The organism is Mangrovivirga cuniculi (assembly GCF_005166025.1).
GTDB lineage: Bacteria > Bacteroidota > Bacteroidia > Cytophagales > Cyclobacteriaceae > Mangrovivirga > Mangrovivirga cuniculi.
The window spans coordinates 4,178,920-4,409,605 of sequence record NZ_CP028923.1; the positions used below are offsets into that span (position 1 = coordinate 4,178,920).

At 35.6% G+C, this 230,686-nt stretch carries 207 protein-coding genes, 1 tRNA gene and 4 pseudogenes (2 of these 212 running past the window's edge); 121 read left to right on the forward strand and 91 right to left on the reverse strand.

Annotation, left to right across the window (positions count from 1 at the left end):
- The 14 genes from DCC35_RS18385 to DCC35_RS18450 all read left to right on the forward strand — a co-directional run.
- Positions 1-269: the 3' portion of an HAD family hydrolase gene (locus DCC35_RS18385; protein ID WP_137092178.1), read on the forward strand. The gene continues 751 nt to the left of window position 1, outside the view; 269 of the gene's 1,020 nt are visible here — the last part of the coding sequence; its start codon lies off the left edge, out of view; it ends in the stop codon at positions 267-269.
- Positions 270-420: 151 nt separating this feature from the next.
- Positions 421-993: a hypothetical protein gene (locus DCC35_RS18390; protein WP_137092179.1), complete on the forward strand. Its 573-nt coding sequence runs from the start codon at positions 421-423 to the stop codon at positions 991-993.
- 30 nt (positions 994-1,023) lie between these two features.
- Entirely contained in the window at positions 1,024-1,392 is a 369-nt protein-coding gene (locus DCC35_RS18395; protein ID WP_137092180.1) for a glyoxalase superfamily protein, read from the forward strand.
- 2 nt (positions 1,393-1,394) lie between these two features.
- The gene (locus tag DCC35_RS18400; protein ID WP_137092181.1) at positions 1,395-1,748 is read left to right on the forward strand and encodes an SdpI family protein; all 354 of its coding nucleotides are present in this window, start codon (positions 1,395-1,397) and stop codon (positions 1,746-1,748) included.
- Between the two features lie 313 nt (positions 1,749-2,061).
- Positions 2,062-2,520, forward strand: a complete 459-nt coding sequence (locus DCC35_RS18405; protein WP_137092182.1) for an META domain-containing protein — start codon at positions 2,062-2,064, stop codon at positions 2,518-2,520.
- A 408-nt stretch (positions 2,521-2,928) separates the two neighbouring features.
- On the forward strand, positions 2,929-3,708 hold the full coding sequence (locus tag DCC35_RS18410) for a PKD domain-containing protein (RefSeq protein ID WP_137092183.1): 780 nt from the start codon (positions 2,929-2,931) through the stop codon (positions 3,706-3,708).
- A gap of 421 nt (positions 3,709-4,129) precedes the next feature.
- A complete protein-coding gene (locus tag DCC35_RS18415; protein ID WP_137092184.1) occupies positions 4,130-5,230 on the forward strand; it encodes an LVIVD repeat-containing protein in 1,101 nt (366 codons plus the stop codon).
- A 186-nt stretch (positions 5,231-5,416) separates the two neighbouring features.
- Positions 5,417-5,878, forward strand: coding sequence for a 3-oxoacyl-ACP synthase (locus DCC35_RS18420; RefSeq protein ID WP_137092185.1), 462 nt, complete (start codon positions 5,417-5,419; stop codon positions 5,876-5,878).
- Positions 5,879-6,016: 138 nt separating this feature from the next.
- Complete coding sequence (locus tag DCC35_RS18425; protein WP_137092186.1) at positions 6,017-7,081, forward strand: LVIVD repeat-containing protein; 1,065 nt, start codon at positions 6,017-6,019, stop codon at positions 7,079-7,081.
- A 235-nt stretch (positions 7,082-7,316) separates the two neighbouring features.
- Positions 7,317-7,697, forward strand: a complete 381-nt coding sequence (locus tag DCC35_RS18430; protein WP_137092187.1) for a BlaI/MecI/CopY family transcriptional regulator — start codon at positions 7,317-7,319, stop codon at positions 7,695-7,697.
- A gap of 1 nt (position 7,698) precedes the next feature.
- Complete coding sequence (locus tag DCC35_RS18435) at positions 7,699-9,129, forward strand: N-acetylmuramoyl-L-alanine amidase (RefSeq protein WP_137092188.1); 1,431 nt, start codon at positions 7,699-7,701, stop codon at positions 9,127-9,129.
- A gap of 94 nt (positions 9,130-9,223) precedes the next feature.
- A complete protein-coding gene (locus DCC35_RS18440) occupies positions 9,224-9,694 on the forward strand; it encodes a GyrI-like domain-containing protein (RefSeq protein WP_137092189.1) in 471 nt (156 codons plus the stop codon).
- A 43-nt stretch (positions 9,695-9,737) separates the two neighbouring features.
- Positions 9,738-10,649: a hypothetical protein gene (locus DCC35_RS18445; RefSeq protein ID WP_137092190.1), complete on the forward strand. Its 912-nt coding sequence runs from the start codon at positions 9,738-9,740 to the stop codon at positions 10,647-10,649.
- Between the two features lie 60 nt (positions 10,650-10,709).
- Entirely contained in the window at positions 10,710-11,759 is a 1,050-nt protein-coding gene (locus DCC35_RS18450; protein WP_137092191.1) for an MBL fold metallo-hydrolase, read from the forward strand.
- Positions 11,760-11,822: 63 nt separating this feature from the next.
- On the opposite strand, the gene DCC35_RS18455 is transcribed toward DCC35_RS18450, so the two are convergent.
- A complete protein-coding gene (locus tag DCC35_RS18455) occupies positions 11,823-13,352 on the reverse strand; it encodes a SulP family inorganic anion transporter (RefSeq protein ID WP_137092192.1) in 1,530 nt (509 codons plus the stop codon).
- A 284-nt stretch (positions 13,353-13,636) separates the two neighbouring features.
- Here DCC35_RS18455 and DCC35_RS18460 point away from each other — a divergent pair, with 284 nt between their 5' ends.
- The 14 genes from DCC35_RS18460 (at position 13,637) to DCC35_RS18525 (ending at position 26,813) form a co-directional block, all read left to right on the forward strand.
- A complete protein-coding gene (locus tag DCC35_RS18460) occupies positions 13,637-14,557 on the forward strand; it encodes a glutaminase (RefSeq protein ID WP_137092193.1) in 921 nt (306 codons plus the stop codon).
- 180 nt (positions 14,558-14,737) lie between these two features.
- Complete coding sequence (locus tag DCC35_RS18465) at positions 14,738-15,106, forward strand: hypothetical protein (RefSeq protein WP_137092194.1); 369 nt, start codon at positions 14,738-14,740, stop codon at positions 15,104-15,106.
- A gap of 104 nt (positions 15,107-15,210) precedes the next feature.
- On the forward strand, positions 15,211-16,185 hold the full coding sequence (locus tag DCC35_RS18470; protein WP_137092195.1) for an RDD family protein: 975 nt from the start codon (positions 15,211-15,213) through the stop codon (positions 16,183-16,185).
- A gap of 140 nt (positions 16,186-16,325) precedes the next feature.
- Positions 16,326-16,787: an ankyrin repeat domain-containing protein gene (locus DCC35_RS18475; protein WP_137092196.1), complete on the forward strand. Its 462-nt coding sequence runs from the start codon at positions 16,326-16,328 to the stop codon at positions 16,785-16,787.
- 64 nt (positions 16,788-16,851) lie between these two features.
- Positions 16,852-17,415, forward strand: coding sequence for a helix-turn-helix domain-containing protein (locus tag DCC35_RS18480; RefSeq protein WP_137092197.1), 564 nt, complete (start codon positions 16,852-16,854; stop codon positions 17,413-17,415).
- Positions 17,416-17,438: 23 nt separating this feature from the next.
- Entirely contained in the window at positions 17,439-18,350 is a 912-nt protein-coding gene (locus DCC35_RS18485; RefSeq protein WP_137092198.1) for an alpha/beta hydrolase, read from the forward strand.
- A gap of 227 nt (positions 18,351-18,577) precedes the next feature.
- Entirely contained in the window at positions 18,578-19,873 is a 1,296-nt protein-coding gene (locus DCC35_RS18490; RefSeq protein WP_137092199.1) for a DEAD/DEAH box helicase, read from the forward strand.
- A 112-nt stretch (positions 19,874-19,985) separates the two neighbouring features.
- The gene (locus tag DCC35_RS18495; RefSeq protein ID WP_137092200.1) at positions 19,986-20,204 is read left to right on the forward strand and encodes a hypothetical protein; all 219 of its coding nucleotides are present in this window, start codon (positions 19,986-19,988) and stop codon (positions 20,202-20,204) included.
- A 220-nt stretch (positions 20,205-20,424) separates the two neighbouring features.
- A complete protein-coding gene (locus tag DCC35_RS21940) occupies positions 20,425-20,814 on the forward strand; it encodes a hypothetical protein (protein WP_137092201.1) in 390 nt (129 codons plus the stop codon).
- A 280-nt stretch (positions 20,815-21,094) separates the two neighbouring features.
- Positions 21,095-21,583 (forward strand): RNA polymerase sigma factor, encoded by a 489-nt coding sequence (locus DCC35_RS18505; RefSeq protein WP_137092202.1) that lies wholly within the window; start codon positions 21,095-21,097, stop codon positions 21,581-21,583.
- Positions 21,567-22,175 (forward strand): hypothetical protein, encoded by a 609-nt coding sequence (locus DCC35_RS18510; protein ID WP_137092203.1) that lies wholly within the window; start codon positions 21,567-21,569, stop codon positions 22,173-22,175. The genes DCC35_RS18505 and DCC35_RS18510 overlap by 17 nt, the downstream gene beginning before the upstream one ends.
- 203 nt (positions 22,176-22,378) lie before the next feature.
- Complete coding sequence (locus DCC35_RS18515) at positions 22,379-25,435, forward strand: AsmA family protein (protein WP_137092204.1); 3,057 nt, start codon at positions 22,379-22,381, stop codon at positions 25,433-25,435.
- Between the two features lie 267 nt (positions 25,436-25,702).
- Entirely contained in the window at positions 25,703-26,113 is a 411-nt protein-coding gene (locus DCC35_RS18520) for a hypothetical protein (RefSeq protein ID WP_137092205.1), read from the forward strand.
- Between the two features lie 181 nt (positions 26,114-26,294).
- Entirely contained in the window at positions 26,295-26,813 is a 519-nt protein-coding gene (locus tag DCC35_RS18525; RefSeq protein WP_137092206.1) for a transposase, read from the forward strand.
- Between the two features lie 82 nt (positions 26,814-26,895).
- Here the strand turns inward: DCC35_RS18525 and DCC35_RS18530 are convergent, their stop codons facing one another.
- Both DCC35_RS18530 and DCC35_RS18535 read right to left on the reverse strand, forming a co-directional pair.
- Positions 26,896-27,555, reverse strand: a complete 660-nt coding sequence (locus DCC35_RS18530; protein ID WP_137092207.1) for a leucine-rich repeat domain-containing protein — start codon at positions 27,553-27,555, stop codon at positions 26,896-26,898.
- A complete protein-coding gene (locus DCC35_RS18535; RefSeq protein ID WP_175402869.1) occupies positions 27,540-28,877 on the reverse strand; it encodes a TonB family protein in 1,338 nt (445 codons plus the stop codon). Before DCC35_RS18535 ends, DCC35_RS18530 begins: the two co-directional genes overlap by 16 nt.
- Positions 28,878-29,215: 338 nt before the next feature.
- On the opposite strand from DCC35_RS18535, the gene DCC35_RS18540 reads away from it, so the two are divergent.
- The 3 genes from DCC35_RS18540 (at position 29,216) to alr (ending at position 33,714) form a co-directional block, all read left to right on the forward strand.
- Positions 29,216-30,436: an ATP-grasp domain-containing protein gene (locus DCC35_RS18540; RefSeq protein WP_137092209.1), complete on the forward strand. Its 1,221-nt coding sequence runs from the start codon at positions 29,216-29,218 to the stop codon at positions 30,434-30,436.
- Positions 30,437-30,559: 123 nt separating this feature from the next.
- A complete protein-coding gene (locus DCC35_RS18545; protein WP_137092210.1) occupies positions 30,560-32,554 on the forward strand; it encodes a hypothetical protein in 1,995 nt (664 codons plus the stop codon).
- Positions 32,548-33,714, forward strand: coding sequence for an alanine racemase (gene alr / locus DCC35_RS18550; RefSeq protein WP_137092211.1), 1,167 nt, complete (start codon positions 32,548-32,550; stop codon positions 33,712-33,714). The genes DCC35_RS18545 and alr overlap by 7 nt, the downstream gene beginning before the upstream one ends.
- Positions 33,715-33,760: 46 nt before the next feature.
- Here alr and DCC35_RS18555 read toward each other — a convergent pair whose 3' ends face one another.
- On the reverse strand, positions 33,761-36,526 hold the full coding sequence (locus DCC35_RS18555) for a DEAD/DEAH box helicase family protein (protein ID WP_217495888.1): 2,766 nt from the start codon (positions 36,524-36,526) through the stop codon (positions 33,761-33,763).
- 58 nt (positions 36,527-36,584) lie between these two features.
- On the opposite strand from DCC35_RS18555, the gene DCC35_RS18560 reads away from it, so the two are divergent.
- Positions 36,585-37,271 carry a Yip1 family protein gene (locus DCC35_RS18560; protein WP_137092212.1) on the forward strand — a complete coding sequence of 229 codons (687 nt, stop codon included), beginning with the start codon at positions 36,585-36,587 and terminating at the stop codon, positions 37,269-37,271.
- 41 nt (positions 37,272-37,312) lie between these two features.
- On the opposite strand, the gene DCC35_RS18565 is transcribed toward DCC35_RS18560, so the two are convergent.
- Entirely contained in the window at positions 37,313-37,897 is a 585-nt protein-coding gene (locus tag DCC35_RS18565) for a DedA family protein (protein ID WP_137092213.1), read from the reverse strand.
- Positions 37,898-38,207: 310 nt separating this feature from the next.
- Here DCC35_RS18565 and DCC35_RS18570 point away from each other — a divergent pair, with 310 nt between their 5' ends.
- From DCC35_RS18570 to DCC35_RS18640, 15 genes are all read left to right on the forward strand, one after another.
- Entirely contained in the window at positions 38,208-38,789 is a 582-nt protein-coding gene (locus tag DCC35_RS18570) for a DNA polymerase ligase N-terminal domain-containing protein (protein WP_137092214.1), read from the forward strand.
- 3 nt (positions 38,790-38,792) lie between these two features.
- Positions 38,793-39,776, forward strand: a complete 984-nt coding sequence (ligD, locus tag DCC35_RS18575) for a non-homologous end-joining DNA ligase (RefSeq protein ID WP_137092215.1) — start codon at positions 38,793-38,795, stop codon at positions 39,774-39,776.
- A complete protein-coding gene (ligD, locus tag DCC35_RS18580) occupies positions 39,773-40,672 on the forward strand; it encodes a non-homologous end-joining DNA ligase (protein ID WP_137092216.1) in 900 nt (299 codons plus the stop codon). Before ligD (DCC35_RS18575) ends, ligD (DCC35_RS18580) begins: the two co-directional genes overlap by 4 nt.
- Position 40,673: 1 nt before the next feature.
- Positions 40,674-41,183, forward strand: coding sequence for a YceI family protein (locus DCC35_RS18585; RefSeq protein WP_137092217.1), 510 nt, complete (start codon positions 40,674-40,676; stop codon positions 41,181-41,183).
- Between the two features lie 222 nt (positions 41,184-41,405).
- Positions 41,406-41,924 carry a hypothetical protein gene (locus DCC35_RS18590; RefSeq protein WP_137092218.1) on the forward strand — a complete coding sequence of 173 codons (519 nt, stop codon included), beginning with the start codon at positions 41,406-41,408 and terminating at the stop codon, positions 41,922-41,924.
- 184 nt (positions 41,925-42,108) lie between these two features.
- Positions 42,109-42,411 carry a hypothetical protein gene (locus DCC35_RS18595; RefSeq protein WP_137092219.1) on the forward strand — a complete coding sequence of 101 codons (303 nt, stop codon included), beginning with the start codon at positions 42,109-42,111 and terminating at the stop codon, positions 42,409-42,411.
- 78 nt (positions 42,412-42,489) lie between these two features.
- Complete coding sequence (locus tag DCC35_RS18600; RefSeq protein WP_137092220.1) at positions 42,490-43,089, forward strand: outer membrane beta-barrel protein; 600 nt, start codon at positions 42,490-42,492, stop codon at positions 43,087-43,089.
- Positions 43,086-43,712, forward strand: coding sequence for a hypothetical protein (locus DCC35_RS18605; RefSeq protein ID WP_137092221.1), 627 nt, complete (start codon positions 43,086-43,088; stop codon positions 43,710-43,712). The genes DCC35_RS18600 and DCC35_RS18605 overlap by 4 nt, the downstream gene beginning before the upstream one ends.
- Positions 43,709-44,482 (forward strand): DUF5995 family protein, encoded by a 774-nt coding sequence (locus DCC35_RS18610; RefSeq protein WP_137092222.1) that lies wholly within the window; start codon positions 43,709-43,711, stop codon positions 44,480-44,482. The genes DCC35_RS18605 and DCC35_RS18610 overlap by 4 nt, the downstream gene beginning before the upstream one ends.
- 246 nt (positions 44,483-44,728) lie before the next feature.
- Positions 44,729-45,274 (forward strand): hypothetical protein, encoded by a 546-nt coding sequence (locus DCC35_RS18615; protein WP_137092223.1) that lies wholly within the window; start codon positions 44,729-44,731, stop codon positions 45,272-45,274.
- 64 nt (positions 45,275-45,338) lie between these two features.
- Positions 45,339-46,187, forward strand: a complete 849-nt coding sequence (locus DCC35_RS18620) for a zinc-dependent peptidase (protein ID WP_246070084.1) — start codon at positions 45,339-45,341, stop codon at positions 46,185-46,187.
- A gap of 189 nt (positions 46,188-46,376) precedes the next feature.
- A complete protein-coding gene (locus DCC35_RS18625; RefSeq protein ID WP_137092224.1) occupies positions 46,377-46,892 on the forward strand; it encodes a hypothetical protein in 516 nt (171 codons plus the stop codon).
- A gap of 93 nt (positions 46,893-46,985) precedes the next feature.
- Positions 46,986-47,510: a methylated-DNA--[protein]-cysteine S-methyltransferase gene (locus tag DCC35_RS18630; RefSeq protein ID WP_217495889.1), complete on the forward strand. Its 525-nt coding sequence runs from the start codon at positions 46,986-46,988 to the stop codon at positions 47,508-47,510.
- A 177-nt stretch (positions 47,511-47,687) separates the two neighbouring features.
- Positions 47,688-48,326 (forward strand): hypothetical protein, encoded by a 639-nt coding sequence (locus tag DCC35_RS18635; RefSeq protein WP_137092226.1) that lies wholly within the window; start codon positions 47,688-47,690, stop codon positions 48,324-48,326.
- A gap of 51 nt (positions 48,327-48,377) precedes the next feature.
- Positions 48,378-51,203, forward strand: coding sequence for a CHAT domain-containing protein (locus tag DCC35_RS18640; protein WP_137092227.1), 2,826 nt, complete (start codon positions 48,378-48,380; stop codon positions 51,201-51,203).
- Here DCC35_RS18640 and DCC35_RS18645 read toward each other — a convergent pair.
- On the reverse strand, positions 51,190-51,909 hold the full coding sequence (locus DCC35_RS18645) for a tetratricopeptide repeat protein (RefSeq protein ID WP_137092228.1): 720 nt from the start codon (positions 51,907-51,909) through the stop codon (positions 51,190-51,192). The two genes, DCC35_RS18640 and DCC35_RS18645, sit on opposite strands and share 14 nt — an antisense overlap.
- Positions 51,902-52,462 carry an RNA polymerase sigma factor gene (locus DCC35_RS18650; RefSeq protein ID WP_137092229.1) on the reverse strand — a complete coding sequence of 187 codons (561 nt, stop codon included), beginning with the start codon at positions 52,460-52,462 and terminating at the stop codon, positions 51,902-51,904. Before DCC35_RS18650 ends, DCC35_RS18645 begins: the two co-directional genes overlap by 8 nt.
- Positions 52,463-52,578: 116 nt before the next feature.
- On the opposite strand from DCC35_RS18650, the gene DCC35_RS18655 reads away from it, so the two are divergent.
- The 4 genes from DCC35_RS18655 to DCC35_RS18670 are packed head-to-tail and all read left to right on the forward strand — an operon-like array spanning position 52,579 to position 54,961.
- A complete protein-coding gene (locus DCC35_RS18655) occupies positions 52,579-53,424 on the forward strand; it encodes a DUF4412 domain-containing protein (RefSeq protein ID WP_137092230.1) in 846 nt (281 codons plus the stop codon).
- A gap of 11 nt (positions 53,425-53,435) precedes the next feature.
- Positions 53,436-53,948 (forward strand): hypothetical protein, encoded by a 513-nt coding sequence (locus DCC35_RS18660; RefSeq protein ID WP_137092231.1) that lies wholly within the window; start codon positions 53,436-53,438, stop codon positions 53,946-53,948.
- 15 nt (positions 53,949-53,963) lie between these two features.
- On the forward strand, positions 53,964-54,584 hold the full coding sequence (locus tag DCC35_RS18665) for a hypothetical protein (protein ID WP_137092232.1): 621 nt from the start codon (positions 53,964-53,966) through the stop codon (positions 54,582-54,584).
- An 11-nt stretch (positions 54,585-54,595) separates the two neighbouring features.
- Complete coding sequence (locus DCC35_RS18670) at positions 54,596-54,961, forward strand: DUF4870 domain-containing protein (protein WP_217495890.1); 366 nt, start codon at positions 54,596-54,598, stop codon at positions 54,959-54,961.
- A gap of 90 nt (positions 54,962-55,051) precedes the next feature.
- Here the strand turns inward: DCC35_RS18670 and DCC35_RS18675 are convergent, their stop codons facing one another.
- Together DCC35_RS18675 and DCC35_RS18680 are read right to left on the reverse strand one after the other, a co-directional pair.
- Positions 55,052-56,014 (reverse strand): sodium-dependent bicarbonate transport family permease, encoded by a 963-nt coding sequence (locus DCC35_RS18675; protein ID WP_137092233.1) that lies wholly within the window; start codon positions 56,012-56,014, stop codon positions 55,052-55,054.
- Positions 56,015-56,061: 47 nt separating this feature from the next.
- The gene (locus DCC35_RS18680; RefSeq protein ID WP_137092234.1) at positions 56,062-56,382 is read right to left on the reverse strand and encodes a hypothetical protein; all 321 of its coding nucleotides are present in this window, start codon (positions 56,380-56,382) and stop codon (positions 56,062-56,064) included.
- A 244-nt stretch (positions 56,383-56,626) separates the two neighbouring features.
- Here DCC35_RS18680 and DCC35_RS18685 point away from each other — a divergent pair, with 244 nt between their 5' ends.
- The 12 genes from DCC35_RS18685 (at position 56,627) to DCC35_RS18740 (ending at position 68,796) form a co-directional block, all read left to right on the forward strand.
- Positions 56,627-57,820 carry an acyltransferase family protein gene (locus tag DCC35_RS18685; RefSeq protein WP_137092235.1) on the forward strand — a complete coding sequence of 398 codons (1,194 nt, stop codon included), beginning with the start codon at positions 56,627-56,629 and terminating at the stop codon, positions 57,818-57,820.
- Positions 57,821-57,937: 117 nt separating this feature from the next.
- Positions 57,938-59,887, forward strand: coding sequence for a S9 family peptidase (locus tag DCC35_RS18690; protein WP_137092236.1), 1,950 nt, complete (start codon positions 57,938-57,940; stop codon positions 59,885-59,887).
- 69 nt (positions 59,888-59,956) lie between these two features.
- Positions 59,957-61,033 carry a proline iminopeptidase-family hydrolase gene (locus DCC35_RS18695; RefSeq protein ID WP_137092237.1) on the forward strand — a complete coding sequence of 359 codons (1,077 nt, stop codon included), beginning with the start codon at positions 59,957-59,959 and terminating at the stop codon, positions 61,031-61,033.
- 149 nt (positions 61,034-61,182) lie between these two features.
- On the forward strand, positions 61,183-61,788 hold the full coding sequence (locus DCC35_RS18700) for a hypothetical protein (RefSeq protein WP_137092238.1): 606 nt from the start codon (positions 61,183-61,185) through the stop codon (positions 61,786-61,788).
- Between the two features lie 87 nt (positions 61,789-61,875).
- Positions 61,876-62,871: an endonuclease/exonuclease/phosphatase family protein gene (locus DCC35_RS18705; protein WP_137092239.1), complete on the forward strand. Its 996-nt coding sequence runs from the start codon at positions 61,876-61,878 to the stop codon at positions 62,869-62,871.
- Positions 62,872-62,947: 76 nt separating this feature from the next.
- Positions 62,948-63,592, forward strand: a complete 645-nt coding sequence (gene trhA, locus DCC35_RS18710; RefSeq protein ID WP_175402870.1) for a PAQR family membrane homeostasis protein TrhA — start codon at positions 62,948-62,950, stop codon at positions 63,590-63,592.
- Positions 63,593-63,662: 70 nt separating this feature from the next.
- The gene (locus tag DCC35_RS18715; RefSeq protein ID WP_137092241.1) at positions 63,663-63,995 is read left to right on the forward strand and encodes a DUF3291 domain-containing protein; all 333 of its coding nucleotides are present in this window, start codon (positions 63,663-63,665) and stop codon (positions 63,993-63,995) included.
- Between the two features lie 217 nt (positions 63,996-64,212).
- Positions 64,213-66,120, forward strand: a complete 1,908-nt coding sequence (locus DCC35_RS18720; protein WP_137092242.1) for an ATP-binding protein — start codon at positions 64,213-64,215, stop codon at positions 66,118-66,120.
- 66 nt (positions 66,121-66,186) lie between these two features.
- Positions 66,187-66,708 carry a TetR/AcrR family transcriptional regulator gene (locus tag DCC35_RS18725; RefSeq protein WP_137092243.1) on the forward strand — a complete coding sequence of 174 codons (522 nt, stop codon included), beginning with the start codon at positions 66,187-66,189 and terminating at the stop codon, positions 66,706-66,708.
- A gap of 42 nt (positions 66,709-66,750) precedes the next feature.
- The gene (locus DCC35_RS18730) at positions 66,751-67,575 is read left to right on the forward strand and encodes an oxidoreductase (protein WP_137092244.1); all 825 of its coding nucleotides are present in this window, start codon (positions 66,751-66,753) and stop codon (positions 67,573-67,575) included.
- 98 nt (positions 67,576-67,673) lie between these two features.
- Positions 67,674-68,375 (forward strand): gasdermin, encoded by a 702-nt coding sequence (locus DCC35_RS18735; protein WP_137092245.1) that lies wholly within the window; start codon positions 67,674-67,676, stop codon positions 68,373-68,375.
- A gap of 172 nt (positions 68,376-68,547) precedes the next feature.
- Complete coding sequence (locus DCC35_RS18740) at positions 68,548-68,796, forward strand: hypothetical protein (protein WP_137092246.1); 249 nt, start codon at positions 68,548-68,550, stop codon at positions 68,794-68,796.
- Positions 68,797-68,798: 2 nt separating this feature from the next.
- Here DCC35_RS18740 and DCC35_RS18745 read toward each other — a convergent pair whose 3' ends face one another.
- Entirely contained in the window at positions 68,799-69,821 is a 1,023-nt protein-coding gene (locus DCC35_RS18745) for a sodium:calcium antiporter (protein WP_137092247.1), read from the reverse strand.
- 106 nt (positions 69,822-69,927) lie between these two features.
- Between DCC35_RS18745 and DCC35_RS18750 the strand changes: the two genes are divergently transcribed.
- The gene (locus DCC35_RS18750) at positions 69,928-70,650 is read left to right on the forward strand and encodes a hypothetical protein (protein WP_137092248.1); all 723 of its coding nucleotides are present in this window, start codon (positions 69,928-69,930) and stop codon (positions 70,648-70,650) included.
- 98 nt (positions 70,651-70,748) lie between these two features.
- On the opposite strand, the gene DCC35_RS18755 is transcribed toward DCC35_RS18750, so the two are convergent.
- From DCC35_RS18755 to DCC35_RS18820, 13 genes are all read right to left on the reverse strand, one after another.
- Positions 70,749-71,162 (reverse strand): BLUF domain-containing protein, encoded by a 414-nt coding sequence (locus DCC35_RS18755; protein WP_137092249.1) that lies wholly within the window; start codon positions 71,160-71,162, stop codon positions 70,749-70,751.
- 228 nt (positions 71,163-71,390) lie between these two features.
- Positions 71,391-72,239, reverse strand: a complete 849-nt coding sequence (locus tag DCC35_RS18760) for a CheR family methyltransferase (protein ID WP_137092250.1) — start codon at positions 72,237-72,239, stop codon at positions 71,391-71,393.
- 27 nt (positions 72,240-72,266) lie between these two features.
- Positions 72,267-72,806: a hypothetical protein gene (locus DCC35_RS18765; protein ID WP_137092251.1), complete on the reverse strand. Its 540-nt coding sequence runs from the start codon at positions 72,804-72,806 to the stop codon at positions 72,267-72,269.
- A gap of 27 nt (positions 72,807-72,833) precedes the next feature.
- Entirely contained in the window at positions 72,834-74,639 is a 1,806-nt protein-coding gene (locus tag DCC35_RS18770; protein WP_137092252.1) for a chemotaxis protein CheA, read from the reverse strand.
- Positions 74,640-74,653: 14 nt separating this feature from the next.
- Entirely contained in the window at positions 74,654-75,676 is a 1,023-nt protein-coding gene (gene cheB / locus DCC35_RS18775) for a chemotaxis-specific protein-glutamate methyltransferase CheB (protein WP_137092253.1), read from the reverse strand.
- Position 75,677: 1 nt separating this feature from the next.
- Positions 75,678-76,037 carry a response regulator gene (locus tag DCC35_RS18780; protein WP_137092254.1) on the reverse strand — a complete coding sequence of 120 codons (360 nt, stop codon included), beginning with the start codon at positions 76,035-76,037 and terminating at the stop codon, positions 75,678-75,680.
- Between the two features lie 14 nt (positions 76,038-76,051).
- Positions 76,052-76,600 (reverse strand): chemotaxis protein CheW, encoded by a 549-nt coding sequence (locus DCC35_RS18785; RefSeq protein ID WP_137092255.1) that lies wholly within the window; start codon positions 76,598-76,600, stop codon positions 76,052-76,054.
- A 7-nt stretch (positions 76,601-76,607) separates the two neighbouring features.
- Complete coding sequence (locus tag DCC35_RS18790) at positions 76,608-79,631, reverse strand: methyl-accepting chemotaxis protein (RefSeq protein WP_137092256.1); 3,024 nt, start codon at positions 79,629-79,631, stop codon at positions 76,608-76,610.
- A gap of 238 nt (positions 79,632-79,869) precedes the next feature.
- Positions 79,870-80,508: a response regulator gene (locus DCC35_RS18795; RefSeq protein ID WP_137092257.1), complete on the reverse strand. Its 639-nt coding sequence runs from the start codon at positions 80,506-80,508 to the stop codon at positions 79,870-79,872.
- Positions 80,509-80,519: 11 nt separating this feature from the next.
- On the reverse strand, positions 80,520-81,929 hold the full coding sequence (locus DCC35_RS18800; RefSeq protein WP_137092258.1) for a response regulator: 1,410 nt from the start codon (positions 81,927-81,929) through the stop codon (positions 80,520-80,522).
- Positions 81,922-83,769, reverse strand: a complete 1,848-nt coding sequence (locus tag DCC35_RS18805; protein WP_137092259.1) for a PAS domain-containing sensor histidine kinase — start codon at positions 83,767-83,769, stop codon at positions 81,922-81,924. The genes DCC35_RS18800 and DCC35_RS18805 overlap by 8 nt, the downstream gene beginning before the upstream one ends.
- 104 nt (positions 83,770-83,873) lie before the next feature.
- Positions 83,874-84,200, reverse strand: coding sequence for a PAS domain S-box protein (locus tag DCC35_RS18815; RefSeq protein ID WP_137092260.1), 327 nt, complete (start codon positions 84,198-84,200; stop codon positions 83,874-83,876).
- Between the two features lie 141 nt (positions 84,201-84,341).
- The gene (locus DCC35_RS18820) at positions 84,342-85,754 is read right to left on the reverse strand and encodes a S41 family peptidase (RefSeq protein ID WP_137092261.1); all 1,413 of its coding nucleotides are present in this window, start codon (positions 85,752-85,754) and stop codon (positions 84,342-84,344) included.
- A gap of 121 nt (positions 85,755-85,875) precedes the next feature.
- On the opposite strand from DCC35_RS18820, the gene DCC35_RS18825 reads away from it, so the two are divergent.
- From DCC35_RS18825 to DCC35_RS18845, 5 genes are read left to right on the forward strand one after another with little or no spacing between them, the layout of a single operon-like run.
- A complete protein-coding gene (locus DCC35_RS18825) occupies positions 85,876-86,736 on the forward strand; it encodes a mechanosensitive ion channel family protein (protein WP_137092262.1) in 861 nt (286 codons plus the stop codon).
- Between the two features lie 10 nt (positions 86,737-86,746).
- Positions 86,747-87,526 carry a 5'-nucleotidase, lipoprotein e(P4) family gene (locus DCC35_RS18830; RefSeq protein ID WP_137092263.1) on the forward strand — a complete coding sequence of 260 codons (780 nt, stop codon included), beginning with the start codon at positions 86,747-86,749 and terminating at the stop codon, positions 87,524-87,526.
- Positions 87,527-87,581: 55 nt separating this feature from the next.
- A complete protein-coding gene (locus DCC35_RS18835) occupies positions 87,582-88,763 on the forward strand; it encodes a tetratricopeptide repeat protein (protein WP_137092264.1) in 1,182 nt (393 codons plus the stop codon).
- A gap of 43 nt (positions 88,764-88,806) precedes the next feature.
- Positions 88,807-90,150, forward strand: coding sequence for a DUF2254 domain-containing protein (locus DCC35_RS18840; RefSeq protein WP_137092265.1), 1,344 nt, complete (start codon positions 88,807-88,809; stop codon positions 90,148-90,150).
- Between the two features lie 2 nt (positions 90,151-90,152).
- Positions 90,153-90,347: a CPXCG motif-containing cysteine-rich protein gene (locus DCC35_RS18845; protein ID WP_137092266.1), complete on the forward strand. Its 195-nt coding sequence runs from the start codon at positions 90,153-90,155 to the stop codon at positions 90,345-90,347.
- Between the two features lie 52 nt (positions 90,348-90,399).
- Here DCC35_RS18845 and DCC35_RS18850 read toward each other — a convergent pair whose 3' ends face one another.
- Positions 90,400-90,750 (reverse strand): hypothetical protein, encoded by a 351-nt coding sequence (locus DCC35_RS18850; RefSeq protein ID WP_137092267.1) that lies wholly within the window; start codon positions 90,748-90,750, stop codon positions 90,400-90,402.
- Between the two features lie 105 nt (positions 90,751-90,855).
- On the opposite strand from DCC35_RS18850, the gene DCC35_RS18855 reads away from it, so the two are divergent.
- The 3 genes from DCC35_RS18855 to DCC35_RS18865 all read left to right on the forward strand — a co-directional run bounded on the left by DCC35_RS18855 (position 90,856) and on the right by DCC35_RS18865 (position 93,887).
- Positions 90,856-91,608 carry an MBL fold metallo-hydrolase gene (locus DCC35_RS18855; RefSeq protein ID WP_137092268.1) on the forward strand — a complete coding sequence of 251 codons (753 nt, stop codon included), beginning with the start codon at positions 90,856-90,858 and terminating at the stop codon, positions 91,606-91,608.
- Positions 91,609-91,683: 75 nt separating this feature from the next.
- Positions 91,684-92,331 carry a peptide-methionine (S)-S-oxide reductase MsrA gene (msrA, locus tag DCC35_RS18860; RefSeq protein WP_137092269.1) on the forward strand — a complete coding sequence of 216 codons (648 nt, stop codon included), beginning with the start codon at positions 91,684-91,686 and terminating at the stop codon, positions 92,329-92,331.
- 26 nt (positions 92,332-92,357) lie between these two features.
- Positions 92,358-93,887, forward strand: a complete 1,530-nt coding sequence (locus DCC35_RS18865; RefSeq protein ID WP_137092270.1) for a bifunctional GNAT family N-acetyltransferase/carbon-nitrogen hydrolase family protein — start codon at positions 92,358-92,360, stop codon at positions 93,885-93,887.
- A 26-nt stretch (positions 93,888-93,913) separates the two neighbouring features.
- Here DCC35_RS18865 and DCC35_RS18870 read toward each other — a convergent pair whose 3' ends face one another.
- The 9 genes from DCC35_RS18870 to DCC35_RS18905 form a co-directional block, all read right to left on the reverse strand.
- Entirely contained in the window at positions 93,914-95,740 is a 1,827-nt protein-coding gene (locus tag DCC35_RS18870; RefSeq protein ID WP_137092271.1) for a cytochrome-c peroxidase, read from the reverse strand.
- 19 nt (positions 95,741-95,759) lie between these two features.
- Complete coding sequence (locus DCC35_RS18875) at positions 95,760-97,103, reverse strand: PhoX family protein (protein ID WP_246070086.1); 1,344 nt, start codon at positions 97,101-97,103, stop codon at positions 95,760-95,762.
- Between the two features lie 275 nt (positions 97,104-97,378).
- Entirely contained in the window at positions 97,379-98,872 is a 1,494-nt protein-coding gene (locus tag DCC35_RS18880; RefSeq protein ID WP_137092272.1) for an acyl-CoA synthetase, read from the reverse strand.
- Positions 98,873-98,919: 47 nt separating this feature from the next.
- The gene (locus DCC35_RS18885; protein ID WP_137092273.1) at positions 98,920-99,603 is read right to left on the reverse strand and encodes an N-formylglutamate amidohydrolase; all 684 of its coding nucleotides are present in this window, start codon (positions 99,601-99,603) and stop codon (positions 98,920-98,922) included.
- A 34-nt stretch (positions 99,604-99,637) separates the two neighbouring features.
- On the reverse strand, positions 99,638-100,765 hold the full coding sequence (locus DCC35_RS18890) for a glutamate-cysteine ligase family protein (protein WP_137092274.1): 1,128 nt from the start codon (positions 100,763-100,765) through the stop codon (positions 99,638-99,640).
- A complete protein-coding gene (locus DCC35_RS21635; RefSeq protein WP_262710362.1) occupies positions 100,765-100,893 on the reverse strand; it encodes a hypothetical protein in 129 nt (42 codons plus the stop codon). Before DCC35_RS21635 ends, DCC35_RS18890 begins: the two co-directional genes overlap by 1 nt.
- On the reverse strand, positions 100,890-102,344 hold the full coding sequence (locus DCC35_RS18895; protein ID WP_137092275.1) for a RimK family protein: 1,455 nt from the start codon (positions 102,342-102,344) through the stop codon (positions 100,890-100,892). The genes DCC35_RS21635 and DCC35_RS18895 overlap by 4 nt, the downstream gene beginning before the upstream one ends.
- Complete coding sequence (locus DCC35_RS18900) at positions 102,319-102,918, reverse strand: peptidase-C39 like family protein (RefSeq protein WP_137092276.1); 600 nt, start codon at positions 102,916-102,918, stop codon at positions 102,319-102,321. Before DCC35_RS18900 ends, DCC35_RS18895 begins: the two co-directional genes overlap by 26 nt.
- Before the next feature lie 238 nt (positions 102,919-103,156).
- Positions 103,157-103,948 (reverse strand): M57 family metalloprotease, encoded by a 792-nt coding sequence (locus tag DCC35_RS18905; protein WP_246070088.1) that lies wholly within the window; start codon positions 103,946-103,948, stop codon positions 103,157-103,159.
- A gap of 303 nt (positions 103,949-104,251) precedes the next feature.
- Here DCC35_RS18905 and DCC35_RS18910 point away from each other — a divergent pair, with 303 nt between their 5' ends.
- Positions 104,252-104,698 (forward strand): RNA polymerase sigma factor, encoded by a 447-nt coding sequence (locus DCC35_RS18910; protein ID WP_137092278.1) that lies wholly within the window; start codon positions 104,252-104,254, stop codon positions 104,696-104,698.
- A gap of 118 nt (positions 104,699-104,816) precedes the next feature.
- Here DCC35_RS18910 and DCC35_RS18915 read toward each other — a convergent pair whose 3' ends face one another.
- From DCC35_RS18915 to DCC35_RS18925, 3 genes are read right to left on the reverse strand one after another with little or no spacing between them, the layout of a single operon-like run.
- The gene (locus DCC35_RS18915) at positions 104,817-105,629 is read right to left on the reverse strand and encodes an RMD1 family protein (RefSeq protein ID WP_137092279.1); all 813 of its coding nucleotides are present in this window, start codon (positions 105,627-105,629) and stop codon (positions 104,817-104,819) included.
- 48 nt (positions 105,630-105,677) lie between these two features.
- Positions 105,678-107,270: an ATP-dependent DNA ligase gene (locus tag DCC35_RS18920; RefSeq protein WP_137092280.1), complete on the reverse strand. Its 1,593-nt coding sequence runs from the start codon at positions 107,268-107,270 to the stop codon at positions 105,678-105,680.
- Entirely contained in the window at positions 107,270-108,277 is a 1,008-nt protein-coding gene (locus DCC35_RS18925) for a ligase-associated DNA damage response exonuclease (protein WP_137092281.1), read from the reverse strand. Before DCC35_RS18925 ends, DCC35_RS18920 begins: the two co-directional genes overlap by 1 nt.
- 366 nt (positions 108,278-108,643) lie before the next feature.
- On the opposite strand from DCC35_RS18925, the gene DCC35_RS18930 reads away from it, so the two are divergent.
- On the forward strand, positions 108,644-111,214 hold the full coding sequence (locus tag DCC35_RS18930) for a WD40/YVTN/BNR-like repeat-containing protein (protein ID WP_137092282.1): 2,571 nt from the start codon (positions 108,644-108,646) through the stop codon (positions 111,212-111,214).
- Positions 111,215-111,664: 450 nt separating this feature from the next.
- Here the strand turns inward: DCC35_RS18930 and DCC35_RS18935 are convergent, their stop codons facing one another.
- Together DCC35_RS18935 and DCC35_RS20770 are read right to left on the reverse strand one after the other, a co-directional pair.
- The gene (locus DCC35_RS18935; protein ID WP_137092283.1) at positions 111,665-113,128 is read right to left on the reverse strand and encodes a M61 family metallopeptidase; all 1,464 of its coding nucleotides are present in this window, start codon (positions 113,126-113,128) and stop codon (positions 111,665-111,667) included.
- A gap of 99 nt (positions 113,129-113,227) precedes the next feature.
- Positions 113,228-113,779 carry a helix-turn-helix domain-containing protein gene (locus tag DCC35_RS20770; RefSeq protein ID WP_175402872.1) on the reverse strand — a complete coding sequence of 184 codons (552 nt, stop codon included), beginning with the start codon at positions 113,777-113,779 and terminating at the stop codon, positions 113,228-113,230.
- An 847-nt stretch (positions 113,780-114,626) separates the two neighbouring features.
- Here DCC35_RS20770 and DCC35_RS18945 point away from each other — a divergent pair.
- Positions 114,627-116,276, forward strand: a complete 1,650-nt coding sequence (locus DCC35_RS18945) for a serine hydrolase domain-containing protein (RefSeq protein ID WP_137092285.1) — start codon at positions 114,627-114,629, stop codon at positions 116,274-116,276.
- An 87-nt stretch (positions 116,277-116,363) separates the two neighbouring features.
- Here DCC35_RS18945 and DCC35_RS18950 read toward each other — a convergent pair whose 3' ends face one another.
- Genes DCC35_RS18950 through DCC35_RS18960 form a run of 3 tightly spaced genes read right to left on the reverse strand, consistent with a single transcriptional unit; the run spans position 116,364 to position 118,373 of the window.
- Positions 116,364-116,579: a YgaP family membrane protein gene (locus DCC35_RS18950; protein ID WP_137092286.1), complete on the reverse strand. Its 216-nt coding sequence runs from the start codon at positions 116,577-116,579 to the stop codon at positions 116,364-116,366.
- Between the two features lie 58 nt (positions 116,580-116,637).
- Complete coding sequence (locus tag DCC35_RS18955; RefSeq protein ID WP_137092287.1) at positions 116,638-117,477, reverse strand: CPBP family intramembrane glutamic endopeptidase; 840 nt, start codon at positions 117,475-117,477, stop codon at positions 116,638-116,640.
- The gene (locus DCC35_RS18960) at positions 117,474-118,373 is read right to left on the reverse strand and encodes a transglutaminase-like domain-containing protein (RefSeq protein ID WP_137092288.1); all 900 of its coding nucleotides are present in this window, start codon (positions 118,371-118,373) and stop codon (positions 117,474-117,476) included. Before DCC35_RS18960 ends, DCC35_RS18955 begins: the two co-directional genes overlap by 4 nt.
- Positions 118,374-118,533: 160 nt before the next feature.
- Between DCC35_RS18960 and DCC35_RS18965 the strand changes: the two genes are divergently transcribed.
- Positions 118,534-119,052 carry a hypothetical protein gene (locus tag DCC35_RS18965; protein ID WP_137092289.1) on the forward strand — a complete coding sequence of 173 codons (519 nt, stop codon included), beginning with the start codon at positions 118,534-118,536 and terminating at the stop codon, positions 119,050-119,052.
- Positions 119,053-119,133: 81 nt separating this feature from the next.
- On the opposite strand, the gene DCC35_RS18970 is transcribed toward DCC35_RS18965, so the two are convergent.
- From DCC35_RS18970 to DCC35_RS19010, 9 genes are all read right to left on the reverse strand, one after another.
- The gene (locus DCC35_RS18970; protein ID WP_137092290.1) at positions 119,134-119,337 is read right to left on the reverse strand and encodes a YgaP family membrane protein; all 204 of its coding nucleotides are present in this window, start codon (positions 119,335-119,337) and stop codon (positions 119,134-119,136) included.
- Between the two features lie 137 nt (positions 119,338-119,474).
- On the reverse strand, positions 119,475-120,647 hold the full coding sequence (locus DCC35_RS18975) for a PepSY-associated TM helix domain-containing protein (protein WP_137092291.1): 1,173 nt from the start codon (positions 120,645-120,647) through the stop codon (positions 119,475-119,477).
- Between the two features lie 57 nt (positions 120,648-120,704).
- Entirely contained in the window at positions 120,705-121,967 is a 1,263-nt protein-coding gene (locus tag DCC35_RS18980) for a DUF4374 domain-containing protein (RefSeq protein WP_137092292.1), read from the reverse strand.
- A complete protein-coding gene (locus tag DCC35_RS18985) occupies positions 121,964-124,291 on the reverse strand; it encodes a TonB-dependent receptor (RefSeq protein ID WP_137092293.1) in 2,328 nt (775 codons plus the stop codon). The genes DCC35_RS18980 and DCC35_RS18985 overlap by 4 nt, the downstream gene beginning before the upstream one ends.
- 590 nt (positions 124,292-124,881) lie before the next feature.
- Complete coding sequence (locus DCC35_RS18990) at positions 124,882-126,726, reverse strand: tetratricopeptide repeat protein (protein WP_137092294.1); 1,845 nt, start codon at positions 126,724-126,726, stop codon at positions 124,882-124,884.
- 278 nt (positions 126,727-127,004) lie between these two features.
- Positions 127,005-128,612: a sulfatase-like hydrolase/transferase gene (locus DCC35_RS18995; protein WP_137092295.1), complete on the reverse strand. Its 1,608-nt coding sequence runs from the start codon at positions 128,610-128,612 to the stop codon at positions 127,005-127,007.
- Between the two features lie 44 nt (positions 128,613-128,656).
- On the reverse strand, positions 128,657-129,316 hold the full coding sequence (locus tag DCC35_RS19000; RefSeq protein ID WP_137092296.1) for a hypothetical protein: 660 nt from the start codon (positions 129,314-129,316) through the stop codon (positions 128,657-128,659).
- Between the two features lie 133 nt (positions 129,317-129,449).
- Positions 129,450-129,986, reverse strand: a complete 537-nt coding sequence (locus DCC35_RS19005) for a hypothetical protein (protein ID WP_137092297.1) — start codon at positions 129,984-129,986, stop codon at positions 129,450-129,452.
- A gap of 42 nt (positions 129,987-130,028) precedes the next feature.
- A complete protein-coding gene (locus DCC35_RS19010) occupies positions 130,029-130,499 on the reverse strand; it encodes a DinB family protein (protein ID WP_137092298.1) in 471 nt (156 codons plus the stop codon).
- 184 nt (positions 130,500-130,683) lie between these two features.
- Here DCC35_RS19010 and DCC35_RS19015 point away from each other — a divergent pair, with 184 nt between their 5' ends.
- Positions 130,684-131,733: a hypothetical protein gene (locus DCC35_RS19015; RefSeq protein ID WP_137092299.1), complete on the forward strand. Its 1,050-nt coding sequence runs from the start codon at positions 130,684-130,686 to the stop codon at positions 131,731-131,733.
- A 139-nt stretch (positions 131,734-131,872) separates the two neighbouring features.
- Here the strand turns inward: DCC35_RS19015 and secDF are convergent, their stop codons facing one another.
- The 8 genes from secDF to DCC35_RS19055 form a co-directional block, all read right to left on the reverse strand.
- Positions 131,873-134,881: a protein translocase subunit SecDF gene (secDF, locus tag DCC35_RS19020; protein ID WP_137092300.1), complete on the reverse strand. Its 3,009-nt coding sequence runs from the start codon at positions 134,879-134,881 to the stop codon at positions 131,873-131,875.
- A gap of 97 nt (positions 134,882-134,978) precedes the next feature.
- Positions 134,979-135,356 carry a hypothetical protein gene (locus tag DCC35_RS19025; protein WP_175402873.1) on the reverse strand — a complete coding sequence of 126 codons (378 nt, stop codon included), beginning with the start codon at positions 135,354-135,356 and terminating at the stop codon, positions 134,979-134,981.
- A 51-nt stretch (positions 135,357-135,407) separates the two neighbouring features.
- Positions 135,408-136,100, reverse strand: a complete 693-nt coding sequence (locus DCC35_RS19030) for a potassium channel family protein (RefSeq protein ID WP_137092302.1) — start codon at positions 136,098-136,100, stop codon at positions 135,408-135,410.
- Positions 136,090-136,713 (reverse strand): uridine kinase, encoded by a 624-nt coding sequence (udk, locus tag DCC35_RS19035; RefSeq protein WP_137092303.1) that lies wholly within the window; start codon positions 136,711-136,713, stop codon positions 136,090-136,092. The genes DCC35_RS19030 and udk overlap by 11 nt, the downstream gene beginning before the upstream one ends.
- 94 nt (positions 136,714-136,807) lie before the next feature.
- A complete protein-coding gene (rdgB, locus tag DCC35_RS19040; RefSeq protein WP_137092304.1) occupies positions 136,808-137,383 on the reverse strand; it encodes an RdgB/HAM1 family non-canonical purine NTP pyrophosphatase in 576 nt (191 codons plus the stop codon).
- A gap of 35 nt (positions 137,384-137,418) precedes the next feature.
- Positions 137,419-137,979, reverse strand: a complete 561-nt coding sequence (locus DCC35_RS19045; RefSeq protein ID WP_137092305.1) for an FKBP-type peptidyl-prolyl cis-trans isomerase — start codon at positions 137,977-137,979, stop codon at positions 137,419-137,421.
- Positions 137,966-138,835, reverse strand: coding sequence for an FKBP-type peptidyl-prolyl cis-trans isomerase (locus DCC35_RS19050; RefSeq protein WP_217495891.1), 870 nt, complete (start codon positions 138,833-138,835; stop codon positions 137,966-137,968). The genes DCC35_RS19045 and DCC35_RS19050 overlap by 14 nt, the downstream gene beginning before the upstream one ends.
- A gap of 11 nt (positions 138,836-138,846) precedes the next feature.
- On the reverse strand, positions 138,847-139,875 hold the full coding sequence (locus tag DCC35_RS19055) for a DHH family phosphoesterase (RefSeq protein WP_137092306.1): 1,029 nt from the start codon (positions 139,873-139,875) through the stop codon (positions 138,847-138,849).
- A 270-nt stretch (positions 139,876-140,145) separates the two neighbouring features.
- On the opposite strand from DCC35_RS19055, the gene DCC35_RS19060 reads away from it, so the two are divergent.
- Positions 140,146-140,565: a nucleoside-diphosphate kinase gene (locus DCC35_RS19060; RefSeq protein WP_137092307.1), complete on the forward strand. Its 420-nt coding sequence runs from the start codon at positions 140,146-140,148 to the stop codon at positions 140,563-140,565.
- Positions 140,566-140,617: 52 nt separating this feature from the next.
- On the opposite strand, the gene DCC35_RS19065 is transcribed toward DCC35_RS19060, so the two are convergent.
- Together DCC35_RS19065 and DCC35_RS19070 are read right to left on the reverse strand one after the other, a co-directional pair.
- The gene (locus DCC35_RS19065) at positions 140,618-141,727 is read right to left on the reverse strand and encodes a lysylphosphatidylglycerol synthase transmembrane domain-containing protein (protein ID WP_137092308.1); all 1,110 of its coding nucleotides are present in this window, start codon (positions 141,725-141,727) and stop codon (positions 140,618-140,620) included.
- 6 nt (positions 141,728-141,733) lie between these two features.
- Positions 141,734-142,480 carry a segregation and condensation protein A gene (locus DCC35_RS19070; RefSeq protein ID WP_137092309.1) on the reverse strand — a complete coding sequence of 249 codons (747 nt, stop codon included), beginning with the start codon at positions 142,478-142,480 and terminating at the stop codon, positions 141,734-141,736.
- Positions 142,481-142,659: 179 nt separating this feature from the next.
- Here DCC35_RS19070 and dxs point away from each other — a divergent pair, with 179 nt between their 5' ends.
- From dxs to DCC35_RS19085, 3 genes are all read left to right on the forward strand, one after another.
- Complete coding sequence (dxs, locus tag DCC35_RS19075; protein ID WP_137092310.1) at positions 142,660-144,582, forward strand: 1-deoxy-D-xylulose-5-phosphate synthase; 1,923 nt, start codon at positions 142,660-142,662, stop codon at positions 144,580-144,582.
- A 19-nt stretch (positions 144,583-144,601) separates the two neighbouring features.
- Positions 144,602-145,384 (forward strand): alpha/beta fold hydrolase, encoded by a 783-nt coding sequence (locus DCC35_RS19080; RefSeq protein WP_137092311.1) that lies wholly within the window; start codon positions 144,602-144,604, stop codon positions 145,382-145,384.
- Positions 145,385-145,523: 139 nt separating this feature from the next.
- Entirely contained in the window at positions 145,524-146,870 is a 1,347-nt protein-coding gene (locus tag DCC35_RS19085; RefSeq protein ID WP_137092312.1) for a TlpA family protein disulfide reductase, read from the forward strand.
- A 13-nt stretch (positions 146,871-146,883) separates the two neighbouring features.
- Here DCC35_RS19085 and DCC35_RS19090 read toward each other — a convergent pair whose 3' ends face one another.
- Together DCC35_RS19090 and DCC35_RS19095 are read right to left on the reverse strand one after the other, a co-directional pair.
- The gene (locus DCC35_RS19090; protein WP_137092313.1) at positions 146,884-147,711 is read right to left on the reverse strand and encodes a DUF6671 family protein; all 828 of its coding nucleotides are present in this window, start codon (positions 147,709-147,711) and stop codon (positions 146,884-146,886) included.
- A gap of 8 nt (positions 147,712-147,719) precedes the next feature.
- Positions 147,720-149,150, reverse strand: a complete 1,431-nt coding sequence (locus tag DCC35_RS19095) for an NADP-dependent isocitrate dehydrogenase (RefSeq protein WP_137092314.1) — start codon at positions 149,148-149,150, stop codon at positions 147,720-147,722.
- Between the two features lie 212 nt (positions 149,151-149,362).
- Between DCC35_RS19095 and DCC35_RS19100 the strand changes: the two genes are divergently transcribed.
- The 3 genes from DCC35_RS19100 to DCC35_RS19110 all read left to right on the forward strand — a co-directional run bounded on the left by DCC35_RS19100 (position 149,363) and on the right by DCC35_RS19110 (position 151,732).
- The gene (locus DCC35_RS19100; RefSeq protein ID WP_137092315.1) at positions 149,363-149,950 is read left to right on the forward strand and encodes a phospholipid scramblase-related protein; all 588 of its coding nucleotides are present in this window, start codon (positions 149,363-149,365) and stop codon (positions 149,948-149,950) included.
- A 137-nt stretch (positions 149,951-150,087) separates the two neighbouring features.
- Positions 150,088-150,798, forward strand: coding sequence for an SDR family oxidoreductase (locus DCC35_RS19105; protein WP_137092316.1), 711 nt, complete (start codon positions 150,088-150,090; stop codon positions 150,796-150,798).
- A gap of 31 nt (positions 150,799-150,829) precedes the next feature.
- A complete protein-coding gene (locus DCC35_RS19110; RefSeq protein WP_137092317.1) occupies positions 150,830-151,732 on the forward strand; it encodes a YihY/virulence factor BrkB family protein in 903 nt (300 codons plus the stop codon).
- A gap of 56 nt (positions 151,733-151,788) precedes the next feature.
- Here the strand turns inward: DCC35_RS19110 and DCC35_RS21385 are convergent, their stop codons facing one another.
- The 3 genes from DCC35_RS21385 to DCC35_RS19125 all read right to left on the reverse strand — a co-directional run bounded on the left by DCC35_RS21385 (position 151,789) and on the right by DCC35_RS19125 (position 153,974).
- Complete coding sequence (locus tag DCC35_RS21385; protein WP_137092318.1) at positions 151,789-152,154, reverse strand: LysM peptidoglycan-binding domain-containing protein; 366 nt, start codon at positions 152,152-152,154, stop codon at positions 151,789-151,791.
- Between the two features lie 3 nt (positions 152,155-152,157).
- A complete protein-coding gene (locus DCC35_RS19120; protein WP_137092319.1) occupies positions 152,158-152,652 on the reverse strand; it encodes a BON domain-containing protein in 495 nt (164 codons plus the stop codon).
- Between the two features lie 122 nt (positions 152,653-152,774).
- Entirely contained in the window at positions 152,775-153,974 is a 1,200-nt protein-coding gene (locus DCC35_RS19125; RefSeq protein WP_137092320.1) for an MFS transporter, read from the reverse strand.
- Positions 153,975-154,196: 222 nt separating this feature from the next.
- Between DCC35_RS19125 and DCC35_RS19130 the strand changes: the two genes are divergently transcribed.
- The 13 genes and pseudogenes from DCC35_RS19130 (at position 154,197) to DCC35_RS19190 (ending at position 168,979) form a co-directional block, all read left to right on the forward strand.
- A complete protein-coding gene (locus tag DCC35_RS19130) occupies positions 154,197-154,595 on the forward strand; it encodes a DUF805 domain-containing protein (RefSeq protein WP_137092321.1) in 399 nt (132 codons plus the stop codon).
- Between the two features lie 102 nt (positions 154,596-154,697).
- The gene (locus DCC35_RS19135) at positions 154,698-155,426 is read left to right on the forward strand and encodes a Mut7-C RNAse domain-containing protein (protein ID WP_137092322.1); all 729 of its coding nucleotides are present in this window, start codon (positions 154,698-154,700) and stop codon (positions 155,424-155,426) included.
- Positions 155,416-155,796, forward strand: a complete 381-nt coding sequence (locus tag DCC35_RS19140) for a group III truncated hemoglobin (protein ID WP_137092323.1) — start codon at positions 155,416-155,418, stop codon at positions 155,794-155,796. The genes DCC35_RS19135 and DCC35_RS19140 overlap by 11 nt, the downstream gene beginning before the upstream one ends.
- Before the next feature lie 159 nt (positions 155,797-155,955).
- Positions 155,956-157,584, forward strand: coding sequence for a hypothetical protein (locus DCC35_RS19145; RefSeq protein WP_137092324.1), 1,629 nt, complete (start codon positions 155,956-155,958; stop codon positions 157,582-157,584).
- Positions 157,585-157,761: 177 nt separating this feature from the next.
- Positions 157,762-159,987 carry a S9 family peptidase gene (locus DCC35_RS19150; RefSeq protein ID WP_137092325.1) on the forward strand — a complete coding sequence of 742 codons (2,226 nt, stop codon included), beginning with the start codon at positions 157,762-157,764 and terminating at the stop codon, positions 159,985-159,987.
- 92 nt (positions 159,988-160,079) lie between these two features.
- Positions 160,080-160,787 (forward strand): sodium/proton-translocating pyrophosphatase, encoded by a 708-nt coding sequence (locus DCC35_RS19155; RefSeq protein WP_137092326.1) that lies wholly within the window; start codon positions 160,080-160,082, stop codon positions 160,785-160,787.
- 441 nt (positions 160,788-161,228) lie between these two features.
- Entirely contained in the window at positions 161,229-162,119 is an 891-nt protein-coding gene (locus DCC35_RS19160; protein ID WP_137092327.1) for a branched-chain amino acid transaminase, read from the forward strand.
- Between the two features lie 8 nt (positions 162,120-162,127).
- Positions 162,128-163,801: a dihydroxy-acid dehydratase gene (gene ilvD / locus DCC35_RS19165; protein ID WP_137092328.1), complete on the forward strand. Its 1,674-nt coding sequence runs from the start codon at positions 162,128-162,130 to the stop codon at positions 163,799-163,801.
- Between the two features lie 2 nt (positions 163,802-163,803).
- Positions 163,804-165,543: a biosynthetic-type acetolactate synthase large subunit gene (ilvB, locus tag DCC35_RS19170; protein ID WP_137092329.1), complete on the forward strand. Its 1,740-nt coding sequence runs from the start codon at positions 163,804-163,806 to the stop codon at positions 165,541-165,543.
- Positions 165,544-165,546: 3 nt separating this feature from the next.
- Positions 165,547-166,095: an acetolactate synthase small subunit gene (ilvN, locus tag DCC35_RS19175; protein ID WP_137092330.1), complete on the forward strand. Its 549-nt coding sequence runs from the start codon at positions 165,547-165,549 to the stop codon at positions 166,093-166,095.
- Between the two features lie 35 nt (positions 166,096-166,130).
- Positions 166,131-167,194 (forward strand): annotated as a pseudogene (ilvC, locus tag DCC35_RS19180) (ketol-acid reductoisomerase).
- Between the two features lie 92 nt (positions 167,195-167,286).
- Complete coding sequence (gene ilvA, locus DCC35_RS19185; RefSeq protein ID WP_137092331.1) at positions 167,287-168,552, forward strand: threonine ammonia-lyase; 1,266 nt, start codon at positions 167,287-167,289, stop codon at positions 168,550-168,552.
- A 40-nt stretch (positions 168,553-168,592) separates the two neighbouring features.
- Positions 168,593-168,979 carry a hypothetical protein gene (locus DCC35_RS19190; RefSeq protein ID WP_137092332.1) on the forward strand — a complete coding sequence of 129 codons (387 nt, stop codon included), beginning with the start codon at positions 168,593-168,595 and terminating at the stop codon, positions 168,977-168,979.
- Between the two features lie 5 nt (positions 168,980-168,984).
- On the opposite strand, the gene DCC35_RS19195 is transcribed toward DCC35_RS19190, so the two are convergent.
- The 11 genes and pseudogenes from DCC35_RS19195 to DCC35_RS19235 all read right to left on the reverse strand — a co-directional run bounded on the left by DCC35_RS19195 (position 168,985) and on the right by DCC35_RS19235 (position 179,066).
- Positions 168,985-169,725, reverse strand: a complete 741-nt coding sequence (locus DCC35_RS19195) for a shikimate dehydrogenase family protein (RefSeq protein WP_137092333.1) — start codon at positions 169,723-169,725, stop codon at positions 168,985-168,987.
- The gene (locus DCC35_RS19200) at positions 169,722-170,660 is read right to left on the reverse strand and encodes a DUF368 domain-containing protein (protein ID WP_137092334.1); all 939 of its coding nucleotides are present in this window, start codon (positions 170,658-170,660) and stop codon (positions 169,722-169,724) included. Before DCC35_RS19200 ends, DCC35_RS19195 begins: the two co-directional genes overlap by 4 nt.
- 97 nt (positions 170,661-170,757) lie before the next feature.
- Positions 170,758-171,540 carry a phosphosulfolactate synthase gene (locus DCC35_RS19205; protein ID WP_137092335.1) on the reverse strand — a complete coding sequence of 261 codons (783 nt, stop codon included), beginning with the start codon at positions 171,538-171,540 and terminating at the stop codon, positions 170,758-170,760.
- A complete protein-coding gene (locus DCC35_RS21390) occupies positions 171,540-171,941 on the reverse strand; it encodes a tetratricopeptide repeat protein (RefSeq protein ID WP_394347711.1) in 402 nt (133 codons plus the stop codon). The genes DCC35_RS19205 and DCC35_RS21390 overlap by 1 nt, the downstream gene beginning before the upstream one ends.
- A pseudogene (locus DCC35_RS22175) lies at positions 171,918-171,977 on the reverse strand (hypothetical protein); the annotation flags it as partial. The pseudogene DCC35_RS22175 and the gene DCC35_RS21390, both read right to left, overlap by 24 nt.
- Positions 171,965-172,945 carry a tetratricopeptide repeat protein gene (locus DCC35_RS21395; RefSeq protein WP_317128961.1) on the reverse strand — a complete coding sequence of 327 codons (981 nt, stop codon included), beginning with the start codon at positions 172,943-172,945 and terminating at the stop codon, positions 171,965-171,967. The gene DCC35_RS21395 and the pseudogene DCC35_RS22175, both read right to left, overlap by 13 nt.
- A 63-nt stretch (positions 172,946-173,008) precedes the next feature.
- Positions 173,009-173,977, reverse strand: a complete 969-nt coding sequence (locus DCC35_RS19215) for an NAD-dependent epimerase/dehydratase family protein (RefSeq protein WP_137092336.1) — start codon at positions 173,975-173,977, stop codon at positions 173,009-173,011.
- On the reverse strand, positions 173,974-174,642 hold the full coding sequence (locus DCC35_RS19220) for a tyrosine-protein phosphatase (protein WP_137092337.1): 669 nt from the start codon (positions 174,640-174,642) through the stop codon (positions 173,974-173,976). The genes DCC35_RS19215 and DCC35_RS19220 overlap by 4 nt, the downstream gene beginning before the upstream one ends.
- Before the next feature lie 61 nt (positions 174,643-174,703).
- Entirely contained in the window at positions 174,704-177,037 is a 2,334-nt protein-coding gene (locus DCC35_RS19225) for a GumC family protein (protein WP_137092338.1), read from the reverse strand.
- Between the two features lie 64 nt (positions 177,038-177,101).
- A complete protein-coding gene (locus DCC35_RS19230; protein ID WP_175402874.1) occupies positions 177,102-177,803 on the reverse strand; it encodes a polysaccharide biosynthesis/export family protein in 702 nt (233 codons plus the stop codon).
- Positions 177,804-177,932: 129 nt separating this feature from the next.
- Complete coding sequence (locus tag DCC35_RS19235; protein WP_137092340.1) at positions 177,933-179,066, reverse strand: glycosyltransferase family 4 protein; 1,134 nt, start codon at positions 179,064-179,066, stop codon at positions 177,933-177,935.
- 90 nt (positions 179,067-179,156) lie between these two features.
- On the opposite strand from DCC35_RS19235, the gene hflX reads away from it, so the two are divergent.
- The 7 genes from hflX to DCC35_RS19270 all read left to right on the forward strand — a co-directional run bounded on the left by hflX (position 179,157) and on the right by DCC35_RS19270 (position 187,052).
- Positions 179,157-180,374 carry a GTPase HflX gene (gene hflX, locus DCC35_RS19240; protein WP_137092705.1) on the forward strand — a complete coding sequence of 406 codons (1,218 nt, stop codon included), beginning with the start codon at positions 179,157-179,159 and terminating at the stop codon, positions 180,372-180,374.
- Positions 180,375-180,472: 98 nt separating this feature from the next.
- Positions 180,473-181,264 carry an SDR family NAD(P)-dependent oxidoreductase gene (locus DCC35_RS19245; RefSeq protein ID WP_137092341.1) on the forward strand — a complete coding sequence of 264 codons (792 nt, stop codon included), beginning with the start codon at positions 180,473-180,475 and terminating at the stop codon, positions 181,262-181,264.
- A gap of 79 nt (positions 181,265-181,343) precedes the next feature.
- Positions 181,344-181,415 (forward strand) — tRNA-Arg (locus tag DCC35_RS19250).
- 415 nt (positions 181,416-181,830) lie between these two features.
- Positions 181,831-182,130 (forward strand): TM2 domain-containing protein, encoded by a 300-nt coding sequence (locus tag DCC35_RS19255; RefSeq protein WP_137092342.1) that lies wholly within the window; start codon positions 181,831-181,833, stop codon positions 182,128-182,130.
- Positions 182,131-182,396: 266 nt separating this feature from the next.
- Complete coding sequence (locus DCC35_RS19260; RefSeq protein WP_137092343.1) at positions 182,397-184,676, forward strand: patatin-like phospholipase family protein; 2,280 nt, start codon at positions 182,397-182,399, stop codon at positions 184,674-184,676.
- A 157-nt stretch (positions 184,677-184,833) separates the two neighbouring features.
- Entirely contained in the window at positions 184,834-185,688 is an 855-nt protein-coding gene (locus tag DCC35_RS19265) for an ROK family protein (RefSeq protein ID WP_175402875.1), read from the forward strand.
- Entirely contained in the window at positions 185,685-187,052 is a 1,368-nt protein-coding gene (locus DCC35_RS19270) for a sugar MFS transporter (protein ID WP_137092345.1), read from the forward strand. Before DCC35_RS19265 ends, DCC35_RS19270 begins: the two co-directional genes overlap by 4 nt.
- Positions 187,053-187,064: 12 nt before the next feature.
- On the opposite strand, the gene DCC35_RS19275 is transcribed toward DCC35_RS19270, so the two are convergent.
- On the reverse strand, positions 187,065-188,225 hold the full coding sequence (locus DCC35_RS19275) for an ROK family protein (protein ID WP_137092346.1): 1,161 nt from the start codon (positions 188,223-188,225) through the stop codon (positions 187,065-187,067).
- Positions 188,226-188,538: 313 nt separating this feature from the next.
- On the opposite strand from DCC35_RS19275, the gene DCC35_RS19280 reads away from it, so the two are divergent.
- The 15 genes from DCC35_RS19280 (at position 188,539) to DCC35_RS19345 (ending at position 211,971) form a co-directional block, all read left to right on the forward strand.
- A complete protein-coding gene (locus tag DCC35_RS19280) occupies positions 188,539-191,664 on the forward strand; it encodes a SusC/RagA family TonB-linked outer membrane protein (RefSeq protein WP_175402876.1) in 3,126 nt (1,041 codons plus the stop codon).
- Between the two features lies 1 nt (position 191,665).
- Positions 191,666-193,204, forward strand: a complete 1,539-nt coding sequence (locus DCC35_RS19285) for a SusD/RagB family nutrient-binding outer membrane lipoprotein (RefSeq protein ID WP_137092348.1) — start codon at positions 191,666-191,668, stop codon at positions 193,202-193,204.
- A 51-nt stretch (positions 193,205-193,255) separates the two neighbouring features.
- Complete coding sequence (locus tag DCC35_RS19290; RefSeq protein ID WP_137092349.1) at positions 193,256-194,650, forward strand: DUF5018 domain-containing protein; 1,395 nt, start codon at positions 193,256-193,258, stop codon at positions 194,648-194,650.
- 68 nt (positions 194,651-194,718) lie between these two features.
- Positions 194,719-196,113, forward strand: coding sequence for a DUF5018 domain-containing protein (locus DCC35_RS19295; protein WP_137092350.1), 1,395 nt, complete (start codon positions 194,719-194,721; stop codon positions 196,111-196,113).
- Positions 196,114-196,124: 11 nt separating this feature from the next.
- A complete protein-coding gene (locus DCC35_RS19300) occupies positions 196,125-197,318 on the forward strand; it encodes a glycoside hydrolase family 10 protein (RefSeq protein WP_246070090.1) in 1,194 nt (397 codons plus the stop codon).
- A gap of 30 nt (positions 197,319-197,348) precedes the next feature.
- Positions 197,349-199,043 carry a family 10 glycosylhydrolase gene (locus tag DCC35_RS19305; RefSeq protein ID WP_137092351.1) on the forward strand — a complete coding sequence of 565 codons (1,695 nt, stop codon included), beginning with the start codon at positions 197,349-197,351 and terminating at the stop codon, positions 199,041-199,043.
- Between the two features lie 22 nt (positions 199,044-199,065).
- Positions 199,066-201,333, forward strand: a complete 2,268-nt coding sequence (locus DCC35_RS19310) for a GH92 family glycosyl hydrolase (RefSeq protein WP_137092352.1) — start codon at positions 199,066-199,068, stop codon at positions 201,331-201,333.
- Positions 201,330-202,421, forward strand: a complete 1,092-nt coding sequence (locus tag DCC35_RS19315; protein ID WP_137092353.1) for an SGNH/GDSL hydrolase family protein — start codon at positions 201,330-201,332, stop codon at positions 202,419-202,421. Before DCC35_RS19310 ends, DCC35_RS19315 begins: the two co-directional genes overlap by 4 nt.
- Before the next feature lie 124 nt (positions 202,422-202,545).
- Positions 202,546-204,387 (forward strand): FAD-dependent oxidoreductase, encoded by a 1,842-nt coding sequence (locus tag DCC35_RS19320; protein WP_137092354.1) that lies wholly within the window; start codon positions 202,546-202,548, stop codon positions 204,385-204,387.
- Between the two features lie 7 nt (positions 204,388-204,394).
- Positions 204,395-206,245 (forward strand): sodium:solute symporter family protein, encoded by a 1,851-nt coding sequence (locus DCC35_RS19325; protein WP_137092355.1) that lies wholly within the window; start codon positions 204,395-204,397, stop codon positions 206,243-206,245.
- A gap of 96 nt (positions 206,246-206,341) precedes the next feature.
- On the forward strand, positions 206,342-206,482 hold the full coding sequence (locus DCC35_RS22180) for a hypothetical protein (protein ID WP_394347712.1): 141 nt from the start codon (positions 206,342-206,344) through the stop codon (positions 206,480-206,482).
- Positions 206,437-207,183, forward strand: coding sequence for a DUF4434 domain-containing protein (locus DCC35_RS21640; protein WP_217495892.1), 747 nt, complete (start codon positions 206,437-206,439; stop codon positions 207,181-207,183). Before DCC35_RS22180 ends, DCC35_RS21640 begins: the two co-directional genes overlap by 46 nt.
- Positions 207,183-208,355 (forward strand): AGE family epimerase/isomerase, encoded by a 1,173-nt coding sequence (locus DCC35_RS19335; RefSeq protein WP_137092356.1) that lies wholly within the window; start codon positions 207,183-207,185, stop codon positions 208,353-208,355. Before DCC35_RS21640 ends, DCC35_RS19335 begins: the two co-directional genes overlap by 1 nt.
- An 18-nt stretch (positions 208,356-208,373) precedes the next feature.
- Positions 208,374-210,296, forward strand: a complete 1,923-nt coding sequence (gene nagB / locus DCC35_RS19340; RefSeq protein ID WP_137092357.1) for a glucosamine-6-phosphate deaminase — start codon at positions 208,374-208,376, stop codon at positions 210,294-210,296.
- A 55-nt stretch (positions 210,297-210,351) separates the two neighbouring features.
- Entirely contained in the window at positions 210,352-211,971 is a 1,620-nt protein-coding gene (locus DCC35_RS19345) for a carbon starvation CstA family protein (protein WP_137092358.1), read from the forward strand.
- Positions 211,972-212,088: 117 nt separating this feature from the next.
- Here the strand turns inward: DCC35_RS19345 and DCC35_RS19350 are convergent, their stop codons facing one another.
- The 5 genes and pseudogenes from DCC35_RS19350 to DCC35_RS19370 all read right to left on the reverse strand — a co-directional run bounded on the left by DCC35_RS19350 (position 212,089) and on the right by DCC35_RS19370 (position 215,751).
- On the reverse strand, positions 212,089-212,892 hold the full coding sequence (locus DCC35_RS19350) for a glycosyltransferase (protein WP_137092359.1): 804 nt from the start codon (positions 212,890-212,892) through the stop codon (positions 212,089-212,091).
- Positions 212,893-212,936: 44 nt separating this feature from the next.
- Entirely contained in the window at positions 212,937-213,152 is a 216-nt protein-coding gene (locus tag DCC35_RS19355; RefSeq protein ID WP_137092360.1) for a hypothetical protein, read from the reverse strand.
- 167 nt (positions 213,153-213,319) lie between these two features.
- Positions 213,320-214,204 (reverse strand): annotated as a pseudogene (locus tag DCC35_RS19360) (DUF5996 family protein); the annotation flags it as partial.
- 144 nt (positions 214,205-214,348) lie between these two features.
- Positions 214,349-215,236: an alpha/beta fold hydrolase gene (locus DCC35_RS19365; protein ID WP_137092361.1), complete on the reverse strand. Its 888-nt coding sequence runs from the start codon at positions 215,234-215,236 to the stop codon at positions 214,349-214,351.
- A 113-nt stretch (positions 215,237-215,349) separates the two neighbouring features.
- Positions 215,350-215,751, reverse strand: a complete 402-nt coding sequence (locus DCC35_RS19370) for a hypothetical protein (RefSeq protein ID WP_137092362.1) — start codon at positions 215,749-215,751, stop codon at positions 215,350-215,352.
- Positions 215,752-215,832: 81 nt separating this feature from the next.
- Here DCC35_RS19370 and DCC35_RS19375 point away from each other — a divergent pair, with 81 nt between their 5' ends.
- Entirely contained in the window at positions 215,833-216,753 is a 921-nt protein-coding gene (locus DCC35_RS19375) for an alpha/beta fold hydrolase (RefSeq protein WP_137092363.1), read from the forward strand.
- A gap of 33 nt (positions 216,754-216,786) precedes the next feature.
- Here DCC35_RS19375 and DCC35_RS19380 read toward each other — a convergent pair whose 3' ends face one another.
- A complete protein-coding gene (locus tag DCC35_RS19380) occupies positions 216,787-217,188 on the reverse strand; it encodes a hypothetical protein (protein ID WP_137092364.1) in 402 nt (133 codons plus the stop codon).
- Positions 217,189-217,259: 71 nt separating this feature from the next.
- On the opposite strand from DCC35_RS19380, the gene DCC35_RS19385 reads away from it, so the two are divergent.
- A complete protein-coding gene (locus tag DCC35_RS19385; RefSeq protein WP_137092365.1) occupies positions 217,260-217,769 on the forward strand; it encodes a GNAT family N-acetyltransferase in 510 nt (169 codons plus the stop codon).
- A gap of 1 nt (position 217,770) precedes the next feature.
- On the opposite strand, the gene DCC35_RS19390 is transcribed toward DCC35_RS19385, so the two are convergent.
- From DCC35_RS19390 to DCC35_RS19430, 8 genes and pseudogenes are all read right to left on the reverse strand, one after another.
- Positions 217,771-218,898: a TlpA family protein disulfide reductase gene (locus DCC35_RS19390; protein WP_137092366.1), complete on the reverse strand. Its 1,128-nt coding sequence runs from the start codon at positions 218,896-218,898 to the stop codon at positions 217,771-217,773.
- Complete coding sequence (locus DCC35_RS19395) at positions 218,898-220,961, reverse strand: hypothetical protein (RefSeq protein ID WP_137092367.1); 2,064 nt, start codon at positions 220,959-220,961, stop codon at positions 218,898-218,900. Before DCC35_RS19395 ends, DCC35_RS19390 begins: the two co-directional genes overlap by 1 nt.
- A gap of 100 nt (positions 220,962-221,061) precedes the next feature.
- Positions 221,062-221,880, reverse strand: a complete 819-nt coding sequence (locus DCC35_RS19400; RefSeq protein WP_137092368.1) for a hypothetical protein — start codon at positions 221,878-221,880, stop codon at positions 221,062-221,064.
- A gap of 12 nt (positions 221,881-221,892) precedes the next feature.
- Positions 221,893-223,307: pseudogene (locus tag DCC35_RS19405) on the reverse strand (SusD/RagB family nutrient-binding outer membrane lipoprotein).
- Positions 223,308-223,325: 18 nt separating this feature from the next.
- The gene (locus tag DCC35_RS19415; protein WP_137092371.1) at positions 223,326-226,460 is read right to left on the reverse strand and encodes a SusC/RagA family TonB-linked outer membrane protein; all 3,135 of its coding nucleotides are present in this window, start codon (positions 226,458-226,460) and stop codon (positions 223,326-223,328) included.
- Positions 226,461-226,646: 186 nt separating this feature from the next.
- Positions 226,647-227,270, reverse strand: coding sequence for a response regulator transcription factor (locus DCC35_RS19420; RefSeq protein ID WP_137092372.1), 624 nt, complete (start codon positions 227,268-227,270; stop codon positions 226,647-226,649).
- Entirely contained in the window at positions 227,263-230,241 is a 2,979-nt protein-coding gene (locus DCC35_RS19425; protein ID WP_137092373.1) for a sensor histidine kinase, read from the reverse strand. The genes DCC35_RS19420 and DCC35_RS19425 overlap by 8 nt, the downstream gene beginning before the upstream one ends.
- A gap of 178 nt (positions 230,242-230,419) precedes the next feature.
- A protein-coding gene (locus tag DCC35_RS19430) for a thiamine phosphate synthase (protein WP_137092374.1) crosses the window boundary here: on the reverse strand, positions 230,420-230,686 show its end. 351 nt of this gene lie beyond the right edge of the window; the window shows 267 of its 618 coding nt (coding positions 352-618); its start codon lies beyond the right edge, outside the window; it ends in the stop codon at positions 230,420-230,422.

Consider the following 230,686-nt stretch of genomic DNA (forward strand, 5'->3'; position numbering starts at 1 on the left):
CTATTGCTATAAACAGGGTAATCGGAAAAAAACCTGTATTCTCTGCAGGTAATTCTGATGGAGATCTTCAAATGATGCAATGGACTGACTCAAATAATGAAAGTTTCATTTTATACGTACATCATACTGACGGGAAAAGGGAATGGGAATATGACCGGAAGTCTTCAGTTGGAAGATTTGATAAGGCACTCGATATAGCAAAAACTAACGATTGGAACATTGTTGATATGAAAAATGACTGGAAAGTGATCTACCCTTTTAAGCATTAATAAGAATGGTTCATTGTGGCTAGGATTTAATTAAAAGGTTCTTTTAACATATCCGGAAACGTATTAACTAAATACCATTTATTAGTTTATAAAACTTAATTCGGTATTAGCTCCAGGTAAAAAACCATGTACTCACTTAATTATATTTAGGATGGTAAGCTATTTTAAATTTACAATTTTATTATTCATTTCATCTTCACTTTCAATATCCGGCCAACACGATGAAGAAAGAAAAGCTCAGCCAGAAAACTTACAACATCATGTTTACCACAATAAACTAGGCATTGGTCTGGGGCATACCCATGTATCAAGAGGGAGAAATATGGATGGCATCAAATGGCTTGCACTACCTTCATTTGCATTGATATACGATTATCATTTCAATCAAAGATGGAGCTTAGGAATTCATGTAGATATAATTGTTGAAAATTTTGAAGTTGAAACTAATCTTCGTAGCGATAATGAAAATGAAATAATTAAAAGAAACCGCCCTATCGCTCCGGCGTTAATGGCTACATATAAATTCACCAATCACAGTAGTTTAGTTTTTGGAGGGGGATTTGAATATGCACCAGAAGAAACACTTTCAATTTTCAGGGTAGGATATGAGTGGAGTACTCACCTGAATGAAAAATGGGAACTAGCTATTCCATTTACCTATGATTTTCGAATAGATGCTTACGATAGCTGGACACTATCTTTAATCATCGCCAGAATGTGGTAGGTTGAATTCTAAACTTAATAAATAAAATCCATGGATAAATATAGATTCTCTCACTGCTCAACCATTATTCCAGTTACCAATATGGAATCTTCCTTATTTTTTTATACGGATAAACTTAATTTCAATATTGAATTCACATGGGAAAATCCAGTAAGTTACGCCATCCTTTCAGCTGGAGACAATATAAACATACATCTCAGTTTAAGAGAGGGGCAAACGAAAGAGATCCCTTCTCCAGTACTTTATATATTTATTTCAAATATCGATAACTTCTACAATGAGTTAAAAGAAAAAAAACTTCATTTTCATAACCCCTTAGGAAACCGGGATTATAAAATGAGAGATTTTGATGTAGTTGACCCCGATCAAAACATCATAACTTTTGGAGAAGGGATTTAATTATGAATTATCAATCACCGTATTTCTTAATTCTATTTATTTCTGGCATAGTTATGATAGCTATGGGAATTACCCTTAAAAAATGGCCTCCTAAAAACCCCAATTGGGCATTTGGCTACCGATCTAAATCTGCTATAAAATCTCAGGAAAGATGGGATTTTGCACAATCATATTCAGCAAAAATTTTAACTAATACAGGTTTGATAACTATTTGTTTAGCTATTGCATCCTTGTTCCTGAATATCTCTGAAACAGGAGGACTCTTCCTGGCACTGGGATATTTATTCATTATTTTCTTAGTTGTTTACTTTAAAACTGAAGCAGCAATAAAAGATAAATTTCCACCCTATTACTAAATTATAAAATGACATTTTCTAATCTCAAATACTATTGCTTCTTATTTCTATTCCTTCTCGGATGTTCAGATAAAAAAATAATAACAATCAGGAAAATAATAATTCTGTTGAAGATAAAAATCTGATTGGTTTTGAAGCTACTGGAAATAACCCTACCTGGGATCTGAAAATAGATTTAGAAGACAGTATTAAGTTCGAAACTAATGACGAAAATAAACTCTCAATAAGTTTTCCTGTAGGAAATACTATTCGCCCTCAGGACATCAATGCCATAACTTTTCGATCTGAAAATAAAAATTATCAAATAGACATAATGGTCATTGACAGAAGTTGTGATGATAATATGCCTGGAAATAAATTTGAATATGCAGTAAAAATCACTCTTGATATAAAAGATAGTGACGAAGTTATGTCATATTCCGGTTGTGGCAAGTATATAGGTACAGCCACATTAAACGGTGTATGGCAATTAAATAAGATTAATGAGAAATCTGTCGACAACCCTCCTAAGCCTCCAAACATCCAGTTTAGGTTTGAAGAAAGAAATATTTCTGGATTCACTGGTTGCAACCGGTTTAAAGGTAATGTTGAATTCTCAGATAATTCGATTAAGACAACACAATTTTCTGTGACAAACCTTGCTTGTAAATTGAATGATATTGAAAAAGAATTTTTGAATTCAATAGCTGAAAAAAAACTCAATTATCTGATAACTGGAGATACCCTTACATTATGGACAGCTGAAGATAATTTGGTTTTCATCAGGCTTTAATTATCCTATAATTATTTTTTATATTATTTTTTGAATCTACTCATTTATGTAACAAGAATTGATTTATTCTTGCGTCTTGTGATTCGACTATTTAAGAAACTGAACTATCTTTAAAAGATAAAATCTATCGTTTCAATATTAGTTTTACCCATTAATAAGGTTCTATTCTTTGAAGGAAAACATTATTCAAGACCTTATTCAAAACCTGGGTTAGAATCTGTAATCTAATAATATCCTGTTAATCAATTTATGCCTCCCATTGAATTCGAACATAATACATTTGACCAATGAGGATAAGTGATTATACGAATCATAAAAAGAATTCAATTAAAAAAATCACATGTAAGTTGCCGTTGAGACAATCCTGTATTTACTTGCGACTTCATTTTTAAACCTTAATATTTTTTTATGAGAATTTCATTTTTTCTTTCAACTATTTTAGGCTTGTTAATTTTGATTTCATGCTCAGATGAAGAAGCTGAGCCATTAAATGCAAATTTCGAAGTAACAGCTGAGGGCGATGCTCCAAATGCCAGTGTAACAATCACTAACTCATCAACAGGTGCATCCTCATATGAGTGGACTTTTTCCGAAGGAGCAGGTATGGAGACTTCCACCATGGCAAATCCTGGTACTTTAACAATTGAAAAAGCAGGTACATTTACAATTACGCTTAAAGCTATGAATGGCGGAGAAGTTAAAGAGCATACTGAAACTTTAACTATAAACGGAAACACAGCTATTTCAACGTACACTGACCTTGAATTTGCTACTGCTCCGGAAGATCCTACTTACGGAAGATACTTTTCATTTAACACTGAACAAATGTATCTTGAATCTGAAATTACAGAGGAAAACGGCAGTGATATTCATATTGCTTTCACTTCATATGAAAACGTAATGTATTTTTTTGAATCACCGGATGCTGAAAAATATGCCATCCCGGGTGCACCGGTTACAGAATTTGAAAACACAAACGAAGATATCACTGTTGAGCAGTTCGATAACATGACTGATGATGAGTTAATAGATCCCTTAACCATCACAGAAACAAATGATTCATTTGGAAATAGCGGAATCCCTGGCACAGTACTTTTCAAGCTATCTGATGGCAGAAAAGGAGTTATTCGTACAAAAGCAGTTAATGCAGACAGACTTTTAGTCGATATCAAAGTACAGAAATATTAATTACCAATTCACAGGGCAATGCCCTGTGAATTTCTTCTTCGTTACAATTCCCCGAAGCTTATTCAATCCTACATTAAACCTGCCACCAAACAAGGTATAGCTTCAATTCAATATAAATAGACCCTGTTTAAATACCTTGAACAAAAACTAAATCAGCTTATCCCGAAACTACAATTTTAGTAATTCCTACTACTCTTCTTAGATATATTTATCGCAACTAATTTCCCTGAATTAATTATCTGAATACCCTAATTTCGATCTTTGGAAAATCATATGTACAAATTTTGCTAGAATGTTACTTGCAACTCAACTCAATTTATTTATTAAAATGAATTCAATTTCCTGTTACTTTATTTGAATCTTCTCATTTATAAGACAGAAATTAAATTATTCTCTTCAGTAAATACTCGATTATTAAGCTATGCTTAAAAGCACAAAAATAATATTGGCGATATCAATTATATTAATTACTCTATCCTGTGGAAAAAATCCAGAACCAATTCTGGAAGATGAAAAAGCAGATATTGGAAAATATCCAGCAAATCAACTTATCTCTTCTCTGGATTTGGACGTGCTAAAAATATATGATCTCTGGGGATATATAGATCCTGCTACTAATAATAAATATATTCTGGCAGGATACATAGATATTACAACAGGCGGGATTGTAATAATTGATGTGACTGATCCGTATAATCCAACCAAAAAAGCTTTTTCAACGGGTTCCCAGGTCCTGGATATTAAAACATATGATCATTACGCCTATATTACAACAGGTAATAATTTTACTCCTTCTTACATTATAGACCTTAAAGACATTAATAACCCCCAAATAGTCAACGAAATTCCTGAATCCCATAATATTTTTATCGTAGATGATCTTCTTATGCTTACTGATTCAGGAACTAGAATTTATGATATCTCAAGCGATCCGGCTAATCCCATTCCAATATGGGGCGACAGCCTATATTCGGGACATGACCTTATGGCTACAGATCAATACCTTTATGATTTTCATACTTCTAAAACTATTATTTATTCTCGCATATCAGATTCAGAATATAAATTGTTAAGCGAGATTAAAGGCGCTTCAGTAATGAATTTTCATCACAGCGGATGGGTGACCGATGATGAAAACTTCCTGTTCATTTGTGATGAATTTGCTGGAAGGGAAGGTAATGAGAAGCAAGACATTACGATATGGGATATTTCTGACAAGACTAGCCCTGAATACATAACCTCCATTAATGATAATACATCTACTGTACATAATATTCAGATCCAAGGAGAATACGCTTATGTTTCATATTACACAGCTGGATATAAAGTTTTTAATATTAGTAATCCGGCTTCACCAAAACTAATTTATGAATACGATACTAATCCAGAGGCTCAGGATAACATGCTTTTCGATGGAGCATTTGGGGTTTACACTCTATTTAATGATGGCAAAGTTTATGTGAGCGATATGCAAAATGGACTATTTATCTTTGGAAACAGATTCCAGACTAAACCTGAATGATTTACTTTCTATCTGAAATGTCATTTTAATAAATTCACTGAAACTTATTGATGAGTATCTCAAAAAAAATTAGTCAATAGAATGTTCATCTCTGCAATATTTCATCTCTGCAATATAAGGTGCATAGTTTCGCTAAAGTTTATAATTGACTAAGAGTATTATCTATCAATATTGTAATTTTACTCAATGAAGGATTATTCATTAATAAAAAACAGAATTCATCAATATTGCCTGGATCAGATAAATGACAAAATTGTTTTGAGTGAGGCCGGAATGAGAGAAGCCCAGGAGTCGGCTAATAATGAAACTAAAAGCAGCGCCGGAGATAAATACGAAACAGGAAGAGCAATGGCTCAGATTGAAAAGGACAAATATGCAGCTCAACTAGCTGAAGCAAAAAAATTGTTTAAAGTTATCGATAATCTCGATCCAAAAAAGAAACACGACAAAGTGGAACCAGGAGCATTAGTAATTACTGATTCCGGCAATTACTACATTTCTGTTAGTGTCGGGAAAATTATCATTAATGGAAATCAATATTTTGCTATATCTCCTTTAACACCCCTGGCAAAAGCAATTATAGATAAGGAAAGTGGAGAAACAGGTATATTCAGAGGGAAAGAGATTAAAATTAATAAGATTATCTAAAAGACTTTTTTAAAACCTTGATTGACATATAAGGAAGCTGAATTTTAACGTTATTTCTGAAATAAATACAATTTGCAAAGCAGTTTTTCTCACTTTTTAATTAGATTTATATTTTTCAATCAATAACATAATCCATTCATGAGTAAAAATTTATTATTATTGATCATCCCTATTTTAGTTTTTATTTCCTGCTCGGAGGATGAAGAGGAAGTTAAACCTATTTATGATCATCAACCAAACGAACTTGCAGGCAGACTTGAATTTTCAAATTCATTGAAAGACATTTGGGCATTTGATTCTCCCAGTAGAAATCGTGAATATATTTTAGTCGGATATTATGGCGAACAAAATAGTGATGGAATTCACATTGTCGACCCATTTGATATTGAGAACCCTAAACTAATTGGATCTGTTCCTGGTGTAGGAGGATTTGATATTAAAACTTATGGTAATTATGCTTACTCGGTTTTTGGAAGCAATAGCTATCCTGGTTTTGTTATCGACTTAACAGATCCGGCAAGTCCACGTGTTGTAAATGAATTTACAGGTGCTCACAATATATACACCACAGAAAGTGGGTTATTAATTACAAATGCTCCTGGATTAAAAATTTACGACATTGCATCTGACCCTACTAATCCGTCTTTACTTTGGTCTGATAATAAAGAAGGAGGGCACGAAACTCACGTGAGAGATAATATTCTATATGATTTCCACGGAACACTTGGAACTATTATTTATGATATAACCGATCCGGCAAATCCGGATTCTCTTTCTACAATAACTAATTCTGATGTAGTATATCATCATAGTGGATGGACAAATGCCGATCAAACAGTCCTGATTTTGTGTGATGAACTATCATTCAGATCAGACCCATCAGGAGCTGACTTTTATGTTTATGATATCTCTGATAAAACTAATCCGGTATTCCTGACTTCAGTAAGCAACGAATCATCTATACTACATAACGTTCATATTGTTGGAGACTATGCATATTTCGCACATTATACAGCAGGATATAAAGTTTATGACATTTCTAATCCTGAAAACCCTGCCATAGAATTCGAATATGATACCGCCCCAAATCAAACAGGAGAAAATTTCAACGGAGCCTGGGGAGTTTATGGAATTTCTGAAAGTGGTTATAAATATATTAGCGATATAAGTAACGGTCTTTTTATTTTTAAAGGAGCCGAATAATCATATTACAAAATCAAAAAAAGGCGACAGAATTGTCGCCTTTTTTTATGCCTGAATTTTTGGTGATACCTTTTTCCAGGATTTGATATAAACTTCTTTTCACGGAAATTATTCAAAATAATAGAGTCAGTTGCCAACAAAATCTTATTTAAAAATCAATTATATTTTTAAAATTTAATTTTAATTACTACAATTGTAGTATCAAAACTACAAAAGTAAAAACTAAACTATAATTGTGGATAATAAACAATTAAATAAATCAGAGCTTCAGATAATGAAATATCTGTGGAAAATTGAAAAAGGTTTTTTAAAAGATATTGTTGATCAGTTTCCCCAACCCGGACCTGCTTATACTACCATATCGACTCTCATAAGCAGAATGGTCAATAAAAACTATATAGGATATACAAAGATGGGCCGTGATAAGGAGTATTATCCGATAATTAAAAAGAACGATTATTTCAAAACGCAAATCAAATCCATCGTTTCAGACTTCTTTAATAATTCCTCATCTCAATTTGCCTCTTTCTTTACTAAAAATTCTGATTTATCAATGGAGGAATTAAAAGAGCTTGAAGAAATGATTCAAAAACAAATCAAAAAAAAGAAAAAATAAGATGGCCGATTATCTAGTATATTCTACTCTTTGTACGGTGGTCACATATTTGACTTATAAATACATATTAAAAGAAACCAGACTTTTTACTTTTAACAGGTTTTTCTTATTAGCTGGCACTTTAGTTTGTTTAATAGCACCACTCCTGGAGTTTAGTTGGGGGAACATTTATAATTCAGCTCCAAAAATTGAAATTTCTCAACTAATTAGTAGTGAAATTGAAATTGAGAACCTTGATCAAAATACAATCAGTTATATTAATCCAGAGACTCCACTCATTATTTATTTGATCAGCATTTCCTATATTATAATAAGTAACATATTCATATTCAGGTATTTCAGAAACATTAACTCTATAATTAAAAGTATAAATAGTTCCACACGAATTAAAAAGAAAGATTATTACTATTTACATACTAGTAACTATCAGAAATATTCCTATAGCTTTTTTCGAACTATCATTATTCCCTTTAAGTATCTAAAAAATAAAAAGCTTTCTGATATATTAATTAAGCATGAATCAACTCATGCACGTCAATTACATACGCTTGACATCCTATTGATTGAATTTATAAAATGCTTTTTTTGGTTTAACCCTATTATTTGGTTTCTGAAAAATGAAATATCTGAAAACCATGAATTTATTGCCGATAAAAATGTCATCAATCAAAATATTAATCCAACTGATTATATAAGCCAGATTTTACGAAGTATGTATAATTCAGGAACCGGATTAACAAGTGGGTTTAGCTTAGTAACAACTAAAAACAGATTAAATATGTTAACAGCCAACAATTATTCAAAAAGAAAAAAGTGGATCAGATTAGCACTTGGATTAATAGTGACACTCTTCGCATTTTCCTTTACATCTTTCAATCCGGATGATATAAATAACGATCCATTCATTGTGATAATAGATGCCGGCCATGGGGGTAAAGATCCTGGTTCACCTTCGGAGAAAGATATTAACCTTATGATTTCAAAAGAAATTCTAAATCAGAGCCAAAATACAAATATTAAGATCATCCTGACACGAGATAGTGATGAATATATTTCTCTCTCCGACCGAGTTACTTTCATCAACAATCAAAAAGCTGATATGTTTTTAAGTATTCATTGCAACAATTCGTTAGATCCGGAAAAAAATGGGCCAGAAGGATATTTTTCAGATAAAAACGAATATCATAACCTATCGAAAAAAGCGACTGAGATAGTAGTATCTGAACAAGTGAACGAGTTTAATAAGAAGGGTAAAATTAAAACTGCAGGATTTAAGATACTAAAAGAGATAAATAAACCGGGAGTTCTTTTGGAGCTGGGATATATGTCAAACAAAGAGGATTCTGAATTCTTATTAAACTCTGGTAATCACAAAAATATCGCTGATAACATTCTCAAATCATTAAATAAAATTGAAAAACAAATGAGATAAAGGCTAGCATTATCAATTTTAAGAAGGGGCATCCTTGGATGCCCTTTTTTAATTCCACTGAAAAATAACGATATTAGCTGCCTAATTATCATCTATGAAGCCAGAAATAAAGAGTTTATCAGCTAAAACACTCCTGGGTTTAAAAACCAAAATGTCAATAGCCAATAATAGCACAGGTGAATTATGGGCCAGGTTTATCCCATTGAGCAAAGAAATCAAAAATAAAGTTTCATCAGATAAAATTTCACTTCAAATATACCCTAAGGATTTTTTTAAAAATTTTTCTCCTGTAACTGATTTTGAAAAATGGGCAGGTGTATTTGTTGAGGGTAAGAATGTATGGAATAAAGAACTTGATGTACTCGAGATTCCGGAAGGAAAGTATGCAGTATTCAATTACAAAGGTCTTGCTGGTGACTCAAAAATATTTCAATACATTTATGGAGAATGGCTACCTCAGTCGGGTTTTAATTTAGACCAACGTCCTCATTTTGAAGTTTTAGGTGAAAATTATAGCAATACATCCCCTGATTCAGAAGAAGAAATCTGGATTCCAATTAAATAAAAATTGATTCTAATTATTATAAGAACATAAATTTTTCAATGTGATGATCAATAGACTTTTTTTTGCATTCTCGATTATCTTATTTTTTAGTTGCAATAATAACGACCCTGTTGGCCAATGGGAAATTCATGCTATATATGATCACAAAGGCTTAAATGAATTTGTCGATAACATGTCAAGACAGGAAAAGCTTGACAAAATTAAATCCCAGCAAAAAGATTCAAGTAGTTTATTTTATTTCACTTTTAATGATAAAGAATCTCTGGATGATGAATCATTGGATAAGATCATGAAGGAAGCTCATTTCAACATGTTCTCTAGCAGGACATCCAATTCCTTTCTGGCTCTTTATGAAAACAAATCTTTCAGTTACTATATCGATCCTTATTACTTTGAAGGCAAATGGAGTAAAGTGGATGAATCAGTTGTTCGACTTAACATCGAGAATAATAGTTTCTATTCAAGTCCGATAGATCTCAAATTACATAAAAGTAATGGGAGTTATTCGTTTCAGAATTTAACTCATGATGAAACAACTTTGTGGGTATATGATCGTGTAAATGCCTCCAGAAGTTCAAATGAACCAAAATACAGGTTACCTGAAAATAATTTATGGAGGAAGAAGGATCTTGATGCCAGAAAAAAAGTGAAAAATCTGTTAAAATTCTGGATCTACGTATTTGATGATGCAATTGTCAATAAAACATATATAAACAAAAGCTCTAAATACTATCAATGCCCTTTCAGGTTTTACAGTATCGGTCTTACAGTTTATTCAATAGATAATCAAAAAATCAACCAGTGGAAAGCTACTTTTAAAAATCAGGAAGAATTTGAAAAAGGGCATCAGATACTTGTTAAAGCTTTAAAAGAAGCTAAATTCCCCACAGAAAAAAAGTTATCTAAACACGAAAGAAATTTGAAGTTTTTTCGTGATGCTTATAAAAAGATATAATATCATCTCATTATAAAACATACTCTGAAAGTGTAAAGTTGTCTATATTAAATAAGGCACATGATCAAACTATCACAATTTGGTAATTCGGTAAGAGACAAAGATCTCGAAAAGTTCAAGCAGTCTGATAACTGGGATGGTGATAAATTTATAAATCTATCCAAAACGACGATGGATATTAATTTATCCACCATACCTAAATTATTAAAACAAAATTTTACGAACCGTAAAGAAAGAAGGCCGAAAGAACCAATAGAAGTAAATTCGTTTGATTCTGAAAAATTCCTTTCAGCAGAAAAGGGACCGAAATTTATCTGGTATGGTCATTCAGTACTAATGATTCATATCAATGGAGTAAAAATACTGATAGACCCAATGTTTGGCAGTGATGCAGCTCCCATCTCTCCGATTGGTTCCAAAAGATTCAGCGACAACACTTTATCAATTATAGATTCACTGCCTAATTTTGATGCCATTCTGATTACTCACGATCATTATGATCACCTGGATCTGGACAGCATTAAAAAATTAAAAAATAAGTGCTCAAAATGGTTCGTCGCATTAGGAGTTTCAAGGCACCTGGAACAATGGGGAGTAGCAAGTTCTGAAATAACAGAATTTGACTGGTGGGATAATATCAATTTCGAAGGTATCAAAATCACTTTTACACCTTCGCGTCATTTTTCAGGACGGGGTCTTTTTGACCGGGCTAAATCTTTGTGGGGAGGATGGGTATTAAAAACTGACGATCATTCAATCTACTGGAGTGGAGATGGTGGTTATGACAATCATTTTGAAGAAGTCGGACAAAAATTGGGCCCTTTTGATATAGGTTTCATGGAATGTGGACAATACAATACGCACTGGCATCAAATTCACATGTTTCCTGAAGAGGCAGTAAAAGCTGCTATAGTATCACAGACGAAATTGGCGATACCTGTGCATTGGGGTGCATTTGCTTTAGCACTTCATAGCTGGACGGATCCTGTAGAAAGATTTACCAGGGAAGCAACTCATAAAGGACTGTCATTTTATATTCCTTCTCCAGGAGAAATATTTAATAAGGAAAGAAACAAACAACCCAATAACTGGTGGAAAGAAATTGAATAAAAAAAGCCGGAATCAAATTCCGGCTTTCATCTATTTATTGTAGTCTAACTAAGATTCAGACCATTATACTTTATCCACAACAACCTTGTAAGTCGGATCTTCCATCACATTCACATCAATCAACTTATCAGCATTATTTAATAACCTCCTGCAATCTTCACTTAAGTGCTTAAGGTGTATAGTTTTACCTTCTTTCTGATATCTTTCAGTTAGTTTGTTAAGAGCCTCAATAGCCGATTGATCCACTACCCTGCTTTCAGCAAAATCGATAATTACTTCATCAGGGTCATTTTTAACATCAAACTTTTCATTGAAAACACTCACAGAACCAAAAAATAACGGACCGTAAATTTCATAATGCTTAACTCCGTTCTCGTCGATATGCTTTCTTGCACGGATCCTTTTGGCATTATCCCAGGCAAAAACTAATGCGGAAATAATCACTCCAACCAATACAGCTAAAGCAAGATTATGCAGGAATACAGTGATTAGAGTCACCAACACCATTACAAAAACATCTGATTTCGGCATTCTTCGGAAAGTTCTCAAACTTGCCCACTCGAAGGTTCCAATAGCCACCATGATCATAACTCCTGTAAGAGCCGCCATAGGCAATTGTTCTATAATCCCGGCACCAAACATGATGAAAACAAGTAACATGACAGCAGCTACAATACCAGAAAGTCGCGCTCTTGCGCCTGAACTAATGTTAATCAAACTCTGTCCAATCATAGCACAGCCTCCCATTCCTGAGAACATTCCCGATAAAATATTTGCTGTACCCTGGGCTACTGCTTCTTTATTTCCACGTCCCCTCGTCTGAGTAATCTCATCTACGATGTTCAGTGTTAACAGCGATTCTATCAATCCAACACCTGCCATTATCAGCGCATAAGGAAAGATCAATTTGAGCATTTCCATATCAAAAGGAACATCGGGGATATGAAACGGAGGGAATCCACCTTCAATTGAAGCGATGTCTCCCACAGTTTTCGTATCAATACCGAATACTGCCACCAAACCAAATACTGCTAAAATACCTGCCAGCGAAGACGGGAAAACTTTGGTTAACTTTGGTAAGCCCCAGATTATAAACATGGTGATCAAAACCAATCCTAAATTCATATATAAAGGCATACCGGAAAGCCAGTCACCCGAATCATTTTTAAACTGCCCCAATTGAGCCATAAAAATGATGACCGCCAGTCCGTTTACAAATCCGAAGATTACCGGTTGGGGCACCAGCCTCATAAATTTACCGAGTTTAAACACCCCGGCAAGAATCTGTATCAAACCTGCAAGAATAACCGTCGCAAAAACATATTCAGGACCATGAGAAACCGCAAGGGCAGCAATCACAATTGCCACAGCTCCCGTTGCACCAGAGATCATTCCGGGGCGACCACCTAAAATGGATGTCACCAATCCCATTACAAATGCTGCATAAAGACCAACTAATGGAGATAATTTAGCGATCATTGCAAAAGCTACCGCCTCGGGAACCAGTGCGAGTGCTACAGTTAATCCAGATAAAATCTCAGTTGGATAATTAACCTTTTGTTTCAGGTCGAATAAATTGAAAATCTTCTTCATTTAAATACTTTTTAAAAGGCTTAACACCCTCACCCGAAAAAACGATCACCCTATCGCTTGATTCCGAGCCTTTTAAATTTTAAGGATGCAAAGGTAGTACTATAAATATGAAATCACACTCTTGTCATTGCAAAAAGCTTCCTTTTGATAAATTTTCAATTCCAGATATTCTAAATTATAAATTACATAGCTGTCTATAACAAGATTTAAACTAATTTAGAATATCCTCTACAAAGGTTTTCAAATGAGTTCATGCATCTTAAATTGCGCAAAAAACGGGAATTATGGTGTTTGATTACAGAAAGATATTCAGAGAGATAGCCGACGAGATCACAGATATGAATGATCTCGGTCATGTTGCTGATTACATTCCGGAACTCAAGCATATTGATCCTGATAAATTCGGCGTCCACTTAACAGACATTACCGATCAGCATTATGATTTTGGTGATGCCAGTGAGAAATTTAGTATACAAAGTATTGCGAAAGTTTTATCTCTGATTCTGGCATTTAAAAATGAAGGAGTAAGCATCTGGAACCGCGTTGGAGTAGAACCCTCCGGATCACCATTTAATTCCTTGGTGCAATTAGAATACGAAAAGGGGATTCCACGAAACCCATTTATCAATGCCGGAGCATTAGTGGTATCAGATATATTGATTAGTTACCTGGACGACCCGAAAAAAGAGTTTATTAGTTTCGTAAGAGAATTGGCTCAGTCTGAAGATATTCACTACAATCCCCAGGTTGCTGAGTCAGAAAAAGCTACTGGAGATAGAAATTCTGCCCTGGTGCATTTTATGAAATCTTTTGATAACATCGAAAACGATCCGAATGAAGTTCTCGATTTCTATTTTTATTTATGCTCTGTTGAAATGAATTGCAGAGAGTTGTCAAGAGCCTTTTTATTTCTCGCTAATTACGGGACAGATCCATTAACTGATAATAGAATATTAACCCCCAGCAAAGCCAAACGTGTCAATGCTATAATGCAAATGTGTGGATTCTATGATGAAGCTGGTGATTTTGCTTTTAAGGTTGGTTTACCTGGGAAAAGTGGTGTAGGAGGAGGAATTGCAGCTGTTTTACCCGGTGAATACAGTATAGCTGTATGGAGCCCCAGATTAAATAATCGGGGTAATTCTTATAAGGCAATGAAATTTTTAGAGAAGTTTACTACCAAAACGAATACCTCTATTTTTTAATCAAAAATTTACTCCCTTGTTAGAATCCTGTGAATAAGTAATTTCTTTTTACAGAAGATCCTCAGCAAATTATTGTAATCTTAAAACAAAATTAAGATTGACATAAAATGTTAGACATTAAAATATTAGACAATATGGTACAATTATTGTGCTAAATATAAAGTGAAAAAACTTATAATAATGGCCAATAAAATCATTAATTATTTAGTCATATTACTTATATTACTCGCATGCAATGACAATAAAAGTCCGAATGATGTTAATATAAGATTGAAAAATACCAGCAGGTATGACTACAAAAATATAATAGTTTACGATAAGGAATTTGAAGATTTGAAGAGTGGTGCTTTGAGTGAATATCAACAGTTTGACATTGCATATAGATACGCATTTGTCGAACTGGAGATCAATGGCAGTGTATATACCATACAACCAATTGATTACGTTGGTGAAACACCATTAGAAAACGGATTTTATACTTATCAGATAGGGGCTAATGATTCCAATGATCAATACGGCAAGCTCTCAATTGATTTGGTTAAAGATTAGTCTGATTGATTGCTTTGCTAAGGGGCGACTGATTAATTTCAGTCGCTTTTTTTGTTTACCTTTTTGAAGTACCTGGTATTCATATTTATACCAACTTTTTAAAAATGAAAATAAGTAAACTACCTATTGTCCCTTTAGCATTAATACTTGGAGTTCTGGGACTATTTTCCGACTTCACCTACTATTTTTTTGCTACAGATCCGGGAGAAACTAACATATTTCAACAAATTCTATATTGGATTTCACCAAATGCAGGATTCTGGATGCAAGGATTAGATATATTAAACATTTCGAATGATTCCGGAATGGGAAGTATCAATATTATAAGCGTATTGGTTTTTACACTTTTTTTAATAGGTGCTCTACTCTACTATTACTCAGATGGTAAAAGATCTAATTTACTCAGAGTTTGTTTTTCAATAATTTTATTAACCGCCGGATTAGGAATGATATTCGGACCTTTAAATTTTATTTTTATCCAACTCTCTGACGACTTAAACATAAGTTACGCATTGGGAAATAACTGGTCATGGATTCCCTTTTTTGCTAAAAATGTAATCTTGACTTTCATATCGTTTAAGATTATTAAACAAATAACTAAAGAAAATGAAAGCAAAATCATTTCTGCTAATGCAAATCAACCTGTTAACAGAGGCTATCGATTTGCGCATTATCTAATAGATATGATGGTCTGCTTTTTTTACCTAGCTCTGGCGATAAAAAATTCTATATTCTTCGCAAGAGTACTTGATTTTGGATATGAGTTCGATGAGCTTTCTTTGCAAATAGCCTTTTATCTTTCTTTAATCCTTTATTATATTTTCTTTGAAGCTACTTTTCAGGCAACCCCTGGAAAAATGGCAACAGGTTCAAAACTTGTGGCTGAAAAAGGAAAATTGTCAATTGGAAAGGTAATTGGCAGAACTTTCTCCAGGTTCGTTCCTTTCGAACCATTTTCATTTTTTGGAGATAAGGGCTGGCACGACAAATGGACAAACACAACAGTTGTAAAAGAAGGTTCTCAGGCCAGTGAGAAACATAAAATTACTTACGAAGAACTTGGCCTGATCGACGCATAAAAAATAAAACCCTGAAGATGGATTCAACTTCAGGGTTTTTTATTGCTTTAATAGAAATTTCATTTTTCAAAAGTCCGTTTAAACCATTATCTTATTAAATAGTTCCTGTTATTAGTTTATTTATTTCTAAAAATATAACGATGGATTTAAACGACTTCAATAATGCAATTCGGTCCGGTAATACAGAAATAGCCAAACAATGTATAGAAAATGACCCTAAAATAGTAGACCACATTGATGAACGGGGATTTACTCCTCTCGTAATGGCAGCCTACTTTGACCAGGATAAAATGGTGCAGCTGCTTGTCGATAATGGAGCCAACCCTAATGCCGTAGATGCCGCTGGTAATACTCCACTTATGGGCGCTTCATTTAAGGGATTAATATCAATCGCCGAAACGTTGATAAATGCAGGTACAGATCTAAACATTCAAAATGCCAACGGAGATACTGCACTTACCTTTGCCTGCAAGTATGGTCAGGAAGAAATCGCAAAATTACTAATAGAAAAGGGTGCAAAAAAGGACATTAAAGACAACGATGGACTTACTCCTATTGACCATGCAAAGCAGGAGGGCTTTGATTGGGCTAAGAAACTTTAAATTATAAAAGACATTTGATCAAAATCGTCATAACCATATTATTTCAGCTTCCTATATTTACAATATGTTAGCTGATGAAAACATATATAATGCGGTAATGCATATCGAAAGTAATTTTGCGTCAGATTCAGACATCAAAATTCTTTCAGATATAGCCTGCTATTCCCCTGTACATTTCCGAAGATTATTTAAAAATCAGACCGGGTATACACCAGCAAAATACCTGGAAATGATCAGAATTAGCAAAAGCATCGAATTAATCAGAGCAAAGGCTCCGGTCAGAGAAATTGCCTTTGATATCGGTTTCAATAATTATGAAACATTTATCAGAGCTTTTAAAAAGTATTCAGGCATTGCTCCAGGGGATCTGATAAGCTTGTTAAAGATATTAGAACAAGAAACCGATGAAGATCAGCCGGTTGTTATTATCCACGAATCAGCAAGCCTTTCTCAAACCCGTTCACTTTTGGAAAATTCACTTGAAGAGAACCTTTTTACAAAAGATAAAATTCAGGATCTTAAGGTTTTTCGAATAACTGAGTCCTCTAAAAGTACCAGAAAAATAACTGATAAATTTTCTTTTTATGATGATCTCGTCACGGCACAGACGATCATCAACTCATTTTAATTAAAAAAATCAAAAATAAATTAATGGAGAAAACTAATTTTATTAATCGTAATAAAGCTATTAATAAAGAGCTTGTATTTAATTTACCTTCAGGTAGAAAAATTAGTTACACTATTTACGGAGCATTAGAGGGCAGGCCTGTTTTCGCATTTCATGGTACTCCGGGTTCACGGATTTGGTTTACAGAAGATGATGAAGAGTCAAAACTTCAGAATATAAAACTGATCACAGTTGACCGGCCCGGATATGGTTTATCTACACCTGTAAAAGGAAGAAGTATAATCGATTTTGCTGACGATATTAATGCATTGGCAGATCATCTGAATATCAATAAATATGCTGTGCTGGGAATATCCGGTGGATCAGTTTACTCCCTGGCTTGTGCTTACAGATCCCCTGATAGAGTCATTAAGGCAACTTCGATAAGTTCGATTGTTCCATTCATTAATGGCCGACCACCTAAAGAAATGTGTTCAGAAAACAGAAATGCTTTTTTCCTGGCTAAATATCTCCCCTTCCTGGCAAAGTGGATTTTAAACGGTAGTAGAAAAATGATAGCTAAAGACCCTGATAAATATATTCATCATGTCCAGAACCAGGTTGATCACCTATGCTCTTCAGACCGGGAGTTTATCCAAAAGGAAGAAGCTGGAAATATCATATTAAACACCATGAAAGAAGCTTTCCGCCAGTCTGTACATGAAGCAGCGACAGAACCATCGTTGCTATCAAAACCATGGGGATTCGAACCAAAAGACATCCAAATACCTGTTGAAATCTGGCATGGCATTGATGACACGTTAACCCCAATAGACCCGGTGAAAAATTACTATGAGGGTAAAAAGAACTTTATTTGTCATTTTATAGAAGATAAAGGCCACTTTATGGATGCTGATAAGGATATCTGGAAAGAAATCCTTCTTCGAGCTACCTGACAATCTAAAATTATATTTACTCATTTTATACTTAAGGAAATTATTAATCGTTTAGTAAACAGGTAATTGAATTTACTTTAATGCATCAGTTCTCATTATTGTTAAGGCATGGAGTACCATAAACTCCATGCTTTTCTTTTCTTCCAAAATTGGTAAAAACTTAGAAAACTTACTTTTGATAAAAATCTAGTGTAAAAGAGCTACCTTTGCAGTCTAATTAAGAATATATGACATTTAATGAATTAGGGCTTAATAAGTCTATCCTGCATGCTTTGAATAAGCAAGGATACACAAACCCTACCCCGATACAGGAAAGAGCCATTCCTGTTTTATTACAAGGTAAAGATCTTTTAGGATGTGCACAGACCGGTACCGGTAAAACAGCGGCATTTACTATCCCTATACTTCAACATCTGGAAAACGAACCTTCTCAAGGGAAGGGAAAAAGAAAAATAAAATCGTTGGTTGTTACTCCAACACGAGAACTTGCTGTACAAATCGGAGAAAGTATTGCTGCTTATGGTGAATTCACTCATTTAAAGCATACAGTAATCTTTGGCGGTGTAAAACAAGGTGCTCAGACCAAAGCCCTGCATCATGGAGTAGATATCCTTGTAGCAACACCCGGGCGATTACTCGATCTGATCAATCAGGGATTTATTTCTCTTGATCATATAAAATATTTTGTTCTTGACGAAGCAGATCAGATGCTCGACATGGGCTTTATCCATGATATTAAAAAGATCATCAAGAAGCTTCCAAAGAAAAGGCAATCTCTTTTCTTTTCTGCGACAATGGCTAAGCCTATTGTAGAACTGTCACAGCAAATACTTGGCGAACCGGAGCAGATCACCATCAAACCTGAAAAGCCTACAGCCGAAAAAGTTACTCAGAAGGTTTACCATGTTAGTAAGAGGAACAAAAACAATCTCCTTTTACACATTTTAAAAGAAGGTTCTGAAGAATCTACACTTGTATTTTCACGAACTAAGCATGGAGCAAATAAAATCGTTAAAAAACTTAATCAGGCAGGCATCGAGGCAGATGCAATCCACGGAAATAAATCGCAGACTGCTCGTCAAAAAGCGTTAAATAAATTCAAGAAAGGTGACTCTTCAGTATTGGTTGCAACTGATATTGCCGCAAGGGGTATTGATGTAGACGGACTTGAATTGGTGATCAATTATGACCTTCCAAACGTTGCTGAAACTTATGTTCACAGAATAGGTCGTACCGGAAGAGCAGACAAAGCCGGTGTAGCTGTATCATTTTGCGACAGGGATGAAAAAGCCTACCTCAGAGACATTCAAAAATTAATTAAACAGGAGGTCACTATCGTCGAAGGCCATCCTTATGAAAGACCGGATGGTGAAGAAGAACCTGAAAAGAAACCGTGTAGTAAGAAGCCGGAGCGCAAGTTAAGTAAGCGTCATCAGCATCATAACAAGGAAAAAAATCAACGGAATTTCAGGAGAAAAAAACACCATAAAGGAGGTAACCGCGGAGGCAGAAATAATAGTTAAATTTATTTATCTGACTTTCATTTAGTTAGCAGTTTTTCGACGAATTTCGACAAACAATTGGTTACCAAATCCGGTCTTAAACTATACATTTATAGAAACAAAAAGATCGTGTATGTATTCTTTAGCCGAAAGACCAAGGATAGAAACAGTTAACAAAATCGTACAGTATGTTCAGGCCATGGACCTGAACAAAGGCATGGTTTTACCTAACATTGGAACAGTTCTGACAGTAGAAGAATGTTTAAATAATGTCAGGGTAATTCTTACCAATAGTATGATTAACACAAATGAGATTTTCTTCTCTAAATATGAAAGAATAATGGTAGAGTAACGATTAAGAAATCAAACTCTCGATACAAGGTAAATTAGGATACGACATCTGGTCGTATCCTTTTTTATTAGATTAAATTCATCAGGGAGTTATTCGGAAGACCTTACCAATGCATCTCAAATCAATTGACCTATTTCAAGCTGAGGATCAATTTCATTTTACATTTTCAAATGTTAACATTGTAAAATAATTTAAGAGCTATTTTTAAAATATTTAATACATGAATTTTTTTAGTGAATTAGGTCCCTACTCCACCCCGTTTTATATTCTTTCCGCAATTATTTTATTGACAGCAGTATTCAAGGGAAGAATAATCTGGAATAACGAAAACAAAGATATCAGCATTCGACTGATCTGGGTAATGGGACTTATTGTATTCTTATCGAGCCTTGGGGGATACGTTTATGAAATTTGGTTGGCTTTTGAAATGATTGAGGCAGCCGGCGATATTCAGCCTTCACTGGTAGCAAGTGGAATAAAAGGAGCACTGATCGTTCCATTAGCCGGTATTTTTATTCTGGTTTTCTCAGTTGGATTATGGGCCACCTTGCACGAACTCAAAAGATTTAATCAAAAAACTTCCGATACAGAAAAGGATAATGTGTTATGATTGAGAATAATCAATAATATTCGTATAAAATAATTTTTTCGCTAAGTGTGCCCTTGTTTATTATAATTTTAACTGGCAATCTCATCGAATTATATTCATAGCTACAGCTATTCTCTAATTCCAGCCATCTAAAGCTGTTTGAGATGTAAGCGCAGCGTATCTCGAATCTATAATAAAAGAGGATTTTTAATCCGTAAAAAAATAAATTAAAAAAATCACCACCAAGGTGTAATGATTTTGATTTTTTGCCACTAACCAGATAAACCTATAAGTTAGAAACGTGAGCAGAGATTTTTACCAACAAGAGATTTTACCCTTTGCCGGCATCATTATTAAAATATGCAGGGCTTACACAGATACTGAATCTGATTTCGAAGATTATTACCAGGAAGTGTGTTTGCAAATCTGGCGAAGCAGAGAAAAATTCAAGGGTAACTCCGAATGGTCAACTTTTGTGTACCGCATTACTTTAAATGTATGCCTGACCCTGAATCGCCAGGACAAAAAGAAAAAAGTGGAGGGGTCATTGCCGGATGATTTAAATATCGAAACAAGCAATAGTGCATTTCAAAATGAAGAGGTTCAGATGTTGTACGGTGCGATTAAGCAGCTTAGAGAAGTCGATCGTGTCCTGATTCTTCTCTATCTCGAAGAAAAATCATATGCTGAAATCGGTGAAGTGCTCAATTTGAAAGCTAACAATGTAGGTGTACGTGTAAAACGAATTAAAAAACGATTAAAAAAAATTATCGATGGAAAAGTCAATTGAAAGAACCTGGAAAAGTGCATTTAAAAACAATGAATTGTTAGCTCCTAAACTAATCGGCCTGTACGAAAAGAAATCTGAAATGACTATCGACAAGATGATGCGCCGGTTAAAGATTGATAATTTGTCTTTACTGGCGATATCAGCCATGGTTATAATAGGCGGATACGTTTTTAACTACCTTATTGAAGGCATTTATGGAGCGGCTGTTATCCTAATGATTTTTGGAATTAACTGGTTAATGATCAGAAAAGCTGACAGGGTAGATCTGACCAATGAGCCACTGACTTATCTAAAGTCATTTATGGAATGGATTAAGTCTACTATTAAATTTTACAAAGTGTTTATGGGGGTTGTATTACCAGTAATTGTAGCTCCCTTAATTTATATGATTTCAATAAAGACAGATCCCATCCAGACGATTATTGAAAAAGATGGTCTGGTACCTGTGGTGATTCTCATTATAATTCTATGTGTATTTTTTTCTCTATTTTCCCTCCTGGCATACAGCGTATCGAATAAAATGATGTATGGCAGTTTAATTAACAAGATGAAAGGAATAATTAAGGACCTGGAAGAGTTGAAGAATGAATAAAATTTGTTTCCAATATCAATTAAATGGCTTTTTGGGAGTTTAAGATAGAATATCCCAAATAGCTCTTTAATTGCCGATAAGAAAACACATACCTTCTAATTCAATTAAGCTATAAAAAGCACATTTAATTTTACAACCGTTAAAAACACTTGATTCAAATCATGGATTTTAATAAGTTACTGATCTAAATTTTTTAAAGATTCATGGCCTCATTTTTTAGAAAAAGATCCTGGAAAAAATGGATCATTCCATTCGTTGTTGTAGTCATTATAATTCCTGCAATTGGAATCAGCGTTGTGTATGCTAACCAGCAGCAGATCGTTCACGAAATGGTCGATTATCTAAACGAAGATTTCAGAGGAAAACTAGAAATTGAAGGCAGTCATATTTCTCCTTTTGCTAACTTCCCTTATGTTTCAATCGATCTGGAACATGTAAAAGTATTTGAAAGCAAAGAAGCAGACAGCCCTTTACTTCTTCACCTGGAAGATACATACATTGGATTTGATATCTGGTCAATGATGGGAGGTGAATACGATATCAAAGCCATCAAATTAGAAGGTGGATTCATCAAATTAGTGCAGCATAAAGATGGGTCTTTTAATATCGCCAATGCACTGACTTCAGCTACTGACAGCATTACCCATGAGGAAGATCATTTGCACCTGGAATTGAATGCGGTGAATCTGAAAAATATCGACCTGATGAAGCTCAATGAGGAAAACAACCTCCTTGCTGAAGCTTTTATAAATGAGGCTGAATCGAGTTTCAAAACAACTAAAGACCATACTTATATAGAATTAGATAGCAAATTTCTGTTTAACCTGATCGCCGATGGGGATACTACGTTTCTTCACGACAAGCACATTGATCTGCATACTACATTAGATCTTGATGCCAAAACGGGTAAACTGGAAATTCTTCCCTCTGAACTCAATATAGAAAAGGCCTTATTTAAAATGGATGGAAGCGTTGATTTTGAAAATGACATGTTTCTCGACCTTAATTTCAAGGGTAATAAGCCTAACTTTAATCTTTTTCTAGCCTTTGCTCCACCTGAAATCATGCCTGCCTTAGAGCGTTATGATAATGGAGGTAGAATTTATTTCGATGCGAGTGTTAAAGGGAAATCGATCAACGGACATAATCCTGCGGTAAATGTCGATTTTGGTTGCGAAGAAGCATTTATAAATAATACAGAAGCTGATAAATCAGTCAATGAATTATATTTTGAAGGGCACTTTACCAATGGTGAAAAACGAGATGCCAGTACAATGGCCCTCAGCATTATTGACTTTTCAGCTAAGCCGGAAGCAGGGAATTTCAGTGGTAAGCTAAATGTCAAAAATTTCGATTCTCCGGATATCGATCTTCAATTGACATCTGATTTTAATCTCGATTTTCTTGCAGAATTTTTAGACATTCAAAACCTGCAGGATGTAAGTGGCAAGATTTCACTTACCATGAATTTTCACGACATCATTGATCTTGAACATCCGGAAAGGAGCATCGAAAAACTCAATGAATCCTATTACACTGTTCTTAAAATTGACAACCTGAACTTTAACAGCAGTAAATATCCATTACCTATCAAAGATGTCAATGTTGACCTTACTATGGATGGTCATGCTGCCAAAGTCAAAAAATTTGAAGGGGAAATAGGTACTTCGGATATTTCTATAACAGCAATGATCTCAGATCTACCGGCAATTTTACATCATACCGACTTACCTGTAGAAGCAATTCTCGATATTAAATCTTCCCGTATAGATCTTACAGAACTGACAAGGATAGAAGGGGACAGTTCTTCGATCCATGAAGTGATCACTGACCTACGTACAAAGTTTAAGTTTAAAAGTTCTGCCAGGGCATTCACAGAGTCTCCTAACCTTCCGGTCGGTGAGTTTTTTATTGAAAAGCTTCATGCTAATCTGCATAATTATCCACATGAGCTACATGATTTTAATGCAGACATTATAGTGGATAATGAAAACTTTCAAATTATCGACTTTACAGGTATGATCGATGAAAGTGATTTTCATTTTAACGGTAAACTTGAAAACTACGACCTCTGGTTTGATGAGGGGCCTGTTGGTTTGACCAAAGTAAACTTTCATCTAAACTCAGATATTTTACAACTTGACGATCTGTTTGCTTACGGTGGCGAAAATCATGTTCCTGAAGATTATCGCCACGAAGAGTTTTCTGATCTGCATATCCAGGGAGTGGCTAAACTGGAATTCAATCATAAACTGGTTTCATCACACATTGCTATTTCAGCATTGGAAACGAACATGAAAGTCCATCACATGCGGTTTGAGAAATTCAGCGGTGATTTTTTTATTGATAGTACCTCAATTAAAGCCAGCAATGTCGGAGGAAAAGTAGGCAACTCAAATTTTAAAATAGACTTTAAGTATGATCTTTCTGAAGACACGTTAAACCACCATCATACATTTAAATTAACTGCTCCGAGATTAGACTTTGATCAGCTGTTTGCATACAATCCTCCACCGGATGATCAGAAAATGACACCCGAGGACCACGAAGCAGGATTCAATATTTTTGAAGTGCCTTTTAGCAATATGGACTTCTCATTTGATATCGGACATTTGAATTACCACCGATATCTTTTGGATGATTTTGTCTTAAAAGGCAGGATGAAAGAAAATCACTACATTTATATTGATACGATGTCATTGAAAGCTGCGGGAGGCAAAGTTGATCTGAATGGTTATTTTAATGGATCAGACCCTAAAGCAATCTATTTCAGCCCTAAAATGCAGGTCAGTAATGTAGATCTTGACAAACTGCTTTTCAAATTTGAAAACTTCGGACAAGATCACCTGGTTTCAGAAAACCTTCATGGAAAGCTTAGTGGTACAATAAATGGAAAAATTCATATGCATGCCGATATGATTCCAATCATTGATGATTCAGAATTACATATGGATTTAAAAGTTGTAAATGGAAGCCTGAATCATTATCCGGCCTTTGATGCATTATCAGATTACTTTGGAGATAAAAATTTGAGTAACGTACGTTTTGATACCCTTCAGAATAAGTTGGACCTAAATAACGGATATTTAAATATTCCATCCATGAATATTAATTCTACAATTGGGTTTTTTGAAATCTCCGGAAAACAAAACATGGATCTGGAAATGGAATATTATCTGCGAATACCATTGCAGGTAGTGACTAAAGCAGGAATGCAAAAGTTATTCGGCAAGAAAAAGAAGCATCGGAAGATCAGGTAGATGAGATTCAATATAGGGATGAAAGCAAAAATGTGCGATTTATTAATATAAAAATCGAAGGTACTCCTGATGAGTTTGATATTTCATTGGGAAAGGATAAAAGCTAAAAGCTGATTTGTATTTCTACCTCAGAAATTTAATAGAATACTTTTATAAATGCGTTAAGTTATAATATTTGAAACTAATACTAAGATCGTTTTGGTTTTGATCTAATTGCTATTAATTTAAATAGTAATTAAGATATTATCTTTCAACTATTATATCATCATGCTGAGGAAACTAGTAATTATTACCATTATTTTCCTTCCTTTAATAACAAATGCCCAGGTGAGTGCAGGATTTCATTATTCAAATCTTCCTTTTGTGGGAATCAATTATGAGATAGGCGATCGCTTCAGACCGGAATTAAGAATCGGAACAGATACCTTTCTCGAGGATGTTTCATTAGAAGGTGTTGTTACTTACGACTTGCTCGATAAAACTGATTATGAATTCTATGCTGGTTTAGGAGCCAGGTCAGAAGATTTCTCAGGATTGGTTATACCATTTGGATTAAATCTGTATCCCCTGGATAATAAAAATTTCGGGTTTCATTTCGAAGTAGCTCCTATTATTGGCGATGTTGATATTATGAGAGGAAGCCTGGGCTTTAGGTATCGGTTTAGAAGTGATGAATAATTAAAAAAGTGGTTGCAAAGTTTTTCAGTAGTTGACTCTTCATAAGGTTTTTTCTAACCAAAGGTCTTTTCAGTAAATTTAAAGATAACAAACTTTAAAAGTTTACATTTTATGCTTAAACGTTTATTTCTATTTTATCCACTTTTAATAAATTATATTTCCTTTTCAATTAATTGTTGAAATGCAAAGGAATAATTCATTGCGAAACCCGGAATGGGATTATAGATCTAGAGGAATTTATTTTATTACAATAATAACCAAAAATAGATCACCATATTTTGGGAATATTGTAAGTGGAATTTTAGAAAAAACCGAAATTGGAAGTCTTGTCCATAATTATTGGCATGAAATACCTCTACATTTCAAAAATATTCAATTAGGACAGTACATAATAATGCCTGATCATCTACATGGTATTATCCATATCAAGAAACAAGTCAATAATAGAATTATAAATTATCTAGATGAAGATTTAAAAAATAGCAAAAATGTACATATGGCTTCAATCTCTCCTAAGCCATCATCATTATCAACAATAATTAGATCTTTCAAATCTGCTGTAACAAAAGATGCAAGAAAAATAGATTTAGAGTTTGCCTGGCAAAGATCTTTTCATGATAAAATAATTCAAAAATCTGAAATTCCATTTTACAACAAATACATGGAAGAAAACCCTGGATACTTTAATGAAACACAGTAAAAGCTGTTTTATCGTTTTATTGATTTGTAGGGGCGTAGCATGCTACGCCCCTACAAATCAATAAAACACGAACCACTAATTCTTACTCAACTATAACCTCTACATTTTTAAGATTTTCCTTGAGCCTTTTAATTTCTTCTTCAGGAATTTGAGTACCAATCAGATAAAGTGCTCTTAATTTTTTTAAGTCAAAAATCGTATCCGGTAAAGTGTTTATATTAGTATCGTTTAATGAAAGTAATTTCAGGTTTTTCATCTGACCAATCTCCTCTGGCACTTCAGCTATATCATTCCCACTTAGATCGAGCATTTGGAGCTGATCTAGTTCAGTTAATTCGATTGGAAAATCCTTAAATTTATTTTCTCCTAAACCAATAACATTAAGATTATGCATCTCTGAAAAACCTTCTGGCAGATCACTCAGTAGATTAAATGGAATATAAAATTCTTCTAATTTTTTTAACTGAGTAAATTCAATTGGTAATTCCTGAATATTATTTTTTTCCAGATCCAGAGTTTTAAGATTTACAAATCTATTTATGTTGGCAGGAATTTTGTCCAGTCCTTTATCAATGATAGCCAGTTTATCAGCGATCATATTATGACTTAGTGCTTCCTCAAATGAAGAATAACTTTTGAACTTCATCGATATATTATCAAATAATTCTTCACCATTGACAGATTGTCCAACAGTCCTTTTTGTTCTTGTTACTCCTTTAGCAATTATTACCAGCTCTTCCAATAAGTGGTAATTTTCAGGTACATCAATTTTTTCCTTTTTTCAGGAGGGTCATGAAGTCCGAAAGTAACCGGAAGGATATTTACTCCCTGTTTTAAATTCTTAATCATTACCGGTGGGACATTTTTCATTTGGGTTAATAGTTCTGCGCCACAATTTGCTCCAATATCATTTATGATTTTTAAATCTGACATCACTCCACGTTTGTTAACATGAAAAAATACATATAGCGTCCCTTCTATTCCCATTCTACGAGCTTGAGCAGGATACCTTACATTAGATCTCAAATAATCCTGGAGTTTTGGCGTGGAGTTAGAACGACCATCCCCATAATCTAACTTAAACGTAACCGGAAAAATTGTCTTAGAAACAACTGGCTCTCCTTTATAATATGCAGGAATCCAATTAGGCGAGTTTTTTATTATTCTAATTACTTCTTCGTCACATCCACCACCTATACCTTTAGCAATTTTAATATTGGTTAACCCTCCGTCTCTCTGAACCACAAACTCAACATATACCCTACCTTGAATACCGAGCCTCCTTGCATCAGAAGGATAATTTAATTCGTCTTTAAGATAATTATACCACGCATCCATTCCACCTGGAAACTTTGCAGATTCCTCGACCAAAGTAAATACCTTTTCTACAGAAATTATGGATACTTTAAAAGACTGAGAGGTATTAATACCATTTTGAGTGGCGGGAATCCATGAATTCAAATTCATCAGGGATTCTTCAATCAACCCCTTTTGCTGAAAAGCCTGGTATGATTTAGTATCATCAATCAAAATATCCCGAACCTGCCCTTTTTCATTGACAGTAAAGTAGACTTCCAGGGTATAGGCTCCTAAACTATCCTTAAAAGTTGGGGCGCTGGTCACCATTTCAATAAAATCAGCATAAAATTCCTGCCAGCTCTCTTTATACTTTACATTGTTTTTACCGGAATCTAATTCGTTAGCATGGATTTCCCTGGTAATTCCCGATTCAGCCAGCTCCTTTTCATCAAAGGTCATTTGACCTAAATCAGTATAACTTTTATTCATCAAAACAGCAAAAGAACTGCTCTCAGGAACAGGGATCTCACTGGTTTCATAACCAATATGGGAAGCCATAAGCTTGTCTCCATACTCATATTCCGTTTGAAAATACCCTAAATGGTTCGTGACGAGAATACTATCACCGTCATTTATATTAATTTCGGCATACCTCACCGGTTGTTTAGTTTCACTATCTAATAGCCGACCTGTAATTGTACGAGATTGAGATATTCCTAAAACAGGGATCAATAAGAGCCCAAGAAAAATAATCCTGATATTCATAGTATTATAAAAATAGTTGAAAGAACAAAACAGGCTTTTTTTTAAGCTCATCACCTGTATTCTAACGTCAAAAAAATATTAAGCGTAAAATTAAAATAATTATTCCTGGAATCAAAAGGTGGCTAAGTCAAATGGTTAAATACCGTTTGTTTGACATATATTATCTCTAATTCAAAAATCAATTATTTATATAGCTTTTGACATCAAAAAATAACACACCCCAATTATGTCTACAACATCAGCCAATTTGTCCGAAACAGCTTTTTAAATACCTAAAACATTGATTTTTAAGCAAATATTTGTTATAACTAAGGTAAACCAAAAAACGAACACTAATTATGGCTAAATGCTTTGCATTATTAGGTTGGAGTTTACCTGTCATCGAAAGTATGCAAAAACTCAACAAACCTTATGTTGTAGTATCGTTTCCGGACTTTGAGCCGTACGCGAAAGAGAATGATATTCCCTTCGTTCCGTATCAATTAGACGAATGGAGTGATTCTTCGAACTCGCTCGATCTGCTCGAAAAACTAAACCAGCATAATGTTGATGTGGCCGTTCCTCTGTTTGAAGAAACTGTAGAATGGGCCGGAGCACTCAACTCCATTTACCGTGGAGACCCAAAGGTATTGAACAGAGCATTTCTATTTAGAAATAAAGCCATGATGAAGCGTAAAGCACTTATCGGTGGCTTAAGAGTAGGGCTCTTTGAAGAAGTATATAATAAAGAAGGTGTAAAAGCTTTCATGAAAAGACTCAACGAGGCAAACCTACAAATTGAAGGAGAAGAAGATAGCTGGGTACATATAAAACCATTCGCCAGTGCAGGAACTGTCGGGCACAGGTTATTGAGATCAATGAGTGATATTGATGAAAAATGTGAGGATGAGGATTTTCCTTGCCTGGCTGAAAGTCACTTACAGGGTAGAGAATTTTCTTGTGAGGCTTTTGTACACGGTGGAAAGATCAGATTCCTGAATATCACTGAATATGTTAAGTTAGGATATTCAAACTTTATTCCTGAAGGCAATTATCTGCATAGCAAGAGAGATATGATCATGAAAGAAATGCAGAAAATGGTCGATCTTTTTGGTATCGAATATGGTATGGTACACCCTGAATGGTTCCTTACTGAAAACGATGAAATGAGTTTTGGTGAGGTTGCCTGTAGAATACCAGGCGGACATATCCTGGAACTTTGTGGTAAGGCTTATGATTTTGATGCACTTGGCGCATTCGTATTATGTCATGATCCGGATCTTTCAGAGGAAGAATTAAATGAAATTTTACCTCCGATCGATGCGAGACCTGAAAACTTCTATGGTAACGTAATGATCTATCCTCATAAAAATCAGATTTCGAAACTGGAGATCCCAGAGGAATTAAAAGAGGAACCTTATTTCCTTGACCACAACCTGGTACCACCAATGACTACCCAGAAAATCAGTGACAGGGATGGTTTTGGTAACCACTTTGGTACAGTCAATTTCAAGGGAGAAGACCCGGATAGAATGACGGAATTACTACTGCATTATGAAAATGTAGATTTCTATCATTAATTATTACCCCCTGTTTTTTAATTAAGAAAAATTAGATTAAATCAGTATATAGAATTTCAATAAAGCCTTTCATTTAATTTGAAAGGTTTTATTGTTACTTAAAATTTGTGAAGAAGGAAGATAATGGACGAACAACTGATTACTAAAAACCAGCATCATAAAATTAATGAGCTTTTTACTGAGTTTAGTGAGGCCACCAGCCTTACCAGGCCGGATAAAGCCAATAAGCTTATGGGACAGATCGATATGATGATCGACACCAGGAATGGGATCGAGTACATCTATGAAATGATCGACGACCTGACCCAGGCAGGATTATTCCTGGATTCTCCGTGGTCTGATCCTTCGAAGCTGGTTGCTACATTGGTTAATGGAACATTGAAAAGTGGGCATCCTAATTCGACGATAGAAATCCTTAGCGAATTACGACTATTAGCTATCGCGAAAGGTAAGATCAAGAATGCCACAGTAAACAGAGATGAAGCCGAAAACTATATCCAGGAAGTAATTGTTTCTAACCTGGAATTTGTTTTCAACGAACCGCTGGAAGAAACCAGGTTAGTGATGAGTGATCATGAATTATTGAAAGTTCATTCATTCTTCCAGTTTGTTTCCGAAGAGATCCATCTTGATGGCGTGAAGCTAAAACTGGCTGAAGAACTCACTTTAATATGTGAACAACGTCCCGTGGTGACCGAAAAGCAACGGAAAATCATCGAATTGATCAATGAAAAGATCGATCTGGATCCCGAAAAGCCGGAAGATGCCAAGTTATACAAGTTTCAAAGTTCGATTTACGCCCCGACAAAAAACAGTAAGGGAAAATCTATCGAGGAATATAATGAATTCCTAAATGGGCTCAATGAAGAAGAACTAAAAGAAGAATCAAAGGAAATGGGCCGGTCTATGAATGAATTCGGACTGGTAAGCAGGCATCATGCAGTTTTACTTTTACATATTCTTGCTAATGTTCAATATAATTTAGTTCCTCCTTGCCTGGGATTAAATGCCGTTGGTAAGGCTAAGTGGAATGAATATGCTAAGACTTTATCCGGAATTATCATGCAGACTGTTCATCCATATAATACCCAGTGTATATATGGATTGGCTAAAATGCTTGAAAAAGGAATTATTTCCCGTGAAGCGGTGAGGTCTGGTTTATTTAATCTGGCTACGATCAAGATACACCCAAAAGTTGAGGAACGAATTATAAAGTCAACACGTTCACCCCACGACGAAGTTACCGCAAGGCAATATCTAATAGGGGCATTATTCCGTATTTTAGGACAACCACTTGGTGTCGGACAGGGAAACAACCCGACATGTCAAAGTGCCCGGGGTATCAGTATGTGGAGTGAGCACGCACCGGCAAAACTGATCAATATGATTCAGACAGCCGCTGTGCACAACGATCTTATGTTCCGGTTTGAAGGACAGGAAATCAAGGCTTCACTTACCGGAAAAGGATTGGTACAGAAACTAGACCACAACCTCGATGCTGTTTCTGTTACACTTGTTCCAATGTTGGATAAAATATATAATGAAATGATGCTCAGGGCCTCCGGTCGTGGAGAAGATCCCCACAAATGGGTAAACCCGGCATTATATGGCCAATGGATTCAGATAGGATTTGCTTCAGCATATGATTACCTGACCAATGCTATCGTAGATTTCGATGGATTTGTCCGGGTATTTTATTCGATGTGTCATCCGGAATTCAACGGTGGTCACAAATTGATTTATCCAAATCCCGTAGGTATATTTATCACATCCTCAAAAGGTGAAATGCTTGGTTTCCATGCGGTTTCCCTTTTAAGGGTAGCTAAAGACCCAAATGATGTAATGCGGGCATACTTTCTTAATCCAAATAACGAGGGAAGGCAAGACTGGGGACAGGAAATAAAACCTTCTGTTTATGGAAATGGTGAATTACACGGTGAGTCATCGCTTCCGATACATGAGTTTGCTGCACGTACCTATGCATTTCACTTTAATAGTCTGGAAGTGCATAGTAGAATGGAGCTGATCCCATCCGCTGAGGTTAGAAAAGTTAAACAGCTGGCTCAGGAAAGCTGGGGTCAGGCTTATAATTGGTTAGACACTAAAAAACAATGGTGAAAAAGGTTAAACACTCTTCAAGAATACATTTAAAACAATCTGCATATAAAGCAAATTTAAATTTTATACGAAAGAAAATAGGAGATCACGCTGTTTTCTCCTCAGTTGTCAAAGCCAATGCTTATGGCCATGGGATCGAAGCATTTGTGCCGATGGCTGAGAGATGTGGCGTCAGGCACTTTTCTGTTGCCTCTTCATTCGAGGCAGAGGAAGTATTAAGCGTTTGCAAAAAAGACAGTCATATAATGATCATGGGTATCATCTATGAAGAAGATATTCCATGGGCTGTGGAGCATGATATCGAATTCTTTGTATACAACTACGATCGTTTGCCAGTCGCACTAGAAGCTGCAAAAAAGGTTGGTAAACCAGCTAAAGTACACATTGAAGTCGAAACAGGTGCTAACCGAACGGGAATGCCATCGAAAGAATTCCCGAAGTCTTTGAGATACCTCAAAAAGCACTCTGAGCATCTGATTTTTGAAGGGCTGTGCACTCACTTTGGTGGAGCAGAAAGCTTCTCAAATCAGTTTAAGCTCGACATGCAGCACAAACGCTATAAGGAATTTCTTAAAGTTTGCAAAAAGGAAAAGATCGAGCCTAATGTAAGGCATATTGCCTGTTCAGCGGCAGCTCTGGCGATGCCCGAAACTGTTTATGATATGGTGAGAGTCGGAGTAGCCCAATACGGTTTCTGGCCGAGCCCGGATATTTATTATCACCACCTTCAGGAAGTAAATAAAACTTCAGACTCTGCTCTGAAAAGGATATTTTCCTGGAAAACTGACATCATGGACATTCGCGATGTAAAAGAAGGTGAATTTATCGGATATGGCACCGCTTACCAGGCGACACATAAAATGACGATTGCTGTAATGCCGTTAGGATATTCTAATGGATATCCAAGAGCCTTGTCAAACCGCGGTCAGGTCTTGATTCATGGTAAAAAAGCTCCTATTGTTGGTCTGATCAACATGAACTTATTTATGGTTGATATTTCTCATATTCCCAATGTAAAAGTGGGTGATGAGGTAGTATTAATCGGAAGACAAAAAAATAACGTGATCAACGTATCAAGTTTTACAAATACCACTCAGTTGCTCAATAATGAAATGCTGAGTAGACTGCCGGCAGCAATACCACGGACCGTGGTAAAGTGATTACCTGGCTAACCAATAAAGGCTGAGATCAAATCTCAGCCTTTGATTATTTCCAGACATTTACATGTTCAATATCTTCATTAAGAATATTAGCCGACAAAGAATTGATCCTGGCTTTTAATAATAATTTTCGCCCTTCTGGATTACGTGTATAGATCAATCGACTTTTGCTAACATACTTACTCCATTGATAAAAAAATATTTGGGCCTCGTTCTTTCTTCTCCCAAGTTCTTCCGGCACATTATGATAATCTATTTGCTCATAAAGTCCCTTAAACATTCCTTTTCTAATTATCAGGTACCGCGGATTATCAACTTTACTTAATATTTCCTGAATAGAATTTATAAAAGCTGAACTTTCGAAGGCAGTTCCTCCTTCGATATGGCAATAAACACCCCCGTATTCATCTTTACTCGTTTTTACTTTAATTGCATCGAGTTTAGTTTTTATTATCCCGGTTATACTCATTGCATTTAGGAGTGCAATACCTATTCGATCAATATCTTTTTCTATATCTCTATATTTCAGATACAATAGCAAGGCATTTATAGATCGAGTACCAAAAAGCACTATCCCAAGGCCAATAAAAATAGTACCTCCCCAAATTAAGACCTCTTTATTAGGCACTTTATTAAATAAGCGCGCAAATAAATTGAGCGAAAATTCCAAATAGGCTAATACCGAAGCGCCAAGAGTACCAGTGAAATTTCGCAATGTATTTCTGAAATAAAGAGTCCTGTCTTTTTTATAATTTCTATCATCCGGATAAGGTACTTTTATCTCTTCCACCATCTGAGTGCCGTTTTTTAATGAGGCATTCCATTTAGCCTTTAATGCTTCCCTGCTTCCCGCCTGGTCAAAAGAATTAATATTGTATTTTTCTACTTCTTTGATATTTGTAATCGTCTCCGGAAAATCCAACCGATCAAAACCATTCATTATTTTGCCCGCTTTATCAAAAGAAACTCCAACGAAACTTCGAAACCTTCTCTTCATGAGGTCAATATCATTTCCCCCATCCTTAACTGTAGGATCAACACATGCTAAATGCCAGATATTACTAGCCTTTTCCGGATTACTTTTATAAGTTCTTATTGCACGTCCTCTCATTTGGTTTGACAACACAAACGAACCGACAAAACTCGCAAGTATCAACGAGTTTATAGCAGGCGCATCCCATCCTTCACCAAGTAAAGATTTTGTTCCAACCAAAATATTTACCTTTCCTTCTTCAAAAAGCCTGGTAATAATCGTTACAAGACGATGTTTAACTCCGTCTGATAAATGAAGTTCCAGATAATCCAGATCATATGACAATTGCTTAAAAGAAAGCTCTTCAATATTATAACCTAATGCTATTTCAACTAACCTCTTTTTTGCCGAGGCAGGTATAATTACTAACGATCCTGTGAGTACACCTAACTTTTTATTTTTATCTTTCTCCCTTCTTAAAACCTCAAACACAGGTATTACTCCGATTTTATTTATCTCTAAGTTATTTTCAGTAGAATCTGCTAAAAACTCTTTCCTGATGTAATCACATAAAATTACCTGTCTTAAATCGTGTTTTAAGTTTTCAAATTCAAAGTCAGCAATTGTTTTTATCCCTTCCAATTTACTGATGCTCGAAGAAAGAGATTTTTTTATATCATCATTATCCTTGAAACTGATTGAACTGTGTTCCAGGGCACCACACTTTCTAAGTTTTTTTTCAACAGATTTTTGATGTTGTGCGTGTAGCGTGAAAAATTCTCTGTTTTTAAAAAGGTAATTTTCAAGTAGTACTTTTAACCAATACTCATCAAGCATAGGAATATGATATTCCTTATTACCGACAATACTTAAGTGGTTTTGAGATACTTCTCTTTGATTACTATACAGAAAAATCAGAGCAGATGAATAAAATTCGATATTAGAGTATATCCATTCGTAATGAAGCTCTGGTTCTTTCCACCAATAGCTACTTTCCAAAATTTCAATAAGAACAATATCATTTTTAAGATCCTGGTAAACAGATTTAATATTGTTTCTAATCTTCTCAATTTTATTGCGCTCTTCTAACTTAGGGATAGTGGCCAGGACATAATCCTGATGTGGACATAAATCTCCGGCTTCAATGAGTTCAGGGACGAAAATCTCTGCATCAACCGGACCATTGAGCTCCAGATACCGTTGCCATTCACTATAAGAAACATCGTAAGGAGGAGTTGCAGTCAGACCTACCACAACAGGTTTTATATGTTTTTTCAACTCCATTAATGATTTCCACCATTCATTTTTAAGATGGTGAGCCTCATCAACCACAAAAGTAGCAACTCCTTTATCCTCTAATTTCAAAATAAGGTTATTAGCCTCCTCTTTATCCCTGCATACTGAATGAACACTTTGATAAGTGGCAACTGTAAGAAATTGTGGATTGCGAATATCAGTGGATATCCAGTCTGGTACATTTTTCACCTGAATAAATAATTCACAAAAACGTGTAATCCATTGATTTCTAATCGCAATTGTCGGAGCAAGAATTAATGTTGGTTTATTCAACCTGAGCATTACTTCAAGGCCTAAAACTGTCTTTCCCGAGCCTGGGGGTGCTACGATATGTAGGTGATCGTCATTAAGATGTTGCTCCAACTGCTCTAAAACCCGGTTTTGGTAATTTCTCCAGGGATATTTAAATTTTATACCTATTGGGAATTTAAATGATTTATGAAGTAATTCTTTTTGATTGATAGCTTTTTCCATAGAATCGAAAAAATGAGCGATAGCACATTTAATTAAAAAGTTCCTGGCAAGGTAATTACCAGTTTTCATTAAATAAAAAAATTATTACTTTCGTGTTATCATTTTTTAATATCAACTTTTTTCAACTATGAATAATGATAACATCACCCTTGATGATAATTTAGTAAACAGTAAGCGAGAAGTAGCCAATCTTTCAGATTCAGATATCTTTAAAAAGATCTGGACCAAACCAAGAATGGTTTTAGAATTCATCGATAAAAAAGAATACGACAAATGGCTTTTTCCTATACTTATAATTTTAGGAATTAATACCACCCTGGGTAATTTTATCGATAATGATTTTGGAGGAATATTCATTAATCCTGCCGTTTCTATAATCTTTGGAGTAGTAATAGGAGCTTTACTGGGATGGATATCTTATTACATATTTGCTGCAATTTTAAAAATCTCGGGATCATGGCTTGGCGGTGATGCAACAACCTACGAGCTGCTTAGAATAACAACATATGCTGTAATTCCAACTTTGATCACAGCTATAATTTCTTTAGCAATTCAAGCCTTATCTTTATTTGAGTGGGGAGAATTTTTAGTCAATTATACGCAGCTTATTATATTTTTAGCATCCGTATTTGTAATTATTGCTTTGGTATTACTTATTTGGTCGATTGTTAATATTATCGTAGGAATTTCGGTTACTCAAAATTTTTCTATAGGCAGATCAATTGCTAACTTTTTTCTGGCCATTACGATCATACTAATACCTATCGCCTTAATTATTTACTATATGGTTTGGACAAAAGTCCGATATCTATAAAATCGTAAAAAACACTCACACTAAAAATAGAGGGATTCTGATCATTCAGAATCCTTTTTCTTTTTCTTCGACCTGTAATACTTAATAACCACTGGTGCAATTAGTAGCAATACCAGGCCGGGTAGAATATATCCCAGGTAATCTTGTATTGAAGGAAATTGTCCTCCAAGGAAATAGCCAAGCAATACTAATGCAACAATATATATTGTCACTCCGATAATAACATATAGAAAAAAGTATTTTGTTCTGATTTTACCTGCCCCACTAAGTAAAGGATTCATCGTCCTGATTACAGGAACAAAACGTCCTAAAATTAAAGCCATCGCTCCCTTATCCTGATAAAATTCCTCAGCTTTTCTCAAATACCGCTTTTTAAAATACCAGCGGTCATTCATTTTATATAATCTAGGACCTAGCTTTCTGCCAATCAGATATCCTGTCATATCTCCGAGACAGGCACTGACTATTAAGATGGGGATTATCCAGTACACGCTTATATCAAAGACGCCGGTCGAAGCAAGAACTCCCGTGGTAAATATCAGGGTCTCACCTCCCGGAACAACTAAGCCGATTAGAAATCCCGTTTCGACGTATGTCAGAGCAATTACGATAGCAAGTCCCCCCATTGAATTAGTTCTTCATTATTTAATATATCCGGCATAGATAGTATCTGATTTAAGAGCTAAATTTATTATATTTATATAGTTCACAATTGAACCAGAATAACTGTTACTGCTTTGATTTATAAAATCTCCGAGGCGATATAAATCACAAAACAAATTGTTTACCATAGCATTATTATCGGTTTTTGGTATCTGAATTATAGTAAACTGCCATATATATCAGATATAATCAAGTTTCAAAACTTTAAAAACAATTCTTTCGGGGAGTACGAATTAGAATTTGATCTAATATCAAAAATTAAATCAATCTATTATGGGAAAAGAAAACGACGACCTAAAAAAATATAAGGAAAAACGAAATACTAATAAATCCGGGGAACCTGAAGGTAAAAAATCGAAATCAAATAAAAATCGATTCTCCTTTCAAAAGCACGATGCACAAAATTTGCACTATGATTTTCGCCTTGAATGCGATGGGGTATTAAAGTCCTGGGCAATCCCCAAAGGACCATCAACCGATACGAGTGAAAAAAGACTGGCTATCCGCACAGAAGATCACCCGGTGGATTATATTCATTTTGAAGGAAAAATCCCGGAAGATGAATACGGAGCCGGGCCTGTACTTTTATGGGACAAAGGAACTTATAAAAACATCACAGAAAAAGATGATGAGATAAAAGACCTGAAAAAAGCAATTGACGATGGCCATTTTTTAGTTGACCTTGACGGTGAAAAAATAAAAGGAGGATATGCCTTTACCAGAACTGATAAAGACGAAGGTCAATGGCTTATGGTCAAAATGGATGACGACAAAGCAGATGCCCGGAGAAATCCGACAAGTACTGAACCCGAATCTGTGAAATCAGGTAAAAAAATTGAAGATATTGACAACTAATAAATGGATCTCTCAGAAGAACAAAAAGAAAAAGTAAAAAAGAAGGAGCAACCGGTTTGGATGGAGCCTTCTCTTGCTAAACTAACCGATGATTATTTTTCAGACCCGGACTGGATTTATGAGCGAAAGCTTGATGGTGTACGATGCCTGGTTTTTAAAAACGGTAAAGAAGTAAAACTTTTATCCCGCAATAAAAAAAGTCAGAATGAAATTTATCCTGAAATAGTTAAGGCAGTCAAAAAAATTAATTCTGATTTTATTGCAGATGGAGAAATAGTGACTTTCAAAAACGATATTTCAAGTTTTTCAGAGCTACAAGCACGGATAAATAATAGAAACCCTTCCAAAGAACTGATCAACAAAGTACCTGTTTTTTATTACCTCTTCGACCTGATGTATATCGATGATACTGATATTACAGAATTAGATCTCAGAACCCGGAAGAAGATTTTATCAAAAGAAATCCCATTTAGTGACCCTATACGTTATTGTAGCCACATCAACGAAAATGGGGAGAAATACCTGGAAAAAGCATGTAACAAAGGCTGGGAAGGAATCATTGCAAAAAATGCGACCAAACCATATTTACATAGTCGAACGAGTAACTGGCTAAAGTTTAAATGCGACAAACGACAGGAATTTGTCATTGGCGGGTATACGGATCCGGAAGGAGAAAGAGTCGGTTTTGGCGCTCTTCTTATCGGATTCTATGAAAATGGCAAACTGAAATACGCCGGGAAGGTAGGGACTGGATACAGTGATAAGCAGCTTGAAGAAATGGAAAATAAAATGAGTAAAAAGCAACGTAAAACCTCTCCTTTTGACGAAGAAATCAAAGATAATGGCATTCATTTCATCACACCTGAAATGGTGGCTGAGATTGGCTTTACTGAATGGACTAATGACAATAAACTTAGACATCCAAGATTTATCGGATTGAGAAAAGATAAAGATCCTAAAAACGTTAAAAAAGAAACCCCTGCATGAAGATTTCCGGACATAACATAGATATCAGTAATACGGATAAAGTTTTTTTCGATAAAGAAAATTTCACTAAAGGAGATGTTATCGAATATTACCGGGATATCTCAGATTTCATCCTGCCCCATTTAGAAGATCGACCATTAATGCTTCAGCGATTTCCCGATGGCATTGATGGTGACGGTTTCTACCAAAAAGAAGCATCTGATTACTTCCCTGAATGGATAAAAACCAAATCTTTAAAAAAAGAAGACGGAAAAGTAAATCATGTGATCTGTAACGATAAAGCAACGCTCATTTACCTGGCCAACCAGGGAACGATTACATTCCACGGCTGGCTAAGTAAAGTCGATAAGATAAAATATCCGGATAAACTGGTAATCGACCTTGACCCTCCCTCTTCTGATTTTGAAATTGTGAGAAAGGCTGCTTTCTTAATTAAAGATACCTTGGAGGAAATGGATGTTACTTCATTTCTAACTACTACCGGATCTTCAGGAGCTCATGTCGTAATTATGCTTGACGGTAAATGTGATTTTGATCAGAGCAGGGATTTCGGCAAAAATCTTGGAGATTTTTTATCAGCAAAATACTCAGATGTATTTACAACAGCAGCAAGAAAAGAAAAACGAAATGGCAAATTATATTTTGACATTCAAAGAAACGCCTATGCCCAAACTGCTGTAGTACCTTATAGTATCAGACCTATAGAAAATGCTCCCATCGCCACTCCTCTTGACTGGGAAGAATTGAAAGACAAAAGCATCAACGCACGCAGTTATGATCTGAAAAATATCAAACGCCGTCTTTCTCAAAAGGAAGATCCCTGGAAAGGGGCGCGAAGAAGTGCATATGGAATTAATTCTCTCGCTGAAAGATTAAAAAAACTAAAAGGACAATAAAATGAAATACATTGTTGATACTGAAGAAAGTAAGATATACTGGGAAGGGCGAAATGAAAAAATGACTAATAAAGGCCAGGTCGATTTTCAATCCGGAGAAATAATTATTAATGATAAAGGTGAAATCGAAGACGCTTTAATCTCAATCGACCTAACCACTATTAAAGCTACCAGCGATAATCTTGATGATGAGAACAAGCAGAAATTGATCAATCATCTCAATTCCCCTGATTTTTTCTATACTGAAAACTATAAAATAATCAGTTTCAAAATGAACGAAGCCAGTATAGACCATGGATCAGGATTTATTAAAGGAATAATAACCTTGAAGGAAGCCAATTTTGATGTAATCATTCCCTGCAGAACATTTAAAGAAAATAATTCATTTGTTGCTGAGGGAGAATTTGAGCTATCGGAAATATCCCAACCAATGCATAATTATCTCGGAGAGGACTATGAAGAAGATACGCCCGGCACTAAAATAATGTATCATTTAAAAGCCAAATCGTAAACAAACAATTAGGATTAAATATTTTCGGTCGAGACTTATGTATCGAAATAACATTTTATTGAGCTTTATTAAAATGCTGTTATAATTTTCAACTATACCTGATCAATAAAAATAATTTCTAATAGAAGTTGAAATACCTCTATATAATCAAACGATTTTAATAAATTGCGCCCTCAACTATGTAATTCAATTCACTATTACACATAATATATTTTTAAAACTATGAATTTAGCTAAATTATTTACTTTGTTTTTTGCCGTATTATTTGTTTTTGCTTCATGTTCAGAAGAAGAAGTAAAGCCAGACAACAATACTAACGAAGAAGAGGAACAACAAGAAGAAGTGGTTGAAACTTCATTAATTGATGGTAAATGGACTATTTCTGATTATACGAGTGATATAACTCATTATAATAGTGGCACGGTTTCCAGAACCCTGACCGAAGATTTCACATCTGGAAATTTCACTTTAACTTTTGACGATGCCACAGAAACCATTAGTCACTCAGGGTATTTCGCAGTTAATCAGACTGAAAATGAAACAGACTCTACTGTCTATCATATGTTATTCCCTGAATTTGAAGGAACTTTTCAAGTAGATGGTGAAGATCTTATACTGGAAGATAATACTTTAACAATCGTTGAATTATCTGAAACAAAATTAGTTTTACATCAAATTAGAGAAAGTGCTTTTGGAGTATTATCTAATAAAATAGATGAGACTTATACTTTTTCTAAATAATAGAAATATCTATAATCAAATATTTTGAGGGAGGAGGTTACTCCTCCTTTAATTTTTTAACTAAACAAATCAATCGCCACCCATCAATAAAGCCAGGTTCGTTTTAATTTTTATTAAATAAATATTGCCCACCCTCTTAATAAATAATAATTTAAGATATAAAGCAACAAAATAAAGAGCAATAATGGGAGGATTTGGCTCAATGGACGCTGCCAACAAGTCCATGAAAAATAACAGGAGTTTATTAAAAAAGAACAGTACCTGGGATAAAATCAAGAACTATAATTCAGCTTTAAAAAATAAACAAAGCAAATTCGCCGATAAAAAAGCGAGCTCCGCACAACTATCAGAAATCAGAGAACGATCGATAAAAGAAAATAAAAGGCAGATCATCAAGACAGTAATTAAATTGATATTGGTAGGAACTGCCATAGTTGTGGCATGGTGGCTTATGACTGAAAACACGATTATGAATCACAATTTTTAAGGTTAATTAGGAAATTCAGATTTTTTAACTTTATTTAGAATAATTCTTAATAAGAGTTTTGATTATCAACTATTTTTTATGATCTGTACAAAACACATCAAAGTTTTCTGCACGATTTTCGTATCGTTTTTAGCATTTAATTCCTATTCTCAGTTTGGAATTACAGGAGGACTTACCCTGAGTAACACGATGGTTCGCTCAGAAGCAATTAATTCGCGTACGATGGTCGGGGGTATGTTTGGAATATCCTACGAATATAATTTCACCAATAATGAAAGGATTTCCTTTACAAATGAAATGATATGGTCTTCGAGGAATTATAAAATTCAATCCGAAGCATTTGGAGAACGAATTATCCTGGATCGCTACCTGACTTTTCCAGTATTGGTAAACTATAGACTAAAAGAAGATATCACAGCTAGTGGTGGTTTTGAAATTGGAGCCCCCTTATTTACAACTTTTATGGAGGATGAGTATAAGGATGGATGGTTTGCATTTTTGGTCCAACTGCATTTTTTCAAAGATGAAACAGTAAGTCCGTATATCAGGTCAAGTATTAGTCCACTCCCCAGACTAACCTACAGGCAGGTAGATCAATACGGGAACTTATCTGAAGAAATCGGTGAGTTCAGAAATATTTATTTTGTAATAGGATGTAAAATCAAGTTCAAAAAATGAAAAAATTAAGCTTAATATATCTATCCCTATTTATTCTTATTTTTTACGGATGTGAAGAACCTGTCTTTATATTCGATCCATCTAAGCCGTCGCTTCCAATATATACCGAAAAAGGATACAATGTAGCTGGGGCGGAAGTTAATGAAGAGTATTGGAATTCATCTTTAGGAGGTGGCAGTTTATTTAAACGTCCTGACACAGTTCAAATCATAAGAGATGTTGGCAAGGGCAAACTAGTACTCATAGTACCAGGAACTATCACAAAGCAAAATGATGAAATTAACGAAAGGAAATTTCTTACTTTGATTATTAACACAGATCAAATACAATCATTTGCTGATTTACCTAACTTAAACAACACCAGTTTCCAGCTTGATAATAGTTCTGCATATGGACTTGTATCAGACCCGTTTTATTATGGTAGCAGATATGCAAATCTCGAAGTTCAATCTTCATCAGGGAAATTAAACTTTCTCAACGCAAGATATGAAAGGGAAACATCTAGTGTAATAATATCAGGTACTTTTGGTTTTGATTATGTAGATTATAATGGAAATGATAATTCAGTTTATTACGGAAGATTTGATTTCAAAATATATGAGAGCATGTTCAAAACCTTATGAGGGCTAATAAATATCAGGATATAGTTACTATCGATGATGTTGTAAATGAACTTAACGATATCATTCAGGAGTGTATATCTAATTCTGATCCAAGAGGATATTTTGCTGTTTTATACAAAAAGGTTACAGTAAAAGTTAAAGAAGGCATTGAAAACAATTATTTTGACGATGGAGCAAGAATGGAAAAGCTCGATGTCATCTTTGCACTTCGATATATCGATGCCTATAATAATGCTAATAAGAATCTAGTTGTTAGTCGTTCCTGGAATGAAAGTTTTTCTATGGCTAAAAAAGATGAGATAACCGTACTGCAGCATATCTTATCAGGAATTAATGCACATATAAATCTCGATTTAGGCATTGCTGCCTATGAAGTTAACAAGGGAGTAAATATCCATGAGTTAAAAAATGATTTTGATCGGATCAATCAAATCTTATCTTCAATGGTTCATGAAGTTCAGTACAACCTTACAACCATATGGCCTCCATTAAAATTCTTACTTCAAAAGACAGGGAAGATAGATGATTTGCTAGTGGATTTCAGTATGAAATTAGCCCGTGATGGAGCCTGGGAATTTTCAGTTATTTTGGCTGAAAATGAAGAAACAGAAATTCAAAACCTAATAACGGAACGAGACAAAAAAGTATCAAGTAAAATTCACTTGATATCCCCCTCCGGATTTACTCTCAAATTTATTTTTAGCCTGATAAGTATCTTTGAAAAAGGATCAGTCGCAGATAAGATAAATCTGTTAAAAAAAGAGTTGTAAATTTAGGTATAACACCTTCCAAATATATTTAATACCATTCAATAATCATTTCGTTGATTTCGTTTTCAACTATTAATAAATTTCTTCTACCAGAGAATAAATTAATACAAATTTAATTGAAGCAATAAATCGAAATTTATTCTACTAGTTAAAAAGTATTCCTCATCCCTGGTTTAAATGGCCAGACTGTTAAAGAAACTTATAATTATAAAAGTAGAATAAAATTACCTCTATAATTTTCTACAAATGAGATTAAAAAAAATAGCAGGGTATAGAATAAATGATATTATAGAAGATTCACTTGCCTGGGTAGTGGTATTAGCAATGTTCATTTACGGTGGTGCAAAATATTGGCAATTCAGTGAAAATGCTGATATTCTTCAAACTCCTGTTGGGGACCTAACCGGAATGGAGTTAATGTGGACATTTTATAGTTACTCCACCACCTTTGCCGTACTGCTCGGAATATTTGAAATAACAGGCGGAATTCTAATACTTTTTAAACCTACCAGATTAATTGGATGCTTTTTCACTTCCACCATTTTAGTCAACATAATTATTCAGGATATCTTCTTTGAAGTGAATAGAGGAGCTTTAAAAGCAGCCATATTATATCAGATGATAATACTCTATATTTTCTGGAACAATCGTAAGAATATTTACGAGGCAGTATCAAAATTATTACTACCAGCGAATTTTAAATTAAATAAAAATCGAATTATACGATTTTCTATCGTGTTCTTATTTTTTATAATTTTTAGAGTAATGGAATTCTATTTGACAACCAAATAAGTTATTATTGAAACTGAATTTTTATTTTTGATATTTTTTTTAGGCATAAGACTTATTTTTTTGAATGTCGGATACTTTAGAGTTTTTACTTTTTGGCTTTCTAATACTGGTTTTTATTGCATTGCCGGTCATATTACTCTTTAGTATGGTTTTTAGCGTCATCAGGTCAACGCTTATTTATTTTTTCCCAACATTAGTTAATTTCTTCCTGATTGTTTATAAACTACCAGTACACAGGAAAAAAATCCTTGAGAAATATTTTAAGTACTACAATGACTTACCAGATGAAAAACTAAAAGAAGAATTCAGAAAAAGAGTTCAACGATTTATAGCACTAAAGCAATTCATTCCCAGAGGTGGTTTAACTGAAGTAAGTGAGGAAATGAAAGTATTAATAGCAGCTTCGGCCATTCAGATTACTTTTGGATATCCATCGGTTTACTTTAAACATTTCTCACGAATATTGATTTATCCCGACAATTATTATTCTACGATTACAGGTAAATACCATAAAGGTGAAGTCAATTTACGAGGATTAATCGTGCTATCCTGGAAAAACTTTGTTGAAGGATACATGGATCACACTGATGGCATTAACCTGGGAATTCATGAAATGTCTCATGCATTAAAATTTGAGAATAAGATTGTTAATAAAGAATACAATTACATTCCGGAATCGGCAATAAGAAGATTTAAATACATTGCATTACGCGAAATGGCATTATTAAAGAAGATCGACTCACACCTGTTCCGCGGCTATGCATCTACAAATTACCATGAGTTTTTTGCTGTTTCGATTGAAAACTTTTTTGAGAAGCCGTTAGAATTATTTGAGTTTGACAGAGATTTATACTTTGCAGTTGCACAACTTCTAAACCAGGATATTCTTAACAGTAAATACCGAATAAACTAAAACTAATCTATGATTTAACTATTTTTAGAACACGTTAAATTATAAGAAGAAAAACATCTTACGAATAAAATTTCTCTTTCAAAACATCAACCATTGCAATATAACTTTGATATATTGCGCGCTGGTTAATAAAGAGCTCAACCAAAATTTTTAAAAAGTAACTAATTTTTTATCCAAACAATAATAACTATGAATTTTTCAAAATTATTATCAGTATTTTTTCTTTCATTAATTATTTTTTCATCTTGTTCAGACGATGAAAATACTCCTAGCGTAGACACAACATTACTTCCTGGAGATTACACAGTATCAGGTTATACTGAAGAAACTTCAGTTTCAGCAATGGGTGTTTCGCAAAAGACCACTGAAACTTATGTTGATGGAACTATGACAGTTTCTTTTACTGCTGAGCCAAATGCAGTGACTCATAACGGTAGTTTTAACACAGAGATTATTATCCCTGGTTTTGATCCGCAAAGCAGTTCTGTTAGCTATATCTCGGAATTTGATGGAGATTATACAGTAAGTGGAAATAAAATCACTTTCGGAAGCGCGGACGCAGCAATGGAGTACCAGATCGTAGAGTTAACAGAGACAACTCTTAGAATCAAATACCAAATCAAAGAGACTCAAGAGATCCAAGGTTTCGAAACAACTACTGAAATCGTTAGAGAAATCACTCTTGCATCTAATGATAATCTTTAAGATTTGATTTAGTTCTATTGACTGGATTACCAGTCAATGAAAAATAAAATTAAAAAGGCTCAATTTGATTGAGCCTTTTTTTATATTTCAAAAATGATCACAATAAAATCATATCAATCTCCATTCGGTGAAATTATCCTGGGCTCCTACAAAGAACAATTATGCTTATGTGACTGGAAATACAGAAAAATGAGGACCTCTATTGATTCTCGAATTAAAAAATCATTAAAATCTGAATTTCAACCGGGTGATTCTCAAACTATAAATACCGCAACCCTTCAATTAGATGAGTATTTCCAAAATAAAAGAGTGTCTTTTGATCTCCCTTTAAAAATGATTGGTACCGATTTTCAAATTGATATTTGGAAAAAATTAATGGAGATTCCCTATGGAGAAACAATTTCTTATTTAGAGTTAGCTGAAAAAGCCAAAAATCCCAAAGCAATCCGTGCGATTGCATCTGCCAATGGAGCCAATTCAATTGCCCTGATTATTCCCTGTCACAGAATTATTGGCTCGGACGGTAGCATGGTTGGATATGCTGGTGGCTTAAAAGTAAAAAAAGAGCTTTTAAAGCTGGAGGGAGTCAATTTTGATCATCAGATGTCATTGTTTTAAAAACCAAAACATGTCACTATTATAATCTTTCTAATATTTAATAATACATTTCCCATAAAAAGAAGTTGATTTTTTTATATATTACAGCTCCCATATTTCGATAGTGTAAATATTTTTTTCAATCAATCTGTTAACCATTAACATCTTAAACCATTAAAGGGTAAAAGATAAAGAACCATGAAAAATTTAATCTTACTATCTAAAACAATGCTATTGATATTATTCGTAGCATGTTCAAACACGGAAACGATCGATCCAGTATCACGGGACCTAAATCCAGAAAAAGCATCTGCTGAATCCCAAAACCTGACTAACAGGGAAGAAGCTCCTGAAACTTATGAATGGTTTATTCATGAGCAATTCCTTAATAATGAACTTTACCGACTAAGGGAAAAGGAAGCTCAATTAATGGAAGAAATCGAAAATGGTAATGAAAATGCTATTCCCGAATTAGAAGCAACTCAAGAAGAGATAGCCTTAAATGAAAAATATCTGGATTATGTAGCATTAAAAATTGATCCGCTTCCACCACCACCAAAACCAAATCCATGTGAATACGGAAACTGCCCTATTGATGTACTTATAGAACATGTTTTTAGCGCTACTGAAGAACAAGGAGAAATAAGTTTTTCAATTGTAAATAATGATAATGAATCGATCGGTGAAGTTACTGATGTGTACGAATCCGAAGACCCATACAGAATAAATTATCTTTACGAAAGTAATTCAGAGGGGGAATTCACATTAAAAGTGACCAAGTTTTTTGAACCTGCAGGTGGTGAAATAACTTATGAGATTCCCGTTATAGTAAATTGATTATAATTTAATTTATTTTCAACGCCCTTATTTTCATAAGGGCTTTTCTTTATGAAAAAGATTTTTTTCTTTCTTCTTTATCTTTCTTTTTTTTCATTCGAGGTTCATTCCCAAAACATCGATGAAAAGATTAGCGAAAACTTTTATGCAGGGTATAATTATATCTATACAAATTATGATAGTGCCTCTCATTACTTTTTAGCTGCCCTTGAACTTGCCCAGGAATCTGGAGATATAGAAACACAAATACAGATTTTAGAATATCTGATTTTCACATCGGGTTATCATTATGAGCTGGAAAGATATTTTGTTTATTTAAACATAAATAACGGACTTTTGAACTCTGTTAATCCTGATTCCTTATCTACCGACTTACAAGTTTACAGGCAAAATCAACTTTTAAATGAAGGCAACTACTATTATAAAATCAAAGAGTACGAAAAATCAAAGTTGTCTTTCCAAAAGCTCTACAATGATCTTTCAACACAACAAACTGATAGCCTGAATAAACAAAAAGGGGAGACGCTTTTAAGTACATGTAATTTCCTCGCTTCGATCTATAAAAATACCGGTAAATACGAATTGTCTGACCAGTATTACGAAAAGGCCATAATGTTAATTAGAAACAACCCGGATATTGTTAAGAATGAGGAAGTCTCGATTGCAGCCACAAAACTACTTACCGCTCAGCTGTATGTTGAAATGGAAAAATATGATGAGGCAAATAATTTATTTGACGAAGTCATTAAAACTTATACAAAGATGTATAAGGATAAAAAAATGTTTAAAAACAACCTTATAACTGCTTATGATAAAACTGCTGGTAATTACTTAAAGCAGGAAAATTATAAAAAGGCACTTAATTATTTACAGCAAAGTGAAGAGATCTTAATTGATAAAGATCCCTTTTACAAAAAAATCTTAATGCTTTATGGGGATATATACTCAGAACTCAACGAAGATAAAAAAGCAATAAATTATTATGAAAAGGCATTAACTAAATACACTGAATATCACGATGGTAAACCTCATCAGGATATTTCATTAATTCACCTGAAGATAGCTGAGTATTATCTAAAGCGAGGAGAAATAACAAGAGGTATACAGTCCACTGAAAAAGCACTGAATACTATTACCAGTAATACAAAAAAAGAATACTCTCTCCCTGATCCCGGAGAAGTATATAGTAAACGACTTTATCTTGACCTACTTGAAATCAGGGTGAAATTGCTATTCTCAGATTATAAAAATAATAATAACCAAAAATCACTTAATCTGGCTAAGGAGTCTGCGAATGTTATTTTTAAAACTTTTGATCTGCTAAAAAAAGAATTTGATAGTAAAATCGACAAGCAGTACCTGGTTAATAAGGCTTTACCAATATTCCACGCAATAATTGAGTTGGGACATTCAGGTTATACCAAAGAAAACGACTATAGCTTTATGGAATTGGCTTTTACTGCTGCTGAAAAGAGTAAAGATCTTATACTCCTCGATGCGATTAGACAAACCAGAGCAATAAAATATGCAGAGGTACCTGAAAAAGTGATCAATAAAGAATCTATCTTCAGACAGAAAATATTAACACTTGAAAAAGAGCTATTTGATGAGAGGTCAGAAAAAAAGATTTCTGCACTTAATTCTCAATTAAATGAAATAAAACTAAAATATTACGATTACCTGGACAGCTTAAGAAATCATTATCCGCGTTATTATGACTTGAAATTTAACACCTCTGTGATAAACATAGAGAAGGTTCAAAAGGAGCTACTGGATGAAAATTCAGAGATGATTTATTATGTTTTGACAGAAGATCATATTTTCAGATTTACTATAAAGAAAGAAGCTGTTGATTTTGATAAAATTGTCCTTACCAAGGATTTCGAACGGAAAGTAAAAGAAGTTTATTCGTCTTTAACTTCTCCGTCAGTTGATGGCTTAACTAGTAGTGAAACAAATTTAATTAATGAACTAAGCAAAATACTTTTTCCGGAAGAAATCGAGGAAGAAAGGCTTACAGTAATCAGAGATGGGATTTTAAATTACCTCCCTTTTGAAGTTTTAAACAAAAACGGAAATGAGATTTTACTGAAAGATCATAGCGTCAGCTATTCAAACTCAGCTACTTCTTTGTATAGTTTAAAAAATGCAGAAAGGGATAAAAAAGAAAATAAAATACTGGCTTTTGCACCATCCTTTAATTACGAAAAAGATGGATTTATTTCATTAATTTATAATGAAGAAGAGATAGAAAATATAAGTCAGTTTTTCCCATCAACTCTTTATACCGGTGACGAAGCTGATCTACCCAATTTCCGTTCCCATGTAAATAATTATCGAATCATCCATTTTGCGACTCATGCTTCGGCAAATGATCTGTACCCGGATTATAGTTACCTGGTATTTAGCAAAAGCGATAGTAGTGAGAACACCCTTTTCATAAAAGACCTTTACAATATGAATATAGATGTCGAAATGGCCACTCTTAGTGCTTGCCAGACAGGAATAGGAAAATTGGAAAAAGGTGAAGGAATGATCAGTCTCTCCAAAGGATTCTATTATGCGGGAGTACGATCTCTGGTCAATTCCCTATGGAAGATCAATGACAGGTCAACCTCTGTGATAATGGAATATTTTTATGAAGAGCTCGAGGATGGAAAAACTAAAGATGTTGCTTTAAAAAATGCTAAATTAAGATATCTTGAATCGACCTCTGATCCTGCTTTAAAACACCCATATTATTGGGCAGCTTTCGTATCCTCTGGAAATCAAAAAGAAATAAATGACGAATTACCGTGGATCACTTATCTGTTTGCTGCATCGATTTTCGTGATTGTAATTTCATATGTAACCAGAAAAAGGATTATTCGATCTTAGCAAGTAATTCCTCCGCTTTATATCGATTATATCCATTCATTTCGATTAGTTTTTTAAGAGTTTGGATGGCTTTCCCGGATTCTCCTGTTTTAAGGTATGAAAGTGACAGATACCATAAAGCCCTATCCTTTAATTTGCCTTCTGATTTTATATATTCATTAAAATAATCAGTAGCCAGTGAATAATCTTCCATAGACATTAATGTGATACCCAGATAAAGCTGAATATAAGGGTCCTTTCTTTCGACTTCCAGCTTACTAAAAAGCGCTCTTGCTTCCTTATAATTTCCCTGCTCGTAAGCCAAAAATGCTTCAGTTTCAAGATTCTCTATCGATTCACTCCTCTCAATAGGATGAACAACATTTTCATATGGAGCATAATAAGCTACATAAAGTTCATCAGGATCAGGTTTGTCATTTAATACAAAAAACCATAATCCGGTTATAAAAATAAAAGCTACTGAAGCAGCAGCTAAATACATCGGCCAGTTAATCTTAACAGACTTACCTCTAGCTTTTTCTGTTGCAGAAAGCATTTCCTTAATCTGGGTTCTCTCTGATTTCTTAATAGCTAGTTTAAGTTCCCTCCTAAATTTAACTTCCTCAGCAATAGAAGGATCATCATCCATCATTTTCTTAAAGTTGGATTTCTCCTCTTCGTTGAGTTCACCAGCCAGGTAACGATCAATTAATTCTTCCTTATTCATGGGATTTATTTATCATTTCTTTTAAAGCTTTGAGACATCTTGATTTTTGGCTTTTTACCACATTTTTGTTCTCATAACCCTCTTCAATCATTATTTCCTCGATTGTTTGTCCCTTATAATAAAAGGCTTGAAGTACCTTCCTGCATTTCTCACCGAGCTTTTTGAAATGTTCATACAACATTTCCTGATAAGGGCTTAATTCCTCTTCTGTTGAAAGATCATCTATCAGATAATAATCCTGACTATCTAACACATATTGCAGATCATCAGACTGTACTTCCTTTACTGACTTCCTGTTTTTATCGAAAATCATATACTTTCCGATACTAAACAAATAGGTCTTCAATGAGCATTTTAGCGAATCGATTTTACCGCTGATCGCTTTTTCATAAAATACAATGATCGCATCCTGAAAGATATCTTCAATCAAAATATCATCGCTACTATATTTATGAGCAAACCCGACGAAATCATTCTTATTATCAAGGTATAAATCTTTCAATATTGTCTTATTGCCGGATTTAATCCCGGAAATAATTTCCTTGTCATTCATTAATGGCTGCGATTGATAAAAGTAAACATCATTATAAAAATAAAAATTTATTGGTAGTGATGTTAACCTTTTAAAAGCTTAAACACAAATGAGTGTAAAAAGCAAAATACTACATTATGAAAAAGCTTAAATACCATCTGATAATTATAGTCTTATTAGTGTCCTGTATTGAAGTGCAGGGTCAGTTTCTAAAAAAGCTTAAAAAAGACATCGAAGACAAAGTCGAAAGAGGAGTCTCGGATGCTGTATCCGATAAGGTTGCTAATGAAGCAGAAAAGAAAACTGAGGAAATGCTTAATGAGCTTTTCACCATGGAATTACAGAATAATTCTCCGGTACCGATGGGAGGTACAATGGTCGGAGCTGAAGAGCTTCCGGAAAAGTATTATTTCGAGTGGAAATATACTCTCGAAATGGAAACTCCGGAGTCAAAAGACAAGCTATTAATGGATTACTACCTGATGAAAGATGCAGGATATTTTGGAGCTACCTTTAAGAAGGCTGGCGACATGTTTATGGTATATGATTATAGCAATGACCTAACTGCCATATTCAATTCCAAAAATGGTAATAAATCTGTATTTGCAATGAAAAATGCAGCTTATATGGATAGTACAGTGGTCAATGAAAGTATGCAAGAGGAATACACTATGAAAGAAATCGAAGGCAAAACTATCCTTGGGTATGAATGTAAAGGTTATGAAATAACAACAGAGGAACATATAATCATTATGTATATCACTTTCGAACCGGATATCGGCTTTGGAGATGTGGTCGGTAATAACCAAAATATGCCTAAAGAGATGAAAAAAGAGTGGATCAAAAACGGAGAAAAAGAAGGTCTTGTGATGGAAATGGATATGGTAGGAAGGACAGAAGACGATAATTCCATGAAAATGATCTGCAAAGACCTCAAGAAACAAAAGCTCACCATAGAAAAATCAGACTATATCAATAATTAATATTTAAAGCCATGAAAAATCTAATCATAGTTTTGCTGATCCAATCAGCCCAGGCATTATATGCCCAAAATGTAAATGGAAAAATAACAATTAATGGTGATGACAGGACCAGTTTAGATCTTGAATCTCCTTACGTAGTTAATCTTTTTAAATCATTCAGGGATGGAGAAAACAAAATAATCTTCTTTTATGAGGGAGCAGATTATGCTAAACCGGAAGAAGAAATTTTACCTGGAAAACCAAAGTTTGATTTCTTCAAATTTAAAACCACTGTAAAGCACAATGGTAAAACGATTAATACTTCAGAGCGTGAACCAATGCCTTATATCCCGGGAGATATGTTTCTTTCACCAGAAGCCTTCAATTTCGTCCCTGTACTAGGACGATATATGCAGGATGGACTTGCCTATGAAAATAATACCGGACGGCTAGCCCCGGGAGAATATGAAATTATTCTGGAAGCTATCCCTGTTGAATCCGAAGGCGAAATTTCCAGGGGTTTAATTGTATTTAATGTCGAATAACAAATAATAGAAAAAATGAAATCAATAACTAAAATGTTCACAGTAGTACTCCTGACATCAATTTTTATTTCATGCAGTGAGGAATCAAGGGAAAAAGTTTCTGAAGCTTCTGAAACCATCTCAAATGTCACCAAAATGGCCAGTAAGGCTGAAGAAGCCAAAGAAAAAAGTGATGAACTAAAAACGCTGACACCACTGACCAATGATCAGTTAAAACAATGGTTGCCGGAATCATTGAGTGGCATGGACAGAACGGGCTTCAAAGTAGGGAAAGCCGGTTATATGAATATTAGTTCCATTGAAGGAACCTTTAAATCTGAAGCAGACGACAGAGAATTAAAAGTGGAAGTAATGGATGGTGCAGGCGAAGTAGGTAGTTCATTACTAATGGGAATGAACATGGTTGCGAATATGGATCGCGAAGAAGAAGATGAACGAAAACACCTTAAAACGGTAACGGTAGATGGTCAGAAGGCTTTGCAAACCTATTATAAGAAAAGAGACGTGACACACCTGCAATTTGTATACAATGATCGTTTTAGCGTGATGGTCAAAGCGTCAAAAACAAAACCGGATCAGGCATGGGATCTGGTTGATAAATTAGATTTTGAATCACTGTCTGACATGGCAGAATAAATTAAAGACAAATGGAAGACTTAAATACAATGGAATCGACTAAATCGACTGAAGCGGTAGATAAAGAAGGTAAAAACATCGGTATTATATCTTATATCACTTTGATCGGCTTAATCATAGCCTTCGTGATGAATAATGATAAAAAGAGTGAATTTGCCTCTTACCACATCAGGCAATCACTGGGACTTGGAGTCACCGGATTGGCTTTAGGAATTATCGGCATGATCCCTGTAGTAGGATGGATCATCAATATAATAGCAATTTTCGTACTCCTTTATATGTGGGTAGTAGGTATTTTAAATGCATCTAAAAGCAAAATGAAGCCGGTTCCTATATTAGGCGAAAAATATGCTGAATGGTTTGAGAACGTTGGCTGAATTCAACTATGAATAACTGTAAAAAAGAGACTGTCTGGTAATGACAGTCTCTTTTCATTTAACAGGGATCGAGTTAGGATGGTTATTACCCTAGAAAGCTCTTATTATCTGTAAATATAAAGGTAATCCCAGCGTAATGTTAAATGGGAATGTCACTGCAAGAGCCATTGGAATATACAATCCCGGGTTGGCCTTAGGAGCTGCCATTTTCATCGCAGCGGGAACAGCTATATAAGAAGCACTTGCACCCAACACCGTAAAAAGCAACCTATTGCCATCACTTTGAGTAACAAAACCACTGATTATCGCTACAATGACACCATTAATAAATGGTACAACTATGGCGAATAGAAACGGAAACCAGCCATTTTCCCAAAATGAAGATAGTTTCTTTCCACTCACAATTCCCATATCCAGTAAAAACACCGCAAGAAAGCCCTTGAATATATCTGAAGTAAATGGCATGATTCCCTCAGCCTGTTTTTCTCCTGCGAGAAATCCAATCACCAAACTACCCAGAATCAGCAGGACACTTCCGTTAGTCATTGAGTGTTTGATCATATTACCGCAATCGATACTTGCTTCTTTATCCCGGTTATAAACCGACATAAGTAAAACACCTACAATGATCGCCGGGGCTTCCATTAATGCCATAACTGCTACCATATGACCCCCAAAATCAATCTTCTGAATTTCCAGAAAGGAAACTGCTGTTACAAAAGTCACAGCACTGATCGATCCATAAGCAGCGGCAATAGCACCTGCATTGAATACCCCCAACCGCTTTTTCAGGATAAAAAAGGTATATAAAGGAACTATCAGTGCCAGGAAGATCCCAAACAATAATGAAAGGGCAATTTCCATTCCCAAGTCACTATGAGCTAATTCCTGCCCCCCATTAAATCCAATAGAAAAAAGCAAATACAACGATATAAACTTTGAAGAATTCGGAGGTATTTCCAGATCACTTTTTAAGATTACTGCTATTATCCCTAAAAAGAAAAATAGCAATGCCGGGTTCGTAAGATTATCAATCAGTAGATTAATATTCATTATTCGATAAGAGTTAAAAAGTTTGAAGTATTAAAAAATGCTCCTGACTATTTCAATACTTTAACTTCAACCCTGCCATTGATCTCAATTGTCACATCTTCGCCTTCAATGGCTTTTAACATTTCTCTTACCTTTTCTCTTTCTTCCTTTAATTCTGCTATCCTCTTTTTAGTTGCTGTGGTATCCCTACCCTCTCTTTCATAAATCGACAACCTCTGCTGCTGATGAAATTTAATCTTGTTTCTGAATAATGCGCTTAATACATCTTTAGCTTCTTCGACCGAAAACTTACCATCAATTAGTTTGTAATCTTTTTTGTCAGCTAATGTACCGTACTCCTCTGACATAACACTTAATGAATTTTCCATTTTACATATATTTTTGTTTATGCAAAAATGAAAAGTAAAATACATGTATAATAATTTATACATTATATGAAAATAATAAACTTAATTTATATTTAATTGCAAAAACCTGATTAACAAAGCGTTACATTCCAATCATTAGGATTTATTATAGAATACATAATTAAACTGAATGAAGTATTTCTATCTTATAAAGATTTATAGCTATTAAGTAGCTTGTTTTAGTTAATAGAGTCGAAGATAACCTGTGAACTATTCAAATATTCGAAAAAGACAAAGGCTAATCTCCCTGGATGTATTCAGAGGATTAACTATTATGGCTATGATAATAGTCAATAGCCCCGGGAGCTGGTCTTATATGTATCCTCCGCTTCAACACGCAAACTGGCATGGTCTTACACCTACAGACTTAATTTTTCCTTTTTTCTTGTTTATTGTTGGCTTTTCTATTTCGTTATCTCTTGAAAAACCAATAGCTATAACCGACAAATCGATCTATAAAAAAATTATCCTGCGTGCGTTAAAAATTTTTATTGTCGGCTTATTTCTCTGGTTAATGTTCAATCCGACTTTGAAAGAATTGAGATGGCCGGGAGTTTTACAAAGAATATCAGTATGCTTTTTAATTACAGCTGTACTTTACCTCAACCTCGGTAACAAAAGTTTGATTTTAATAAGTCTGATGGTCTTACTCGGGTATAGTTTTATTCTTCATTTTATACCTGTCCCAATCGATGAAACAATCCAACAGGCTATAAAAACTAACCAGATTCCCCGTGCAGGAGGTTATACACCAGTTACAATTGATTTTTTCTCTAAAGATTATATTGCTCCAAATATGCAACCGGGAATTAATTTATCTGCATATATCGACCGTCAAGTATTACCCGGAACATTATATGAAAAATCATGGGATCCTGAAGGTTTACTAAGCACCTTTCCGGCAATAATCACGACAATTACCGGAGCAATCACAGGACGGTATTTTAAAAGATTAATCTCAGAGAATGCCAGAACCAGGTTTCTAATAATAACTGGCTTATTTCTGCTTATCGCAGGAATAATCTTAAGTATTTATATTCCACTTAATAAGCATTTATGGACCTCTTCATTTGTACTTGTCACAGGCGGGGCTGCTCTTTTAATGCTGGCAATTTGTTATTTCTTTATAGATATAAAAGGTTTCGACAAGTATTTATATTTCCCACGTGTTTACGGTACGAATGCAATTACAGCCTATGTTCTTTCCTTTATTTTTCTATATATCTTCTACAGGGAAGAGTTACTAGGGTTGCAATTAAATAATGTATTTATGGACTGGTTGCACGGACAGAGGGTTCCTCTGAAATTATCATCATTGATTTACTCTTTTTTATATTTATTCATTCTATTCATACCTCTGCATATTTTATATAGAAAGAAAGTATTTATCAAATTATAAAATTCAATAAATAAACCTCTGATAAACAAACAATTGGATTTCAATATTATTCCTGCTATTTTAAGTTTAATTAAAAGCGATAATGCTAATTAACCACTAAAATCAACAACTATAATTATGAAATTCCGATTAACTTATTTTCTTCTACCGGTCATTCTGACCTTTTCCTGTGGACAGGAGACCGAAGAAAAAGAAACTACAAACACTGAATCTGCTCCTGAATTATATACCATTGAACAATTCGAATCAAATACTCTCTATAACGGAGGTTATTTTTCAAAGGATGAATCAAAACTTTTAGTTTCCAGCAACGTAACTGGGATATATAATATTTACGAAATCAATATAGCAGATCAAAGTAAAGAGCAAATAACCAATTCTACGGAAGAATCCATTTTTGTAGAAGGGTATGTGCCCGGTACAAATGACATTATCTATTCTGCTGATAAGGGCGGTGATGAATTAGATCATTTGTATTTACTGTCTCGTGATGGTAGTACTACAGAACTAACAACTGGCGAAAAGGAAAAGGCGAATTTCTATAGATGGTCCGAAGATGAAAAATCAATGATCTATGGTTCCAACAAACGTGACCCAAAATATTTCGATGTTTATAAAATGGAAATTGGCAAATGGGAGCCTGAAATGATTTATAAAAATGAAGATGGTTATTTCTTTGAAGGAATATCTCACAATGAAAAATATATGGTACTGGCTAAGCCCATTACGACTAGTGAAAATGAGCTTTACCTGCTCAATACTGAGAATGGAAAAATGACGGAAATCTCCAAAAATAAGGGATCATACCGAAGCTCAGGATTCAGTAATGATGATAAGCATTTCTTTTATCGAACAGATGATGGAAAAGAATTTATGTATCTTAAAAAATATAATATAGAAACCGGTGAAGAGGAAGTTGTTTATGAAACAAACTGGGATGTAAGTTATAGTTACTTAAGTAAAAATGACAAATATCGAGTTACAGGAATTAACGAAGATGGAAAGATCTCTCTTGTTGTAACTAACAACGAAACAGATGAAAAAGTAGATTTCCCTGATTTCGAGGATGGTAGTGTCAGATATGTACGTATATCAGATAGTGAAAACAAAATGATGATGCCAGTCGGATCATCCAAATCACCATCAGACTTATATGTGTATAATATAGAAAATGAAGAATTAACGAAGCTCACAAATAGCTTAAATGATGAGATAGACGCTTCCGATCTTGTTTCTGCTGAGGTGATAAGATATAAATCTTTTGATGGCACGGAAATCCCTGCTATTTATTACAAGCCAAAAGTTGCAACTGAAGATAACAAGGTTCCCGCATTAGTTTGGGTACATGGTGGTCCGGGAGGTCAGTCAAGAGTTGGATATTTTTCTTTAATTCAATATCTGGTCAATCATGGGTATGCAATACTGGCAGTAAATAATCGCGGAAGTAGTGGTTATGGAAAAACTTTTTATAAAATGGATGATAAAAACCATGGAGATAAAGATCTTAAAGATTGTATTTGGGGTAAAAAATGGCTGGCTGATAAATCATACATTGATGCAGACAGAATTGGAATAATTGGAGGAAGCTACGGTGGCTACATGACCATGGCAGCCATGACATTCGCGCCGGAGGAATTTGATGTTGGAGTAAATATCTTTGGTGTAACTAACTGGTTAAGAACATTAAAATCGATCCCTCCTTACTGGGAAGCTCAGAGAGAAGCACTATATACAGAATTAGGCGATCCATTTTCTGAGGATTCAGTAAGGTTAAGAGAGATATCTCCACTATTCCATGCTGAAAATGTTAAAAATCCCATCATGGTACTACAGGGCGCTAACGACCCAAGAGTATTGCAGGTTGAATCGGATGAGATTGTCGAAGAAGTTCGGAAAAATGGTGTTCCAGTCGAATACGTTCTTTTTGAAGATGAAGGACACGGTTTTGTTAAAAAGGAAAATAAAATTGAAGGGTATGGGAAAATTCTTGACTTCCTGAACACCTACCTTAAAGGTGATGGTGCAAAAGTTGAAAATGAACCTGAACAAATGAAGGCAGAAGGCTGATAATAAAAACTCCGGAACTAATTCCAGAGTTTTTTTATTTTGTTAAATAACTATCCAAAATCGAAATTTATGAAAAGGTATTTGTTTTTATTATTGACTTTGATAATGTTTAGCTGCACTCAATCTGAAAATAGCAACACTAAAACTAAAAAGAGCGAAGCAAGCAATACACTTTCTTTAAATGAATACTGGAGTTATCCCAATGAGGACTTGAAATATACCGGCGGGATTAAGATGATTCCAATCAACACTCCTAAGGGTGAATTCAAAGTCTGGACAAGGACAATGGGAAACAATCCTAAAATAAAGGTTCTTTTGCTGCATGGAGGTCCGGGAATGACACATGAAATATACGAGTGTTTTAATTCGTGGTTCCCACAAGAAGGTATTGAATTCATCTATTATGATCAATTAGGCTCATATTATAGTGATCAGCCAAGCGACACTACTTTGTGGACAATCGAACGATTTGTTGATGAAGTTGAACAGGTCAGAAAAGCCCTGAACCTGGATAGTGAAAACTTTTACCTTTTCGGTCAGTCGTGGGGAGGTATTTTGGCCATGGAATATGCTTTAAAATATCAAAATAACCTGAAAGGCCTGATAATTAGCAATATGATGGCAAGTATTCCTGAATACAATAAATATGCACATGAAGTACTCGGCCCGCAATTACCTCCTGAGGTCTTGAAGGAGGTTATGGAGATGGAAAAAAACGAAGATTATGAGAATCCCAGATATGCAGAATTATTAATGGAGTACCACTACACTGAACATGTTTTAAGGAAACCGATCGACCAGTGGCCGGAAGCAGTAAACCGCGGGTTAAAACACATGAACCCTGAAGTATATATCTATATGCAGGGTTATAGTGAATTTGGCATATCAGGCGATGCTACCTTAAAAGAATGGGATAGAACACAAAATATTTCCGAGATCAAAGTGCCAACCTTGGTAATCGGAAGTAGTCACGACACCATGGATCCGAAGCATATGGAATGGATGGCTTCTGAAATACCTTATTCAGATTTTCTACTTTGCCCGGATGGTAGTCATTTATCACAATATGATGATCAGGAGACATTCTTTAATGGTTTGATTAAGTTCATTAAGGATGTTGATTCAGGTAATTTTCAAAAAATGTAATCAATATCGGGATGCTTTGAGTTCAGAGCATCCCTTATTAGCTCCTATATAAACAAAATTTCTCTTCCGGCTTAAACGAAATTTTCGTATATTTATTATTAACAGGATCAACTTTTTTATATAAATCATTCGGTTTAAACAAATGAAATATGAAAACCGAATCACCACAATGGGGTATTACAGTGGGAATTATTTTAATTCTCCTGGGATTATTCGGCCTGTTTTCTAATTACTCATCATTAACTAATACCGAATCTAATTTTAAAAATCCCCGCTCAGCCAATATGTCTGTCAAAATGGACAGCCTGTCAAATTCTTCTGCTTCATCTAACCGGGATAAAAATTCTGAATTAATCAACCAGGGGCTTGACGTACCCGGCTTGTATGATCGAAATGTGCATTACAATACAGCAGAACAAAGCGAACCTTCCTACTTATTAATGAAATGGATGAGGAATTTTTGTCTTTTCGGGTTAGCTCTGGGTGTAATAAATATTATTGCCGGATTGATGTTACTAAAACGTCATAGATGGACAGTCAGGATTGTAGAAATCGTCATTATCCTCAATATCAATTATTACCTATTCCAAACCGTAATAATTTTAACTGATAACACTTCCGGGTTTATTGGTCGTATAACAGCCTACAATAAATTCTTAGCAGCTTTTATTTTCATTTCATTATTAGTGGTTACTTTAATTTATAGTAAGCGAGAAAGCTTAAAAGCAAAGAAACCTATTGATAATCTGGGGTGATCCAGTGCTATTTAATATGATTAGTAAAAATTTTATATAGGGATATATTTGTTTACATTGAGTGTAAGCTATTTATAACCCTGAAAAATGAAAAAACTTAATAAGATTTTTTACTGGATACTCTTTAGTTTAGCCATTATTCTAACTATAGGCTCTATACTTTCCATTATAATAAATATTGATATCCCCTTTTTAAAAGTCCTTGATTTTGCTCGAATACAGTTTTTTCTTGCTGCTTTATTTGGACTGCTAATCTATATGCTTATCAATAAGTCAAGAAAAAAGTATGACAGCATAATGTTGGTTTGTTTCGTGATCACTTTAACAATCCAATTATTCTATTTAATTCATTATACCCCAATTGTATCTAAGGAAGTTCCTGATGCAACAATAGAACACGTTGAAGAGGATAGAATCAGCATGGTGTTGATGAATGTAAAAATGAAAAACAGAAAAGCTCAACCTGTTGTCGACCAGGTTAGAAAAATTGAACCTGACCTTTTCCTTGCAATGGAGGTAGATCAATGGTGGGACAATCAACTTAAAGTTATTGAAAAAGAATATCCTCATTCGAAGAAAGTAATAAATGACTTAACATATGGCATGTGTCTATACAGTAAATTCCCATTTAAAGAAATTAATGTCCACTACTTCGAAAATGAAAATGTCCCGTCATTTGAAAGCGTTATCACTCTCGATAATGGAAAAGATATTTTATTATTCACAATACATCCTGTCCCTCCTATTCATTTCGAACACCTTCCTGATAATGAAGGCCAAAGAGAAGTAGCGATGAAAAAGTTAGGAGAAAAAATTGAAAACACAGACACACCAACAATTGTTGCAGGAGATATCAATGATGTTGTTTGGTCATATACGGATGGTCTTACAGGCACCAATGATAAATTGATGGATGTCCGAATAGGCAGAGGCTTTTACAATAGTTTTAATGCACATAATTTTCTCACCAGATGGCCATTAGATCATGTCTTTGTAACAAAAGAATTTAAACTTAACAAAATCGAAAGATTACCTAAAACTACGTCGGACCACTTTGGTATTTTTGTTGAATTGGTTCTTTAAATCTCTTCTATTTCCATGTGTTTGATCAATTCAGATCGAATACTTTTACGCAAGTAAAAACGATGGAAGATTAGCCTTGGTAAAACTAAAACCTTTAAAAAAAACTGAAGAGATATTAAATTCTCTTTCACATGGTATCACAGCAGCTGCAGCAGTTGGCGGTATGATTGTTCTGATAATTTTTGGCGCCAGGAGTGATGTGAAATGGAGCTTATTCAGCGCCTTGTTTTACGGATTAAGTTTAGTTCTGTTATATCTGTTTTCGTCATTTTATCATGGATTAAGACATAAAAAAGCCAAGTATGTTTTTAAAATCCTTGATCACTGTGGTATTTATTTATTAATCGCAGGAACCTACACTCCGGTATTGTTAATCTGTATAGGGGGAACCACAGGATGGATATATTTTGCCATTTTATGGAGCATGGCGCTGATCGGGATTATTCTAAAAATATTTTTTGCCGGAAAATATAAAACTATCTCTACTTTGATGTATGCAGTTATGGGCTGGATCATCATTTTCGATATTGATATCGTGAAAGCCTCCTTACCGGCCCCGGCATTTTGGTTATTGGCAGCAGGTGGTTTTGCCTATACTTTTGGCATAATCTTTTATATGCTAGACAAACGATTAAAATACGGTCATTTTATATGGCACCTTTTTGTGATGATGGGTAGTATATTCCATTTTATTATGATGGTAAAGTACGTATTTATCTAAAAAATGTCATCATACATTTATGACCTGATTTGACTTTTTAGCATACCAGAGGCACTGATCCGAATTTAATATGAAAGCAACTATTACATCTATCAAATTGAAAAAGCCATGGCATTTCTTTGTTCTTTCTAAAATGGCCTTGAGAATATTTAAACAATTAAAAACCACAAAATGCAAACAATATAAAAGCACAGGATTCTGGACGCTTCACTATACTATGACATTGTGGGAAGAAGAAAGCGATATGAAAGAATTCGCAAAAAGCGGGGCACATCTGGAAGCCATGAAAAGGAGCAGTAATATCGCCAGCGAAATTCATACTATTACCATCAATGCTAAAAATTTACCTACCTGGAAAGAAGCCAAATTACTTTTGGGAAAAGGTAAGGTTTTAAGATATTAATAATATAAATAGCAACTATTGCATTTTTTTTTCTTTGTAACTTTTCTCAACAACAATTAAATATTTCTAAGAAGTTTTTATTGCAATAAAAGCCAAATAACTTATTAAAAGTTGTTACTTATAAAACCAATCCGGGCAATAAAATTCTACTATTTTATCATTTTTAAAGAGTATAATATTTTACCTTTGAGAAAATAATAATGGTAATAGTCAAACATTGAAAAAGGGACTGATAACAATATTTTTCATTGCATCACTTGTCAATATTAATAGTCAGGTAATTGATTCCATACAATCAGTTATTAATGACCCTTCCCTTACCACAACTCAGAGAATCAATGAATTAAATGATCTTAGCAGAGAGTTAACTTATATTTCCCCGGTAATGGCTATGAAATCGGCTAATGAAGCACTTTCATTGGCAATAGAGTACAACAATAAAAGAGGGCAAGCATACGCATATCGAAACATTTCTAATATATTCACTCTAAATGAGCATTTTTATTCCGGTACCGAACATATCCAAAAAGCATTAAAAATATTTAATGAAATTGGCGATTCAACTGGAGTGGCAGATTGCTACATTTCGCTTGGTCATTACTTTAAGCAATTAAAAGATTATAAAGAGCAAAATAAATATCATAAAAAATCACACAAAATATATTCCCGATTTGATCTGCCTTCCAGGTTAGCTGTAACCTCATTTAATCTGGCAGAAAGTTATTTTTATCTCAAGCAATACGACAAAGCTAGGTCTCTGAATAAAGAAGCAATAAGATTATGTGTTGAACTGAATAACACACCTCTTCTTTCTATGTGCTACAAGTTAAAAGCAAGTATCGCATTAGAAGAAAACAATTTAGCTGAAGCAGAAAAGTACTTTCTGACAACTTTAGGTATTTCAGATTCATTAGGAATATATTCTCAAAAATTAGCTGTAATAGAATCTCACCTGGGACTAGCTGAGATTTATATCCTTAAAAATGACAAAGAAAATTATCTGAAAAACATACAAGAAGCTCTGAAAATCAGCAAAAAAGAAAAATTTGTAAAATACTTACCCGGTATATATAATTCATTTATCAACTATCACATTGATAACGAAAACTATGAAGAGATCAGTAATTACCTGGTGGAATATGAAAATGTATACGATAGCTTAAGAATATCTGAATTTAATGATAAGTCTAATTTGACTAAAAACGTTCTTGATGCTTTCGAACTGGAAGAAAAAGCGGCAGTATTAGCTGCGATAAATAACCAACAAACAACCTCCTTGCGACAATCCAGAATCACTGTTGTGGTAGTCGGAATCCTGGCAATACTTCTTGCCGCATTACTTTATTTCTTATACCGAAGTAATAAGAAAATTAATAAAATAAATAACGAACTTATCAGACAAACGGAAACGATTAATCATCAAAAGGAGAATCTGGAAACTTTAAATAATACTAAAAACAAGTTTTTCAGCATAGTTGCCCATGATTTTAAAAGTCCGCTTGCATCGCTAAGTTCATTTTCTAATCTTTTAGTAAACCACTCCGAAAACTTTTCAAAAGAAGAAATTATCGATCTGAGTAAAAAAATGAACACCTCCCTTCATAAGACGATCAGACTGGCAGACAATTTATTAAAATGGGCTTCCATTCAAATGAATAACATTGAAAGTAATAAAATAAGATTTGAATTAAATGCAGTCATTAACGAAGTTACGGAAGTTTATTCTCCGATCGCTGCAGACAAAAAAATTAAATTAGATGTCAATATAAAAGATTCTATTACAGTTTATTCCGATAAAAATCAATTGGAATTTATCATTCGTAATCTGGTAAACAATGCAATAAAATTCACCTCCAGTGGTGGATCTGTCAAGGTTGAATCAAATACAGTAACTGGTAATTATAAAACATTAAAAATATCAGATACAGGAAAAGGAATGACCAGTGAAGTCAAAAATCAGATTTTTAATGCCGGTTACATAAAAAAGACTGAAGGAACAGCCGGAGAGAAAGGCACAGGACTCGGACTGACGCTGGTGAAAGAATTTGCCGAAATCAACAACATAAAAATCGACCTTGATAGCATTGAAGGAAAAGGAACAAGTATCACTTTGTTCTTCAATTAATTAATTATTATTCGTTGCGCAATTGATATTCTTGTACTACCTTTGTAAGTAATTACTCACTTCTGAATGACTGATAAAAAAGAAAAAATACTAAATGCAGCTTTGGAATTATTCTCCTCAGATGGCTACAATGGCACTTCAACGGGAAAAATAGCCAGAAAAGCAGGTGTATCTGAAGGTCTGATTTTTCGTCATTTCACTAATAAAGAAGGGTTATTAAAAGCTGTGGTGGATCTTGGAGAAGAAAGAGTTAAACAGCTTTACAATCCATTATTGAATTTAAATGAACCAAAGAAAATAATTAAAAAAGCAATTGACATCCCATTCGAGGTCCCGGTAGAAGAATATCAGTTTTGGAAACTTCAGTATAAAATCAAATGGGAAATTGAAGATTATAATGATGAAAAACTGGATCCTGTAAGGGCAGCTTTAAGAAATGCATTTGAAAAATTAGAATATCAATTTCCGGAAATGGAATCTGAGGCATTGATTATTTTGACAGAAGGAATAGGAGGAAGCATACTAAAAGGATCTGCTTTAAACAGAAAAAACGTTAAGGAATATCTTTACAATAAATACGAAATATAAAAAATTTGAGAAAATAATAAGTAATTAATCACTTATAAAAAAATGAAAAATGCACAAACAGTACTTATAACTGGCGCTTCTTCAGGAATGGGGAAAGATATGGCCAATGCTTTGATCGACCTTGGTTACACGGTGTATGCAGCTGCCAGAAGAATTGAAAATATGACAGAAATAGGTGATAAAGGTGGTATACCGGTTAAAATGGATATCACGAATGAAAGTGATATTGAAACAGTAATAAAAATCATTAAAGATAATCATGATGGAGTTGATATTTTGATCAATAACGCAGGATTTGGACTTTACGGTGCCGTAGAAGATACTTCTATTGAAGAAGCGAGATATCAATTTGAAGTAAACCTGTTTGGCCTGGCATCACTGACCCGGAAGGTATTACCCTATATGCGAAAAAATAAAAGTGGGAAGATCATAAACATATCATCTATGGGCGGAAAAATATATACTCCAATGGGGGCGTGGTACCATGCCACAAAATTTGCATTAGAAGGATGGTCTGACTGCCTCAGACTTGAATTAAAACCATTTGATATTGATGTTATACTAATCGAACCTGGTATAATTAAAACGGCATTTGGCACTACACTTCACGACCCATTATTAAAAAGATCAGGAAATAGTGAATACAGTAAAATGGCTACAGCGATTGCTAAGGCTACAAAAAAATCATACAATAGTGAAGCCGGATCCTCTCCCAGAGTGATAACTAATCAAATAATTAAAGCGATAAACTCAAAAAGACCTAAAACAAGATATGTTGCCGGAGCTATGGCTAAACCTCTAATCATTTTAAGAAGAATATTGAGTGATAAAATGTTTGACAAGATAATAATGAGTCAGGTGAAATAAATTTCTTATTTAACAGGATAATAATTATAAATAAGACTTAGTTTTTTAAAAAAATTGTAATTTTAATTATGCAATCAAACACCAAATTCTGTTAATTTATGAACTTAAAAAATGACCTTCGAGATGTTGGCTACGACCTCATCGATAGCCCGATTCGTAATCACAAACCTCTCCAGTTATGGTTAAAAAAGACCTTTGATGTTCCTGAATTATATTATGAAAATGTAAACCATGCTTTTAGGTCCGACACCGAAATAGATATTATCGAAGATCAGGCGCTAAGAGTTAATTACAACCAACAACAGCAATATAAATTTAACATAGGCATTACAGTTCTCGAACAGTTATTGGTTTCACTGGGATTGGGAAATCTTTCCCTTTCAAGCAAATTCAAAAGCGGCTCTTCTGTCTCAATCAGTTATGGAAAAAGCAAGACGCTAACAATACCTTCAGGAATTATTTCCAGGTTCTTTTCCATGGCTGACTTTCAACACCCAAATCCTGAATTGATTAGAAATGCAAACAGGAACAATATATTGATAATCACGGGAGTGTTGTCAGCGAAAGATCTGAAAGCAACAATTGTAACTAATAAAGAAATTGACAATAGTGTTACGGGAGAACTATCAGATATGGCTGAGGGAAACGCATCATTTCAGATGACTAGTGACAATGTAATGGAAATATATTCTGAAGGAAATGCCGCTTTTCCGATTGCTGTAAAAGCAAACAGGCTGGATTTTGATAAAGGAGAGTACAGTGATATCAAATTAATTACTGATAATCGTTCTTTCTTTTAATCCCTGGTAAATTGTATTGTTATACTTTCAGGAAACCGAATTTTCAAGAGAGAAAGATTAATATAATAAATAATATTTATACTAATCAATTAAAAATATTTTAATAAATAATTATATAATTTCAAGATAATGGACTATCTTATATATCCTGTCACTTTAAAACGATAGAGATATGAAGTATTTCAACGTCATTTTAAAAAATGGAGAAAAGGGTCGTTTAGCCTGCGAAGACAAAACAAATCTCATTTTAAAATACTTTAATGGAGATGAGGATCTTTTCCGTTCTCGAGTAAAGGCGATCACCTGGACAGATAAATCCTTGATCTATTCAGAGAATGTTGACACTGGATCTGTCTCAAAAGAAAAAATTGATATAAACTCACAATTAATGGACTGGGGTACTAATCATTACAGTGGTTGATTTTACTTAAGTACTATAGAAATCACATCAAAAGATTCCAGTAACATCCAGATCACAAATAATAAGTAGCCAACAAGCATTCCGATGCCTTCAGATCTTGAAAGTACAAGATTATAGCGTAATAAAGCAAAAAAAGCGATTGTAGCGATGGTTAGAAATAACATCATCGGAACAGCTATTGTTATATTTACAGTAGCTGCACCCGCTATCAAAACTCCGGCAGGCACTGCCACAAGTAAATCGAATATATTACTTCCGAGCACATTTGACAACCCTGCTGTTCCATCACCCTTTTGAGCAGCTCTAATACTCACAACAGCGTCTGGTACACTAGTAGCAGCAGCAATGACTGTGATACCCCAGAAAAAATCAGGTGTGTTAAAGTACTCTCCAAGAAACAGCGCTCCTCTGACTAGCCCCTCTACACTTACCAGAATTAATACCAGGCTGATAACCAGCTTAAGCCAGATTTTCCAAATTTCTTCATGCTCCTTTCGGTTATCTCCATTTGTTTTTTCTCTGTGTTCCTTTGTGTCAACAAATTGCAGATAAATATACAGTCCATATAGCAGGAATGGAATAAGTGCTAGCTCCCTGGTAACACTTCCAATAATATTATCAGTACCTTCCTCAGGATAATAAATTACTCCTAAAGCAAAAGTTAGCATTAATACCACAATTGAAGTTAGGTAAAATTGCGAGTCTTTATACACTAAACTGTGATCTGCCTTTTGAGAACCATATAAAGCTGAAGAAAGACCGGGAATCACCATTATATTAAAAATTGCGCTGCCAACCACAGCAGATACACCCAGATCGAAAGTACCATGTAAAATAGTTGACACCAATACTGCAGAAAGTTCCGGAAAGCTTGATCCCACTGCCATAATTAAACTCCCCTTCACCACAGAAGGAAGATCATAGTGGTTAGCAAGAATTTCAGAAGCATTTTCGAGCATAGATCCTCCCTTATAAACTATCAATGATGAGACAATAATTATGAATATATAAAGGGCTAGCTCCATAGGTTAAAAAATATGCTAAATCTATTAAGTGCGTCTATCTAATCTCTTCAATTTTGAATTACTCGTTAATTTAACTAAATTATTTTAAAGACAAAGTGCTATTTAAATGATCGATAAGCTTCCAATAGCATTCAATATCTCGTTTATTGCCATTACAACAGCAGTATTACTCTTTTTATATAAAACATCGAAAGGTAATAAACTTATTCTTGCAAGTCTTATTTTCGGGCTTTTTATGCAGGGAATAGCGGGCTATTATGAATTTTATATCGACTCAATAAAAAAACTTACTTTTCATATCTTATTTTTATTCTTACCCCCATTTATACCGATTTGTATTTATTTATTTACTTCCAGGGGTAAAAAACTACTCAAAGGTTTTGAGTTAAAATGGCTTACCTTAATGCAGTTTTTAAGGCTACCCATCGCATTCATTCTGGCAGGTTTATATTTCTACAAACTAGTACCCCAGTCAATCACTTTCCTGGGAACAAACTTTGATATTCTGGCAGGATTAAGTGCTCCGGCAATATTTTATTACGGCTATCAGAAAAAATCACTAAGTATATATGTGATGATCTTATGGAATATTCTGGCTCTTTACTCCCTTATCCAATTATTTGTAGTTGTTCTTTTTGCTTTACCCTCTCCTTTCCAGACATTTATCTATAAGCAATCAGCTAGTGGTATATTATATTTCCCCTATGTCTGGCTTTTCGGCTTTATTACTCCATCCTTTATGTTTGGTCATTTAACGGCTATTTCTCACTTGTTTAAAATTGGAAATGAATATGGCTTTGATCATAATCTTAAAAGGGTATTGAGCTAAAATATCCTATTTTAAAAAAATTTAAACTTGATATGTAAAAAGGAAATTCATTAACTGTTAAATATTGTAACAATTAATGAATATAAATGACATATTGATTAATTGAAAAACTTCTTCACCAATTTAAGTGCATTATTATTTTCCTCACCTTTCAAAATATTTTTAAATTCTGCCTGCTCATTTGGAGACATATTAGTTTTAAACTCAATAGAATTAAAATCAACTTTTTTTGCTCCCATTTGCCAGCTTGGAAAAGCTCTGTCATTAATTGGACCACTAGTAATCATGACAATGTTACTATGTCTTGGATCCCCTTTTATTCTATCGTACAATGCTAAGATTTCATCATACTCTCCTTCTAGATATTGGACAAATTGCTTATCAGAATACAGCAATACTCCAGTAAGATTATATTCCTTATTATTTTTATTGCAGGATTGAAGTATATTTTCAATTTCTTCAGATGTGCAATTAGGATTTCTTTTACTTAAATAAACTAAATGTGATAACATAGGTAAAAAATTTGAGTGAAAAAATAAACCATCATGTGTTTTGTAATAGTATTATCAGCCTAACCCTTTGGATTAAATAATAGGTTAGCCAAATAATAACTTAAAAATTAAGAGAGTATAATATTGAGATTTAATTTACCTCCTTACAAAACCTACAATCTGCAACAAGATATAAGACTAATTGTTCAAACATCTCAATAAAAAAAGATTTTATATTAGAAAAATCATTTAAGCTGATAAATTAGTCCTATTAATTATCATAGCAGGTGATTTCTTGAACATCCTAAAGCCAGACAATTCACTATTAAACAATCTCTGATTTTCTTCACAGAAAATTGAATCGAAAAATCCAGTGATTAAATACCCGTTATCGTTAATATTTCGATGAAAATTTTTCACTAGCTTTGACTTTGTATCAGCATCAAAATAAATCATTACATTTCTGCAAAATATCAAATCAAAATCCTGGTCTATTTTATCAGTCACAAGGTTATGATATTTAAAAGTAGTATTACTTAAAAGATCGGGCCGCATCATCACATGAGGAGCGTTTCTCTTAAAATACCTACTGAAAGTACCGAACTTATTATATTCTGTATAATTCTTTTCGTAATCAACAATCTTTAGCTCGTGATATACTCCTGACCTGGCTACTTCCAATGCAGTGTGATTCATATCAGTAGCCAATATCCTGGTCTGGTGCAACATTCCCATTTCGTATAACACAATAGCTAAGGTATAGACTTCTTCCCCGGTAGAACAACCAGCAATCCAGATGTTCAGATTTTGCTTCGATTTAAATTCGTTATATAATACACTTCTCAATCTACTCCACATTACAGGATCTCTGAACATTGCAGTTAATCCAACACTTACTTCATCCATAAATTTATATACCAGAGAAGGTTTCTGAAGCATATCGGTCCATAGATCATGTATTGTGTTATAACCAAGAACATGTAGCACACGATTTACTCTTCGATTCAAAGACTGTGGTTCATAACAAGTAAAATCAAATCCATATTTGGCATATAACACTTCAGTAAATGAATTGATCTCTGCCTGTGTGACTTTCATAATTGATATTTTAAATGGCTGAAAATTCTATGATACCTTTTTAAGTAATTCACCTTCTAACATCCATAAAAAAGAAACATTGGCCATTTCATCTTTTTCGATATCAAATTCTGATTCAATAAAAATAAAGGCATCCATTTCTGTATCTGCTTCTAATGCCTCTTTAACAGTTATTTTAGGTACATCACCAAATATTGAAATTTCCAATTGGTTAGATATTTCAGTAATAAATGTGGCAGAAAGGATATTGTCAATCTCAAGTAATATATTTTCTACTGCATTTTTATCGAGAAGTTTATCGTGCCCGGAATGACATAGTGCAGTGATTAAGCCAGCAGTGTAGGCATCGAAGATTAAGAAACTTTTACCATTACTTTCACCGATCAAAGGCGTGATCAAAATTTGATCTTCGTTTGTTACTTTATCTGAGATAAATAACTTTTCATCACCGACTCCTATTCTAACCTTGATCTTCTTAACTTTTACCTCCCTTTTAATGATCATTGCGAATGCACTGGCAGCCTTTTCTAATCCGGCATTTATTATATCTTTAAATCTTTCGCTCATTTCTTAAGTATGATATCCAAGCCTCTGTCACTGATTTGACAGACTCATGTTAAAAATCGAATTAGTTATTGTAGAAATATTTAATACCGGACATACGTTCCCATTACCCAGTATCGTAACACCACTGATAAAATCTACATTATCTAAAGGTTTGGAAAGTGGCTTTTCTATAATCTCTTTTTGTTGAAGAAGTTTATCGACTACCATCCCAATGGTTCTGCCATTATAGGTTACAATGACAATATCAATTTTATCATCTTTTTGCAACTTGTTATAGCTGTTAAAAATTCTCTGTCTTAATGTTCCTCCTGTTTGGAATAGATCTTTTAAGAATACAATAGAAATAGTCTTCCCTAAATGAGAAGCAACAATTCCATTACTGATTTTATACAGGTCTGTTTTATTATAAGAGACTACCGCTTCAGTATATGAAAGGGGAATGGCGTATTCCTGATCCTCCAGCTGAAAAAGCAAAGTTCCTTTGACAGCCATGGATGAAGGTAGCTTCAAGGTTATTAGAGTCCCCTCCCCTTTTTTTGTATCGATATTTATTTGTCCACCGATTGAATCAGTAGCCTTTTTAACCACATCCATACCAACTCCCCGGCCAGATAAAGAAGAAACATTATCCCGGGTGGAAAATCCCGGTTCAAAAATCAACATTACTACCTCGTTATCATTCATCAATGATAACATCTCCTTTGTTACAAGACCCTTGCTAAGCGCTTTTGATTTGACCTTCTCAATATCGATTCCCTGACCATCATCTTCGATTTCGATAATCACACCATCATTATCATTGTATGATCTTAGATTTATAACACCTCTCTCAGGTTTACCGATTGCTTTTCTTTCTTCAGGTTTTTCTATTCCATGGCTTATCGAATTTCTGATTAGGTGTATAAGTGAATCGCTGATAATTTGAAGAATATTTCGATCGATTTCTGTACTTTCACCTTCGATCTGAAGGTCAACATTTTTATTTTCACTAACAGCGGCATCACGCACCACTCTTTTGAATTTATTGAATAAAAATCCAACCTGAACAAGACGTACATTCATTACGGAATACTGAAGATCAGAAGAAATTCGCTTCAGTCTGCTAAATTCATTATTGCTGGCACATTCAACTCCTTCAAGTGAGGTGGTGATCCTATCGCGTTCTATAATTAACTCTCCCACGAGGTTTAATAAATTATCGAGTTTACCAACCGGCACTTGTACCAGATCAGAAAATGTGACTTTATTTAATTCCTCTTCATTAGTTTTTACTTCTAATTCTTCTTCAGGTCCATTTTCTTCCGAAATGATGAATTCATCCTTTTGGATAGATGAAAAAGACTCCCCATTATTATTGGGGAGCTCCTTATCGGAAACTTGATCTACTATTGTTAAACTGGGATCATTATCTTCAGTATTTTTATTATCTTCCTGGTTTTCAGAATTGCTTTTAGATTCTCTTATTAATACGTCAATCCTTGTTTTGATTCCACGGTAAGCAACCTTTTTATTGTCTTTTAATGCGGACAACTGTTTTCCCATCACATCGAGAGCTTTAAAAGCTGCCTCAAATATCTTGTTATTGAGTTTGAACTCACCATGCTTAATTGCGCAGAAAAGATCTTCAAGGGTATGTGCCAGCGAGGCAATCTCAGAAAACCCCATACCTGAAGCATTGCCTTTTAATGTATGAGTAATCCTGAAGATTTCATCGACTATTGAACTATCCTCTGGATTTTTTTCCAATTCTGTCAGAAGATTATTTAGGGCTTCGTGCTGTTCGAGCCCCTCACCCATAAAGAGTTGCTTGTATTCTTCTTCTTTTCCTTTCATTTGATATCAAAAAATTATAAACACCCGGTTAAAAAACTGGCCATTTCACTAATGCCAACTGTATATTCGGCTATCCCGTTATTAACAACTACTCCAGGCATTCCATAAACCACTGAGCTTTCCTGATCCTGGGCAATAACAAGCCCTTTAGCTTCTCCAATTATGCTTGCACCCCTAAGGCCATCTTTCCCCATTCCGGAAAGAATAACTCCAATACATCGATCTCTATAAACTTCTGCGGCAGATGTAAATAAACAATCGACTGAAGGATTGTTAAACTCTTCAAACTGTCTCTTTGAACTTGAAAAAACCGGTAACCCATTAAATCTGGATCTTATTAACGATAAATTAGAATCGCCAGGGGCCAGATAGACATTTCCCGGTATCGGAGTTTCACCTTTCTTTGCCAACGAGATCTTTAAAGGGGCGATCTTATTTAATCGCATCACGAAAGACCTGATAAACCGCTCAGGCATATGTTGGGCAATCACAATTGGTAAGGGAAAATTTGCCGGTAATCTTTTAACCAAAATTTCAAGTGCCCCAGGGCCTCCGGTTGAAGCCCCAATACAAACAATATCATAATTTAATTTTTCATCGAAGGTGTGCAGGTTATTGTTCTGCCGTGTTTTAACCCTCAAATCTAAATTATTCTTGCTTTCTACTGCCTGGATAACCAATTCATTCAGTGGATAATCAGAACTAAATGCAGTGCCATTGACTGGTTTATCGATAAACTCAAAAGCACCAGCTTCCAGTGCATCAAATATCTTTTCGTTAGTTCTTTCCAGTGAACTCAATAAGATCACAGGTACTGGCTGCTTCTTCATAACTTCCTTAACAAGGAATAACCCATCATGAGAAGGCATTACCATATCCGTAATAACAACATCAGGATTAGTTTCAAGCACCTTATTAAGGCCATCAAGACCATTTCTGGCTGTACCGACCACCTTGATCCTTCCATCCGAACGAAGGATGTCGGAGATCAGTATTCTCATCAATCCTGAATCATCGATTACTACGGCCTTTACCATATTATCCGGCTTTTCTCAGAGCTTCCAGTAATTGCTTATTGGTAAAAGGCTTAATGATGTAATCAATTGCTCCAAGTTTCATCCCTGTATTAACTACAGAATCCTGTCCGACAGCACTGATCATGATCACTTTAGCGTTTATACCTTCTTCTTTAAAAACTTTAAGAATATCGGTACCGATCATATCTGGCAATATATTATCCAGCGTGATATAATCAGGTTCGTACTCGAATGCGAAATCGATAGCTTCTTCCCCATTAGAAGCTTCAGCGACTATAGTAAAGCCCTCAGCTTCGAGAACATCTCTGATCACAGTTCTCATATAGAGTGAATCATCGACAATTAAAACGCGTTTAGACATAATTCTTCTAAGATTTAGTTAGCTACTTTGTTAATAAGGTTTTTCTCAGACTGATTAATGATTTTCAGAACATTGATCAATACTATGAGCCTGTCATCATATTTAACGATCCCGTTGATGTAATTTTGTTCTACTGAAGAATCATGAACTATATTCACTCCTTCTTCGATAGCCGTTACCGGGACTGATAAGGTGTTTGGAACTTCTTTGACCAGCACACCCATTTTGTGATCCTCGCTTTCAATTACCAGGGTGAAATTTTTATCTGTAGATAAGTTTTCAATTCCTTTTTCGGAATCACCCTGGTCCTTGATCCCGAATTTTTCTTCGAGATCAAGAATGGCAATGATATTTCCCCTGATATTTGCGACTCCTTTTACAAAGGAAGGAGTCTGAGGCATTTTAGTTATTCTCGGCGTGATTACAACTTCTTTGATCTGATCGATGCTCAGAGCATATTCGCTATCACCTTGCCGAAATACTATCAACTGTTTCCGCTGAACATTTTTAAGCTCCTCTTTTTCAGTTGAATTTTGTATATCTTTTTGTGTTACTTCTGACATGACGATCTTATTTCAGTTTGAATTTGTTTACACCATTCTCGAGGTCTTTAGCGACATTCGTTAGTTTGTTACTACTCTTAGTCACCTCTTCCATGCTGTTATTTAATTCCTGAGATGAAGTTGCAAGCTCTTCAGTACCGGCAGCAGTTTCTTCTGCAACCACCACTATCTGCTCGATATTTTTAGAGACACTGTCGATTGAACTTCTCTGAGTTCCTGAGGCCTCTTTGATTTCCTTACTCAGGTTCAGCGTTTCTTCATTCGACTCAGCTATTTCACGGAAGATCTTTTCAGCACTCAATGTTGCTCCGGAACCATCCTTAACATTTGAAGTCATGGTATCAATCGCTTTACTTGCTGAATTCGTATCCTTTTGAACATCAGTAATAATCTTTTCAATATCTACTGCAGATTTTCTTGAATCCTCTGCCAGCTTACGGATCTCCTCAGCAACCACAGCAAAACCACGTCCTGCATCTCCTGCTCGTGCTGCTTCTATAGCCGCATTTAGAGCTAGTAAGTTAGTCTGAGCAGCGATGTCTGTAATTACATTCAGTGTTCTTCCGATCTCTTCTGCCCGGTGGGTAAGAATCTTGATCGATTCTGAAGTTAATCCGGCTGAGGTATCGATCTCATTCATGTTTGCAACCAGCTTGTTGATAATACTCAAGCCTTCATCGCAACTCTTTACGCCTTTCTCTGCAGCACTGTAAATTACTCCTGATTTAGACTCCATTTCTCCGGCAGACTTCAATACACCTTCGACTAACACCGCTGATTCATCAGTTCTTTGTGCCTGATCCTGGGCACCTTTTGCCATCTGAGCGATTGCAGAAGCCATCTCGTTAGTGTTGTTTTTCATGCTGTCAGATTTATCCAGCGAAAGTTTAGACGTTTCTGCAACAATTGACGAATTGAGCTCAATAGATTTAATTAAAGCATTCAGATTATCAATCGCAGTATTTAACGAATCTGCCATATTCTTCAGATCACCTTTGGTGTTCATCTGGAATGACTGGCTCAAATCTCCCTGTGACATCTTCGTAATGATCGCATTAAATTCCAATACTGGCTCTGCGATATTTTGAAGTAAAATATTTATCGAATCTGTAAGTGACTTCCAGCTACCTTTGCTTTCATCTAGCTTTAATCTGGCATTCAGGTTACCTTCTTCTCCGGCTTCCTGAACTACGTGATTTACTTCTGAAATGATCGCTTTGAGATTATTTCTCAGGTTAGCCATGTCTGAAACCACGTTTTGTACTGATTCCTGAACATTTAAACCCTCAAGATCGATCTCAAAATCGAAATCTCCTTCATTGATTTTTGTAATTGCTGAGATTACTTTTTCGTAAGCAAACTCATTGTGCTTTGTCTGAGTAATGTCTTTGATAAAAGCTGTAAACTGAACTTCTCCGTCAATTTCAACTTTACTCAAAGATAAATTTCCCCAGAACCTGGATCCGTCTTTCCTTGACATTTCAAGATCACGCCCTTTGCCAACAACCTTATTTTCTCCTGTTTTGATATTAGAATCTACATATCGATCGTGATTCCCCCTGTGTTCCATCGGAACAAGAATCTTAACGTTCTGTCCCATTACCTCATCCGCAGTGTAACCAAACATTCTTTCCGCAGACGGATTAATAAATGTGATCTCTTTGTTAGAGTTTATGGTAATTACTGAGTCAACAGCCTGCTCCAGAGTTTTGAAGTTTTTGACTCTCTCTGTCTCGGCTTGTTTCTCAGCTTTTTTCTGAGCAGTGATGTTTGTGGCATATTTAACAACCTTGTATGGTTGTCCATTTAAATCCATAATCGGATTATACGATGCCTGAAGCCATATTTCTTTACCTTGCTTGCTTAATCTTTTGAATTCTCCTGTTTGGTATTGTCCGTTTCTCAGCTCATTCCAGAATCGTTGGTAAGCCTCACTATTTTTAGTTTCATTGTTTACAAACATGCTATGATGCTTTCCTTCGATTTCATCAAAGGAATATCCGACAGTTTGCAGGAAATTTTCGTTTGCCTTTATTACTTCTCCATCAAGAGTAAATTCAATTACTGCCTGAGATTTATTTATTGCCTCAAGCTGGCCTTCATAATTTGCGTTTTCAAGTTTGGTTTCTGTTATATCAGAGGCTAATTCGATAATCTTCATAACAGAGCCATCAGTATTTAAAACCGGAGTATAGTTAGCTAAAATCCATACCTCCCCACCTTCGGAATCAATTCTTTTAAACTCACCGGTTTGTGGAATACCTTTTGAAAGATTTTTCCAGAATTTTTCATACTGGGCAGAATTTGCATAAGTCTTTTCACAAAAAATACGGTGGTGCTCACCAACGATTTCATTAAGATCATACTTTATTGCTTTTAGGAAAATATCATTTGCCTTTAGAATCGTTCCATCCGGTTTAAATTCCACAAAAGCAGAGGTAGAGTTAATTGCAGAAATCTGTCCGTCCATTTCCACTTGGCGACGAGCCATCTCTTCCTGAGTAGCTGTCATCTCCTCCATATTCTGACGAAGCTCTTCTTCCTGGGCACTCATTGCCTCAAGCTGCTCCTGGATTTCCTGTTCCAGTTTCTTCTTCTCTGTGATATCAAAAATAAACGAAGTATATACTTTTTCTCCGTTTGTTGTTGCTTCACTTAATGAAAGAAGGATATCTACTAATTCCCCATCTTTTGTCATGGCTTTGACTTCACGAGAGCCTCCCATAACATTTCTCTTGCCAGTTTTAGCATACCTTTCCAGGTACTGATCATGTTCTTTTTGAATATCAGGAGGGGTAAGCATCTTTACATTTTTACCAATTACCTCGCTGGGTTTATAACCCCATAATTTTTCTGCGGCCTTGTTGAAGAACTGAATTTCCCCATTGACATTGGTAATTACCACAGAAACTATGGTGCCCTGCATAACCTGCAGGATATCGATATCATTAAATTCAATAGAGTCTGATTTTGCCTTTGAATTACTGGTTTTTGCCTTCGAAGCTGAAGTTGATTTACCGTTTTGTGACATATGCTTAAAAAAGTTGTTTCTAAAAAATAAAAAGTCTTAGAAATCTGATGAAAAAATCAAGATGCTTTAAACATCCTTTACAAATGTAGACTCCTATCTAAAGCTAATCAATAAGCAAAAAAGTGTAATTTTTCTACAGTAATCACCTTATGTAAAATACGCAATTATACTTAATCGTTTAATTACATTTAAATTTATGACTTACGGTATAGAGTAAATAAAGTGACTTTATATCCCGTCAAACTAACTTCAATTTGTTCACTTTATTTATGAGGGAAATTGAATTATTTACTTTTAATTTTTTCATAATATTAGAACGGTGGGTATCGACTGTCCGAACACTGATAAAAAGTTCATCAGCAATTTCAGGGCTGGTTTTACCTTCGACAACAAGCTTTAGTATTTCTTTTTCCCTTTTTGTTAGAGAAAACTCTTTTTCTTTTTTCCTGGATCTGATGCCGGTAGTATATTCCTTCAGCATGATCTCTTTTACGCTCGAGCTAAAATATTCACCACCTTCCAGAACCTTCCTTACAGCTTCGCCTATTTCATTTCCCTCATTTTTTAACACATAGCCTTTCACCCCGATCTCCATACTTTTTAAAATATAATCACGATCAAGATACATTGATAGAATAATAATCAATGCCTTTTCATTTTTCCCTAATATTTCAGAAGCTGCTTCCATTCCGTTTATCCCTTCCATGGAAATATCCATAATGGTCACATCTGGATTTTGATCATTAAATTTACTCACTGCCTCCTCTCCACTATTAGCTTCTGCTATCTTAAAATCACTTCCATTTTCTTTTAAAATAGATTTAATTCCAGTTCTGATCAGAGAATGGTCGTCTACAAGTAATAGTTTAATTGACATATTATAAATTATTATTCATATGGAATTGAAAACAGGATATTCATTCCTTCTCCTGCCTTTGATTCAATTTCCATCGTGCCTTTCATTATATTAACCCTATCGCGCATATTTTGCAAGCCATTATGACCTGATAATAATTTATCATCGAGCTTTTTTAAATCAAATCCTTTCCCATCATCTTCTATTGTTATGGTTATATGATCATTGTTTTCATGCATTTGAACATAAAAATTTTCAGCTTCAGAATGCTTGATAGTATTCGAAATTGCTTCCTGAACTATTCGATAAATATTGATCTTTTGATGAATTGTAATTTTATTATTGTCAACTTCAGTTGATTCAAAGTGCATATTTAAGCTATCTATTCTTGAATTAACTAAACCATTTAATAAAGAAGCCAGATCAAAATCCTTTACTTTAGAAGGTAAAATATTATTTGAGATTCTGCCGGTTTCCTGAATAGCTTCTTCTATTAATGAATTTAATGTTTCAATTGATTTCTCTTTATCCTCTCCTTCAAGAATGTATTTTAAATTTAATTTTATTGCATTCAACATCTGCCCTAATCCATCATGAATTTCACGGGCTATTCTATGTTTTTCCATTTCCTGACCTTCAATTACATAGGTTAGCCTCTTTCTTTCAATCTCCTCTTTCCTTCTTCTGTCTTCAATCTTTTTTGTTATATCCCTGAACGATATTACAATATTAACGATCTCATTCTTTGTGTTAGTGATCGGAGAGATCATCCCTTCTCCGATATAACATTTTTCTCCATTTGAATTAGTTAGTTCGAGTAATTCCAGAGGTATATTTTGAATATTACTTTTTGCGACTTGTAAATTCTTTTTTAGTATTTCTTTACTTTCAACATCAAGTTGAATAAAATTAAATAGATTATCGTCTTCTCCATTTGAACATCTAAAAGAACCTGCTGACCTGTTGGAAAAAATTATTTCCTCATTTATACCAAGTACCATCATTGCATCAGAAATAGAACTAAACGCTGCATGGAATTGTCTTTCGCTATTTTTTAATTTTAATTCGAGCGAATATTTATTTAAGGCCATTTCAACAGTAGTAAGTACCTGGCTTTCCTGGAATGGCTTCATTAAATAACCATAAGGATGAGTAGTCTTTGCCCTCTCAACAGTTCCCCGATCTGTCAAGGCTGTTAAATAAATGACAGCCAAATGATACTTAGATTGTAATTCCCTCACTGTTTCAACACCGTCATCACCATCATCAAGCATAATATCAGCAATGACGAGGTCTGGTTTAAAACTTTCAAAAACCTTAAATGCTTCATCACTATTTGAAGCTGTTTTTATGTCATAATGTTCAACATTACTCAATAAGGTTTTTAGATGAAGTGCAATAATTTGTGCATCTTCAATTATAAGTATTTTGTATTTATTCATTTATTTCGATTTCTAAATGATAAAAAACCCCATCACCTGGAATTGGATTTATATCTATTTTACCCCCTAGTTGTAGAGCAAACATTTTTATCAATTCCATGCCCATGGATTCTTTAATGTTGTCCTTATCAAACCCGATTCCATCGTCATGGATATTCAGCTGTAACATATCATTTTCCTTTGCCAGACCAACATTTATTTCTCCTTTATCTCTGCCTGCAAAAGCATGTTGAAATGAATTGGTAACTATTTCATTGATCAGTAACCCAAAATTCATGGCCACATCCGTAGAAACAGTAATAGAATCTATTTCTGTTACAAGATTGACATCACAAGATACATCTATATTAGACTTTTCTAGATTTAATATTAATCCCTCAAGATATTCTTTAAGATTTATATAATTATATTCTTTCGTATGGAACAGCTTTTCATGAATTAAGGATATTGCTTCGATTCTGTTTTTACTATCAGTAAAAAATTGTTTCAGTTTTTTATCATCGATTTCTGCTGACTTCAAAAACAACAAGCTACTGACGGTTTGCAGATTGTTTTTAACTCTATGATGTATTTCTTTTAATAAAACATCTTTTTCATCCAGCAATTCAATGAAATCATTTTCCAGGTTTTTCATCCTGATAAATTGCGCAATCTGAATACCTGTGTTGAGTAATAACTGGGCTAGCTCTTCGTCAAAAACTTGTCTCTCTTTTGATAAAAACGTTACCACTCCAAAATCTTCACTGCTTATTGTTATTGGTATGCCTATTAAAGTTTTAGCATCAGTCTGCTCTATTATTTTATTGATCTCACCAAATTCATCTTCCTTATTTAAAGGAGTGTTCAAAAATAATGTTGAGTTAAATAATAATAATCTATAAAGGGCACCCGCATCTTTAAATTCTAAACGGTCCGGCAACTCTTTAACTGAATCAGCAACATTCTCATCAAGATAGAATGAAAACTTATTTTCAAATGCTTCAAAATTATCAAGCTCCCATATTTGCCCTAATTCAAGGTGCAATTCACTACAAATAATTTTAAGCACCTCTTTCACCACATTATCTTCATTCTCATGTTCGACTAGGGTATCATTAACTAACCTGGTAAGTGCGATACGTTTATTCCAACTTAGCAAATTAGATATGTTGACAGCGGTTATTAATAAAAGTTCAGGGTCACTTTTAATCTTTCTTAAGATTATCTTAGCCGGGTAGATTGATCCATTTTTTCTTATAAATTTAGTTTCAAAAGAAACGCTCCGTTTATCTGATTCTAAAAAATCCTCCTTTTGAACTAAAAACAATCTTTCTTCTGTATCATTAGCCAGAATTTTTGTGATCTTCTTTTCGTAAATTTCTTCCGTGCTCATTTTTAAATCAATATGAGCTGATGGATTTGAATACATGATAGCACATGAGTCCTTATCAATAAAAAAAATTTGATCGTCTATATCCAGGACCATTTCCTGTAGTTTTTGCTGCTCTTCTAATAATTGATTATAGATTGTCACATCAATGAAGCTCACCATTACTGCATGATGATCATTAAATATGGTTCGGGTAAAAGAAGTCTGCAACTCAATATCATTACCATCAACATCTATTGCTGAAATTAAAATAGGGCCTAAAGACTCTTCATCCCCTTTATATAATTTTGATAATATGGCTCTTAACTTTTCCTGATCCTCAGCTTTGATAAATTCCCTGAAATCTGTATTCACTAATTTATTTTCTGGCCATTTAAAAATTCTGGAAGCTCTTTTATTAAATAATTCTACTTTATCGTCTACAAAAATAGCAATCCCTACAGGCATCTTTTCCAGGATCGACCGATGCAATCTTTCACTTTCTTCTATTTTTTGTTTCCTTTGTTCCTCTTTTGTTATGTCCCGGATTATTACAAAATACTTTATGATTTCTCCCTTAGAATTGAATACAGGGCTTACTGTCCACTCATTTGTGAATTCATCTCCATTTTTTTATAATTGATTGCCTTGCCCTTGTATTGGTTTCCCTGTTTCATTTGTTCCTTTAAGTCATCCAACATTTTTTGCGATGTCTTCTCTCCTTTAATAATAGCCGGAGAAGCACCTATAACCTCCTCCAATGAAAAACCGGTTAACTTAAGGTAAGCTGGATTAGCATATTCTATTTTGGGCTCGGAAAATTCCAGGTTATTTCCAATAATGATAATAGCATCCATGGAATTTTCAGCAATCATCCTGAAAATCTTATCCCCTTCCTCAAATACTTTGTTGGTAATGTTCATGGAACTATGATATAGTAAATAGCTCTTTTAGTAATTTAACAATAATTCAAGAGTATAGCTTAATGAATAGGGCATCAATAAAAAAAGGGCCTCTGGTTAACACCAGAGGCCCATTTTTATAAAATTATTCTAATTGAACTATTACTGAATCGGTTTATCAAAGATCAACCTGTTAGTCCAGGCTTTATTTTCAATTGATGATTGAATCAACTCTCCTTCAAACTTCTTCCCAAGTGGAGCGATTCTACCCGGTTCACCGACAATCAAATTATAAGCCGTATTTAAAAGCGGGTCATTTATGTCACCAAATTGTTCAAATCTTGAAGCAAACTCTTCCACTACAAAATCAGGAGTAAACCCTTCGTCGTAATCTGATAGATCATTCGCATTGAATATTTTAAAAACAATTGGTAACATACCGTAAGAACTGTTCTCATCATCTATCGGAATAGACCCTACGTTTTTACCAACCGTAGATTCTCCGATGATTACCACATTCATATATGGCCTTAATCCATTAATGATCAACTCACTAGCTGAAGCAGTACGATTTCCTACCAGTACATATAAAGTCTGTCCGGAAAGGCTGTTTCCAATATTATTATTTACATCAAGAAATTTACCGTTAAGGATGTCATCACCGTCTTCAAGGCCCTGGATATAATCCATGTAAAGATCATTCCATACATTCTTATACAAGATATCAGTCGAAGAAACTCCTGGAGCAATCAAACTTGCTAAAAGCTGGGCAGATGAAATTGACCCTCCACTGTTATATCTCAAATCAAGAACCAGGTTCTCAACACCGGATGCCTTAAATTCTGCAAAAACATTGTCCATTTCCATGTCATAATCATCAGTAGAACCAGGTCCCGGACTAAAAAAATTATAAACATAATATCCCATTTTCTGACCATTAGGCAGGGAATATATACTGTCGAGGAAATTTGGATTTTCAGAAACAACAGTAGTAGATAATGTTAAATCTCCCTGATCAACATAACTACCGGCAGATTCTTCATATCTTCTGTAAGAAATTGTATGAGTTTCAGATATTTGATCGAGAAGATTACTGTAGTTATTTATTGTTAATTGTGTGCCATTAATAGCATAAATAGCATCGCCTCTTCTAACTCCTTCCTGTCGAGCAGGTGAACCTGCTTTAGCATAAAGCACAAGAGCAACAAGATCATCACTTCCTTCTTCCGCTCTCAATAACTGAAATTCATAACCAGCTTCTTGTGAAACCCCTTCTAAAGAGTTAATCAAACCTGCATAATCATCAGTCAAAAAAGAAAACCGATCACCACTATAAACAATATCATTAAAAACAGCTTCAGGATTTTTCGTAAGATCTACCTCTGCAGGAATAAGGTCCTCCCAGTAATACACCTCACTCATTGTTTCAAAAACCCAATTACTAACCGGATCTCCATTAACGTCCGGAGTTCCCGGGCCATCAGGTCCATCATCAGTACATGATACTCCAATGGCAAGGAAAGCCATTAATAAGACTCTCAATCCAACCCTCCGCTTTTCTTGTATTAGTTTCATATTATAATCCTCTTAAAAAAAATTATCACATCGCAATCTTTAAATTTAAAAAAATGAAAGGAATTTTACTTTCATTTGTTTTAAATAATCAACGTAGAATATATTATTTTTGTTTTTTAACATGAAATCAACTAAAGGAACCGAATATAAAAGAAGATTTTTCTTCATTTTAAAAATTATCTTCTTTATTGTCATCTATCTGATAGTCAAGTTAAACCCTTCCTTGGTTAAGGAGTTAAAAATTCCGGTTTACGTCTCAGATGCCATTTTATTCTTCTTATCAGCTAATATAGTTGTAAGTCTTGGAAGAATTCTTCTTGCCCAAATGTACCTGAAGAAAAATAAGATCAATAAAGGATCTGTCGATAATTTCATACTGGGAATAAATCGAATTGCCGACCTGGTAAATGTTTTAATATTCGTTGCATTTGTATTGATGCTATTAAATATTAATCCATTTGAATTTATCACATCATTAAGTATTGTTGCTGCAGCTATTGCTCTGTTATCTAAAGATTATATCTCAAACATGATCAATGGAATGATCATTATGTTTTCAGATGAGATCTCATTGGGCGATTATATTCAGGTAGGCAATAATAAAGGCAGGGTTCAAAATATTACACTCACAAATATTCATCTCAATAATGATGATGAAGATTTGATATTCATACCAAACAACCTGGTAATGAATTCTGATGTTGTTAATTTCAGCAAGCGAAAAGTAAAAAAAATAAGCTTTGATTTCGATGTGAAAAATACTGGGTTAGACATCGAAAAAATTGAAGAATACCTTTCTAAACAATTAAACAACTTTGAAAAACATATTCAGAACGATTCTTTTAACCTTAAAATCGTAAAGATTAATGAAAACTTTTCCTCTCTTAAATTTCAATTTATAATGAATAAATTAAATAAACCTGTTGAAAAGGAAATCAGGAAAGTAACTTTACGAGCTGTTATTAAATACATTAATCAATAGTTAAACAACTATGAAAACGAAAATTATCATCTTTTTAATCATACTTACTTTCCCGATATACGGGCAGAAAAAATCTAACTTTTCTGATCAAAATATAAATGCAACATTATGGTATCAAAAATCTGGTGAAAATTATTTATTGTATCATCAATTGTATGATTTTGCTAAATATCGTCTCATAGAAAATTTATCAAAATCTTCGTCGGAAATGCCTAAGGCTGTAGTGCTTGACCTGGATGAAACGGTTCTTGATAATAGTCCTTACAATGCTTATCTAATCACATCAGGAACAACTTACAGCACGGAAACCTGGAACCAATGGGCTAGGGCGGGAAAAGCTGAAGCGCTACCAGGAGCATTAGACTTTACAAATTTTGCTATGAGCCTCGGTATTGAAGTCTTTTACATTTCTAACCGAAGTAATATTTCACTTGATGGTACAGTCGAAAACCTAAAAATTTTAGGTTTTCCTAACGCAGATAAAGAACACGTCTTTCTAAAAACCGAAACCAGCGACAAAACGATACGAAGAAATAAAGTCAGAGAAAATTATGAAATAATCCTTTTCCTTGGAGATAACCTTAGAGATTATAAAGAAGTCTTTATAAAACCTGCTAAAGACGTTAAAGAAGTAGTGGATGATTATAAAAAGGAACTACTGAATTTTTTTATTGTATTTCCTAATCCAATGTATGGAGAATGGGAGGCTGATGCCATCGATCATAAATATGATCTGAATGAAAAGAAAAAAACTACCTTGAAGAAAGAAAAATTAGAAGTTTGGAAATAAGCTTTAAAACCTACTAATAATTTAGTTAATTTATTGCTTAATCAAATTAAGCAATATGAAGAAGTTTTATCTGTTTCTCTTTTTTACATTTTCAATATTATCAATTAAAGCCCAGTCAAGTTTTACAGAAGGGAAAATTGCTTTATCAGAAAGTGAATATGTTCGTGCAGAACAAATTTTTGAAAAGATTTACAATTCTGACACAACAAATGAATCTTCTCTTTATTACCTGGCATATTCTATATATAAACAAGGTAAGCTAGGCATAGCAGATAAGCTGGTTGAACATGGTAATAGTAAATATCAAAATAATACCAGGTTTCTTCAACTGGGTGTAAAAATTGCCTCTGACCGCGGTTATAATAAAAAGGCCATGGATCTTAATTTGAAATGGTGTCAAAATGATTCATCAAATTCCAATGCATTTTATTCTTTAGGAAATTTGGCAGGTAAGTTAAATATGCCGGGCATGATGGTTAATGCATGGCAAATTGCCTTGAAAAATAACCCCAATGATCTAAAAATGAGATCCAGACTCGGAGAACTTTACCTTGAGCTTCGAATGCCGGAATTTGCAGATTCAGTCGTATCTATCGGATTTCTTCAGGACCCTGAAAATAGAAAATTTAAAATTATAAAAGCCAAAGCTTCCTACGACATGAAAGAATATGATGTCACAAAAGACATTACTGATGAATTTTTGGCTTCGGGAGATACATTATTTAGTATGCTTCAATTAAATGCATTTTCATTATACAATACAGGTAAATATGAAGAGGCATTACCACTATTAGATATACTAATTGAAAACAGCAAACCTATTGCATCACTGTTTTATATCCGTGGAGTTTGCCTCAAAGAAACTGATGAATACGAAAAAGCTATTGAAAACTTTGAAGAGGCAATTAAATTATCAATTGATGAAAAAATCGGCACCTATTATGCTTCACTGGGCGAATCTCTGGAAGATGAAGGATCATATCAAAAGGCCATAGCAGCATACAAAAAGGCCACTGAATATGAGGTGAAAGATATTGTGATCTATCAACTAGCCAGAAGTTGTGACCTATACTATAAAGACAAAACACCGGCAATTCACTATTACACAGAATACACAGAAAAATACGACACAATAAATAATAAAATTTATCACGAGTATGCACAAAGACGGATCAGGGAGATAAAAGCTGATCAATTTATGCAAGCAAAAGACATGCCCTCTGACACGATCAATTAATATTTATTGATTATTTTACTTGTAGCAATCCGCTACAAGTAAAATGATTGATAAAACACATTTAAATAAGATTTTCAGGAAAATTAAGTCCAGAATAATCACGGATATATCTTTTGTCCCGGGGATTATTGTTCTGGGCTTTTTTATTTTGGCTATAATCGTCTTCAATACTAAAAATTCAGTAGTTGAAGAATTTATTATCAATTTTCTTCCCATACTGGAAATAGATGATACTTCCACAGCCAGAGCAATATATACTACAGCAGCGGGTGGAATAATCAGCCTGACTGTCTTTAGTTTTTCAATGGTAATGATCGTTTTAAACCAGGCTGCCAGCAACCTTTCTAATCGCCTTCTAAGTGGTATATTGAGCGAAAAGCACCACCAAATCACCCTGGGTATATACATAGGTACGATTGTCTATTGTTTTTTAATGCTTTACCAGGTCAGAGCAAGTCAAAGTGAGCAGGGAGATATATCAACATTAGGTGTCTTTTTATGTATTCTTATGGTATTGGCTGATATATTCCTATTCATATATTTTCTCAATTACGTTACTCAATCAGTTAATTATAGCCGGATAATTCATAAAATTCATATGAGTACAAAAAATAAACTCAATGAATCAATAGAAGATCAGATCGATCGCGATGAATATCAGGAAGACTGGATGGTTTCAAGCTTAAATAATTGGTACCCGGTAAATTCAAAAGAAACCGGATACTACCAGGGTATTCAGAAAGTTAATATAGGCAGAATCGTTGGGGAAAATGGACTGAAAATTTATATCCCATTTCAGAGAGGTGATTTTGTTGTTTCAGGCACTCCCCTGCTTTACTTAAACATGCCAATAAAAAATATTCAGGATGAAACGATAAATGAAATCTTAAATTGCTTTGATTTTTTTAATGACCAGATTATTCATACGCATTTCACCTATGGGTTTACCCGCCTGACAGAAATTGCAGTCAAAGCTCTTTCTCCGGGAATAAATGATCCCGCTACCGCCTTATCCTGTATTCACTCACTTACCGATCTCCATTCCATCTGTATTTATAAAATGGATAAACCTGTGATATATACTGATGAGGGCGATCCGGTAGTTTTTATTGAGCCTTTAAAATTTGAACATTTATTCAGGTCTTCTTTTGATCCGATAGTAAATTATGGGAAAGCTGATTATCAAATTCTTTATAATGTTCTTAAAAGTATAGAAAAGTTATTATTCCTGGATGAAAAGAGAAAGTATTACAATGATATTTTTAATGAATACATTGATTTACTTCTTACTAAAGCTGAAAAGCATCTTGAAAACCCATATGAAATAAATCGAATCACCTCATTATCCAGAACTCTTCGATCAAAAATAAAACCCGAACCTTTATAAAAATGATACTAGGAGAAACAGAACATATATTTTATTGTCCTTATTGCGGGGAAGAAATAAGTATGATTCTGGATATCACAGTTAATGAACAGACCTATATCGAAGACTGTGAAGTTTGCTGTAACCCGATTGAGATCAATTATAAAGTCAAAAACGGGGAGCTTATGGAATTTGATGCTGGTAGTATCGATCAATAAAAAAAGCCGGAGATTAACCGGCTCATTTAAACTTAAACTTTCTCCTTAATATTTAATTCCACGAATTTTTGTACAATTCTGAATTCTTTATCTCATCTGCAATTTCCTGAAGCTGACCAGTAATCAGGCTGTAAACAGAATGATGATCCATTTCTGCTTCCTGATTGTAGCGTGCGTTTCTAAAAGCCATTAGGGTATCTACTGGCAACTCTCTGGCCTCTTCACTGTTGTTGTAAAGCTCTCTGGCTGCCTGTCCCATCTCCTGTAAATAATTGTAAACAGTTTCTTTGGCTTGTTCATTTCTTGCAAAAGATTCATAATCTGCAGTACCGACTGTTGAGTTGATCTGCGCTATATTATCTATGATCCTGCTTAAATGTTGAGTTATTTCTTCGTGTGTCATATTATTTATACCGTACCAAGGAAAGTTTTGTTTTACAAACAGCAAAAAAATTATATATTAATCTTATAAAAAACACTTCCGGACCACTCTGGTTATTATACTATTATGAGAACTGCAACAACCATATTTCTGATATTTCTGGCGTTAAATACTTATGCCCAGCAAAAACAAAAAACGGATCAAATAGAGACGAAAAAAGGTGTTCTTAAAATAAATCCTGTTCAACATGCCACTATGGTGCTTGAATGGAACGATAAAACCATTTATGTGGATCCATATGGAGGCAAAGATAGATTCGAAAACTATTCAGATCCGGACATCATTCTGATTACTGATATACATGGTGATCATTTTAATAAAGAGACCTTGAGTGAGTTATCCACCAGTCAGGCCATTTTTGTAATTCCCGCTGCCTTAAATGAAAAAATGTCAGAGATCAGCAACAAAGAAGTAATAGTTCTGAATAATGGAAGTAAAACGAGCGTGGAAGATATTGTTATTCATGGAGTGCCGATGTATAACTTGCCTGAATCACCAGACTCGAGGCATCCCAAAGGCCGTGGAAACGGCTACATTCTTACAATGGGAGGTAAAAAAATCTATATTAGCGGGGATACTGAAGATATTCCGGAAATGAGATCACTAAAAAATATTGATATCGCTTTCGTGTGCATGAACCTACCCTATACAATGTCAGTTGAACAAGCAGCAAATGCTGTTCTTGAATTCAAACCCAATATTGTTTACCCTTATCATTATCGTGGCCAGAACGGTTACTCAGATATCAATCAATTTAAAGCACTGGTTGAGGGAGGAGTAGCAGGTGTGGATGTGAGATTACTCGAATGGTACAAGTAAACCAGTATTTAACAAATATTAATTTACTATCAATAACCGGTTGAAGTTCACATCGTTCAACTTAAAAAAAACAAAATGAAAAATATACTATCTATACTGATAATTTCACTTAGCATTTCCTGTTCTTCAGAAGCACAAAATGAACAACAGTCAAATCGTGTTGATCTTGCAGAAATCCCTGATTCAAAACTTGACACTGCAACGTTTGCCGGAGGATGCTTTTGGTGTGTTGAGGCTAGTTTTGACCAGATTAAAGGAGTCTATGAGGCTGTAAGTGGATATTCAGGTGGTGAAACCAAAAACCCTACATACCGTGAGGTAAGCTACGGTAGAACCAATCATGCAGAAGCTGTAGAAATATACTATGACCCGACAGTAATTAATTATGAAACACTGCTGGATATCTTTTTTGTAGCTCACGATCCAACCCAGCTTAACAGACAAGGCCCTGATGTCGGAAAACAATATCGTTCGGCTATTTTTTACCATGACGATGAACAAAAACGACTGTCGCAAAAGGCAATGAAGGAAGTTGAAGAATCTAATGCATATGGTAAAAAAGAAGTTGTAACTAAACTCAATCCCTACGATAAATTCTGGATTGCTGAGGAATACCATCAGGATTACGAGAAAAAAAATCCAAATGACTCCTATATTCAAAATGTATCCAGGCCTAAAATCAATAAGGTAAGAGAAAAGTTCGCTAACTTGCTAAAGTATTAGATCAGTAACTTTCCAAATTTTATTATATGAGCGAAGTATCAAGCGTTGAACTCAGAACCTTACAACTTGATGACTACCGTGGCTTCAGAAGGTCGATGGTAGAATCTTATAAAGAATGGGAAGAAGATTACTGGGAAGAGCACCATATCGAAAAACTCCTGGAAATTTTTCCTGAAGGCCAAATTTGTATCCTTGCGGATGGAAAGATTGCTGGATGCGCACTATCCCTGATCATTAATTATGATGAAGTGGAAGATGACCATACATATAACGAAATCATCGATAATTATAAATTTGAAACCCATGCTCCGGAAGGGAATGTATTGTATGGGATCGATGTGTTTATTCACCCTGAATACAGAGGCTTAAGATTAGGCAGACGCTTGTACGACGCAAGAAAAGATCTTTGTGAAAGATTAAATCTTAAGTCTATCATTGCAGGAGGAAGAATACCTAATTACAATAAATATGCGGATGAGATGACTCCAAAGGAGTATATCGAAAATGTAAAACACAAAGAGATCTTTGATCCGGTATTAAGCTTTCAGCTTGCCAATGACTTCCACGTTAAGAAAGTACTTAAAAATTATCTTGAAGGAGATACTGAATCTCTGGAATATGCCACTTTACTGGAATGGAACAATATTTATTATTCTAAAAAAGAAAAGGATATTACTCAACCTAAATCAGAGGTCAGATTGGGGTTGATTCAGTGGCAAATGCGATTATTCAATGATTTCGAGTCTTTATGTGAGCAAATGGAATTTTTCATTGACACGCTCGGTAGTTACAACTGTGATTTCGCATTGTTCCCTGAATTGTTTAATGCTCCATTAATGGCATTTAGTAATGAAAAGAAAGAATCAGAGGCTATTCGGGCCTTAGCTGAATTTACTGTCCCATTGAAGGATAAATTACTGGAATACGCTATCTCATACAATGTTAACATTATTACCGGTTCGATGCCGTTGATCAAAGAAGACGGACACCTTTATAATGTTGGCTATTTATGCCGCAGGAATGGAACTTTCGAACAATATGATAAAATACATATAACTCCAAATGAGCAATATTACTGGGGAATGGTTGGAGGCGACACTCTAAAAGTCTTTGATACCGATGCTGGTAAGATTGGTGTGCAAGTTTGTTATGATGTGGAATTCCCTGAATTATCCAGGTTAATGGCTGATCAGGGACTACAGATATTATTTGTGCCCTACCTTACTGATACCCAAAATGGATATACAAGAGTAGCCAGCTGTGCCAGAGCCAGAGCCATTGAAAATGAATGTTATGTAGCTATTGCAGGAGGCGTGGGTAATTTGCCAAAAGTGCAGAATATGGATATACAGTATGGACAGGCTTCAGTATTTACACCTAGTGACTTCTCATTTCCAAATAACGGTGTGAAAGCCGAAGCAACACCAAATACTGAAATGACATTAATAGTCGATGTCGATCTTGATTTGTTAAAAAGACTACACAATTACGGCTCGGTAAAAAACCTTAAAGACAGGAGAAAAGATCTGTATTCATTGAAATGGAATAAAAAATAAAAATAAGGCCGCACGAAGCGGCCTTTTTATTGAACAGCAAGGCTTTTGGAGGGTTCATATTTCGCATCGGTCAAAGATTTCATAAAAAGGATCACGTCCTCCATTTCTTTTTCCGATAAGTTTAAGGGAGTATCAGGGAGAGTTTGAAATTGAACAGCAATACCGATTCCGGCACCACCTCCTCTATTATAAAAATCCATAACTTCCTCCAGTGAAGAATAAACTCCGTTATGCATGTAAGGACCAGTTACAGCGATATTCCTCACCGTTGGAGTTTTGAAAAAATGCCTTCGTTCAGGTGTATTATAAAGATTATACCGACCCGGATCCGGGTCTATTTTAGCATTTATAGTATCATTGGTTTGTGGCACACCAAGGAGTTCCATTTCTGATTCAGTAAAATCAGGAGGAACTGTACCATTAAATACAGGAGCAAAATGACAGGTCGCACATTTTGCTTTTCCCATAAAAAGATTGAAACCATTTATTTCTCTTTCAGATAACAATTCTCTTTCAGTGGTATTAATTGCCCGGTCAAACCTTGAATCAAAAGCAGCTAAATCACGAACATAACTAGCGATAGCATGTCTCACAGAATGCTGATCAACCCCTTTATCGTAAAGTGTGTCAAAAGCAATTGTATACTCTTTAATTCTTTTCACTGTTTCAACCATTGAACTTAGGTCTGTATGAAATTCTTTTTCATTATTTACCACAGAAACAATCTGGCCTTCCAGGCTGCCCGATCGATTATCAAAGAAAAACCCCTGTTGTAAATGGGCATAAGTTAAAGTTGGCGTATTTCGTTTTTGCCCGGCAAATACCTTTTTACCATCTGTAAAGGCTTTTTTGGCTTCGTGACAGGTTCCGCAACTCATTCTTCCACTGCTAGATAGCCTGGTATCATCAAAAAGCGCCTTTCCTACTAATATTTGTCCATCTTTTACATTTTTACCATTTCTCTCAGCGAAAAAATCATCATTAAAAGTTGAAGTAGAGAAAAGAGAAGTCATGTCATTATTAAAAGCCAGTTTAAATGGGAAATTCACATCCAGCTTTTCAACAGTTTCATTCCATAGTCCTAATTGAGAATGAGTAACTGTTTTAATAAATTCATATCTGTTAAATTCATTAAAGTCTCCTTTTAAGTAGGATCTTGCATCATTAATTGAGACAGACCACTTTTTCTGAAGTTGCTTATCTCTATTTAATATTTCCGAATGAATTAAATAATCCTCAATTCGCTGATAAGCTATACTGCTTTCAAAAAGTGAATTCTCAAGGACTGGTGAATCAAATCCGGTAATACCGGTTAAGGCTATTCTTGTTATTTCCTTTCTGATCATCCATAATATATGGTAATCTTTATACCCTTTTAATCCAGTTGTATTCTCAACTAATTTAAGTCTGTTAAGAGTTTGCCGGGCTATACTATTTACCTCTGTGGTATCCGGATTATCAACAAAAAGTGCTTCTTCGAGAACCTGAAACCCCGAAGGTTTTTTGATTTTAATGTCAGTCAGGTCTTCTTCTTCAACCTTCAAAATATTAGGTTGATTGAGGTATTTATAATTTTCTATATCAACAAATCCTAAAGCCGGCTCCAGCCTTTTAAAGTCCAGCCTTGCCTCAAGATAAAAGTTTTGTTTTTCCTCTAAACTTTCTGACTTAATCAGGGAATCAAGATTACTCAGGCAGCTTGAAAGATCTGCTTTATAGATGAAGTTTATTGATGTTTTTTCCTTTTCGTTCAAACCATCTTTACCCTGACTTCCACACGAAAAAATAAATGCAAAGAGGCTTATTATAAAACAAGCCTCTATGATTGCATATAGTTTAATTTTGATATTCATTATTTGCGTGAGTAAGAAATTATCTTCCCAAACCTTTGATCACATATAACATGCTACCTTCCTTACGGCTTTCAGCTATATTTGCCACAGCACTTGGATCTGTAAATGGTGTGCCGTCAGCTTTTTCCCAACCGTGATTCTGAGTAATTACAATGAAAGACTCATCGATACCAATTACATCAGAGATATCAATCATACCAGTGATTTCCCATGTTCTGGAAGTAGTACCATATCCTTCGGCAGCTGCAGCTTCCTGATCGCATTCTAATACTGTTTTTAACTCACCTGTATTCAGGTTATATTGATATAATCTGGCATAATGCATTTTCTCAGGAGTATCAAAATAGCCATTAGGATCTTCCTGGATGTAAGCATAGTTCTCTGTAACAACAATGTTATCCGGGCTGTGGAAAGTTGCTGCTTTACCATCAAGTTTGTCTCCGTCAAGAACACAAGTAATCTTAGCTGCTCCTGTAGGGTCATTTTCATTCAACTCTACTTTGTAAATTCTACCGTAAAGAGTTCCTTTTCCAACAAGACCATCTTTTTTACGACCTGTAACAGTAAGGTATAACTCTCTGTTGTTTGCTGCACTTCCTCTTCTCCAATCGATATCTTCCAATCTTGAGAATCCCATTACGCCTTTTTCTTTCGCTTCAGCATCAAGAAGATCGATATTTGTCTCAGTAAGCTCAACAAATTCTGCATCGTAGCTAACTCCTTCTTCCATGTCCATTTCATAAGTAACACCTTCAGTTGTTACTTTTAATCCGTAGAGCTTTCCACCATTAAGGTCACCTCTATCTCCGACATACATTCCTAACTGACCTGAAGGAACTTCATTGTCTGAATGGTCATCCCCTATAAAAACAACAGTTTTGTCAGCATAAGCATCTTTACCGATAGCTACTGCATTTTCTGTTGACCATTGCCCCATTGCAGTTAGCATTTCCGGAACTGAAGCATCTTGTGCGCTTTTAAATGGATCTGTTACAAATACACCTTTAGAAGATCCACCCCATTCGCCACCAGATAAATATAATGGACCAAATCCGTGTTCTTCAGGAGTAATCATTGAACCAGAACACTGAGCAGTCGCTGCAGTAGCAGATGAATTTAAAATGTACTCTCCGCTAACCGGAGTGAAGGTTTCATCAAATTTGATTCTGGCAATTGAATAATCAGCTTCAATATTGTTGATCAAAGTGAATGTACCATCATCATTTTTTAGTAGGCCAGCTCCATCAGCCATTGATCCATAAACGAAATCAGGTGAACCACTTAATTGATCTTCAGAGCTAAGTAAAGGATAAACATCAACATCAGAAAACTGAGATGTTAATGATAAAAAGTTTGGAGTCATCGAATGTGCTTTTAATTCAACTCCCGGCTCAACAACAACGGGTTATCCCTCCATTTTCATTATCACAAGCAGAAAATAAAGCTGCGATAATTGCAAGTGATAGAAATTTTTGATTTGCATCGTGTTTCAGTTTTTAATAGTAGTAAATCTGATGCAAACTTATCGCTACACTTTAACCTGATAATTAATCACCTATTAAATCATATTAAAGAAAACCAGCGTCGTTTAACAATGAATTGACACTGCATTTATTTATGGTTAATAAGTATTTAACCTTAATTTAATGACTGCCTTATTAATGCCTTCACTTCAGGCTTCACTACTTTACCCATCGCATTTTGGGGTAACTGTTCAACTCTTTGCCAAATTTGAGGAATTTTATGTCTCGCGAGGTGTAATAATGCATAATCTTTCAGCATAGATAGATATTTACCCTCATTGTGTTTGTCATCAAAAACAATTGCAGCTGCTATAACTTCACCATACTCCTCATTTGGGATTCCCACCACTGCAGCATCTTTGACGAATTCATGCTTTCTCAAAACTTCTTCAATATCCTTGGCTGAGATTTTATATCCTCCCACTTTCAGGATATCAACTGAATACCTTCCAAGAATCTTATACACTCCATTTTCAGAAACAACTACTCTGTCACCGGTCTTAAACCACCCATCCTGGTCAAAAGCATTGGCTGTCGCTTCAGGCTTATTCCAGTATTCTTTAAACAATTGATTTCCCTTCACTAATAATTCTCCGGTATTTTCTTCACCCTCCTCGACTGCTATTTTAACATCAATACCATTGAGTGGTTTTCCGACCATGCCCTCAAATCGTTCTCCCTCGTATTCATTACTCAATACCATTCCCGTTTCTGACATCCCATATCTTTCAAGCAAAAAATGCCCTGAAATATCCTCCCATCTTTTTAAAACAGAAATGGGTAGTGCCGCGGAGCCACTGACCATTAACCTCATCGACTGACATGCATTAGTAAAATCCTCCTGTTGTTTAGAATCCCTGGATTCAAACTCATTAATTAATTTTCTATAAATGGTGGGCACTGCCATAAAAACAGTAGAGCCCATTTTACGCAGCTTATCAAATAACTCAGATTTATTGAATTTAAAAAATTCAACCTTCGCACCAATTGTGAGAGCACATAGGGTAATATTTACAATTCCATGAATATGATGCATTGGTAAAGGATTGATAATATAATCTGACTTCTCCCATTTCCACGCCTCTATCAGGGTATCTACCTGACTTTTAATCGAACCAAAGGTATGAACAACTCCTTTTGGCTTACCGGTTGTTCCACTGGTATAAATCATCAATGCCTTATCATCTTCTTTTATATCAACCCCTTGATTATGCCCTATATTTTTATCTGCAACAATCCGGTCAACAAAACCGATCTGAAGAAATGGAAAAGAATCAGGTAATTCTTTTTTTAAATCAGAAAAAGAGGTTAATAAAATATCTGACTGGCTATCTTTTACATAATGAGCTAATTCCGACAATGGATATGATACAGGCATAGGCACAAAAACCCCTCCAGCAAGCCATGTCCCCAGCATTGCATATAAATATTCCTCACCGGGTCTTAAAAAGCTCAACACTGTTTTTCCCTTAAGATTTCCCTTCTCGGACAGAAGAAACTCAGCCATTTTTTCTGAACCCGACCTCAAATCATCATAGGATAAGTCTGGCTCCCCTTTTATTGCAGTTCCTCTATTATTTAAAATATTTTCAACGAATAATGAAGACATAACGCACCTTGTTTTAAGGTGTAAATTAAATGAATAAACCTCGTAAATCAGTTGAATTTGGTAATTGTATCGAAATCAAGATCTAATTCTTCTATACCACGTAATGATGATATGATCGAGGAACTTATAGAAGGTATTTCACCATTATAAAAAAATCGATTATTCACTTCAATTTCAATACCGAGATAATTTTTAGGAGGAAAATGTCTTCGAAAATGAGTTGTGAGTCCATCATCTGTACCCTGGTAAGGAGCATTATATTTTACCTTCAGGTTTTCATCTGCCTTTAACAGGTTTTTACGGATAAAATAACAAACCTTGTTTTCTAAAATTCTTGTCTCGTCATATAATAACCCAATATCAAAATCCCTCACTTCATCATTAAATACTGTATTAAATGTATGGATACTTAAATGTATTATTAAACTCCCTTCACCTATACTTCTGGTCATAAACTCCTCTATCCTTTTACGATAAGGAAAATAATAATTAGATAGAATCTCTTGCTTTGTAGATCGATCTACCTCATTAATATATTTGCTAAATAATTGCCTATTACCTATGCTTCTGTTTAGATCAACCAGCAACCTTGAATAGGTCGAAAAAATCATTGGATAATTATTAGCTTTTTCGATATCTGAAGCAATGAGATAAGCTCCAGGGTCCCATCCCCAATGACTAGAGATTATATCATCTGGAATGTCCAATTTATCCTGGAACGATTCAGGGATATCATAACCCCATGTTCACAGGTAAGTATTACTTTTATACCGGACATTTTATAAATATTTTATCTTCTCTTAAACACATCGAAAGTGTTTTATATAAACTCATAAGTTCTGATTTAGTTGGATTTGTACCAACATTTTTTAAGATTCTTTCAGATAAACTACCCTGATTAACCAAAACATCTATCTGATTTTTCCAAGGTAATATAAGCCCTGGATAATCCTCCTGCAATTCCAGGTAAATATGATTTATCAGATCGTTTACTGTTGAATCTTCTATCCCGCGTAAACCAAAAAAACCCAGGTACTCATAATCATTTATTACTGCTGCTCTGCCGAAACTTATTGTTTGCTTAAATATACGATTTAGATCCATCGTATTCTTTTGTTGAATTTTTTTTAGGCCAGAGTATCGCTCTTCAGATATTAATTTTATCATCCCGATTATAAAGGAAAGAATCGCAAGATCTGCTGATGGGCATTCTTGAATATCCAGGACTCGTATTTCAATACTGCCCCGGTCAAAACGGGCAATTGCACCCCTTGAATTAACCCATACCGGATCTAATATTTGATCTTCATTAAATGGAGCTATCTTTTCACTTATTTTATCGAATATTTTTCTTTTATAACTAGCTTCTGAATACACTCTTTCCGGAATAACCTTCCCGGTTATGCAAGAGATTCGTTTTTGATTATTCATGTAGTAAATAAGTCTGCCATCCATTACTCCGGAGAACAAACCATCAAAAAAGGGCGAAGATGCAGCAAGTGCCGGAAGTAAGGGTAAAATTATTCGTATAGCTCCATGTAAACAAGCAAACTCATAATCATCATAAAAGGGTAGGTTTAAATGTGTAGATTGAACATTAGACCAACCGTTTCCTGAGCAATTAAACACCTCATCGTAACGCTTATAAACTACCCCGGAATCATAAGGCCAAAGTTTTTTTTCTTTGATCGAATTCATGAATGGATGAGCTGCTGTCGGCATTAACATTGCATTAAAATCTATCAATCGTTCATTTATTTCTGAAATATTATTGTTAAACTCTTCCTTCAAAAGTGCTAAATCCTCCTCCGGACGAGTAGATTTTAATTCTAAAACATGCATCACTAATTCATTCGACCAGCTGATGATTCCATTATTTTTTTCACCTACCACTATATCTCCTTTTTTTCGAAAAGCTTATCAGCAATAGGCATAACTTCCAAAGTGTCACGATTAACAATCATATACTCAAGCTCTATTCCAAAAGCCTGGAAAAGTCTTAATCTATTTCTTTTGATCATTTGATATTCTTAATTCGTGCAGTAAATTCCTGTACAATACTTTTATAAATAAAATTTTTAGATGCTTTATCTTCCACGCCCGCATCGATGCTCGGATTATCGTTTATTTCAATAACAAAATACTTTCCGTCTTTTTGTTTTACATCAACCCCATAAAGACCATTTCCAATTAATTTACTGGCTTTTACAGCAATGTTTAAAAGTTTTTTAGGCACTTCTTCAATATTTAATGTTTCACTTTTCCCGGATTGCCCTTTTTTCTTGTCCCAGTTATAAATCTGCCAATGATTTCTGGCCATATAATACTTACAGACATAAAGTGGATTACCATTAAGTACTCCAACCCGCCAGTCAAAATCAGTAGGCATAAATTCCTGAATAATTAGCAAATCGGACTTCTGAAACATTTCCTTTAAAGATCTCTTTAGCTCTTCGTGATTATTTACCTTTAAAACGCCTTTTGAAAAAGACCCGTCAGGTTGCTTAATAACTGCAGGATATTCAAATGGAAGTTTAAATGATTTGTTCTGAGACTTATGCACAACGACGGCTTTAGGAACAGGGATTCCATTACTACTGAGTAATTCGTGTAAAAAAACCTTATTCGTACATCGCAAAATACTTTGAGAATCGTCTATAACTACAATTCCTTCACTTTCTGCTTTTTTAGCAAATCTGTAAGTATGGTGATTTACGTTTGTAGTTTCCCTTACAAATACCGCATCAAAGCTTAATAAGCGTGCAAAATCATTTTTTGTAATAAACTCAACCGAATAACCGGCCTTGTCTGCCTCCTTTACAAATTTGTTCAGGGCTTTGGCATTACTTGGTGGTGTCTGGTCTTCATGATTTACCAGGATACCCATCGAATATTTTTTACGCTCATAATTCAAGGTCAGTTTTTTACCTTTTAGAAAAGAGGCTAGACTGGATTTGAAATCAACAAACTCTTCAGGCGTTAAATCTTTGATGGAAAGCTGCCTGATAGTACCCGGATACCATTTCCCTGCCTTTCTCACAAACACTGCTTTTAACAAAGGAAGCTGAGAAATATTCAATAATGTCAAAGCAAGCTTTAGAAAACTAAGTTCTTTACAAGTACCAAAGTAAACATTGAATTCAATTTTTTCCTGATCTGTTTCCTGGAAAGATTTCTGAATCAGATCATCCCAGTCACCAAGATCGGTTTTGATTAAAGTCGATGTTTTGATGTCCTGCATAGCTGTTACTGTAGGAATCACTTTATGTTTTCTTGCCTCAGCTAAAAGAGAAACATAGTAACCAGTGCTCTGATAACCATAACTATCACATAAATTGATCACAGATAGTTTTTTCTGCTGAAAAAATTCATTTTCAATATATTCCTTAGCGGTAATAGTTTCTGTATTTTGTATATCTGAAAAAGCAGAAAGCTCTACTTTTTTCTCAACCACGATATATACTAACATCATGTCTGGATTTGGGGATTAAAACTAAAATATTTGCATCATAGGTGATCACACCCAGAAGAATGGAGTTTATTAAATGACTTAAATCAACATGATAAATCATTTTATCTGCCAAAGGATTCATTTTTAGGGGATCGCAAATTGTCACTTTTTCATTTTGCACATCCAAACCGGAAACCACTATAAAATGACCTGAGGGGTAACCCAGAATGTCATCATATTGATTGGAATCAGGTATTTCCCTCATTGATCCATAGAGAAAAGTAGCGCTTAACCCAGCAAGCAAGGGGATCTCCTGCTTTAAATAATGCCTGAAAAGACCTTGAGAAAGTTGAGTATAAATGATTTCTCCTCCACTATTTAAAAATTCAATATAATAATGAGATGCATGCCTTACCCTGCTATCATTTTTTGCAGTTAGTTGTTCTGAAAGTTTGGATATTAGGTCAACTTCTGGTTCTGAAAACCATGATGGATCAAAAACATTCAAATTGTAGGTGTACAGGTATACTGAAAAATCATTCTTTAAAGCATGATTGCCGAGCATTACTCCTAATGTACCTCCACCATCAAGCATGGGAATTTCATTGATAATTTTATTTAACTCAAATCCTTTTAAAAATAATTATATACCGCATGCAGAGCAGTTGGTCCACAGGTTATGTCATTTGGTTGTGCTTTTATATCTACATTAATATTCATTTTCGATCCTTTACTAATTAGACAACCAAAACAAAAAAAGTCACATATTTTTATAAAAAAAATCAGCCACTTTTCAGCAGCTGATTTTTAACTATTAAAACATCGATCTTAATCTAGTAGAGATAATCTAAAGCTGTTTGATCGCCAGAGGTAAATGGTCTGTCAGTACCATCCGAACATGCAAGCATCCATGAGTCAGCCTCAGGGCCTGCAGGAGTACCTGGGATGTAATTAGCTCCTACACCACCATCACCTTCATCATTGGTTGAACCTCCACAACTATAGCTGCGATCCATATAATCAGTATGCCTGAAGCCTATGCAATGCCCCATTTCATGAGCAATTGTCGTGGTTAAAGCACCGATATCAGAAACATTATCATAATATGATCTGGTTAATAAAATTTGATTATGAGGATCACCTGAAGCAGTAGGGAACCCGGCTGAACCCAGGATTCCAAACCATCCATAATACCATGGAGAAGGCTGGATAACGATATCAGCATTTGATGAACTTGACACCCTGTTAAATACAAGATTTAACCCTTCAGCATTATATCGGGCTATAGCAACATCTGTAGCCTGGAAATACTGAGATCTGAATCGCGTGCTCACGTAGATATTAATTGTCCGGGGTGTTCCGGTAACCAGGTTATCTGTCGAATAATGTTCAACAGCAGGAATTTGCGAGCCTTCCTTTAGGTTTTTCATTTGCTCGTGAGAAATCAAGATGTCATTCTCAACGACATATCCTATATCCGTATTGAATACAGGAAATTTAACAACATCAAAACCGGCGGCTTCTAAAGTAGCGAGAGCTTCTTCAGAAACTTCATTTTCCGGACCTACTTGTTCGGATTCGCTTTGGCAGGATACAATTAAAAAGGCGCACAAGATAGCGCACAAAAGGGATTTGGTTTTTGCTAACATAATAATTAACTGATTTGGTTAAATTTTGATTGATACAAATAAATTAACAAAAATTAAAACCATAACAAAATTTTATATCGAATTAAACGAGCTTAATGATTGATTATTACGGCACACATGCTTAACTCATGGGGTTTGTAAAATATTATTTTGAAAAATGTAAAGATTCTTTACCAAACCCACCGTTAAACCAGGCAAATTCAATAACATCTTGACATTTGATCCTGATTCCAAAGTTTTAATACGATGATTTGCGCATATTGATTATTTTTAAATCTGATGAATGTAGAATTAAAATCAATAGAAGAACTAGCCATTTTATACAAACATTACGGGCACCCCTCCATAATGACAGAATTGCTAAAAAAATCGAGGGAGGTTATTAAAGATAAAGTAAGCAAGTACAGCAAGGATGAATCTATTACAGACGACCTGACCCAGGAAATACTAATCAAAACTTTCATTCACTTTGATACTTTCAAAGGAAATTCAAAATATCAGACCTGGATATATAGCATAGTCCACAATACTTGCCTTTCTCATTTAAAAGAAAAAAACAAGAAAGTTATTGTGAAAATAAGTCCTGGATTGATCGATTCCCTCCACGATGAAATTGATGAGGAAATAGAAGGTAATCTATCCGGATTGAAAGAAGCTCAATTTGAAGAAATCATAAAAGAATTGCTCACTCAACTCAATGAAAAAGAAAAGCTTTATTTCTCCTGAGATTTAAAGACCAGCATTCAATCAAAGAGCTGATTACTATCACAGGACAAAATGAAAGCTCTGTCAAAATGCAGATTAAACGTATGAAAGATAAGCTTATCAAGACCTACGCTTCATACTAAATCAGTTTCCCCAGGAATGTATCAATAACTTCAATTAAAATTAGAATAATAATAATCCATTCAAGAATAGCACTCTCCTTTTGGTTATAAATATCCATATAAACAGAAAGATTTTCTTCGAGAATTTTAAACTTCGTTTCTAACACCCGGTATCGCTGCTTTAACTCAAAATTGTTATTTAATTCTCTGTTCAATCTATCCAGATACTGGTCATCCCAGGCAATATCAGGAGTATCGAAAAAATAGATTTGTTGTGCTATTGCATTTTTTGAAATGAGAGATTTGCCAATAAATTTTAGCATGCTTTTACGTCCAGACTTTAATTTACCTTTTTGAGCCAACTGAATTGAAAATTCATTTAATTGAGCAAGTAAGTTTGATACAACTTCCGAATAATAATCCAGTGCTGTACTTTGGACCAGGTTTAAAGCTACCACTTTATGAACGTCCGTATTGACTACAGGAAGAGAAAAATAATCAAACTGAAATCGCGAAGGTTTTTCGGGTTCTATCTCGATCACAAAATCATCAACAAAGTGCTGAATTTGAGGTTCAGAAATATAAGGCTTGACTATTTCGATAAAGCGTTCCTGTTCATGCTGTTTGCAATTGACAAAAACGACCGACCCCTGCTTAAAGAGGTGAATGTATCCTCCGTGTTCTACTTCAAACATAATGTCCGAAGCAGAAAAACTGATGACCCTGAAACGAGTTTCTTTTCGTAGCGCGACAATATCAATGTTATTGCCCAACTGAACGGCAAAATACTTAACTTCTTTCCGTTCACTTAACTGGTTATAAATTTCCATCCAGCATAAAATAATTACGAAATTACTCTAAAATTTCATATTCAACTATTACGTAACCATTTTTAATAATTGATGCAGATCATCCAACGTATTGGCTTCTTCAACAGGTTTATCCTTTCGCCATCTGTGCATCCTTGGGAATCTTACTGCCACTCCGGACTTATGTCTTTTAGATGGAGCAATACCTTCAAAAGCAATCTCAAAAACTAACTCAGGAGTAACTGATCTAACGGGTCCAAATCGTTCGATGGTATTCTGTTTTACAAACCGATCGACCTGTCCGAATTCTGCATCTGTTAAACCTGAATAGGCTTTTGTAAATGGAACAAGCTTCCCATCTCCATCCCATACTGCAAATGTGTAGTCTGTATATAGATTAGCCCTTCTTCCGTGACCTCTCATAGCATAAATCAAGACTGCGTCAACAGTCAATGGATCCATTTTCCATTTCCACCAGCCCCCTTTTTTTCTACCCACCTGGTAAACCGAATCTTTATGCTTCAGCATTAACCCTTCACTTTTATGCTCAAGGGCATTTTCCCTTTGCGGCTCCAGCTCTTCCCAATTTGTAAAAGATACCACAGGAGATAGATTGATAATATCCGAATCAATTTCTTGGAGAACTTTTTCCAGTAGCTCCCGCCTTTTACCAAATGGAACTTCCCTAAAATCTTCTCCCTTGTATTCCAGGATATCATAGGCGTAAAAAGCAACAGGCACCTTCTTCATCAGACTTGCAGTGACGTTTTTCCGACCGATCCGCTGCTGGAGCATGTGAAATGGCAAGGGTTCGCCATCTTTAAAAGCCAGGATTTCACCATCAAAAACGATGTCGTGAGTAAGTAAATCCTTCAATATTTCAAATTCAGGATATTTATCGGTGATCAGTTCTTCTCCTCGACTCCATACAAACAATTGGCCGTCCCGTAAAATGATCTGACCACGGATACCATCCCACTTTCTTTCAGCTATCCATTCGGTTGGATGTCCCAGGTCATGGGGTTCATCTTCCAGTGCATAGGCCAGGTAAAAAGGATAGGGTCTGGAAAGCCTTTCTTCTTTATCAGGTTCTCTTAGCAGATCATCAAGTGTAAGGTCTTTTGGAGACCACTTACCTGCAAGTCGTAGTGCTACAACATCTTCAGGTAATTCGGCATATTCTGCAAGGGCCTTCATCATAATCTTTGCAGACACCCCTATCCGAAAACCCCCGGTCATTAGTTTGTTAAAAATAAATCGGCCGGTGACATCCAGAGATCTCCAGATCGATAAAACAAGTGCCTTTTTTTCACTCTCTTCTTTATCTTTCAATCCGTTGAGAAGTTCCATATATTCTCTCAATGGTTTGAGATCTTCATTTAAAACAGGAGGCAGAACAAGACTGACCGTTTCAGCCAAATCACCAACAATGTGATAAGTATCCTCAAATAACCATAGAGGTATGCCTGACTCTTCAGCGGCCCAGGTTCTGATTTGGGTAGCATTTACTGTTCTTTTGGGTCGCTTACCTGTAAGTAAGGCAACAGCCCAGATGCTATCCCGGCCATCTGATTCACAGAGGTATTGCACCAATGCAGCCTGTTTTAAGGATGTTTTTGTAGTGCTATCTATTTTTTTAAATAAAGAAATGAAATGCTTCATTATTCTGTTTCGGTTTCTCCTTCGTATTCAGATTTTACAACATCCGCATCAATACCCTGCTCTTTCAGATATTGAACATAGATATCTGAGTACCCGTGTGTAACATAAATATGTTCAGCTTCCACCGCTTTAACAGTAGCATTTAGCCCTGGCCAGTCAACATGATCAGAAAGAATGATACCCTTATCGGCATTTCGCCTTCTACGGGCACCACGAAGTGTCATCCATCCACTGGCCATTGCAGTTTTGTATGGTTTTAATTTACGCAGCCATGGAGTTCCTAAAGCTGATGGAGGAGCGATAATAACTTTACCTTTTAATTCATCTTTTGGAGTATCCCTGGTAATCGGTTTGTAGTCATTCAGATCCATCCCGGCTTCGGAAAGCACCTCATTCATATTATATACAGCCCCATGACAATAAGTCGGAAGAAATGATTGATCAATACCCTGCAACAAGCGCTGTGCTTTACCCAGGCTATAACCGAGTATTACCGAATTAATCTTGTTTTCGGTATTTTCGGCAATCCATTGATTTAGTTCTCCAAAGATCTCTTCATCAGTTCGCCAGTGATAAACAGGCAGTCCGAAGGTTGATTCCGTAATGAAGTAATCGCATTTAACTAATTCGAAAGGTTCACTGATAGAATCCTCGATCACTTTATAGTCGCCACTCACAACCCACCGCTGTGATTTATCTTCAACCAGGATTTGTGCTGAACCGGGTATATGGCCTGCCGGAAAAAAGGTGACATTTACTCCATTTATCTTCTTTTTATTGTTAAACCCAACCGATTCAGAGTTAATATCAGCACTTATTCGATGTTTCATTATTGCTTCAGTCATCGGGGTTGACAAATAACTTTTCATCCCCCACCTGGCATGATCAGCGTGTCCATGAGTGATCAGGGCTTTATCTACAGGGCGCCATGGATCGATGAAAAAATCTCCTTTTTCACAATAAATGCCTTTATCGGTAAATTGTAATAACGGGTTTTTTGGTCGCATGGTATTATAACTGAGACAGTGGTAATAAGTTAGGCAGTTTTAGAGATTAGTTTAAAGAGTTGAATAATAATCGAATATTAATTTTTTAAAAAAATTCAATTGGTAAGACAGAAAATTCACAGTTTAAATCCTGAAAAATTAGTCTATAAGTTAATATTCACAACACACTTATTCTCTTTTTCTTTTATCCTTTAAATTTATTTTATAACTTTTACGAGTATGTGTTTATAAGAGCGAAATTAAATACTAGTTATCATAAAACTAAAATTAATCCTTTAGAAATAAACAGTAGGTTTGGTCAAAATGCATTAGCCTATAATACTAAATCTAAATTTCAAATTATCAACTACAACCAAATCATATATCATGAAAACAAAATTCCATTATTTCGGATTTTTATTTCTACTATTAGGTGTTTTATCATCATGTAAAGATGGATTATATCCGAGACAACCAAACATTCAAAATGAAGGCCGAGCAATTGCAGTTGCCGTTAAACCCAATCAAGATGCTATTATGGTAGTGGCCTCAGAAACGGGAGGCTTATTCCAAACAGAAAACGCTGGAGACAAATGGGAACATGTCGGCGAAACTTTCAACTTTAGATATCGCGATCTATTATTTTACCCTCCTAATCCGGAGATAATTGTAGCGGCAGCCAGACAAGATACCCGGGTTATCAGCGGCGGTGGAATTTACAGAAGCACAGATGATGGTGAGACATGGTCAAAAGCTACCATGAACACTCCCTCTTCCAATTGCCTTAACAACATGTCAGCTAATTGCCTTTCATTCGACGAGTCAAATAATAGACTATGGGCAGGAACAAATTGTGGACTTTTTTACAGTGATGATCAAGGAGTAACCTGGGAATATCTTTCGGGCGCAACTGGATTAGGTTCCAGGTCCGTAAGAGCTATTGCTACTCCTTCAGAAAATAAAATGGTGGTATTAACAGGAAACAGCATTAGAGTATCTACAAATGGAGGAAGCAGCTGGACCTTAAAAATTAATGGCCTTCCTGGCAACCGAAGAGCAGCTCAGCATAATCAAATAGCAGTATCGCCTTTGGATGATGACCATATATATTTTGCTTTTAATTACTCGAAAAAAAATTCTAATGATAAATGGGAAAGATTTAACGCTCTATATTATACTCAAGATTTTGGTGATAACTGGAGTATAGTAGAAAATAAAAAAGGATGGAATAGACCACCTTTTGTAGTTTTAACAAATAGCAGTTTAAATACTGGTAGAAACAAAATTGATTTATATTACAGTAATGGAGGAAGTAAATTTAAACGTAGAGAAGTAAATCATGGATCTATTCATGGTTTTGGAGCCTGGGAAACTCTTACTATTGATCATGCTGATATTGCTGAATTAGCTATAAGCAATGATGGAAAAACCCCTATTTTACTTTTGAGTGATGGAGGGTTACATACAACCAATGATAATGGCAGCAGCTGGACAATGAATTCACCAGGGTACAATGCCCTTCAAATAACTGAAATAACAGGCCAGAATACTGAAGACGATGGCTTACCAGATCTATATTTCGGCACCCAGGATAATCATAACTGGGCTTCTACCAATTATGGAATAAAATGGCCTAATAAAAAATGTTGTGAAGGATTTTATCTTAATGTGCCTCGAGAATCGCTAACAGCTTCTAATACAACTCATACCGGAGTTGCATGTTTTGGCTGTAATAACTACAAATCGGGTCCAGGCTTAGTTTCCGTTTCTTCATGGAACAATCCCCCGCGTTCTAATGGTTCTCCTGCATTGGTTGATCCACAACGGTATGTTCAGATTCAATATAACATAGATTCTTCTGCCTGGAGATTAGCCAGAACTACTAACACCGGAGCAAATTGGACCTCTTCGGCAACGGTAAATAATAAGCCTAAGAGTTTCCCCTTAGTTGTAGGGAATTCAAGTAATCCGATAGTTTTTCTTGCAACCGAACAGCCTGGAACAGTAATGGGTAATCCTAAAATTGGTATTGAACGAATTTCAGGTACATTTGGGTCTACTTTCGTAGAATCTCAAATTACTGGATTTGGTAATGTAGGTATTTTCCCGACAATGTTTGCCTGGTATGAGGTATTTGCTGTTGATCCAGACAATCCAAGTTTCATAATTGTTCCGGACATTGCAAATGATGTAGTGGTGAAAAGTGATGATGGAGGTGCGACATGGACTCAAGACAATAATTTAACTGATTTAGTTACAAATTTTGGTGAATTTAAGTTTCATTGGGACAAATTTTCTCAAATCAGCAGTTTTGGTTTTGATCCCGATTGTTCTGGTCACATAATGGTAGGCACTCAACAAGCAGGTATATTTGAAACCTTTGATAACGGAGATACATGGAAAAAAGTGAGCGGATCCGAGAAAGTCCCTTACGTAGGTTCATTTTTCTTTTCATCTCTTAAAGAAGTCTTGATATCATCATATGGTCGTGGTCTATGGGTATATCGATACAAATGTCCCTCAAAAACGATCATCATAAACCCAAACAAACCAATACTCGAACTTGATAAGCCCAAGTTGTGGCTTTGGGAAGATATAATTCCACTTGATCAAATGGTTCCTCCTCAAGAATGTGAAGATTGTGCTTTTATCATTATAAACGAAGGAGAAATAGTTGATCTTAATATAGACCCAGAATCACTTCAGGTAGAAGAAATTTTAATAGATAATGGGTCTGCCAAACAAATTGATTTAGAAGGAAAAGAAAAAGAAATAAAAATAAAGGTTAACAATAAAGGGCAGGACAAGAAAATAAACTGCAAGATTGAACAAATAGCTGAATTACTTTCCGATAATCACATTGTAAAAGGGCTCTATTTAAAAAATGGAAAATTTAATGGGCTATTCTATATGATCAAGATATCAATCCGGCAGATCTACCTCAAAGAAAACCCTTAAGCCCTTCAATTAGGTTAGCTCGACCTAATGATTTAGGAATTCCTATAGAAGAGGCAGAGGAAATTACTATTTTAGGCCAGAGATTTAATCCTTTTCAACCCATTGAAGTAATAATTGATAATGAAAAAACTCAATTAGGTGAAGAAATTAAAATAAATAAGGATGGAGATTTCAAGTTTACCATCCCTCCAAATTTTGGAATAGGACATCACACAGTTCTGGTTAGACAACGTATAGGTGATAAAATAGTAGAAGATGCTATAACTATACGATTAACAGTTCAGGACTTTCCAGACAATGAAGAAGAATAATGAGATGATTAGAATGGTATAAAATTTCATTTGAATATAATTGCCATCTGAATTAATGAATGGATAACAAAAGAGCCTATGGGAAGTATTTCGGATTAAATCCGAAATACTTCCCATAGGCTTACTAAGACCTTATAAATCATTCTACCTCTCCCAGAAAGCCCTCACGAATTGCAAGGTCTAAACCTTCCAGATTTTCTTTTGGTGTCATTATTAAATTATCATTTTCAATTACCACATGGTATCCAGCTTTTTCTAAAAATTCATCAATTGGTATCACTGTACTACCATTTATATACACATCAAAAAATGAGGCAAGATCCTTATCCGCCATTTCACTAGCCAGCTTAAGTATTTCTTCCGAAGTATAATACTCGTTTTTCAGTTTATATTTTTCATAAAGCAACTTCATAATATCATCCAGGCTCTTTTCATTATTTGTTTCTTCCCTAATTATCATATCCATTCCTATACCAACAAAGAGTCCACCGCCATAAATCAAACCCCAATGATCATCTTTACTGAATCCTTCAGCAGCATCCCTCATGGAAATTTCACCAAGCCCTGGATCTTTCATATATCGTTGATAAAATAGCCCGTTAAATATACCAGCAAGGGCTTGATCATTGATAAAACCTACCTGATATAATGCCTTGAGTGTGTAATAATTTGTTATTCCTTCTTTAAACCAATCATCCCGGGTGCTATTCACCATTATCGTTTTCCCATTCCATAAATGAAAAAACTCATGAGCAAACATAAACCAGGCAACCATTTGCTCTTGAGGGTGAGCATCAGGATTTACCATCATATTTATATGAGAGCCAATCACCTCGCCATCTGTTTGAGATGCTGAGTTTATTACAACCATGACTTCAGTTGATTGGTTGCCATTAGGGGTAGGGCCTCCACCCATCAAGTTGTAATAATAATTCATAACCTGATCAGCAATTTGACTGTATCGGAGCGAATCAGCCTGGATTTTTTCGCCAGTCAGAACAAATCTGATTTTCAGATCTTCCCTCTCAATTTTTTTATATGCGTGATCTCCATAAATAATGAGTGATTCTGTAAGTTCAGTATTATCCTTAACTAAATATCCTTTTGAACTACTTGGCCAGGGAGCCTGAATCTTTGAAGGGTCATCAACATCAAATTTAACGACTAACTCATCATTATTATCCTCAGGAAAAATAAAAAGGGATCTACCAGTTAGGAAAAATCCCCAATCTTTGACAAAGGCAACCCCATCGATCCCACCGGGCCATTCTATATCTTCATGGTCCACATTAATCTCATAAGAGATATTTATATGCTGTTCTAATGGACCTTGTACAATCCACTTACCCTCTCGCTTTGTTATTTTTATTTCATCACCTGATTTTGATTTAGCCTCTAAATTTTCCACATAATCATCCCATCGTTCAGGGACGGGTCCATTTGGAGACATTATCAAAACACTATCTTGCAAAAATAATTCAGCATCTACAAACACTTTCTTCTCCTCTACTCCGGAAAATCTCACATTATAAATTGACTGTTGAGCCAGTAAATTAAATCCACATAAAAAACAGGAAAGACCTATAGTAATAAGTTTATTCATATCATTATTCTTTTTTGTTTAATGCAGATTTATTAAATAATAATAAGAAAATTTATGTTACCACGATTACAGACACTTCATATCATGATATAAAGTACTTTAATTAGATTTAAACACTGTTTTCCTATATTGTGAAGGAGTTACTCCATATTTTTCCTTAAATAAAACATTAAATCTTCCCCCTGATTTAAAACCGCATTCTTGTGCAATTCCCAATATAGAAAGGTTCCCATATTTTTCGTCTGTCAGTCTTTTCTTAACTTCTTTGAGCCTGTAATCATTAATAAATGAAGAAAAATTTTTTTGTTGAGTTTGATTTATAACCTGCGAAATTTTCCTTGAGTTAATATTTGATAATTCAGATAAATCCGCAATTTTAAAAGAAGGGTTTAAGTACAATTTCTCACCTTCAATTAAAGAGATAATACGATCAGAATATTTTTTAATTTCAGAATTACTAACTCCTGAATCACCATATTTTTCATATTGAGGCTCAAAAGTTCTTTTAAAATTCATCTCTCGATATGCCATTATGAAAATTGGAATCGCAGCAATAATTATCAATGATATTCGAAATATATCTGAAAACTCAACATCACTAAAAGCTTCAATTAATACCAGGGAAATGTTAGCTATTTTAATAATTGCCATAGCAAAAACAAACATAACTATCCAGTCGAATAATTTCCTGTCTGCCTTATTTTTATAGTAATAGTACAAACTCAAACCAACATAACAACTAAACTGAAGGTAATAAACTCCAGCCAGGTACGAAAGTAGCTCAGGAAAAGCCTCTCCTAAAAAAGCGATTATCAGTATTGGACTGTAATGAATTAGTATTACTTTTTTCCAATTTATATTTTTGTGAGGAAAAGTAACATATAACCAAATACTGGGACCAACCCACCAGCCAAGATAATTTGCAATTGGCTGTAAGAAGAAATGAGCTGAATCCAACCCACTTAAATAGCAATATGTATTAATTAAATTAACCGAGTAAATAAATACGAGGACAGCCACTAGCCTGTTAATTATCTTCTCCCCACTCTTTTTAATAGAAAGTGAAAGACAAGAAAAAATCCCTGAGCACCGGCAATTAAACAAATGATCGATATAATTTGGAGCATAAAATAGAGAACAAAAATCAAAACATTTAGCTGCTAAAATATTAATCTTTAGCGATTAATTAAATGGATTACTTTTTTGAATAAACCTAAAATTTTTATGGCTACCTATAAATCAGTCATGAGGCTATTTTCCTGATTTTCTCAAAGCCGTAACTTAAATTGAAAATCATTAATGTTTATAAAAAATCTCAGTTCATGATCGAATCTTAAAAACAATCAATTCATTTAGTTTTAATGAATTAGTCAAATTTGTATCCAATCCTTTGCTACAATTAATATGTGGCGTAATTTCGTGGGTTCAAAGGAGTTTTTTTAAGCACCTACTTTTAAGGAAAAGAGCAATTAATTTTTTAATACATGAATACCCAATAATGAAAAAACTGATTTTTACCCTGTCTTTTTTAGCAATCCAATTTCAGTTTTCAATAGCTCAAACAACAAGTAAAGAAGTCTTATATCAGAAAGTTGATTCCCTTATTAACCAATATTTTAATCCTGATAAACTGGGCATGGCAGTGGCCATAATTGAGGAAGGAAATGTTATATATTCCCACCAAATCGGTATGGCTAACCTGGAATACAATATTCCAATAACTGATTCTACTGCTTTTCACATCGCTTCTGTTTCAAAGCAATTCACATCATACCTGGCAGTTTCTATGGCAATGAGAGGAGAGCTATCTATGGAAGATGATGTTAGAGAGCATCTTCCCGAATTGGCTCATCTGCCTTACAAAATCTCTCTGAATCAGCTGGCAAATCATACCCATGGATTACCCAATGTATTTGAACTGGCTCATTTAAGAGGTTTTGATATTCAGGACCGTTTATCACATGATGAAGTAATCGATATGCTTTTGAATATCAAACAAATCAATTTCCAGCCAGGAACTCAATATGAGTATAATAACACAGGATTTGCATTACTTGCTGAAGTAATAGAAAGGGTGAGCGACAGCCCTTTCCAGGAAGTTCTTAAAGAAGAAATCTTTACTCCTCTCGAAATGAATAATTCTTTAGCTGTCAGCAGTTCTGAAATCATTATAAGAAACAAAGCCTATTCATATAAAACAAGCAATTCCGGATTTAAGAATCACGAGTTCAACAATATGACAAATGGTTCATCAGGCATTAGTACTACAATTAACGATCTGAGCAAATGGGCTATCTACTATCAATATGCAGACAAAAGAGCAGAAAAAATCTTTCATAAAATGCAAAAGCCGACCAGGCTTTCCGATGGAACTATAATCGAATACGGACTGGGTCTTGAATTTAAAAAACATAAGGGATTAGACATTGTATTTCATGGCGGTGGTGATGCCGGATATCGATCTTATCTTTTACACATTCCCAAACACGATTTTTCAATTGCAATTCTAGCTAACAGCAATGATTTCTCTACACTAAACATTGCTTATGGAATAGTAGATCTTTTCATGAAAGATCACTTAAAACCTTCAGAGACACCTAAAAAGGTTAATTACATAACTAATGAACTAAAAAGCTTTGAAGGGACCTATGAATTTTATCCTGGCAAGTATTTTAATATTCTCGCAGAAAAAGACACCTTATTTTTTCAATCATACGGAACAAAAGGCAAAGCCCCACTACCTGTAATTGGTGATGGTGAATTTCTATTTCCTTATGTTCCTTTCACTAAATTTTCATTTTACGATAATGGATTCATATTTAATATCGCTGACTTCAAGTATGATTGTAAAAAAGTCACATTAAATCCCCCATCTATTGACGAAATTGACCTGGAGAAATATATCGGGCTTTATAAAAATGATGAATTTAATACTACTTATGAATTAGTAATAAAAGATAATCAGTTAGTAGCAGTTCATAGTTTAAATAATGACATCATACTTAAGCCACTTGCAAAAGACAGTTTTTACGGATCGAAAAATTATTTTGCCCAAATAGATTTTGTAACAAGTGAAGATGATGAAGTAATTGAGTTTTTACTGTCCGGGCAAAACTTGAAGGATATTCAGTTCAGTAAAATAAAATAATATTATTAATAAAAAAGGACGCCAATTGGCGTCCTTTTTAATCTGTAATCAAACTATTATCACACAGTGCTAACGTCTTTCTTAAGCTCAACGATGTTGTTTATTTTGTGGGCAAGTGCTAATGCCAAAAGGCTTATACAAGGGGCAAAAACCAGTAAAACTGGTAAGTAAGAATATAACTGCCAGTATCAGTAATACAAGACCTAAAGTTCCAGTTAAAACTTCAGCTACAAATAAAGCGATTACTGAAAACGCAATTATAGTTCTGATAACCCTGTCGGCGGTTCCCATGTTCTTTTTCATGACTCCGATTGTTTTAGAGAAATATAATTCTTTATGAAATCATTAGGTGTGATAATTATCACATATGATTTTCATGAGTTTTTATTGCTACAAAATGCACTTGAGATTTTTTAATAAAAACCAAAAAAATCACAATCCCAATCATTAAGTAAATCCCAGCTGTGATTTTCCAGGCATTTACAAGTAAACTATCATCCAAATCCTGAAGTTGATTTTGATAAAAGAATTGTGTGGCATTGACCGAAGCATGGGTTAAAGCCAGTAACAAAATATTCCCTTTAACCTTAAACCAGATCCAGGTAAAAATTATTGTTACCGAAACCAATAATATTATCCAGGGAATAACAATCTCCAACGAATTAAATAAGATTGGAAAATGCCAAAGCCCCCATATTAATATTATCAATACCAGAGATTTATTAAGAGAATGCTTTTTTAGCAAATTGGGCAATAACCATCCTCTCCAGCCAAGCTCCTCTCCGATTCCAATTAGAATAAATTGAAAGAAAAAATGGCCGGCAAATACTAATTTATTTTCTTCTATTGCATCAAATAATTGCTCAATAGGTAAACCTGCAAAATAAAATGAAGCGACGGTAATTATGAATCCAGTAACAGGTAATAATAAATAATAAAACCAAAACTTAACTTTCGGCTTAAGAGATTTAAAAAGTTGTTTTAATCCCCCTTTTCCTTTACAAATAACTGTTATTATTATCGCCGAAATAGCGGGCCCAATAACTATCATTGAACGAAATAAGTACAACCTCAATAATTCATTTTCTATTTGCCAAGAATTATTGACCCACATATTAAATATCCCACCTACCAAATAACTAAATATAAAAGTAAGTAGAACAAAAGCTGTAATTGGATTATTCTTAATTAACTTTTTCAATTATAAGAGTCTATTTTCGGATAAAAATCAGATAATGAATTGGTATAATACGAATTATTTATTTTAAAAATCTTCTGAAAGTATTCAGGCTCATTTGCATCTTTTGAGAGCAATGTCAATTGCTTTTTGTTCCCGACTATTCGATCCCAGACACTAATTCTTTGACCGTTTATTGTGACATAGAAATAGTAAAGGTAAGGACCGATCCACTGAACATAATCCGCTTTGGATATAGTATTATTAGGATTAATTATTTCAAATCTTTCATTGTGTGCTATAGCACGTTGGAGTTCCACAGCATTAAGAGGAACACCACCCTGAACAGCTATGACATCAAACTGAGGGTCAATAAACATCCATTTGTTTAAATCCTCCAAATATACTTCATTAGCTACATGACCTCCTCCACTTTTTACTTCAGAAATATCTTTGGTCATCAATCCCAAAGTACGGATTTTAAAACCTAATGCAGAAAGACATTCTCTCGCAACGAGGCTATACTCTACACATCTGAAACGTTCTCCCTTTTGGGCTTCCTCAAGGATATAAACCGCATCAAATTTATCCGGCACATTATTACCGTCATGCTCCCACTGGCTTTGAACCCAGCTCTGAATGGCTAAAACCTGGTTAAATTGATCGTCAATTGAATCTACTATTTGTTCGAGTCTGAACTTCTCTCTTAATAAAACAAGGTCTTCTCTTCCAGAAATATCTTCATATCTGAGATCAAAACTATTTTGCAGACCCTCATTGAATTCTAGCTTATGAACTTTTCTGTCTATTTTATCTTTACCTAATGAAATGAGCCCGCCAAGCCGGGGAGATAAGTAAAATGAAAAAGCTGTGAATCCGATCAGAATAATAAAAATGGAAAGAAATACTTTTTTTAGCATATGATCTCAAATTAACACCACTTCTTAGCTGCTCAGATTTTAAAGTTAAGTCATCTGTTCAGATTAGTCCTTACCACTTAAATAATTTTAACTAAATAAATAGTTTTTATTTCAAAACTAAAACCTTAGGTTTACAACGAATCTAATATTTGAAGCATTTATGAGAGTATCGTTCTTTTCCCTGGTAATGGCTTTGGTGTTAATATTTGGTTGTGAAAATTCGACTAAGACTAAAGAAACTAACCAGAATAAAACAACTAACATTAAACCAATCACTTTTTCTCTGGCTGAAGAAGAAGAATTAAAAAAATTAGATAGTCTTAATCTTGATAGCAGCTATGCCAATTTGTTGTCACCAGCCTATAATAGCGAAGAAAATATAAAAGAAGTTAGACGTTCCTGGTCTAAACTACATCAGGACCTGGGAAAATATTTAGTGGAACAGAATTTTAACTGGGGCATTAATGACTCATCAATCAGCCTATTTAATAAAATATATTTTTCTGAAGATGGTACGATAGATTATTATGCATTTAAGGTAATTACACCATCTGTATCAGATGACAAAGTGGATGAATTTGAATTATTATTAAAAGAGTTTTCTTCTGAGGTGAAATTAGATTTGAATCAGAAAAAGAACTTTGCTCAATGTGGGAAAAGCCGCATTATGAATAATTAAAGCTAATTACTTTCAAAAAAAAAGACTGATAATATCAGCCTCTTTTTTCATTAACCAAACCAAGTTAACTACTCAATAATATTATTTTTTCGAACAGGTATTCAATCCAAAAGGAGTGTACAAAGGACAAAAACTTATAAATCCTGTAATTAAAAATATTCCTGCCAAAGCCATTAACGTAATACCTACTGTACCTGTAATTATATTTGTAAAATACAGGGCTACTACAATTATTGCTAAAATTACTCTTATTACCCTGTCGGTAGTTCCCATATTCTTTTCCATGGCGTATTTTTTTATCTAAAGGTAAATTCCTGATTATGGAATCCACATGATAAATATCAATGCACCAACTGATTTAATTGATATTATGCGATAATTAGAGACTCCCTGTAAAAATGAAATAACTGCAATCTCCCTAATTACACTCCTTCTAAAACCGGAGTTGATTTCTTATTCTGCTTTGAGTTCATTTTACCTTTCTTTTTCTTTCTTCCCAGCCAAATTAAAATGCCTGTAACTGGTAGAGTTGCAATCATCAAACAAGCAATAAAAGCTATTATTTTAGTCGTAATACCACCAATTGCCCCAACATGAAGGTCATAATTTATTCTTACTAAATGATCGGGAAGTTCAGCTTTAGAATATTCCCCATACACACTAAGAGTCTTTACCTTTTCGAGCGTATTTTGATCGTAAAAAATATAGTCAGAGTCGTAATAAACTTCTTCAGTATGCGAAATCTCCACATAAATACTAGCCGAATCTGCATAGGGGTAGTGAATCTCAAAACTTTCAGCTTCAGGATATTGGTTAAACAGTATTTGTGGCAACCTGTCAATATTCGATTGTCTGACTGATTGAGACACTGTTTCTTCCTGGTTTAACGGAACAGAAAAAGTCAATTCTTTTTCTCCGCCAAACCCATTATAATAAAGAAAGGCAAACCAGTTGAGCGCCATTACAAGCCCGGTAAGAACAAATACTACTGCGAAAGCCGAAAGATAAAAACCTAAAACCGTGTGCAAATCAAAGTTCTTTCGTCTCCAGCGAGTAGTATTTTTCCAATCCAGTTTGAATCGTTGTTTTCTTCCCTTTTTATTTTTTGGCCACCAGAGAATAATTCCGGTTATGATTGATATTCCAAAAATAAGCGTACCATAAGAAACAATTGGCTTTCCGATTTCAGGTGGTAACCATAAATGTAAATGACCATCCAGAATGAATGGAAAGAATCCCTCCATATGATCTTTTTCCTTAAGGATCTCGCCGTTATAAGGATTTAAATAAAGTGATGTATAAAACTCCGGCTCTGCTTCGTAAAAAATCATTTCAACAGGTTCTCCCGGTTCATTGGGATATAACACACCATGGATCGCCTTATTCGGTATATACTCTTTTGCTATACTTTTAGCTACAGTAGGAGTAATCAGAGGAAGGTCTTCAATCTGCACTGTTATTTCATCCTCTATCAAAGAGTTGATTTCACTATTAAATACCCAAATCGCTCCCGTAGTTGCTTCTATAAAAACAATTAAGCTGGCTACAATTCCGAGGTAAAGATGTATTAATCGAAATGATTTACGTACTGTCAAAATAAAAAAGCTTAAAGGTCCGTGGAAAATTATATCCACGGACCAGATTAAAAATTATTAGTATAGGTCTGAAAAACCCTTAATTGTTTTACCTTCTATTTGTGCACCTTTTACTGCTGTTGCAGCTTCGATATCCACCTGGTAAACATGTGCTTCCTCCGCAGTTTCAACACTTACAAATACCTTTCCATCCTCTACGTGAACTGGCGTAGTGTATCGCTTGGCATGTAGTGGAACATTTTCTACTGGCGTAACTGTTTGATTTATCAAATCGAGAATGACCAATTTTTGATTAAAATATGAACGACCAAAGGCACCCCAGGATCCCGATCCATCAGCATCATTTTCTGGATCAATATCTTCAGTCAGCAATCTGGCAATAGCTTTATTACCTCCTATGTAATCCATCCAGAAAAGAATTCCTCCGTTTGCTGCCTCTTCCACATTGAAGAAATAATTCTCGTCAAACTCTGAAGAGCCAGAAGAAATCCTAAGAATCCCACTAGGCTTATTAGTAACTGGATAAAATCCAGCCATGTAAGCACCAGATGAAAATGAGTACAGGTCTCCATTATCTGTTTGAATCAACCCTGTTGTCGTACCATTCACACCGATATTAGCCGTTCTGGCATCTTTAATTATTTTTACCGGTTCTGATTCTACATCAGGATAAGAATATACAGCTACAAATGCAGTATCCGGATTTGGAGTAGTGTAATAACCCTGGTCATCAACAAGGTAATAAGGAACAAATAACTGATCACCAACTACTTCTAATGCCGTTGGCCATGCTGTAACACCTTCCCCAGGGGTACCGGTATCGACATCAAAAATACTAACGTCTTTAATACCTGTTATATATCCAGAAGCAGCATCAATGAAATACAGCTTTCGTGGAGTATGAGATCCATCCCGTGGAGCATCCATTGCGAGCATTGTCTCATCGTTGACATTTCCAAATACTTCTAAAGGAGTTTCCAAAAGGAAATTTGCCACTTCTTCCACTTCACCCTGATCATTCACCTGGTAAGCCTGTGCTTCAAAATTTGTATAACCAAGAACAAAAAGGGTTTTCCCTACAGTGTATGAAAAATTCCAGTCGAATGATTCATAACCCGAACTCTGAGCGGAAATTGTTCCTTCCATTAAATTATCGCTTGTAACGACATATTCCGGCTCCTGATCACCTGTGGTTTTCAAGGTCATGGTCATGCCTCCATCGAATTGTGGAGTTTCGTTCCCTTTATTTTCTTTATCACAGCTTGAAAAAATAAGTGCTGTGATCATCAACACTAAAAATTTGTTTATTTTACTTGTCATTGCTTATTTATAAAGTATCTGAGTTTAACATTAATTGCTCTTCCTGGTTTTTGAAGTGACCAGTTATCATAGGCCTCTTCATTAAATATATTAGTCACCGTTAGTGAGGTGCTGTATTTCCCTTCTCCGAAAACAAGATTCAGGTTAATATCATTGACAAATTGCGTTGGAATAATCCGCTTATTTTCTGTACTCCCATTACTTTCTGAATAAAGAAAAAATTCATGAACATACCGGCTATTTATCCCGGTGGTGAGGTTTACCTTATCAAGGTTCCATCGATATTGAAAACCAAAGTCTCCAAATAAATAAGGATCGTTAGGCATTCTTTCATTGTAGTTGGCATTTGGCAATCCTTCATTATATTTTCTTTGATCAGTATGATGGTAGTAGGTCATATTCAATGAAAAAATATATCGATTATCGACATTAACTGAATTAGTAGTTTCCACACCCATAATTCGGGTTTCAGCGATGTTTTGGTTTACTGACAAAACTCCCTGAGGAACGCGCCAGATCTTATTTTTAACAGGCCGGTAGAATGTATTCACCTCTGTTTTAAAACTAAGATTCGAAAATACCCTTTCATGAATAAGTCCTAGATTGACATTATGACTGTTCTCAGGTTTTAAAGTAGGGTTGGGAAGAATTAACAGCCCATCACCCATTATTTCATGAGCCTCCGGAATTCGATAGGCTAGTTCATAAGAAGTTTTTAATAACCAGTTATCACTTAACGAATAGCTGAGAGCCATTCCATAACCTGTTTTAGAAAAAGAAGATTTGTTTTTGATGACCTCTGTACCTTTTTCTACATATTCTTCAGTGTAAATAGCTGCATTATACCAATACTGCTTCCCAAATATTACAGCTTTGACTGATTGGTCTTGAGAAATAAAATTATAAGACAGACCCAGAAAGTTTTTTTCCAGGGAACTCGGATTGCCTGCATTATTCAATCGCTCGTTGATTAGATCTTGTGTCTTTCTCTTAAGATAATTCTTAGAGTATTGACCTTCTAAAAAATGGTTATTTGAGATGTCGTACTTCAAGGCAGTACGCGCCCATAATCTATCATCAGATAATTCGAAAATAGAAGGTTCACTAAAATTTTCTGCAGTTTCAATCTCCTTATAATTGCCTTCCCAATCATACCTTCTCCGTAACGTATCATAAAAGGTATCTTTGTCATTGCCAATAACAAAATTACTTTTCCAGGTAACCTTTCCCCATGTTTTATGGTGATTAAGTCTTGCTATTAAAGATCGATTCTCTGAAGTTAATCCTCCAAATACCCTGTTTATAGAAACATCAGGATGCTGAATTTCATTTTGATTGGCTCCATAAACTAACCCGACTGTAAATCCATCTGCAAATACTCTGTCACTCACACCAATATCAAGATTAACTGATCCGGAAGTATAAGCATCATGAAATCTCCGTGCTTCACCATATCCAAGGATATTTCCGAATTTATCAACCTTTGGGGTGTTCTTCATCAAATAATCATTATCTGAATGATTAAAAAATGACATGAATCGAAAATGGATATTATTTTTAGTTGAATGTTGTAAAAAAACAGATGCGCGATGAGTATTAAAGGAACCATATGAATACGAAGCATCAAAAAACTGGTCAGTAATATCAGGAGTAGTAATATTAATGGTTCCTCCCAGCGCATCAGAAGTTAAAGATACCGGAGTTACACCTTTATAGACCTCTATAGCCTGGATGAGATTGGCCGGATAATTATTCAGCGTAAGAGAAGAACCGTAAAAATCCATCGGTACTTCATCGATAAAATAACGGACCTGATTACCGGTCATTCCGTTTAACGATAACTCAACATCAGAACCCAGGCCTCCGGATTGTCGGAGATTAATACCGGAAAGCGTACCCAGGATTTGATTTACATCAAGGTTGAGATCCTGAAAATTCTCAGCTGAAATTACGCTTACATTATATCCGGATTTCTTTTTTTCGGTTAACTCTTTATTACCCTCAACAACTACCATATCGAGTTCCTGAGTAACTTCCTGTAGTTTGCAATAAATATTCTTTGATCGATTTCCCCGGTGAGAAACCTGTATAACTTTTGATTCAAATCCGACCGAACTGATTTTCAATTCATATTCATCGTGAGGCAAAGATTTAAAAACGAAGTAACCATCAGTATCTGTTACAGAGCCTTTTTCAGTGCCAGAGATAATTACTGTAGCTCCAGGCAATCCATTTTCCTGTTGATCAACGATCCTCCCATTCAAATCACTTTGAGCTTTTAAAAAGAATGGCACAAAAATTATCAACAGTATTCTCGAGGTCATTTTTATTAAGACTAATTCTAAATAGATGTGTAATATTAAGAATCATTCTAAATAAGAACAAGGATTTCAAAAGAGTTTTAATAAATAAAGTTTATATCGAACCTATTGAGACATGGACTTAACTCATTAAATTAAATCACTTATCCTCTAAACTATGCCTGACTGCCAGTGTATCAAACATATTTCACAGCTTAAATAAAAGTATTGAAAGTATTGATAATCACTAAAATTGGGATCTAAATTTCACAATCACATAATTACATTAAACTTATCTGCTTGTTTTAAGCTTAATTATAAATGTGGTTTTAAGAACTATTTGAAAAACTATTAAATTTAATAATGTACAGCTGAAAAATAACTCAAAGTCAGATCGGAATAAATTACTAATGAGGCCGAATAATAGCTGATTTTATATCCGATCGAAAAATAAATCTGACACGTAGAACCAAGTTTGCTCAATGCGGCAAAAGCCAGATTTCAAATAATTAATCAAATCAATATTTTTGATAATAACTTGAATATCAAAATAGAATTAAAATCACTCTCTTATTAATATTTGGTGATTTTAATTCTATTTATATTATCAAATATTAAAGCTCCTCATTTAAAAGAAAACTTTCCAAATCATTTATAATTACCACCTCCTTATCTTCAAATTCACTTTCAATATGAAGACCAACCAGTTTCATATCTTTTTCGTTAATCCCTATGGTATTATTAACTGGCAATGTAATTATTTCTCCTTTAGAGTTTTTCCCCTTTATTAAAGTCCCAACAGAATAGTAAACAAAACTCTTATCATCTTTTATTACTGCATCTTCACTGCCTTTGATAGTGGTGGTTTGTCTTTCTAAAAACGTTATTTGGTGATTTAGATATTCCCAACCATTAAAATCATATTGATTAGAAAATTTAAATAACCGGTTGGCATAATCACCCAGCTTCTTTCCTATATTTCTCTGTATATTTTGGATATCCTCGCTCTTTAATCCCATCGCTATCTCTTCATCTTCAAAGGCATAATCCTCATAAATTTGTATCTCATGAATATTTATATCACCTTCAAAAAAGCAATGGTTACTTGAGCCCTTAATAAAATCTTCTTTAAGTGCTCCATATCCACTAAGGACATCACCTTTATTTGTCTGTATAGTCCAATAACCAGAACTGTATGCTGAAAATAATATAGCAATCCTTTCTTCATCTTTAAACGCTTCCTTAGAAATGAAAACAGATTCTCGATCTTTATTTTTTGAATTAACTCCTTCAAAATAAATTTTACCGTTCTTTTTTAACCTTATATAAAGTCCTGAAGTCGGACATATTGATGTTCTTAATTCAATTGGCAATTTCATTTCCGCCATAGCTTTACCTTCAGGAATTGAAATATTCAAGTAGAAAACCTTTTTAAAATGATATTCGTGATATTTTTTACTACTTGTTCTTAATTTAAAATCAGGAAATACCCATTTACTATATCCTGATTGAGGCTCATGGGATAACGTAAAATAGCCTTCTTTTTGAATAACAGATACTCCTTGATTTTTACTATTTTTACTTAAAATTTCAGCAATTTTATGCCTTCTGTCTTCATTAAATCCATATTTACCATAGTAATCATAAGTTACTTCATTATTAGCCATCTCATCAAACTGTTCGCTATTAGGACTGGTCCAAAAAAATACTGGAGTACTAAAAACATCCTTTCCATATTCCCCATCTATTTTATCATGAGGCACCGGCTCATAAACACCTATAACTCCGAGCTGTTCTAGCTTCTCAAGCTGTTCTTTTGCATTAGTATCCCCTTCCTCTACCGCCTTCTCATATAATCGCTTAGCTATACTTAAATTACGATTTATGCCTTTCCCATATCTATAAACATCACCCATTTCTTTAAACCCTGCTGCCACACCATTTTTAGCGGCATAAGAAAAATATATCATTGCTGATTGGTAATCTTCCATTTCACTTTCATGCATATACCCAAGATCTAAATACGCTTTATAATTTCCGTTATCAACAGCATCATTAAAATAATTAGATGCTTTTAAAAGATCCTTATCGACCCCTCGTCCAAAACGGTACACAACTCCTAAATTTCGGGTACTTACTTGGTTTCCTAGTTCTGAAGCTTTCTCCCACCAGTAAATAGCTTTTGCATAATCCTGTGGTATATTTTTCCCTGAATAATATTGTACCCCAATATTATTCATTGCCTTAGCATTGCCCTGATCTGCCGCCTTACGATAGTATTTCAATGCCTTGTCTATATCCTTGGCTTCCCCTTTGCCATTGGCATACATTTTTCCAAGGAAAAACTGCGCCTCTGACATACCAGCTTGTGCACCAACTTTAATCGCATCATAATTTCCCTCTTCGTAAAATTTCTCAAAATCCTGCCCTAATGCCTGAATAGAAGAAAATAAAATCAAAAAAATTAATAAGTAAAAAGAGTTTGACTGCTTTTAAAAATAGGTTTCATAAAAATAGTGTTATTAAAATAATGAATTCTTTAAGTGCCAGGAAGGCACCTTTTTCGGTTTTAATATTTTATTCAAGAGAAAAAATTGTCTAAAAAATAACTAATATTCTAGCTTTAAATCAATTAAATAATTATATCATTCAATTCCAATCAACTTTAGATGAAAGGGCGTATTTGACCTATCATTCATGAAAACAGAAGGTTGATCTTATATACAAAATTAAAGTTTTATTCATCGAAAAAATACTTCTTACCATCATCAGCAGTATAATGATAATAGATCATCGGTGGCCATAACGGATCAACATTGTTCGCAGCCCAAACTTCAAATTCATTGGTAAGCCTTTCTACTACTCCGCTACCAGACTGATACAAATCTTTTTGCTCATACGGATCACTCTTTAAATTAAAAAGTACCGAATCACCATTTGCTTCATTCCAGGTTAGTTTCCATTTCTTCCCTCTTATTCCACGATTATTACCCATATCAAAATAAATATATTCATGGGGAATAGAATTGTTTTTTACATTTTTCACAAGATCAGCACCATCATATATCCTGTCAGAAGGCAATTTAGCTCCAATAGCCTTAGCAGAAGTCATAAATAAGTCGGTTGAATGTACCGGTTGATTAAAGACTTCTCCACCATTAATCTTCCCTTCCCAACACATTATCATTGGCACCTTTACCCCTCCTTCAAAATTGGTGATTTTACCACCCTGATAAGGACCATTTTTAGTAGTTAAATTAAATTCTGCCCCTCCATTATCACTGATAAAAAAAATAAGCGTGTTTTCTATCTGTCTACTATCTTCCAGGTGATCGATCAACCTTCCCAATTCATCATCAAGATTTTTGATCAATGCATAGTGAACCCTCTTTACCGGATCAGTAACATCTTCATACTTCTCAACATATTCATTCGGCGCTTGTAAAGGAGTATGAGGTGCATTATAAGATACCCAAAGGTAAAATGGTTTTTCCTCATTTGATTTGGTAAAATCAATTGCTTCATCAGTGATCGCTGAAGTGAGATATCGATCCTCTGAAATAATCTTTCCGTTTCTTCTGATTGCCTGCTGGCCTTCTCTATGCCCTTCCCAGATATATTCATCCGTAAAATCATGGGGAATTTTTTGTTCAACATATCCTTGAGTTCCCTCAGGAACATAGAGACTATGGGAGGAATAAAAACCATAGAAATAGTCAAAACCAAAAGCATTTGGATTGTTATACTCTTTTTTACCCAAATGCCATTTCCCTATATATCCTGTTTCATACCCATATTTTTTAGCCACTTCTCCAAATGTAATTTCAGAGGAAGGCAGGCCAATATTCTCAATAAAATCCGCAGCTGGTACCTCCGTTTGATATTGCGGAACCCATGGACCACTATCGATAAAATATCTGAACCCAAGATATTCAAGTCTGTTGCTGAGATACCTGTCATGCAATTGATGCTCATATCCAAACCGTTGATTATATCGGCCAGTGGCTATGGCTGCCCGGGAAGGACTGCATACCGGGGCTGATACATAAGCATTGTTAAATTTAATTCCGCGATTAGCAAGCCTTTTCATATTTGGAACTGAAACGGGGCCATCACCATAAAGATCCGTATCGGCCATGCCCAGATCATCTACTACTATCCAGATTATGTTTGGAGAAGAATCATTTTGGTTGGTGGGAGGTTGATGTAAATAATACGTCTTCTCTACTAATTTTTCTTCATCAGTAACCAGTTTAAATCGATCACTATCTAGCGGATACAACAGATAAGTTAATAAAATTATCAACGTTAAAATACCAAAAGTAAGAACACGTCTTTTAAACAAAATACTATGAATTAATGCGGTTTAATAATAGAAAAATATCCAAATCACAGCTCAATTCTACGGCCTTCAATGGATGATCCCTCAGAAAATCTTTCATAACAAAATCCCCCTGGCACCTCATTCATACCTAATTGATCAAAAACCTTTTCTAATTCTATTCTTTCTTCTTCACAATAAAAGGTAAAATGAAAATTCCCGTATTGACACAAATTAGTTATGAAATTAAATTTTTCAAAAGTGAAATAACATGGCGGGAGTTCTGCATTACAGCGAATCAACCAAAATAAATGGCTCATAAACTCCATTAAATCTGACTCATTTACTAGAAATCCCCCTGAAAATTTTTCATCAATACCTAGCTTTTTTAAATATTCCTGAGCATTCTTTACCGGAGGAAATTCATTATTTTGGCTTAACCATGGTATCGCAAAATCACTTAGAAACAAAACCGGACCAGCTTTTATACTATTACTTAATTTATGAGTGATAACTCCAATTTGAACAACTAATTCATCCATTGAATTAGCTGGAATATCATATACTTTAAATGAAAACTTCTTTGGCAAGGGCTTTACATTGATGTTGTCAGCTTTTTTCTCGAAGTCTTCTAATAATTTTGCATTCTTCACATTACATTCTTCACTACTAAAAAACCTGTAATCGCCAATTTTATTATCATAATTTTCGCCAGGCTCTAGCAACATATGGTTTCTTTCGGGCAGTACTTATCTCTTTGCCCTTGCAAAATAAAAGAAGAAAAGGTCGAATTATATTCTAAAGCCTCTTGTCTGCTTAGGATTTTTATCACAACTACCTATTTAAATAATGATCAAATAATTATTTAACTGGGTCACAGGAGTTTTTATCCTCCATGGCTTTACGATATTGTTTAATTCTTGATACCATATCTCTAAGAATATCTGCTAACCGATTGGCAGTTTCATCTGAATCAAGAAACATCAATATATAATAAGAATAATATTCACCATTATATTCTTCAGGATCCATCATTGTCAGGATTAACTTTTCTTTATTAATTTCCACATCCTTCAACCATAATACCGGGGTTTCCTGAGCCTCTATATAAATAACATCATCTCCAAAGGTGCTCGTTTCATCAATTTCTGAAGATGAACCATAAATCACGAACTTTACAGAGTCAATATCCTCATGATAGGTCATTTTTAGAGAATCTTCGGAATATGCAAACGGATCAGTATTGGGATCATCAGAAGACAAGACATAATTAATTTTATCGGTAATAGAATTAACATATTCGATAGTTGACTCCTTGATTACATTTAAGGACGTATCCTGAGTAAAAGATATGTTGATAGTTAAAAACAGGAAAATAGTTGAAAAAATTAGCTTCATAATTTAAAAAGGATATAAATATTCTTTAATAATAAAACCTTACTACCAAATACCCAAAAGTTTCCGCAGTAAAACAATCTGACCTACGTGGTATGCATTATGGTCGGCCACTAATAACAATTCCCGTAAATAGGTCTGTCCGTCACCATGGGGAATCTTGGAAGTTAAATCAATACTTTTATCAGAAGCTAAACTCTTTAAGGCATTCCTGTCAGATTTGTACTTACTAATAGATTCATCCCATTCTTCTCTGGACTCCGGGGAAGCTCTGTCTGGCCAGTAAGCATCAGGCCATGGCATTTCCTTATATTCGGAATTGCGACAAAATTCCAGTATGTCATTCTGGGAAATACGAATATGTTCTATTAACTCCCATAAAGAGTAGGATAAATTTTCATGTCTTACTCCATACATTTTCTCGGGGATATTCTGAACTGCATTATCAAAATTCACATGAGCATCTTCCCAGCTTAAAGCACTGGAAACCATTTCTCTAACAATATTTTCTTTCATATTATTATAATTAAAATAAAAAGGAATTTACAGCATGTTAAACTTAGAGTTTTTCTTTTCAAGTTTTGAACTACTAGTATTCATATTGTCTATATACAAAAATTAAAAGTAAGGCATGATTATTGATAATTATATGGCATATATATAATTTTAAACTACCATTATCAACTAAAGCACATCAAATATGAGTAGAGTTAATTTTGCATTAGCTATTGTATTTTTCATTTCTTTAAGTTGTTCAGAAAAAGAGCAAAAACCATCAGACAACGAAAACTCAATAAAATATTCATCCCTGTTTCCCGAAGCCGATTACAATTTTATCGACCCGCAGTTCAATTCATTAATTACCCATATGGGTGTCATGGATAACAACTATTATTTAAGTGCTTCAGATATTCATGTAACAGACAAAGAATTAAACATCCTTAATTCGCTGGAAAGTTATTCGATAGTAAATAAAATAGTACCTGTAAATAGTAATACCGCTTTAATATGCACGACAAGTGGAATATATAAAGTTGATCAAAATAATAGTTTCGAAAAAGTTGTGGAAATACCTTGTTCAGACCTGGAAATAGATCAGAAAGGCAGAATACTTTTTGTAGCAGGTACAGGTACTCTTAGCAAGGAAGAACAGGAAGTGGCAAATATCCTGGAATTGAATTTAGAAGAAAAAAACTATTCATTTTATTCAAATGTAAATGATAGTCTTAACGAATTCCTCCACCAGATTGAAATTCTTGATAATGGCCAAATTTGGACGTTATCAAGTAGTTTTTCTGTTTACCAATATGAAAATCGTTCGGTAATTAACACTTTCAATAATGAAAATAATTCAATTTTCCCAGATGGTGAGGCAGGAATGGGTACCGGAGACAATCTAAGTTCTAATGGAAATACCCTTTACCTTAGTTTCTCAAATGTTAGAAAAAAAGTTTTGAAGTTTGAAAATAACTGGGAAATTGTTTTTGATATTGATCCTGAAAGACCTGAGACTTATGATTCTGAGCGTGATAAATTCATCTTTCAAAATCACTTTTTTGGCATGGGTTATATAGATGGCAAAATGGCATTAGGCATTAACGATGGTGTAATAGTGTTTAATCAAGAGGGTTATGAGGTAATAAGAGATCCTTTACTTGATGAATTTGCTATCACTCAAATTGTTAATCTTTCTCCTAATAAAACATTTCTTTTATTAAATCAACGGAAGATAGCCGAAATTAATCATTAGAAATGCCATCAATAAATATCTATCTCCATAAAAATTGATGTCGGAATTAAACAAAAGTTTCCAATTCTCACAATAAAAAAAGACCGGCTTTCACCGGTCTTTTATAATCTAATTTATGTTCGCTTGCTTAATTACTATCTTATTTATCTTCTTTACTCAAATCAACAGCAACCGGTGTCGCTACGAATACTGAAGAGTAGGTACCGATCAGGATACCGATGAATAGTGCAAAACTAAATCCTCTCAATACTTCACCACCAAAGATCAACAATACCAATACAACTAATAAAGTTGTCATCGATGTCATTAACGTACGACTTAATGTATCGTTAATCGCACCATTTACATTGGTATTAAGGTCTTTACCTGACTTCATGCCAAGTGACTCACGGATTCTGTCAAACACAACCACTGTATCGTTAATTGAATAACCAATAATGGTTAGGATCGCTGCAACGAATACCTGGTCGATCTCAAATTGGAATCCGAATAACCCTGCAATCGCAAATGCTGAGATTACTATTAATGTATCATGAAACAAGGCCACAACAGCACCTGCAGAGAACTGCCATCTTCTGAATCTTACTAAGATGTATAAGAAGATCAATACAAGGGCAAGTATTCCTGATTCCCATGAAGTATTTTTAATATCCTCTGCAATGGAAGGATCAACTTTGCTTGATGATTGAATTGTAAAAGTACCTTCTTCGATCTGCTGAGCATTAGCTTTAAATTCCGCCCCGGTGATCTCAGAAATTCCTTCAATCAACTTACTTTCAACCTGCTCATCTGCTTCGATTGATTCGTCATTGATTAGATAAGAAGTAGTAATTTTTACAACATTATTTGCGTCGTAAAGCTTAGCTTCTGTAGACTTACCATCAAATTGCTTCATCAGACCAGTCTTCAATGTAGTTGGAGAAGCAGGCTCGTCAAAAGCAACAACATACGAACGTCCACCGGTGAAATCAACACCAAAGTTTAATCCGCTTGTAAATACAACTCCAAGACCAATGATGATCACTGCAGCTGAAGTGATATAAGCTGTTTTTCTCTTTCCAAGGAAATCAATATTGAAGTTTGTGAACAAGTTCTTAGAGAAAGGAGTACTGAATGTCATGCTCTTCTCATTGTGTTTATTAGCTATTTTCTCAATTATAACTCTTGAGATAAATACTGCTGAGAAGAATGATGAAATAATACCGATGATAAGCGTAATTGCAAATCCTTTAACCGGACCAGTACCAATTACATAAAGTACCACTGCAATGATAAATGTAGTAACGTTCGCATCGACGATTGAACTCCATGCTTTACCATATCCATTATCGATGGCTTTTAATAAAGAAACTCCATTCCTCAATTCTTCCCTGATACGCTCAAAGATCAGTACGTTAGCATCGATCGCCATACCGATTGTCAGAACAATACCGGCAATACCAGGTAAGGTAAGAGCAGCATTAAGCTGTGCAAGAATACCAATAACGAAGAAAATGTTAAATATCAACGCCAGGTTAGCAACTAAACCACCTTTTGCATAGTACATCACAACAAAGATCAATACAAGACCAAGACCAACAAAAATAGAGATCAAACCTTGATTCTGAGCTTTTTTACCAAGAGTTGGTCCGATTATCGCTTCTTCAACGATTTTAACCGGAGCCGGTAATGCACCTGCTTTAAGCATATTAGCAAGGTCAGCAGCTTCCTGAATCTCAAAATTTCCTGAGATACTAGACTGGCCACCAGGGATCTCCTGAGTTACATTAGGAGCAGAAAGAACGTAATCATCAAGAACGATTGCTATTCTTCGGTTTACGTTATTACCCGTCATATCTCTCCAGATTCGAGCTCCTTCAGGATTCATCGACATACTTACTGCCGGAGACTGACGCTCATCTAGTGTTTGAGTAGCATTTTCAATCGCTTCACCTGTTAGCTTAGGCATTTTTCTTCTACCAAGCTGAAGCGTGATCAATTCTAATTGCTTGCTGCCATCCTGGAATTCTACTAATTCAGTAGTCCATGCGAATTGAATATCGTTAGGAAATGCATTTGATATATCTTTTCTGGAAAGAACTTCATTTATTCTGGCTGTATCTTCTACCTGAGCATAAATATAGTATCTGTTTCTGTTATTCTGATCAGGTACGATTGTAAACAACTCCTGTAATGGAGATGTTGCAGTCTGTGAAAGTGAATCTGAAGCATCTTCAGATGCTAATTCTTCTTCAAGAGATGAAGTAGTTGTATCAGATAATGAATCAGCAGATGCAACCTCCTCAGTAGTTGTATCAGTATCTGCAACTACGTCATCCTGTGTAAGGGTTTCTAGATCTTCATCAGCCTCTTCCTCTTTTTGTTCGGCTCTTAATACCTGGTCAATGAAAGAAAATCCATCCTGAATTTCAGAAAATTCATAAACCTCCCAGAATTCTAACTTCGCAACACCGGAAACGATGTTTCTTACGCGTTCTTTATTCTGAACACCCGGTAATTCAATTTGAATTCTTTCAGTTCCTGCAACACGCTGGATATTTGGCTGTGTAGTTCCAAATCTGTCAAGACGCTTTTTAAGAATTTCTTCCGCTCTTTCAATAGCACCTTTAACTTCTTCATTGATCACTTCGATTACCTGATCATCGGTAGAATTGAAGTCAATTCGCTCTCTGTTTGCAGCAGAAGCAAAGATATCTGCTAGTGGAGTATTTGGATTATCTTCTTTAAACGCCTTTTGAAATGCACTTACGAAGTTCTCTCCGGTTTCTTTTTGAATTTCATTGGCTTTTTCGATCGCTACATTTACTGCAGGCTCTTCAGGGTCTACAGCCAAAGATTTTACGATCTCCACCGGGCTTACTGCCAGTGTAACATGCATACCACCTTGAAGGTCTAGTCCAAGGTTTAATGTATAATTCTGAACCTCTCTGTAAGTAAACTGGGTTACTCCAAGGTTGTAAACAGTTTCATCGGATATTGAATCAAGATATGCATCTTGTTTTGCAAAGTCCACAGTCCCATCTGTTCTTGTGGCAAATTCCTGAGCATTTTCCTTAACCTGGGTAGCTACTACTGTAAATGAAAGGTAGTAAATACACAGCAGGGATATCAACACGGTCAGGAAAATAACAAATCCCTTATTACGCATAATTTTATGTGTTTATAAAAGTTAAAATTGAATTAAATAGAAATAAATGAAAATAAAGTCTCAGTCCGGAATAGACTGAATAAAAATCGAAGTGTGATTAGGGTGCGTTTGGTGAGATTATCCTGTTAAACAAAATTTTAAAATATATTTCACCATAATTTTCTGCATAAGATATGACAGGTTTCCAATCGGAAAGCTCGGTGGTATAATGAACCGACTCCTGTCTTATAAAAACCTGTGGTAATGAAAAAGAAGCATGCCCGATTAATGCCTGAGAATCATACAGGTAAGCTTGATCAGTACCTTGTTCTTCCTGGCTATCATCTTTTTTCTCCTGATTATCAGTAGAAACTTCCTTCTTAATCTCATAAGCGGCTGGCACCACATACTGAGTGATCTTTCCTGACAATACTGTCAGACTAAGAAAGACCGAAAAAAGGATGATCGGCAAATTTTTGATATGGTTCTTCTTCACATTCACGCCCCGCAAAATTACCCCATTTAATTAATTCATCAAGAAAAGTTTTTATTTATTTACTTCTTCAAAACGATTTACATCTTTTTCTTTTCCTAACAGAATAATAATATCCGTTTCATAAATAACCGTTTCTTTCTTTGGCACTCCGATGATATGTTCCACTTTAACCTTCTCTCCATTGCGCTCTTCTTCGTAGACTCTTTTGATGGTGATCAGGTTCAGATTAAATTTTTCACGAAGTCCGAGATTTCCTACAGATTCGTTAACTATTCTTCCGGGAGCTTTTAGCTCGACAATTTCATAATCATCCGGAAGAGAAAGATAACTTTGCCAGTTAGGGTGAAGAAGTGTTTCTGCTACGGTTCTTCCTACTGTTTCTTCCGGAGACAGGATCTCATTGACACCCATTTTTTCGAGAATCATATATTGCTGTTTGTTTGCAGCCCTGGCGATCAACCGGTTGACATTCAACTCGAGCAATAGCACAGTAGTCAATAGTAATCCTTCAAAATTTTCACCAATAGCAACAACCACAGCGTCCATCTCCTGAACATTCTGGGCTCTTAGCGCTTTGATATCAGTTGAATCTAACGATACGGCATAAGCCACTTCATCTTTAATATTTTCAACTTTATCAAGATTGATATCTATAGCCATCACTTCGGCACCTCTGCTCGCTAATGTACGTGCGATGCTGGTACCGAACTGACCAAGTCCGATCACTGCAAATTTATTCGCCATTTACTTTATTCTTTATGAAGGCTGTTATCACTTCAAGAGCACTATCAAAATGAGTAATGTTAGGAATAATCAGATCTGCATCTGATTTATAAGGAGCAATGTATTTCTCATAAGTTGGCCCTACATGATTTTCAAATCGATATAAGACATCATCGAGATCATAACCTCTTTCCTCGTTATCCCTGATGATCCTGCGCTTTAGCATCAGGTGCTCTTTAGTGTCTATAAAAAGTTTAAGATCCATTTTTGATGCAACATCCGGAAAATGAAAGACAAAAATACCCTCCACCACAATCACGGGTGCAGGTTTAAAAATTAGCGTTTCCGGAACTAATGCATCGTTGTTAAACGTATACTCCTCTTTTTTAACATCTTCACCCTGGTGGAGCTGCTCGATATGCTTAGCAAACAAAACATGATCGATAGATTCGGGTAAATCAAAATTTGTTACTCCAGCTTCGTCAACAGGCTGTTCCTGTCTTGGCCTGTAATAATTATCCTGAGAGATCAGGCATACTTCCTCATCAGTAAAGTTTTTTAACAAACTGTTTAAAAACCGGGTTTTCCCTGAACCACTACCTCCTGTAATACCTATTATAAAGGGTTTCTGCATAAAGAACAGTACTTGCTTATTAGTCTAATTTAGAACTATTTATTATTCAGCGCAAAAGTAATGCAAGGCTTTTGTATTGGAAAGGGAAAATAATCTAAATAGCTTTTAAGTAGTCTACCAACTTATTCACTGCTTTACCACGATGAGAAATTTCATTTTTCTCGTGAGCTGACATTTCTGCAAAAGTTTTATTCTTTCCTTTGGGGATAAATACCGGGTCATATCCAAACCCTTCCTTTCCCGACTCAGATTGAGTAATTTCTCCTTCTGCTATTCCTTCGAATTGAATTTCTTTACCGTCAATTAATAAAGTAATTACCGTTCGAAAACGTGCTTTCCTATCAGCCTTACCGTGAAGTTCATTGAGCAACTTTTTAATATTATCCTGGTCATTTTTTTGTTCACCCGCATACCTGGCGGAGTAAACTCCCGGAGCACCACCCAGTGCATCTACCTCTAAACCGGTGTCATCTGCAAATACCGGGATAGAAACCTCCTGATAAACTTGTTCGGCCTTCTGCCTTGAATTTGCTTCAAGGGTATCGAAATCTTCTCTGAGTTCATGATAAATTCCTGCTTCATTTAGCGTTAGCAAATTGAACCTATCACCCAGCAAGGCCTGCACTTCTTTTACCTTGTTTTTGTTATTTGTTGCAAAGCAGATTTCCATAGTAATAAAAAACCCCGCCGAAGCGGGGTGATATTTTAATTTTGAACTTGTCTTACTTTAATGAAGAAATATAAATTAGTATTTCCCGGAATATTTTGAGTCCCTTGTTCTCCATAAGCCAGATCGGAAGGAATAAAAATAAATCCCTCATCTCCTTCTCTGAACTTCTCTACTCCTTCATCAAACCCCTGGATAACACCAGAAGCAAAAGAAGTAAAAACAAATGTTCTTTCATCTCCTGTAGTTGGATCCCGTGATTCATCATAAATCTGATCGGTTTCCAAATCATGAAGGCGATAATAAACTGCTACGCTTGAACCCGGTTCAACTTCAGGTCCGCTTCCTTCAACAGTTTTGTAATATCTAACACCACTATAAGTAGTGTCATAATCTACAATACCTTCATTTTCAAGATACGCTTCGATATCAGCCACATCTGCCATAATACTATCTCTGTTATTATCAGCAAATCTGCGATACTCCTCTGCCCTTATTTCAAGGGCCTCCTCAAAACTCTCTGTATCCTCATTTAGTCCACATGAAAAAAGAACCAGGGACACTAAAAATAGGTTAAAATATATTTTACTGTTCTTCATTTTCAGGATTAATATCTAATAATTCCACGTCAAAAATAAGTACTGAGTTAGGTGGAATTGATCTGTTTCCTCTCGGACCATAAGCCATAGAAGAAGGAATTATGAATTTATATTCAGCACCCTCTTGCATAAGTTGTACACCTTCAGTCCAGCCAGGAATCACTCTGTTCAGAGGGAATGTTACTGGCTCTCCATTATCTTTAGAGCTTTCAAATTTAGTTCCATCCAGTAAAAACCCGGTATAGTGAACTTTTACAACATCTGAAGCCTCAGGAGATTCTCCTTCTCCTTCTTTAGTAACTATATAATGAAGCCCTGATTCTGTAGATTCTACATTTTCAAGGTTGTTCTCTGCTATGTATTCTTCGATCTTAGCTAAATCTTCTTTCTTTTGCTTCTCCTGAAGTTTTTGATTTGCTTCAGTCATGTAAGTCATTCTGTCCTCAGCACTAAGAATATCAATTAACCCTAGTTCAACTTTCATTACAGTAGTTGAATCAATGCTAGGAGGTAATCCAGGACCACCTTTGTAGAAATCAGTTGCAGGAATCTCAGCATAAATACTATCATTACTTGCTAAAAGCTGAAAAACCTCAACAATTGTACCTTCTTCTCTTTCTTTTAAAGTTGGCATAACAGGATAATCAGCCGGCATTCCTCTTTCTTGTGAAGAGTAAATTACTGAATCTCCTGCAGATAATTTCAGGTTCATAATGAAGAAATTACCAGAATCGGCCTCAACTTTAGTTTCTTCTCCTAAAGTCTGGTATTTGAAGCCTGAAGCAGTTGTTTTTTCTTCTTGTTCACAAGCTGCCAAAGCAACTAATGATGCAACCATCAAAAAATATTTTTTCATAGTGGTTTGTTTTAATATGTAGTTTTTAGTTTTTCCTTTTTGTGTTCCCTTAATATTGTAAGGAATTTATCAACTGTATCTTCCAAAGATAGATCACTTTTCCCACCTGCTGCATTTTTATGGCCTCCACCATTAAAATATTCAGCAGCTATCTCATTTACAGCTATTTCTGTTACACTCCTGAAAGATATTTTAACTCCTTCTTCCCTTTCGGTAAACATGGCAGCTATTTTAACGCCCTCCATCGAAAGAGCATAATTTACTATTCCTTCCGTGTCGCCGGTTTTCGATTTAAACCTGGTTAAATCATCTGCTGATATAGAAAAATAAGCTGTTTCCAGATCAGGGATAATAGTTAAATTCTCATATAAAGCCCAGCCTAGAAATTTCATCCTTTCAGGACTGTTATTATCGTAAATCAATCGTGACACCTTATTAATGTCAGCTCCATGTCCGATTAACTGACCAACAACTTCATGAACATGTTTTGTCGTATTACTATGCCTGAAAGATCCAGTATCAGTCATAATACCGGCATAAAGTGCCTCAGCAATATCAGTATCAATCAGATCTGATTCATCCATGTCGACGAGCAGATCATAGACTAACTCAGCTGTGGCAGCTGCTCCTGTATCCCAAAATACATATTGGGCAAAATCCTGAGGATTCTGATGATGATCGATCAATACTTTCTCAGAATCTGATTTTTCAACTAATTCACCTAAGCCGTTAATACGACTTAAACATGAAAAATCAAGACAAAAGATCAAATCAGCTTCAGCTACTTTTGAGGTAATAACTTTCATTACTTTAGCATCTTCCTCATCGTAGATAATAACATCATCATTACCTTTCATCCAATGTAAAAACCCGGGGTAATCTGATGGAGTGATTACTTGCACTTCATGTCCTCGCTTTATCAAATATCCCGCTAATCCTAAAGAAGACCCCAATGCATCTGCATCAGGTTTATGATGCGTTGTAATAACGATCTTCCTAGGTATGTTCAATTTCTCTTTTAGTGCCTGGGTATGTTCCATTAATATTTAAAAATCCAACCTTAACGGATGGCCTTTTGTTAACGTGCAAAAGTGTAAATAAATAAACAGATATCAAACTTTGATCTCATTTAGACAATGCTCATGTAACTAATCGGTTACAATTGTATAATAAAATAACGGAATAATCTAAAAACAAATCCTATATCTTTTAACAATAATTTAATCTATATCTATAAATATCATTAGGTTGAATGGCAGGGACTTGCTAATTTTGCGGCGCAATCTAAAATAATAAAAATTAATTTTAACATGGCAGGAAACAGAACGTTTACCATGATCAAACCTGATGCTGTAAGCGCAGGTAATGTTGGAGCGATCATCAAAATGATCCAGGAAGCAGGCTTCTCTATCAAAGCAATGAAAATGACTAAAATGAGTGCTGAGAGAGCAGGTCAGTTTTACGAAGTTCACAAAGAGCGCCCGTTTTACAATGACTTATGCGAATATATGTCTTCAGGAGCTATCGTACCGATGATTCTTGAAAAAGACAATGCAGTAGAAGATTTCAGAACTTTAATTGGTGCAACAAACCCTAAAGAAGCTGCAGAAGGTACAATCAGAGCTTTGTTTGCTGAATCTATCGAAGCAAATGCTATCCACGGATCAGATTCTGATGATAATGCAGAGATCGAGGGTAAATTCTTCTTTGCTAAGACTGAAGAATTTTAATTACTGATTAAGATCAGATATAAAAAAGCAATCCTTAACCGGATTGCTTTTTTTACATTTTAATTTCTTCTTTAGCCTTTTCCATTTCCTTCGTTTTCACATCCCTGTTATAAATCCTTCTTATCCATTGAGGAAGAAACAGCACTCCTATTAACAGATAAAAATAGTATGTGAATAAGCGCCATAATATAGCAGTTCCTAGGGTATTTACTCCAAGATAACTATTGTAAAATAAATCAAAAGATACTTCCGCGGTACCACTACTTCCCGGTGTTGGAGATATCAGCATTATTACCCACATAATCACCTCTTTACCCAGAATATCAAGATGCTCTATAAATGTTACTGATGCGAATGAAGCGATGATACAGTTTAACATCAGGTATCGAGCTGTCCAGATGAAATAAGTAGAAATAGTAATCTTAGACCAGTATTTCCAATCCTTACCTTTTAGCTGTCTGGAAGCAAGTATTATATCATCTCCATTTTTTGCCGCAGCATGTCTGAATTTTCTTAAGAATTTTATAGAAGTGAGTCTCAATAATATCCACTTAAATGCCCTTGGTCTGAAAAACAAAGCATAACTCATTACTGAGGTATAAACCAGAATAAGTGAAAAACTGATCCAAAATAAATTTTCCAGTCCCTTGTCTACATTAAACTCCATTCCAAAAAGAGTAAACGATTCCTGCAATTCAGGAAATATATTACCGGAAGTTAAAAGTATTACAAGGGGAGCTACGGTAAGAAAATACAGGTTGTCAAATATTGCTGTCAGCATTACAAATGATAGCGAACGACCAAAAGACATTCTCTCCATCATCAAAATAAAAACAGCTACTGCAGTTCCGCCAACTACAGATGGTGTAACTGCCGAAGCAAACTCCCATAGTATAATAACATAGAAGGCACCACTCCAATTTATTTCATGATTAGTCAGTACCCTTATACGGTACATATACCCCAGATCGCGTGCGATCAGAACAAATACTGCCAGAAGTAAAGGCAGAGCTTTCGCATTGAAAATATTTGACAAATCCGAGAGGGTCATATCCGGATCCGACCAGAATAAATAAAAAACAATAGCCAGACCAATGGCTACAGGTATCCAGACCTTTCTGGGGTTTAATGTTTCAAAAGCTTTCTTGGCATTAATCTCCATTAAGTATTATGCTTCTTGCAGTTCTATCTTTTCAATCCAAAAATTATTGAACCCTTCTCCGATATGTAATGTAACTAAGTTGAGCTGCAGAAGTTCCAGAATAGACAGGAAATTAAATATTACAGCGATTTTATCTGGTTGTTTGGATATCACTTCCTCAAAGCTGATCCTGGGTTTATTCCCCAGCCAATTCAGAATTCGCTGTTTTTGTGTATCAATTGTATAAGGATATTGTACTACCTCATGACGAGGTTTTGATTGCTCAATCTCATATCTTTCGAGGACCTTTCTATATACCTTTAATAATTTAAAAAGATCAATATCCTGTAATTCAGCTTCAACATTAGTGCTCTCAGATAATTTTCTCAGCTCCTTGGTGATGTTCCCTCTTTTATCGCGAGTAACCCGATCACCTTCCATATCTGACAGCTCTTTAATTACTGACTTATACTTTTTATACTCGAGAAGGTGTCTGACTAACTCATCACGCGGATCGATCTCATTTCCTTCTTCATCGAGTTCGGGTCTGGGCAGTAGCATCTTAGACTTAATGCGCATTAAAGTCGAAGCAACAAGAATAAATTCACTTGCAACCTCGATGTTCATTTGTTCCAGATGCTTCAGGTAATCTAAAAAATCGAGCGTGATCTTACTGATCGGGATATCATAAATATCCAACTCATCCCTTTCTATAAAGAAGAGTAAAAGGTCAAAAGGACCCTCGAACAAAGGTAGTTTAATTTCGAAGCTCAATATTTTAAAGATTTTTAACCTGTGTAATTTAAACCGTACAAGTCAAGTTGCCTTGCAAATATACCATTGGTATTCAAAAAATATATAATTTTGCAGTAGATAAGAAAAAGTTTATCTTTAAAAATACAAACATTATAAATTATTGACAGTTTAAGCTGTAAACATTTTAAAATAGCCTTATGTTAATCAAGCCCGGCAAATTACTGGCGGAAGTAAACAGTCCAGAAGACTTAAAAAAACTTGACAAGTCACAGCTTAAAGCTTTTTGTGACGAACTCAGGCAATTTATCGTAGATAGCGTTTCGGTTTATGGTGGTCACTTCGGAGCCAGTTTGGGTGTAGTGGAATTAACTACTGCCTTACATTATGTTTATAACACACCAGACGATCAATTGGTCTGGGATGTTGGACACCAGGCATACGGGCACAAAATAATCACAGGGCGAAGAGATCAATTTCATACAAACAGAAAATACGGTGGTCTTTCAGGCTTCCCTAAGATCAAAGAAAGCGAATATGATGCTTTTGGTGTAGGTCACAGTTCTACATCGATTTCCGCAGCTCTTGGTATGTCAATAGCTTCAAAACTTGATAACAATAAGGACAAACAACATATAGCTGTAATAGGCGACGGAGCGATGACAGGTGGAATTGCTTTTGAAGGAATGAACCAGGCTGGAGTTCTCAACTCTAATCTCACAATTGTTCTGAATGACAATTGTATGTCTATTGATCCAAATGTCGGCGCTTTAAAAGATTATCTGACAGATATTACTACCTCTCATACATATAACAAAATGAGAGATGATGTCTGGCACCTCCTCGGTAAGATCAGCAAATTTGGCCCTAATGCCAGGGAAGTTGTTTCCAAAGTTGAAACCAGTATTAAGTCTTTCCTTTTAAAACAAAGCAACTTATTTGAATCATTTAATTTAAGATACTTTGGTCCGGTTGATGGCCATGATGTAGATCACCTGGTAGAGATATTCAATGACCTTAAAGATATTCCGGGACCAAAAATCCTGCATTGTGTAACACGAAAAGGAAAGGGATATAAACCTGCTGAAAACGGTAACCAAACTACCTGGCATGCACCGGGGACATTTGATAAGATTACCGGAGAAATTCATAAAAAAGTAAACGAAAAACCACAGCCTCCTAAATACCAGGATGTATTTGGACATACTCTGGTAGAGTTAGCTGAAAAAAATAAAGATATCGTCGGTATCACTCCGGCCATGCCTTCAGGGAGTAGTATGAAGATCATGATGGAAGCAATTCCTGAAAGAGCTTTCGATGTGGATATTGCTGAGCAACATGCAGTTACATTTTCTGCGGGACTGGCAACTCAAGGGAAAATTCCTTTTTGTAATATTTATTCCAGCTTCATGCAAAGAGCATACGACCAGGTTATACACGACGTGTGTATACAAAATCTTCATGTGATTTTCTGCCTTGACAGGGCCGGTATTGCCGGAGCTGACGGAGCAACTCATCACGGGGCTTACGACCTGGCTTATATGCGATGCATACCAAATAATGTGGTAGCTGCCCCGATGAATGAATCAGAACTCAGAAATATGATGTACACTGCGCATCTTCCAAGAGAAGGCGCATTTACAATCAGATATCCAAGAGGCAAGGGTGTAATGCCTGACTGGAAAACACCTATGAAGGAGATTGAAGTTGGAACTGGCCGCTGCATCAAACAGGGTAAGGACCTTGCAATCTTAACCATAGGGCATATTGGAAATTATGCTGTTGAAGTAACAGACCGCTTATCTAAGCAGGGCATCGAAATTGGCCATTATGATATGCGATTTGTAAAACCGCTGGATGAAGAGCTGCTACACGATATTTTTAAAAATTACGATAAGGTAATCACTGTGGAAGATGGTTGTCTTCCTGGAGGTTTCGGATCTGCGATTTTAGAATTTATGGCAGAAAATGGTTATTCAGCTAAGGTAAAGAGACTTGGCATACCTGACAGACTTGTAGAACACGGCGAACAGCCAGAGCTACATAAAGAATGTGGCTATGATCCGGAAGGCATTTATGAAACTTGTCTGGAACAATTAGAAATTACTGTACCAAAAGCTTAATCGATCACGTTATATTGGCATGACGATTTATCATCAGGAAGCAGGCAAGGGCCCTGCAGTAGTATTGTTACATGGATTTTGTGAAGACAATAGTCTCTGGAATGGTCTGATAGACACATTGGGCAGAGATTATCGAGTCTTAGCTCCGGACCTCCCGGGTTTTGGAAAATCAAATCCACTGGATGAGAAAATATCCATTGAAAGAGTAGCGGATGTGATTAAAGCATGGATGGATCATCACCATCTTGAAGATGTTCATTTGATTGGACATTCTTTAGGAGGTTATATCGCTTTGGCTATTGCAGATAAATACCCTGAAGCACTTTCCTCACTGGGTCTTTTTCACTCCACAGCTTATGCTGATACAATCGAAAAGAAAGGAACCCGTGACAATGTCATTTCTTTTGTAAGAAATAATGGTGTTCAAAAATTTATTTCTTCATTTGTGTCTCCACTTTTTCATTATTCTAACCGAGGTGAACTTAAGGACACCATCGATGAAATGGTTGAGATCGGAAAACAGGTTGATCAGGAAGTACTGATCGAATATACGGAGGCCATGCGCGACCGCGTAGACAGAAGATATGTTCTGCGAAATTTCAAGAAGCCAATAATGTTTATTGCCGGAGCGGAAGACAGTGCTGTACCAAGAATGCACAGTGAAAACCAAATAGAAGACCTTCACTCTGACAATTGTGTTATGCTGGATAATACTTGTCACATGGGTATGTATGAAAGAAAAGCGGAAACGGAAAATTTTATTAAAGGCTTTCTTGAAAGAGTTGAAGCACTTCAACACTAAAAATAAAAAAACACAAATTCTCATAACCTCTTCTACTAAGGATTTCTGACCGCACTTTACTTCATTTTAAAGAATTTTTAAATCATTTGGCTATTAACTAATTATTTAGTTAATTGGTGATTCAACTTATTCTAAGCTTATGAGATCTATATTATTATTACTCTTTATTATAACCATTGTTTCTTGTCAGGAAAATACCGTAAATATTTCCATAGACTCCAAAAATGATAGGGGAACATTGGTAATTAAGGAAGTAATCACTGATATGACTATTAATAAAATCGAAATAAGTGATACATCATACACAGTAGATCTCGATAGTAAAAAGCCAATCCTGACATCTGTAGCGTCTAACTATTCGGAGGGTACAGCATTATCTATTTTTTCACAAGGGGATACAAAGAATATATCAATAAATAAAGATTCAATCAACATCAGTGGCTCCTTACAGGATTCCCTTGCAAATTATATCTGGCGATCAACTAACGCAATGTTCACCAGGGCTAATCATGGAGATGAAATATTCGGCAACAGTAATCCTGATCGTGTGAAGGAATTGTTTGATAGCCTAGTTAATAAAAGAAATGAAATTATTGTAAAATATAAAGATGAACTCAATAGTGAGATTATTGCTCTATTAAAGCATCAAAATAAAAGCAGAGCATATTCTTTCTTACTCTATTATGGTCGAATGATGAATGATATTGATCCAAAATCAGACTATTATAATTTTATAGACCTCATAGATAATGAAAATTATTATTCAATTTATTCCCCATCAAATGTGCTTTATAAATACGAAATAGAATACCTAAGATCTGGTAGAGATATAAAGTATAATACTTTTAATGAATACATTGATAACAATACGGAGGACCCTGAATTAACAGAATTATACAAGGCGTTTTATTTAAAGGAACTAATTGAGTCTCCTGATTACTGGAGGAATCACGAAACTTTATTCGAAGGAGATGTTTTAGTTGATCACCTGAATAACTTCAATAATAGTAGTTATTCATATCTTTTAAAAGATCTCAAATATTCAATAAAAACATCTGAAAAGGGTAAAGAAGGATTTGATTTTACAGCCATAACATCTGAAGGGGAAAAAGTTAAATTATCCGATTTTAAAGGAAAATATGTCTTAATCGATACCTGGGCAACGTGGTGTGGCCCCTGTGTAAAACACCGACCTGATTTAATTAAAATTGCTTCAGAAACTTTAAACAACAACATTCAATATCTAATGGTCTCAGTAGATAAAAATACTGATAAATGGGAGTCTTATATAAATAAGCAAAACCTACCCGATAACAGTCTTGATGTTAGAATCCCAAATCATAAAATTAATTACTTCAGAAAACAGTTTTTTATCCCATCGATACCACGGTATATTTTAATTGATCCGGATGGTAGAATTGTTGATAGTGATCTAATTAGCCCTTCAAATGGTCTGAAAGAATATTTATTAAAAGTGATATCTTAAATATCTTCATAATTCATGGGTTACACAATTGGCAATATACAGGATCCTCCAGTTTCTTATGGAGGTTAGTTTTCCTGCTTGTATAATCACACTTACTACATGAATATATATAGGTTTTAATCCCTGCCGTAGGACACCCACACTGGGAGCAGGGCAAACCTTCTTCAAAGTCTGTAATTCTAAATCCCGGAGTTTGACATACCGGACATAAAGATTTTAATCTTTCCATTAACTTATAAGTGGCTTTCTTGATAACCTCCCTCCTGGTAGGATTAAAATTAGCCCTCATGTCTGTCATTACTTCTACCCTTTCAGACTTACTCATTAGTTCTTTAAAAATTCTATTAAGCACTTTAAAATCTACTATTCCCTTTATACACTCTTGTTCAGTTTTTAGAATTAGTCCGTGTTCAGGAAAACCTGAATTTATGGCAAATTTCTCCAGATCATCTAAAGTCTGAATCTCCTGGTAGTTATAATTGGTGGAAGCAGAAAGCTCCCTGGCAAAAACTTCAATTTTATTAACGCTATCGACAAGAAGAACCCATTCCTCATTTGAATTGATAAATGGTAAGGCAGGATGCATCCCAAAAGAACCTTCACTGGCAATAGCAATTTGAGTACCTGTTAGCTCCATTGCTTGTTCACACTTTAATCGAGCATTTTCTAAGGGCGTTCCCTTTCTTTCTATTTCGCCGGAAAAAGTTCCAAAAACATCGGTATCAAAGTTTTCGGGGATGATATAATCTGCTTTAAGAAAATGGTTAAGGAGCGGGCCGATCACCCACTCCTTTTTATGCTTGGTAGCAATTGTTATAATTTTATTCTTAAAGAATTCCATTAACCAAATTACTGGCCCTGACCAAGAGAATATCCTCTCTCTCCATCGAAGCTATAGAGGTTTTCTGTTTTGATAATATCGACTTTTTCTTCAAATGCCTTATTTAGTAGTTCTGCAATATGTTTGTTTGAAACAGGATGACCATTTCGTTCATATCTACATCTCCAGTGGTCAGTGCAGAAAGTTTCAGAAAATCCCTCCGGCCATACTTTAACTCCCCGATTGGTAATCATTGTCAGGTTTACGTCACCATTAAGTTTTTCTAAAACTGAAGCTAATTTATCAGGATCCTGCCCCTTCCAGTCTACAAAAACATCAACACCATTCAATTCTTTTTTTCTTGATGCAGGACGTCTGTATTCAGGAACCTCAAATTTCACTGCTTTACCAAATGATTCCTCTTCCAGGAAAGTAGGTTTTTGACCCAGATTTTTAATAACTGCCTCACCAAACTCTCGGGTTCCAACAATTTCAGAAGTTACACCTGGCTGGTAAATATCTTCAGTATGAATTCCGTCTTCGATCGTTTTTAACCACGCATTATTTATTTTTTCTGCTATATCAACCTGTCCAATATGGGTAAGCATCATGATCGCTCCCTTTAACAATCCGGTTGGGTTGGCAATATTTTTTCCTGCGATTGGTGGTGCTGAACCATGAATTGCTTCAAACATGGCACACTGAGATCCTATATTTGAAGAACCTGCAAGACCTACAGATCCTGATATCTGTGCTGCGATATCAGAAACCACATCTCCATATAGATTCGGCATTACGATCACATCAAATATTTCAGGGGTATCAGCTAATCTTGCTGATCCGATATCTATGATCCAATGGTCGGTTTCGATATCAAGATATTCAGCCGCAATTTCTTTAAATACACGGTGAAACAATCCGTCTGTTTGCTTCATAATATTATCCTTAGTAAAGCAACTCACCTTCTTTCGTCCATACTGCCTCGCGTATTCAAATGCGTACCGTACAATCCGCTCACAACCTGGTCGTGTGATTAATTTCAAACATTGAACAACCTCATCTGTTTGCTGATGTTCGATGCCCGCATAAAGGTCTTCCTCATTCTCCCGGATTATGACCGTATCCATTTCAGGATGTCTTGTTTTTATAAAGGGATGAAAATTTCGGCAAGGACGAACATTGGCATATAATCCCAGAGCCTTTCTCATTGTTACATTCAGGCTCTTATAGCCTCCTCCCTGTGGGGTTGTGATGGGAGATTTTAAGAAAATTTTATTCCTGCGTATGCTATCCCAGGCTTCTTTACTGATTCCACTCGTATTACCGGATAAATATACCTTTTCTCCGATTTCTATCTCCTCATATTCCAACCTGGCATTTGCTGCTTTTAAAATACTAAGGGTCGCATCCATTATTTCCGGACCGATCCCATCACCTTTGGCTATTGTTATCTTTTGCATTCCGTTAATGTTTGTTTATGCAAAATAAAGCCGTTGTATTCATATGTAAAAATTAATGTTTTTGATGAAAAACATTTCTAAAATTTATAATTAATAATTTAGATCGGGGTTTACTTATTTAACTGAAAATTTATCTATAGTATAGAAGCTGATTTATCAACTACATAAAATCTTTAATCGAAAGCATATATTTTTTTAATTAATCATATCTAATGAACACAGCACTTAATCAAAACACATTTTTGGTAAAAGAACATGTAGGAATGTTCAAAGCAGCCAATAACTATGACATTTTTAATCCTGAAAGCCAGGAATTAACATTAAACTGCAGGGAAGACAATCTTGGGTTCTTCACGAAATTATTTCGTTTTACTGACTATAAGAGAATGACACCTTTTAATATAACCATCCAAACTCCACAGGGAGAAAAGGTGGTAACTATTAAAAGAGGCGTTTCAATATTCCTTTCAACTGTCGAAGTTTATGATGAGAATGATGAAATGATTGGAAAATTCAAACAAAAATTTTTCTCTATCGGTGGTAAGTTTGATGTCCTTGATCCGAATGACAATTATCTATGTAGTCTTAAAGGTAAATGGACTTCATGGGATTTTAAATTCGTTAAGGATGATTACGAATTTGCCCGGGTTACTAAAAAATGGGCTGGATTAGGAAAGGAACTTTTTACTTCAGCAGACAATTATGTTTTAAAAATCAACGATAGTGTTCCTCAGGAAAACAAAATCAGACTATTGATTCTTGCAGCAGTAATGTGTATAGATATGGTCTTAAAAGAATAGTGATTTAATATTAATTATATAGCCTGGAAATATAGTTTTCAGGCTTTTTTTATATCCGAATATTAGTCCATAGGCAAAACTATCTTGATTTTGATGCGTTTTTTAATTAAGTCTTATAAAAAAACGATCAACAAATTATGAAAGACCTGAATGGAAAAGTAGCCCTGGTAACCGGGGGTAGTAAAGGTATTGGATATGGAATTGCTGAAGCACTTTTAAAAAGTGGTCTAAAAGTAGCGATTACCAGCAGATCTCAGGATGCAGCAAATGAAGCAGCAAAAAAGCTTGGGTCTGATAATGTATTACCACTTGAATCCGACGTCAGAAGTTTAGAATCTCAGCAAAAAGCTATAGAAAATATTATTGACAAGTGGGGACAGCTGGATGTTGTTATAGCCAATGCAGGGCTTGGTCATTTTGCCTCCATCGAAGAGCTTACTGCTGATCAGTGGAATCAGACTATAGATACTAACCTGACTGGTGTATTTTATACAATCAAAGCTACGGTTGAGAGTTTAAAAATATCAAAAGGATATTTTATAACCATAGCCAGTCTTGCGGGAACAAACTTCTTTGCAAGTGGCTCTGCTTATAATGCAAGTAAATTTGGACTCGTTGGATTTACCCAGGCTGTAATGTTAGACCTGAGACAATATGGCATTAAAGTTACTACCATAATGCCTGGTTCTGTAACTAGTCATTTTAACGATCATACTCCTAATGCTGATGATGCATGGAAAATCCAGCCTGAAGATTTAGGAGAAATGACAGTGAATCTGTTACAACTCGACCAACGCACTTTACCTAGCAAGATAGAAGTAAGGCCGACGACTCCGCCTTCCAAATAAATATGTAAAGACTCAGAATACCTCTGATTATATGATAAAAGGAAGGCAAATATTAAGAATACTAAAAAAGACAGCTCAAAATTTCGGAGCTAACAATCCATTAATGTTAGCTTCGTCTACAGCATTCTTTACTGTTTTTTCTATTCCTCCTACCATTATTATAACTGCGAATATTCTGAGTCTTTATTTTAAAAATGAAGATTTCATTTATTCAGTAGTAACAAAGATCGATGAATATTTTGGAGAAAGTGTTGCAAGCCAAATGAGAACAATAGCAACAAATTTCCAGGAATTAGCTAGTGAACCGTGGATTACTTATGCCGGTTTTGCATTTTTAATCTTCGTTGCTACCAATTTATTTAAGGTTGTCACTATATCTATAAACCAAATCTGGAAGATCAGAACTACCAGTAGAAAAAAAATAAAATACACTCTTTTAAACCGAGCGATTGGTTTAGGTATAATAGTTCTCACAGGGATTTTATTTATAGTGTCCTCTGCGATGGACAGCTTTATATCAGCGAATATCAATTCATTTTTGAATTTTACAGAATTCAATGAAATATTGGTTTCCATAGGATCGAAATTTGTAAGTATATTATTCCTTACCATTTGGTTTGCTATGCTTTACCGCTATCTCCCAAGCGCGCGGGTGAAATGGAAAAATATTATTATAGGATCAATATTTACTGCAGTATTGCTGACCATCGGTAAATATCTTCTTGAAACTTTTCTTATCAATAGTAACATTAACAATATTTTTGAGACGTCAACTTCAATAATTATTATCTTATTATTTATATTCTACAGTTCATTTATTGTCTATTTTGGGGCTAGCTTTATATATATCTTCACCTTAAGTAAAAAAGAAAAAATTTACCCGGCCAAAAATGCAGAACGGATCAAAGTAGAAACTGTAGAACTTGAAACATAAAAAAAGCAGGAAGAAATAGACTCCCTGCCCTCTCTGTAAATATTCAAATTGTAATCTTAATCTTTCTTTGGTATTTGAATCTTTTGACCTGGAAAAATAACATCCGGATTATCTATAGTTTCTTTATTTAGTTCATAGATTGTTTTCCAGGACACCCCGTATTTTTCTCCAATCTTGCTTAAGCTATCTCCCGGCTGAACTTCGTAAACCTCATCATAATTTGATGACTCGATATTTATTATTATATCTCCGTCACGCATGTTCGGATCAATTTTCTTATACTCATCCCAGAGCCGCTGCTTATTTTCCTCTGTAGCTTTTCCCGTTATTTTTAACACGTCTCTTTCTTCTTCTACTTTTAGATCCTGAACATGATCTCGCGCAAGATCTAATACTGGCTTATACTTTGATTCTAAATCCATTGTTTACTCTGTTACGGTTAATTTATTGATCACTTTATCGGCTCCTGACTCCATCGCAGCAGACATCACAGTTTGAAGTTCTTCTGCCGGAATTTCTCCTGTAAGTGTAACTACTCCGTTATCTACTTCAATATTGATATTGTCAAGCTGATACTCCTGGAAATTAGCCTTTACTTTTTCTTTCAATTCACTATCAGACATCGAAACTGAATCAACGGTATTATCCATCGAAACATCTACAATAATAGAATTGGCTACTTCAGTAATCCCTTCTACATTTCCAGCTATTCCGGCAGCTGTTTCTTTCATTTCTTCGCTTTCAACTTGCCCGGTTAATTGGGCAATACTAGCATCAACAGCCACTTCAACATTTTCCATACCTTCCACACCTTCAAGTTCAGCTCTCACAGCTTCGGTCAGTTCTCCATCACTCGGGCCACAAGCTGACATAATTAATATCATTAAAACAATTATCGGTCTGTATTTTGGTCGCATCATAAGCTTTTAATTTTGTTAATAAAATTTAATCAAATCCAAAGTTAATTTCACGGAAAAACACAATTGTTTTCATGAAAAACACATTAAAAGACTTATAATTTAACCAGGCTAATAATTATACCTCAAGGCATTCTGAATTTAATAATCAGTGAAGAAAGAATGGTCAAAACACCTATTGCCAGAATAGAATAATTCATCCCCATATAATCTGCAATTACTCCGGAAAGTAGCGCTCCTATAGCATATCCCATATCCCTCCACAACCGGAACACACCGATAGATTCTGCTCTTTGGACAGGCTTGGTATTATTGGCAATAGCAGTAAGGAAGGTAGGGTAAACCAGGGCCGTTCCTATACCCAACAAAATTGACAACGTTACAAACAGATAATACTCTTGTATAAAACCAAAGAGAACGATTACCAGTCCCTGCAATCCCATACCATAAAAAAGCATTTTCTTGTGTGAAAAAACATCTGCCATTTTTCCGGTGAATAATTGCCCAATACCCCATATCGCAGGATAAAGAGCCGTAATTAATCCAGTTTGCTCGCTATTGTAATCCATTGAAAACAAAAGTGCGGGTAAGAGCCCCCAAACCATTCCATCATTAAGATTGTTAACTAAGCCTGCCTGGGTAACCGAGCTAAGCGTCCTGTTTTTAAATGAAGTTTCAACAAAAATATTACCCTGGTGGGTATGTGTAGGTTCCGGCTTTTCCTGATCGGCAAATTTAGAGGTATCCTTAGCTAAAAACAATGACATTAAAAGCCCCATTACAGCTATCCCTATTCCTAAATAAAAAGGATAAGGAGTGACAGCATAATGATTAGCTATATATCCTGTTAAAAAGGCTACAACACCTACTGCCAGGTATCCGGCAGCTTCGTTAAACCCCATTGCCAGACCTCTTTCCTTCTGACCGACAAGATCGATCTTCATTATTACAGTACTACTCCAGGCCAACCCCTGGTTAATACCGAGAAATATATTAGCAACCACCACTAAATACCATTGGTTGGCAAATATTAAGATAAGCGGGACAGGTATGGCAAATAACCAACCGATAATCAGTAGTTTTTTTCTACCCAACTTATTTGATAATCTACCGGTGAAGTAATTAGCTATAGCTTTTGTAATTCCAAAGGCTAATATAAAAGATAGAAATGCAGTACTGGATTTTACACCAAATTCACTTTCTGCAAATTCAGGAAAGATAGTACGTTCCAGACCTACCATCCCTCCAACGAAGGCATTAATCAGGACAAGGATTAAAAATTGTTGCCAATTAGCCTTTAAGCCGTGTATTATGGATTTATTCATTAATGCGAAAATATATACTCATATTTCAAAACCTTAAAAGTTGATTTTTTTTACAATATGTTACGTGCTAATTATCACATTAAAAAATATTTATTTGACTTTATTAAATCGAGATAATAAATTCAGACACTTATTTTTAATTGGAGTCCAGTAACCAATACAAACGGGGCGTCACCGAAAAGCCATATGAGTAGGATGTATTTTTTAATAATTTTTTTAAGTATGAAATGGTATTCACAAGTTTTAAAAAACTACGCTAATTTTAACGGAAGAGCTAGAAGAAAAGAATATTGGATGTTTGTTCTTTTTAACTTTATTTTCACACTAATCACTCTTGCAATTGATGCAGCCATCATGTATCAATTTAGCTTTTTTATCCCGGTTCTAACTATTGCTTACTCTCTCGCAATGATGATCCCATCTATTGCTGTGGCGATCAGAAGACTTCATGATGTTGGTAAAAGTGGAGGGTATTTTCTATTAGCTTTTCTTCCAATCGCCAACATTTATTATATCATTCTTTTGTTAACTGCAGGAGAACCAAATAAAAATATGTTTGGTGAAGACCCTAAAAATGAAAAGGAATTTTCTTCTTATGATAACATTGTTTCTGAAGCATAAGAAAAAACATATACTATTCACTAAAGCACAGGTTGAACCTGTGCTTTTTTTATTTATATGATTTAACTTCTTTAAATTAAAAGGATATGCCAGACACCAATAATGCAAAAAGAATTTACATTTCGTTTCTACTCTATTCTCAACGATTTTTTAAACAATGATCAAAAACAACAGCGTTTTAAAGAAACATTTAAAACACCTGTAACAGTCAGAGAATGTATCATGGCATTTAGAATCCCTGTTTTTGAAATTGGAAAAATCTTTATCAATGAAAACCCCGCATCTCTTAAAACTGAATTAAACGAAAATGACCGCTGCTCTATTTATCCCCACCTCAGAACAATTCCTTCTAATAACATAGCTCATGACTACAATTTTATTTTAGATGCTCACCTTGGTAAGTTAGCCCGATATTTAAGAATGCTTGGTTTTGACACCCTGTATCATAATAACTTTCAGGATGAGGAGATCAGAAAAATAGCAGAAGAAGAACAAAGAATAGTTCTGACTAGAGATAAAATAATTAAAAGCACACCCGATCCATCGTATTACTATATTCGGGCGACAGAAAAACATCAGCAACTAAAGGAGGTAGTTAAGTTTTGGGGTTTATCAAGTCAAATAAAGCCATTTACAAGATGCATGACCTGTAATTCAAAACTGATCAAAATTCAAAAAAAAGAAGTTTTGCATAAAATTGATGATGATATCGCTGATCATTTTAATGAATTTTATATTTGCAAAAAGTGTGACAAAGTTTTCTGGAAGGGTTCTCACTTTAAACGAATGGAAAAACAAATATTGGATCTCATCTCAAATAATGAAAACTAAAAAGGACATAAAAAGTCGGGAAGATATTGAAAAGCTTGTTACTGCATTTTATAAGAGCGTTTTGAAAGATAAAACTATCGGCTACTTTTTCACAGAAGTTGTTAAGCTGGATTTTGACAAGCACATGCCTGTTATGTTTGACTTTTGGGAATCGGTGTTACTGGGAGGTAGAAATTATTCTGGAAATCCAATGACCCCTCATTTTAAAATCAATGAGAAAGAACCATTAAAGGCGGCACATTTTGACCGGTGGCTACAACTTTGGGAAGAAACTATCGACTATCATTTCGAGGGAAAAAAATCCGAGGAAGCCAAAACCAGAGCCGGGCAAATTGCAGGGCTGATGAAATTTAAGATAGTGAATTCATAATCTGCGTTAGATTTAGTTTCGCGTGAACAACCCCTTATTTTTTAGTAAATTTACAATAACACAAAGACACCTCACCTCTGTGGGTCAACACACCTCCAAGACCCAACCATACATAATTCATGATCGGAAAATAATTCTTCAAACACACCAAATATAATCATGAAAAATTACCACACTACCGTGTATCAGATCCTCTTTCTGATATCTCTAATTATGTTCGGTTGCTCAACCGACGAGGAAGCTTTCCGAGAAATTGATATTGAACAACAACAATCAATTTCCTTCGATGATCTATTCGACAAACTTGACCGAATTCCAAACATGATCGTAAGCAACAATGAATCTTTAAAGGATGCATTAAAAGATTCCAGACCTGGAGATCTAATTATTCTGGCTCCTGGCATTTATGATCTACCTGTATCGGTTGGCGTTAACAATCTCAGCCTTTTTGGCGCAGGAAAAATAATAATCAAAAACCCTAAAGATTCAGAGGGATCAATATTCTCCAATTCAAATGTTCAAAATCTTAATCTGCATAATGTCAAACTGGAAAATTATTCTGACTCACCTGAAATCAAACAATTACAATTTGATACCAGGAGAAACAAACGTTTTATCTCATATACAAAAGAAATCCTTGCAGGAGATATTGCTCACTATACTTTTAGTGTGAGACTTGGAAATAAAGATTATGACTACGTCAATATTCACCGCCTGATTAAGGAATCATCTAATACTTTAGGAGAGGTATTTATGGTCCATGGGGCTAATCAAAATTTTACCGATATTTTTCTAAGAGCAGGTGCTTCCATACCTTCTGAAACCACTTCCCTGCCGATTTTTCTCGCCAAATCAGATGTAGATGTCTGGGGAATTGACATGGCATGGACCAGGGTACCTGAAAAAACCACCGACCTGAGTTTTATGAAAGACTGGGGTATTAAAAGAGATGTCCAGCACTTAAATAAAGCTATGAAAATAGCACGGATAATAAGTGGCATTACCAAACAGGGATTTGGAAAGATGAATCTTATGGGATTTAGTTATGGTTCGGCAGTATTATATGGAGCAGCTGGATATGAAACTACTATCAACAGCGCCAGAAGAAATATAAAAGGTGTAATACCTGTAGACCAGCCGATTAAATATAGTGAAGAATATGCTGCTTCCCGGGAAACTTCTTGTGTAAGAGGAGCAGAAGCAGCAAATGCAATAGAAGATGGAACTTATTTCAGAGCTCTTGGACTAAGTCCTCTAGCTCAATTAGCAATAAATGATCCAAATGGTGTTTCTCCTGCAATTCCCTCATTCACTAATCTTCAATTCATACTATTTGTTGGAGCCAATACTTATGCTTTAGGTCCGTCTTCAACACCAACATGGCATTTTGTTGCAGGAGTTTACAATGGTCCAATCCCTGTAGATCTTAATTTTACTGAAAAGGAAAGATGGTTAAATCTCCTTGCTGATTTCGATTCAGGGCCCTATATGCCATTTCAGATTCTGGTAGATATGTTTGAATGTGAATGCGGCGAAAAAGCAACGTTCATCGATCAAAATCTGGAGGACATAAACTTACCCATACTCAACGTGAGTGCACATGGAGGTAGCGGAGAATCAACTTTCTTAACACCTACCCTAACATCGAGTTCTGAGATAGAAAATCTCATGATTGAGTTTTTCCCAGACAATCCTGAATTAGACTTTGGACATGCTGATTTATTTATGGCAGACAATGCCAACTCTGTGTTCTGGGATCCACTTCGGATTTGGATTCAAAGTCATTAAAATACAAAATATCTCAAAAATTAAGGAGTTGAGTAAATTCAACTCCTTTTTTATTATCTAACATACATTGAAAGGTTTTACCCTCTAAAAATATTGAAATTAAAGTCTAAATGAAGTACTTTAGACAGTTAATTAATCTAAAAATAATACAATTCTAAGTAATATTATAAAATAATCATGAAGCACTTTTCTCTGTTTTTACTTTTATGCTTACCTGTTCTGTTTATTAATGCACAGGTAAAACCTTTAACACTTGAGGATATCCATCACAGCAGAAAATTTTCACCTAATGGTGTTTATGGAATAAACTGGATGAACGATGGTAGATATTATTCTAAATTAGTTTCTTCTGAAAATGGCAGACAAATTGTTAAATCAGACATCCTATCTGATAAAGTAGTTGAAACGATAGTAGATAGTAAAGATCTAAAATTAGAAGATGGTAATACACTAAACTTCAGTAGCTATTCTTTCAGTGCTGATGAGTCAAAATTATTACTGCAGTCTAACAGAGAATCAATCTACCGAAGATCGTATAAGGCTGAATATTACTTATACGACAGAGAAACAAAACAACTTCTACCATTAGAAAAAGGTGAAAAAATCAGTTATGCGACCTATTCTCCAAATGGCGAAAAAGTAGCTTACGTCAAAGAAAATAATTTATACATTTTTGATATTTCTTCTGAAGAAACAACTGCTATTACTGAAAATGGTGAGTTCAATAAGTTGATTCACGGAGCAGCCGATTGGGTTTATGAAGAAGAATTTGGTTTTGCTCAAGCATTCAAATGGTCTCCTGACAGCGAGAGTATTGCCTACTTAAGCTTTGATGAAGAAGATGTCAAAGAATATAACATGCAAAAATGGGGACCATTATACCCTGAAGACTATAAATTTAAGTATCCTAAAGCAGGAGAAAAAAACAGTGAGATTAGCCTGTCTGTTTACAATGTAAACTCCGGTAATAATACCTCTATAGATCTTGGTGAGGAAAAGGATATTTATATCCCAAGATTTTACTGGACACCTAATTCTGATCTTGCCTTTATCAGATTAAACAGACATCAAAACCATATGGAATTGATGTTAGCTATTGATGAAGGTAAAACAAAGACTATCCTTGAGGAAACTAGTGATACCTACGTAGATATTGAATACACAGATGAATTAATTTTTCTGGCTAATGGAGAGCAATTTTTGAAACCTAGTGAAAAATCAGGATTCAAACACATTTATCTCTATGATATGGAGGGGAATGAAATAAGACAGGTAACTGAGGGAGAGTGGGAAGTTTCAACACTATATGGATATGATGAAAACACTAAAACTCTTTATTTCACCTCCAGGGAAGTTTCACCTCTTGAAAACCATTTATACAGCATTAAAATAAACGGAAAAAAGAAAAAGCAATTATCTGAAGAAAGCGGCTGGCATGGAGCTAATTTTAGCCCGGACTTTGAATATTATATAGCCAATTATTCATCTGTTAATCATCCAGGCTTATATCGACTTTATAAATCAGGTCAAAATGAACCAATGGCCGTATTGGAAGACAATAAAAAACTACAGAAGGTAAATGAGAAATATTATCAGGGTAAACATTCTTTCTTTTCTTTTGAAACGCCTGAAGGCGTAAAGCTAAATGGATACGAAATCCTGCCTGCAGATTTTGATCCGGATAAAAAATACCCTGTTTTAATGTATGTTTATGGCGGACCGGGAAGTCAAACGGTTACGAACAGAGCAGGTGGTTCCAGAGAAAGATGGTTTCACTACCTGGCACAACAAGGTTATATTGTGGTAAGTGTAGATAACCGTGGAACCGGTGGAAGAGGAAAAGATTTTAAGCATGTTACCTATAAAAATTTAGGTAAATACGAAGTAAAAGACCAGATCTATGCGGCAAAATACCTGGCTAAAAAAGAGTATGTTGATGAGTCAAGAATCGGCATATTCGGATGGAGCTATGGCGGCTACATGGCTTCTTTATGTTTATTTATTGGAAATGATGTTTTTAATACTGCCGTTGCAGTAGCTCCTGTAACCACATGGAGGTATTATGATACCATCTATACAGAAAGATATTTACAGCGGCCACAAGATAATGCTTCTGGTTATGATGATAACAGTCCGATTACTCATGCTTCAAAATTAAAAGGCAATTATTTACTTATTCACGGTACGGCTGATGATAACGTTCATTTTCAGAATGCGGTTGATCTACAAAATGAACTAATCAAACAGGGTAAGCAATTTGACTCTTTTTACTACCCTGGAAAAAACCATGGGATATATGGCGGAAACACAAGGCTGCATTTGTTTGAAATGATAACAAATTATTTAAATAACAATCTTAAGAAGGGTCAAACTCCATCAGAAGAATCTTCTTCAAAACCTTAATATAACAAAATTTAATAGCGGGTTTGAATTATTACTTTCCCGCTATTATTTTTTTTGCTATTTTCGGTCGAATCATATAAAACTGAATTTTCATGTTTGAAGAGTGGACTGATTTTTTAGCTATTAGTGGGCTGGTTTTTCTTGGAATTGCCTTAATTATTTTTGGTTACCACCTCATAAAGGTGAATTTTTTTCTATCACCAAAACAAGCATACGAATATATCAGCAAAAATGAAGTTCGAACTTTACAATATGGACTATATTCTGTCATCATATCACTTGCTTTTTTTGTAAATACTTTTTTTGAAGGAGCAGACCTGTTGTGGTGGCTTGTAAGAATTTTCCTCACTGTAATGACCGGGCTTATACTGAGCGTAGTCATTAAATCATATCTTAAATATTACTATCCGTTTCATCTTGAAAAACGATTAAAAAGATTGAGATATAAACCAAGAGTTTCTCCAAAAACCGGTCGGATGATGAAATTACTTGATGAGGATGAAGAGGACGTCTACCTTGATGAAGGTATGCAGACCGAAGAAAATGTTTATTCTGTTGATTACGATGTCTGGATCGATGAAGAAACGGGATATACAATGATAGAAAAATACCAGGGCCATCTTATTGCTTCAAGATGCCCGGAATGCAATTACAATACATTTAAAGTAGAAGAAGAAGATCTTGTCGTCCCTCCCAGCCTTTCCTCTGAAGGGAAACTAATCAAATCTTTTAGATGCAAATACTGTGGCCACACGGAAAAGAAATCCTTTCAGGTAGCTAAACTTTCAGAAAATCAGTAAAAATCATGTGATTAAACATTCGTTAGGCATATAATTCCTAATACGATTACGTTTGCGATGTTTTTTTACAAAGTTTTCATTTCTGCCAATCACACCACGACTTTAATTAACACATATTCAATATTGAGTCTTATTTTTAATAATTTAAAATTATATTCTTCACTAACAACCGTTAGTAAATTAATATTCTGCATTTATTTAAAATAAAAAACTAATATTTTGCTTGTTAGAGTAAACGCCAACACTTAATATTGTATTAAGCATAAAGGTTAAATTGAAATGATGAAAGCAAATAACATCCTGATTATCCTGATAAACATTGTGATCATTGTCGGAGGACATTGACCAGGGGGATGTTATTGCAGTATCAAAAGCCGTTCTCCCAACAGAGACGGCTTTTTATTTTAAGAAGATTGTTTCCATAATAAACGTGAAGGATATATGTATTTCTCTAAAAAAAGCATCGTATTATTTGACGGCGAGTGGCGAAAAGCAGAAGATGCCGAAGTAAGTCTATACAATCAGACCATGCATTACGGTCTGGGGGTATTTGAGGGGATGAGGGCCTACAAAACTGACGAAGGTGCAAAAATTTTCAAACCGAACAGGCATTTTGACAGACTTATTAATTCTGCAAAAAAGCACCATTTAAATTTCCCCTTTACTTCTTTAGAACTAACAGAACTAGCCTACGAACTGCTAAAAAAGAACAAGCTAAAAAATGCATATATCAGGCCATTGATCTACGCTGGCCCTTATATGGGTTTGAGAACAGCGCCTGCGGCTCATTTTTTGATGGCAGCATGGGAATGGAATAATTACCTGGGAGAAGAACCGCTAAATGTTAACATCAGTAAGTACGAAAAATTAAATCCTGCAGGTGCTCATATTGAGTCGAAGGTAGTAGGGAATTATGTTAATTCCATACTTGCATCAAACGACGCTAGAGACAAAGGCTATGATGAAGCATTGATGCTCGATATGAATGGATATATCGCCCAGGGTCCAGCTGCAAATTTCTTCTACGAGAAGGATGAAGTGTTATACACTCCGAAAAAAGGATATATAATGCCGGGAATTACCAGGCAAACGATAATAGACCTCGCGAATGAAACCGGATTTAAGATTGTAGAGAAAGATATCAGGCCGGAAGAAATTCTCGATGCTGACAGTGCATTTTTTACAGGCACAGCAATAGAGGTAACTGGAATTAAATCCATTGAAGGCAGGAAAATGCGAATTCCATGGAAGGAAAGCATTGGGTACAGTCTGTTTTTAATGTACCGCAGAAAAGTTACCAAAGATCATCTAACGGCATTTAACCTGGTTTAACAAACACAATGACATTAAACAAATACAGTAAAGCGGTTACGCAGGATCCTACGCAACCGGCAGCTCAGGCTATGCTTCATGCGATTGGGTTGACGAAGGAAGATCTGGGAAAACCACAGGTTGGAATAGTCAGCACAGGTTATGAGGGAAACCCTTGTAACATGCATCTAAACGATCTTGCGGCCGAAGTAAAAAAAGGCACTTTAGAAAAAGATCTTATTGGTCTTATTTTTAATACCATAGGTGTTTCCGATGGAATTTCCATGGGAACGGATGGTATGAGATACTCCCTTCCAAGTAGAGATATCATTGCTGACAGCATTGAAACCGTGGTATCCGGAATGAATTATGATGGATTTGCTGCTGTAGTCGGATGTGATAAAAATATGCCTGGTGCAATGATTGCCGCAGGTAGACTTAATCGTCCGGCAGTACTGGTTTATGGCGGAACTATTAAACCAGGATGTTATAAAAGTAAAAAGCTGGACGTTGTTTCTGCTTTTGAAGCCTTAGGGCAAAAATTTGCCGGTAAAATAGACGAAAAAGAATTTGAGGGTGTGGTAATGAATGCTTGTCCGGGCCCGGGTGCTTGTGGCGGAATGTACACTGCAAATACCATGGCTTCTGCAATGGAGGCAATGGGCTTGACCCTACCATATTCATCATCAAATCCTGCAGAAGGAACCGAAAAAACTGATGAGTGCCTGAATTCCGGAAGAGCATTAAAATTACTTCTTGAAAAGGACTTGAAACCAAGGGATATTGTTTCAAGAGAGTCCTTTGAAAATGCTTTTAGATTGATCATCGCTCTTGGAGGATCAACCAATGCGGTATTGCACATGATTGCTGTTGCAAAAGCTTTTGAAATTCCTTTTACCCTCAATGATATAAAAGAAATAAGTAGTAAAACTCCATTTCTAGCCGACCTTAAACCAAGTGGAAAATATGTAATGGAAGATCTTCATAAGGTAGGCGGAACCCCCGCAGTGATGAAAATGCTTCTTTCTGAAGGATTGCTTACCGGTGATTGCCTGACTGTAACCGGTAAAACATTAGCTGAAAACCTCAGCGAAGTAGCTCCTCTTAAAGAAGGTCAGGAAATAATACATTCTGTAAATAATCCGGTAAAAAAGGAAGGCCACCTTGCTATTCTTCATGGCAATCTGGCTGAAAATGGTGCAGTTGCTAAAATAACTGGAAAAGAAGGTGAGCAATTTACAGGTACTGCGAGAGTATTCAACAGTGAATATGAAGCAAATGATGGGATCAGAGAAGGAAAAGTAAAAGCTGGAGATGTGGTGGTGATCAGGTATGAAGGCCCTAAAGGTGGCCCGGGAATGCCTGAAATGTTAAAACCAACTTCAGCTATTATGGGTGCAGGGCTCGGAAAAGAAGTTGCCCTAATTACTGATGGCCGCTTCTCGGGAGGAACTCATGGTTTTGTAGTGGGACATATCACACCTGAAGCTCAGGAGGGCGGATTGATCGCTTTATTAAAGGATGGGGATAAAATTACAATTGATGGTATTGGTAAAACTATTTCTGCCGATCTCACCAAAGAAGAAATTAAACAGAGAAGGAAAGAATGGACAGCACCTCCTCTTAAGAAAAAATCAGGAATATTATACAAATACGCAAAAAGTGTAGCACCGGCTGATCAAGGCTGCGTAACCGATAGTTAATTATGGAAACAGCAACGGAAATAAGCAAACCTGAAAAAATAAATCAGTTCGAAGGCACGGAAATATCCGGTGCCCAGGCCATTACTTTATCTTTGATAAATGAAGGGATTGATACCGTTTTTGGTTATCCCGGTGGGGCAATTATGCCGGTCTACGATGCTCTTTATGATTTTCAGGATACATTTAAGCATTACCTGGTAAGGCACGAACAGGGAGCTGTACATGCAGCCCAGGGATTTGCGCGTGTTTCGGGTAAACCAGGTGTATGCCTTGCTACTTCAGGTCCCGGTGCAACTAATCTGATTACTGGTATAGCTGATGCACAGATCGACTCTACCCCTATCGTATGTATAACAGGGCAGGTGTTTGCTCCACTACTTGGAACTGATGCATTTCAGGAAACTGATGTGGTTGGTATATCTATGCCTGTAACTAAATGGAATTACCAGGTTACTGATGCTTCAGAGATCCCTGAAGTTATTGCAAAAGCATTTTACATAGCTAAAAGCGGGCGTCCCGGACCGGTTTTAATTGACATCACAAAGGATGCTCAGGTTAGTAAATTTATTTACGAATACAAAAAATGCATCAATATCAGAAGTTATCAGCCTAAGCCGGTTATCAAGCCTAAGGAAGTTCTGGCAGCTGCCAGTCTGATAAATGAAGCAAAGAAACCATATATTGTATTCGGTCAAGGCGTTATTTTATCTGATGCCCAGAAAGAGCTTTTAAGTTTTGCCGAAAAGGCACAGATACCCGCAGCCAGCACATTGCTTGGATTATCTGCATTTCCACCCGATCATCCATTGTACGTAGGGTATCTGGGGATGCACGGAAACTACGGTCCTAATATTAAAACAAATGAATGTGATGTATTAATAGCCGTTGGTATGCGATTCGATGACCGTGTAACCGGTGATCTTACCAGGTATGCAAAACAAGCTAAAGTAATCCATATTGAGATCGACGAAGCTGAAATAGATAAGAATGTTAAAACGGATGTATCAATCCATGCAGATGCTAAAGATGCACTACAAGCGCTGACTGAGCATGTAAAATCAAATACTCATTCCGAATGGCTACAGGAATTCCGGGAATGTGAAGAGATAGAATATGAAAAAATAGCAAAGAAAGAAAAGTTCCCCGAAAGTGGTCAGATCAAAATGGCTGAGGTGGTAGAGCAACTTTCAAATATAACTGAAGGTAATGCGGTAGTAGTGACAGACGTTGGCCAGCACCAAATGGTAACTTCAAGGTATTATAAGTTTAAAAGTCGTAGAAGTAACATCACTTCAGGAGGACTGGGCACAATGGGCTTTGCCTTACCTGCTGCTATCGGTGCAAGACTTGGAGAGGATGACCGTGAAGTAATAGCCATTATAGGCGACGGAGGAATTCAGATGTCCATCCAGGAACTCGGGACGATATTTCAATACAATATCCCTGTGAAAATTGTAATTCTTAATAACAATTTTCTAGGAATGGTTCGTCAGTGGCAACAGCTTTTCTTTGACAAAAGATATAGCAGTACAGAGATGACTAATCCTGATTTTATAAAAATCGCCGAAGGATATAGCATTAAAGGCAAAAAGGTTACGGAAAGAAAAGATCTCAGGGAATCATTGGAAGCAATGATGGCTCACGAGGGTCCTTACTTAATAGAGGTAGAAGTGGAAAAAGAAGAAAATGTATTTCCTATGATCCCTACCGGTGAGTCAGTTTCTAATATATTATTGGGTTAAGATATGAGAAAGGAAGAAAACAGAGAATTTACGCTTTCGATCCTAACTGAAAACAAATCTGGTTTACTAAACAGGATCACAATAATCTTCACAAGAAGAAAGATAAATATTGAAGCGATCAATGTTTCAGAAACTGAAGTTCATGGTGTGAGTCGATTTACCATAGTAGTGAGATGCACGCATGAAAAAGCAGTAAAAGTAGTAAAGCAAATAAGAAAAATTATAGAAGTCCTGGGTGCCTTTTTGTACGAAGAAAACGAGGTACACTATCAGGAAATAGCATTATATAAATTACCAACTAAAATGCTCACTTCCAGCAACCAGATAGAAAACCTGGTAAGAAGCAGTGGAGCACGGGTACTAACAGTTGGAGAAGAATATACGATCATTGAAAAAACCGGTCATAGTCACGAGATACTCAGTCTGCTGGAACAGCTGAAGCCTTTTGATGTACAGGAATTTATCAAGTCAGGTCGGATAGCAATATCTAAATCAAAAAGACAAACTGTTTCATTTCTTGAGGAAATGGAAGCATTGAGTCTGGTATCATAATTAAATAGAAAAATTAAAATTAAATCGGAAATAACATGGCTACAATTAATTTTGGTGGAGTAGAAGAACAAGTTGTTACGCGAGAGGAATTCCCATTAGAAAAAGCACAAGACGTTTTAAAAGATGAGACTGTTGCAGTTATTGGATATGGAGTTCAGGGTCCAGGGCAGGCTTTGAACATGAAAGATAACGGTATAAAAGTCATCGTCGGTCAGCGAAAGCCCAGTAAGAGCTGGGATAAAGCAGTTGAAGATGGGTTTGTTCCCGGAGTAGACCTTTTCTCAATAGAAGAAGCTGTACAAAAGGGAACAATCATTTGCTACCTGTTGTCTGATGCAGCTCAGATTGCAGTATGGCCAACGATCAAAGAGAATCTTTCACCGGGCAAAACACTTTACTTTTCTCACGGGTTTGCTGTGACCTACAGCGACAGGACCAATATTGTACCACCAAAAGATGTGGATGTGATCCTAGTTGCTCCTAAAGGTTCAGGAACAAGCTTAAGAAGATTATTTGTAGAAGGTAAAGGTTTGAACTCTAGCTATGCAGTTCACCAGGATGCCACTGGTAAAGCGTATGAGAAAGCCCATGCCTTGGGTATTGCAGTAGGTTCGGGTTATTTATTTGAAACAACATTCAAAAAAGAAGTTTTTAGTGACCTTACAGGTGAAAGAGGATCCTTAATGGGGCTATCCAGGGATTATTCGAAGCTCAATTCACTGTTTTAAGGGAAAGAGGTCATTCACCATCGGAAGCATTCAATGAAACTGTTGAAGAGTTTACTCAGTCTTTGATGCCTCTTATAGCAGAAAATGGCATGGACTGGATGTATGCTAACTGTAGTACAACTGCTCAAAGGGGAGCGCTGGATTGGAAGGACAAATTCAGAGATGCCGTTAAACCTGTTTTTAATCAACTATACGACAGTGTAGCTTCAGGTGAAGAGGCTCAGCGATCGATTGATTCAAACAGTCAGCCTGATTACCGAGAGAAGCTCGAAGAAGAACTATCTGAACTTCACAACTCTGAATTATGGCAGGCAGGTGCAGAGGTCAGAAAACTAAGACCTGAAAATGCAAAGCAGCCTATAGAATCTTAATATTTACAATTTTCCTCATATAGAGTGTTGGTTGATATTTTCCCTCAGCAAAAGATATCAATCACGCTCTATTCTTTTAATAATCTGTTATTATGCAAGCTGATGTCAAAAAAGAAACAGTCACTTTATCAAATATAAAAGCAGCTGCTTTCAGATTAAAGCAAGTTGTCAAAGAGACACCTTTAACTGAAAGCATACGGCTAAATGAGCGTTTTGATGCAACGATTCTTTTAAAAAGAGAAGACCTGCAAACAGTGCGCTCTTATAAAATACGAGGTGCATATAACATGATTTCACAACTTGATAAAGACCAAAAGAAAAATGGTGTTGTCTGTGCAAGCGCCGGGAATCATGCCCAGGGTGTGGCGATGTCATGTGCTCAATTAGGAATTAAAGCTGCAATCTTTATGCCTGAGCCAACTCCCGGACAGAAAGTAAACCAGGTTAAGATGTTTGGTAAAGATAATGTTGAACTTTTCTTAAAAGGTGACACTTTCGATGATGCATATAAACAGGCCAAGGAGTATTGCGAAGAAAATAAAATGGCCTTTATACCGCCATTTGATCACAAAGAGATCATCGAAGGACAGGGAACCATCGGGCTTGAGATATTACAGGATAGCCCGGGCGAAATAGACTATTTACTTGTACCTGTGGGTGGCGGCGGATTGGCAGCAGGTGTTACAACTGTATTTAAGACACTGTCGCCAGGCACAACAATAATTGGTGTTGAACCTCTTGGAGCTCCATCACTTTCGAAGTCTCTGGATAAAAATAAAGTAGTGACTCTGGATAAAATCGATAAGTTTGTCGATGGGGCAGCGGTTCAACGAATTGGAGATCTTAACTTCGAGATCCTGAAAGATAACATAGACAGGGTGCTTACAGTTGCGGAAGGAAAAATATGCTCAACTATTCTTGGCCTTTATAATGACGATGCAATAATCGTAGAGCCTGCAGGAGCATTAACGATTGCCGCATTAGATCAGATCAAAGACGAAATAAAAGGTAAAACTGTTGCTGCAGTCATTTCAGGTAGTAATAATGATATTACCAGAACAGAGGAGATTAAAGAAAGAGCATTGTTGTATGAAGGCTTAATGCACTATTTTATTGTCCGGTTCCCACAAAGAGCTGGTGCCCTCAGAGAATTCCTTACTAATGTGTTAGGTCCCGGAGATGATATTGTTCATTTCGAATATTCAAAAAAAAATAATCGGGAACAGGGCCCTGCTCTGGTAGGCCTTGAACTCAAAAATGCGGATGATTTTCAGGGTCTACTCAATAGAATGGATTCTCATAATATCACCTATGAATACTTAAATGAAAAACAAGACCTGTTTCAATATTTGATATGAGAGCCGATTTTAGTAAATTATAATATTAAAATCATGGATCATGACAGCGCTGACGGATATTGAAATAATGCATAGAGAACACCAGGTGTGGCTTGGTGACATTGCATTCTGGGAGGAAGAACTAAAATTTTTAACTTCTCTCTGTGAGATGATTTCCAACACCGGACAAAATGGTGATTTGGAAAAACTATTAAATGACCTCGCTCATCATAAACGAATGATCAAGGCTCTTAAAGATAAAATCATTTCTCACGAAACCTTTTTTCATCAAATTATTGAGGAAGAATTACCTACTGAAGAAATTGAGCATGAAGAGCATCATAAAATGAGGGTACATGTCAAAAATTTTAAAGACACGTACCGCAAATTAAAAAAGAACATCTTCCTTCAAAAAAAGAATATCGAAAAAATGACCCCTTCAGTTTAATCTGGTTATTCATTCCAAATTTCCCAGGCTCTTTCTGCTTGCATCACAAGCATTTGGTATCCACTTTTCACCCGAGCTCCTTTTTCTTTCCCTGCTTTCATAAAAGAAGTAACACTTGGATTATAAACCAGGTCAAATAAAATATGATCAGATGTAAGCTGTGAATAATCAATATCCGGTTTTGGTTCTACATTCGGTTTCATTCCCAGTGGTGTGGTATTTACAATCAGGCGGTTCTCTTTTAAAATCTCAGGCTTCTTTTTAAGCTCTTCATAGGTAATAACTCCTTTACCACTCGTACGGCTAACTAAAGTAACTTTGCAGCCCATCATTCTAAGAGCTGCGGTAACAGCTTTTGATGATCCTCCGGTTCCTAAAACAAGCGCTTTCTGAGGAATCTTTCCATCTGTAAAATCTTCCAGACTTTCGGTAAAGCCATAAAAATCAGAATTATAACCTACCAGCTTCCCTTTTTCTTTTTTGATCACATTTACAGCACCAACTTTTTTCGCACTATCATCTATAGAATCAAGCCATTGCATTACCGCTTCCTTATGCGGAATAGTGACATTTAAACCGATCAAATTATCGTCATTATCGAAAAGATCCTTCATTTGAGCAGCTTCCTCGATAGGAAAAAGCTCATAGGTCGTATTTTCGATTCCTGCTTTAGTAAATTTTTCTGAAAAATATTTTTTTGAAAATGAATGCGATAAAGGAAAGCCTATAAGACCAAATTTTCTCATTTCTCCTCGTTATTTAAATAAATAGCTAATCTTTCTAAGCCCAACACAAATACAATTGCAATTATCATAAATCCGATGGCATATAGCAAGTGTGGATCACCTATTTCTTCAGCATAAGTTGAAGGTAAAAGATTACTTTCTTTTAAAACAACTACCTCATCCTTCTCATTCAGCATAAAATCATCTATTCTTTTCCATGGCCAAACCTTATTAAGAGAACCAATCATAAATCCGGCTAAAACACCAACTGTGATATCATGAAATTTTTCAAGACACCAGCTTACCAATCTTGAAAAGCTTGTAATTCCAACGATACAACCAAGTGCGAAAACTGCTATAATATCAAGCTTTAAGGATTTAACAGATTCCATGATAAATATATACTTACCTAGAATGAGCAATATGAAGCTCCCTGATATACCGGGAAGAATCATTGCACAAATTGCAATACAACCGGAAAGAAACACATACCAGTAAGTCTCCGGGGTTGTTGCAGGAGTAAAAGTGGTAATGAGATAAGCCACTATAATCCCTAATAATAGGGCCACAAAGACACCTGGAGTTTTCTTCTTAAGATTTTTCCAAACAAGATATGCAGATACAATAATTAACCCGAAAAAAAATGACCAGACAGAAATAGGATATTCCTCAAGCCAATGTTCGATAAAATTAGCAAATGTAAAAATAGAGGCTCCTATCCCAATAAACAATGGAAGTAAAAAGCTACCATTTACGTATCTCCATAGACCGATAAAATTTCCTTTTATCAAAAGCCTGAAAGCCTCTCCATTTATTGATTTTATACTATCAAGAAGTTCGTCGTAGATTCCGGTAATAAAAGCGATAGTACCTCCGGAAACACCCGGGACAACATCAGCACTACCCATTCCCAGACCTTTAAAAAATAGCATTAATGAATCCTTCAGGCTTCTCATCGATTTAAATTCTTATTGGTTGTAAATCAAAATGCTAAAATAAAAAATCCCGAAGCAATTTTTACTACTTCGGGATTCTGAAATATGTTAATTAAAGTTATTTTCCTATTCTGGTCGCATCTTCACCAATAAAATGGCCAAAAGTATCGCCTCGTAGTCCTAATCTGATCGTTTCCAGGGCGATGACCTCATTAGGTGCAATGTTACCTAAGTTCACATTTGCTCCCAGCAATTTGATAAACCAAACCTGCTGAGCTTTTTGTGGTGCTTCCCAGATGATCTTCTCAAAAGGAATCTTGGTAAGAATCTCTTCAACAAGTCCGCTACGGACTTCACCTGAAGCTCTGAAAAGACCTACATTCCCGGCTTCTCTTGCTTCTCCGATCACTTTCCATGATCCGGCATCAAGCTCTGCCTGCATAAGTGCAATCCATTTATAAGGAGGGATGATTTTCTGATCGTCTTTAGACCCAACTTCTGAAAGTACGGTAACCTGATCAGATAGTTTGCTAATGAAATCACATTTGATATCATGATCCAGCTCGATACTACCATCAGATACTTCGGCATACTCGATACCAAACTTATCAATCGTTTTACGATATTCGTCAAATTGATTCCTGACAATAAATGCTTCAAAGAGAGTTCCTCCGAAATAAACCGGAATATTCGCCTCTTTATATAATTTGATCTTTTCTTTAAGATTAGGAGTAACAAAAGAAGTTGCCCAACCTAACTTTACTATATCTGTATATGGTCCTGATGTTTCAATAAAATCTTCAACTTCTCTCAAACTCAACCCCTTGTCCATCGCCATCGTAAATCCATACTGCCTCGGCTTTTCGGTTCTCTTCGGAAGATTGTCTAAATCGTAATTCATTAATTATCGTTATTTCTAAACTGCTCAATAATTTTAAACAATGCCTTTTGAGTTTCTAACTTTGGAAAAAATTCATAAAGCACCGTATGTTTTTCAAAGTCCAAAACTAATGCATTTTCCAGATAATTAAAGGCTTCCTGGTATTTACCTTCACAAAATAGATAAATTGTCATGCGATAATACAATTCTGCCTCCTCAGGAAGCTCATCAATTGCCTCTTCCATTATATTGCAAGCCTCAGCAAATTCCTGTAAATCATAATAGATAAACGACCAGTCCAGCCATATATCTAAATTGAGAGGCGAATGATTAGAAGCCTGTTCGAATGCCTGTAAGCTTTCATTGTAATTACCGGCTTTATATTCAATCTGACCTAAAGCAACATAATAATCCGAATTCATCGGTTCTATTTCAATTGCCTTATTTATGAAGTGAAGTGCTTCAAAACTTTTTTCCTGCTTATTAAGGCATAATGCAAGACTGAATAAAGCTTCGTGATAAAATTTATCTTTTTGACTGCTTTATGATAGAATTTTAAAGCCGACTTATAATCTTCGATCTTTTCAAAGGCATTGCCAAGACTACAAAACACTTCAGCACTTGGACCTTCGATATCCAACGTTTTTTCGTATGCTTCTTTGGCTTTCACGAATTCCTCGGTGGTCATGTAGGAGTTCCCCAGGTTATACCATGCTGAGGCGAAATCATCATCGATATAAACCGCATACTGATATGCATCAACAGCCTTTTCAAACTTTTTCAGTTTGCTATATACAATCCCCAGATTATACCATGCTATTGCAGAGTATGGATCTGCATCAATAAATTTCTGGTAATAATTTATACTGGATTCAAGCTTTCCTGTCATATCAAGGCAGTATGCCAGCTCATAAAGAGCATTTTCATGATGCATATTAATTTCGATACAGGATTTATAAGCATCGATTGCATGGTCATATCTACCCATCGCCTGGTATGTAAGTCCCAGGTTATAATATAACTCATCTTTCTCCTCTGCCCTTTCTATAGCTTCTTCATAAATTTCGATCGCCCCGTCATAATCTCCCTGGAGGGAACAAATATTCCCTCTCAGCATAGCGATTTCAATATCACCGGGCTGATAATTTGAAGCTGCATCAAGCATATCTAAAGCTTCATCCAGTCTGTCTATCCTGGTATAAACCTTAGATTTTAATAGCATGATATCAACAGAAAAAGGATACTGTGCAAGAGCAGCTTCACAAGCTTTCATAGCTTTGCCATACTTTTCCATCTGTATGTATAATTCTATCACTTCCTCGAACTGCTCAAGCTCTAAAAATAACATCCGGTCATTGACCAGACTTTCTTCAAACCACTTGAGTAACTCCCTCTCTTCACGGTTCATTCGTGAATATTCTCCCATAGGATATCATTGTTAATGATTTTAAGATAAGAAAAAAGACGTAATTGTAATACGACTTTTCAATTACTTTTGATCATTATTTAAAATCCAATTTAACGTCTCTTGCAATGAACGGAATTCTATATTTAAGGTTTGTTTTATTTTATCGGACGAGTATTTGATCTTTGTCCCTGATAGTCTGGCAGTTTCACTGGTGACTTTTCGTGATCCTCCTGAAACAACTGATTTCAGAAGATCAAAAACAGAAGCTAAACGCAAAGCAGATTTTCCTACTTTAAATTTTGGTGAACTTTTGCCTGACACTAATGATGCTTCGTTAAATAACTCCTTATATGAAATTGCACCGGCACTAATGATAAATCTTTCGTTATAAATCTTCTCCTCGTATAGTTTATAAGTAATCTTTGCCAAATCGCGGACGTCAACCCAATTCATAATGCCATCAGGGTAAAAAACGCTTCCCTTTTGCAACATCTCAACCATCATCATGGAACTTGTAGAAGTATTTGACACTCCAAGTACGGTTGAAGGATTAATTATACTTACTGAAAGACCTTCCATAGCTCCTCGCCAGACTTCCTTTTCAGCAAGATATTTACTAACGGCATAATTACTGTTTAAACTGGATTCTTCCCATTTATTGGTTTCATCGATCAGAGAAGCCTTTTTATTTCGCCCCAGGGCGGCAACCGAGGATATAAATAAAAGAGGTTTATTACCTTCCTTAAGGCAAATATTCACGACATTCTCAGTTCCCTTGATGTTAACGTCAAACATTTCTTCTTTTTCGGAAGAATCAAAGGAAACAATGGCCACACCATGAATAACGTATTCAGCTTTCTTAATTAATTCAGTCAGCTTTTCGTAATCGTCTATGGGGCATTTTTCGTAAATGACATTCTCCGGATTAGATAAGAAGTCTCCCTCTGGCTGATTTGAGTTATAGGTTGCAACAACTTTATGCCCTTCAGCCGAAAATTTTTCAGTCAGATATCTTCCAATTAATCCGCTACTTCCCAGTATCAAAATCATAGTGACTGATTCAAATATTTTTTTTCCAATAAATTTCTGAATGCCTTTTTATTCATAATACTCTCGAGGTATTCCAGATGTTTTAATTTATGACAATCTGAACCGACAAAGTCAACGGAACCTTCTTTGATCAGTTTCTCAACATGCTTTTTAGCCTGTGGAGAATAATATCCTCCAAGGCTATTGGCATTAATCTGAAACAAAACACCCCGGTCTTTCATCCGACCAAACAAATTATTTTCAAACAGGTAGGGATATCTCTCCGGATGGGCCCAGACTGGCCTGAGTCCTTTGGAGAACATAAGAAATATCACCTCCTCTATGTTTGCCGGCGGATTGATATAGGATGTCTCAAAAAGCAGGTAATTATCCCCAAAGGTTAATAACTGCTCATCGTTTTCAACTTTTTTTGCAAATGAATCGTCAAGATAATATTCTGCAGCAAAATCGATGGATATTGGAAGATTCTCTTTTTCTACTGCATCGATAACCTGATGGTATGCATTACTGATTGTTACAGGAGTGTTTTTGTAAAAGTCACTCATAATATGAGGTGTCGCTATGAGTTTCTCATATCCTAAATCAATAAACTTTCTGATTACAATTAATGACTCCTCTACTGACTTGACTCCGTCGTCTATCCCGGGAAGAATATGCGAGTGCATATCAACTTTGAAGGGAAGCTTTGTGATCTTTTTTTTTGATCTGAAAAGTGAAAACACTTATTTATCCTTCTTTTTTTAAAAATCTCAATAATTTCCGTGGCTTGATTCCTGATTCTTCATCCTCAGCATAATAACCATAGCCATAATTATACCCATAACCTTTATTCATGGAATGCAAACTTAAGTCATTTAGAATTACTGAGATATTTTTAAACCTGTTAATATGCTTCAGTCGATTTAAAGTTTTTATAAATTTTCTCTTACTGTAATCAGCTCTTACTACATAAACAGAAAGATCAGAAAGTTTCATGGCCATCACTCCGTCAGAAACTATACCTACAGGAGGCGTATCAAGAATTACCACATCAAATTCGGCCCTTAATTTTCTTATCACCTCTTTGAATGAATCACCCATCAGCAACTCAGAAGGATTTGGAGGTGTAGGTCCGGAAGGGATATAATAAAGGTTTTCTTGTTTTGTCTTTCTGATTGTACGATCCAAATCGTGCTTACCAATGAGTAAGGTACTCATCCCGGAAGTCATATATTCTTCATCAAAAGCTAGGTTTACCTTAGGCTTTCTCATATCAAGATCAAGGACGATCACTTTAAAGCCTGACATGGCAATTATACCTCCAAGATTAACAGAAACGAAAGTTTTTCCCTCCCCACTAACAGTAGACGAAACAGTAACGACTCTGCTTCCGGAGCTCTGATGCAGGAATTCCATATTAGTCCGTATGGATCTCAATGACTCGCTGACCATTGATTTTGGACTGTCTTTGACAATAAGTCGTGTTGTTTCCAGCTTTTCCTTTTTGTAATTTGGAACTACCCCAAGAACCGGAGTAGATGTCAGTCTTTCCAACTCACTCTGGCTTGAAATCTTGTCGTGTAAAAGATACCTGGATGCAACAAAAACAAGTGATAAAAACAACCCACTTACAATGGCTATTCCATAGGCCAGCATTGGATTAGGCCTGATCGGACTGCCGGGTAATGTTGCACTCGACAATATCGTAAATTCCGGAATAGTTCCTGCCTGGGCGATCTCAAACTCCATTTTATTTTGTGCCAGGGTAAGGTATATTTCCTCCTGAAGTTCGTAAAACCTTCTGGATTTATTATACTCAGTTCCTTTAGATGGCATCGATTTAAAATCTCCGCCCAGTTCAGCTTTTTGTTTTGCTATCCTGCCTAATTCATCTGAAATATTCTTCTCAAGATAAGCTAACTGATCATTTAGCTCTTGCTTGTGAATTTTTAATTCATTATTAAGCTTTCTTACAGCATATGTATTCTCATTATATTTCTCAAGCAGCTGAAGCCTCTCTGTTTCCAGAACATTAATTTCTTCGATTAATTCGGTAATGGATTCAGGGAAATTTTCAAGGGTTAATGAACCGAATTCGAGTTGCTCATTATTTCCAAGTTGTGCTTGTACCTTATCAATTTTAATCTGATAAATCTTTAACGCCCTCTTCTGACTATCAAGTTGATTTAAAAACTGGATGGTCTCGGCCATATCTTTTTGAAGATCTACCGTTTGATTTTCTATTGTAAAGGATTCGAAATAATTCTCGTAATTCTCTAGCGTTTGAGCAGTGTTCCCCATCTGTTCTTCCAGAAAAGCAATTTTTTGCTTATTAGCCTGCATTTTCTGCTCGCGTGAGTATTCCAGGTATAAGGAATCGATCGTATTTACTACATCATATGCCTTATACTTGTCATTATCAGTAAAAGTGATTTTAATAGTATTAGCTGCTAACGACTGTGCTTCAACTTTAAGGTTTTGCTGAATAAAGTTTATTTGGGATTCCTTATTATTAATTTTAAAACTATAATCATCAAACCCTTCCCCTCTGGAATAATGTTCGGTTAAAAATAAAGTAATAATACCCCCATTTACGACTAATGGCTTACCGAAATTCGCTTCAAATCTTTGAGTTACCTCACCAAGTTCATAAGTGAGAGTATAGTGCTCCTTTGAAGAAATATGGACATTGAAAAGTCTGTTATGCAGATCTGCTGATTTAACCTGGTAGTCCACACGAAAAGGCTTGTTTCTATATCTTTCCTCATTTTTTAAACTTCCAAAGGTCGTTCTTATCGTAACATCCAAATCAAGGCTATCGATGAGTCTTGAAAAAAATACTTTAGAACGCAGTAATTCCATTTCTCCGGAAAGGGCATTCATGTTGTTTTTCTGTGGATCAACACCAAAGGTTAGAACTGAAGTTTCATCTTTTACATCCAGCTTAAGTTCGGAAGAAGACTCGAATAAAGGTGGAATATACCGAACATAAAATATTGCAGCAGAAATAGTGAGGGCAAAGATTAGTATTATAAAAGGGATTGATTTTCTGCTTATTGACGCCAGTTTTTCCCAGTCCACCCCCTACTGTTTCCCTCTTCACTTATTCCTGAAGATCTGACTCCGATATCGTAATTCTTATCTCTCAAAAGTTTGTTGTAAAGATTAAAATGATGGTTAATATACCAGAAACAGTCCCAATTATCGGTGCTGCATCCCTGAAAGCTTCATTTGCAGGCCTGACTACAGGTTCAATATAAATAATATCTCCTGATTCTACCCGTGTCTGGGCTTCGGTCATTCCTTTTACTGTGGATAAATCTATCAAGTATACTTCAGGATTATTAAGATCACCTCTGATCAACCTGATATTATTTGCTCTCATATCAGAAGATATACCTCCGGAAAGAGCTAAAACCTCTAATAAATTAGTGTTTTCATTTTCAAGCGGTATCACCTGGCCTCCGGGGGCTCCAAGTACTATTACTCGTTTATTTGCGTAAGATGACAGTACGTAGGGATCTAAATAGTACTCACTATATTCATCTGCCAGCAATTGATTGAGTTCTTCAAGTGTTAATCCTTCAGCATAAACCCGACCGACCATAGGCAATCTGACATAACCATCTGACTGAATCACATATTCGGGATTAGGTTTAGATTGAACCCCCTGGCCTCGTGTTTCTGGAATTAGTTCGAGATCCGGATCGATGATTCGCTCACCTTCGTTTGTATATACATCGATAGTTATCCTGTCAAAAACCTCCAATTTATATTGGCTCATAGCATTATCAGTCGCTGAAGCCAGGTAGGGAGATGGTTCGCCGGCCCCGATTTCACTAAACATAATATGTGACTTATAAGCACAAGAGCTCAGCGTCATTAAAACGAATAAAAAAGCGATTCTTTGCATCGAAAAAATATTAATACGTAAAAATATAAAGTGTTTTCCGTATTGAAAATTTTATTACCACAATTAGGCCAAAAGCCTGTCAATAGTTGAAAGATACGTTTTTACAACGAATTCTTCACTATAAAAGTCCTCTATGAGCTTTCTCGACTCTTTTCCCATCTCTTTTTGCTCATCCTCAGTTTTATTCAGAAACGATTTTATTGTTTCATATAAATTCTTAGAGTCACCAGCTTTACAAAGCAAGCCGTTAATATCTTGCTTAACCACTTCCCTGCAGCCGGGTACATCAGAGGCTATTAGCGGTTTTGCCATCGCAGCTCCTTCCAGTAAAGTTTTTGACGTTCCTTCTCTATATGATGGTAAAACGATCACATCTGAATTTTCAATCTTTGGCCTTACATCAGAAACCGGCTTGATATAATTTAATATACCATTATTGATCCAATACTCCAGATCTTCTTTTTTAACTGCTCGCGGATGAGATTCTTCAAATGAACCAAGGAGCTGAAACTCTACATTATCGTATTCAGATTGTATTCTTCTGGCAGCATAAGCATATTCATACACCCCTTTTTCAATGATCAGCCTGGCTATCATTAAAAATACATTCCTATAGGCCGGTCTGTCATTTCCCTGAGATTTAAAATGGTTTATATCTACTCCTGAACCAGGTATCACTATCGTACGATCTTTGGTGGTTAATTTATTGATAAGAAAAAAACGCCGATCACTTTCATTTTGAAAAAAAACCATCGGAACATCCTTAAATGCTTTTTTATATAATTGAAAAGCCAGTTTTGAGAAGATCTTCTTACCCAAAAACATTGTCCCCAGACCCGATACATTATTAATAACCGGTATTTTCAGCCTGTTAGCAGCTATTGCACCATAAATATTTGGCTTAATGGTATATTGAAGCAATATATCCGGTTTTACTTTTCTAAACTTATTGTATAAAACCTGCAAATAACGGAAATCTGAAAACGGGTTGGTTCCCGTTCCTTTAAGCGGAGTGATAATCACTTCCATTCCCAACTTTCTAAGCTCTTCTGCGTAATTATCCTCAGGTACAAAGGCAAAAACCTTGTACCCCCGATCAAGCAGACTAAGGACGATACCCTTTCTGAAATTGATTATATTCCATGCAGAATTAACTACAATTCCTACACGTTTGGATTGGAGATCTGCAGACCCCATATATTATTTCTATTCTCACAGTTCAAAAGTGTAAATATAGAATAAATCTATGGATATTTGCTTAAAAAATAAGGAACTCAATATATGGACATGATTTCTACAGCACCGGTAAAGCAAACAGCAGTACTGGTGTCAGTAATAGATAAAAGACAAAATGAAGATCAGGCATTTGAATACCTGGACGAATTGGAATTTCTGGCTTCGACATTAAATATAAAAACCAAATACAAATTCTATCAAAAGCTCGAAAAGCCAGACATCAGAACGTTTGTCGGAAAAGGAAAGCTTGAAGAAATTCAGACAGCCGTAAAAGCTGAAGAAATTGATATTGTCATTTTTGATGATGACCTTTCTCCTTCACAGTTAAGGAACCTTGAAAAAGAATTTAAGGTGAAAATATATGACAGGAGTTTGCTTATACTCGATATCTTTTTGAAAAGAGCAAGAACGGCACAGGCTAAAACCCAGGTTGAACTGGCAAGAAACGAATACCTTTTACCTCGTCTGACAAGAATGTGGACTCACCTTGAACGTCAGCGTGGTGGAACCGGAACTCGTGGTGGTGCCGGTGAGAAAGAGATCGAGACTGACCGTCGTATGATCCGAAACCAGATCAATGTGCTGAAGAAAAAGCTGGAAAAGATAGAAAAACAACGTGAAACTCAACGTAAAAGAAGAGAAAACCAGGTAAGGGTGGCTCTGGTAGGTTATACTAACGTCGGGAAATCTACTATTATGAGACTGCTGACCAAAGCAGATGTCCTCGCTGAGGATAAACTTTTCGCAACTGTAGATTCTACGGTTAGAAAAATTGCTATTCACAATATCCCTTTCCTTCTTTCAGACACGGTTGGTTTCATCAGAAAGCTGCCTCATAACCTGATTGAATCTTTTAAATCAACCCTGGATGAGGTAAGAGAAGCAGATATTTTAGTTCACGTCGTCGATGTGAGCCATCCTTCGTTTGAAGAACACATGAAAGTGGTTGACGAAACCCTGGCTGAACTTAACGCCAAAGACAAACCGACTCTGATCGTATTCAATAAGATCGACCAGTACCGTGATCACCTTGAACACTGGGAAGAGGAAGAACATGGGGAAGATGAATCCAGGCCAGTTAGTCTTGAATACCTTAAAAATAGCTATATGAATAAAGAAAACACTTCTGCGGTTTTCATATCGGCTGTGAATAAGGAGAATATCGAAGAAATGAGAGACAAACTGTTTGAACTGGTAAAAGATCGTTATCTTGAAATATATCCGAACTTCCTGATTCCGGATTATTATTATGGCAAATACGAAGAATAAAAAATTATTAATCTCATAAATATCACGGCCGGTGAGGGAAGTAACATTCTTTCTCCGGCCGTTGTTGTTTTACTATCAATAAAACCGATTGAACTGTTATGGATCTTATCGATAAAAAAATTGTTATCACAGGCGGGAGTGCCGGAATTGGAAAATCATTTCTGAAAGAACTCATTAAAAGGGGAGCTAATAATTTCGCGATCATTGGAAGAAGCGAAAAACCCCTGGAGAAGCTAACCCAGGAATTCCCCGATGTAAACTTCGTCCTTATCCAGGGTGACGTTTCGGCATTAAGAGATATCGAACGAATCGTATTAATGGTAGAAAAACATTTAGGCGGAGCCGATGTCCTCATTAACAATGCAGGCGTAGTCAGTGCCGGTGGGCTGGAAGACATTTCGGATGAAGATATAATCAACCAGATAAACATCAATCTTACCGGACTGATACTGCTAACAAAAAAGATGATGCCGTTGCTTAAAGAAAGTAAGGAAGGAGCAATAATTAATGTTTCAAGCGGTCTAGGATATATCGCCATGCCCTTTTATAGTGTTTATGCAGCTACTAAAGCAGGTGTAAGGCAATTTTCAGATGCTTTAAGACGCGAATTTCATATGTATCCGCTACATATAATGACCGTATATCCCACCGCCACTGATACTCCCATGATGAAAAACGCGGATATGGATAAAGAAATGGATGATCCGGATATGGTTGCTAAAGAGTCGATCGATGGTTTATTAAATGGTGAGCTCAATGTTGTTTTTGGTGGTGAGCAAAGAGAAAAGGATATAAAAACAAATTTCGAAGAGCCCTTGAAGATAGACGAGAAAGCAAAGGCTGCTTATGATAATTTAAAGCAGCGGACAAAGAAACACCGGGCCATGTAATTTGAATTCTTTTGATCGGTGTTTGCCAAAGATGCGTTGGTTTTATTATTTTGCGTAGCTGAAGGTCAAATATAATACTGGCCCCGTAGTTCAATGGATAGAATAGGAGTTTCCTAAACTCTAGATACAGGTTCGATTCCTGTCGGGGCCACTAAAACAGAGTGAGAGTGGAAAGTGAAGAGCGAGATTACAACTAGTGTTAGATTGGACACTGATTTCTATACTCACTCTCAAACTCTCTCTATATATTAAATTCCATTCTTAGATAAATATTACAGATCGGTCCAAGTTTAAACTTCAACCAGTGTCGGACCTACTAGGTTTTTACACATTTATTTCTCAGACCAGGAGCAGGTCAAGTTATAGGTCAAGTAACAATAATTTTCTTTACTAGCATTATCACATTATCAAATCTACCACATTTTCGCTCTTTAGGATTTGCAATCCTGAAGCCTTATCCATGGATTTGTAATCCATATCAAACTAATCAGAAAAATAATTTGCTTAAAATGGCTTTAAACCTTTAATTGTGGATCCTTTGAATTTATTAACTATAATTTTTTAAAATGAACATACATCAGATCAACAACAAACACATTCTATTTGGCAAAATAAAATCACCAGGAGTAGCTTACCTGTGCTGGTTCATACTGGGTTGTCATTATGCATATTTAGGCCGTTGGGGTGTTCAAATCCTTTATTGGATAACCTTTGGTGGGCTGGGTATTTGGGCTATTATTGATATTTTTCTGATCCCGTCCAAAGTAGAAAACTACAATAGAGAAATTTACATGAGATTAGAACAGCTCGAAAAGCAGGAAAAGAATGATGAATTTGAACAGCTCAAATCTCTGAAAAATAATTAAAAATATAATCCCTGGCGCAGGCGTCTCGCCTGTGCTTTTGTTATTTCTTCTGCTATTGAAAAATCACCCCTTAAAGCTAATACCGATTACTTTTCTTCTTTTCTTATCTTAACAACATCAATTACATAATTACACCCTACCCTTTACCCGAAAGAGTTTAGGTTGTATTTCAATCTTTTCCCTTTTACCTCCTATGAAATACAACAGGAATAAAGTATTTTAATAATATACTTTTAGTCAACACCTTATGATCTAACCCCTTTACAATGGTCTTAAAATCTATCAAACCATTTTCGTTGATATTAATCTTTCTATTTCTACATCTAAATTTACTTTCCCAGGAAAACAGACCTAAAATCGGACTGGTTCTAAGCGGTGGTGGAGCCAAAGGAATAGCTCATATCGGAGTTCTGAAAGCGATGGAAGAAGCCGGACTCACTCCGGATTATATCACCGGAACGAGTATGGGAAGTATTATTGGAGGACTTTATTCCATCGGTTATTCGGCTGATGAACTGGCAGAAATTGCAAAAACCGCAGATTGGGAATATTTACTTTCAAACAAGATCCCATTAGATCGGGTCACCTTTGAAGAAAAATTTTATTATGGCAGGTACCTTCTTGAATTTTATTACCAGGATAAAAAAATAGTTACTCCCCGGGGAATCATTGAAGGCCAGGCACTTCTTGATTATTTTTCCTATCTCACCAGACCAGTGCATGACTTAAGAAATTTTGATGAATTCCCTATCCCTTTTAAATGTGTAGCCACAGATATTGAAACAGGTGAGCCAGTTGTTCTAGATAAAGGGTCTCTGGCAATGGCTATGCGGGCAAGTATGGCCATCCCATCGATCTTCACACCGGTTACTATCGACGATAAACTTTTGGTTGATGGGGGGTTAGTCAGAAACATGCCAGTCGATGAAGTTTTGGATATGGGGGCTGACATTATAATTGGCGTCTTTGTCAGTTCTGATCTCGATCCTGCCGAAAATCTGAATTCCCCACTGGCAATCTTATCCCAGGCTACATTTATTAAAAGTGCATTCGACAGCAGAAAACAAATGGACAAATGTGACATTCTGATTTCTCCTGATTTAAAAGAATTTAGTACAGGAAGTTTCAGCTCAGCTCAAGGAATCCTCGAACAGGGAAACAAAGCAGGAAACGACTATAAGAAAGTGTTTAAAAATCTTGCTGATTCTTTAAAGAAAATTGAGCCCTTAAATAAAATAGATAAGCCAAAAATATCCGATGAGTATATAATTTCTAAAATCATCGTAAAAGGTAACAAAGTAATTCCTGATGAATACATTATCGGAAAAATGAGAATTGATCCGGGTGAAATTGTAAGCATTAATAAAATAGAGGAACAAATTAGCATAATTTATGGAACTCAGTATTTTGAACGTATCTGGTACGAAATAAACAAAAATGATAGTACCTATAGCCTACACATTGATGTAGTTGAACGGCCTAAAGTTCAATTCCGGTTTGCATATCATTATGACACAGAAAATAGTGGCGGGGTAGTGATCAATACAACTTTGAGAAATCTATTGCTCAATAAAAGCAGGTTAATTTTTGAAGCCAATCTGGCAACACAACCCAGTTATTTAATGGACTACTTCAAGTACCTGGGAGAAAAGCAAAAAGTTGCATTCAGAGCCAGGGGACTTCATTCTAGAAACGACTTACCGCTCTATGATGAAGAAGGAAATGTCAATAACGAATTCAGACATCGATACTCCATTATTGGAATTAATTTTCAATCTACCATTAAAAGAAACAGCACTTACGGATTTGGAATCGAGTGGACTCATACCGATTTAACACCTGAAATCGTACAGGAAAATGTAGAGTTTCTAACAAAGGTGGTCTATAACAATGCTAGATTAAGATTATTCTACCGCTATAACAACTTAAATAAAAGATACTTTCCTTCTGAAGGTATTAAATTAGATATAATTGCTTCTACAACAGTGGGTTCAAATGGAACTTTTACCCTTGGTGACACTTTAGAAATTGATGAAAACAATGAATCAATTGAAATAATTCAAACTTCAGCGATTAATACACTCGAAGTCAACGTTGACCCGATAATTCCGTTAAATGATAAAATTTCAATCATCAATCAGAACCGACTCAGAATTTCTACGCAGGAAACCGGTTTCTTTAATTTTAGCGAATATGATTTTGTCGGAGGCTTTACACCGGCGATTATTAACTCCTACCAATATTGGGGAGGAGGAATAAAAGAATTTTACCTGGCTAATTACTTTTATTCTAAAGTAGGAATCCAATATGAAGTAAAAAACAATTTATTTCTGACAGCCATAATTAATTATTTAGATACTGAAAATCCTATGAAATGGATTTATCCAAATGTTGATACTGGCTTAGCTGGCGATAGGAGTTCGAGGTTTGGATATGGTATGAAAATCGGATATATGTCTCCTGTTGGTCCTTTCGCGTTTGCTTTTGCAAAAGATCATTACCGGAAAGGCTGGCAAACCTCTTTAATTATTGGTTTTCACTATTGATCTTGGTAAAACAATAATCAAAAAGAATAAAATAATATTTTTATTAATAAAATTGTACTTAATAAATTATTTTAATAAGTTTAGTTTTTTTATATTCACAACAAATTGTTTTAATCGAATTATTATCAAGAAGCTTAATCAGGAACATATCATCGGTGTGGACATTGGCGGAACCCATATAACTTGTGGAATTATCGATATTCTAAGTGGAACTATTCTCGAGGAATCCGTCGTAAGAAAAAGCGTGAACTCAATGGCTTCTTCAGAAGAAATTACAGATGATTTTTCAGAAGCATTAAAATCAACATTTACAAACCGGATCAACAATAAAGATATCAAAATTGGTATTGCCATGCCGGGGCCATTTGATTACGTCAACGGTATTTCCCTCATAAAAGGTCAAAATAAATTTGACAGTTTATATAAGACCAATTTAAAAAAATCACTGGCTCAAAAATTAAATGTAAAGCCATCTCAAATAATATTTGAGAACGATGCTGCTTGCTTTATAACCGGAGAGGCCTTATTTGGAATAGGATCTCCGGAGAAAAATCTATTGGGTCTTACTCTGGGCACAGGCCTTGGCACTTGTGACTATATAGATAGCAAAGGAAGGGATTTAAACAAATGGAATGCTCCGTTTAAAAAGAGCATAGCAGAAGATTACCTTTCTACCAGATGGTTTACATCTGAATTTGAAAAACTCACCAGTAGAAAAATAAACGGAGTTAAAGAAATAATTGCTACTCAAGACTCCGAAATAATACATTCTTTATTTGAAGAATACGGTAAAAACCTGGCAGAATTTTTAATTCAAACTTTAGATGCTGCAAAATATGACCTGGTAATATTAGGGGGTAACATCAGCAAATCTTACCACTTATTCGAAAAAGCGTTAAATCAGGAAATAAAAAAGAGGAATGGGGACATTTTAATTAAAACATCTGTCAAAGGAGAAAACGCTGCTTTATTAGGTGCTGCAGGACTTTGGAATAATCAAAAATTACAATGAATACTCAACAAACCAATACTAAAAGTGCTTTAACAATCATCACCCTATTATTTTTTATGTGGGGATTCATCACCTGCATGAATGATATTTTGATTCCAAAATTAAAACAGGTCTTTGACCTGATGGAATGGCAGGCAATGCTAATACAGACCGCATTTTTTGGAGCCTATTTTGTGATTTCATTGATTTACTTCCTGATTTCCGCTTCAAAAGGAGACCCCATCTCAAGGATTGGTTATAAAAATGGTATCATCATTGGGTTATTAGTCTCAGCAGCCGGATGCGGCTTATTTATTCCTGCCGCTTCTCTTGAAAGCTTCTCATTTTTCCTGGGCGCCTTATTTATTTTAGCTTCCGGAATAACAATTCTTCAAATAGCTGCTAATCCATATGTTGCAATACTGGGAAATCCCGAAGGAGCCTCTGGAAGATTAAATATGGCACAAGCCTTCAATTCATTTGGAACAACCATTGCTCCTGTAATAGGCGGACTGTTAATTTTTAATGCAACAGAAAATACTGCCGGAGCAGATTCGGTTAAAATCCCCTATTTAGGATTAGCGCTAATTTTAATTATAATCGCTGTTGCTTTTAAGGTCATCCATTTGCCTAAATTCACTGATGAGGAAGAAATAGTGGCAGGCACCGGATCGCTTAAATATAAGCACCTGGTTCTTGGGGTGATAGCTATTTTTGCCTATGTGGGTGCCGAGGTTACAATCGGAAGTTCTTTTATTGATTTTGCAAGAATGCCATCAATCGGTGGGTTTAATGAAACTGAAGCTAGTTATTACCTGGCATTCTATTGGGGTGGCGCAATGGTAGGAAGGTTTTTCGGAGCAATCGCTTTATCAGAATCTGAGAACAAATCTCAGAAATACCTGTGGATTGTTGGTATCGCAGCCATTGTATTTGTGGCGGTATATTCGATTTATGGATTAAATGAAGCGTTAATCACCCTGGCTATTGTTATTTTTAATGTAATTGTGTTACTCATTGGCTCTTTTATCCCGAGCAAAACACTTGGATATTACTCGCTAGCAGCAATTATTTTATTATTAATTGGCATGACAGCCACTGGAGTTATAGCTATGTGGAGTGTTATTGCCATTGGAATTTTTAATTCAATAATGTTCCCAACAATATTTACATTAGCGATAAGGGGGCTCGGAAAATACACAGGACAGGCTTCATCTCTATTAGTAATGGCTATCGTGGGTGGAGCTATTATCCCACCGATCCAGGGATATTTTATAGACATTACTGGAAACAGGCAATTATCTCTAATAATACCTTTGATTTGCTATATCTATATCTCATTTTATGGATTCAGGGGATTTAAGCCAGATGTAAAACTATCTTAAATATACTACAGGTTATTGGTCTAGCGCCAGTAACCTGTTTCTCACTAATAAACAAGCTCCAACTACTCCAGCTTGATTACCCAATTTAGATAATTTGAAAGTAGTATCATTATTCATTAGGCTTAAGGAGTATTTTTGTACTGCACTTCTGATAGGGAGCTGAATATATTCTCTGGTTTCGGCAAAAACACCTCCCAGTATTACTAACTCCGGATTGAATATATTAATTAACATAGCCACTCCTTTCCCTATATTCTCACCAATACCCTCAATCAATTCAATAGCAAGGGTATCATCATTATTTGCTGCATCAACTATATCTTCAACAGTGATCTCATCAATGTGCTTACCTTTCTTGGTAATTAAAGAATTACTTCCCTCATCGAGTTTAGATTTTAGCTTTTTCAAAGCTGCCCAGCCGGAAGCTTCGGTCTCAAGGCATCCCTTTTTACCACAATTACAAATTACTTCATTATCAAAAAAAGGTATATGACCAAACTCACCGGAGTAACCTGACTTCCCATAATATAGCTGTCCATCGATAATCATTCCCATTCCAAGACCGTAGTCCAAATTTATAAAAAGAATATTCTTTTCATCATTAACCACTCCTGCAGAATATTCTCCAAAAGCCATCGCTCGGGAATCGTTATCCAGAAACACCCTGATTCCTACCTCAGATTCAATTATTTTACTAAGGGGTTCTTCCTGAAAATTAAAAAAACTATAGCTATATCCCGTTGCATAATTAATTCTACCTGAGAGATTTATACCAATACCAAGAATTTTGTCTTTTTGTATTGTTAACCCGGCAATGAATTCATTGATAATTTCAACCAGTTCCTGTAAAGACCCCTTTTCGTTCTTTAATATATAAGGATGCCTTTCTTCAATCTTAATTATATTCTTTTGAAAATCCGTCAGCCCGATGTTAATGTGATATTTTTTAACGTCAATCCCGATAAAAAACCCGGATTCAGGAGCCAAACCATAGACATTTGGCCTTCTCCCGCCTGTAGAGTCCATTTTACCATAATCCTTAACTATCCCTTCGGAGATCAATTCCGATAATAGACTACTAACCTTCGGTGCACTTAATTTAGTTATATTACATAATTCCGGAATTGTAGTATTGCCTTCATTTGCAAAGTGGGCAATCATCTGTTTTTTCATCCGGACATTTTTATAAGCAATTCCGGTAATATTTTCACTACTAAGTTCTTCAAAAAGGTTTTCGACATCAGTTTGGTGGTCTGGTTAATTTAATTTTGCAAAAATACTCATACAATTTAAGAAAACACCCAAAAAAAGCAAGATCGTTACTTAAAATAATTACTCGAAGAAACAATCTTTATTAATTTTTTTATTAAGTATTGCTATTTTATAAATTTTTTAATAGATTCATATTTATGAAATAAAACCGTAGTTAATCTGGTATTACAACCGATTGAAAAACCCTTATAAACAAATTTCTTATGAAAAATTCTTGCTGTTTTCAGTAATTGTAATCCTGTCAATATTACCTGCTTCTGCCCAGGATAATGTCGTCACAGGTACAGTAACCGATACAGATGGCTTTGGTCTTCCCGGAGTAAACATTAAAATCGAAGGAACCACAAAAGGAACAGTAACTGACTCACAAGGCAACTTTTCTCTTAATGCGTCAAAAGAAGACATTTTAATTATCTCCTATATTGGATTTATTCCTAAAAAGGTAAAAGTTGGTGATCGGAATCAATTCAATATCACGTTAGAAGAAAATACTACAGAATTAAATGAGGTAGTGGTCACAGCTTTGGGTGTTGAAAAGGAAAAAAAGTCTTTGGGATATGCTTCTCAATCTGTTCAGGGAGAAGAATTAACCCAGGCTCGTGAAAACAATGTAATCAATTCACTTTCCGGAAAAGTCACCGGAGTACAAATTAACCAGGCTGGCACCGGACCTGGAGGAACTTCAAAAGTAGTTATCCGGGGTTACGCATCAATTGCCGGAAATAACAATCCATTATACGTTATAGATGGGATCCCAATGACCAACCCTCAAGGCGGAGCGGGACAGTTTGGCGGCATAGATTATGGTGATGGAATTTCAAACATCAATCCTGATGATATTGAATCAATCAATGTATTAAAAGGAGCTAGTGCGACTGCTCTTTATGGATCCAGAGGTCAAAATGGTGTTATAATGATCACCACTAAAAAGGGCCGTGCAAGAAAGGGAGTAGGAGTAGAAATTAATTCAAATTTCACATTTGAAAACCCATTAATTTTACCTGAATTCCAGGATCGGTTTGGGAGAGGTTCTAATGGCCAGCTACCATACAATGAAAATGGGGAATTAATCGATAACATTAGAAGCAGCTGGGGCCCTCGAACCAGAGGTCAAACAGAAGTTAATGGATTCCCATTAGTAAATTGGGCAGGTGAGGAATACACTTATCAAACATACCCTGATAATATAAAAGATTTTTTCCAAACTGGAACTACCTTCACTAACTCTATTGCCCTTAGTGCAGGTAATGATAAAACTCAGGTTCGTCTTTCACTTTCTCATTTAAAGAATGAAAGTATAATGCCTAACAGTGACCTGGAAAGGGTAAATGCAAGTATAAACGTAAGTTCAAAACTGTCTGATAAATTAAGAGTTGAAGGAAAACTTAACTATATAAATCAGGAAGCTTTCAACAGACCAAACCTGACCTTGAGTCCTGATAATCCAATGAACAGCTTGATAAATATGCCGCGGTCAATCAATCTTGATGATCTGAGAGATTTCAGAACTGAAGACGGTTTACCGAGATTGTATACAAATGGCACTATTAACACGTGGCAAAACCCTTTCTGGGCTGTTAATTTAAATACCAATAATGATACAAGAGACAGATTAATTGGTTATTTAAAATTAGAATATAGATTTAACGACTGGTTAAAAGCTCATATCAGAACCGGAACAGACTTTTACATTGATTATAGAGAAAACAGGAATGCTACAAATACCATTTATCGGGTAACACCTGATAAAAGTTACTTTTCAATATCAGACGGTAAGGTAAGAGAGTCTAATACTGATTTCCTGGTTACTGCTTTTAAAGACATTAGCAATGATTTAAATATTACGGGTAGTGTAGGAGGTAATATCCTAGTAAGAGAATCCAGGAGTAACGCAACGGTTGCTCAGGGGTTAAATATTCCAAATTTTTTCGTGATGCAAAATGCGCTAAGCACTGTCACTTCGAGTGTTAGCTCACAAAGAGAGGTTCATTCGCTTTATGCGACTGCCTCTCTTTCCTACAGAGAATATCTATTTGTAGAAGCATCAGCACGAAATGACTGGTCATCCGCATTGCCACCAGACAATTGGTCTTATTTTTACCCATCGATATCAGCGAGCTGGATATTTACAGATAATTTTTCTAATACAAACTTTGGACCTATTTCCTTTGGTAAACTCCGGGCTTCTTATGCGGAAGTAGGAAATGATTTAGGCCCTGGTCAGTTAGATCTTATATATTTTGTGAATACACTATCCCACGGAGGCCAAACATTTGGTCAGCTGACACCCCAGCAACCTCCTGTAAATCTTAAACCTGAGCGCACCCGATCATATGAGGGAGGTTTAGAATTAGGGTTATTCCAAAATAAATTTAATGTTGATTTCACTTATTATTATGCTGGCACAAGAAATCAGATTATTCGCGCCCCGGTATCAAAAGCCTCTGGATTTAGTACTTCTCTAATAAATGCTGGCTTAATAACCAACCAGGGAATCGAATTAGCAATCCGGGGTACAACAATTCAGACAGAAGATTTTACACATCAATTTTATGTGAATTTCACACGTAACAGATCAAAAGTTGAAGAATTAGCGCCAAACGTAGATGTTTATCAATTAGGGGGAACTTATGATCAATTTGGTGTAAGAATTCAGGCTGAACCAGGCGGAGAATTTGGAGACATTTATGCTGACAGAGCATTTTTAAGGGATCCACAAACCGGAGAAAGAATTATCGGATCAAACGGTTTACCAATACCAGACCCTGCAGGTATTAGAAAAATCGGAAACTTCCAACCTGATTTCCTTGCTGGAATTGGCAATACCCTTAATTATAAAGGAATTAACTTCAGCTTTCTGTTTGACTTCAGGGTAGGCGGAGACATTTTCTCGTATTCAAACGCAATAGCTGCTGCTAATGGTAACGCTCTATATACTCAATACGATAGATTAGAGTGGTATGCAGGAGCTGGAGGACATATTGCAGAAGGTGTTAATGAAAATGGCGACCCAAATACCATCGAAGTAAACCCTCAGGAATACTGGCAATTTGTCGGAGGAAGAGCTTCTTCTTTCGCCGAAGAATTTCTTTACGATGGTAGTTTCATCAAATTAAGAGAAGTAACTCTTGGGTATAGTCTACCTAAAAATTTACTGGAAAATTCCTTTTTGACAGGTGTTAAATTTTCAATAGTAGGAAGAAATCTTGCCATCCTCTATAAAAACACTCCGGGATTTGATCCGGAAGCAACTTTTAATGCCGGAAATGACCAGGGAATCGAAGCTTACGCATTTCCATCAACAAGAAGTATTGGTTTCAATTTAAATCTCACCCTGTAAGATGAAAAAGCTTAATTATATAAATATTATTCTTTTATCCTTAGCTATCTCCGTAACGTTTTCATGTACGGATGATTTCGAGGAGCTTAACAAAAATGACAACGCTGTCACTGGAGACAGAATTGATGTAGATCTTCTTTTTACACGAGCAACCGTGTATGGAGCTCTTAGATATACCGAGTTTCAACGTGCTCAACATTTATACACAAATCAATACATACAATATTATGCTACATCTGTCGATTATTTTCAGACAGACAGATACATCACAAGAAATGATTGGTTAACTGCATACTGGACTGAAGCATATGTCGATTACGGAATGCAAACACAACAGGTGATCAACCTGACAGAAGAAGATGAAACGCTATCCAATAAAACAAATATTGCCAGAATCTGGAAAGCATTTCTGGTTCACAGAATAACCGACCTGTGGGGAGATGTCCCATATTTTGAAGCATGGACAGGCAACACTACCCCGGAATACACACCCCAGGAAGAAATTTATCTTGATATGTTAAATGAATTAAAGGAAGCAGAATCATTATTAGATCCTTCTAAAGATTCATTTGACGGCGCAGACCTGATCTACGGTGGGGATGTTAATTTATGGGCAAAGTTTGCCAATTCTTTAAGATTAAGATTGGCCATGAGATTATCAGAAGTAGCTCCGGCAGTTGCTGAAGAACACGTCTCGGAAATTCTGGCAGAAGGCAATATAATCGCTTCAAATTCTGAATCAGCTATAATGCCATATGGCCGGGATTTCGGAAACTTTGACGAGAGCGTTCAGCCAATGAGTCTGATAAGAAGCTTTAATGAATACAGGGCCAGCAATACGCTTGTTGATTACCTAAAAGAAAACAATGATCCAAGACTGGAATTATTTATAGCTCCTGCAGAGAATACCGGTGAGTACACAGGATTGCAAAACGGGCTAAATCCATCAGAAATTAACGTACTCAATGTTGACGATTTTTCCAGGGAATCACTAATCGTATCCAGTCCTAGCGCACCTTCTGTACTACTGAGCTATTCAGAGGTACAATTCCTGCAGGCAGAAGCAGCATTGCGAGGCTGGACCTCAGGAAACACTCAGGAATTTTACGAAGAAGGAATTACATCAAGCATCAATTTCTGGATATCAGTTTATGAGGATCTTCAAACAAGACTTCCACAGAGTGATGTAGAAAATTTACCGGAAATAGATATTACAAACGCTGAAATCGAAGCATTTCTTGCTGGTGCAGGCGTGTCGTATAATCCTAATTTTGCTCTTGAACAAATAATCACACAAAAGTGGCTAAGCTATATTAACCAGGGATTTGAACCTTATGCAGAATATAGAAGGACTGGATACCCCGTTTTAAATGAAATTCCTAATACCGATGGCCTTAGTGAGACTGGTGGGACAGAAGTTCCGGTAAGACTTCGCTACCCGGCTGAAGAACAAGCTTTAAATAATACAAATTATGAAGAAGCAATTTCGAGGCAAGGTCCTGATTTACCTACCACACACATCTGGTGGGATGCTGATTAAAGTAACTAAATAAACAATTTATAAACACTTTTAAATAAACCTTTAAGAATCATGATGACAAAAAATCTGTTCAAAAAACCTATTTGGTACCTTATGGTACTAACAGCGGGTATGTTGTTTACCTTCACTTCGTGTGACGACGATGATGACCCGGTATTAAACGATTCGAATGATATTACATCATTTGTATTCAACGATCTTAGTCCGGCAGTTTCTGCTACGATATCTGGCACGACTATTACTGCAGAAGTTCCTTACGATGCGGATATCACTTCATTAACCCCTACAATTGAAGTTTCTGATGCAGCGTCTGTTTCTCCAGCGTCCGGAACAACTATTGATTTTACTAATCCAGTGACATTTACTGTGACCGCTGAAGATGGGACAACTCAGGATTACACAGCTACTATTACTGTCGCTCCAATACCTACTTCTGTAATCACTCCTGTATGGGAAAGAACGCTTGCGTCAGGTGGTTTACCAGAATGGTTTACTGCTAATAATGACAGAGACATCGCTGCATCTGGTGACTACGTATATGTACATAACAATAATGACAAAATTCGCGTGCTGGACATCACTGATGGAACTGATGTCATGGTAAGAGATACAGTAGATTATATCGATGGAAAAGAAAATTATGCTTCAGGCAATCTTTTCTTATTAGGAATGGATGTTGATTCACAAGGAAAAATTTTGGCTTCAAATTTACGAGTTGGTAGCGCAGATCAATTCCCTTGGTATGTATACAAGTGGGACAACAAAGATGCTGAGCAGGAATTATTAATTAATTACCCAACTCCGGAAGGTTATCGTCTGGGTGAAAACCTTGCCGTTGCAGGAGATATCACTACTGATGCGTATGTTTATGTTCCTGGTTCAGGATTCGGAACAGAATCAAACGAAGTTCTAAAATTCTCTATCTCTAACGGTGAAGCTAATAATACTCCTGAAATGATTGTATTGGATGGAATTACTAATATGGGTAATGCTCCTGATGTTCAACCGCTTTCTGCAGACGCTGATGCTAACTTAATCGTTACTGGTACAGGTGTTGGAATCAGAGAGTATACTTCTACCGGATCACTTGTTGGACAACTTCCTGAATCACTAAATGATGGCGAAAATGCTCCATTATTTGCATTTGCTTTAGACATTCATCCATTTGAACTAGATGGTAGAAAGCTAATTGCAACTACAGCTACTGATTTCACTGCTAATGCTGCAGATGCAGGTTGGTTATACATTATTGATTATACTGACGGATGGGAAAACATAACCGCAGATAATGTAACCAGATATGCATTTACACCAGAAGGAAATATTGATACCAACTTTAATGGTACAGGAGGTGTTGATGTTATTGTTAACGGTTCAACAGCTACTGTATATGCAATGATCACCAACTTTGGTGTTGCTGCATTTGATGTAACAATCGATCAATAAAATTAAAATTGGCTGCAGATTTATTCTGCAGCCAATTATAATCTATTTAATTAATCCCCAAATAAAAAATGAATATTTCAATTGCTCTGAGAAATGTTTTAACGCTTTGTATAGCTGGAACTTTTTTATTTTCCTGCGATGATGAACGCGAATTTAACGAAGGTCCTTTTGAAAGTAAACGGACTGACATAACATCATTTGTATTTGAAGATCTTGAACCTGCCATAGAGGGAAACATTAATGAAATGGAACATCTGGTAACAGCAACCGTTCCTTTTGAATCAGATTTAACACAACTCTCCCCAACAATTGAAATATCAGAAAGGGCGACAATATCCCCGCCTAGTGGAACTCCGGTAGATTTCACTGATACAGCCAGCTACTTTGTTACAGCCGAAAATGGTGATGTTCAGGAGTGGAAGGTAGCACTTAGCCTGGCAGACCCTGAAGAAAAACCAAAACTTGTATTAAGCTCTCCATTATGGAATTTATCACCTGCAGGATCAGGTGTACCAGATTTTTTCACTGTAGATGGAGAAAGAGGATTAGCATACGGAAACGACCATCTTTACGTAACTAACAATAATGATAAAATATTAATTCTTGATCCATCAAATGGATCAGCTCTTGGCCAACTGGATATGACAGGAGTCGAAGGGGGACAACCTAAAATTGCTGACGTAGAAGTCAGTGCTGATGGTACAATTTTAGCTTGTAATACCGTTGAATGGACTAGTGATGAAGGAGGAGCCCCAACTACATTCAAAATATATAAATGGAATAATGAAACGTCAACTCCTGAGGTTTGGCTGAGCTATACAAATACTGAATACCGCATGGGTGATTCATTTTCTGTGATTGGTGATATCAATGGTGATGCAGTTATCCTTACAGCATATGGACGAAAATTCCTTAATCCTACTGGTCGAGGAGCTCTTGTATTCAAATGGACTGTTTCGAATGGTGTCCTTAATGAAGAGCCTGAACTCATAACAGTTGGAGGAGTTCCTTCACTTACAAAATTTGGCTCAAGGCCTCATGCTAATATGCTAAATGTCGATAGTGAATTTTTATACGTTAACGCCAACGATATAGACTTTACTAAAGCTACGCTAGATGGAACATTTGTAGCAAGAATTCCAAATACTGGTAGATCCTTGTATGATGGATTCAACAGTTATTTTGAAATATTTGAATTTGCAGAAAAAACAGTATTAGCCACTGTATTTCCTAGAAGTAGTGTAGAAAGTCGTTTACTCATTATAGATATTACTGAAGGTATTGAGAATGTTACAACCGAGGAAGTAATCTTAAGTCAATCTTTTATGAGCGGTGAAATTGCAAATGTAAATGCCAGTGGAGCTGTCACAATTAATATCGTAAACTCAAACAAAGTTGAAGTTTATTGCCTGATTACTAACCAGGCACTAGCCAAATTTGAACTTTCGACAGAATTGCAGTAAAAGAAAAATTAATGCAAAAAAGATCTATATATAAACTCCTGATAATTTCAGGAATAATGACCCTTATTGCCTGTGATACCACTGAAAATTCTAACAACAGTGATCAGCAGGTATCTGATACTACCATAACACCAGAGGTAGAAGCAGTTCGCGGTGTTTGGTTAACTAATGTGGCCAGTGAAGTTCTCGATTCCAAGGAGAACATTAAAGAGGCAGTGGCACTTTGTGATAAACTAGGGTTTAATACAATCTTTGTGGTTACCTGGAATCGAGCTCATACAATCTATCCAAGTAGAGTGCTGGAAAGAGTTACCGGTAAAAAAATATCGGATCGCTTCCAGGGAAGAGACCCTTTGGCAGAAGTAATTGAGGCGGCAAAGAAATACGATATTAAGGTATTTGCCTGGTTCGAATTTGGTTTTGCTTCTTCTTACGACGATCCTACCGGAGGTCCTTTAATAAAAGCGAAACCACACTGGGCATCCCTGGATAAAAATGGGATGATCACCTCAAAAAATAAATTTCAGTGGATGAACGCTTTTCATCCCGAGGTTCAGGATTTTATTACCGATTTAATAGTTGAAACAGTCGAAAACTATGATATCGATGGAATCCAGGGAGATGACAGACTTCCCGCCCTTCCTTCAAACGGTGGTTATTCGGAATATACAGTCGAACTTTACAAGAGTGAACATAATGGAAATAAGCCACCATCGAATGAGAAAGATTACGAATGGGTCAAATGGAGATCTAACAAACTAAATATATTTTTAAAAAATTTAGTTGACGAATTGAAAATCAAAGATCCCGAGCTAATAATTTCTATGGCTCCAAGCATTTATCCCTGGAGTGAAGAAAATTATTTACAGGATTGGCCCACATGGTTAAATATGGGTGTGGTCGATTTAATTATCCCACAAGTTTACCGCTACGATTTTAAGTCATATAAAAAAGAAATGGATAACATCCTTGAAAAACAACTTGGACAGTTTGACAATAAAGGTTTCTATCCAGGGGTACTTTTACAGGTAAACGAATTTAATCCCGATCAACAGTTTCTGGATAGTATGATTAATTATAACAGGAAAAAAAATGTTAATGGTGAAGTTTTTTTCTTTTATGAGGGCATAAAAAAATATAAGGAATATTTTAAATCCAAATATGGAGAACCAGTTGATTTTCCTGAATACAATAAAATTAAATAAAAGCGATTACAGGTATAAAATTTTAAAATAATGAAGTTGAAATTCGCAAAACAATTCGGATTGCTATTTATGGTATTTTCTATCATCCTTGTTTCATGTAGTGATGATGATGAACCAGCATTAAGTGATGAAAGAGAAATTTCTTATTTCGCTTTTGAAGGATTAAATCCAATATCGGTTGGAAATATAGATAATGAGCAATCGGTAATTAACCTTACCGTTCCGTTTGGTACTGATGTCACTGCCCTGGCCCCTACCATAGAGATACCGGAAAATGCAACGATCAGTCCTGAATCAGGTCTGGCTCAAGATTTTACAAATTATGTGATTTATACTGTAACTGCTCAAAGTGGAGCAAAGAAGTTATATACGGTATTTGTCAATGAAGGGGTTAGCAATGACGCTTCAATTGCATCATTTAAGTTTGAAGATTTATTTCTTTCAGCAGATATTGACCAGAGTACTAATTCTATATCATTAACAGTTCCTTTTGGCACCGATTTAACTTCGTTAACTCCTACTATTGTTACTGCGGAAGGAGGATCAACTTTATCTCCTGCATCCGGCACAGCACAGGATTTTAGTAGCCCGGTTGATTACACCGTCACAGCTCCGAATGGAAGCACAACTGAAACTTATACAGTTACCATTAATGAATTACCAGATGAAGCCGCTGTTAGAGGCGTTTGGATAACAAATGTAGATAGTGATGTTTTACTATCTCAGGAAAATATTCAGGATGCTGTAGATCGTCTGGCTGAATTAAATTTCAATACAATTTTCATGGTAACATGGAATAAAGCACAAACTACCTATCCTTCTGATGTAATGGAAAATTTCACCGGCACAAGGATTTTTTCTTACTTGGAAGGAAGGGATCCACTAAGAGAAATGATAGATGCAGCGCATGCAAAAGGAATTAAGGTTTTTGCATGGTTTGAATATGGATTTGCTGCTAATAACGGTAGTCCAGGTCCTATTTTAGATCTCAAACCAGAATGGGCTGCAATTAATAGTAATGGTGAACCAGTCGTGAAAAATGGTTTTCACTGGATGAATTCTATTGATCCTGAAGTACAAAGTTTCATGAATTCTTTAGTTATGGAAGTTGTTAACAATTATCCTGACATCGATGGAATTCAAGGTGACGACCGTTTACCAGCCATGCCAACTGAAGGCGGATATGATGACTACACAGTCGAACTGTACAAATCTCAACATGATGGCGCAGCACCACCTCAGGATTATCAGGATGGAAACTGGGTTCAATGGAGAGCTGATATATTAAGTAATTACTGGAGTAATCTATATGATCAAATAAAAGCAGCAAATCCAAATTGTATTGTTGCCAGTTCACCGAGCCCGTTAACTTTTGGATTAAGAGAATATCTGCAAGATTACGGTACTTGGGTAAAAGGTGGTTATACCGATATTGTAAGTCCTCAATTATATCGACGGGATGATCAGGGTCTGGGAGTTTACAGAGGCCTGTTAACTGACCAGATTGCCAGAGTTGGAGAAGAAAATATTGATAAGTTTTACCCTGGCATGCTGAGCTTCCTGGGTAGCTACACTCCAAATCCGGAATACTTTGTACAATGTGTGATGGCTAACCGTGAAGCTGGAGTAAAAGGAGAAGTGCAGTTTTTCTATAATGCGGTTTTAGCTCAGCCAGATCTCTTTAGAGCAATTTATCCTGCACCAGCTGATTTCCCAACTTTCTAATTGAAGACAGATTTACCTTTAAATGAAGAACAGATTTTTAAGTCTATATTCATCAGTCATCCTTACCGCCCTGGCGGTGGGATGTACTGTTGAAAATAATTCGGAACCGGTAAAATCGAATTCAAACAATGTAGAGCCCATTGAAAGAGTGAATGTATTCACCGGAACAGGTGGGCATGGCCACACCTATCCGGGGGCTACCACTCCTTTTGGGATGATACAACTCAGCCCGGATAACGGAACTGAAGGATGGGATTGGTGTTCCGGATATCACTATTCCGATTCTACTATAGCTGGCTTCAGCCACCTTCACCTGAGTGGAACAGGGATTGGGGATCTTTGTGATATCTCTGTAATGCCCCGATATGCATCGGATTCTATCTTTCCTCAAAAAGCAAATTTTTCTCACGATAATGAAACTGCAAAACCCGGATACTATTCAGTTACATTCAACAATGGGATTAAAGCAGAAATGACAGCCACTGACCGGTTAGGTATTCATCGATACACCTTCCCTGAAAATTCTACCCCTGCAATCAATTTCGATCTTGGATTTGCTATCAATTGGGATAAAACAACAGGATCCGAAATAGAAATACTTAACGATTCTACCATCGTTGGCTTGAGAAAATCAGAGGGATGGGCTAAAAATCAACAAGTTTATTTTGCCGCAGTTTTTTCACAACCTTTTTCCAATACTGCTTTGGCTGATAGTAGCATAATTAAAGCAGGTCGTACGATAAAAGGTAAAAAAGTACTCGCCTACCTGCAATTCGAACCTTCTAATTCACCACTAATACTAAAGGTTGCTATTTCATCAGCAAGTCGTGCAGGCGCCTTAAAGCAGATACAATTAGATAGTGGAGGGATATCTTTTGATAATTATTTACAGAAAGCCAGAGGGTTTTGGTCAAAAGAACTAAATAAAATAAACGCAACTCTTTATGCAGATTCATTAAATGAAATATTTTATTCTGCTCTTTATCATTCTACGATTGCTCCTAACCTTTATTCAGATCTGAATGACGAATATAAAGGAGCTAATCATGAGATCTGGAAAGCCGAAGGATTTAACAGATATACCGTTTTTTCTTTGTGGGATACCTTCAGAGCAGTGCACCCACTTTTCACAATCACTCAAAAGGAAAAGCTTGATGACTTTCTGATGTCAATTCTTTCTTTTTATGATGAATACGGGCTCTTGCCGGTTTGGGCGTTGGAAGGAAGCGAAACAAATACCATGACGGGATATCATGCGATACCCGTATTAACTGATGCTATCCTCAAAGGACACATTCCGGAACACAAGGAAAAGGCGTTTGAGGCAATGCTGGCAAGTGCCAACCAAAATATCAGGGGGACTGATTTCTATAGAGAATTCGGCTATGTTCCCGCAGACAAAGACGGCTGGTCGGTAACAAAGACGCTGGAATATGCATATGACGACTGGTGCATTGCTCAGGTGGCCAGATATCTAGGTAATGAAGAAATATATAATGAATTCATGCAACGTGCGACTAGCTATCGAGAATTATTCGATGAGGAAACTCTGTTTATGCGGGGTAAGAATAGCGATGGCAGTTGGGTCTCACCTTTCGACCCTTTCTATTCTGAACATGGATTTGAAGGTATTTATATCGAAGGAACGGCCTGGCAACATAGCTGGTTCGTCCCTCATGACGTACAGGGATTGATTAATCTTTTTGGAAGTAATGAGAAATTTGAAAAGCACCTGGATTCTACTTTTAATGTTACCTCAGAAATGACCGGAGAAAATGTCTCTGTCGATATTTCGGGATTAATAGGTCAGTATGCTCATGGCAATGAACCAAGTCATCACATTGCATACTTGTATAATTATATTGGGAAGCCGTGGAAAACGCAGGAAAGAGTTCGTGAAATTATGAAAAAAATGTATTCCACAGGGCCCGATGGACTTGCAGGAAACGATGACTGCGGTCAGATGTCTGCCTGGTATATTTTTTCAGCACTGGGTTTTTACCCTGTTAATCCAGCTGATGGTAATTACATTATCGGTAGCCCGCTAGTCAATAATGCAACTATAAAAACAGCAAAAAATACTCGATTTAATATCTATGTTTCAAATAATAGTGCTGAAAATATATATGTGGAAAAAGTTTTCCTGAATGGTAAGCCTCTTGATCGATCATACATTACCCATGATGAAATCATGGAAGGGTCAAGTATTGAGTTTGTAATGAGTAATAAACCAAATAAAAACTGGGCGACAGAAAAGGAAAACTTTCCTCCTTCAATGACTAAACGATGATTAAATCAAAATATATATTGCCTTTAATCTTTCTTTTTGGATGCAAAAACAATCAGTCTGAGTCAAATTTTTACCCGGCTGATGATCATGTATTTATTTATTCTGACAATACAGTCAGATCAGATGGACATGTATATTTTTCATGGTCGAATTCAGGAGTTGAATTTAATTCTGACGGCAAAAACTTAGAAATAATTTTGGCTGATCACTCATCCGGACAAAGCAGTTCCGGGAAATTAATGCATGGCCATTATGCTGTAATAATAGATGGTGTGGTCAATCAGTATTTTGAGTCCGCTGAAAATAAAACCAGTTACAAAATTGAGCTACCTGAAGGAGATAAACATATAGAAATACGTAGAATTAATGAGCCTAGGGTTTCGACCACTGAATTTATTGGGATTAAAACATCAGGAAAGATTAATAAATCTGATGTACCCGAAAAAGTTAAGATAGAAGTAATAGGCAATTCAATAACTTCAGGTTATGGGAATATTCCTGAAAACACGCCTTGTGGGTTTTCTCCTGAAACACAGGATTTCACTAAATCTTATGCCTTTTTGGTTTCGAAAAAGTTAGGTGCCAGTCTGAATGTCTATGCCTGGTCTGGTAGAGGATTAGTTACGAATTATGATAAATCAACCAGTGGTAATATGACTGAACTATATCCTCATGCTGTACCACATTCCGGGTTTAAAAAAAAGGTTGGCACGGAATATCAACCTGATATAGTTTTTATTCACCTAGGTACTAATGACTTTGCTCATTCGATACCTGATAAAGAAAACTGGATTAAAGCATATTTGAGCTTTATAAAAAGAGTAAATAGTCGGTATCCGGGAACAAATATATTATTACTAGGTGGCCCTACTATTAAAGACAGAGAAAACTTCCCGGCATTTAGTAAACTGTCTGAATATTTAGATGAGATAAATGAACAGGCAAAGATTAAGAACTGGAAAACCTCCGTATTAATAATAGAAAATTTCGATGACGCAGGTAGCGGTTGTGATGCTCATCCAGATTATAAAGCTCATAAAAGGATGGCGGCCACAATAATTAATAAAGTCAATAAAATATTAAAATAAGTCAAGTAAATAAAATATATAATAAAACTAAAATTTAAGTATTCAAAACTTTATAATTTATTTTAAAAAGATAGGGTATTTATTTAATTTTTTATTAATTTCAAATATAGAAAGATTAAGGTTAATGAAGGTGAATTCATATTTTATTTGGGTTTGTTGTTTTTTAGCTTGTTTTTCCCTCCGGTCCCAGACTAGTTCCGCACAACTATTGGTGATCGGAGGGGGAGCAAGTGGAACTGCAGCAGCTATCCAGGCATCCCGATCAGGCATAAATACCATAATTATTGAAAAGACTCCATGGCTAGGGGGAATGTTAACTGCAGCAGGTGTATCTGCCATTGATGGTAATCACAATATGCCCTCAGGAATATGGGGAGAATTCAGAAGTGAATTATACGATTATTACGGGGGACCGAAAGCAGTCGAAACTGGCTGGGTTAGCAACACCCTTTTTGAACCCTCAGTTGGAAATGAAATACTTCAGAAAATGGCTGGCAATCCTGATCTAAAGATCATGTTTGAAACTGAATTTAAAAACATTCGACGTGAAGGTGAGGAATGGATAGTAACAGCAAAAAAAGGCCGGAAAGAAATTCAAATAACTGCGCAAATTGTCATTGATGGAACCGAGTTGGGTGATGTAGCTGCTGCTCTAAAAATACCTTACAGTATTGGAATGGATTCTAAAGAAATGACCGCTGAATCTATCGCTCCGGCCGAATCAAATAATATCATCCAGGATCTGACTTATGTTGCCACCCTTAAAGATTATGGTGAAGGAAAAGACATGACCATTAAAATGCCAGTAAACTACTCCCCTGCTGAATTTGAATGTGCCTGTGATATTAATGACCCTAAAGGAACCACAGCTAAAGGGTCTAGCTGCTGGACAATGCTTCAATATGGCAGATTGCCCAATAATAAATATATGATCAACTGGCCAAACTGCGGGAATGATTATTACCTAAATTTAATTGAAGAAGGAACTGAAAAAAGAGAAGTTCTATATGAAGAGGCTAAACAGCAAACCTTAAGGTTCATATATTTCATTCAGGACGAATTAGGTTTTAGAAATCTCGGTTTAGCTAAAAACGAGTACCCTACTAAAGATGATCTGCCAATGATACCATACCATCGCGAATCGAGAAGAATACATGGTAAGGTAAGGTTAACCGCAGAACATATGAAATCGCCCTTCGACCAGGATAAACCTTTATACCGTACAGGAATTGCTGTAGGTGATTATCCGATCGATCATCATCATGACAAAAACGATAATGCCCCGGAAATAGATTTTATCAATTATAAAATACCCTCCTATAATGTACCAATTGGCGCATTAATACCTGAGACACATGACAATATTATAATAGCAGAAAAAAGTATCAGTGTATCTAATATTGCAAACGGAGCAACCAGGCTTCAACCTGTAGTATTGGGAATTGGACAGGCAGCAGGGGCAATTGCTACAATTGCTATACAAAATGGAGTCTCTACAAAGGAAATAAATATCAGAAAAGTTCAGGAACTGCTTGTGAACTCTTCAGCATATATTATTCCTTATTATGATATCAAGCCAGAAAATCCTCACTTTGAATTAATTCAGAAAATCGGGGCAACTGGAATCCTTCGAGGAACCGGAATCCCTTACAAATGGGCTAATCAGACATGGTTTTATCCTGACCAACCAATCAGTCAATACAAACTATTGATCGGATTGAAGGATATCTATCCACAACTTCATAGCGAACATGGATCAGGTGAATTAATTACCCTTGGAAAGTTGATTGAATGGATGAAATTAATTGATAGTGACATCGAATCAACCACATTACCTGAGGAAGTAAAAGATTTAAAAAATAACTCAGTCCTGACACGATTGGAAGTAGCATTAATAATCAATCATTATCTGGATCCTTTTAATATAGAAATAGATTTTAAAGGTAAAATAAACCCAAATAACTAATTTTTTCATGTCATTAAGTCTGATAGACATAGTAATAATTTTCACTTACATCGCTGGCATTGTATTTCTTGGATTCTATATATCCAAAAAAGCATCCACAGACCTGCAATCCTATTTTTTAGGTGGAAATAAACTCAAATGGTATTATCTCGGGCTAAGTAATGCTTCCGGGATGTTCGACATTTCCGGTACAATGTGGACCGTCAGTATCTTATTTGTTTATGGACTTAAAAGTGCCTGGATTCCATGGCTCTGGCCGGTTTGGAACCAGGTATTCATTTTTGTCTTCCTGGCCATTTGGTTAAGGCGCTCTAATGTGATGACCGGAGCTCAATGGATTACCTTCAGATTCGGCGACGGCGAAGGTTCCAGACTTTCACATATTATAATAGTTATCTTTGCGGTTGTTTCAGTAATTGGGTTTATGGCCTATTTCTTTGAGGGAATTGGAAAGTTCTGCACAGCTATTCTTCCCTGGGACCTTGCATTTTCAATTAATGGATTTGAGATATCCTCTGAGCAGTCATATGGATTAATTGTCTGTTCAGTCACAACTCTATATACGGTGAAGGGCGGTATGTACAGCGTGGTTGCAACAGAGATTCTTCAATTTCTTATAATGACGGTATCCTGCTTTGTCGTGGGATATATAGGATATACCACAGTAACCGGAGCTGAAATAGATGCTGCTGTTCCTCCCGGGTGGAAAGACTTACTATTTGGATGGGAACTTGATCTCGACTGGAGCAATACAAACCTTCCCGATGTCAATAAAAAAATTGAAAGTGATGGGTTTTCAATGTTTGGAACCCTTTTCATGATGATGCTCTTTAAAGGTATATTTTCTTCTATCGCAGGACCAGTCCCGAGCTATGATATGCAACGAGTGTTATCTGCAAGAAAGCCTTCTGAAGCAGCAAAAATGAGTTTTACAACCATCTGGGTAATGTATATCCCCCGATATCTGATGATTGCAGGATTTGCCGTACTCGCGCTTGTTCATCTGGCACCAGAATTTAAAGCAATGGGTGGAAACATCGACTTTGAGCGAACTTTGCCCCTTGCAATTAACAAATTCGTACCTGATGGATTTAAGGGATTGCTCCTTGCTGGTTTTTTATCTGCTTTTATGGGTACTTTTTCTGCCTTCATCAATTCAGCACCTGCTTATATCGTTAACGATATCTATAAGAAATATATCAATCCAAATGCCTCCGACAAAAAGTATGTCAGACTAAGTATTCTTTCTTCAATACTGCTGGCAACAATAGGGATTGTATTTGGCTTTAATGTAAACTCACTTAATGAGTTAACTCTTTGGATAACTTCTGCACTTTATGGCGGATATGTAGCAGCGAATATGCTTAAATGGATATGGTGGAGATTTACAGGATATGGCTATTTCTGGGGAATGCTATTTGGATTAATAGCCAGTACAGTCAAACTATTTGTATTTCCTGAAATCGTAGACATTTATGTATTTCCAATAATTTTTGCCTTTTCATTGCTCGGTGCAATTATCGGCACCTATATGAAACCCCTTGAAAACCGGGAAGCTGTTAAAGAATATTACAGGAGAACTAAACCATGGGGTTTCTGGGGTCCTATAAAAAAGGAGGTTATGGCTGAAAACCCGGATTTTGAACCGAATAAAAACCTGAAGCGTGATGCTGTAAATATTTTGGTTGGGATAGTATGGCAGATGGCACAGGTTGTATTGCCGATATATTTCATTATCAGGGAAAACTATAAAGCATTAGTATGGGTGATCATCTTTATTGTTACAACATGGATCCTTAAAAAGAACTGGTGGGACAAATTGAAAGATGTGGATGATGAAGAATATATAAAATCGTAAAGAAATGAAAATTACAGGAACATTCATCGATGAAATATCTCATGACATCCCCATCAAAACTGGGGTAAAAAGGAGTGGGATAAAGATTTCCAGTATATGAAAAGCATCGGTATAGATACTGTTATTATGATCAGGTCTGGTTACCGGCGTTTTATTACTTATCCTTCAAATTATCTGATAAATAATCAAGGATGCTACCACCCCCTGTCGATTTGGTTGAAATGTTTCTTCAGTTAGCCGAAAAATATGATATGAAATTTTATTTCGGTCTTTATGATAGCGGTAAATACTGGGACACCGGGAATATGGATTATGAAATAGACGCAAACAGGTATGTCATTGATGAAGTCTGGGGAAAATATGGTCACTACAAAAGTTTTGGAGGATGGTATTTAAGCATGGAGATAAGCCGAAAAACAAAAGGTGCAGGTGAAGCTTTCAAAAACTTAGGAATGCAATGTAAAGAGGTTAGCAATGGCCTCCCAACCTTTATATCTCCATGGATAGATGGAAAAAAGGCTGTCATGGCTTCATCTGACAACCTATCGAAACAAGATTCGATATCGGTTGAAGAACATAAAAAAGAATGGGAAGATATTTTCGGAACCATGCAAGGAGCTGTGGATGCAGTAGCGTTTCAGGACGGACATATAGACTATCATGAATTGGAAGAATTCTTTACTGTCAATAAAGAACTCGCTGATCAATTTAATATGCAGTGCTGGACAAATGCAGAAACTTTTGACCGGGACATGCCTATTAAGTTTTTACCGATCAAGTTCGAAAAACTCAAACTTAAATTAGATGCTGCCCGAAAAGCAGGCTACGATAAGGCGATAACATTTGAGTTTTCTCACTTTATGAGCCCCCAATCTGCATACTTACAAGCAGGGCACTTATTTAACAGATACAAAGAGTACTTAAAAAAATATAGATAATGGAGGGATATGCTTTAAAATATAAAGAAGAATTATTAGAAAACGTTATTCCCTTTTGGCTGAAATATTCAAAAGACACTGAATATGGAGGTTATTTCACTTGTCTCGAAAGAGATGGCAAAGTGTTCGACACTGATAAGTTTATGTGGTTGCAAGGACGGGAAGTCTGGCAGTTTGCAACTCTCTACGATAAGGTGGAAAACAATCCGGAATGGCTTGACATGGCTATTCATGGAGCTGAGTTTATGAAAAAATACGGCCGGGATAAAGAGGGTAACTGGTACTTTTCTCTTAATCAACAAGGCAGGCCCCTGGTACAACCATATAATATATTCTCTGACTGTTTTGCAGCGATGGCATTTGGTGCTCTATATAAAGTTCATCAAAAAGATGAATATGCTGACATTACCGTCAAGACATTTGAAAACATACTTAAACGCAGAGACAATCCTAAGGGGAAATATAATAAAGCATATCCGGGAACCAGGGATTTGAAAAACTTTGCACTGCCGATGATCCTGTGTAATCTTTCATTGGAATTGGAACACCTGATAGACAAGTCCATTGTAGATAATTTAATTGAAGAAACAATTCATGAGGTTATGGATGTCTTTTATCATGAAGAAACAGGATTAATTCTCGAAAATGTTAATACAAATGGCTCGTTTAATGATTCATTCGAAGGAAGAGTTTTAAACCCCGGGCATGCCATTGAAGCTATGTGGTTTGTTATGGACCTGGCAAAGAGACTGGATGACTCAAAACTAATTCAAACAGCAACAACCAGGGCCTATAAAATGATGGACCACGGGTGGGATCGTGAGCATGGAGGAATACTCTACTTCATGGATATCAAAAACAAACCTCCTCAACAACTGGAATGGGATCAAAAGTTATGGTGGGTTCATCTTGAGACACTGGTATGTCTTGCAAAGATCTATCAATTGACCGAGGATGGAGAAGCCTTAAGAAGATTTAAAATTGTACATGATTACACCTGGGAACATTTCAGGGATCCAGCATATGGTGAATGGTTTGGCTATTTAAATCGCCAGGGAAATGTTTCTCTACCGCTAAAAGGTGGAAAATGGAAGGGTTGTTTTCATGTTCCCAGAGGATTGCTGCAAGTATGGCAGACACTGGATAAAGTAACAGCTGATAAAGTTATTTAACCGAAGAAATATACAGTCATGAAAAGATTAAACTTTTTTGAAGAAACCAGATACGAAAAACTTCCGGTTAAGGTATTTCCGGATAAAAATATAGCCTCAATAAAAGTGGCTCAACGCATTGCTGAGATTATAAAACGCAAGAATTCAAAAAACGAATATGCTGTATTAGGATTGGCTACAGGTCAAACTCCTGTCGGTGTTTACGCAGAGTTAGTCCGGATGCATAAAGAAGAAGGACTGAGCTTTCAAAATGTGATCACCTTCAATCTGGATGAATATTATCCAATGAAACCTACATCTGCTCAGAGCTATGTAGCATTTATGAATTACCATCTCTTTGATCACGTTGATATTAAGCCGGAAAATGTAAACATTCCTGATGGTACTTTAGACAAAGAAAATATTCATGATTATTGCCTGCAATACGAAAATAAAATTTCAGAAGCCGGAGGCATGGATATCCAGGTATTGGGAATCGGTCGAACAGGTCATATTGGATTTAATGAGCCAGGTTCTGCTCCCAATTCCGGAACCAGATTAGTGACTCTTGATGATCTAACACGAAGTGATGCTTCGAGGGATTTCGGAGGCAAGGAGAATGTTCCGACGAAGGCAATAACGATGGGTATTGGGACAATTTTCAAAGCAAAAGAAATTGTTTTGCTTGCATGGAGTAAGAAAAAAGCACCGATAGTTAAAAGAGCAGTGGAAGAAGAAATGTCAGGTGATGTTCCTGCTACATTTCTTCAGATGTCAGATACTGTTGAATTTATCTTAGATGAAGATGCCGCTTCCGAACTAACCAGATTTGACACTCCATGGTTGGTAAAAGATTGTACCTGGACTCCGGAATTGATCAAAAAAGCGGTAATCTGGCTTTCTGAAGAAACTGATAAGCCAATATTGAAGCTTACAGAAGATGATTATAATAATAATGGAATGGCTCAGCTCGTAGTTGATAAGGGGCCGGCTTATGATATAAATATTGATATTTTCAACAAGATTCAGCATACCATTACAGGGTGGCCCGGAGGGAAACCCGGGGCTGATGATAGTCAACGACCTGAAAGAGCCGAACCAGCCAGAAAGACATCATTAATTTTTTCACCTCACCCTGATGATGATGTAATTTCTATGGGAGGTACTTTTATCAGACTCGTAGATCAGGGTCATAATGTTCACGTAGCCTATCAAACTTCCGGGAATACGGCAATCTGGGATCATGATGTACTTAGGTTTGTAGAATTCGCTATTGATTTTAACAAGAGTATTGGCGAAAGCACTGAAAATCTAGAATCGACTTATAAAAAAATGAGGGACTTTCTTAGCAAGAAGGAACCTAACCAACTTGATTTGAAAGAAATCCTTAATGTTAAAGGTTTCATAAGAAAAACTGAAGCTATCGCAGGAGCTCGTTTTGCAGGATTACCGGATAAGAACATTCACTTTATGAATCTACCTTTTTATGAAAGAGGTAAAACTGAATCAAATCCGGATAAGGAAGACGATATAGTTCTTACTATGGAATTACTTCAAAAATTAAAGCCTAACCAGGTATTTGCAGCGGGAGATTTTGCAGACCCACATGGCACACATATAAAATGTTTCAATATTGTCCTTGAAGCAATGAACAGGTTACGCGAAAAGGAAGAATGGATTCAGGATACCTGGCTTTGGATGTACAGAGGAGCCTGGCATGAATTTGAAATGCACCAGATTGAAATGGCTGTACCTCTTTCTCCCAATGAAGTCATTAAAAAGCGAAATGCTATATTTAAACATCAATCACAAAAAGACACCCCGGTTTTTCCAGGAGATGATGACAGGGAATTTTGGGTGAGAGCTGAAGATCGGAACAGGGAAACTGCAAAATGTTACCATGATCTTGGTTTTGCTGAATATGAGGCAATGGAAGCATTTGTGCGATGGAAATTTAAATGATGTGTGATTTTTTTTCGTGCAGATTTTTTAAATTGGAAGGAAAACTCAAATTAACATGACCCTATCACCAATTCTTATCGTCTCTGCTATAGTTTTGATCATTGCGTATCGAACTTATGGTAATTTCGTAGCCGGTAAGCTCAAGATAAATAACAAAAATAGTACTCCGGCACACACCCATAAGGATGGCATAGACTATGTGCCGGAAAAAGTTCCTGTGGTATTGGGTCATCATTTTGCTTCTATTGCCGGAGCAGGACCTATCATCGGACCAATAATAGCCGTTACTTTCGGATGGATACCAGCGATAATCTGGATTCTGATCGGAGGAATATTTTTTGGTGCTGTACATGATCTCACTAGCATGATGGCATCAATCAGGCACCAGGGAAAATCAATTGGCGTCATAATCCATCAATACATAGGCACTAACGGTAAAAGGCTCTTTCTCATTTTTAGTTTCGCCACTTTAATTTTGGTAATAGCTGTATTCGTTGATATCATAGCAAAAACTTTTGTCAGTAATCCGAGCGTTGCCACTGCTTCATTGATCTTCATCGTTCTTGCCATAATTTTTGGAGTAATCAATAAAAATATAAAGTCTAAAGCTCACTTCATAATCTTGTCAGCTCTAGGAGTAATATTGATGTATACTGCTTCATTTACCAGTATTCTGATTCCGATCGAATTAAGCTATACTACCTGGGTAATCGTTTTGATGACATATGCCTTTATTGCGTCAGTAACTCCGGTATCTTTTTTACTACAGCCTAGAGATTATTTAAGCAGTTTTTTACTGTACGGTTTGATCGTTTTTGCTGTTGTAGGTGTGATGATTAGTAATCCTGAGATTAAAATGGACACTTCGGTTACATTGAAATCTGAGGCCTTAGGATATATGTTTCCGGTGCTTTTTGTTACCATCGCCTGTGGAGCAATCAGTGGTTTTCATTCACTCGTAGCATCGGGTACAACTTCAAAACAGATCGACAAGGAAAAAGATGCTAAAGCAATCGGTTTTGGTGGTATGCTGATCGAATCCTTTCTGGCAATATTATCTGTAGGTGCAGTGGTAGTAATGTCTAAAACTGATTACGTTGCTAAATTATCTGAAGTCGGACCGGTCTCGATGTTTGCAGATGGAATGGGAGGTATGATTTCAGCATTAGGTATTTCTCCTGAGTTCGCTATTACTTTTGTCGCATTAACGGTATCGGCCTTTGCTCTAACCACACTTGATACTTGTACCCGATTAGCAAGGTTTACTTTCCAGGAATTTTTTGAAGACATTGAACACAAGGCTACCGGGAAAGTTACCCAAAACAGATATCTAGCCACTTTTATTGTCGTTTTATTATCGGTACTATTATTACTCTCCGGTGAATTCACAACCCTCTGGCCTATCTTTGGGTCTGCAAACCAGTTGCTTGCTGCACTAGCGTTACTGGCAGTTTCAGTCTGGCTGATCAAGCAAGATGTAAAACCCGGATTTGTGCTGATACCAATGTATTTTATGTTTGCAGTAACACTAACTTCTTTGCTACTTTTCGCAATTTCTAATTATGATAAAGGAGTTTATATATTATCAATAATAGCAGGATTGCTTTTCATCCTTTCTATTGCTCTGATTTACTATGCAAGGCGAAGTTTGAAAAAAGAACTCCAGACGACTTGATGATAGGTATATAAAAAATAAGTCCTGACAAAAAGCCAGGACTACATATAAACCTCATGCCCCTAAGGTTATACTATTTATTTCTTAACTAAGTGTTTCTTATTTTGTTTAGGAATTTTATTCTTTATTTAAAATCAGGTCGTGTTTAGCTAAAACATTGAGGAATTCCCTGGCTACTCCTATGTCTGTATAGTTTTGTTCTGCGGTTTCTCTCGCCTGATCAGCGATGCTTTTTCTTAAAGAATCATCATTCTTTAATTTAATAATTGATTCAGCAATAGCTTCTGAAGTATTTTCAACTAACCAGATATTTTTCTCATGCTCAAATCCTTCTCTGATTCCTTCTGTATCTTTTGTGATAATGGGTTTACCAACAGCTGCGTAGTGATATATTTTATTTGGAATAACAATATCAGTTTTGATAGAATCACCAAAGATCCCAAGACATATATCGAAAGAATTCAACATACCTCCCAGCTCATCGTAGGGCTTTAGCCCATGAAAATGGATGTTTTTTAAATTATTCTCTTGTTTGGCAAGTTTATTAATTTCATTGTAAAGTGGACCTTTACCGATTATATCAAATCGAATATCTTTTTCTTCCCGGAGGATTTTAGCAGCTCCAACTATCTTGTCTACACCCTGAAGTGGATTGAAAGTCCCGTAAAATCCAACCCGGAATGAATTATCATTGGTGGAAGCACGATTTTCGGGATTAAAATCTTCTGGTATAAATCCCACGTGAACAACTCCCATTTTAGAATATTCCACATCAAATTGGTCATGAAAGTATTTTTCGTGTAAATGAGTATCACAAATAACTACATCAGCCTTTGTTAATGGAATTTTATCTTTTAAATAGTTCTTAACACCTCTAATCGAATATTTACTAACTTTCTTATAATCGAAAACTTTAGTCATATATTTCGAGATCAGGGGATCAAAAACAATGGGTTTATTTTTAATCACCTTTTTGATAAACCATACCTCCAGATGAGTAAATGGGGCATATAGATTAAATCAGCATCCTCCGCTAACAACCTCAGTTTTTTTCTACTGACCTTAAATTTTGATTTGAAAGGGAATTCGGTAACCTCAACACCCAGTTTCTTTAGTCCGGAGACCAGCACCTTATTTCTATTATATTCAGGATCGTAAATACCGGTTACCAGAATTTTCATGATTATTCAATAATTTCACTATTAATACATATGCTCAAATTGAGCAACTCTGAAATCTTTTAAAAAAAATTTTTACAATAATGAGTTTTTAGAGCATCAATACCAACTATGTTCAGTGAATAATTAAAGTATCTCCATAAACTGAATTTATAAATCAAGTTGACAGATCATTCAGGTCGCTCAAGAGCAAGCCTGTCCCAGTTCCCTGTATTAGCAGCAGCTTCATAGGTCGTCTTAAGAAAACAGAGTAAAGTGGCATTTGGATTTGATGATGACCTCACAGCTTTATAGGGAAGAAAATATTCTCCCATATCCTCACTATAAAAAGCCTGTTCGGGTAAAACTTTTTGTGCTCCGAAATCTTTTGGAGTAGGATAGCAGTAAGAATAAAATACCGGTTCAGGAAAATCATCACTACCTGGCCAGAAACCTACACTACTCACCTCCTGACTATACGCTTCTTTCATCACATCGCCGGGCATGTGCGGTGCTATACCGGGATGCTCTGGTGCAATCCTGCCAGAAAACCTGGTTAAAGCTATATCAAAGGCACCCCAGAAAAAGTGTATCGGACTGCATTTTCCAATAAATCCGCTCCTGAAATAAGAAAAGATATTGTGCACATGAACAGCTATCTGCCAGTAATCTGTCATTGCCTCCTTATCATATGATTTATCTTCTTCATTCTCATAAAATGGGGTATTATCCGGCAACTCATTAGGGCGCGGATATATTGAGATCATAATCCCTACAGATTCAAGGCTTTCAAAGATTGTTTTGTAAAAATCAGCGACAGATCTTGGATAAAGGTCTATTTCAACGGTTTTTTCAAATGTGGATGATATATTAAGCTTATGATTTACAAAATCGAAATTAATCTCAAAAATACCATTACCATAAGGTATGCTACCAGTAGATAGGCCGTGAGTGGTAATATATAAAGAAGTATGCCATGAATGATTTTGCCAGGGCATGGCAACTAACCTAATCTTTCCAACGATCTGAGTCCACAGGTGAACAGTCTTAAGAGTATCTTTCCATTTTTCATAAGGTAATTCAGGCCAGGGCCCGGAACATTGGGGATGTGTGTATTAGTCATAATAATCAGGGGTTTACCCTAATTTACTAATTGCCAATGATTATCTCCGATCTCAATACTATTAATTTAATCTTTACTATGAACAACTTAATTTTAATTAAATGGCAATCTTTGATAGAAACTTTTTAACCGCAGTAAAGTAACTTGAAGGGTTTTCTATAAATGGAAAGTGCCCCGAATTTTTTATCAGCTTAAAATAGGAATGTTGAAAATAACTGTCTATTGATGATTCTGTTTTAACTTCTATTGATGCCTCCGTATCCCCATAAATAATCAAAACGGGACATTTAATTTTTTTCGCATCCTCTTTTAAGTTGTAATTAATAAGGTCCTCTTTCATAAGGCTTTCATATAATTCACTTCTTTTTAGATAATCATCAGGTATATCCAAAGTTAATTGATCAATCAGATCATAATCTTTAAAATGGGGTTTAAAAGAGATTTTCAATAGCTTTTTTATTGCTAGTGAGGGCCTCTTCCTCATTTGCTCAGATTGAAGAATTTTATTTCTCTTTTGTAAATCGGATTTTAATATTCTCTGGTCCAGTAATTCTTGTTCCTGATCCCATTGTTGTCTTGATAGCGGCATCGAATTAGACAAAATCAGTGATTTAACCCTATTCGGATTATTTAAGGTGTAATTTAAACCCAAAAAACCTCCCCACGAATGCCCCAGGATATTTACACTATCTTCACCAATCCTTTCCAGTACTTCATCTATGTCAAGTAAAAGTGTATTGAGATCTAGTTTAAAGTCATTCGGAGGAATACTTGACATTCCGCAGGCACATTGATCAAAAAATATCAATTTAAATTCTTTACTGAGGAAACTAAATGGTTCAATTAAATATTTGTGATCAAGGACCGGCCCTCCGTGTAGCACAAGTAGCGGATTACCTTCTCCAAGATTTTTATAGTATAATTTATAACCATCTCTTTCAAGATAATCCTCTTCTGAAAAGACAGAGCCCTTTACTTTATTCATCGATTATGTTGAGGTTATCAATTGAACCATTAAGTTACACTGATCTAAAAAATAAGCAAATAAAAAAAGCCCGGTAATTTACCGGGCTACATATACTACGTGATCGATATTTATTATTCAGCTACCAATTCAAGAGAATAATCACATGGTGAAGTTTCACCGGATAATAACAACACTAAGGTATTACCCCTGATTTCAAATTTAATGGGATCATTTTCATCGAATGAGATCATGCCATTCTCATTGGTATAATTAAGTACATCAGTTGTTGTAGTCCCGGAATTAGTTTCTATCATTTCAACAGTTTCTTCACCAAATACCATCTTAAAACAATATTCCTCTGTACATCCGGTTTCTTCAATTTGATTATTTTGTGGATCCTCACAGTTTTCTGCAATCCACCTGGTTTCCACCCAGACTGTTTCTTTTAATGGGGTTACACTTTCGTCTTCACTACAGGCTATAAATCCAAATACAAATACTAAAATTAATAGTCGGTTAAAAAATGATTTCATTGTGATTCTTTGTTAAATTTATTTATGATAGATTACTAAATCCCTGGGTTATGTAACCTGAAGAAAAGGCTATTTCGATCAATGAGAATAATATCCATAGGAACACTTAATTTTCTGCTATTAATTATTTTATTAGCTTCTACCAATTTCTCTTTGTGGTCTCAGATTCGATCAGGATTTGTAACTGCAGAGAATTGTAAAATTTCTTATACAGTATTTGGTAAGGGAGAGCCAATATTAATTATCAATGGAGGCCCCGGAATGAATAGTGCCGGATTTGAAGGATTAGCTGCCAGGTTAGGAGAAGAATATCAGGCGATAATATTTGACCAGAGAGGTACAGGAAAATCCGGGTTGTCATCTATCAATAGTAACACTGTAAACATGGATCTAATGATAGAAGATATTGAGCTTTTAAGAAAACATCTGAAGATTGATTCATGGACAATTTTAGGACATTCATTTGGTGGTATTTTAGCAAATTTATATGCCGCTGAATATCCTGAAAATATTGAGGCTTTGATTCATTCCTCTTCAGCAGGTATTGACATGAACTTCTTACCCCCAGGAGGCATCAGAGCTTCACTTACTGAAACGGAAATAGACTCCTTAGATTACTGGTCAGAAATAGATCAGACTGATCCTTCTGAAAAATCTGCTTATATGTATCGGTTTTACCTGGCCAAGGCATATTTACATTCAGATAAAAATGTTTCGACTATAGCGGCAAGATTAGGCCAGGCTAACAGAACTATCAATTCGCTAATCTGGAGAGAATTAAGAGAAACAGGTTATGATTTATCTACTGAACTGAAGGATTTTGAGCAACCTGTTCTAATAATGCAGGGAGAATCCGATATTCTCCATCCCGATACCGCGATCAAAATGAAGGAAACATTTAAAAATTCAAAACTTGTTTTATTAGAGAAATGTGGTCATTACGGATGGATTGAGAATCCGGGTAAGTATTTCAAGAATATCGACCTTTTAATGAAAAACTAGCCGGAAAGTCCCCGGCTAGTTTTTAAGCACTTTCTATTCAATTCCCGGAACGAATTTAAAATACACTTCACAATCATCATAATTCCCCGTATGATCCCAAAGCATATTTCCATCTCTAAAAACAACTTTTTTACTGGAACCGCTAAACCTGAGAGTTTCGCCATCAAAAGAATAAGCGTGCTTTTCAAAAAAATCTGAGCCTTTAAGTTCAGATATGAATAAACTATCTTCAGTAAACTTTAATTGCATACAATATTCTTCAGTACATTCGTAGCTGTGATTAAACTCATTGCCAGAATCATTACAATTTTCACTAAAATAACTATGTTCATTCCAAAAAGTATTTGCTAGTGGGTTACGAAGTGGTTCATCGGAATCGCAGGAAATAAATATGGAACTCGTGATAAGAATTAATAGTACAGTTAAGTTTTTCATTTTGAACATGATTTTATTTCAAAACGCACTTTATACGATAAAGTCACACTAAATTTGAAAAAAGATTTAAAATGGATAAAACAAAAATCATTACAAATAGAGCTACTCTCACCTTGCTGGAGCTAAATGATTTTGAGGATATGTTATCACTTTTTTTGGAAAAAGATATGTTTAAATACATTTCTCCTCATAAAGATAAATCCCGGGAGGAGCGATTAGAGTTTTTGAATTTAAAACTGACCGACAACAAATCCGGCAGAGGTTATTATTGGGTGGCAAGAGATTCGAAATCAAATGATTTAATTGGTGCTATTAATTTAACTCCGATTCCGGAAAGTAATGATCTACAGATAGGCTGGATGATAAGTAATGCATACCGAGGTAAGGGTATGGCTACAGAATTAGCACAGGCAGCAAAAAACTTCTTTATTGAGAATTTAAATACTGATCATATTTTCGCAGTATTCGAAGAAGGAAATATTGCTTCTGAAAAGATCATAAAAAAACTAAATTTTAAACCACACAAAACTTTCAAGGAAGATGAAACCACAATAGTTCATACATGGATATTGAAGAAATAAATTAATTAAGAATTTCTTTTATTTTCCTTTCCAGATTATCTCCCCTGGCATCCTCATCAATAGCTATTATTTCACCTTTTCTATCAACCAAAATCACTTTAGGTATAGATATCACTTCAAATTTGATGGCAGTTTCACTTTCAAAACCCTCTTGAATCCAACCATGTCGCCAGGGCAATTGGTATTTATTATTTCTAAAATTATCTACTAAGGTTCTACTTTCATCAAGTGAGACACTCAAAATTGAGAATCCATCATTACTATATTTAGTGTATAATTTTTCCAGATCAGGAAATTCAGCAATACATGGCTTACACCAGGTTGCCCAAAAATCGATCAAATAAACTTGCCCTGAAAAATCAGCATTTGTAAAATTAACTGAAGTGTCTTTTAAACTAGGAATTGAATAATCAATTATCCTTTCACCTACTTCTATTTTTCTACTTATCTTTCCCAGCTCAATATCTCCTTCTACAAAATCGGGATTGATTTTAATTTCATTAAATTTAGAAACCACCTTGTAGCCTGCTTCCGGAAATTCTTTTATAATAGTAAAAGGGAAGTAAAAATCAGAAACCCATTTATAATCAGTATATGTTGTGATTTCCTTGCCATAAGAGCTATTTCCGATACCTATACGTAAAAGATCATCTCTAAACCCATAAATTGTACTGTCGATCATTATGGCTTTATATGAAACATCATTTATAGTGGTGTCGAAAGAACTCAAACTTCCCTGAAAATTGGGTATCAAATGATATACTGGTTCTTCCGGGATATTAGCATACAACTTATTACCCTTTACTTTCTTTACCATCAAAGACCTATCTGGAGTGTGGTAAATAGTGTTCATCGTATCTCCGGAGATTGCATTTACTGAAATCAGTTTCTTATTTGCAGGAAACATTATCATTTCCGTTTTATCTGTTTTTGAAACTGCCTTTTCATTGATTAATATAATTTCCTGATATTCCTTCAATAAAGATTCCAAAGAATCCCATTTAGCCTCTCTCCGGGTGGTCGCAACATGAAAATCATCAATAACACTCCTATTTTGCTTTTCCTTTTCACTAGAACAAGAAAACAGGCAAATCATTAGTACGCTAACTATATATTTTAATAGCCCCATCAATTACTTTCTTCTTGAATTAATTGTGTTTTATTTCTTTCATATGACTCAGATTCAGAATTTTTATAAATGCCATAAAACAATTGCTTCCAGGTGCTACCTCCATCTTCTGTAGATTCCCATATTTGCTCTACTGTACCATCCTGGCTGGGTCTCCATGTAATTCGATGTTGATTTTCCTGCGTGGTGTCACTTCTGAGAATCATCTGATCATCATCAATACCTCCTGTCAATTGTAATACTCCGCCGGTATTATCTACCCATGATTGTTGCCAACGATTAATAGACTTATTGTAAAAATTCATGCTTGTTCCGGTAAGTATAGCATTACCTGAAAACCAATTTTCCTTTATGACACATCCATTTTGAATTAGTTCCACATTATTATAACCCAGAAATTTTCCATTTTTATTATAAACACTCCATTTGCCTAGCCAAAAATCAAATGCTCTATGATCTTCAGTACGACATAGAGGTGACAATTTTTCTTCAGAAAATTTTTGCGAAACTTTCTCAACAGCAATTATTGATTGTAAAACTTTTCTGAATTCAGAGGGAGGCACCTCATTTAAAAACTGAGGTCCATCCTGGGTACCGGACCAGGATTTAAAAAATTCTTCAATCATAAAATAACTTGAGCTATCCGGATAGACTGTTCTAAGTAAGATCTTTTTTAAACTATCATTGGTTGTTGAAATGCTATAATCTGAGACTAACCCTCTGAATCTTGCAGCTTTTCTGAATTCAGCCCAATTATTTAAATAAAAATAATGAGCCTCCTCTGCACGATTATTTAATATCTCAACCTGTTCTTCCACTACTAAATTATACTTGCTGTCATTGAGTTCAGTCGTCAAAATAACCGGCAGCTTGTTTTCAGGATTATTAATTACACCGTCCTGATTAAGTTGCCAGAAACTATTTGCCAGGTAATAAAACTTATCGCCTTCAATAAAACCCAAAGTAGGCTCATCCATTGCTGGATGGGCTTTTTCTAAATAATTATGATTTACAGTAAATTCTCCACCATCATCTAATTCTAACTCCAGAATTCGAAATGGACGGACACCATTTTGAATACCTATCAATTTGTTTTTATAAGAATAAAGACCATCGATCCCTTTCAATGTAATTTCTTTTGAAGATCGAATTTTGATTAATTCACTACTTACAGGATCCCAACGAAAAATACCTTTCACATAATCAGATAAATATATCTTTCCATTTAGTTCCGTAATTCCCTGTAGTGAAACAAATCGATCATCTGATAAAACGGGAACGAATACATCCCCTTCTAGCTTTAGCAGGCTATTATTCTTACTATCGGTAACATAAACATTTTGGTCTCTGGATATAAAAAGATCTCCGGCAAAGGATTCACCAGAAATTTCTATCTCTTTCACTATCACTCCCTTTTGTAAATCTATCTTATAGATAATTGATCTGTCAATAAAATCCTTATTAGGTTTACCCTGTGAGATTCCAACTGAAGCTACCCATAGAGATCCATTATTATCAAGATCAATACCCAATGGAGACAATTTTAATTTCCCGGGGAGTACTGGTTTTATTTTTCCTTCATCATCAACCTCATATATCATGCGATGGTTAACGCTACTGACTAATATTTTATTAATAGATGGATAATTCTGAATATCTTCGATATGGAAATCCGGATCCTCAATTACCAACATCGTATCTGAAGAAATTATCTGAGTTTGCATTAAATTTTTATAAAATTTCAATCTCTGCAAAAACCCACCTGACTTTAAAGTATTAAAAGCATCATTTTCCAAAGAATAATTCTCAGCATCTATTTTCAATACTTCTTTGAGAAAATAAAAAGCACTATCCGCTTTACCTGTATAGGCATAAGCCTCTGCCAGCGAATACATGATTCTCTGGTTATTCGCCCGTAGCGCATTAGCCTCCTTCATAAAACCAAGATATTCATCATAATTTCCTGATTCTCTGGAATTAACTGCCTGTTGATATAATTGTGATACAGATTGGCCTGAGATAGTAAAGAATGAACAGATAAAAAGAAAAATTATGGACCTCATAATTATTTAACAGAATAAAATAAAGATGCCCGAAGCTGGCAACAGCCAGCTCCAGGACATCGGGATCAAAAAACTTATTTTATAACATTTTCCACCGTGATCATTGAACCGGAACCAGTATAACCTCACCAGTATCTCCATAGGTATTACTCCAGGTCAGACTGATGGTGCCATCTACTTCGCTAACCGTACCATTAATTGTAAACGGATCTGAATATTGATCAGTATCTCCAAGATCACTTATTGTATTACAAATATCTCTTATTCTTCCAGATGGAGCAGTATCTGAATATCCTTGAGGATATAAACCAAAAGACATATCATCAATTTCATAGATGCCTTCGTCAGTTTGCGTCAGTGTAACCTCACCGGTATAACTATAAGAGCCTGTCTGTCCTCCACTGCCATCGCCAAAAGCTCCTGTAGAAGTAAAAATATACGCACCGGCAAGATCTGATGGACATGAAAAATTAACATTCCAGTCACTGGCATTTCTGGACTTCAATTCACGGCCATCTTCCATCACAATTGTAAAATCAAACTCCCACCGGTCACCAGGCAATAAATCTTCTTCACTTAAGACCTCACCATTTACTGGTAAATCATTAAACAGGTCATTTTGATCAAAAACAAGTTCAGTAGGACTCGTTAACGGATCTATTTCAACTACTTCGGAGTTACCTGCAGAGGTTATTAATTGCTTGGTTCCTCTTACTTCCATTATTTGTGCTGACGGAGATTCTTTAAAATCCATGTCCAAAACAATAGATTCAGTCTCGCCTCTCAAATAGGTTGTATTACCATCAATGGTTATATCAGCAGCTTCACTTACATTGTCTGTTAGCTTTTCTTCTTCCAGAAAACAACTACTGAATAAAAAGATAATACTAACGATTGATAATTTATATATATTTTTCATACTTAAATCCTTTTAATTAACATCCCAGGAAACGGGAATTGTCACATTTACAAATTCTGCATTGTCCGGATTATTTGTTACTTCAGCATCCACATAAGGAAATCTCAACGGTGTATCCCTGATAGCTTCAGCAGGTTGAGTAATAACCGGAATGTTTGTTCTTCTCCATTCTGTCCAGGCTTCAACACCACGGGCAAAAAGTGATAAATACCTTTGTAACATAAGATCTGCAAAAGCTGTAGACGCAGAATAAGCTGCAGGTTGTCCCGGATCCAGATATGCACCTACTGGAACGTCGTAATAATCAAATGATGCAGTAACTGCCTCTTCATACAACTGTTGAGCATCTCCGCTATTAACCCAACCTCTTATCGCTGCTTCGGCTTCCATAAACTTAACATCGTAATATGTCATTAATGGAACCGGCGATTCCTGCTGAACGAAAACCTCTCCTATTCTGGAGACTATCACATTTCCTTCTGAATCAGTAGGCAAATCTTCCGGATTACCGTTTTCAACACCTGAGTATCCACCATTCTGATTGGTTCGTAAGTAGGCTGTAATTCTGGGATCACCAAAGTCTTCCATGTATTCTATAAATGTATCTGAAGCACCATAATCTGTTGGTCTGTTAAATTCCTGCTGGAATAAGGGGTTCGCATTGGTGGCTGTACGCTCTCCGAAAATAAGCTCTACATTTTCACCTGGCCCCAGCAAAGGAGCTCCACTATTAAGAACTTCCTGAAATCCCTGTGAGGCCCTGTTTTCATCTATTTCACTTAATCTTAAGTATAACCTTAGCTTAAGTGAATTTGCGAATTTCTCCCACATTTCCATATCACCTCCAAGTAAAACATCCTCTTCGGCAATAGACTGATCATCAAGGTCAATTTCGCTGATTGCAAGGTCAATTTGATTTATCAATGAATCATAAATTAACAGCTGATCATCGTAAGCAGGTGTTATATTTCCACTAGGGCCCCTTAGAGCTTCTGTATAAGGCACATCCCCCAAAGATCTGTGATCATTTGAAAATAATAGACGTATAAAATTCTTGCCTGTGCCCTGTAATTTGGGAGTTCAGGAGACTTTTCTATTATTATTGACAAATCTGTCAGTGCTCCAGCATAAAGCTGTGCCCAATCTGTATTAAACGTACTCAGATCGACATCATACCTGTCAAGACGTTGATATTGTCCGCCGGTAGATGCCCAATATTGCATCCATAATGATGTCGCTCGGTTAAGACTCCCACCAATATAATAGGTACCTTGAACTGTGGCAGAAGGTAATAAAAATTCTGCCGGCACATCGATCGGGTTATTGGGATTATCATTTAATTCAGTCAGATCATCACAAGCGATGAGTGAAAGTGAAATGAAAATGGCCACAATGCCCTTATTTATATATGATTGTATATTTTTCATATCTCTGATTTGTATTTATTAAAAACTAAACTTGAGATTAAATCCCCAGCTTTTGGTAGTAGGAATCGTGGCATATTCATAACCACTGTTATCAGCGGCACCAAACATACTTACCTCAGGGTCAATGTATGGGTTAGGTGTTATCATCCACAGGTTTCTTCCAACTACTGAGATATATACTTGTCCAAAAGGTGTTTTATTCAATAAGGAAGACGGAAGATTATATCCTAAAGAAACTTCCCTTAGCTTAAGGAATGAAGCATCAATGAGGCCTAGTTCTGTATCCCTGAAAAGGCCAAAACCAGTCCAGAAACTCTGGTTATCGACTACAGTCTGATTATCTGTGTACGATATTTCTCCATTATCTCCTTCTATTTTATTTACTCCGTTAAAGACAACACCTGTTTCTCTTCCTAAAAGAGTTTCTTCAGCAAAACCATTTGTTCTCCAGTGAGCTACAGAAGAAGAATAAATACTTCCTCCTTTTCTGATTTCAAACAGGATACTTAAGTCAACACCTTTAAATGAGAAATTATTTCTGATACCCATATTCCAGTCAGGAATTACACTGGCAACAGGCTGTGGTTGATCAGCAACCGGCAATCCTGTTTCCTGATTTACAACTATTTCCCCTTGAGGACTTCGCTCAAACGGACTACCATAAATAACAGGATATGAGCGATCCAGGTAAGCCACTGATGAAACACTGACAAATCCGGCTCGACCGATATTTAATTGTTCCAGGTCACCAAAAAGCTCCTCTACATTATTGTCAATCTGAGTAAAGTTAAATGAAACATCCCATCGGAATCCTGATGCCGATCTGATCGGAGTACCCGTTAACAACACTTCAATACCCTCATTGGTCATTAAACCTGCATTTCGGGTAACTGTAGTATATCCTGATGAAGGCGCAATGTTAACATCGAAAATCTGATTTTCAGACTTACTGTTGAAGTAGCTGAAATCAAGAGTTAATCTATCTTCGAGCAAACCAATATTTGCACCGATCTCCCAGGAGGTTGTAATCTCAGGCTCAAGATTTGGCGTACCAATGCGGTTACCCGCTCTGAATCCGGTTACTCCTCTAAAGGGGAATTCTATACCGTTAAATAATCCATCAAAGGTGGTTGCCTGGTCAAAAACTGATTGTAATACATATGGATTAGCATCGTTACCAACCTGACCCCAGTTACCTCTTAGTTTAATATATGAAACTGCCTGGCTTTCGAGCTCAGGGAAGGCTTCTGTAAGTATCAAAGAGCCATTGATGGCAGGGTAGAAGAATGAATTATTTCCTTCGGGTAATGTAGATGACCAGTCATTCCTTGCTGTAAGAGTTAAAAAAGCCCAGTTTTTGTACCCTACCGTTACATCTCCATATACACCAACCAGTCGTCTTTCGGTAATGTCATTTACTGAATTAGGCTGACCATCTATATTGGAAAAATTATACAGATTAGGAACTACTATGGCGTTTGCTTGTGAAAAGAGGTTCTTAATCTCTCTCCTGTTATCATTGACACCAATTATTGCAGTGATATTAAAATCCTGACTTATATCCTGGTTAATATTCAGAAAGACATCCGTGTTGGTCTGTACATAATTGTACTGATCCTCATAAAACCCTCCATCTGTATCCCCAACGGTATTTATGGCTATTCTTCTTTTTCTATTGTCCTTATAAACATCGGCACCAACCCTGGCAACCAATTCCAGACCTTCCATAAATTCATATGCGAGCAAAATCCGGCCATTGATTCTGTCCCTTCTCTGAGATGTGGTGTTCTTATTTACCACCCAATATGGGTTATTCCAAAATCCTGAACCATATTCCAGTTGAGATCCGTCCGGAGCTTCATAGGTAGTCCAGGGAGATATATCCAGATCTACTCCGGTATATAGTGCCTGCCACATAAATGATTGTTGCGTCTGGCCTGCCGGTGGTAGATTATCCGAAGATGTAGCCGTGTAATTTATTGAAAAATCAGACCTGAAATTATTGGCTAGTTTAGCTCCTGCTCTGACAGAAACTGTATTTCTGTTTAGGTCGGTGTTTGGAACGATTCCTTCAGAATTAGCATTTGTAAATGACAATCTATAGTTGAGATCCTTATCACCTCCCTGAATAGCAATATTATTATTTAACGTTCTCCCTGTTTGAAGAAACTGTTTTAAAAATTGGTCTTTTGCTGTTAATGCAACAGAATCAGGTTGACCTTCCCATTCGTTATTCGGGTTCCTGACCAATTGACCCATAAATTCCGGACCCCAACCGATAAATCCTTCAGGATTGTAAACTCCCCGGCTACCTACAGCATAGGTTTCCTGAAAATCCGGATATTTTAAAACATTCTCCCACGTTACGCTGGAATTTACCGTTACAGCCATCTTTTTTCCAGCCCCGGCACCCGACTTGGTTGTGATTAGAATAACTCCATTTGCCGCCCGAGAACCATAAAGAGCTGCTGCAGAAGGCCCCTTGAGCACGTTCATGCTTTCAATATCGTCGGGATTTATATCAATACCGGTATTACTGAAAGAAACTCCTGACCGTAGATCTGCACCTTCACCTTGTCTTTGAGTATTGTCTATCGGGATCCCGTCAATGACGAATAAAGGTTGATTTCCGTTAGTGAGTGAGGTAGGCCCACGAACAACAATTCTACTGGCACCTCCAAGAGAACCGGTAGCCTGGTTGATCTGAACTCCTGCCACTTTTCCTTGTAAACCGGTTAATAAATTTGGATTGGCAGTTTTAGTTATCTCTTCGTTTTTAAGAGTTTGGGTCGCATATCCCAACGCCCTGGATTGACGTTCAATACCCACTCCGGTCACTACAACTTCATCAAGAGTCTGGACCTGAGGCTCTAAGGCAACATCGATTGTCGATCTTGCTCCTACTACTTCCTCCTGAGATTTCATTCCGATAAAAGAAAATACCAGAACAGATTCGCTTCCAGGTACGCTTAGACTATACTGTCCGTCCAGGTCGGTTGTTGTTCCCGTACCGGTACCTTTGATAACAATATTTACACCCGGGATTGCTTCGCCGGTATCATCATCAATAACTTTTCCTGTTACCACCCGTTCCTGGGCATAGCCAGGTAAGAATGCTAACAATACAATTAGCAATACGTAAATTTTTTTCATAAAGAATGGTTTTAGTTTTACTTTTTTCCCGATTGAAGAGCGTAATTCAAAAATTTTAAACAACTCCTCATACCAGTAAAACTGACCATTGTATTGCTAATTTCTTTCACCCATTCTGCCCGCTTCTTTTTACTAAAAAATAACCCTTTTTGGGGGAAAGATGAGTTTAGATATAATTATTATTACTCAAATCAGGTGATCTTTCCTTGCTTTTGAAATCGCCTCTGATTTTGAATTAACATTTAGTTTGACGTAAATATTTTTAATGTGAGACCGAGCGGTTTCTTTTGATATAAACAACTCTTCGGATATTTGGGTATAACTTTTTCCTTCGGCGATAAGCTTTAAAACATCCGTTTCTCGTGAAGATAGTGGTGAATTTGGATTAATATGAAAATTTTGAATAACCATTCTGGCAATTTGAGAACTCATGGGAGAACCTCCCCGAACTAATTCTTCCAGGGCACTTATGATCTCCAGGTAGTTTGCATTTTTAATAATATAACCTACTGCTCCTGCTTTTAATCCTTCAAAAACCAGATCGGAATCTTCATACACAGTAACTATCACACATTCTGTTTTAGGACTTTTTTCTTTTATGTGCTTGATAGCTTCAATCCCATTCATCCCGGGTAATTCAAGATCTACCATCGCAATATCAGGATTTACTTTTTTTACATCTTTTAATGCCTTCTCAGCATCCGGGTATGTGTTTTGAACAAAAAATTTATCCGATCCATTTATTATAACTTCAAAACTTTCCCTTAAATCTTGCTGATCCTCGATGATTATGATTTTCTTTTTAAACATCCTGTTCTTTGTTTATCCTGATATCTATTTTAGTTCCCTGACCTTTCTGACTATCAATGTTAAAGTTAAATCCGGATCTTTCGGCTCTCTGGTGCATATTTTTTAATCCATTATGGCCATTTATTCCAGGGGAATCAAACCCTTCACCATCATCATGAATTATTATATCTGCATACTCTTTGCCATTAATATTTACTTCCAGAGATACATTTTCGGCTTCTGCATGTTTATAAATATTAGTCAGGGCTTCTTTAATAATAAGGCTCAGATCTCTGCTTGCTTTTGGATTTAAAAGGATATGACTGGCATCTGAGTTTTTATTTAATCTAACACTTGTATTTGTTCTATCATAAAGTCTGTCTGAAAAGTCTTTTATATGGAAAAATATTTCCTCCAGATTATTATTACCTTTTTTCAAGGACCATAATAAATCTTTTGTAGAAACAAACAACTCCTGTGCTGATCGCTCAATCTTATTTACCACCGGGATTTGATCAGGTGAAAGGCCTTTCATTTTCAATACCCCGGAAAAGTTTATGATCTTGGCAAGGTGATTTCCCATTTCATCATGAAAGTCTATGGCCATATCCTTCCGCAGTTCATCCTGAGCCTCCTGTCTAATTCTGTTTTCTTCCAGTGCCTTATGCATATTTGATTTTGATTTCAACCACATGAAATAAACTATTATTATTACAGGAGCTAAAAGAGCCATTATTCTGAATAAATCAGTCATGTAAAATGGAGTAGTGATAGTAAAGTCTATTTCTGTAGGTATAATTTCATCATCAGACTGTAGCGGGTGTCTCCAAACTTTAAAAGTATAGTCTCCCGGAGGTAATTGCTTATATACTGCAGCACGATATGAAGTTGGTTCTGTAGGTTCGGGGTCATACCCAACTAATTGATAAACAAATCTGGTGTTCAACTTTTCAAATTCTGCTGTATTAAATATAATTTTAATACTATTATGGCTGTAAGGAAATTCCAGTTCTTTATTTTTGCCTGATAAGCCAAATAATGACTTGTTATAAACAGACTCATTAATGGTTAAAGATGATAAGTATTCAATCACTACAGGATTAGGCTTTGTACGATTCAATTTCATTTTTATATGCTTTGGAACTGAAATTGTTCCGGCAATCGTACTCACCCATACCTTTTCTTCAAGCTCAATTATCCCATTGAGAAAAGTCTCTGCTCCGCCTATTTTTTCTACGTCTCTTAACTGAAATATACTAAAAGTAGAATCTCTAAAACTTATAATATCAGTACCCAGACTGCTACCTACCCATAGTTCTTCATCAATCATTTTTAAAAAATAAATATATGAAGAAGAAAGACCGTTATTATCAGTTATATAATTCTCTTTTTCTCCTGTCTCAATGTTGTAAATAATCAATCCATATTGAGCAAACCCTATAGCTATCGTATGATCATCAATCTTTTCAAGAGATGTTACAGGCATATCTAAAAATTTCCTGTCAAGGTCTATTTCTGTTATCTCATTGTTTGAATATATCCCCAACCCTTTTTCGGTACCAATTACTAATTGGTTTTGCATTGGGAGTAATGACCATATTGTATTACTTGGTAAGCCATCATCTTCTGTGAAATTAATAATTGAGTTCCCTTCCTTTATAAAAAGCCCTTTTCCATAGGACCCAAAGTATATTTTACTTTTATCTACAGAATGAGACATCGATATAATTGGTTCACGAAGATATTTAACAGGAACCGGTTTCCGTGTCTTTTTATTAACCTTCATTAATCCCCCAAATGAACTTACTAATAGGTCATCACCCAAATCGAGAAAACATCGAATCTCATTATATCTGTTTTCTTCAAATCTTATAGAATCCCGGATATACCCCTTTTCATCATAGATAAAAATTCCGGTGCTGACCCCGCCGGCCCAGACCTCCTCACCATTTCTTGCAAACCCAAAATATCCCGGCATTCCATAGGTCGGGTCTTCAATTGGCTGGATTTTCGGAAGACTTATTTCATAAATCCCATTGAATCCTCCTATCCATAGATTTTTATCGGTTACCAGACTGCGCCTGCCAGGAAAGGAAAGATGTTTTTCTATGACTTCAAAATCCTTTTCCCCTAACTTTAATTGGTATAAACCTTTCGAAAAACTAAACCACCAATATCCTTTAAAATAATTTATACAGTAAGCATGATCTTCAAAGGGTATATTTCTCTCAACAGGAGTTTGAAAATTTTTATCATAAAAAATGATTTGATTTTTGATTTTAACCAGCCATTTTGACTTTTCTCTGTGAACACTATAAAAATATACCGGCTTATCAATATCAAACTTTTCTGATATGGGCATTTCTTCTTCCAGGGTTAATCTACCATCTGTATCAAGAATCTGATAGTAATTATGGCCGGCAAAAACATGAAATGTATTATTTGTCTGATATACCTTATAATTTTTTCGATTTACACTATCCAGTATAAGATTATCATAGGGCCTGAGATCTGTTTTTGATATAGAATGAATACTTCCATTTCTTGAAAAAGTAATGACACTATTATCAGTTTCATATAGATGAACAACGGCATCATCTGTTAAATTAACCAGAGTATCCATTTTTTTATATTCTGAAGTTTCAGTCACAAGACTTAGAGAATTCAGAGAAGCAACCCACATGCCTTGATCTTTGACCGGTAAAATATCAGATATAAAAGTATACTTTAATGAATCAGATAATGGAGTCAGCTCCTGTCCATCCCACCTGTAAACACCTCCTCCCTGAGTCCCAACCCAGATAAAACCATGCTGATCTGGTTTTAAAGATGAAATTTGACTATTGGAAAGTCCATATGAATAGTCTATATGATTGAGTTTGAAATTTTGGCCATGGATATCTAAGGTGTTAAAAAAATATATTAAAAACACAGTCAGTAGTCCAATTTGAAAACTACTAAATTGTAACACCCCTTTATATTTAATCTTCATTCCGGGCAGAAGGTTCTATTTTAAATTAGCGTTAAAATAATTACTAATTATATCTACTTCAATCCCTCAATACGGGGGAATTTCAAAAAACATCAGTAAAACAACCTTAGAATAACATATCTAAAGCTTATAATATCCACATCATATATTTAAAATAGTGGCAACCAGCTAATTAATATCACTCATGTGAGAACACCATACTAAGAGCAGTTTTATAGCTTTCGGTAATCTGAAGAATATTTTGATCCGGGCTGAAACTATGATCAGGAAATATCCCATCGAAAGAAATATCCTCAAATTTTTGTAAATCTTCAGCATTTTCAATTCCCGCTAGAAATAACGTCCGGGTATTGATCTCACTTAGCTTTTTAATCTCACTTTCACTTAATTCATTAATATTAATTATACAGAAGTCAGATTCGTATTCATTACTCCAGGTAACATC

Excerpts from the sequence above, each read along its gene's own strand:
- DCC35_RS18395 (WP_137092180.1), top strand. The coding sequence starts at position 1,024 with ATGGATAAATATAGATTCTCTCACTGCTCAACCATTATTCCAGTTACC.
- DCC35_RS19145 (WP_137092324.1), top strand. The coding sequence starts at position 155,956 with ATGAAAAATTACCACACTACCGTGTATCAGATCCTCTTTCTGATATCT.
- DCC35_RS19080 (WP_137092311.1), top strand. The coding sequence starts at position 144,602 with ATGACGATTTATCATCAGGAAGCAGGCAAGGGCCCTGCAGTAGTATTG.
- DCC35_RS18390 (WP_137092179.1), top strand. The coding sequence starts at position 421 with ATGGTAAGCTATTTTAAATTTACAATTTTATTATTCATTTCATCTTCA.
- DCC35_RS18770 (WP_137092252.1), bottom strand. The coding sequence starts at position 74,639 with ATGAAAGGAAAAGAAGAAGAATACAAGCAACTCTTTATGGGTGAGGGG.
- DCC35_RS18850 (WP_137092267.1), bottom strand. The coding sequence starts at position 90,750 with ATGACACACGAAGAAATAACTCAACATTTAAGCAGGATCATAGATAAT.
- DCC35_RS19390 (WP_137092366.1), bottom strand. The coding sequence starts at position 218,898 with ATGGGGCTATTAAAATATATAGTTAGCGTACTAATGATTTGCCTGTTT.
- DCC35_RS18445 (WP_137092190.1), top strand. The coding sequence starts at position 9,738 with ATGATCAATAGACTTTTTTTTGCATTCTCGATTATCTTATTTTTTAGT.
- DCC35_RS18410 (WP_137092183.1), top strand. The coding sequence starts at position 2,929 with ATGAGAATTTCATTTTTTCTTTCAACTATTTTAGGCTTGTTAATTTTG.
- DCC35_RS19300 (WP_246070090.1), top strand. The coding sequence starts at position 196,125 with ATGCAAAAAAGATCTATATATAAACTCCTGATAATTTCAGGAATAATG.
- DCC35_RS21940 (WP_137092201.1), top strand. The coding sequence starts at position 20,425 with ATGAATTTTTTTAGTGAATTAGGTCCCTACTCCACCCCGTTTTATATT.
- DCC35_RS18645 (WP_137092228.1), bottom strand. The coding sequence starts at position 51,909 with ATGAATAAGGAAGAATTAATTGATCGTTACCTGGCTGGTGAACTCAAC.
- DCC35_RS18915 (WP_137092279.1), bottom strand. The coding sequence starts at position 105,629 with ATGGAAATTTATAACCAGTTAAGTGAACGGAAAGAAGTTAAGTATTTT.
- DCC35_RS18830 (WP_137092263.1), top strand. The coding sequence starts at position 86,747 with ATGAAAACGAAAATTATCATCTTTTTAATCATACTTACTTTCCCGATA.
- DCC35_RS18965 (WP_137092289.1), top strand. The coding sequence starts at position 118,534 with ATGAGAGTATCGTTCTTTTCCCTGGTAATGGCTTTGGTGTTAATATTT.
- DCC35_RS18620 (WP_246070084.1), top strand. The coding sequence starts at position 45,339 with ATGTCGGATACTTTAGAGTTTTTACTTTTTGGCTTTCTAATACTGGTT.
- alr (WP_137092211.1), top strand. The coding sequence starts at position 32,548 with ATGGTGAAAAAGGTTAAACACTCTTCAAGAATACATTTAAAACAATCT.
- DCC35_RS19275 (WP_137092346.1), bottom strand. The coding sequence starts at position 188,225 with ATGAAAAAACAGATGATTGCCCACTTTGCAAATGAAGGCAATACTACA.
- DCC35_RS18760 (WP_137092250.1), bottom strand. The coding sequence starts at position 72,239 with ATGAAAGTCACACAGGCAGAGATCAATTCATTTACTGAAGTGTTATAT.
- DCC35_RS19015 (WP_137092299.1), top strand. The coding sequence starts at position 130,684 with ATGAGTAGAGTTAATTTTGCATTAGCTATTGTATTTTTCATTTCTTTA.
- DCC35_RS18625 (WP_137092224.1), top strand. The coding sequence starts at position 46,377 with ATGAATTTTTCAAAATTATTATCAGTATTTTTTCTTTCATTAATTATT.
- DCC35_RS18960 (WP_137092288.1), bottom strand. The coding sequence starts at position 118,373 with ATGCTAAAAAAAGTATTTCTTTCCATTTTTATTATTCTGATCGGATTC.
- DCC35_RS20770 (WP_175402872.1), bottom strand. The coding sequence starts at position 113,779 with ATGGCAATTATTAAAATAGCTAACATTTCCCTGGTATTAATTGAAGCT.
- DCC35_RS18900 (WP_137092276.1), bottom strand. The coding sequence starts at position 102,918 with ATGCTTGATGGTGGAGGTACATTAGGAGTAATGCTCGGCAATCATGCT.
- DCC35_RS18705 (WP_137092239.1), top strand. The coding sequence starts at position 61,876 with ATGAAAAAACTTAATAAGATTTTTTACTGGATACTCTTTAGTTTAGCC.
- DCC35_RS19160 (WP_137092327.1), top strand. The coding sequence starts at position 161,229 with ATGTATTTCTCTAAAAAAAGCATCGTATTATTTGACGGCGAGTGGCGA.
- DCC35_RS19380 (WP_137092364.1), bottom strand. The coding sequence starts at position 217,188 with ATGAAAAACTTAACTGTACTATTAATTCTTATCACGAGTTCCATATTT.
- DCC35_RS18655 (WP_137092230.1), top strand. The coding sequence starts at position 52,579 with ATGAAAAAGCTTAAATACCATCTGATAATTATAGTCTTATTAGTGTCC.
- hflX (WP_137092705.1), top strand. The coding sequence starts at position 179,157 with ATGATTTCTACAGCACCGGTAAAGCAAACAGCAGTACTGGTGTCAGTA.
- DCC35_RS19190 (WP_137092332.1), top strand. The coding sequence starts at position 168,593 with ATGACAGCGCTGACGGATATTGAAATAATGCATAGAGAACACCAGGTG.
- DCC35_RS18475 (WP_137092196.1), top strand. The coding sequence starts at position 16,326 with ATGGATTTAAACGACTTCAATAATGCAATTCGGTCCGGTAATACAGAA.
- DCC35_RS22180 (WP_394347712.1), top strand. The coding sequence starts at position 206,342 with ATGAAAAGCATCGGTATAGATACTGTTATTATGATCAGGTCTGGTTAC.
- DCC35_RS19060 (WP_137092307.1), top strand. The coding sequence starts at position 140,146 with ATGGCAGGAAACAGAACGTTTACCATGATCAAACCTGATGCTGTAAGC.
- DCC35_RS21385 (WP_137092318.1), bottom strand. The coding sequence starts at position 152,154 with ATGGATTTAGAATCAAAGTATAAGCCAGTATTAGATCTTGCGCGAGAT.
- DCC35_RS19345 (WP_137092358.1), top strand. The coding sequence starts at position 210,352 with ATGACCCTATCACCAATTCTTATCGTCTCTGCTATAGTTTTGATCATT.
- DCC35_RS19205 (WP_137092335.1), bottom strand. The coding sequence starts at position 171,540 with ATGAATTACGATTTAGACAATCTTCCGAAGAGAACCGAAAAGCCGAGG.
- DCC35_RS19135 (WP_137092322.1), top strand. The coding sequence starts at position 154,698 with ATGCAAAAAGAATTTACATTTCGTTTCTACTCTATTCTCAACGATTTT.
- DCC35_RS21395 (WP_317128961.1), bottom strand. The coding sequence starts at position 172,945 with ATGGGAGAATATTCACGAATGAACCGTGAAGAGAGGGAGTTACTCAAG.
- DCC35_RS19270 (WP_137092345.1), top strand. The coding sequence starts at position 185,685 with ATGAATACTCAACAAACCAATACTAAAAGTGCTTTAACAATCATCACC.
- DCC35_RS18945 (WP_137092285.1), top strand. The coding sequence starts at position 114,627 with ATGAAAAAACTGATTTTTACCCTGTCTTTTTTAGCAATCCAATTTCAG.
- DCC35_RS19200 (WP_137092334.1), bottom strand. The coding sequence starts at position 170,660 with ATGAGAAGCCTGAAGGATTCATTAATGCTATTTTTTAAAGGTCTGGGA.
- DCC35_RS19140 (WP_137092323.1), top strand. The coding sequence starts at position 155,416 with ATGAAAACTAAAAAGGACATAAAAAGTCGGGAAGATATTGAAAAGCTT.
- DCC35_RS18970 (WP_137092290.1), bottom strand. The coding sequence starts at position 119,337 with ATGGAAAAGAATATGGGAACTACCGACAGGGTAATAAGAGTAATTTTA.
- DCC35_RS18470 (WP_137092195.1), top strand. The coding sequence starts at position 15,211 with ATGAAAATAAGTAAACTACCTATTGTCCCTTTAGCATTAATACTTGGA.
- DCC35_RS19385 (WP_137092365.1), top strand. The coding sequence starts at position 217,260 with ATGGATAAAACAAAAATCATTACAAATAGAGCTACTCTCACCTTGCTG.
- DCC35_RS18590 (WP_137092218.1), top strand. The coding sequence starts at position 41,406 with ATGAATTTAGCTAAATTATTTACTTTGTTTTTTGCCGTATTATTTGTT.
- rdgB (WP_137092304.1), bottom strand. The coding sequence starts at position 137,383 with ATGGAAATCTGCTTTGCAACAAATAACAAAAACAAGGTAAAAGAAGTG.
- DCC35_RS18935 (WP_137092283.1), bottom strand. The coding sequence starts at position 113,128 with ATGAATAAACTTATTACTATAGGTCTTTCCTGTTTTTTATGTGGATTT.
- DCC35_RS19310 (WP_137092352.1), top strand. The coding sequence starts at position 199,066 with ATGAAGAACAGATTTTTAAGTCTATATTCATCAGTCATCCTTACCGCC.
- DCC35_RS18735 (WP_137092245.1), top strand. The coding sequence starts at position 67,674 with ATGAACTTAAAAAATGACCTTCGAGATGTTGGCTACGACCTCATCGAT.
- DCC35_RS18585 (WP_137092217.1), top strand. The coding sequence starts at position 40,674 with ATGAAATACATTGTTGATACTGAAGAAAGTAAGATATACTGGGAAGGG.
- ilvD (WP_137092328.1), top strand. The coding sequence starts at position 162,128 with ATGACATTAAACAAATACAGTAAAGCGGTTACGCAGGATCCTACGCAA.
- DCC35_RS19000 (WP_137092296.1), bottom strand. The coding sequence starts at position 129,316 with ATGTTGCTAGAGCCTGGCGAAAATTATGATAATAAAATTGGCGATTAC.
- DCC35_RS18855 (WP_137092268.1), top strand. The coding sequence starts at position 90,856 with ATGAGAACTGCAACAACCATATTTCTGATATTTCTGGCGTTAAATACT.
- DCC35_RS19365 (WP_137092361.1), bottom strand. The coding sequence starts at position 215,236 with ATGAATAAAGTAAAGGGCTCTGTCTTTTCAGAAGAGGATTATCTTGAA.
- DCC35_RS18660 (WP_137092231.1), top strand. The coding sequence starts at position 53,436 with ATGAAAAATCTAATCATAGTTTTGCTGATCCAATCAGCCCAGGCATTA.
- DCC35_RS18465 (WP_137092194.1), top strand. The coding sequence starts at position 14,738 with ATGGCCAATAAAATCATTAATTATTTAGTCATATTACTTATATTACTC.
- DCC35_RS19005 (WP_137092297.1), bottom strand. The coding sequence starts at position 129,986 with ATGAAGCTAATTTTTTCAACTATTTTCCTGTTTTTAACTATCAACATA.
- DCC35_RS18440 (WP_137092189.1), top strand. The coding sequence starts at position 9,224 with ATGAAGCCAGAAATAAAGAGTTTATCAGCTAAAACACTCCTGGGTTTA.
- DCC35_RS19050 (WP_217495891.1), bottom strand. The coding sequence starts at position 138,835 with ATGAAAAAATATTTTTTGATGGTTGCATCATTAGTTGCTTTGGCAGCT.
- DCC35_RS18930 (WP_137092282.1), top strand. The coding sequence starts at position 108,644 with ATGAAAACAAAATTCCATTATTTCGGATTTTTATTTCTACTATTAGGT.
- DCC35_RS18450 (WP_137092191.1), top strand. The coding sequence starts at position 10,710 with ATGATCAAACTATCACAATTTGGTAATTCGGTAAGAGACAAAGATCTC.
- DCC35_RS19085 (WP_137092312.1), top strand. The coding sequence starts at position 145,524 with ATGAGATCTATATTATTATTACTCTTTATTATAACCATTGTTTCTTGT.
- DCC35_RS18635 (WP_137092226.1), top strand. The coding sequence starts at position 47,688 with ATGAAAAATTTAATCTTACTATCTAAAACAATGCTATTGATATTATTC.
- DCC35_RS18750 (WP_137092248.1), top strand. The coding sequence starts at position 69,928 with ATGATCGATAAGCTTCCAATAGCATTCAATATCTCGTTTATTGCCATT.
- DCC35_RS19195 (WP_137092333.1), bottom strand. The coding sequence starts at position 169,725 with ATGAGAAAATTTGGTCTTATAGGCTTTCCTTTATCGCATTCATTTTCA.
- DCC35_RS18435 (WP_137092188.1), top strand. The coding sequence starts at position 7,699 with ATGGCCGATTATCTAGTATATTCTACTCTTTGTACGGTGGTCACATAT.
- DCC35_RS18950 (WP_137092286.1), bottom strand. The coding sequence starts at position 116,579 with ATGAAAAAGAACATGGGAACCGCCGACAGGGTTATCAGAACTATAATT.
- DCC35_RS19285 (WP_137092348.1), top strand. The coding sequence starts at position 191,666 with ATGAAAAAGCTTAATTATATAAATATTATTCTTTTATCCTTAGCTATC.
- DCC35_RS18820 (WP_137092261.1), bottom strand. The coding sequence starts at position 85,754 with ATGAAACTAATACAAGAAAAGCGGAGGGTTGGATTGAGAGTCTTATTA.
- DCC35_RS19110 (WP_137092317.1), top strand. The coding sequence starts at position 150,830 with ATGATAAAAGGAAGGCAAATATTAAGAATACTAAAAAAGACAGCTCAA.
- DCC35_RS18815 (WP_137092260.1), bottom strand. The coding sequence starts at position 84,200 with ATGAACATTACCAACAAAGTATTTGAGGAAGGGGATAAGATTTTCAGG.
- DCC35_RS18715 (WP_137092241.1), top strand. The coding sequence starts at position 63,663 with ATGAAAGCAACTATTACATCTATCAAATTGAAAAAGCCATGGCATTTC.
- DCC35_RS18725 (WP_137092243.1), top strand. The coding sequence starts at position 66,187 with ATGACTGATAAAAAAGAAAAAATACTAAATGCAGCTTTGGAATTATTC.
- DCC35_RS18615 (WP_137092223.1), top strand. The coding sequence starts at position 44,729 with ATGAGATTAAAAAAAATAGCAGGGTATAGAATAAATGATATTATAGAA.
- DCC35_RS18540 (WP_137092209.1), top strand. The coding sequence starts at position 29,216 with ATGGCTAAATGCTTTGCATTATTAGGTTGGAGTTTACCTGTCATCGAA.
- DCC35_RS21390 (WP_394347711.1), bottom strand. The coding sequence starts at position 171,941 with ATGAATTCGGATTATTATGTTGCTTTAGGTCAGATTGAATATAAAGCC.
- DCC35_RS18415 (WP_137092184.1), top strand. The coding sequence starts at position 4,130 with ATGCTTAAAAGCACAAAAATAATATTGGCGATATCAATTATATTAATT.
- DCC35_RS19230 (WP_175402874.1), bottom strand. The coding sequence starts at position 177,803 with ATGTTTAGTGAAATCGGGGCCGGCGAACCATCTCCCTACCTGGCTTCA.
- DCC35_RS18840 (WP_137092265.1), top strand. The coding sequence starts at position 88,807 with ATGATTGATAAAACACATTTAAATAAGATTTTCAGGAAAATTAAGTCC.
- secDF (WP_137092300.1), bottom strand. The coding sequence starts at position 134,881 with ATGCGTAATAAGGGATTTGTTATTTTCCTGACCGTGTTGATATCCCTG.
- DCC35_RS18510 (WP_137092203.1), top strand. The coding sequence starts at position 21,567 with ATGGAAAAGTCAATTGAAAGAACCTGGAAAAGTGCATTTAAAAACAAT.
- DCC35_RS18980 (WP_137092292.1), bottom strand. The coding sequence starts at position 121,967 with ATGACAAGTAAAATAAACAAATTTTTAGTGTTGATGATCACAGCACTT.
- DCC35_RS19255 (WP_137092342.1), top strand. The coding sequence starts at position 181,831 with ATGAACATACATCAGATCAACAACAAACACATTCTATTTGGCAAAATA.
- DCC35_RS18595 (WP_137092219.1), top strand. The coding sequence starts at position 42,109 with ATGGGAGGATTTGGCTCAATGGACGCTGCCAACAAGTCCATGAAAAAT.
- DCC35_RS18565 (WP_137092213.1), bottom strand. The coding sequence starts at position 37,897 with ATGGGGGGACTTGCTATCGTAATTGCTCTGACATACGTCGAAACGGGA.
- DCC35_RS18910 (WP_137092278.1), top strand. The coding sequence starts at position 104,252 with ATGAATGTAGAATTAAAATCAATAGAAGAACTAGCCATTTTATACAAA.
- DCC35_RS19150 (WP_137092325.1), top strand. The coding sequence starts at position 157,762 with ATGAAGCACTTTTCTCTGTTTTTACTTTTATGCTTACCTGTTCTGTTT.
- DCC35_RS19235 (WP_137092340.1), bottom strand. The coding sequence starts at position 179,066 with ATGGGGTCTGCAGATCTCCAATCCAAACGTGTAGGAATTGTAGTTAAT.
- DCC35_RS19120 (WP_137092319.1), bottom strand. The coding sequence starts at position 152,652 with ATGATGCGACCAAAATACAGACCGATAATTGTTTTAATGATATTAATT.
- DCC35_RS21635 (WP_262710362.1), bottom strand. The coding sequence starts at position 100,893 with ATGATCAAAAGAAATAGATTAAGACTTTTCCAGGCTTTTGGAATAGAG.
- DCC35_RS19100 (WP_137092315.1), top strand. The coding sequence starts at position 149,363 with ATGAACACAGCACTTAATCAAAACACATTTTTGGTAAAAGAACATGTA.
- DCC35_RS19155 (WP_137092326.1), top strand. The coding sequence starts at position 160,080 with ATGTTTGAAGAGTGGACTGATTTTTTAGCTATTAGTGGGCTGGTTTTT.
- DCC35_RS18795 (WP_137092257.1), bottom strand. The coding sequence starts at position 80,508 with ATGTCAATTAAACTATTACTTGTAGACGACCATTCTCTGATCAGAACT.
- DCC35_RS19290 (WP_137092349.1), top strand. The coding sequence starts at position 193,256 with ATGATGACAAAAAATCTGTTCAAAAAACCTATTTGGTACCTTATGGTA.
- DCC35_RS18480 (WP_137092197.1), top strand. The coding sequence starts at position 16,852 with ATGTTAGCTGATGAAAACATATATAATGCGGTAATGCATATCGAAAGT.
- DCC35_RS18780 (WP_137092254.1), bottom strand. The coding sequence starts at position 76,037 with ATGTCTAAACGCGTTTTAATTGTCGATGATTCACTCTATATGAGAACT.
- DCC35_RS19295 (WP_137092350.1), top strand. The coding sequence starts at position 194,719 with ATGAATATTTCAATTGCTCTGAGAAATGTTTTAACGCTTTGTATAGCT.
- DCC35_RS18755 (WP_137092249.1), bottom strand. The coding sequence starts at position 71,162 with ATGTTATCACATTTAGTTTATTTAAGTAAAAGAAATCCTAATTGCACA.
- DCC35_RS18690 (WP_137092236.1), top strand. The coding sequence starts at position 57,938 with ATGAAATTCCGATTAACTTATTTTCTTCTACCGGTCATTCTGACCTTT.
- DCC35_RS18785 (WP_137092255.1), bottom strand. The coding sequence starts at position 76,600 with ATGTCAGAAGTAACACAAAAAGATATACAAAATTCAACTGAAAAAGAG.
- DCC35_RS18490 (WP_137092199.1), top strand. The coding sequence starts at position 18,578 with ATGACATTTAATGAATTAGGGCTTAATAAGTCTATCCTGCATGCTTTG.
- DCC35_RS18880 (WP_137092272.1), bottom strand. The coding sequence starts at position 98,872 with ATGTCTTCATTATTCGTTGAAAATATTTTAAATAATAGAGGAACTGCA.
- ilvN (WP_137092330.1), top strand. The coding sequence starts at position 165,547 with ATGAGAAAGGAAGAAAACAGAGAATTTACGCTTTCGATCCTAACTGAA.
- DCC35_RS18700 (WP_137092238.1), top strand. The coding sequence starts at position 61,183 with ATGAAAACCGAATCACCACAATGGGGTATTACAGTGGGAATTATTTTA.
- nagB (WP_137092357.1), top strand. The coding sequence starts at position 208,374 with ATGAAAAGATTAAACTTTTTTGAAGAAACCAGATACGAAAAACTTCCG.
- DCC35_RS19130 (WP_137092321.1), top strand. The coding sequence starts at position 154,197 with ATGAAATGGTATTCACAAGTTTTAAAAAACTACGCTAATTTTAACGGA.
- DCC35_RS19315 (WP_137092353.1), top strand. The coding sequence starts at position 201,330 with ATGATTAAATCAAAATATATATTGCCTTTAATCTTTCTTTTTGGATGC.
- cheB (WP_137092253.1), bottom strand. The coding sequence starts at position 75,676 with ATGGTAAAGGCCGTAGTAATCGATGATTCAGGATTGATGAGAATACTG.
- DCC35_RS18400 (WP_137092181.1), top strand. The coding sequence starts at position 1,395 with ATGAATTATCAATCACCGTATTTCTTAATTCTATTTATTTCTGGCATA.
- DCC35_RS19245 (WP_137092341.1), top strand. The coding sequence starts at position 180,473 with ATGGATCTTATCGATAAAAAAATTGTTATCACAGGCGGGAGTGCCGGA.
- DCC35_RS19320 (WP_137092354.1), top strand. The coding sequence starts at position 202,546 with ATGAAGGTGAATTCATATTTTATTTGGGTTTGTTGTTTTTTAGCTTGT.
- DCC35_RS19090 (WP_137092313.1), bottom strand. The coding sequence starts at position 147,711 with ATGGAATTCTTTAAGAATAAAATTATAACAATTGCTACCAAGCATAAA.
- DCC35_RS18765 (WP_137092251.1), bottom strand. The coding sequence starts at position 72,806 with ATGAGCGAAAGATTTAAAGATATAATAAATGCCGGATTAGAAAAGGCT.
- DCC35_RS19260 (WP_137092343.1), top strand. The coding sequence starts at position 182,397 with ATGGTCTTAAAATCTATCAAACCATTTTCGTTGATATTAATCTTTCTA.
- DCC35_RS18555 (WP_217495888.1), bottom strand. The coding sequence starts at position 36,526 with ATGAAAACTGGTAATTACCTTGCCAGGAACTTTTTAATTAAATGTGCT.
- DCC35_RS19425 (WP_137092373.1), bottom strand. The coding sequence starts at position 230,241 with ATGAAGATTAAATATAAAGGGGTGTTACAATTTAGTAGTTTTCAAATT.
- DCC35_RS18460 (WP_137092193.1), top strand. The coding sequence starts at position 13,637 with ATGGTGTTTGATTACAGAAAGATATTCAGAGAGATAGCCGACGAGATC.
- msrA (WP_137092269.1), top strand. The coding sequence starts at position 91,684 with ATGAAAAATATACTATCTATACTGATAATTTCACTTAGCATTTCCTGT.
- DCC35_RS18495 (WP_137092200.1), top strand. The coding sequence starts at position 19,986 with ATGTATTCTTTAGCCGAAAGACCAAGGATAGAAACAGTTAACAAAATC.
- DCC35_RS18515 (WP_137092204.1), top strand. The coding sequence starts at position 22,379 with ATGGCCTCATTTTTTAGAAAAAGATCCTGGAAAAAATGGATCATTCCA.
- DCC35_RS18630 (WP_217495889.1), top strand. The coding sequence starts at position 46,986 with ATGATCACAATAAAATCATATCAATCTCCATTCGGTGAAATTATCCTG.
- DCC35_RS18610 (WP_137092222.1), top strand. The coding sequence starts at position 43,709 with ATGAGGGCTAATAAATATCAGGATATAGTTACTATCGATGATGTTGTA.
- DCC35_RS18405 (WP_137092182.1), top strand. The coding sequence starts at position 2,062 with ATGGTCATTGACAGAAGTTGTGATGATAATATGCCTGGAAATAAATTT.
- DCC35_RS19375 (WP_137092363.1), top strand. The coding sequence starts at position 215,833 with ATGAGAATAATATCCATAGGAACACTTAATTTTCTGCTATTAATTATT.
- DCC35_RS18665 (WP_137092232.1), top strand. The coding sequence starts at position 53,964 with ATGAAATCAATAACTAAAATGTTCACAGTAGTACTCCTGACATCAATT.
- DCC35_RS19400 (WP_137092368.1), bottom strand. The coding sequence starts at position 221,880 with ATGAAAAATATATATAAATTATCAATCGTTAGTATTATCTTTTTATTC.
- dxs (WP_137092310.1), top strand. The coding sequence starts at position 142,660 with ATGTTAATCAAGCCCGGCAAATTACTGGCGGAAGTAAACAGTCCAGAA.
- DCC35_RS18745 (WP_137092247.1), bottom strand. The coding sequence starts at position 69,821 with ATGGAGCTAGCCCTTTATATATTCATAATTATTGTCTCATCATTGATA.
- DCC35_RS18525 (WP_137092206.1), top strand. The coding sequence starts at position 26,295 with ATGCAAAGGAATAATTCATTGCGAAACCCGGAATGGGATTATAGATCT.
- DCC35_RS19065 (WP_137092308.1), bottom strand. The coding sequence starts at position 141,727 with ATGGAGATTAATGCCAAGAAAGCTTTTGAAACATTAAACCCCAGAAAG.
- DCC35_RS19355 (WP_137092360.1), bottom strand. The coding sequence starts at position 213,152 with ATGAAAATTCTGGTAACCGGTATTTACGATCCTGAATATAATAGAAAT.
- DCC35_RS18560 (WP_137092212.1), top strand. The coding sequence starts at position 36,585 with ATGAATAATGATAACATCACCCTTGATGATAATTTAGTAAACAGTAAG.
- DCC35_RS18640 (WP_137092227.1), top strand. The coding sequence starts at position 48,378 with ATGAAAAAGATTTTTTTCTTTCTTCTTTATCTTTCTTTTTTTTCATTC.
- DCC35_RS18920 (WP_137092280.1), bottom strand. The coding sequence starts at position 107,270 with ATGAAGCATTTCATTTCTTTATTTAAAAAAATAGATAGCACTACAAAA.
- DCC35_RS18600 (WP_137092220.1), top strand. The coding sequence starts at position 42,490 with ATGATCTGTACAAAACACATCAAAGTTTTCTGCACGATTTTCGTATCG.
- DCC35_RS18535 (WP_175402869.1), bottom strand. The coding sequence starts at position 28,877 with ATGAATATCAGGATTATTTTTCTTGGGCTCTTATTGATCCCTGTTTTA.
- DCC35_RS18985 (WP_137092293.1), bottom strand. The coding sequence starts at position 124,291 with ATGACCTCGAGAATACTGTTGATAATTTTTGTGCCATTCTTTTTAAAA.
- DCC35_RS19305 (WP_137092351.1), top strand. The coding sequence starts at position 197,349 with ATGAAGTTGAAATTCGCAAAACAATTCGGATTGCTATTTATGGTATTT.
- DCC35_RS19370 (WP_137092362.1), bottom strand. The coding sequence starts at position 215,751 with ATGAAATCATTTTTTAACCGACTATTAATTTTAGTATTTGTATTTGGA.
- DCC35_RS19095 (WP_137092314.1), bottom strand. The coding sequence starts at position 149,150 with ATGCAAAAGATAACAATAGCCAAAGGTGATGGGATCGGTCCGGAAATA.
- DCC35_RS19215 (WP_137092336.1), bottom strand. The coding sequence starts at position 173,977 with ATGATTTTGATACTGGGAAGTAGCGGATTAATTGGAAGATATCTGACT.
- DCC35_RS19125 (WP_137092320.1), bottom strand. The coding sequence starts at position 153,974 with ATGAATAAATCCATAATACACGGCTTAAAGGCTAATTGGCAACAATTT.
- DCC35_RS19395 (WP_137092367.1), bottom strand. The coding sequence starts at position 220,961 with ATGAGGTCCATAATTTTTCTTTTTATCTGTTCATTCTTTACTATCTCA.
- DCC35_RS18485 (WP_137092198.1), top strand. The coding sequence starts at position 17,439 with ATGGAGAAAACTAATTTTATTAATCGTAATAAAGCTATTAATAAAGAG.
- DCC35_RS19420 (WP_137092372.1), bottom strand. The coding sequence starts at position 227,270 with ATGTTTAAAAAGAAAATCATAATCATCGAGGATCAGCAAGATTTAAGG.
- DCC35_RS18605 (WP_137092221.1), top strand. The coding sequence starts at position 43,086 with ATGAAAAAATTAAGCTTAATATATCTATCCCTATTTATTCTTATTTTT.
- DCC35_RS18520 (WP_137092205.1), top strand. The coding sequence starts at position 25,703 with ATGCTGAGGAAACTAGTAATTATTACCATTATTTTCCTTCCTTTAATA.
- ilvB (WP_137092329.1), top strand. The coding sequence starts at position 163,804 with ATGGAAACAGCAACGGAAATAAGCAAACCTGAAAAAATAAATCAGTTC.
- DCC35_RS18800 (WP_137092258.1), bottom strand. The coding sequence starts at position 81,929 with ATGAATAAATACAAAATACTTATAATTGAAGATGCACAAATTATTGCA.
- DCC35_RS18650 (WP_137092229.1), bottom strand. The coding sequence starts at position 52,462 with ATGAATGACAAGGAAATTATTTCCGGGATTAAATCCGGCAATAAGACA.
- DCC35_RS18875 (WP_246070086.1), bottom strand. The coding sequence starts at position 97,103 with ATGACTCCAAACTTTTTATCATTAACATCTCAGTTTTCTGATGTTGAT.
- DCC35_RS19220 (WP_137092337.1), bottom strand. The coding sequence starts at position 174,642 with ATGCACTCGCATATTCTTCCCGGGATAGACGACGGAGTCAAGTCAGTA.
- DCC35_RS18680 (WP_137092234.1), bottom strand. The coding sequence starts at position 56,382 with ATGGAAAATTCATTAAGTGTTATGTCAGAGGAGTACGGTACATTAGCT.
- DCC35_RS18425 (WP_137092186.1), top strand. The coding sequence starts at position 6,017 with ATGAGTAAAAATTTATTATTATTGATCATCCCTATTTTAGTTTTTATT.
- DCC35_RS18870 (WP_137092271.1), bottom strand. The coding sequence starts at position 95,740 with ATGAATATCAAAATTAAACTATATGCAATCATAGAGGCTTGTTTTATA.
- DCC35_RS18865 (WP_137092270.1), top strand. The coding sequence starts at position 92,358 with ATGAGCGAAGTATCAAGCGTTGAACTCAGAACCTTACAACTTGATGAC.
- DCC35_RS18925 (WP_137092281.1), bottom strand. The coding sequence starts at position 108,277 with ATGCGACCAAAAAACCCGTTATTACAATTTACCGATAAAGGCATTTAT.
- DCC35_RS19415 (WP_137092371.1), bottom strand. The coding sequence starts at position 226,460 with ATGAAAAAAATTTACGTATTGCTAATTGTATTGTTAGCATTCTTACCT.
- DCC35_RS19350 (WP_137092359.1), bottom strand. The coding sequence starts at position 212,892 with ATGACTAAAGTTTTCGATTATAAGAAAGTTAGTAAATATTCGATTAGA.
- DCC35_RS18740 (WP_137092246.1), top strand. The coding sequence starts at position 68,548 with ATGAAGTATTTCAACGTCATTTTAAAAAATGGAGAAAAGGGTCGTTTA.
- DCC35_RS18825 (WP_137092262.1), top strand. The coding sequence starts at position 85,876 with ATGAAATCAACTAAAGGAACCGAATATAAAAGAAGATTTTTCTTCATT.
- ligD (WP_137092216.1), top strand. The coding sequence starts at position 39,773 with ATGAAGATTTCCGGACATAACATAGATATCAGTAATACGGATAAAGTT.
- DCC35_RS19030 (WP_137092302.1), bottom strand. The coding sequence starts at position 136,100 with ATGGCGAATAAATTTGCAGTGATCGGACTTGGTCAGTTCGGTACCAGC.
- DCC35_RS19335 (WP_137092356.1), top strand. The coding sequence starts at position 207,183 with ATGGAGGGATATGCTTTAAAATATAAAGAAGAATTATTAGAAAACGTT.
- DCC35_RS18835 (WP_137092264.1), top strand. The coding sequence starts at position 87,582 with ATGAAGAAGTTTTATCTGTTTCTCTTTTTTACATTTTCAATATTATCA.
- DCC35_RS18420 (WP_137092185.1), top strand. The coding sequence starts at position 5,417 with ATGAAGGATTATTCATTAATAAAAAACAGAATTCATCAATATTGCCTG.
- udk (WP_137092303.1), bottom strand. The coding sequence starts at position 136,713 with ATGCAGAAACCCTTTATAATAGGTATTACAGGAGGTAGTGGTTCAGGG.
- DCC35_RS18895 (WP_137092275.1), bottom strand. The coding sequence starts at position 102,344 with ATGATGTTAGTATATATCGTGGTTGAGAAAAAAGTAGAGCTTTCTGCT.
- DCC35_RS18675 (WP_137092233.1), bottom strand. The coding sequence starts at position 56,014 with ATGAATATTAATCTACTGATTGATAATCTTACGAACCCGGCATTGCTA.
- DCC35_RS18695 (WP_137092237.1), top strand. The coding sequence starts at position 59,957 with ATGAAAAGGTATTTGTTTTTATTATTGACTTTGATAATGTTTAGCTGC.
- DCC35_RS21640 (WP_217495892.1), top strand. The coding sequence starts at position 206,437 with ATGCTACCACCCCCTGTCGATTTGGTTGAAATGTTTCTTCAGTTAGCC.
- DCC35_RS18845 (WP_137092266.1), top strand. The coding sequence starts at position 90,153 with ATGATACTAGGAGAAACAGAACATATATTTTATTGTCCTTATTGCGGG.
- ligD (WP_137092215.1), top strand. The coding sequence starts at position 38,793 with ATGGATCTCTCAGAAGAACAAAAAGAAAAAGTAAAAAAGAAGGAGCAA.
- DCC35_RS18790 (WP_137092256.1), bottom strand. The coding sequence starts at position 79,631 with ATGTCACAAAACGGTAAATCAACTTCAGCTTCGAAGGCAAAAACCAGT.
- DCC35_RS18730 (WP_137092244.1), top strand. The coding sequence starts at position 66,751 with ATGAAAAATGCACAAACAGTACTTATAACTGGCGCTTCTTCAGGAATG.
- DCC35_RS18455 (WP_137092192.1), bottom strand. The coding sequence starts at position 13,352 with ATGAAGAAGATTTTCAATTTATTCGACCTGAAACAAAAGGTTAATTAT.
- DCC35_RS19055 (WP_137092306.1), bottom strand. The coding sequence starts at position 139,875 with ATGGAACATACCCAGGCACTAAAAGAGAAATTGAACATACCTAGGAAG.
- DCC35_RS19105 (WP_137092316.1), top strand. The coding sequence starts at position 150,088 with ATGAAAGACCTGAATGGAAAAGTAGCCCTGGTAACCGGGGGTAGTAAA.
- DCC35_RS19045 (WP_137092305.1), bottom strand. The coding sequence starts at position 137,979 with ATGAAGAACAGTAAAATATATTTTAACCTATTTTTAGTGTCCCTGGTT.
- DCC35_RS18545 (WP_137092210.1), top strand. The coding sequence starts at position 30,560 with ATGGACGAACAACTGATTACTAAAAACCAGCATCATAAAATTAATGAG.
- DCC35_RS19010 (WP_137092298.1), bottom strand. The coding sequence starts at position 130,499 with ATGAAAGAAAATATTGTTAGAGAAATGGTTTCCAGTGCTTTAAGCTGG.
- ilvA (WP_137092331.1), top strand. The coding sequence starts at position 167,287 with ATGCAAGCTGATGTCAAAAAAGAAACAGTCACTTTATCAAATATAAAA.
- DCC35_RS18670 (WP_217495890.1), top strand. The coding sequence starts at position 54,596 with ATGGAAGACTTAAATACAATGGAATCGACTAAATCGACTGAAGCGGTA.
- DCC35_RS18570 (WP_137092214.1), top strand. The coding sequence starts at position 38,208 with ATGGGAAAAGAAAACGACGACCTAAAAAAATATAAGGAAAAACGAAAT.
- DCC35_RS19325 (WP_137092355.1), top strand. The coding sequence starts at position 204,395 with ATGTCATTAAGTCTGATAGACATAGTAATAATTTTCACTTACATCGCT.